The sequence below is a fragment of the Sporosarcina sp. NPDC096371 genome, from assembly GCF_044762865.1.
GTDB lineage: Bacteria > Bacillota > Bacilli > Bacillales_A > Planococcaceae > Sporosarcina.
Genome location: NZ_JBIWFE010000003.1, coordinates 353,641 through 559,918, shown reverse-complemented (window position 1 = coordinate 559,918; position 206,278 = coordinate 353,641). Strand labels below are relative to the sequence as shown.

Below are 206,278 nucleotides of genomic sequence, written 5' to 3'. Positions count from 1 at the left end.
TCCGTCAATTTTGAACGAAGAGTAGAACCAATACGAAGCTCAGCTTCAATGTCTTTCAGTATACGTGGATAACTGAAACGTCCATCCTTTAATAAGCGAGCGATGACTAGTGCATCTTTTTTATCGTGTTTTGTCGGTAAGTTATCATCAAGTTCTTTCGAACGTTTTACGTGCATTGGATTCACCATGACAAGTGGGATTCCGTAATGATCTAAGAAATAAGCTAAGTTCATCCAATAGTGGCCTGTAGGCTCAATCCCTATTATTACTTCAGTTTTCTTAGCTTCCTTCATTGTTTGAAGAATCTTTTCATACAAGTTTTCGAAGCCTTCTTTTGATTGATGTACCGCAAAAGCTTTTTCTATTACTCGCCCGCGTTCATCGACAAAGCATGCGTAATGAATACGCTTTGCAATATCCATACCGACAACGAGTGTATTTTCAGTAACTTGATTAATTTTATTATTCCATTTAGAATGCATAAAGGAGTCCTCCTTGTTTGATGATGGGTCAATGGTCGTTGACACTCATGCATCATACTAGAGGGCTCCTTTTCTTTCAAGACCTCGAACATCCTTCAAACAGGAATGCTGCTTCGTTAGTTGAAGAAGAAAAGGGGCTTAACCTCTAATTGAAGTAAAGCACCCGTTAGTTTAATTAGATTGTTGCTAAGAAACATTAATATCCAAAAGTTTCGCCTTCATTTAATTTCAAAATACGATTGTTAATCGAAACTTCATTATTGCTTTTCCATTCAACATTTACGTTTTCAGTTCTTTTTTCATAATAAATTCTCTTTTTAAACCAAAGTGGTCCATTCAATTCTCCTCTTACCCCAAATGTTCCCGCTGCTCCCGCATCCCAACGATAGAAATCTATGGTATAGCTATTATCTGGAGAACTCACCGTCTTTATAGGATCATTTGATCCAAATGAAGAAAAAAAGAGTGTAAACAATAGTGCTAAAAAAAGTGCGATAGATAACAACGACGACAAGGTTACCGTTAACCAACTTCTTGTTTTTGTCCGCCAGTTTCTCTTATCTTTAAGACCTTTAATGCCTAAAATAAAGGCTAGTACACTAATTATAAAGAGAATGTAATTTGGTGGTGATATTAACCAAGTGTTTTTAATATTGGAATATAATGAATAGAATGCTACTCCTAAACAAATAAGTATTAAATAAAACGCCCACAAGTTGTATCGTTTTACCAGATTACTCATACTATCCCACCCCTCTAGTACATAACGTTCATTGCTTTAGAATAGTTGCGCAACATTCTTATTCAACTAAACTGCTGCGTTAGTTGAACAACTTTTTATTATCATAGTACCATAATTCCCCATTTATGAGGCATTAAAAAAACACCTCATAAAGGTGCTTTCTGCTACACATAATGGTACTACCGCGAAATAAAAAAGCCAACAAATAGTATGTTGACTTCAGTAATCCTTATTAAACTAAGCCCCGTTAGTTTAAGTACAACATTTCACATATTTGATAGATTGTAATCGGATAATTCCATTAGAAAAAGCAAAAAGCTGTTTGAATTAGCACAGTGCGAAAACTCTAACGCTATTCGCTTTGTTCTCGACATTCCTTACTATATTCAATTTTTTTCATTTCCAATTCCACCTTTTTTTCTTCTAGCTCTAATTCTTTCTTTTTTAAATCGTTATCTGTTTTCTTAATATATCCATAATATATAAGAGAAAACCCAACAATTAATGTAATGTAAAAAAGAAAATCCAAATTTCTCACCCCTCCCCAGATAAAAAGAAAATAATCCTAATTTATTGTCCTTTTCACATTGATTCTCTCTTTCAATTATTCATTCTATGTTTTAAATATATACTTCTTGCATCTAAAAATAATTATAGAGATATTTAATACTTCTAGATCAATTAACGTTAGTTGAAGAAGCATTTATTATCATAGTACCATAATCACCCAATTAGAAGGCCTAAAAAACACAAGGTTTTGCTACCACACGTTATGTTCTACTACGAAATAAAAAAGCCAACAAATAGTATGTTGACTTCAGTAATCCTTATTAAACAAAAGCGTCCGTTAGTGCATTAAAAAGGATGCTTTAGATTTATTAATTTCCTGCTCTTCTTCCCATTCTTCTCGCAACATTCCCATCTTAATTGCATCAAAATACTCACCGTCAACCATTCTAGCATTTCTTATTCGTGCTTCTTCTTTCATCCCAATTCTATCCGCTACCTTCATCATTCTTACATTTCCTGACCACGTTGACATTCCTAACCGATGTAGATCAGTAGAACTGAATAAGAAATCAATCCAGAGTTTATAAGCCTCAGCTCCATAACCACCATTCCAGTAATTATTATCATAAATAACTATTCCAGTTTCTAACCAATGAGTGTTTTTATCTACCCAATAAGAGCCTACTGTTCCAATAAATTTATTTCCTACATAAATGATTAGTGTATTAGGAGTGTTGGGTGCAATTTCATAGTCTTTATACCAATTTTTTTGAAACTCTTCTTTTGTCATTTTAGACTCAAGTATGTAAGGCCCATTCCATTTCTTCGCTTCTTGTTTCTTATCTTCGTACTTCCAATAATATAAGTCATCAATATCTTGTTGGATAGCCTCTTTCAATTGAATTTTTTGCCCGACGATTTTTATCATAATTGTGAATCTCCTCCTCAATGTCTGTTCAAACTAATATTAACATAATATTCAACCGACTTCCAAAAAGGGGGGTTCTTGAAGTAAAGCACCCATTAGTTGAATAACAACAATCTTTTTGAAAACAGCCATTATTAAATACTTAATAATTACACATACTTCATAAAATCTTAAGTTTTATACTAAAAAAACCTTAAGAACTTCTTGCTACAATGAACAAGTCATATTATTTAGGAGGTTACGTTACAATGGATTTAATTAGTATAGTATTCGGTCTTTTACCGTATGTAAAATATTCTATTTTTATCATCACAGTCTTGATGATTGGATACTTTATATATAGAAAGTTTTATCAGACAAAGTATCCAATACGTCTATCTAAATTTGTTTTTATCACTTTACTTATTTGTTGGTTCATTGTTGTACTTGGAATCACAACTCTCAGTAGAGGGGCAAATTATACAGACCAGATTAATTTCAGTCTATTCACCAGTTATATAAATGCATGGAACAAGTGGTCACTGACTGAATTTCAGTTAATCATCTTTAATATGTTAATGTTTGTACCGTTAGGCGTGCTATTACCGTTGATTCATCATAAAAACAAATCGTTTCACCGTGTACTCGTTATATCAATTGTTTTCACATCTTCAATTGAAATTTTCCAATTGATTTCAGGTAAAGGGATTTTCGAATTAGACGACCTTTTGCATAATACCATTGGGAGTTTAGCGGGGTACTTTTTCGTGATGGTATTCATTTTATGGAGAGAACAACGAAAATTAATATTCGTACCGATTGCGAAAGCTATTTCTATTCCACTCGTTTTTATTGCGTTATTTGGTGTGGCAAATGTGGTGTATAACGCACAAGAATTTGGGAATTTGCCATTCAAACCTGCACAAAAACAAAATATGGAACAAGTACAGATGCAACTGGAAACTGATCTTTCTACTAAATTCCCTAACGCATGTGTTTATTACAATAAAGATGTGAATGATTTGAAAAAAGGGAAATTAATTGCCCAATCCATTGCTCAACAATTTAATTTGAAACAACAAGGTGGCATACGGATTGATGGGGATAATCGTATATTTACATTTCAAGACGATAAAGGCAGTCCCTATTATTTAACTTATTTCATGTCAAATGGTTCCTGGTCCTTAACATTCGATAATATAAATGATGCCCCCCTAAAAGTTGATATTAAACAGCAAAAGCAACTTTTAGAAAATTGGTTAAAAAATGAAGGACTATTACCTAATAACGCTATCTATCAGCAACAAGATGAACGTACAATTCGCTGGGATTTAGCTGAACCAGAGAATTTACAATCCACATGTGAAGATTTCTCTAAAGGTCTGGTTATGATTAGACTTTTTAGTCAGCAAGTACCCGACATATTATTTGATATTAGTGACAATGAAATGGTTACGAAAAAGCAATTAATTTCACAACAGCAAGCATATGAAGTATTGTTAAACGGAGAGTTTAGTACGTACGAACCTTTACAAAAAGGTGATACATTAACGATAACGAATGTTCGTCTAACCTATACTTATGATACAAAAGGTTACTATCAGCCTGTATATGTATTTACAAGCCGTGTTAATGATTCAGACTACCCGATTGAAGTTTTAATATCAGCTATTCAGTAAATAAAAAACTAAACTTCCCCCGAATAGTGGACACTAAAAAGTGTAGCTATTCGGTTTTTTTGTTCAATTCCAGTTATTCAATGAAAAAAGTTTTAACTTTGTCTAATAACAAATAATCCCCAATAAAACCTTGGAATGATAGGCAATATCAATACCCCTTCCAATAATGCCTATATTATAATATCTCTTCTTCAACTAAACTGCACCGTTAGTTCAAGAAGGAAATAGAGTTGAATCCCCTCTTGTTCGCCAAAAGCCCCCGATTGCTTATCGCCAGCTTTACTCTTGTTAACAGTTAATTTATGTGCTTTTTGTGTTGCCATTTTGCTATCCGCAGTTAATGCAACTGATTTCCCATCTTCGGAAATAACTACTTTATCAACAGTTCCGTCAAAAGTTATTACTTCTTCTTTTAGGTTAGTCTTACTTACCATGCCAACCGTAAAACAAATAAAAGCGCCTAAAACCAATGATATCAAGGGTTTCAGGCGTTATTTCAAATTGTAAAAATTCAGGATAATGAAAAGCTTCTGTTTAGTACATGGAGAGCTTTCAAGTGCACTTGCTTTTCTGGTAAGTTTATTCACTGCTCTGACTTCCCATCGAACCCTTCTTGTCCATTACGGGGTTGAATGATTCTCACCACTTAAAGTGGAGCTGATGAGACCTCCTTGTGTCATGCAAATTTTCTTTCCCTCTAATCCAGTCCTCCTAACTAACAGGTAATAATTGTGTTTTTGAATGTCCCCACATATTGGAATGTTATCCTATCCTGCAAGTCAATATGGTTTATGCTAACTGTTCCAAGTTTTGCTTTCCGGTCCTCTGCACAGAATCTCCTGATACCTACACTATACATTTCGACCACTATTACGGCAACGGCATATAATTGACCCCTCATCCAGTAGAGAAGAGTGCTACCAAATGCATATTAACCTTTTATCAGTCACTTTGATGATGGTTCTTAAAGTTGTTTCATTTCGGATGGCTAATCGTCATCACGTCTCAAAATATGTAAAGGGTGTTCAATTCAGAACCGGAAAGCACCGTCTTCAAACCACTTTTGTTTGTGTAGAAAAAGGATAGAAACTTTTCATTTTCTATCCTTTTTCTAACGTATTCCTCAAAAAGTAAAATCGCCTCAAACCCTTAATACTAAAGGATTTGAGGCGATTTTAATTAGTTCAAACTTAATCATTCCGAACCTAGATACGTCCCAGGAGGGATTCGAACCCCCGACCGACGGCTTAGAAGGCCGTTGCTCTATCCAGCTGAGCTACTGAGACATGTGCTTGAGTTATTAAATAACTCTTAAGGACAAGACTTAGTATATCCTGTATTAAAACGAAAGTCAACACTATTTAACAACTTATTTTATTTTAATTGAATCTACCGTTTCATGTCTCATATTCTTGAATGTTACACGCACAGTTTCGTCCCAATCCACAACTGCATATGTTGCCTCTTTACCACCCCGTGGCTGCATTGTACTCCCTGGATTCAAGAACAATATCCCGTCCTTCATTTCAGCACCGTATAGATGTGAATGGCCAAACAACACAATATCTGCGCCAAGTTCTTTGGCACTGTAATATAGCCCCATCAACGATGAACGTACATCATGTTCATGACCGTGAACAGCTAAAACCTTTTTCACCTGTACATCGACAACGATGGACGTTGGAAACCGCGCATCACGATCGCAATTGCCACGCACTCTATACATTGTATGCAAAACCGGATCATCGAATGACAACTCACTATCTCCACAATGAAAAATCGCATCCGCAGGTAGAGCAGAAACGGCTTTCACCGTCTCCTTATCCCCATGCGAATCACTCATGACAACTAGTTTCACTTGTGATCACCTACACTCTCCATAAATTGCGGTAACTGTACTTTTAACTGAGCCAGTGCCGCCCCACGATGCGAAATTAGACTTTTCTCTTCAGGTGACAATTCAGCCATCATTCGCCCCTGCTCCGGTACATAAAAAATTGGATCATAGCCAAAGCCATTTGTTCCCTTGCGCTCTGTGTGGATCAAACCTTCACAGCTGCCCGAAAATGTCTCTGTTTGAATGCCAGGTCCAGCCACAGCCAGTACGCAACGGAAACGTGCCGTACGACCTTCTGTAGGCACCGCTGCTAGCTCTTTTAGCACTTTATCGATATTGTCACCATCGTTCTTCTCCGGGCCTGCATAACGCGCAGAATAAACGCCTGGAGCGCCATCCAGTGCATCGATTTCAAGCCCACTATCATCCGCAATCACAATCTTATTTAGCAGACGAGCAACCGTCTCTGCTTTCAGGATTGCATTGTCTTCAAACGTGACACCCGTCTCTTCCACATCAATTGGCTCGTCCAAATCATTCAACGTCAAAACCCGCACGCCAAACGGCTTGAATAGCGTATCAAAATCTTTTGCTTTACCCAGATTATTCGTTGCGATTAATACTTCCTTCATCATTTAGCCACTTCTTTCATGCCAATCAAATCAGCAATCTCACCAAGCGCCTCGGATTGCACGGCAAATAATTGATGAATCCCTTGTTCTCCAAGCGAAACCAAGCCATTCATTTCCTCACGTGTGAATGTCGATTCCTCGCCTGTCCCCTGTAACTCAACAAATGCACCTGCACCCGTCATCACTACATTCATATCAACAGCTGCTGATGAATCTTCCACATAATCCAAGTCAAGAATAAGCTGACCTTCAGTTGTCTTCCCGACACTAATGGCTGCCAGGTTATCAGAAATCGGGAAAGTTGCCAATCCTTTGTCCGCATGCAATTTAGCAACCGCCATCGTCATCGCTACAAATGCACCTGTAATCGATGCTGTGCGCGTTCCTCCGTCTGCTTGAATCACATCACAGTCAATCCAAATCGTCCGCTCACCAAGCGCCTCTAAATTAGTGACTGCGCGCAATGCACGTCCAATTAGACGTTGTATTTCCATAGTACGTCCACCGACTTTACCTTTTGAAGATTCGCGCTGCGTGCGTTGGCCAGTTGCACGTGGCAACATGGAATATTCTGCAGTTACCCAACCTTTGCCGCTACCACGTAAAAAATGGGGAACCCGCTCTTCAATCGTAGCTGTGCAAATTACTTTCGTATTTCCAACAGAAATCAATACCGATCCTTCGGGATGCATTAAATAATTTGTTTCAATTGTTACTGGCCTATTCATGTCAGCCACTCGTCCATCATGTCTCATATTCAAAACCCTCCACCATTCAGTTTGCGCATTCATCTTATCATAACCCGTTTCACATACGCAAAAACCCGAAATATCCGACAACGGACATCTCAGGTTATTTCACAAGACAATATGCCTTACATCAGGTTTTTCGATCGACAACCAATCCTCAACAATCGGGGAAAATTGTTCAATCTTTCCTGTCGTATAGAAGATAGGCGCTATCTTGCTATCCACGATACGTTTACTATTGTCCGACATAAGCGTCCGTTCAACATCAGCTACAGTCTCCACCGCCGATGAAATGATATTCACGCTTTTTGGCAAATGGGCTTGAATATGATGCTGCATAAGAGGATAATGCGTGCATCCTAATATAGCTACATCGAATTCCTTACCTGAAAGACCCACAAGCGCTTTAGCCACAATATCACTGGCGGTTTCTGACTTATACAAACCACTTTCAACAATCGGAACAAATTCCGGACACGCAAGTGGATAAACCGTTGCACTCGGTAAAAGTGTATGGATTGCATCATCGTACGCCCCACTATTGATTGTCCCAACTGTTCCGAGAACTGCGATTTCGCCAGTTGTTGATGCCTTTACAGCGCCTCGTGCACCCGGGACGATGACGCCAATCACCGGAAACGAGAAATGCTCGCGAACCTCGTCAAGCGCCACAGCTGTTGCTGTATTACACGCGATGACTAACATTTTTATGCCCATGTCAGAAAGTGCCGATGCCATTTCCATTGTGAACTCCCGAACCTCTTCCGTCGAACGTGGCCCATACGGACAACGTGCATCATCGCCTATATAAACAATGGGTTCATTTGGTAATCGATCGAGCATTTCTTTCACAACGGTTAGACCGCCGACACCCGAATCGATTACGCCTATTGGTGCTTCCACTAAAATCCCTCAATCCTTTTTCATCTCTAGATGTAGTTTGCTAAGTAGCTCAGAAAAATCTTTCACTTGTTGTTCATCAAAATCGGCTAACACCTTGTCTAAATAATCCCGACGCTTATCAATGACTTCCTCGATAACACGTTCTCCTTCATCTAACAGGTGGATCCGAACAACACGACGGTCTTGTTCATCACGGACACGCTTTACAAGATTGTTTTTTTCCATCCGATCCACTAAATCGGTTGTAGTGCTGAATGCAAGAAACATCCTGTTCGACAAATCGCCAATCGTCATATCGCCATGTTCAAATAACCATTGCAATGCAATGAACTGGGGAGGTGTAATTGTATAATTACTAAGAATCCGACGCCCCTGTTGTTTAATGATGGCAGCAATATATCTTAAATCTTTCTCCATACTCGCTACTTCACTCGTATATTGTTTGTTTACATCGCTTTGTTCCGTCAAGTACACCAGCTCCTAAAAAAGATTACTGTTTATCTATTGTCACCCTTTTTAGCACGTATGGCAATACCTTTTCAGTTGATGGGTGAAAAAGGAACCTATAGCGATAAAATAATGTAAAAAAACAGCAGCCATGCAACCTACTCGATATAGGTCGCACAGCTACCACTTAAAAGATTGGTTACAATTTCAACTCTCCAAGTCGCAATAATTCAACAATCGCCTGTGCCCTGCCGGAAACACCTAGCTTCTGAATCGTGTTCGAAATATGGTTCCGAACAGTTTTTTCGCTAATTCCGAGCCGTCCCGCGATATCTTTTGTCGTGTTATCGTCAACGAGCAGATGAAAGATTTCTCGTTCCCTTGCCGTTAGCAATGAACGGTTTTTTGATTCCTCTGTCAAGACGCGCCCCTCCTATCCACTTTCACTCTAAAATATGTGAAGATGGGTTAGGCTGTGCCGGCTCCACGATTATTTAGTTAGTAAAATGCAACTTCTCTTTTTCAGTCCAATGAACGCTTTTCCCACTTTCTCTGCCAATTTGAACAATTGAACCACGACCCGTGATGACAATGTCGTCTTGCTCATTCTTCGCCATGTAGTGAATATCGAGAGAACTGTTACCAATTGTCGCTACTTTCACGTAGATTGTAAGCGTTTCATCGAAAAAGACCTGTTTTACATAATCACATTGCAAGTCTGCAACAACAGGAATCGCACTGCCTTCAGGGTTCAACCAATCGTTCATAAGTCCGGCATGTTTCAGGAATTCGATTCGTGCATATTCAAAATAGGTAAATGCCACTGTATTGTTCAAGTGGCCGTACATATCCGTTTCTGAAAACCGTACGGTGACTGGCACGGAAAACGTAAATTCAGATGCCCATATGGATACGTCCGTTATGTAAGTTGCTCTCATAAATAAAACCCCTTTCCGCAATGAATGAACATTCATTCTTTTATTCTATCAAAGTTCTATCAAGAAATAAAGAAAGTCTATTGAATCCGCTACGGTGCTCGGGTGGGCCTTCTCTGGTGATTGACAGTCACAATAGCTAAAGTTCATAAACAACAAAAACCCCGCCAGGCATAATGCCAAAGCGGGGCTTGAGACTGAAATCAGTCTACCATATGGTCGCTTCCGAAGAAGTTTTTGAACATTTGAATACTTGTTGCACGGTTCATAGCAGCGATAGATGTTGTCAATGGAATGCCTTTCGGACAAGCCACTACACAGTTCTGTGAGTTACCACATTCACCGATACCACCGTCTGACATAAGTGCAGCTAGACGCTCGTCCTTGTTCATCGCACCTGTTGGATGCGTGTTGAACAAACGGACTTGTGACAGCAATGCAGGACCCATGAAGTTCGTGTTGTCATTCACATTTGGACATGCTTCAAGACAAACACCACAAGTCATACATTTTGAAAGTTCATATGCCCATTGGCGCTTACGCTCAGGCATACGAGGACCTTCTCCAAGATCGTACGTTCCATCGATTGGAACCCACGCCTTGATTTTTTTCAAAGAATCAAACATGAATTCTCTGTCGACAATCAAGTCACGAACGACCGGGAATGTCTTCATCGGCTCAAGCGTAATTGGCTGAGTCAATTTATCAACAAGTGCTGTACACGATTGACGCGGACGGCCATTGATCACCATTGAACATGCACCACAAACTTCTTCCAGACAGTTCATGTCCCAGTTGATTGGTGTTGTTTTCTTACCTTCTTTATTGACTGGGTTACGACGAATTTCCATTAAAGCAGAAATAACGTTCATATTCGGTCTATATTCCAACTCGAACTCTTCCCAATACGGTGTAGATTCAGCTGTATCCTGACGACGAATTTTAAATACTACTGTTTTCGTCGCAGTTAGTTGCTCGCTCATATACGTCATTCTCCTTTCGTCGCGGAGTAGTCGCGTTTACGTGGCGCTACAAGGGACACATCAATCTCTTCATAGTGGAAGATTGGTGCAGATTTTCCGTCAAATTTCGCCATCGTAGTCTTCATAAATTTCTCGTCATCACGATTCGGGAAGTCTGGTTTGTAGTGAGCGCCACGGCTCTCATCACGATTCAGTGCTCCTAGAGTGATAACACGTGCTAGGTACAACATATTTTTCAACTGACGCGTAAATGTTGCGCCTTGGTTAGACCATTGTTGAGTATCTGTCATGTTGATGTTCTCGTAGCGCTCAAGAAGCTCTACGATTTTATCGTCTGTTGCTTGAAGTCTGTCGTTGTAACGAACCACTGTTACGTTATCTGTCATCCATTCGCCAAGCTCTTTGTGAAGGACATAAGCGTTCTCTGTACCATTCATTTTGAGCGTGTCATCCCACTTTTGTTGCTCTTCTGCAACTGCTGCGTCGAAAATTGTCGATGGAAGTTCTTCAGCAGTACGCTTCAATTTCTTCATGTAATGAACAGCGTTTGGTCCTGCAACCATTCCACCGTAAATTGCTGAAAGAAGTGAGTTCGCACCAAGACGGTTTGCACCGTGCTGTGAATAATCACATTCACCAGCAGCAAAAAGACCTGGAATATTTGTCATCTGATCATAATCTACCCAAAGTCCGCCCATTGAATAGTGGACAGCTGGGAAGATTTTCATTGGCAACTTACGTGGATCATCACCTGTGAATTTCTCATAGATTTCGATGATACCACCAAGCTTGATGTCAAGCTCTTTAGGATCTTTATGGGAAAGGTCTAAGTAGACCATGTTTTCGCCGTTAATACCTAGTTTTTGATTGACGCAGACGTCAAAAATTTCACGTGTCGCAACGTCACGTGGTACAAGGTTTCCGTATGCCGGATATTTTTCTTCTAGGAAGTACCAAGGCTTACCATCTTTATATGTCCAAACACGGCCACCTTCACCACGTGCAGATTCACTCATAAGACGAAGTTTATCGTCCCCTGGAATTGCAGTTGGGTGAATTTGGATGAACTCACCATTCGAATAGTAAGCTCCTTGTTGATAAACGATAGAAGCGGCAGAACCTGTATTGATGACAGAGTTTGTTGTTTTCCCGAAAATAATTCCAGGTCCACCTGTCGCCATGATTACTGCATCACCTTTAAACGCTTTAATTTCCATCGTTTTAAGGTTTTGCGCTTTAATACCGCGACAAACGCCATCTTCATCTAGAACAACACCAAGGAATTCCCAGTGTTCATATTTCGTAACTAATCCAGCAACTTCATGACTACGAACTTGCTCGTCCAGTGCATATAGAAGCTGTTGTCCAGTTGTCGCACCTGCAAATGCTGTACGGTGGTGAAGCGTTCCGCCGAAACGTCTGAAATCCAAAAGTCCTTCAGGTGTACGGTTGAACATAACACCCATCCGGTCTAGTAAGTGAATGATTCCTGGTGCTGCATCCGTCATTGCTTTAACAGGTGGTTGGTTCGCAAGGAAGTCACCGCCGTATACAGTATCATCTAAGTGGATGTCAGGCGAGTCGCCTTCCCCTTTTGTGTTTACTGCACCGTTGATGCCGCCCTGAGCACATACAGAGTGGGAACGTTTAACCGGAACAAGTGAGAATAGGTCAACCGGTGTGCCTTCCTCCGCTGCTTTAATGACTGCCATCAAGCCCGCAAGACCGCCGCCAACGACAATCAATCTGCTTTTTGCCATTATTGTTTCACTCCTCAAATTATCAGTGATCTCATTATTTCAAGTTAAATCATTTGCAAATTAAACAAATGCAAGTAGTGCTTGGACACCGATTGTAGCAAGTACTAAGAACACTACAATTGTAACGTAAGTAACGATTTTTTGTGAGCGTGGTGATTGTGCAAGTCCCCAAGTAACTAAGAATGACCATAGGCCGTTCGCCAAGTGGAACGTTGCTGCGATCACACCAGCAATGTAGAACGCAAGCATGAATGGGTTATCTAAAATATTAGCCATCATATTGAAGTCTACTTCAGTGCCCAATGCTTTCTGAATTCTTGTTTCATAGATGTGCCATGCAATGAAGATGACAAGGAATACACCTGTCGTACGTTGCAACATGAACATCCAGTTGCGGAAAGTACCGTAGCGTTGTACGTTATTTTTCGCTGTAAAAGCTATGTACAGGCCGTAAAACGCATGGAACATAAGTGGGATGTAGATGATAAACCATTCTAAGAATAGTACGAATGGTAGGCTCCCCATAAAGTTAGATGCGGTGTTGAACGCTTCTTCGCCGCGCGTTGCAAAATGGTTAATAACCAAATGCTGGGCAACAAAAAGCCCAACCGGAATAATTCCGAGCAATGAGTGTAGACGACGTAAGTAAAAATCTGATTCTCTCGACAAGTCTTTTACCCTCCCTTATTACTGAGGTTAACGATCAAGATGATGTCATCGTTTTGACACGAAGCAATCATTGACGGTTTCCCTCCTCGTGGTACAATATTAGAACATGTCCATTGTACTCCTCTGTTTTAAAGAGGTCAAGACGATGTGGTATTTTGATTTGTTTCTTATAGAAGAAATTTCGCAATAAAATAGAATACCATTTATTTTCATCCGAAAGGATTGCATAGTCGATTGGAAAATACTACATACGATTCGCCGACTCGCTTCGGCCATGAAATTTTACGCGATCATGTCTTACCCAGCATTTTGGGTGCTCACCAAGGTGAAATCCTCTACTGGGCAGGAAAGGAAGTAGCGAGAAAGTTTCCTGTTTTCAACATTGAAGAGATCCCTGTGTTCTTTCAAGAAGCAAGTTGGGGAACCCTTTCTCTTGAAAAAGAAATTAAAGACGAGGCTTTTTACACAATGAATAATGTGGATGAAATAATTATTCAGAACAGATCTTTTCAATTAGAAGCCGGCTTTCTGGCAGAACAATACCAAAAATTGAATGGACTTCTTACCGAATGTTACGGAGAAGTAAATTCTCAAAAAGGACAAGTTCTCTTCCATGTGAAATGGGATTTGAAAACGAAGATTGACGTATAAAAAAGATGCATCCATAAATGGATGCATCTTTTTTTCATTATTTTATAGAGCCTTATCCAATGCGAATTGCTCATGAAGGGCAGCTACCGCTTTCTCCATGTCAGGTTCCGGAATCACAACGGATACTTTAATTTCCGATGTACTAACCATCTTCACGGGAACGTCTGCGTGACGCAAAATATCGAACATATTCGCCGCAACACCTGGGTTAGACACCATTCCACTGCCCACAATCGAAACTTTCGCCAATCCAACTTCAAAATCTGCACGACGGTATCCGAGGGATTCTTTATTGGATTCTAGCACGTTGATCGCTTCGGCGAAATCTTCTTTTTTGATAGAAAATGACACAGAGGGTTGTGCATCCTCCCGAATCGTCTGGACAATGATATCGACGTTCACATGCTGTTGCGCAAGTGCCGTGAATATATTGGCGAGCGAACCATTGTGCGGAATGTCGTACATGACTGTAATCCGAACGATATCCCGCTCAAAAGCAATACCCCGTACAATTAAATTGTTTTCCAAATCAATTTCCTCCTTGATGATGGTTCCTTCTCCGTCCATATGCGCCGGTCTAACTCGTAGAGGCATTTGATGATTCTTAGCAAACTCAACTGCTCTCGGGTGGAGTACTCCAGCACCTAGATTAGCAATTTCAAGCATTTCATCGTATGATATCTCTTCCAACTTTCTAGCATTTCCAATCAACCTTGGATCCGTTGTAAACACGCCTTCAACATCCGTATAAATATCGCAAACTGCGGCTTCCAGCGCAATCGCAACTGCAACAGCACTTGTATCAGAACCCCCACGACCAAGCGTTGTCAACTCACCGCTATCATCAACACCCTGAAAGCCTGTAATCACCGTCACAGCTCCCGCTTCAAGGGCAGATACAATTCTATCCGCATGCACTTGCTCAATGCGCGCATTACCATGAACAGACTCTGTCGTGACACCTGCCTGCCAACCTGTATAAGATCGCGCCTCTACTCCTTCTGCGGCAATTGCCATTGCTAGAAGGGATGCCGTCACCTGTTCACCTGTTGCCAGCAACATATCTAGCTCACGGCGACCTGGTGTCGGATTTATTTCCCGGGCAAGTGTCAGCAGTTCATCCGTTGTTTTCCCCATTGCTGAGACGATTACAGCTACTTGCTTCCCTCGATTGACTTCACCAATTACTAGTTGTGCAGCGCGTGCAATTCTCTCCGGATTTGCGACTGAAGTGCCTCCGAATTTCATTACGATACGTTCCATTATCCATTCCTCCGTCTTTCCCCTGAACGCAAAAACGGCCCTCAATAAATTTGAGAGCCGGGTCCGATTGGAGCCATCACTAAAAAGATGCTCCGTACGGATAGCTCTCCAGGCAGTTGATACCTGACAGATTCCCACTTCTTCAATGGAAATCCAGCAAAACAATCGTGACAGTCGATTTGTCCGCTTCGGCGAGTACCCCTTTCGATTCCCTTCTCTAGGCTGTCGCCTTCTGGAAATGTACTATTAGCATCCGCGCCTCTATCCTCACTACATATTCAATTGTAAGTGAAAAAATTCAGTGCATTCACTCTATCACATTATTCTTTTTGTTGCAATACCTCATCACGAAAATACTTTTCTACCGCCTCAGCGACAGCCCCGGGCAGACCTGCTTGCTGCATGGCTTCCGCAGTCGCCTCCCGAATCTTTTTCACCGAACCAAAATGTTTTAACAACTGCTGCTTCCTTTTTGGTCCAACCCCCGGTAATCCATCGAGCGCGGACGTTAATGAATTCGTTTCACGACGTTGCCGGTGGAATGTAATGGCAAATCGGTGCACTTCATCCTGTATCCGTTGTAATAAATAAAAGGCTTCACTTGTTCTTTTTAACGGAATCATGTCAATTGGATTGCCGTATAATAATTGCGCAGTCTGGTGCTTGTCATCTTTCGCGAGTCCAGCAATCGGAATGGATAAGCCAAGCTCATCCTCAATAATTTCCCGCGCTGCCTCCATATGCCCTTTCCCACCGTCAATGACGATTAGATCAGGTAACGGCAAATCATCCGTCAACACGCGGCTATAACGCCTTCTGACAACCTCACGCATTGCACCGTAGTCATCATGTGCAGCAGCCGTTTTCGTCACATATTTCCGATAATCTTTGCGATTCGGTTTACCATCGATGAACGATACCATTGCGGAGACAGGGTCAGAACCGTACGTATGAGAGTTATCGAACGCCTCAATACGGAGCGGTATCGCGATATTCATCGCATGACCAAGTTCTTCACACGCACCAATCGTTCGTTGTTCCTGCCGTTCGATTAGCTGGAACTTATCCCCCAATGACATTTCCGCATTTTTAATCGCAAGGTCGACAAGCGATTTCTTTTTCCCACGTTGCGGAATAAACACATTGACATTTAGCAATTGACGCACTAATTCGCTGTCAATCCCTTCCGGTAAAAGGATTTCCTTCGGCAGTAGATGTTCAGATTTTCCGTAAAACTGACCGATGAAAGTTAACAGTTCGTCCTCAGGGGCTTGGTAAAGCGGAAACAACGATACATCCCGTTCAATTAATTTCCCTTGCCGAACAAAAAATACTTGGACACACATCCACCCTTTGTCGACTGAGTAGCCAAAAATATCCCGATCCGTAAAATCATTCATCGTCATGGCCTGTTTCTCCATAACCGCTTCAATATTGGCAATCTGGTCACGATACTCTTTTGCCCGCTCAAACTCGAGATTTTCTGCCGCGGAAGACATTTTCTCGGTCAATTCTTTTTTGACACTTTTATAGCCACCATTAAGGAAACGACTAATGTCATCCACCATTTCTTTATAAATTTCCTGATCGATTTCATTAATACATGGCGCTAAACACTGACCGATATGATAGTAAAGACAAACACGGTCCGGCATCGTCTGGCATTTCCGATACGGATAGAGTCGGTCTAGTAACTTTTTCGTCTCCCCCGCTGCGTAGGCATTCGGGTATGGACCAAAGTATTTCCCTTTGTCCTTCTTCACTTTCCGTGTGATGACTAATTTCGGGTTGCGCTCAGCCGTAATTTTCAAATAGGGGTAGGTCTTATCATCTTTTAACATAATATTGTATTTCGGGTCGTACTGTTTGATGAGATTTAATTCAAGAACAAGCGCCTCAATGTTGGAGGAAGTGACCATATACTCAAAATCCTCAATCTCACTTACGAGTCGTTGCGTTTTCCCATCATGGCTGCCCGTAAAATAACTACGTACCCTATTTTTCAATACTTTCGCTTTACCAACATAAATGACTGTTCCTTGCCTATCTTTCATAAAATAACAGCCAGGCAACTCTGGTAAAATCGCTAGTTTTTGCTCTATCAACTCATTCATATCCGTCACCTACCAAAAAAACCGGGTACCAATGAAGGGACCCGGTTATTCTATTCATTTACGCGTGTTTTTCGATCAATTCAGCAAGAGCATCTTTCGGTTTGAAACCGACCACTTTATCAACCATTTCGCCATCTTTAAAAAGGATAAGCGTTGGGATAGACATAACACCATAGTCACTTGCAGTTCCTTGGTTGTCGTCAACGTCAACTTTAACAATTGTCGCTTTCCCATCGATGTCGCCATCTAATTCTTCAAGAACTGGCGCGATCATTTTACATGGTCCACACCAAGGTGCCCAAAAGTCTACAAGGACGAGTCCTTCTTTAATATTTTCAGCAAAGTTCTGATCAGTCGCATTAATAATTGCCATGGTAAAATTTCCTCCTTTAATAACTATGTTCGTAGTATATCACGCGGTGATAGCGCGGGCTAAATATATGCTTTATCTTATGCAACAAATGCCAGATGCTGTCACAATTCGAAGACCATGAATCGTGAACGCAACTGGCACCGAAAAATCACTTCATTTTTTTAATCTCTTCAATCATCAACGGAATAACATCAAACAAGTCGCCAACAATTCCATAATCCGCAACTTTGAAAATATTCGCTTCCGGATCTTTGTTGATCGCAACGATTACTTTCGAGTTAGACATTCCCGCCATATGCTGAATGGCACCTGAGATACCCGCAGCGATATACAAGTCTGGTGTCACTACTTTACCTGTTTGACCGATTTGTAATGAATAATCACAGTAGTCCGCGTCACATGCGCCACGGGATGCCCCAATTGCCCCACCCAGAAGCGTTGCTAGTTCTTGTAAAGGCTCAAATCCTTCTGCACTTTTCACACCACGACCACCAGCGACAACAACTTTCGCCTCAGAAAGGTCAACACCCTCCGTTGATTTCCGAACCACTTCAGCAATCACTGAACGAAGGCTAGTAATCTCTGCGGAAACAGCTGACACATCGCCTGTACGGCTCGCATCTTGTTCAAGCGGCGTAATATTGTTCGGACGAACTGTAATGAACAGTAGTCCTTCTTTATTTTTCACTTTTTCAAATGCTTTACCAGAATAGATCGGGCGAATGAACACAGCATCATCGCCTTCACCTTCGATAGCTGTCACATCTGAAATTAAACCAGACGCCAATTTACTCGCGATTTTCGGTGACAAGTCTTTCCCTAGTGCTGTATGACCAAACACAACAGCTCCCGGTTTCTCTTGCTCGTAAACAGCCATAAACGCCTGACCGAATGCATCAGATGTATATTGTTTTAAATGTGGATGTTCCACAGTGATAACACGGTCAGCACCGTAATGGATCATTTCTTCCGCAAGTGATTGAACAGCGTCGCCAAGCAATACGCCAACTACTTCTCCGCCGCCCGAAATCTTTTTCGCTGCCGCGATTACTTCGAATGACACATTACGCAATGCCCCTTCTCGCACTTCCCCAAGTACTACTACTTTGTTAGACATGTATAGACCCCCTTAAATTACTTTCGCTTCAGAATTTAATAGATTCACAAGTTCTTTTACTTGATCAGCGATATCGCCCTCAAGAACCCGTCCCGCTGCTTTTTGCGGTGGAAGATACACTTCAATCGTTTCTGTTTTCGCTGCTACATCATCTTCATCCAAATCGAGATCATCCAGCTCAAGCTTATCTAGCGGCTTTTTCTTCGCTTTCATGATACCCGGAAGTGATGGGTAGCGTGGTTCGTTAAGACCCTGCTGCGCAGTTACCAGAAGCGGTAGCGCTGTTACAATCGTTTCAGAATCACCTTCAACATCACGAACGATTTTCACAGTTGTGCCGTTGATGTCTAGACTCGTAATAGTAGTTACATAGTTGATGTCAAGAAGTTCAGCCACACGTGGTCCAATTTGTCCTGACCCGCCGTCAATGGCTACGTTTCCAGCAAGGATTAAATCTGCTTTTTTATCTTTCAAATATTCGGCGATAATTTTAGCAGCTGTAAATTCATCCATCTCATCAAGATCATCTTCAGTATTAATAAGGACTGCTTTATCTGCCCCCATTGCTAGTGCAGTACGTAATTGTTTCTCCGCATCCTCGTCACCGATTGTAATGACCGTTACTTCACCCTCATGTGCATCGCGCACTTGAATGGCTTCTTCAATCGCATATTCGTCATATGGGTTAATGATAAACTCCGCACCATCATCGGCAATTTTACCATTGGTAATCGCAATTTTTTCCTCTGTATCAAATGTCCGTTTTACTAATACATAAATATTCATCTTACATACCCCCTCAACTTTTGATTATTTTCCCGTGAACACAGGTTGGCGTTTTTCAAGGAATGCTTGGATTCCTTCTTTCGCATCTTCCGAGACGAAAACTTCTCCGAACGCATCGGATTCTGCTTTGACGCCTTCGTAATAGGAAGCTGGTTTTGTATATTGCAACATCTCCAGTGCAGCTTTTACTGCAACAGGGCTTTTCTTCGCAATTTTTTTCGCAAGCTCCATCGTTTTAGACAGCAACTCTTCATCTGCATACGCATGGTTTGCAAGTCCAAGACGAACTGCCTCTTCCCCACTGATTGGCTCACTTGTCAACAACATCTCCGCCGCTTTAGGCATACCGACATAGCGCGGTAGACGTTGTGTCCCTGCAAATCCAGGGATGAGACCTAACTGCAATTCTGGCAATCCTAGTTTTGCTTGTTTTGTAACGATGCGTATATGACAGCCCATCGCTAGTTCAAGTCCTCCACCAAGTGCCGCGCCGTGAATAGCAGCAATGACCGGCTTAGTAAAGCGTTCTAAGCGTTCAAATACTTGTTGTCCACTTGCAGCTAATTCCGAAAATTCTTCCCCTGATGTAATCGATGTAAATTCTTTAATATCTGCACCTGCCGAGAAAAACTTCCCTTCCCCGTGAAGAACAATTACTCTTACTGAATCATCGTTTTCCACTTTGTCAAGGAGTGCATTCACTTCCAGTATGAGTCCACGTGAAAGTGCATTCGCGGGCGGCCTATTAATCGTTGCAACTGCTACACTATCTTTAATGACTACTTGTAGTGACTCCATTTCATCCCCACTTTCTATCCATTTCGCCTTTGTTACATGTCAAATCAATTACGCCTTGGCGTAATTGCGTCCAGATTTTTTCGAGCACGCTCGAAAAGCTCCTTTGAAAATCTGTGACATCCGCCGGAGGCTTAACTTGAATCAGCAAGGAGTTTGGACTCCCCTGATTTGAAATGCAATACAACATCCATCCCACTGCTTTTAGAAGTGGGGAGTTCTGCTGAATCAAGTTAAGCTTTCATTCCATTCATGATGAGTCTATGTACCTCGGATGATAGTTTCAATAAATCATATTTTTGATCGTTCATCACCCATGAAGTGATTGTTTCATCAATCGTTCCAAACACCATTTGCCTTGCAAGTCGGATATCAAGATCAGCATCGAGCACACCACCATCAATTCCTTCTTTCAAGATAGCGTCTAGAAGTACTAAGTATTCCTTCAATACTTCATTAATGCGAATCCGTAACTCTTTGTTCGATTGTCTAAGCTCAAGTTGTGTGACGATTGCAAGTTGACGGTCTTCATGGAGTACACGGAAATGATTGTCAATCATCCTAAATAGCTTCTCCGATGTATCAATGTCTTTTTTCAATATAGCCTCGACATTCTCGACGAAAATCGCCATTTTTTCTCTGAAGACAGATATAAGAATATCCTCTTTATTTTTAAAATAAAGATAGATTGTCCCGTCCGCAACGCCAGCTTCTTTCGCAATCTTTGACACTTGCGCTTGATGAAATCCGTTTTCAGCGATGACAATCACTGCCGCATCCACGATTTGCTTATACTTCGGCTTATCCCGTTTCACTACTAATCACCACCAAAAAGAAAATATGAATGACGATTCATTCATATTTTCATATTATTATTTATTTTCAGTTGTGTCAAGCATTATCCTCTAATGCTGTCTGTAGTTCCTGCTCGGCTTTCTTCTTGTCTTCCTCCACAAGTGTCCGTCGTAAAATTTTTCCGACAGCCGTTTTTGGCAATTCACTGCGGAATTCATACTTGCGTGGAACTTTGAACGATGCCAAATTCTTACGACAATACGCATCAAGCTGTTCTTCCGTTACTGAAGCGCCTTCTTTCAACACGATATAGGCTTTGACCGTTTCTCCTCGGTATGGATCCGGAATACCTGCAACTACACATTCCTGAATAGCGTCATGTTCATACAGGATTTCCTCGATTTCGCGCGGATAAATATTAAAACCACTCGCAATAATCATATCTTTTTTACGATCAACAACGTAGAAATAACCTTTCTCATCCATATAGCCAAGGTCACCTGTTAAAAACCAGCCGTCTCGGAATGTCCGATTTGTCTCCTCCGGCTTATTCCAGTAGCCTTTCATCACTTGTGGACCTTTGACTGCAATCTCGCCAATTTCACCCACCTCAAGTGCCTCTGATGACTCGATTCCGAGAATACAAGCATTCGTATCTGGCCATGGTACACCAACGGAGCCTTTTATCCGTTCTGTTGCCCAGACAAAATTAGCATGTGTCACAGGTGATGTTTCGGTCAAGCCATAACCTTCCACTAACTTCCCACCCGTAATCCTCTCAAATTCATCCTGTACTTCGACCGGCAATGCCGCGGAACCACTAATACATGCCTTTATGGATGATAAATTATATTTCGCAAGATCTGGATGGTTCAATAATCCGATGTAAATGGTAGGCGCACCCGGAAATAGCGTCGGTTTCTGTTTATCAATCGTTTTCAAAGCAGCTTCAAAATCAAATTTCGGTATGAGCACCATTTTGTTTCCTAGCATAACCGAAAGAACTAACACAGTTGTCATGCCATAGACATGGAAAAATGGCAGAATACCTAATACCGTTTCTTCGCCTTCTTTACATTTATATAGCCATTCATTACACATTTTAACGTTAGCATTCAAGTTGGCATGCGTAAGTATGACACCTTTTGGCGGTCCCGTTGTCCCTCCGGTATATTGCAGTAAGGCGATATCTTCATCGTAATTAAAATCATAGTGAACAGGGCTCGGTTTTGCGATTTTCATAATTTCAGTAAACAAATGATTCATCCCGCGATGCTCCACATTCACTGTCAGTCCATATTCTCTTTTCTGAATGAATGGATAGATAAGATTTTTCGGAAATGGCAAGTAGTCTTTAATGCCTGTAATAATGACATGCTCCAATTCCGTATCTTTGACGACTTTTGAAATTCGAGGAAATAGAATATCGAGAGAAATGATCGCCTTTGAACCAGAATCCACGAGTTGATAAGCCAATTCACGTTCCGTGTAGAGAGGATTTGTTTGGACAACAATAGCTCCGATATACAGGATGCCGTAATAGGCGATTGCACTTTGCGGACAGTTAGGCAACATAATCGCCACTCGATCTCCTTTTTCAATTCCAATCGATTTCAAGTAGTTTGCGAACTTCAAAGCAGATTCATAAAATTCCTTATACGAAATCTCTTTCCCAAGAAAATGTATCGCAGTTTTTTCGGGATACTTTTTGCAAGACCTTGTGAGGAATTCTTGAATGGGAATCCGTTCATAATCAAGCGTCTTTGCGATTTCAGCAGGATACAAATCTAACCATGGTTTCGCCGTCATGTAAAAACCCCCTTCTCCTACTCTATTCAACAACTTCGAATATTCCTATATTTAATTATAGAGCTAAATGAATCCGCTTACAATGAGAATTTTACTTAAGGATAGAAAAAACGCCTTGACCGACATACTCGGTCAAGGCATATTAAAGAATAACCAACTCGGTGTACCAAAATTCATCCAATAAATACCGACCGCAATAAAAATAACGCATACAGCCAGTAACACTTTTGCTAATTTCTCCATTAATAACGACTCCTATGAAATACTTGCCCCAATAACAAATGACAACCCTACTGAAATTATCAAGGATATAAAGCCTACGGAACGGTTGTCCGCTTCAATTTCCTTATCAATTTTGAATTTAGGTGTTAGGAATTCAAACAACAGATAAGCAAAGATAAGTAGTGTAAATCCAAATAATCCCCACCCAATCATTTCTGGCAACGAATTATGCCTTTCGATGGAGTAGCGGAAAATATTACAGACACCAAAAATCTTTCCGCCCGTTGCAAACGCAACTGACAGATTCCCTTTTCGAATTTCTTCCCAATTCTTATATTTCGTAACGAGCTCAAAAAGCACCATTGAAACAATAAGACAAAGGACAACAACACTGAAATAGCCTGCCGTTTCTACTAATGGATTACTCCAAAATCCAGTTTTCGTCATAGTGTTAAGCTCCTTTTACGTTCGATCATTCCTACCTATACGGTTAAAGACGGAAAAGGTTTCAAAAAGGAGCGAACTTTTTTAAAATATTTAAAATGAAGATTCCTATAAAATCCCCTTAGTGCTAGTGAATACCTCCCGCGATAAGCCTAATAGAAAACCATTATTAGCCTTATCGCTTCGGCTATCTGAATAGATATTCATACACAACCGTACAAGATTTCATTTTACTTCAATTCCACAACAGTGACACCATATCCACCCTCGCCCGCTTCACCAAATCGGAAGCTTTTTACGCGGGAATGATTTTTCAAGAATTTTTGGATGCCTTGTCTTAATGCGCCTGTCCCTTTACCGTGAATAATCGACACTTGGTGATAATTCGATAACAGTGCATCATCCAAATATTTTTCCGTCCGGAAGATTGCATCTTCATAACGCTCACCTCGTAGATCCAGCTCTAGTTTAACGTATGAATCCCTACCTCTTACAGAAGTCGATACGACAGTTGGTTTCTCTTTTTCCGGCTTGACATATTCCAAGCCAGACTGGTCCAGCTTCATCTTCAAAATACCGATTTGAACGACCCATTCCTGACCCGATACTTTTTCAATTAGTGTTCCTTTTTGACCATAGCTCAGTACCTTCACTTCATCACCAACTTGCAGTGGCCTTGGTGCCGCCTTCGCTTTGATCACTTTTTTCGCTTCAACCGGTGCTGCACCTTCCAAACGTTTACGTGCTTCAATCAATTCATGCTCTTTAACATTCGCTCCGACATTTAATCGCATCGCACGCAAATCTGAAATAACAGCCTCTGATTCACGTTTCGCATCTTCAACGATTTTTTTAGCTTTTTCTTTCGCTTTGGTTTCCAAACGCTCTTTCATACTGTCAAAATCAGCTAAACGTTCTTCCAACTCAAGTTTCAATCGCTCTGTCTCTAACAACACTTCATGCGTCTGTTCCGCATCTTTTTCAGATTGAACTCGACTCGTTTCAAGCGACACGATCATAGAATCGACTTCACCACGATCTGTCCCCGTGAATGTTTTCGCACGTTCAATGATTCGTTCCTGTAATCCAAGCCGCTTTGAAATTTCAAACGCATTACTGCGACCTGGCACGCCAATTAGCAGGCGATAGGTCGGGCTCAAAGTTTCAATATCAAATTCGACACTTGCGTTGGCAACTCCAGGACGATTATAGCCATACGCTTTTAGTTCCGGATAATGGGTCGTTGCCATCACGCGTGCACCATGCCCATGTACTTCATCCAAAATAGAAATAGCTAATGCTGCTCCTTCTTGTGGATCTGTACCCGAACCAAGCTCATCAAAGATGATTAATGAACGATCATCGTATTTTTTAATGATGTCGACGATATTCACCATATGTGACGAGAAGGTACTCAAGCTTTGCTCGATAGATTGCTCGTCCCCAATATCGGCATAGACCGAATCGAATACAGCAATTTCCGAACCATCTAATGCGGGAATCGGTAACCCTGCTTGTGCCATTAATGTGCATAAGCCGACCGTTTTCAATGTTACCGTTTTACCACCTGTGTTTGGTCCCGTAATTACAATTGTCGTAATGTCTTTCCCGAATTCAATTGTATTGGCTACGGCAGTTTCAATCGGCAACAACGGATGTCGCGCCTTCGCAAGACGAATATAGCCATCGTTGTTCACTTCAGGCTTCGTACACTTATGCGCCATACCAAATTTCGCTTTCGCTAGGATGATATCGATTTCCGCCAGGACGGCAACAAGCGTGAAAAGATCATGGGCGATTTCCTGCACTTTAGCAGACAGCTCAAGTAAAATTTTTTCAATTTCCTCTTGCTCCTGCATTTTCAAACGTCTAATTTCATTATTTGCTTGAACAACTGCGTCTGGTTCAATGAACAACGTCTGTCCAGATGATGACATATCATGGATGACACCACCATAATGCGAGCGATACTCTGATTTTACAGGAATCACAAAGCGGTCATTTCGAATCGTAACAATCGAATCAGACAACATTTTAGCCGCATTACGACCACGGGTAAAGCTTTCCAACTTTTCACGGACGCGCCCTTCTTGCAGGCGTAACCCTTGACGAATGGAACGGAGCGAACCTGACGCGCTATCGACAACATGTCCATTGTCATCAATGCACGCATTAATTTCATGTTCCAAGCCAGTCAAGATTGGGATTAGCTCTTTTTTAGCCACGAAATGCGGAATCTCAATATCTTCATCGGCTACAATCGCCTCGATGAATTGACGTAAAACCCGACTTGCACGGATGGTATTGGCAATCTCCATCAATTCGTGGGCACTGAGCATACCCCCCATCTGTGCGCGCTTGGCGTGAGGGCGAATATCACTAATTCCCCCCATCGGCACATTGCCGCGAACACGGAGAATGGACAATCCTTCATCCATTTCTTCAAGTAATCGAACCACTTCGTTAAAATCGCTAACAGGTACTAATTTCTCCATATAAGAACGACCGGCATATGATGTGCAATGTGTAGCCACAATATCCCGAATTTTATCGAACTCAAGTGTTTTTAAGACACGGTTTTCCAATGCCTTACACTTCCTTTCATTTCCGGACAATGTCACGGAGGAATTTATCAAGCGGCCATGTATTCACGACCGTTTCTTTTTTTAACCAAGCTTTCTGTCCATAATTCACGCCAATCTCCATATACTTCAATTGATCAATTGCATGCGCATCTGTGTTGATAGCGATTGGCACGCCTGCTTCCTGCGCCATGACCAAATAATCCGTCGCAAGATCCAGCCGGTAAGGATTCGCATTTAATTCTAACACTTTACCATATTCCTTCGCCCACTGAATGAGTTGTGGAATGTCTGGGTTATAACCTTCACGCTGTCCGATAATACGCCCTGTTGGGTGCGCAATCATATCGACATGCGGATTTTTCATTGCTGTATGAAGTCGTTCCATAATTTGTTCTTGCGTTTGGCTAAAACTTGAATGGATAGATGCAATAACAAAATCTAACTCACTCAACAATTCATCATCAAAATCGAGCGTTGCGTCGGGTAAGATATCCATTTCCGTTCCGCAAAAAATTTCAATGTCTTTATATTCATCATTTAACGCACGAATTTCTGCAATTTGTTCACGCACGCGTTCTGGCGTTAAACCATTCGCGACTTTCAAGTATTCCGTATGGTCCGTGATAACCATATAGGAGTAGCCTTTCGCACGACAAGCCTCCACCATTTCTCGGATTGAATAACCGCCGTCCGACCATGTCGTATGCATATGCAAGTCTGAACGAATATCCTCCACCGCAATCAACCCAGCAAGCTCGTCGATACGTTCGATTTCACTGCCATTTCTCCGAAGCGCAGGGGGAATGAAAGGTAAATCGAAGTGGGCGAAAAATTGGGCTTCCGACTCAAATGTCGTGACAGACCCATCCTCATTCTCCACACCATATTCGCTAATCTTCATGCCTCTTGATTTTGCCAACTGACGCATGCGTACGTTGTGATCCTTTGAACCCGTAAAATGGTGGATGGCAGACGCAAATTGTTCTTCCTTCACAAAACGGAAATCCGCATCGATTTGCTCTTCCAAATCAAGCGTGACAGATAATTTAGCATCACCCGCCGCGATTGTAGCAACAAGCGGCAAGGAGGCAAGCAACTTCTCCCGTACAGTGCCAGGCTCGTCCGTCACAATGATGAAGTCCACATCACTGCTTTCCTCTTCTGTTCGACGGAAACTACCCGCGACAGAAAAACGCGTAATTTCAGGAATTGCTTGTAACTCCTGCTCCACGAATGAGACAACCTTCTCCACTTGCCAAATCGGAAATTTACCTTGTCGCGTGCCTAACAATTCAATTTCAGCCAAAATATTGTCTTCAGTCTTCTTACCAAAACCGGGTACCTTACTAACTTCCGCTGCGATACATGCAGCGCGTAGCGTTTCGACCGAATCAATGCCCAGCGCTTCACGCAACTTGGCGATTTTCTTGCCACCAAGTCCAGGAATTTTCAATAAAGGAACCAATCCTTTTGGCACCGTCTCCTCTAGCTCCTTCAATAGATCAGACTCGCCTTTTTCAAGCAAATCCGAAATCACTGCACCTGTTCCTTTACCAATCCCTTTTAATGTTAGGATATCGTCCATTTCGGCTAAACTACGCGGATCGAGTTCTAGCACATTGGCAGCTTTTCGGAATGCAGAAATTTTAAACTGGTTTTCCCCAAGTAGTTCCATATATAAAGCGATTTTTTCAAATGTACGAATGATTGTTTTCTTATTCAACAAAAGCCCTCCCATTATGAAAAGTGTAAGCGCCCGTTCAGGGTCAACAAAGCTCATCACTAGTATATCGTAAGAAATTTTTACCTTCCTGTCTCTAGAAAAAAGCTTCCCTCCGGCAAGGGGGAAGCTGTCATTTTGTGTAAATGAACCACCAATTCTTCACCATCTCGGAAAACAACGGTGTGTGTTCAAACATCGTCTTAGCAAGCATGGATTTACCCAACAGTTCTTGAACGAAATCGATAGGGACCATGACCAACAGGTAGAGTACAAGGAAAATGAGAATGTAAAACTCTACAAATCCGAACAATGCTCCGGCAAATCGTGCAAGGAAACCTAAGACGGGTAGGTATTTCAAAAAATCGAACATAGATGCAATTAACTGCAATCCAAATTTGACAATGAGAAAAATAAGGACAAAGGCCAATAAATGATAAAATGTTTCGTCCAAATCGAGTTCCTCAAGCGACATCGACAACTTAGAACCAGCCGTCACACCCGGGTATGGAATCCACAGGACAAACTTCTCTGCGAGTTGTTTATAATACGTATAAGCGACAAAAAGTGCTGCGATAAATCCCGTCATATGTATAATTTGTAAGATAAGTCCTCGTCTAAAACCTGTGACAAGTCCAGCAAATAGGAGAAATAATATTAGTAAATCAAGCATGTAAGACCGTCAACCCTTCAACTTATTCAATTCTTGTTCTATTTGTTCTACCCGCTCTTTTAATTTAAGATAATCATGTACACTATTAACAGCAGTGAGCACAGCGATTTTCGAACTGTCGAGATATCGATTACGGGCACTGATCTCCCTCATCCTGTCATCAACCATCGAGGCGACCAAGCGCACATGACTGCTAGTTTCCGTACCGACAATTGTATAAGTCTGTCCGTAAATATCAACGGTTATGCGTGTCTTCTGTTCGTCTGTCAATGACTCGACCCCCTACAATCAATTACGCCTAGGTGAATGCTTATCATAATTCAACAGGACCAATCCCCATTGAATGCAATGCATATCGGCATTCATCCCGCAACTTATAGAAGTGGCGGACTTCTGTATCTGACGCATCTCTTTCAGTACAAAAATATTTGCGGAAACAAGTTAAAAACTCTGTTATCCATCATACCATGAAACGGTTTCACTTGTAACGTCATATAGTATAAGTTTGCGGATGACCTTTAAAGGGCAATTACGACTATACTATCAACTAAGTGCCTGACAATCTCTGATGTTCCTAATGAATACAGTCGACGAAAGGAAGTTTTAAATTGAGTAATCAAGTTATTCTAGTAGATGATCAAGGATTGAAAAAAGTGATGAACCACTATGCATCTTCAAAAATTGTACGCAATGCGCCCGGTGTCGTTTTTGCAGCAAAACTAACGGATACATCCATCACAGCCTATAAATCAGGCAAAGTACTGTTCCAAGGTGGCGGAGCTGAAAGAGAAGCCGCTCGTTGGGGCAAGGCGGAAGGAAGTGCGACGCCCACTAAAGTAAAAGTAAAAGGCGATACCCTACCAGACCGCCTGGCGGAACTGTCCGTCGTCGGGTCGGATGAAACGGGTACAGGAGACTTCTTCGGTCCCGTAACGGTTGCAGCCTGTTTCGTCCGTGCCGATCAAGTCGAACTCGTGCGGGAGCTCGGTGTCAGAGACTCAAAACAATTAACAGACGACCTGATGCGAAAAATCGCTCCTGATTTGCAGGAAGCCCTTATCTATAACGTGTTGACATTAAAAAATGACAAATACAACGAAGTGCAAGCCCGTGGCTGGTCGCAGGGGAAAATCAAAGCTCTTCTCCATAACCAAGCCCTTAGGCACGTCTTGCGGAAAATGGACGGCGAAAAACCCGATTATATTTTGATTGACCAATTTGCGGAACGCGGTATTTATTATAATCATATTAAAGCACAATCAGAAATCGTCAGGGAAAATGTGCTGTTTTCAACGAAGGCAGAAGGGCTACATATGTCTGTCGCTGCCGCATCCATTATTGCCCGTGTGGCATTTTTAGAAGAGATGGATCGACTTAGTGGTATTGCAGGGGTTGAGTTGCCAAAAGGGGCAGGATCGAAGGTAGACGAGGTCGCCGCCCGGATTTTATTAAAAAATGGGGAAGAGACATTGAAATCGTTAACGAAATGGCATTTTGCAAATGCGGGGAAAGCAAAGGCAATTGCGCTGAAGAAAAAGAAGTAACCTTTCTTCGTCACAACCGTTCTAATGGATGAGGTGATTATTTTGAGAAAACTCTTTTTTCTAAGTTGTTGTCTTCTTATTCTTAGTGCATGTGTACCAAATAAAAAAGTGGATTTCGACCCTGCCTCCCCTCTTCCACCGGCAGAAGCAAAGGTACAAAAAAGTGATTTTATCTACAAGCTATCTACCGAAAAAGACGTCTATGACACATTCGGTGAAACTGCGATTTTCGCAGAGCTAACGTATGTTGGAGAAATGGACTCCATTGATATTTACCATGCAGCCTCTCCTTTTTATTTCCCATTGGAAGAAAGGACGCATGGGATTGAAATCGATTATCCCATGAATGAACCACTGATAATGACGACGTTAAAAAAAGATGAATCATTACGGCAAAAATATAATTTTGCCGGTGGTTATAGTGATCAAGACGAAGCCACATACGTCGAATTTGTTAAGATGTTAATGAATGAGGGATTCCCTGAGGGAGAATATATCATCCACGGGTCTGCAGAATTTAAGACTACGGCCCTCCCGGAAGCAACGGATGACAAGAGTTTCAATTTGAAGGCCGATATTGGTTTTACGGTTGTGGAACCTTTTAGTCGATAATAAAATTCGTCCACAAAATTATATGCAAAAAAAGCCGCACACGGATTCCAAATCCCGTGTGCGGCTTTCATTTAATTACCCTCGAAGCAGTGCCCCTGCTTCTGCCGTTAATGCGTTCAACACTTTATCGTGCGCTTTAACAACTTCTTCATCTGTTAATGTGCGCTCCGGATCTGCGTAAGTCAATGAGAATGCAACGGATTTCTTGCCTTCCTCAACATTCGCTCCTTCATACAAGTCGAACAAACGAACCGTTTTCAGCAATTTACCACCTGCGTTGCGAATGACATGCTCAAGTGCTCCAGCAGATGTTTCGCTCGATACGACTAGTGCGATATCCCTTGAAATCGATGGAAAACGTGGAACCTGTACATAAACCAATTCAGCCGTTTCAACCGCAAGGATTTTTGCAAGATTCATCTCCATCACATACGTGTTTTTCAAGTCGCGTTTTTTCTGTTCTGTCGGGTGAATCTGGCCAATTAAACCAATTCGCTCTCCATTATAGAAAATATTCGCTGTGCGGCCTGGGTGCATGCCGTCAATTACAGCTTGTTCGAAAGTTAAACCTTCCACTAACCCAAGGCTATCCATCATGCCTTCAACAATCCCTTTTAGCACGAAGAAATCAACTGGTTTTGTTTCGGCTTGCCACGCATGGTCTACCCATTTACCTGTGATCACTGCGGCAACATGTTCCACTTCCTGTGGCAGACCATCTTCTTCTTCGCCAAGGAATACTGAACCTGTTTCATACAATGCAACCGAGTCCATACGGCGTGCAACATTATACGTCGCTGCTTCCAAAAGGTGTGGGATGATACTCTGGCGAAGTACACTACGCTCTTCACTCATCGGCATTAGCAACTCTGTGACTGGTGCCGTTTCAAGTGCGTAGGCTTGCGCCTGTTCTTTAGATGTCAATGAATACGACAGCGCCTGATACAGTCCCGCACCTTCTAAGAATGTTCTCACCGTACGACGTTTAGCCTGATACGGTGTCAATCCGCCCGGTGTTGATTCTGTAACGGGAAGTGTCATTGGGATTTGGTCATATCCATACATACGTGCAATTTCCTCGATAATATCTTCTTCGATACGCAGATCCTGCCTGCGAGTCGGTGCATCGATAACCAGTTTGCCGTTAACAGCTTCTGTCTGAATTTGCAATCTGTCTAAAATAGATAGCATTTCTTCAAGTGAAATTTTCATCCCGAGACGATTATTAATATAGTCCGGAGAAACCGTGATGCGTACAGGTGTCTTGTCGAGTTCATCTATCATTACTGATCCACTCAACACTTCACCGCCTGCAATATCAGCCATCAGCTGAGCCGCACGTTCTGCAGCTGCAATCACTCGTGCTGGATCCACACCTTTTTCAAAACGTGTGCTCGCGTCACTACGCAGTCCAATCTCTCTCGACGTGCGTCGAACAGATCCTGGTGCAAAATAAGCGGATTCGATTACAACTGTCGTTGTGCCATCATGTACTTCGGAATTCAATCCGCCCATAACACCCGCAATTGCAACAGGTTCGTTACCATTTGTAATGACTAACTGATGAGATTCAAGCGTACGTTCTGTTTCATCCAACGTCGTGATTTTCTCACCTTGCTCCGCCAACCGTACAGTGATTTCGCCAGTTTCAAGACGGTCATAATCGAACGCATGAAGTGGTTGCCCATATTCCATCAATACGTAGTTCGTAATGTCGACTACGTTATTATGTGGACGTACGCCTGCCGCCATTAAACGGTTTTGAAGCCATAATGGTGATTCAGCGATTTTGACGTTTTTCACGACTTTAGCCACGTACATTGGATTACTTTCTTTTGCATCGATACGTAGTTTCAGTACATCTTCCGCTTTTTCAGCCGATTCTGTATAAGAAATTTCCGGCAATTGAATACCTTGCGATAAAATCGCGCCGACTTCATATGCAACCCCAAGCATGCTTAGTGCATCCGAACGATTCGGTGTCAAATCAAATTCAAGCACTGTATCATCGAGTCCAATGAGGGGCAAAGCACTCTCACCTGGTACTGCAGTGGCAGGAAGTACATAAATGCCTTCTGCGTACGCTTTTGGCACGAGTTTTCCTTCAACAGCAAGCTCTTGTAGTGAACAAATCATGCCGTTCGACTCTTCACCACGTAATTTTGCTTTTTTAATTTTAAAGTTGCCCGGTAGTACTGCGCCAGGACGTGCCACAATGACTTTTTGCCCTTCGGCAATGTTGGCAGCCCCACAAATAATTTGCGTGATTTCTTCACCAACGTCTACTTGACAAATATTCAATTTGTCGGCTTCCGGGTGCTTCACACATTCCTTCACATAACCGACAACAACGTTCGTCATGCCTTGAGAACGATCGATAATCGTATCGACTTCAATTCCAGAACGTGTAATTTTCTCCGCAAGTTCTCCAGGAGCAATACCCTCTATATTTACGTAATCACTTAACCATTTTGTAGATACTAACATGTCGTCTCCCCCTTTAAGCTTCCGTCCGGTGGAATTGCGATACAAAACGCACATCATTCGTATAGAAATGACGGATATCTTCCACACCATATTTCAACATCGCAACTCGTTCAGGCCCCATACCAAAAGCGAAACCTGAGACGACAGTTGGATCATATCCAGACATTCTTAATACGTTCGGGTGAACCATGCCTGCACCTAAAATTTCAATCCAACCAGTTTTCTTACAAATGTTACAGCCTGACCCGCCACATTTGAAACATGAAATATCCATTTCAACGGATGGTTCCGTGAATGGGAAGAAGCTTGGACGCAATCGGATTTCACGCTCTGTACCAAACATTTTCTTAGCGAATAAATCAAGAGTTCCTTTCAAATCGCTCATTCGGATATTTTCACCGACAACAAGCCCTTCGATTTGTGTGAACTGATGTGAATGTGTCGCATCATCGCTATCGCGACGGTACACTTTTCCTGGACAAATAATTTTAATCGGCGCGCCGTTCTTCTTTTCCATTGTGCGCGCTTGAACTGGTGACGTTTGTGTACGCAGAAGGACATCTTCTGAAATATAGAAAGAATCCTGCATATCACGTGCTGGATGGCCTTTCGGCAAGTTCAAAGCTTCAAAGTTGTAATAGTCTTTTTCTACTTCAGGACCTTCCGCAATTTCATAGCCCATGCTGATGAAGAAGTCTTCGATATCTTCGACGACGCGAGTCAGCGGGTGATGATTCCCCGTACGCGCAGGACGACCTGGCAATGTCACGTCAATGGATTCTTTTGCAAGCTGTTCGTTGATGGCTTGTTCCTCAAGTTTCGCCATACGTTCTTCTAGTACCTCTGTCACAGCTTCACGAATGACATTGACGAGCGCTCCCATTTTTGGACGTTCCTCAGCTGGTAATTTCCCCATGCCTTTGAGTAAATCCGTGATGGGTCCTTTTTTCCCTAAATAAGCGACACGAACTTCGTTTAATGCTTTAACATCTGATGCTGCCTCAATTTTCGCGAGAGCCTCATCTTTTAACTGTTCTAATTGTGCTTCCATATCGATTCTCCTTTCGAAATTAGCAAAAGTGTAGGGCACCTGCCTAGACAAAAAAAACCCCGCCCCTATAAAAGGGACGAGGACGATTTCGCGGTACCACCCTGATTATCACACCCGAAGGCATGATCACTCAAATCGGAATAACGGTCCGGCGCCGGCACATCTTTACAGCTTTCGCTGGTCCTGATGGCAGCTCATGGGGTGAACTTCAACAGACACTTGCCCATCTGCGCTTTCAGTCAAGGCGCGGACTCCCTTTCGGTTCGTGTGGTGCTTACTTTTCCCAGTCATTGCTTTTATTTTAATTCATAACTAGTAGTATACCCGAAATCATTTTGTTCATCAACAATGGAAATAAATAGTTGCATTAAAAATCATCTTTGAACCCGCTATGGCTCCTTCGCTAAGTTTACAGATGGTATCCATTTATTCAACTTTCGTTAGTTAGTTTTTTGAATACGAATACAACAGAATCCCAGTCGCCACTGCAACGTTCAGTGACTCAGCTTTGCCGTACATTGGGATTTTCACGGTTGCATCTGCCAGCGCCAATAATTCGGGTTCAACACCGCTACCTTCATTACCCATAATCAAGGCGAATTCTGTTTGTGGCTCGACATCAGAATGATTGACGGCATTTTGCAATCCTGTACCAAGCACCTTGATGCCTGCTTCTTTTGAATTCGTCGCCCATTCCATCAAATCGCCTCTGACGACAGGGATATTGAAATGGGACCCTTGTGCAGAACGAACCGTTTTCGGATTATACGGATCCGCAGAACCTTTTCCGAGAATAACCGCATCCATTCCCGCAGCGTCTGCCGTACGAATCATCGTCCCCACATTACCTGGGTCTTGCACGGCATCAATTAGCAATAGTTTTTTCCATGATACAAAATCTTCTTCGGCATGTTGTGGCTGGCGGCAATGCGCGTAGACGCCTTGTGAGTGCTCCGTTTCTGAAATTTCCTTAGCAACGGCACTGTTTACTTCGACAATCTGTACACCTTCCGTTGACCAATCTGCCGGAAATTCAACGCCATCTCGAATAATTAATGCAAGAATGACCTCTTCTTTCTTTAATGCTTCTTCAACAAGATGGAAACCTTCTACTAGGAACTCTTCAGTTTTGTCGCGCTCTTTTCGTGTTGATACGAGCTTTTTCCAATGTTTCACGAGTGAGTTTTGTGGTGATTCAATACGTTTCATGTGAATGTTACCGCCTTTTTCTTTTCAGTGTATCAAATGACGGTATAGTTGGCGATATTTGTGTACAAAATGATTGTGGGAGGTTGATAAAATGGATTTTCAAATAAGAGACGCCATTACGGCAAACATGAAAAATAACTCAGCGGAAGATGTCCGTAACGTCGTCGAAGATGCCATCAAGCGAGGCGAAGAACACCTACTACCAGGACTCGGCGTGTTCTTTGAAAAACTATGGAACAGTTCGGGTGAACAAGAAAAGTCGAAAATGGCCGGAGAGTTAGCACAAGTATTTGCGGCGGGTTGAATAGTATGGGAAATGCGTGGGTGCCTGTCACCCACGCATTATTTCACTTCATAAAGCCTTCTAAAGTTTTCAACGATTTCTTTTGATCTCGTATGATGTAAATAATGTCCGCCTTCAAACGACATCACTTCACCATGCATAGAATCTTTTATCTGCTCTTCATGCCCCTCTTCCCATCCTTCAACATCTGTAGTATTTGCGGCTAAAAAGAAAAATACAGGGAGTTTTTTAGGAAACGTCAAATCTTGAGCAACTTTAAAATTATGTTCCATTTGTTCCCCTTCGCTGAGGATGTTTGGGTTCATGACATTTTTAAGCGAAATCATTCTCACTTGCTCTTTTGTTGCTTCATCTACTTCTTGTAGTGCAGTTTCGTCAGGGGATAGCTTCATAATCAATCTGAGGAAACCTGATTTTCTGAGTAGTTCATAGCTTTCTGCCGGAAATTCTTCTACTGGTTGCGACGGGAAACTACTATCTATTCCCACAAACGCACTGACTTCGTTTTCGTAGCGGTTAACATATTCTAACCCATAGATGCCAGCAATCGAATGCCCCATCAGAATATAGCGGTCAATATTGAGTTGCTGCAAGGCTTCATGTGTTTCATCTACAATATTGTCAATACTCCGTTCCTTTTCGGATATATCACTCAATCCATAGCCAAAAGGCTCAATCACAACGACCTTATAAAATGGAGACAGCTCTTCCACAAGTGGCATAAAGTCAATACCTGGCGAACCTGTTCCATAACCTGGCAATAACACCACTGTTTCTTCGCCTTGTCCTTGAATCGTCACATTCATATTTTTTCCATCTACCGCTACAAACTGGCCGTAGTCTGCTATTTTTCCTAGCTCCGATTTATTGCTGATGAGATTCACTGTAAAAACAGTTACTAGAAAAATAACGATTGCTGCAACAAAAACGCCAATTATTTTAAGTGAAATCATAAGTATTCTTTTCATCATGTAATACCTCTCCTACTGCTCCACTTCATTCAGGGATTACACTCCCCGTTTGAATAAAGAAATCAAAGCCCATCGCCGTCGCAATGCCAAAAACAAGCGTCCATAATGCAATGCTGATCGTCATCCAAATGGTTGTGTTTACTTTACTCGCACCAAACAATAACCCGATGAATGCTGCAATATGTGTACCTATTAAAATCGGACCAAGTAGCGCAAGCCCTGGCATTCCGTATTTATTCCAAATCCGTTTGCCCCGTTCAGTTCGCTTGGAATCCCCTTTGCCATCCTTCTTTTTCCGTGACTCCATCCAAACCTTCACTTTTTGAAAGGCAAAAATAAGGATCATCACGGTCAGCAGATTACCAACAAATGCAAGCAGCATCACCCAAAATGGTGAAAGTCCACTAATGATTCCTAAAGGGATAACAAGTGCGATTTCTAACCACGGAATGGCAGCACCTAGAAACACTAAAAAGTATTCAAACATCATTCATCTTCCCCCATATACTTTCTGATTTCTGTGTAATAAATTACATACTGCCCCATCGAAAGAAGCAAGAGTCCTAATATCATCCCTGTCGTTCCTACCTGAAATACTAGATATAGACTAGCTAAAAACGGAATGGCCCAAACAAAATAAGAATAGACTTTCTTCGTTGCCCGTTTCGTAAATTCTTGAAATAACTCGTCATCCTCCATGTATTCCTGCGGCTTCCATGAGAAAGCATTTATTTTATGCTTCGGCATCTGTTTATTGTGCTTTACGACATTCCAATAAAATAACCATGCATAGACGATGAAAACGAGCAATGTAATTCCCCAAAGTACGCCTAATTTCCCTTGGAAGTTAATCGCAAATTCAAATCCTCCATCGTTAAACGTCTCGAAATTAGAAGAATAACTTGTCATTAACACCAGTACCATCAATATGGAGATAGCACCCATCTGCCATAAAGGATACGTAATTCTCATATCATTTTTCACTGTCATTCCTCCCCTTCCATCCAAAATAATTCGTTTCCGTCACTCTATATCTTCCTCTACATATTTACGAAGTTCCAAATAATAGATAAGATATTGCATGATTGCGAGCACTAAGATATTGATAACAACGCCATACCTCGGTACTTGAAACCATAGATGAATATATAAAGATACTGGGAGGGCCCCCGTAAAAAACGCATACACTTTCTGTGACGCACGCCTAGTAATAAATTGCCATCCTTCATCGTCCTCAATATATTCGAATGGCTTAAGTTGAAATAACGATAGTCTTCGGTCGGGATTATTTTTATTATGCGCTGCTAATCTTTTTCTGAAAGTTAGTCCAAACCCAATAAATAGAACACCCAAAAAGAGAACGATAACCCCTCCTATCGCTTCCAAATTAAGCGCTGAGATTAAATCCGAGATGCCACCTTGCGATGCAAATAAGCCAATTGTAGCTACCAGCAAAAAACCAATTTGCCAAAGCGGGTACTGAATACGAAAATCTTTCTTCATGTTCATTCCTCCCCTTCCAACCAAAATAATTCGTTAATATCACAATCCAACGCACGGGCCAGTTTCAAGGATAATGTTACGGAAGGTGAAAATTCACCTTTTTCAATGAAACCAATCGTTTGGCGTGTCACGCCAACGCGTTTAGCTAATTCAATTTGTGTAAAATTATGTCTTGCTCGCAATTCCTTCAACCGATTTTTTAGCATCGTGACACCTCCTGGTTAAAATGTACACTATACTTAACATCATGTAAAGTATTGTATGCATTAGGTTAAGTTTAATGCACAAAAAAGCCCGGTCAATAAAGACCCGGACTTGTTGATACTATTTGATTACAACACTAAAGCCAAAACTGCTTTCTGTGCATGTAGACGATTGCCTGCTTGTTGGAATACATATGAATTTGGTCCGTCAATCACAGAAGTTGCGACTTCTTCCTCACGGTGCGCTGGTAGACAATGCAAGAACATATAATCTTCTTTTGCGTGTGCGACCAATTCATCGTTAATTTGGAAATCCTTAAACGCTTCTAGGCGCGCCACCGCTTCCTCTTCTTGCCCCATACTGGTCCAAACATCTGTATAAACGACATCTGCATCTTTTACTGCTTCCACCGGGTTCGTTGTTGTGACAACACTTCCGCCGTTCGCAGCGGCTATCGCTTGCGCTTTGACAAGTAGATCTGCGTTATATTCAAACCCTACTGGCGTTGCAACCGCTGCATGCATCCCCATATGCGCCGCGGCGATAATCAGCGAGTGCGCTACATTATTACCATCCCCAACATACGCAATTTTCTTGCCAGCGAGCGATCCCTTTACTTCCAAAATCGTTAGTAAATCTGCTAGTGCTTGGCACGGATGAAAAATATCTGTTAGACCATTGATGACAGGAACAGATGTATGTTCAGCCAATTCCTTCACCATTTCATGTGAGTTCGCACGAATCATAACACCATCTAAATACTCCGACAATACATGTCCTGTATCATACACAGATTCTCCACGGCCGATTTGCAAATCGCGTGCGTTCATGAACATCGCATGACCACCAAGTTGGATCATTCCAACTTCAAATGAGATCCGTGTACGTGTTGAATGCTTTTCAAAAATCATCCCGAGCGTCTTACCAGCTAAAATAGGTGGCATATTGCCCGCAAGCATTTCTTTTTTCATGTTATTCGCATAATCTAATAAATATGCAACTTCTTCACTTGTATAATCAAGAAGGGATAATAGGTCCTTCCCCTTCAATCCCTTTGCAATATCACTGTTTACCTCTTTAAGTTTCACCATATCGTCATCCCCTATCCCTGTTTCCACTTTGTATAACACAGTATATAGTATGCATAAATATAAAGTCAAGCGCATTTTTATTAATTAATAGAAATAAAAAATGCCCTAGCTATTTTAGATAGCTAGAGCAATTAAATCCTTTAATTAATCAAATGTAATGGCATTGACCGCGTCACGGTCTAGTTTCTTAATCACTTCGACAATCAGTTTTACCGTGTTTTCAAAATCATCACGATGCAGAATGCCTGCATGTGAATGAATATAACGTGTTGGAATACAGATCGCAAGGGACGGTACACCATGTCCTGAAAGATGGATTGCACCGGCGTCCGTACCACCGCCTGGAATCGTTTCAAACTGGTAAGGAATACCGTGTTCTTCAGCTGTATCGACAACAAAGTCACGCAATCCTTTGTGAGATACCATCGAAGCATCAAACAATAGAATTTGAGGACCGTCGCCCATCTTACCTGTTGCTTCTTTCGATGTAACCCCTGGCGTATCCCCAGCAATACCTACATCAACTGCAAAACCGATATCCGGCTGAATTTTTGTTGCTGCTGTACGCGCACCACGAAGACCAATTTCTTCTTGCGCCGCTCCCACACCGAAAACGATGTTTGGATGATTTTCAGCTTTCAGCGCTTTTAATACCTCAATCGCAATGGCAATACCGATACGGTTGTCCCATGCTTTAGCAAGAAGGTATTTTTCATTATTCATCACTGTGAATTCGAAATACGGTACGACCATATCTCCTGGTAGAATACCCCACTCCATTGCTTCCTCTTTCGAAGTTGCACCGACATCAATGAACATATCCTTAATATCGACCGGTTTGTTACGCGCTTCTGCCGTCAAGATATGTGGCGGTTTTGATCCGATAACCCCTGTCACTGTATCTCCTTTACGTGTCACAATCGTTACGCGCTGTGCGAGCATAACTTGTGACCACCAACCACCAACTGTTTGAAAGGATAGGAAACCTTTGTCGTCGATTTTAGAAATCATGAAACCAACTTCATCAAGATGTCCTGCTAGCATAATTTTCGGACCATTCGAATCGCCTGTTTTTCTAGCAATCAATGAACCAAGACCGTCTTGGTCAATTTCATCTGCAAATGGCTCTATGTATTTCTTCATTACTTCACGCGGTTCACGTTCGTTTCCGGGAATTCCCTTCGCATCTGTGAGCGCTTTCAACATTACCAATGTTTCATCTAAATTCGTCAATTACTTCGACCTCCTAAATAAATCGTACAAGAGTAGTATATGCGAAATGATTGCTGTTATCAAAACATTTCGCATTGAGAATCAAATAAAAAAACATGTTGCTTTCATCATCAATGTTTCTATCCCCTGCAAATAGTCACAAAGTTAGTCTCCACCTGATATCGGAAGCCGGACCTCTACAGTTGTTCCATAACCTTCTGTACTCTTAAACCGTATGGATCCATTATGGTTTTCAATAATTTTATAACTAACCATCAGCCCTAAACCAATTCCCTTCTCCTTATGAGAATAGAATGGCTCTCCTAATTTGCTTAAACGTTCTGGGGGTATCCCGATCCCAGTGTCTACAACAGTGATTTTGACCATTTGATTTTCTTCAACCATCGTACTTACTTCTATTTCCCCGCCGTCCGGCATTGACTCAATTGAATTTTTCAGCAGATTTATGAACACTTGTTGAATTTGGCCCGATTCACAATTGATAAATTGATCTTGATCATGCAATTTTAAGTTTAATTTAATATTATGTAGCCATGCTTCTTTTTCCATCAATGAAACTGTGCGAATTAGTTGCTCATGGATAGATGCAGCCGTGAACGCTGTACCGATACTCGGCTTTGCGAGTTGAAGGAAATCTTCAATAGTCGACTCAATCTTATCGAGCTCTTCTATCATGATTGGCCCGAATGTATTTTCCGGCCCCATTGCAAATAATTGAATGAAACCTTTTACAGTTGTTAATGGATTTCTAATTTCATGAGCTAGACTAGCGGATAATTGCCCAACAATATTTAGCTTATCCCATTTTCTTAAAAGCTCGTCTTGCATTTTTTGTTTAGATATATCATGCGAAATCGAAACGTATCGTACAACATTCCCTGCCTCATCCATGACCGGCGTAATCTTAGTTCGAACCCAAGAAAACCCTCCATCTATATTTAGCACGCGATACTCGATTTCTGTAAACTCTTTCGATAATTCATCGTAAAATCGAATGAGTTCATGTTCATCATCCGGATGACATGTTGAAACTAACAGCATTTTGTCCTGCAATAAATCGAAAATAGGTACCCCTAGAAGCCGTCCCATCCCTGGATTTATATAAAGGAACTTTTCCTGCTCGACGTCATACTGACATATTCCAACTTCCAAGTTATTTGTAATATCCTTTATCAACATTTCTTGTTGGACAATATTCGACATTTCCTGTTCGATGAACGCTTTCATTTCTAGCGTTTCTTCAAGCTTTCTTGAAAGCGCAAAGACGCCCTGGACCGTTCCTCCGCTATCATAATCTGGCAATATAGTGAGATTAACTGGAATCATAATCCCGTTTCTCGTCATTCTAGCGGTGTTCATTCGGATGACTTTTGCGCCAGCAAGCAATCGTTCTTTAATTTCTATCATTTTATGCAAAAGAAACTCAGGAACGAATGGACTTTTATTCCCCTTCAGTTCTTTATGTTTCCAACCAAAGAGCTTATCATAATCGCTATTAACCGCAACAACAATCCCATTAAAATCACAGTTGATGGCAGCGCTATCTGTAATGTCGAATACCGTAATTTTCTTTTCAACTAACGATTGTTCAATTGCCGTATAGTTGGATGGATCTACAATCGGAATGGCATGTATACAAACTTCGTCCTGAGAAATCCATCTACACATATTCACATAAAACGGCAAACTATTCCCTTTTCTTCTGGTCGATCTAAAGGTAAACGGAATAATATTTCCTTCATAGGATTCAGTGATACGCTGCATGAACAATGTGCGATCTTCCACATGCACAACTTCCAACATCGATGCACCGGTTATAGAATGGATTTCTCTTCCTAACATTTGACAGAATTCTTTATTCGCGTTAAGAATGACCCCGTCTCTTGTCAAACTAAAAATGATTGTTTCAACATTTCCAGTACTTATCCAATCATCTACATCCGTATCCGTATTCATCACCAAAACCTCTCCCTTTTCCAGAAGTATAAACTAATATAACTGCTATTCTAACATATTTCTTTCAAACATATCACAGTTGTCCACCACTTCCATAAATTCAGTTAAATACCTATATTTTGAATCATTCATAGCTAGCGCGCAACCCGAAACCCTATTCTTGGAAAATAAAAAGCCTAGGTATCCACCTGGCTTCTTAGTTATTTCAAATACTCTATGACAACGTATCGTGAATGTTTTAATGGCCTTGCAATATTAAGATTGATATCTTCCTGCTTCACGAAGAATGTAGGGAACCGTCATTTTACTATCAATCAACCCTTGAAATCCACTTGAGATATGTATATATTGTTCTGCTAGTTGCGGAGCCATCCAAGTAATTTCTTCGATTTCTTCAGGTATTGAAATATTAATTGCACCACCAATTATTTTTCCAATGAAAGTAAAGAAAATAGCATGATGTCCTCTTTCTTCAAAAAATGCCTCACTTACAGTAAAAATACCATCTAGTTGTACATCTAACCCAGTTTCTTCTTTCACCTCACGAATTGCTGCCTCTTCAAGTGTTTCCCCTTTCTCAACCGCTCCTCCTGGGAGTGTGTAGTAAGAAGCTCCACGCCCTTTATTTTTGACCAATAAGACATTATCTCCATGCTCATCAAATAGCAATACATAGGCAACATCTACCCTTTTCATCTCTTTAACCCCCCCTTTCTTCCTCATTAACTAGTGACCGTCATCCTAACGATTAACTTGTTAATTCCTGAGTCAGCGCCGCAATAGCCTCCATGACATCCTCCAAATTTTCTTTGGTATTCATTTCGTTCCTCGCGTGAAGTAGAACAGGTCTCATCGATTCGACTGAACGGCCAAATTCGTACATCCATTTATAGCGCGGAACCATCCATGTATGAAAATGATGTGTAGTATCCTCATTATAAATGTTACAAGCTAACCTCAAATTCTTTCACATAAACCGCATTTCCCGTGATTTCGATCCCCAAACTCCCCTGATTTTTAGTAACACGGACGCGTACACGACCATCTTTTTCAATCTCATGGCCCTGTTCTACCACTAGATTCAAGTGATTCTCAAAATCTTTGTCGATGTAGGTTGCATAAAAAGCACCCATCACGCCTGATGCGGTTCCTGTAACTGCATCCTCTATTGTGCCAGAATAAGGGGAGGAGAAATGACGGGCATGCATATCGGCCTTTGGGTCGTACGTCTCTAAACAAAAAGGATGGACAGATGCTTTAGGCATTTCATTTAAGATGCTTGGAAATATGTTAGTATTCGGTTTCATTCTAGTAAAAGCACTAAGTTTCTTAATCGGTACTAACAATGTCCAGGCCCCTGTACTTCCATAGACAATCGGCAACTCCTCATCAATATCGGATTTTTCAAGTCCCATTGATTGAGCCAATTCTTCAGATGACCCCTTAAATTCTTCAAATTGTGGTGAAACCTGTTTCATCGTTATGTAATATTCATCATTCGACAGCGCCTCTATACGTATCGGCAAAATTCCTGCTCTTGTTTCAATTGTGATTTCTTCTTTCTTAGGCAATAAACCTCTCGACTTTAAAGCAAATATCGTAGCCATTGTTGCATGTCCACATAAATCCGTTTCATGCCCCGGCGTAAAATAACGGATTCTAATGTCAGCCACAGCTGATGTAACTGGAAAAGCTGTTTCATTGAAACCTACTTTAGCAGTGATTTCCTGCATCTCTATTTCTGTTAAGGTATCTCCATCTAACACGACACCTGCTGGATTTCCTTTGTTTGGTTCTGTACTAAATGCATCGTAATGGTAAACCTTTACTGACTCCATGTTTCATTCCTCCACCAACAATATTATTAACTACATGAGCTACGCCTCTGAAAATTGCATAAGCTAATTTCACACATTCACCACTAGCGTATCGTATGCAATTTTGACAACCAGACCTTCTTTCGTCAACTTTTTTTCAACCTCGAGTAGATCATCAAAACTTAAGCCACCGACTTCTTCAATATGCGTGAATATCGTTTTCTTCGGATTTAATTTCCTTAGTATGTCAAGGGTTTCATCGAATGTACATTCCTCTTTCAAAACAGGGTGATCCGAGGACAGAAGCCTTTCTCCTGTTATGGGGTGAACATCAAAAATACCGATTGGCAAAACCGCTAGATCGATTTTCCCTATATACTCTGAAGGATTCCAGTTGTTTAATTCATCCATCACAATGAGTACTCTTTTATCTGTTGTTGCTAGCAAGAAGCCGTAGACATAGTCTTCCACAAGTCGAAACGGAGTGATTTTTGTTTGATTTTTCACAACAGAATCGCCATCTTTTAATTCGTGAAGCTTGATGTATCCTTGTTCTGAGAAAAAGGCCATGTGATCAGCTGTCCCCAAAAAGTGTTTAATATCACTTGCTACCTGTTCAGGCAAATAGACATCACTCCGGCTATTCTCTGGTGGATTGTTAACCCAATCAGCATTAATGGATTCCAAAACTCTTCTGCCCATAACGTGATCTGGATGCCAGTGCGAATAAAAAACACCCTCAATCTTCTCAATTGTAGAACGGTTAATTTGGGAATAGATGTCTTCTGACGTATCAATCAAAATATTCGGCCCATGCACAAACAAACTAGGTCCAGAACGGCTATATGGAAACCCTTTTATTCGAGCTTCTACACATACTCGACATGTACAAAGTGGACGAGGAACAGGCATAGCCCCGCCTGTTCCCAGAAATTCAATCTTCATCGTTAACACTCCCCATCTTAATAACTTTGTTATTTCATACTTAATAAGAATTTTAACAAAGTTATCAGTCTTCGGGTTACTATAAAAGAAATATATATATTAAAAGGAGAATATTTCATGTTGGATATGTTTTCTTATAATTGGCAAGTAAGGGATGACTGGTTTAATTGGAGTCAACAGATTTCGATTGAAGAACTTACTAAAAAACGTATTGGTGGTATGGGGAGTATATTGCATAATTTATTTCACGTCATTGATTGTGAGCAGATATGGGTTAATCAAATGAATGGGACACCAGTTATTATGAAAGATAGAAATGATATTTCAACTTTAAACGAGGTAATAAATTTCTCTACCAGTACTAGATTGACGACCCAACGCTTTATTCAATCATGGACGCCTGATATAGAGGAGAAAATCTTAGAAATGAAAAGGCGAAATGGGGATACAACTAGCTTTACATATGGGAAAATAATGCGGCATATCATTTCACATGAAATTCATCATATTGGACAATTATCCGTTTGGTCTAGGGAGCTTGATATCAAACCTGTTTCTTCTGATCTACTGTTTAGGGAATATACCTAATTAGAAAAACCTCTTCTTTTATTTTAAGGTAGAGGTTTTCTATCGCTTTGCAAGGCAGCACAATAAATTTAAACATACTCTACTATCTTTATATCCACTTTATCTATAACGCCTGCTTCCTCATTTATGTCCCATAATTTAATTTCTGCCGTTTCTTCATTTTCAATAAATGGTTGTAATTTTTCTATAACGGCGAAATAGACTGGATTAAATTTAATGGCTTCGCTCATTATATTCTTCACCTTTAATAACCCTTTGAACTCTAGATCATCCACAACTTGTCCAGTCTCTTCATAAAGTTCCCTTATTGCGCATTCCTTTGGCGTCTCATCCCTCTCTCTTTGACCAGCAGGGAATTCCTATTGTCTACGCCAAATGTTATAGCAAAGTAGATATTTCCTTTCACACTTTATGATGGCAAAAGAACCTGCTACTGGCTGATAATGATTTATCTCCATTTCTTTTATGCTAATAAAATCAAGAAACTCAAAACCATTATTCCTAGTACTATTCAACATGAATCCCCCTCCGTATTGTTTCAAAATTAAAACTGAATACTAAACCCCTTAAATGTATGAACACCTGTTCCAAATCTGACAAGGTCATTTTCCCTAAGAACCCTAACTGCATCTTGCACTTCTTTCAAAATATCCGCATGAAGTCCAATCGTATTATGTGCTCCATAAATTTTAGTGACATGAGGAACTTTCGATATTTTTTCTAATGACTCGACTAAATCTGTTGGATTGGTTGTAGGAAAAAATGCATAGATCGGGGTCTCATCATACAGCAAATCCCCCGTAAACAAATACCCGTTTTTAGTATCCAAAATGGATACGTGACCCGGAGAATGACCAGGTGTATGGTAAATGGTCAATATTCGATTGCCAATGTTTATTTCATCACCATCGTTCAACAAACCAGTAGGGCTTCCTTGAAAAGGTCTGTATGTTTCAACTTGAAATGTTGCGGGAGTAGCGATTGTAATATCGCGGCTTACATCTTTTCTGATTTGCTCAATGGGCAACTTTTGAATACCGTTGATGAGCCAATCTTCTTCATCTTTATGTACATACAATTTTTCAAATTCACCATGACCTCCAATATGATCCCAATGAACATGTGTTGTCAGAACAATAATCGGCAGATTCGTCAGTTGATCGGTAATTCTTTTGATACTATCGATCCCAAGACCTGTATCGATAAGTGCCGCTTGTTCTTCACCAATTAATAAATAAGAATGAACCTTTTCCCAATGTCCGTACTCACTAATCGCAAAAGTAGTTTCATCTATTGCTTGAACGGTGAACCAAGGATCCTTAATCGCAACCAATTTTTAGTCCCCTCTCCTTCTAAACTACCTACACAATAGAATATTCTTCATTTTATCGAGAATACCTTTATTAGATGACTGTTACTACATACTCAATTCACTATGGAAGGTAGATAGAAGATTAGCATTACTGTATAATCTGGATGTAAAAAAATACCACACCGATGGTAGAGCATCGGTGCGGTACTTATAATAGACAGGTTCTTAAAATGAGGATCAGCGTCCGAGATGAAATAATCAAGTACTAGTGTCGCAACATTTACTGTTGAAAAGCTAATCATCATATCTCTACGCCCAAAGTGAATCACTTCACATTATTTCTACTAAAATAAGGACCGCAACTTTCTTCATGAGTATGGACATACGTCCAAGTAAAATCTTTATCAACCACATAGATATCACCTTCGTCAAAATCATCTTTCTCCACAAAATCTTCGGCAGTGACAAATGAAGTGTTTTCTATAATAAATGCATAATCAGAGTGTTGATAGAAAACAAAGCATGTATGCTTAGGCATATTGTTAAACATTTCATTAGCTTGTTTCTCTTTTACATACCCTCTTTTTTCATAACTAAATACATGCCATAAATAGCCGCAGGCAAAACCGTTATAATGTAAGCCGATCTCTTCCTTTTCCTCATTGCTCAAATGTCCTGCAAACCGTTCTTCCCATTGGTGCCGTAAATAAGATCCCCAACTAGGAATTTCTTTGATCCGTACATTTTTGTTTTTAAGTCGATTGACTATATCCATCACGCACCTCCATAGGCAGAAATATGTATTCATTCAACAGCGGCATCTTTAAAAATCCACTGCAGCCAAAGAGCGGCTGTTTCCCCTTTCAACCTAGTACGTCAAAGTCATTTCAAGAAATTCATACCGACTTCCATTTGTATCTTGCATAAAGGTACTCCCCGCTTCAAATCCAGCTTTTTCATACACTTTTATTGCTCTTTTATTAAAAGTTACTACTGATAATGTTATTTTATCGGGTGTAAATGTCGATTCTGCAAAGGCTACACCCGCTTTAACAAAAGCCAGTCCATCTCCGCCACCTGTTAAATCCGGTCGCATCCCTAACCCAATATCAATCGTATTTGCCTCTATTTTAGTAAAGCTAAAAAAGCCAACTAACGTATGGTCCTTCAAAACAATAAATGTATAGTCCCCACGCTTTTCAGGGTCCAAAAACTCTACTAGATCTTCTTGATCCGCTTCCATATCGTAAAAGGAATACTCACCATCGTAATGCCAACTGTAGGCAATATCTTCAGCTTGCTCCTGCGTCATCGTTTTAAAATTATAGACCATAATTTTCACCCCTAGCGATATCAATACTTTTTCAAGTCAATCCAAGCTTATTATTTGACCATCCTTGTACAACTCATTAAAATAACAACTTATTTTATTTCCCAAGATGATTCAGCCACCCAATTAAATCCTTTAACATTTCTTCAGTAAACTGATGATTAACGTTCTTGTAAATTAAAAGCTCGACATTCTTACTACCTTCAATTTCGGTTAAGTATTTAAAATAATTTTTTTGTCCCTCTATCGGAACAATTTTGTCAGAATCACCATGCAGAAGGAGGACAGGTGCATGACAATTTTCTCGTCCAACAGGGTCAAACTTGTTCAATATCAGTTCTTCCCCGATGGGTAAATCAACTCGATTGTCTCTCTCTCGAAATTGTCTTTCTGATAATAAAAATGATCCCGACCCATTAATATTGACTAATCCACCTAGTTTATTTTGTGATGCAAAAATTCCATTTGCTATAAAACCACCCATCGAACTTCCAACGAGGACAATTTTGTGCTTTGATAGCCCTAAACCGTCAACAAATTCATCGAACTCATTAATACTTTCAACTATTGTTTTCCAAAAATAATTCTGCATAGTCTCTTTTTCAAAGTGATTCTTCAAAGGTTTTCTAGTATCGTGATAAATGATTTCTGGAACAATTACCGAATATCCTTCTTTTGCGATATCCTTAGCCACATCATTGTAGCTATCAGCATTCGTTCCCCAGCCATGATAAAAAATAACTGTTGTTTCATTTTCGGAGTTTGGAGGTGAATCAAATAAATTATATGAAAAACGACTAGCTTTTTCTTTTCTCATTAAGAAAATCCTTTCTCAACTATTTTTATGTTAGTCCCACTGTTCAATTTGTTTTTACGACATTATTGTCCTTTTCAAAACAACAAATTCTATCCACTAGCTCATCCAACGTACCAATCACTTGTTCAACTTCCTGCAAATGATAAAAAGTAGTCGTCGTGTCAAAATCATTCACTTTTTCATCAGCCGAATACAAAAAGATTTTCTTCCCTCTACCTAGTGCAATTCCTAATTCGATATGACTCCCTTTTCCTGCTGGTAATAATACGATAACAACATCAGATGCGAGTATAGCGTTTTTCTCCTCTTCACCAATTGCCTTTAATTCTTCAAGGGTCGAGGCCCTCTCATTTTTTGTCCAATCATATGTATGTATATGGCCTGCTTCTATTAAATTTTCACTCACAAAGTGTACCGCCTCTTTATTCTGAAAACCCGATGCAACATAAAACTTCATACACTCCGCCCCTTTAACTCTAGTAAAATAGCGTTACCTCAATAAGCAAGGTAACGCCATAGTAAATCATCAGATATACAATTTATTAATCACAGCAATTCTTTACGTAAATCCGCTGCACTTTTCGGTGACAACAAACCAGGTGCAATATCAAATACTGTTTTCGCGCCAGTATCTCCGTTTTGATTCAAACGATAAGCCGCACGAGCGTAAGCAACAAGAACGCTTGAAGTGAACTCTGGATTGCTATCGAGTTTCAATGAATACTCCATCACTTGCGCAGTTCCTTCGCCTGTTTTACCGCTACGAATAACAAAGCCACCGTGAGGCATCGCAGAATGATCGCGTTTCAATTCCTCTTCAGTAATGAATGTCACCGTTGTATCATAATCCGTGAAGTAATCAGGCATTGTAACGATCGCCTGTTTGACTTCCTCGGTATCCACGCCTTCTTGTAACACAACATAGCAATCGCGCGTATGCTTTTCGCGTGTTGACAGTTCTGGTAATGATCCGCTACGCACGCGGTCCACTGCATCAGGAACAGGAATCGTATATTGTACAGCCCCTTTGACACCTGGAATTCTCCTAACCGCATCGGAATGACCTTGGCTCAAGCCTTTCCCCCAAAATGTGTATGTCGCACCTTCCGGAAGAATCGCTTCTCCGTATAAACGATTGATGGAGAATAAACCTGGATCCCAGCCAACAGAAATAATAGCTGTCTTACCATTCGGTTTTGCAGTCGCATCAACTGCACCGAAATAATCAGGAATTTTTGCATGTGTATCGAAGCTATCTACTGTGTTAAACAGTGCAGCTAATGCCGGGCCTTGTTCAGGTAAATCATTTTTCGATCCACCACACAGAATAAGGACATCGATTGCCTCCGTGAAGTTTTGGATATCGTCCATTTTATGAACCGGTACATTATTATTTAGTAACTGCACATCGGCAGGACTTCTCCTTGTGAACACTCCAACCAATTCCATATCTTCGTGTTGACCAATGGCGTATTCTACACCTCGTCCTAAATTTCCGTAACCCGCAATTCCAACTCTGATTGTCATCGTCATTCCCCTTTCAAAATTCTCTATCTTTTGATTTTAGCGCATAATAACCTATCAATCAAATACGTCCTAATGGATTTGTGAATATCATGTAAGGCAGCGAATAATTGTTCACAATCTATCCTTTTCCAATCAAGCATGAAAAATGGTAAGGTAGAGGACGGTATATTCAAATGAAAAGAGGCTTCATTATGCGTGGTTTTGTTTATCTTATCGTATTCTTCTCGTTTTTCGACTTATTTTCACAATTACCTGTCATGAGTCCGTTTGCATTATCTCTTGGCGCATCGCCATTTTTAATAGGTCTTGCAGTTGGTTTGTATTCATTCTCCAATACGATTGGGAATATTATTTCTGGCTTTATGACGGATAAGAAAGGTCCATTTATGATTCTGTTAGTCGGACTTTTTGCAGCCGCATTATCACTTTTCCTCTATTCTTTCGCATCCGGACCCTTGTCATTACTTGGTGTTCGTTTTGTCCATGGATTTATGGAAGGGCTAATTGTCCCTGCAGCTTTCACTTTCCTCGCAAATCGCGCAGAAGGGTCGAAGCGCGGAAAAAGTGTTGCTATTTCTGGAGCCTTTGTTGGATTGGCCGCAATCGTTGGGCCAGCCTATGGGGGGATTGTCGCAGCCAAGACAAGTACACCTTTCATCATGGCAGTTAACGGCGGTATCATGCTTGTACTGGCAATCGCTGCATTTTTTGTCCTTCGCTCATTTACTTATGTTCCAAAAGATTCTACTGCACAGGGACAAAAATTCAAAGTCAGGTATTTGTTCCAACATCCGGGTATGGTACGCGCATTTGCGGGTGCATTCTTTTTAATGTTCTCACAGGGTGTACTAGCACTCGTATTACCTCTCAAAGTGGCAGCACTTGGCTTTGATACAAAAACAAGCGGCCTGTTACTAAGTACATTCGGTGTTATCGCGATTTTGATCTTTTTATTGCCTGTTAACCGAATTTTTGACCGGGTCCGCCCAATGGTCACATTGGCTTTCGGTATTTCCCTAATGGGATTGGCGATGTTGTTTCTAAGTCAGATTGAACAATTGAATTACTTGTACATTGCGATGGCCATATACGGAGCTGGATTCGCCTTCCTGTTCCCTTCCATCAACTCTTTGCTCATCGACTCATCTTCCGCTGAGTTCCGTGGGAAAGCATACGGCTACTTCTATGCTTTCTTCTCGATTGGTGTCGTTGCCGGATCTAGCGTCATCGGATTCCTCGACCTGACATACAAAGGCGGATTTATGCTGACAGGTATTATTTTGTTAGCTGTAGCCCTGTATGCACTTCTGGGCATGAAAAAAAATAGGTCTATTGACAAATCATCGCAAGTCGGTTAATGTCAGAGACGAAACGAATACCCCGTCTGGGAGAGGTTCATAGCGACCCTCTTAAAAAAACTATGGATGACGATACTTCGCCATGTCCATTTGACATGGCTTTTTTTTCGGCGTTTATGACCCTCCCTGACAAAATTTATGGGAGGTTTTTTTATTGGCTGGAAGAGATGAAGCAACATTGAACGATTTAACGTTACTTGGCAATCAAAACACGAAGTACTTGTATGAGTACAACCCGGGAATTTTAGAGTCGGTTGATAGTATGCATGTCGATCGCGATTACTTTGTAAAATTCAACTGCCCGGAGTTTACATCACTTTGTCCGATGACAGGACAACCTGACTTTGCGACTATCTACATTAGTTTTGTCCCAGATAAAAAGCTTGTGGAAAGTAAATCGCTCAAGCTATATCTATTTAGCTTCCGAAATCACGGTGATTTCCATGAAGATTGCATCAATATCATCATGAATGATTTAATCAAATTGATTGAACCTCGTTACATCGAAGTATGGGGGAAATTCACACCACGCGGTGGTTTGTCTATCGACCCTTACTGCAACTTTGGAAAACCTGGAACAAAATACGAAAAAATGGCAGATTACCGGATGATGAACCATGATATGTATCCGGAAAACATCGATAACCGATAACCAGGAGGTCTCACACATGCTCTATTATTTAAATGGGATTTTCGTTGGGCTATTGATTTTATCTAACATATTGGCCGTTAAATTGTTTAGTGTAGGTAGCTGGATTGTCTTACCTGCCGCGGTAATTGTCTATGTGTTCACATATCCGATTCTTGACGTCATTACAGAAGTATATGGAAAAAAGGCCGCGCACCGCACCGTACTAACCGGCTTCCTTACACAACTTTTCGCCATTATTTTTATCTGGATTGCGATTCAATTGCCGGCAGCACCTTATTATGAAAATCAACAAGCATTCGAAACGATTTTCACCGCTGGATTCCGTGTGACAATCGCTAGCCTTGTAGCTTACCTTGTCAGTCAAAATCTCGATGTAATGATCTTCAACAAACTGAAAAGTCGTCACGGTGAAAAGAAATTGTGGATACGCAACAATGCTTCGACAATGGCAAGTCAACTCGTCGATACAGCCATTTTCATCACCATCGCTTTTTATGGGATTATGCCACTTGGCGCATTGCTAACACTTATCGCAACACAATATGTGTTCAAATTTGTCGTAGCCATTTTGGATACACCGATTGTCTATCTATTGGTCTCGATTTGTAGGAAGAGAGAATCCAAAAATACGATAGAATCTATTCCTGCACGGCCCCTATAGCAAACGCAAAAAGAGTAGGCACATGGTTCATTCATGCGCCTACTCTTTTTATGCATTTTGTACAGTATATAATTTTATTTCTTCCATAAATGCTTCACCATAGCGCTCTAGTTTAGCCTGACCGACGCCATGTACCTCAAGGAATCCCTCATCTGTCACGGGCATTCTTGTCGCCATGTCTTGCAATGTTTTATCCGAGAAGACAACGAAAGGCGGCACGCCAGCATCTTGCGCCATCTGGCGGCGAAGTGCCCGAAGCTGCTCGAACAATGGATTATCAGCTGTAATTTGTTTAGTAATCACAGACACTTTGCGATGCACTTTTACGTCACCTGTTAATACATCTTTCCCTTGCTCGCTGACATAAATAATTGGGAATTGCCCATGTTCAACACCAAGGTAGTTTTCCGAAATAATAAATTCGATGAAATCGGAGATGTCTTTAGCGCTCCGGTCTTTCATCAAGCCATATGTAGGCAGCTTTTCGAAACCAAATTCAAGTACTTTCTTATTGCGCGATCCCGTCAACACTTGTGCAATCATCGTCTTACCAAAGCGTTGTTTCATACGGATGACGCAGGATAGTACTTTTTGGACATCCACCGTGACATCTGAACTTTCTCGTGTATCAGTACAATTTGCACAGCGACCACAATTGACTACGTCCGTTTCCCCAAAATAGGTAATGATGAATTTTTGCAGACAGGTTTCTGTATGGCAAAAGTCAATCATCGATTGCAATTTTTCCAATTCCGCCGGGATACGATTTTCATCTTGTGACTGATCAATCAGAAATCGTTGCGTTTGCACATCTTGTGATGAAAACAATAATGTACACTCACTATCTAATCCATCCCGCCCCGCACGGCCTGCTTCTTGATAATAGCTTTCCATGTTTTTCGGCATTTGATAATGGATGACATAACGAATATTCGATTTGTCAATCCCCATACCGAAAGCATTCGTTGCGACCATCACCGTTGCTTCATCCATCAAGAATCTATCCTGCTCTGCTTGTCGTTCAACGTCTCCTAAACCGGCATGATATTTCGCAACGGCTACTCCACTTTTCCGCAAAGTTTCATGCACAGAATCAACGGCTTTGCGCGTAGCGGCATAAATGATACCCGCTTCACCATCATTTTTCTGTACATACTCCTTCACATACTTCTCACGGTCCTGACCTTTAACAACAGAAAAAGTGAGGTTTGCCCGCTCGAAGCCTGTCATAACCGTGTTAGCTTCACTAATCCCAAGCTGCCGACAAATATCTTCCCGGACATCCGGTGTCGCAGTTGCCGTGAGTGCCAAGACAACCGGCTTTTCATCAAACAACGAAACAATGCTACTAATATTGCGATAGCTTGGACGGAAATCGTGGCCCCATTGCGAAATACAATGCGCCTCATCAATCGCAATCATCGGAATGGACATTTGACGTAACTGATTTTTAAAGGCTGGAGAGTCAAGCCTTTCCGGTGCTGCATAAAGCAGTCGATACTTGCCTTCCACCGCTAACTCCATTGTGCCGAAATATTCTTCTGATGACATTGAACTATTAATATAAGCCGCTGGGATGCCCACTTGATGGAGCGCATCCACTTGGTCTTTCATGAGGGAAATAAGTGGTGAGATGACAAGAACTGTCCCTTCCATCACAAGCGCTGGTACTTGGTAACAAACCGATTTCCCGCCGCCTGTCGGCATGACACAAAGAGTATCCTGCCCTTGCATGACACCACGAATCACTTGTTCCTGTCCCGTTCTAAAAGAAGGATATCCAAAATACGTTGTTAAAATGTGTAAAGCTTTTTCGATTCTAACCATCTCCTCGTTATTCTTAAGAAAAGTGCAAGGTGCCTAGAGCCTTTACGAAGAAAAAAGCACCGGAATAGGTGCTTGTTCATCAATTACACTCCTGTAAAAATTATCTTCATCGAGTGCTTGTCCTACTCGCAGTATTAGTGAATTAGAATTGGATGTGTACTGCTAACTCAGATTAAAAAAAGCAATCTTTCTTCGTCACGACTATGTATTTCATTGACGACTAGTAATGAATGGAACCGGTGAAGTACACCTGAACTCAGATTCTCTATAGTACGAAGTTCCTCGATATCCTTGACGATGATACATAGTAATTCATGATTTCGCGTCAACTGGATTACGGCCTCTTTCAATTCTGGCCTTTTTACGGTTACTTCCTCGTAAAATCCAGCTTCTTCCGAATCAGCATGTGCAATAATATGCGTCTGCCAGTAGTCTACAAGCGCATCTGTGGCTCTATTGGCAGTTTCCAAATCACCTTTATTTAGATAATCCATCATATCATTCGTATTATCAATCGCACCTGCCAAGTTGCCTTCGTGAATCGTATTATGTGAATGAAGCTGTTTCAATGCCGGTCCCGATTTAGGTACTGCCATTTTAATCAACCTTTCATTATCAAATACGTTTCAGTAGAAGTTTTAACCCTACTGTTTTAGAAATAAACATACACTAACAATACCAGATTAGATTGCATTTTGAAATGATAGTCCGTCCTAAAAGATGAATCTTTTATTCCATAAAGACTTGAATCCATTACGCCTATACGTAATGGATCCGTGTCAAATAAATGTCATCTTCATAGTCGCTTTTCCTTGTGCCACTTCGACTTTCGCGAAAGCACCATTGACGAATGTCATTTGCGGAGGGACATGTCCAATATCCGCGTCATAGACAATCGGAATGTCCGTTAACTTAGCCAACCGTTCCATCGCATCAATATCCGTGAACCCACCTTTTGCCTGACCAGCGGCTGTTCTCCCGAAAATAATTCCTGCCGTATGATCGAACCACCCAGCATTGTGTAACTGAAGAAGGGAACGGTAAAAATCAGGTGCATCCATATCACAATTTTCAAGTGCCCAAATCATTTTATCGCCTGCAATGAACTTTTCCTGGAAAGCCCTGATGTCACCAAAAGGCGTTCCGACAAGATGGCGAACTGTATCGATACAACCGGACAAGATGCGTCCTTCGAATTGAACGGGTTGGCCACTTATAGTTTTCCACTCTGTTGGCTGATCGAGTTTAAATACATAAGGATCTGGAGGCTCAGAATGCTGCCACTTCGATTGATATTTTTCAGACGATTGCTGGATAATCGTATCTCCCCCTGCAGCCTCCAGTACCTCTAAAAAGGTAGATGTCACGGGATCCCAGTCGTCACTTCTCAAATCGACGAAGTTCGTACCGTGAACTGTTGCAATACCTGTTATCAACGTAATCGGTAACAGAAGTGTACTGATGTCCGAATAGCCGACAATCCATTTTTGTTCTAGGTCATCGTAATCGATTAAAGGTAAAATTTCTACTAAAAACTGGCCGCCCCATGGTGGAATAATGGCATGAACTTCATCATCTGCCACCATTTCCATAAGTTCTGTCAAACGAATATCTTTCGGAGCAGACGTCAACTTGTCATCTGTCCAAACTGATTCCCCGAGTTCAACAGCATAACCTCTTCGCTCGAATTGATGTGCTGCTTGTCTGAGAAGATGATGCAATTCGCTTTCAACACCTGATGATACTGCTGTTACACCGATTTTCTGTCCTTTTCTTAACGGTTTAGGATATCGAATCATCGTCATTCTCCTTTTTTCGGCTGCAATCATTTCATACATCATCCATGTTTTTGGCAATTCAGTCAACTATAAAATCACTAATGGAAGAATAATTAGAAAACTACTTTATTTTATCGAAGACAAGGACTATAATACTATTAACAAATAAAATATTATTTATATAAATATGAATCAAAGTATCTATTAGTGAAGGGGGACGAATAGAATGTCGGTTCAACAACTGGCTATCCATTTATTAGTTCACGGGATTCCTGGGGTCGTTCTATTTGGGGTTGCCTGCATCATTATTACCCAAAACTATAAAAGTACGACCAATAGACTTATTGCAGTATTAATTTCACTTTATAGTTTTATTTTTTTTGAAGAGTTAATACGATTTCTGCTTCCCCCTTCTTATAATTCTATTGTGCTCCATCTATCGTTCGGTAGCATTAGTATATTAATCATCTCCATTACATTTCATTTCTTTATCCATATAGCAAAATTACCAGAACGCATCAACATACGCTTTTATCCTGTCATTTGCTATCTCCCTTTCTTCATCAACCTAGGCGCTTTACCCTTTACTAACAATTATCTAACGGGTGCAGAAATTACCCAAAAGGGAATATGGAATATTTCTCTTTTCAATCTTCCTCACTATGTGACACTGACCATCGCAAATATGATCATGTTGGTTTTCCTAGGCATCTTATGGAATGGCCTTAAACATACAACCTCCATTTCGCGACAAAAGATCTTGCGCTTATTTATTCTTGGAACATGTTTCGGTATGGCTGTCACCATTCTATTCGAATATCTCATTTTCGGTTGGGCTCTCCCTTCTCAGCCATTTCGTATCATGGCCATTATTTTCCCTGCTCTACTGGCCATTGCCGCTTTGAAATTCAATCTTGTACCTTCAGCCGTTAGCAAGTATCAAACTATGTTTAACCTGATTCCTACCCCCATTACGGTCGTTAATAGTGATTGGGAAATACTAGAGTTGAATGATTATTCTAGAGCAGAAATCTTTCGCCATGGAGACAAGCCCTATAACATGTTGGATTTTGTTCAAGCCGATGAAAATAAGGAAGTTCTGCATACATTTATCGACTTGCTCCAAACAGAAGTAACCTTGCATGGTTATCCATTAGCGCTTCAGTTACATGATAACCAGGGCACACTTCACTATTCTGTAGAGGCTTCAACTGTAATTTTAGAGGATGAAAAAATATTTTATTTGGTGTGGAGAAATGTAACACAAGACATTGAAAATGACAGTCTAATTGAACATTTAGCGTACCATGATGTTCTCACTTCCCTTCATAATCGGGCCTATTTCGTACCCAAAGTAAAAGAACGAATGATGAAACTATCTGCTGGTTCACAAAAAGAATCCGCACTCGTACTCATTGACTTAAATCGCTTTAAACGTATCAATGACACGTTCGGCCACGCAATTGGGGACCAAGTATTGCAACACAGCGCCATGCTATTAAAGCAAACAGTTCGGGCAGACGATTTAGTTGCCCGATTAGGGGGAGATGAATTTGTCGTTTTTCTAGAAGATTTCCCTTCGCAACGTACAGTTTTTGATTGGAATGACAGATTGCAAAACGCTTTTCAACAAAACCCATTTGAAACGGGATCAATTACGATACAGATTGAACTCAGCGTCGGTATTGCCTTCTTCCCAAAAGAAGCCGATAATTTTGAAAACCTGTTTCAACTCGCCGATTGGAATATGTATGAGCATAAACTTGTATCCAGGGAAAATGATTCAAGAATGATTTGACTTGTCGTAGATAAAAACCACTCCAGTCATTTGGAGTGGTTTTTATTTTTTTCAACGGGATTCCCCTATGCAAAACGTCGGTACACTTTTTTCCCGTCATATGAAAAGATGACTTGCTTATTCTCCACATAGGTTTCCATATGGACAATGCGCCCCCATAATTGATGGATATATGGAAGAACATGTTCCAAATAACGAACATCAAGCTCCATTTCATCAAACTGATGCACCAAATACAATTCGCCATTACGCAGATAATCACCATTTTCAACAACAATATACGGAAATCCACCATTCACACGCATAGAAACTAGCTGATCCCGCACATCTTCATGATCTTTTGACGTGATGCGGTAATCGCTCTTCTTTTTTTCAAATAAATACAAATCCCCCTGCTGCACCAATTCTTTCGTTAAATAATTTCGAATGAAGGAAATATCCGATTCAATTTCCCTTACTTCATACATTTTTTCTCGACCTGAATTTGGCTGCACACCAAACATCTTCATTTCTTCAGTTGGATGATTGTATCTCTTTTCAATGTCTTCAAAAATCTTCACACCAAGATAATACGGATTGATGCTTGTTTTGGATGGTTGCACGACGTTGGCGTTCAACGTCGCAAACTCGATGGTTTCTTCCGTCGTTAATTCCATCTCTCTAATGATTCGTTGATGCCAATAAGATGCCCAGCCTTCGTTCATAATCTTGGTCTCAAGCTGCGGCCAAAAATAGAGCATTTCCTCACGCATCATCGTTAAAATATCACGTTGCCATTCTTTCAATTCACGACTGTACTGTAAAATAAATAATAGAAGATCCTTTTCTGGCTTAAGCGGTATTTTCTGCATGGCAGGACTGGTTTTTATCTTATCCGCCTGTGGTGTCTCCAAATTCCATAAATCATCATAGGGAGTTTTCCGCACAACATCTTCTTGTTCTTTGACATCCTCTGACAGCTGATGCCTACGGATAGAAGGGTCAATATGTTCTTGAATACCTAAAACGGCATCTAAAAAGCGTTCAACCTCATCTTTTCCGTAAAGCATTTCATAATTTGCAATCCGCTCCGCTGTTGCCGTCATACTTTCAACCATGTCCCGCCTCGTATTTGAAAATCGAACATTGTTTTTGAAAAAATCGCAATGAGCAAGAACATGGGCAATAATAAGCTTATTTTGAATCAAGCTATTCGTATCCAGTAAAAATGCATAGCAAGGATTGGAATTGATGACCAATTCATAGATTTGACTTAATCCAAGATCATATTGTAACTTCATTTTATGAAATTGCTTGCCAAAACTCCAATGCGTAAAACGAGTCGGCATGCCGTACGCACCAAATGTATACAGAATATCAGCAGGACAAATCTCATAGCGCATCGGAAAGAAATCCAGGCCGAATCCAGTGGCAATTTCCGTAATTTCATCGATGGCACGATGAAGTGCCTTCCTGTTCGTCATTCGGATCCCTCCGAGTTTTTTATTCATCCGCTTTGTAAAAAAACTTTTTCAACGCATGATAAACATCTTGATTTTCCTTCAAAATGTAATGGCGAAACTTCGGATGCTCGATTTTTTTATAGGTGGCCATTAATGTCGAAAATCGGCTATGTGCATTGACTTCGCCATAACCAAATAGGCTCGAAACTTCCATTAGTTGATGCACAAGTTTCATACATTTGTCATTATCCGATGACATATTTTCACCGTCGGAAAAATGAAAAGGATAGATATTATAGCGTGAAGGATGGTATTTTTGGGCGATGAGCTCCAACGCTTTCTCATAAGCCGATGAACAAATCGTCCCTCCACTTTCACCTTTCGAAAAAAAGTCTTCCTGTGTGACAACTTTCGCTTCTGTATGGTGGGCTATAAACTCCATTTCAACTGTTTCATATTTCGTATTCAGGAACTTCATCATCCAGAAAAAGAAGCTTCTAGCCATATACTTCTCAAAATTCCCCATGGATGCACTAGTATCCATCATCATGAGTACAACCGCTTGCGACTCAGGTTTTTCAATTTCATTCCAAGTTTTAAAGCGCAAATCATCATTATGAAAAGGAGTAATTTCTGCCTTTCCTTTGATCGCATTTCTTTTAATAGCTGTTAAAATGGTCTGTTTCTTATCGATATTGCCGATTAGACCTTTCTTTCGAATATCATTAAATTCTATTTTCTCATCTGATATTTCTAGCTGGTCTTTTTGTTCCAAATTCGGTAATTCAAGTTCATCGAAAAGAATATTCTCGATTTCTGCCATTGTAACTTCCGCTTCATAATAATCCTGCCCGGGTTGATCGCCAGCTTTTTTCCCTTGCCCTTGACCATTTTGTTTTTGAGATCCATCACTTGCGACAACATCATCGACTTGGCTACTGCCATCACCTTGCCCTACATGTTTGGACTTGTCATGATTATAGCGGATTTTGTATTCGTCCAAGGAACGGATGGGAATTTTGATAACTTCCCGTCCATTCGACATGACAATATTTTCTTCGCTTATTAAATCCGGTAGGTTATTGTGAATCGCTTCTTTCACTTTATCCATATGACGCTCTTGATCTTGATGGCCTTTCCGATGAAGCGACCAATTTTCTTGGGAAATGATAAAGTTATCTTTTTCTTCGCCCATTCTTCATTCACACCTATCTATTAGCAAACTTGATAAAGCAGTGTCTGCACATTACCGATTCAATAAACTTCCAACATAACGTAGCAATTCATTGCCTGAAACCGAATTATAGCCATGTTCATCGATAAGTCTGGCGACAACCTCATTAATCTTTTTAAGATGTGATTCATCCGGCGTTTTAGAAGAAGTTGTAATCTTGACGACATCTTTTAAATCGGCAAACAGTTTCTTTTGAATAGCTTCCCGTAGACGATCATGTGACTTATAATCAAAACGCTTTCCTTTTCGCGCATAAGCGGAAATACGAATGAGAATCTCCTCACGAAATGCTCGTTTGGCGTTCTCAGATATACCGATTTGCTCTTCGATGGAGCGCATGAGTTTTTCATCTGGATTCATTTCTTCATCCGTTAACGGATCTCTCAACTTATTTTTATTACAAAATGCTTCTACATTATCAAGATAGTTATCCATCATGTTCACTGCGGACTCTTCGTACGAATAGACGAATGCTTTTTGAACTTCCTGTTTGGCAATTTCGTCATATTCTTTTCTAGCAACCGCTATATAATTCATATATTTTGCCCGGTCTTCTTGCGAAATCGAAGCATGCTGGTCAAGCCCATCCTTCAAGGCACGTAACACATCTAGTGCGTTAATCGATGGAATCTCCTTGCGAATAATCGCCGAAGAAATTCGATTAATGACATAACGCGGATCAATGCCATTCATCCCTTCATTCGGAAACTCCTTCTTCAAGCCCTCCACATCCATCGGATTAAACCCTTCCACGCTTTCTCCGTCGTACAGATACATTTTCTTCACAACATCAACGCCTTGTTTTTTAGAGATTTCTAACCGCGTCAGTATCGAGAAGATCGCGGCAACACGAAGGGCGTGTGGTGCAATATGAACTTCTGAGATATCACTTTCTTGAATCATCTTTTCATAAATTCGTTCTTCCTGGCTCACTTTCAAGTTGTATGGAATTGGCATCACGATGATTCTGGAGTGCAATGCCTCATTCTTTTTATTGGAAATGAAAGAACGATACTCTGTTTCGTTCGTATGGGCAACAATCAGTTCGTCCGCACTAATAAGTGCAAATCGTCCCGCCTTAAAATTTCCTTCCTGTGTCAATGACAGTAAGTGCCAAAGGAATTTTTCGTCTAGCTTCAACATCTCTTGGAATTCCATCATACCCCGATTGGCTTTGTTCAATTCACCGTCAAAACGATACGCACGCGGATCTGATTCAGAACCAAATTCGGCGATTGTTGAAAAGTCAATACTTCCTGTTAAGTCGGCAATATCTTGTGATTTTGGATCCGAAGGTGTAAATGTTCCAATACCGACCCGTTTATCTTCCGAGAAAAAAATACGTTCAATCATCACATTCTCGATTTGACCGTCATACTCTTGCTCCAAACGCATGGTATTTAGTGGTGATAGACTACCTTCAATTCGAATGCCGTATTGATCTAAAAATTCCTTACGCAAATGTTGTGGAATTAAATGCAGAGGATCCTCATGCATCGGGCAGCCTTTAATCGCATAAACTGCGCCTTCATCCGTTCTAGAATAACTTTCCAAACCGCGTTTTAACAGTGTCACAATGGTCGATTTCCCACCACTGACAGGGCCCATTAACAACAAAATCCGTTTTCGAACATCCAGTCTTTTTGCAGCGGGATGAAAATATTCTTCCACTAGCCTCTCAATTGCCTCTTCTAGACCGAAAATTTCTGCCCCAAAAAAGTCATACAACTTCTGCCCATCTCTTTCTGTCAAACCAGAGCTCTTAATCATATGGTATACACGTGAATGTGCCGTTTGCGCCACTTCTTTTCTTTCTTCCACGATGTTCAAGTATTCTTCAAATGTACCTTGCCATTTCAGCTTGTTTTCTTCTTCTCGAAAGCTTTTCGCTTTATTTAAAATATCCATCTTATTCCCTCCATTCAGGGCATGGTTTTATCCATAGTATGCGTAGCAGGGGGTTATGATGCAGGTGGAAAACAAAAGCACCCGATTCAAAACAATTTAGCATTGTTTTGAATCGGGTGCTTGTACGTTGTTTGCAGTGCTACATATTAGAAGTCTTATTTGGTGAACTAAACATATTCGCAACAATGATACCAGTGAAAAACGCAATGATACTCATCACAAACGGCGTCCCGCTTTCAGGAATGCCCGGATAGACAACGAACACTGAACCAATGATAAGACCGATGATCGCCGCAAAGGTGATGTGCGTGAAATGTGTTAGCAAATAGCTAATCACTTTACTACTTACGATGAAACCAACAATCACCCCTGCGCCGATGACAGCAATGATTGGTAAGTTAAAGTTAGATAATGCACCGATTGCTGTCGAGTAAACTCCTAGAAGCAGTAAGATAAAAGAACCGCTGATTCCCGGCAACAACATCGCCATACTTCCTGCCCAACCAGCAAAAAACAAGCCAATTGCGTTTGTAGCAGTCAATGTTGTAATCGGTGTCGTATCAACCGGTTTTATAAAGGCAGTAGAAGCAAGTGCTGCTCCAACTAGGATAATGAATAGGAAATGTGTCCATTTAAAATTCTTTTTTACACCCGCCTGTTTCGAGATGAATGGAAGTACACCTAGGATCAGCCCAATAAAGAAATACTGAGTAGGTTCGTTGTAATTTTTCAATAAAAATTCAATAACTCGACTGAATAGTAATAGGGTAGCAGCCATTCCAATGCCCAGTGGCAATAAAAAACCGATATGTTTTTTCCAATCGCGGCTGAAAAATCCGCTAATAGATGCTAATAATTCATCATAAATCCCGAGAATGAACGCAATTGTTCCCCCGCTCACTCCAGGAATCAGATCGCTGATTCCCATAAAGAATCCTCGATATAAATTTCTCCATTGCATAAAGCGTGTTCCTCCAATTTTAATTCAATGTACATAGTATACCATTTTCCCTGCCCATTTAGTAAGTGTGGTGTTACAAAAATGTTAACGCTCGAAGTAAAGTTAGGTATTCATTATGTATAGTTCACTTTACAAATTGAATAGTTTATTATACAATTCAGATAAGTGGTAATAGAGAATCCTGCTAACAACGCTTGGCGCTAGGGGATGCCTCCTGCGCTGGAAATTTCCAGAAAATCATTCATTCAACATAAATACTTACTTGCAGCAAGGAGGAATCCATTTGCTTAAAAATCGTGTAAAGGAATTGAGAGCGCGTTTTAATTTGACACAAGGAGATTTGGCGGACAAAGTCGGAGTGACCCGGCAGACGATTGTATCGCTTGAAAAGGGCAGTTACACGCCTTCCCTACTACTCGCGATGAATATTGCTGAAGTGTTTAAAATGCCGATTGAGGAGATTTTTTCGAAAGAGGGGGAAAAGAAATGAGCATGTACATTATGGTGTTTTTGAGAATTATGCTTCTTGTATCACTAGCATTCATGGTTTTTGATTTCTTAAAGGTTGAACAATTATTTATCCAAATGGATCGGGGCTTTATAGACGGATTTGAAGTATATATTACACGGTGGCCCGGCTACATCGCAATGACTTTCACTGCCCTGTTCGTCATCGCAAATCTCATCCAACTTTTTCGCGTCTGGAAAAACAAACGCTCTGTCATGAATGCTTTCTTAGCACCGGAATATGATGTATCCGACGAACGCGCCGTGCAAAACACTCATAAAGCAGTTAGTTTGGCATTTGCCGTTTTACTACTCTATGCATTTCTAATTATCGGCTCTTATATGTACATTCCCAATTATTTCGTCGACTATATTTGGTATCCACTCTTTACGACAGCCTCTATTCCAATTGTCGGGCTACTTACCTATCTAATCACGTATAAGGTACTTCAATTTAAATAATAAGGGAAGGAGGCTGTATCTATGAATAATTTAACGGTTGCGGTAATACTAAGGGTTTTATTTTTCATCACGCTTGGCCTGTTTGCGTTCAATTTACTTCATTTAGGCACCCCTGACTATTTAAGAGGTTCAAACCTTTATCTTGCACTGCCTTTTTGGATTGTATTATTCATTATTCAAATTCGTGAATATAGTTATAGCAAAAGTCAGCCAGATGGCAGATTCATCATGAAGGATATGGTTTTACCCGAATTAAGCTCAAAAGATGAGCGAGAAATGGAACTGACTGGAAAAGCTTCAAAAGATGCATTATCGGCTGTTCTTGTCTTTGCCCCAATTTCCTTATTACTATTAGGAATGACTATGCTTTCTGAAGGCGCACTACCACTTTTACTAACCTTTTTGCTTGTGGCCGCCATTCCGATTGTCGGTTTAATCGCTTATTACTTTTCATATCGCCATCATTATTTACAATGAAACAATAAAAGCGCCAGCACATTTCTCCGGCACTTTTTCCTTGAATACGATTCAATTCTACAATCCCATATTCTTTGCAATGATTACCTTCATAATCTCATTCGTTCCAGCGTAAATCGAGGAAACAGGGATGTCACGATAACGCCTAGCAATCTTGTATTCCTCCATATATCCATAACCACCATGCAGTCGCATACATTCCGTCGAAATTTCCTGCGCAGATTCGGTTAGCCAGTATTTCGCCATCGACACTTTTGTCACAACATCTTTACCAGCAATATGATCCTCAATCAACGTCTCTAAAAACGCTTTTCCCAACTCTATTTTCGTGGCCATCTCTGCCACTTTAAACTGCGTATTTTGGAAGGAAGAAATAGCTTTGCCAAACGCTTGACGAGATTTCACATAAGCAATGGTCGATTCGAGCATTTCCTCTGATGCGGTTTGTGCAGCAATGGCAACGACTAACCTCTCCTGCTGAAGTTTTGACATCAGATAACCGAAGCCTTTTCCCTCCTCACCAAGCAGATTGGTAGCGGGAACACGACAATTCTCAAAATATAATTCTGCCGTATCTTGTGCATGGAGCCCCACCTTGTCGAGCTTGCGGCCTTTCGTGAACCCAGGCGTCCCTTCCTCCACGACAAGTAGGCTAATCCCTCGATATTTCGGTTCAGCATGTAGGTCCGTTTTCACCACGACGACGAACAGATTGCCATTTATGCCATTTGTGATGAAAGTCTTTTGTCCATTCACGACATAATGATCACCGTCACGCACAGCAGTTGTCTGTACATTGGCCAAGTCGGAACCCGTCCCCGGTTCTGTCATAGCAATCCCTGTAATTATAGCAGCAGACACACAACCCGGAAGCCAACGTTCCTTCTGATTCGCTGACCCGTAGGACTCAATATAAGGCACAACAATATCATTATGCAAACTGACACCCACTAAACTTGTGCCTACCCTTTCCAATTCCTCAGAAATAATGACACCAAAGCTGAAGTCAAGTCCAAGCCCACCGTACGCATCATCCACTTGTGGACAAAGGAACCCCATCTCCCCAAGCTTTTTCCAAAATGACATCGGAATTATGCGCTCTTTTTCCCATTTATCATAGTTGGGAAACGCCTCTTTTTGTAGAAACTTCCTTAAAGAATCCCGGAACATAATATGCTCATCTGTTTCAAATTTGTATCTCGCCAACGAAGTACCCCCTTCTTCACAAAGTGAGTGGTTCCAGCTACTGCCGCAATTCGTAACTCTTACATTGCATAAGCAACTACAACCTGCTTGTAAATCAAAGACGTTCAATGATCGTTGCGTTGGCCATTCCCATTCCTTCACAAATTGTCAGCAAGCCATAACGGCCACTCGTTCGTTCTAATCTATTCATTAGCGTGATCAATAATTTCGTTCCTGTTGCGCCTAAAGGATGTCCAAGTGCAATAGCCCCTCCGTCTGGGTTCAACTTTTCTGGATCTGCCCCAGTGTCTTGTAGCCAGGCAAGCGGCACTTGTGCAAAGGCTTCATTCACTTCGTATGTGTCCATCTCTTCAATTGTCAGCCCTGCTTTTTGCAATACTTTTCTCGTTGCTTCAATTGGGCCCGATAACATAAGCGTTGGATCTGATCCCGTGACACTACGCGCAACGATACGGGCTTTCGGTTTCAATCCAAGTTCGTCCGCTTTTTCACGGGACATGAGTAGCACGGCTGATGCACCGTCACTGATTTGACTCGCATTACCAGCAGTAATGACGCCCTGTTCATCGAAAACTGTTTTTAATCCTCTGAGCACCTCCAATGTCGTACCAGGTCGCGGTCCTTCATCGACGTCAAAACGGATTGTTGTACCATCATCCTGCCGGATATCAATTGGGATAATTTCCGCCTTGAAATGACCTTTGTCAATGGCAGCCGAGGCTTTTACATGGCTGTCGACTGCATAACGATCCAACGCTTCACGCGTCAATCCCCACTTTTTGACCATTCGTTCCGACGATAACCCCTGGTTAATAATCTCGTATTTCTCCGTCAGTTTCGCACTCGGTTTGACATCTCCTATATTTGACATCATCGGCACTCTTGTCATATTTTCTACGCCGCCCGCAATGACGATATCCATATCACCAGAAGCAATCGCTTGTGATGCAAAATGAACCGCTTGTTGACTTGAACCGCATTGTCGATCAATCGTGACGCCAGGCACTTGAATGGGAAAACCAGCAATCAGTAGTGCCGTTCTGGCAATATTACTCGCCTGTTCACCTGTTTGTGTAACGCAACCTAATATGACATCCTCCACATCCTCTTTCGCAACCCCAGCACGCACAACAACCTCTTCTAGCACAATCGCCGCTAATTCATCCGGCCTAAAGCTTGCGAGCATTCCTTTTCTACGTCCAATAGCAGTACGTACCCCTTCTACAATTACCACTTCCGTCATGATCCATCCCACCCCTTCGAATGACCCTATCGTCTTGTTCTTTCCACTGTTCGATTTGTAGTAGACTAATTCCTGCTTTGCTCAAAACTTCTACCAAGTGTGGGGGATTGAAAACATCAGATTAAGAGACTTTGAAAATTACATAGCATTGTCAATTAAAAGTGGTTCGATACAATTGCCTATAGCAGCTCCCCAAACACTCTCAGAGAGTCAAATCAACTCGTTCATCATAGAAGGGGAAGTAGTCCAAACAGACAGCCAATGGCAGCTGATAAGCGGCACAAGACGTACTACATTCGACTTGCCGAGTACCATGCTAGATACACTGCAGTTCGTCGCAAAACAAGAACAAATGACCATGAGTGAATTTGTGGAGGTTGCTATTCGTGAGAAGTTAGGGGGGAGGGTTAGCGTTAAATAAGCATAAACTCTTAAGGTGGTATAGGTGACAACATCACTACGAATGAGATGCGAAATTAGAAATAATAGTTGAAAAAGGTTATTGAAAGTTGTACTAAAAGCCCGATAAGAGAATTAGCGGTATTTCTCTCAATTGCTTATACATCCGTGGTTGAGTACAGGGAATAGCATCTTAACTTTCAATATTTCATCCCGATATTATCTAGGAGAGAACTAGGTGGTTATGTATCCAGTAGAATATTTTCCGAAACAATACACCTAGAAATAAAGAAATGAACTGATAATAACCCGGAATGAGAAAGTGATGTGTAGCAAATGAATGATGGTATAGAGTACGCATATACACGTACCAAAAATGTATATAAAGACGATGATGGGCAACGAACACTATTTATAGCTGCAGGAATAATACGAACAGGTCCTGTTGACGGGAAGGTGCACGGCTACAGCATGAAATTTGAATCCATTGCGACAGAACTATTCGAAATGCCAATCGAGGAAGCGCCTAAAGCATATTTAGATTTAAAAGACATAGACACCCACTTAAAATTGTGGGAAGAGGAACTAGAAAAACTACGCTTTTTGCATTCATCCGATGTAGAAGCGTTTTGCTCATATCAAAGGCTTAGACTACTTAAATAATAAAGTCGATAATTAAGTTCGAAAAAACAAGCGATTCGCCCGCATATACATCAGCAGGCGGCTCGCTTGTTTTTTCTGTTATCATTACATCATCTTCACTCACGACTCTTTTATGGGTGCAGAACAAAGAAAGTCAAAATATACACTCTGTACTTCGCAGTCCATCCACAGCTGTATCCATTCCTTCTTGTGTAGCTGATTCATTTACCTTCCTCTGGGTTATCCTGATTGAGCAAATCATCCGTATAGGCAATTAAATCCGTAAATGCCTTGTCAGAAATCAGCTTACTTCCATGTAAAGTAGCGAGTAATTCTTTAAAGCCTTTCAAATGCTTCACAAACTTGTCCATTGCCCCTGTCTGCTCATAACGATTTACGGCAGTCAAGTGGACTTGTAGGGAACGAGCGGTAGTACCATTGGTGAATTCTCCCGCTTTCTCAAACTCTTCAACTAGTTTCAACAAATCCGCAACGGTTACGGTTTGACTGTTACCACCTAATTCTGCAATTTCTTCGTTTGTCAGTAGGCGATTGTATAAATTGAAGTTATCCAAGCTTCCTACTAGATTCTGACCAATCTTTTCTAGAGGCATGTTCATAGATGGAGAATCCACCCACCATGTTCCGTTGAAGCCTTCAGGTTTCTTAGGACCTTGTAAAGTAGATACTAATTTACCATTGACATGGAGAGTATTAGGTTGATTCCATTTAGCAAATTCGCCACCACTTGGCTTAGATTCATCAGAAGAGAATGCAATACGGTAAGGTTGTCCCTTCTTAAATGTAAAGTTGTGTTCGAAATTAAAGTTCTCGCGTGAATAAGTCAGACGATACGTTCCATCCGCCTGTTCCTTCATAATAATAACACGTGTTTCCTGACCTACAGCTTGTTTAGGCATCACTTCTTCGAAAAGAACGATGTCCCCAGTTTGATTTTCGTCAATAGTCAAGTCGAACATAGCTGTGTAAGGCCATTTTAGAGCCTTGTGTTGAGCTTTAATATATCCATTACCATTAAATGTAAGTTGTTTTCCATTGGGACCATCCGTCAACTTTGCACCTTTAACAGTTGCGTTATAACCATTACCAGACTGATCCTTTAGATTTGTACCCTTCAATTCTTCCATGTCGAAGTTGTAAACAACTTCACCATCAGAATCGATGTCCTTGTATAAGTTATCTAATCCTGGTCCAACTTCGATAGTGTCAACTTTTCCTTTGAACTCTTCAAAAGTTTCATCCTCGCGACCATACCAGTAACTCTGAGCTAGGTATGGGTACTGAGAACGTTGTCTTGCAAAGATGTCGTTTACAGTGTAACCTGCAAACATTCCACGGTCATTCCAAAGTAACATAGTACCACCAGCAATATTTGGGTGACCTTCTGGGAAGATAGTTCCGTTTCCATACCATCCAACCATATTTCCAGCACTCAGTTCATTGTAGAGACGTTCTTCTTTCGCATAGTCGTAGAAACCAATCTGCGCACCTGGAACAATGTACCAGCGATGGTCTCCATTAACAACCTTGTATCCCTGATCCATCAGTTTTTTCAAACCACCAGAAACTTCTTCCCATTTCCAGTAGTCTATTACAATATCATCCATTGGATACATTTTCTTTGGATATCTTTCATTTGCTAGAGAAGCGTTAGAGTCCCAAGCAAACGCAGTTTTGTTGTACTTGTTAACTACCTTATCGTACATATTAACAGCATAAGCACGAAGGTCATCCTGATTACCAAAGTATTCATCCATACCGATATTGAATGCATCAGTGGTAATAACAGGGTTATCCCCGCCTAGATACTCTTCCAGAACCTCACCCATCAAATTTAAGACACGCTCACGTGCGCCTCCTTTTTCACTGAGATTGAAGTGAGTGCCATCTAGACCTAAATTCTTGTATTTTTCAGGAGCATCTTCATACTCGCCAAGCTCAATGAAACGGCGAGAATGAGCAGGTCCGTCGATTTCAGTAATTACGCGTATGCCATAGTCGCCCGCATGTTTCTGAAAGTTACGGTACTCTTCTTTAGTGTAATATCCGTCAGTGCTTGTCAAATGAGGAATATTAGATTCCAAACGGAATGCTGAATAGTCGTTGAATGTATCCTCACTGAGGTGGGACTGGAAGTCTGTAAGCTTCAGCCATGATGCGTATTTCACCAAATCTTCTAGGTACCACATCGGGAAGTATTTACGTCCAATATCCAACATGAACTTACGGATAGGATAGTTAGGGTAATCCACAGCAGTACCATAGGCAATAGTCTTGTCGCCTGATGTAAGCATGCCCTGAAGCACACTTCTAGTACCGAAGAATACACCTCTATACTCTGTTCCTCGGATTGTAATATAATCGCCAATCTCCAGTATATATCCCTGTTCTCCTAGCTTCTTATCGCCTTTTTCAAAGGTTAAGACAATATCACCGGCCTTAGGAGTGCCGGAAACAATCTCCACATCTAGTCCAAACAGTTCTTTGATATCGCTCTTAGTGATTTCAGCAGCTCTTTTGAGTGCATCCTTCTCTTTTGCTGCAACTACAATACGGCTATTCTTTTTGAAAGAGAACGCTCCTTCGTTAGCGCCGGACCATTCCTGCATAGTTGGAACAACCTTTGGCATCTTGTTTGTTCCAGTAGTATTTTTACCTTTGACAGTGATCCACTTGTTCTGAACCAAAGAACCTTCGTCATAGGCAACATCTTCTCTATTTTCCTGAACAATGTAGGTTATCTGAACCTCCTTGTCGACTAATGGTTGACGAAGAACATTCCCCTTATCATCAATAATCAGGTCGTTCTCGCTACTAAAGATTTTAGAAATTATCTTACCGTCTTCAGATTCAAAAGTAGGTAACTTTTCCACTTCATTAGGATCAATAACTAAATCTTTCAGGTAGTCTTCAGTCTTCTTAACCATTTCATCAGTAGCAGCTGCAGACTTGTCATGGTTGAGCAGGTATTCAGCCTCAATCTCTTCCTGAGACAGAACAGAACGATACACCTTTACATCATCAATAAGAGAGTCAATGCGGTATCCCCCGTTCCCATCAGCACCAATGTTGAATGGGTTAGAAACAGTTGCATCCTTATCAGCAGTAGATGCAATTGAAGTAGATGCAATCATCTTGCCATCCACAAACAGCCTGCTCTCTTCATCTCTGTCCAGAACAGCTGCAATGTAGTGCCATTTGCCGTCATAAACCTTGCCAGCAGTACCACCAACAATATTTTCCTGCTGTCCTTGGCCGTTTGCAGCGAATGTAGTGTAGAACTGCCCTTGTCCCTGAACAACTGCCATACCAGGATTTGCACCGCTGCTCCAGTTTTTGTCACCAAGAACTGCAGCCCATGAACCTGGGTTAGATGCCTTATACCAGAATCCCACTGAAAAATCTTCAGTGCCCAATTTCAAATCGTCAGTTGCCTTAGCAACAGACACATAACCGTCCTTAGTGGATAGGGCATTGCCCAGATTCTCTAGACCTAGGACAAAGGATACAGTGCCTTTTTTCACACCATTGTTGCCGCGTCCAGTTTTATCCTTCAGTGGTTCATCACCGTCGAAATCCCACCACGCAACTGGTTCACTAGGTTTAGCAGGAATTTTCTGCAAACCAGCAATAGCAGTATTTAGAGCATCAACTGCTTTGTTTACCGCATCCTGCGTATCTCTATTAGAATCCTCTGCTGCTTTCACAGCACCTGCTAGAGTTGCCAGCGTTTCTTCGGTATAACGATCTGTCATCTTCAGAAGATTATTTGCCTTTTTGATCTGTTTGTCCAACAGTTGAGTAGATGTTTGTTCCTCTTTTAATAACTTATAAGTTGCAACGAGAACTTTGTGGTCAGATCCAATCCCATCTGCCTTATACGCCTCTACTTCTTTAATTTCAATATTACGTGTCGTAATAATATTATCAATAGCATTTGTTTTCATAGACGCATCGAATGGAATGTAGGTATCTAACCATTTACCATCCTTACCATTTGCAATGTTGTAATTGCGCAGATAAACATCGAACTCATCATTGCTTTCCTGTGCATTAAAGTCACCAGTCAGCACTTTGTATTCAGTCTTATCTGCTTCCATTACGTCTAACACATCTTTCATCTGCTCAGCACGAATGCTGTGGTCCTCCCAAGTTAGATGAGTATTATATACGGCAACCGTTTTATCTCCAACACTCACTTCAGCACGTTGCCAGCCACGGCCTTCATAGCCACCTGCATCCAGGTCAGCACCATTCTCGTTAGCAAAGTCAGATTTAGCAACCATACCATTGCCGTACTCGCCACCAGAGTAGTCGATGCTCTTACGGAAGTAGTAGTCATAGCCTGCTTCATCCGCGATTTCCTTTAACATATCTTTCTGATTTCTTCCAGTGTTTTTATCCACCTCCTGGAATCCAACTATGTCGATATCCTCAGCTTTGATCAGTTCACCAATTGCTTTTGTGCTGCCTCCCTTAGCTGCAATATTATACGAAGCAATTTTAAACTCCGTATCCTCAATAATTGCCCGGGGAGTCGCTTGTACAGTAAAGCTAGGTGGCAATAATGAAACTAACATCCCCATTGACATCATGATTGCCATTAATGACTTTGACTTTTTCCCCAATAATCTCATGTGAATCCTCCTTTAATATTGGAAAGCGATTATTTTACAACTTTCCTTTTGATTAGCGTAATCAAATGCCCAATAACCCGGATACCAAACAAACTGAAACAACAGCCTTTAACGCTTTACTTTTTGCCAACTTAACCACCTCTCTTGTTATCATTTTGAACAATCAGGGATGAACTTCAGGCTCCAAGGTGCTCCGGCTCTCAGGGTTTTTAGGAGAATGCCAGCAGAGCCGTACCCATAGCCTCGACCCAAAAAAAGCAGGACAACACTTAAGCAACAGGGAGATCCCCATTACCAAGTGCCGCCCTGCCTGATCGAGTCAGTAACATGCGAATTAGATATTCATTCCCGCACTGGTAACAATACCCAATATAACAAGAGGTTCACAGAGTCTAAAAACCTATTTTTGAAAGCCCTTTCAAAATTTATATCATTTTTCATAGTCAGGGCATCCGGAGGGGGGCCGGCTTTATTTGCGATTTCTGGGGCTTTGCGGGGAGGGACTGGAACGGATATACCACTTTTCGACCTATTTCCCCCTTTAAAAGTACGTTCTGGATATACTTCCACAAAATCAATTCCTTGTTCACTTCTCTCCGGATCAAATGAACATTTTGCATTGCTGCCAACGATTTCATATATATCCTGAAGAGGGGTTTTCAAGTGACTCTACTCCCCCAAGGTTCATTCATAAATTCTGCAACAACGTCGTATTCCAAGTATAGGAACAAATGAGACGGATTTAGATACCCGATAATCTTGACGAAAATAAAAAAAACGACTGAACAGAGAATACTCTCTGTTCAGTCGTTTTGTAGTTAAGATACTGGTGTTTCATTTTTACGCTGTTCAATCGCCTTAAGACGCTCGTCATATTCCTCGACGGTCATATTATGTTCTACAAAATAACGATTGCGCGGATGCGTGCGGCATTCATCTGAACAACTACGCATATACAAATGCTCATTTTCTTCAGAAGAAATAATTTTCGCATTACATTCTGGGTTCGCACAGTTCACATAGCGTTCGCATGGCGTCCCATCAAAATGATCACGTCCAACGATGACTTGCTCTACTTGATTGATAGGAACAGCAATACGCTCATCAAAGACGTACATTTGTCCATCCCATAGCTGACCTTTTGCGACAGGATCTTTACCGTATGTGGCAATTCCACCGTGCAATTGAGAAACATCCTCGTATCCTTCACGAACAAGCCATCCAGAGAATTTTTCACAACGAATACCGCCAGTGCAATACGTCAGAATTTTCTTTCCTTCGAATTGCTCTTTATTGTCTCGCATCCACTCCGGTAAATCGCGGAAGTTTTCGATATCAGGACGTACAGCGCCACGGAAGTGGCCTAAATCGAACTCATAGTCATTGCGAGCATCGATGATGATTGTATCTTCTTCTTGCATTTTTTCAAACCACTCTTCAGGGCTTAGTCGTTTACCAGTCAGCTCATTTGGATTGATATCTTCTTCGAGGCTCAAGTTAACGATTTCTTGACGTGCACGCACATGCATTTTCTTGAATGCATGTCCTTCCGCTTCGTCAATTTTAATAACCATATCTGCAAAACGTTCATCCTGTTTCAATAAGTTCATGTAGGCATCCGTCTGTTCAATTGTCCCCGAACATGTACCGTTAATACCCTCATTACCAACTAAAATACGACCTTTTAATCCGATTTCTTTACAAGCATTCAAATGTTCGACAGCAAATGTTTCTGGGTCTTCGACAGGTACGTACTTATAGTATAGAAGGACCCGATAATTACTTTTTTCCAATTTTCCAACCACCTTGTTTTTTTATAATTGCATGTTATAAGTCAACAACCGGATCGGTATTTCGTGTAAACATACAAAAGATGCCCGTATTTGCACAATCCGGGACGATGCTATTGTACCATATGTTTGCAATGGGAAAAAGAGATTTCCTTTGTTGAAAACACGTTGCGTAATGATTGTCAAAACTTCTTCACAAACCCTTTAAAGTTGAACACCATCCACTCCTCCCAAACAAAAAAGTTAATACTTTCCAATACAAGTCTATCATTGGTCTATCGCTACCTTTCATGTATACTAAGAGAATATGTTTCTCGCTACCAATCGACATAATTCCAAAAGATTCTTGAAACTATTTACTAGATTCACCCGTCTAATTTTTAACAACCACTTAAAGGAGCCTTCAACATGAAAAGATCAGATCGCAAGCGCCGTTCCACATGGATTGACATTACGTTTTCATTCGCCATCATCGCACTAACGGTGGCCGCCATTTATTTAATCTCTCTAAATAATAAAAGTGAGATTGCTTCGCCCCCTAAAACGCAAGCTGCCGCCCCAACTCCTGTAGTCGTCGATACGATTGACTCTAGTTATCCAGGCATCAAAATTATTACAGAGACATCGAATGATACATATTCTCCATTCGCCATTCAATATCCACAAAGCTCACACAATACGTTCAACGACGCTATTTCTGCTTATATTTCACAAGCAAAGCAAAGCTACTTAACTGCGCTCGAAAAGAATAGAGAACAGTCTACTAATCATAAAGGAGAATTGAATATTTCTTTCGAAACTCTTTCGCATCATTCTGGAAACTATTCTTTTGTGATCGTAAAGGATAGTTTTATAGGTGGGGAAAACGGCTCAACGGAAATTCGTTCCTTCCATTTGAATCCCGAAACGGGAGAGGTCTTTTCCATTGAAGATGTTTTCGGATCTGATGAAAGTCGTCTTGCGAAAGTTTCAACTTTAGTAAGAAACCATCTCTATACTGATGTCGCTTTGAAAGAGCATCTATTCCCTGAAGAACTTCATCTACATACAGCACCTATTTGGGACAATTATAAAAACTTCGCCCTAACCGAAGATTCTATCATTTTTTATTTCAATGAAGAGGACTTTACAGCAGGAGCGGCTGGACCACCAATTGTGGCGATCGCACTTAGTGATGTCAACGACTTACTTGCAGATGACTTTAAGCTAAAAATAGATACACCTGACCAAGAGCAAGGCGATGATTCAGTTATCGAAAATCCGGACGATGATACAACTTCCGATGGTTCTGAACCTCCAACTGACAAAGAAGAGCAAGAGAACGTTGATACAGATTCCGACGAAACCTCCACACCTGAAAATGGTGTGAAAAAGGTTGCGCTGACATTTGATGACGGACCTGACCCAAAATCAACGATGCAAATTCTTGAAACGTTGGAAAAGTACAACGCCAAAGCTACGTTTTTCATGCTTGGGAGTCGGGTCGAATACTACCCCGAAATTGCTAAACATGTAAAAGATGCAGGTCATGAACTTGGCAACCATACTTGGAACCATCCTGATTTAACAAAGGCAGATGGTGAAAAAATACGTAATGAGATAAATCGCACATCCTCCATGATTGAAGAGGTAACTGGAACGAAAGCAACTGCTTTCAGACCGCCATACGGTGCAGTGAACCAAACTGTCCGCAGCCAAACAGACTTACCTGTCGTCCTATGGGATGTCGATACACTCGATTGGAAACACCGAGATCCAATTAAATTGCTTGAAAATGTTAAAAACGCGACAAAAGACGGCAGTATCATTCTTATGCATGATATCCACCAATCAACAGCTGACGGACTTGACGCCGTTCTTGCTTATTTACAGAGTGAAGGCTATACATTTGTGACCGTTTCAGAGATGCAGCAATAACCAAATCCCTTGAATGAACAGCAAGTGTTCATTCAAGGGATTTTCCTATGTAATCACAATGAAAATCCGTTTTCTATTCTATACAAACTAGAACAACTTTGTTATAATACTATTAGAACAGTTAGGAGGTATCACCATGTTTATTCAAATAGAGCCTTCTTCGGATGTACCGATTTATACGCAATTGACCAATCAGCTGATAGAACTGATTGCCCGCAAAGAACTGGTAGGTGGAGATGCTTTGCCTTCAGTCCGCTCACTTGCGGCAGATCTTGGTATGAATATGCATACAGTTAACAAGGCGTATCATGCACTAGAAAAGAAAGGGATCATCCAAATTGTACCGAAATCGGGGGCGATTATTAACCCGCCTGTAGTAGACGGAATTCGTGAAGATCATTATGAACGCATCTCGGAGGAATTAAAACCGATACTTGCCGAGGCGATTGTATTGGGGATGAAAAAAGAAGATTTATTAACACTTGCCTCATCAATCATTTTGGACATTAAGGGGGAATAGAAAATGACGCTCATCATTTTTCTAATCATTATCGCTTTCATTGTCGTTATACAGTCTGCGACGCCATTTTTACTAAGAAAAAACATTGCATTCGGTGTCACCATTCCGGAAGGCCATACAGATAATCCCATGGTCGCATCTTATAAAAAAATGTATTCATCAATCATCCTAATTATCGGCATTCTGTCGCTTATCGGCTATGCCATTTGGGCGAACGGTAGCACTTTATCCGAAGAAAAGATCGTCTTAATGGGATTAGCCATTCAATTTGGTATCCTTTTTCTAAACATGGCCCTTTACTTATATTTTCATGCCAAAACGACACACCTGAAACGCATCAATGACTGGGGCGCAGATTTGAAACAAGTACGGATTGCAGACTTAGCCGTACGAACAAAAGATGAAATGCTTCCTAGCTATCTTTATGCCTTACCAATGCTGATCACAATCGGACTGATTGTCTATACCGCCACACAATATGGCATTATGCCCGATATGATTCCGACACACTGGGGACCAAATGGGCAACCCGATGCTTTCAGTCCTAAAACTCCCTTTTCCGTCATCGCCTTACCTCTCATTCTGCTCGTTATTCAAGGAATGATGCTTGGGACGAACGTATTCACAAAACGGTCTGGCATTCGTTTGAATCCTGCAAAAGGGAAAACATCGCAAGTTCAGCAGTTATCATTCAGGAAATATACAAGTTGGTTTTTATTCATGACGAGCATACTTATCACGATTCTTATGGGATTCCTACACTTGACGACCATTCACGAAGGTCTTGGCAACGCGGCCATTCTGTTCGCTTTGCCCCTTGGTTTTCTCTTAATCATCCTTCTTGCCACTGCGGTCTATGCGTTTAAAATCGGCCAAAGTGGTTCACGGATCGATGTGTCATTTGAAGACGACACTGTACCTGGAATCACAGCAGTCGATGACGATCAATACTGGAAAATGGGTGTTTTTTACGTCAACAAAAACGACCCATCCATTTTCGTCGAAAAAAGATTTGGTGTCGGTTGGACCGTTAACTTCGGGCAACCCCTTGGCTATCTCATCTTAATCGGTCCATTAGTGTTAATCTTGGTCATTACTTTCCTATTGTAAAAGAAAAAAGCCGCATCTTTGAACTGCCCCGTAAATGTTAGACACCAACTAACATTTACGGGGTGTTTTTATGTCTAAATATACAGTAGAAGTTAAATTACAAGCGGTGGAACGCTATTTAACTGGAAAAGAAAGCTATAAAACCATTGCAAAAAGTATTGGCGCAGCTAGATCTCTGGTCATTACGTGGGTAAAATTATTTGAAGCACAAGGAGAAAAAGGTTTTAAGAAAGGCTATACAAGCTACTCATCTGAGTTTAAACTAGACGTACTCAATTTTATGAACGAAACAGGTGCGTCTCTTCGAGAAACAGCAAGCACGTTTAATATTTCTTCCCCTAGTATCGTCTATCAGTGGAAGCAACTGCTTAAGACAGGAGGATCGGACGCACTAGAACCAAAGAAAAAGGGACGTCCATCCATGAAAAAAGAAGTGAAGAAAGTGGAAGTAGAAAAATCAATCCCAGCTGAAGGCTCGGTAGAAGCCTTACAAGCGAAAATCGAACATCTGGAAATGGAAAATGCTTATTTAAAAAAGTTGAACGCTTTAGTTCAGTTACAAGAAAAATTACAAACAAAATCAAAGCGCAAGTAATTTTTGAACTAAAGGAACAATACGAGATCGTGGATTTAGTTAAAGTCGCGGGCATTCCACGCAGCACATATTACTACTGGGAAAACCGATTGGATCCAATCGATAAATATGAATCGGTTAAAGAAGCGATCAAGCATATTTTTAACGAACATAAGGGTAGATATGGTTATCGTCGTATCACAAAAGAACTAAAGAAATGCGGCTTTACGCATGATCCAAAGACCATTAATCGCTTGATGAATGAAATCGGCTTAAAATGTATGGTCCGTATGAAGAAGTATCGTTCTTATAAAGGAAACATCGGAAATATCGCTCCCAATGTATTACAACGTGATTTTAAGGCAGATAAAATGAATCAAAAATGGGTAACAGACGTAACTGAATTCCATCTCTTTGGAGAAAAACGTTATTTGTCACCTGTTCTTGATTTGTGCAATAGTGAAATCCTCGCATATAAAGTCATGAATCGACCGGCCTATCAACTTGTAGGTGATATGTTAGAAGAAGCTGTTCAGCGCCTTCAACCAGGAGATGAAGTCATTCTTCATTCTGATCAAGGCTGGCATTATCAGATGAGAAAATATCAAAAAACATTACAATAGCACCAGATAACGCAAAGTATGTCCCGTAAGGGCAACTGCTTGGATAATGCAGTCATCGAAAATTTCTTTGGCTTATTAAAGTCAGAACTGCTTTATTTACAGGAGTTTGAGAGCATGGCGCACTTCGAAGAGGAATTAGAAGAATATATTGAGTACTACAATCACAAGCGCATGAAGGCGAAACTAAAAGACCTGAGCCCGGTAGAATACCGAACTCAGATCTTAGAGGCTGCTTAAAATATTTGTCTAACTTTATTGGGTCAGTTCATCTTCGCGGCTTTTTTTCTTTTCTAGCTATTTAGTTAAAGACGCTCGTACTATGAAGAGGTTGCACTCTTGCTTTTGGATCGATATGCGATTTCGCATGGTTTACTGCAATCGGCGCCTCTCCTAGTCCAACTGCTATCAATTTCACTTTGCCATCATAGTTCGTAATATCGCCCGCCGCGTAAATACCTTCGATATTCGTCTCCATACGTGTGTTCACCAAAATCGAGTTGCGGTCCATTTCCAGACCCCACTCTTTTAACGGTCCAAGCGACGAAATATTACCGTAGTTAACGATGACATGGTCGGCATTCAATCGTTCTTCTGCGCCTTCTTTATCGGCCAAAAGAACACCACTAATTGCTCCATTTTCCCCTTCAATCGCTTTCACAGCACGTGACGTTTTAACAGTCACTTTTGATTCCATCAGTTGATTGACGCTTGTTTCATGCGCCGTGAAACGTTCACGACGGTGAACCAGGGTAACGCTTGCAGCGATATCTTCGAGCATAAGCGACCAGTCTACTGCCGAATCTCCTCCACCACAAACGACTACGTTTTGATCTTTAAAAATCGTTAAATCCTTAATGCCGTAATGTAGTGTCGTTCCTTCGAAGTCCACTTCTTCTTTCAAACCAATTTTTCGGGGTTGGAATGCTCCAATACCAGCTGTTAATAAAATGGTACGTGTCAAATGCACGCCTTTATCCGTTTGTAGGATGAAGTGATCACCATCGCGTGTTACCGATAGTGCTGTCTCGCCTAAAATAATCTCCGGCTTTGCATAATGTGCTTGTGTCACTAGATTCGCAACGAAATCCTTCGCAAGAACTTTCGGGAATCCACCTACATCATATATGTACTTATCGGGATATAGTTCAATGAGCTGACCGCCAAGCTGTGGCAAGCTGTCAATGATCTTAACTGACATTTCCCGCATTCCCGCGTAGAATGATGAGAAAAGGCCAGTGGGTCCTCCCCCGATGATTGTGATATCGACGATTTCATTATTCATATGCAAACACTCCTGTTATAGTTTTCAATTTTGTCTGGATGAAAAAGCTGTTCATCCACTTCACTCATTATCTACTAATTCACCACAAAAAACACATAATATGTTTTTGGTTTGTAAAATAAACCCGCGAATACCACGTATAGAAAAACCTGTACAATTTGATGTACAGGTTTTTTCTACTTTTATTTTCCTACATTCTCTTTACAAAATGCAAGCACGATTTCTTTTTCGTCGTCCTCTAATTCAAAATCAAGAACTTTTTCAGATGCACGTTCAAAAAAATGATACGATGCAATTCTCTCTTCATCTCCATCGACTGCAAAAATGACGCGAAGTCCAGTTCCACCTTCAGCATACAACTCATCTTCTTCATCTAAAGTAAGGTATAGTCTAAATTGATAACGCTCCCCCGTAATAATTCCAGTCGGATCAAGCATTTCATCGACAATATGTTCATTAATTACCATAGTACCAACAACCTCTCGCTTACTATTTTTCACTTAAACATGCACACTTCGTACACTACTCCCCATCATACCCCATTCACAGAGAAAATGATGCAATGGGCTCTTTTTCGATAGAAAGTTTTCCAATCTCAACAGATTTCTTTTGCAATATTTCCGAACTTCGTGAACAATAGAAACAGTGAAGTATTTCACTAGTAAAGATTCAGGGGGAATCTGGATGTTAAAATTTGAAGACTATCAATACACAAAACCCGATATGGGTACGTTGAAAAAGGAATTTGAAGTCTTACTTCAAGAATTCCGGTCTGCAAGCTCTTACGAACTGCAAAACGATGTAATGGAAAAAATTAATGCAATCGGTAACAATTACTCAACGCAAGCCAATTTAGTCTATATCCGTGCTTCCATTGATACCAATGATGAGTTCTATCAAAAAGAGCGCGATTATTTCGATGAGATTGGACCCGAGTATCAAGAACTTGAAACCGCTTATTATAAGGAACTCGTTTCGACTCCCTTTAGGGCTGAACTCGAAGAAAAATGGGGTAGCCAATTATTTGCGCTAGCCGATAATTCCATCAAATCCTTTGCACCGGAAATTGTTGAACTACTACAAAAAGAAAACAAATTATCTTCCGACTACTCTAAACTCGTTGCATCCGCACAAATTGAATTTAACGGTGAAACGTTAACACTTGCCCAAATGGGACCTTATGCGGAATCGACAGATCGTTCCATTCGTAAGTCAGCTATGGAAGCGTCTTATAAGTTCTATGCTGATAATGGTGATAAATTCGATGCCATCTACGATGACCTCGTTAAACTACGCCATGAAATTGCAACAACGCTTGGTTATAAAAACTATGTTGAACTCGGCTATGTACGCATGAACCGAATTGACTATGATGCGGACATGGTTAAGAAATTCCGAGATCAAGTACGAGATAATATCGTTCCACTTGCCAGTCGTCTTTATACACGTCAGGCGGAACGAATTGGCGTCTCGCAACTAAAGTTTTATGATCAGTCTCTTAATTTCCTAACGGGCAATGCGACACCACAAGGCCCTCCTGAATGGATCATTGAAAACGGCAAAAAGATGTATGCCGAACTGTCACCTGAAACAGATACGTTCTTCCAGTTTATGACGGACAAAAATTTACTGGACGTTGAAGCGAAGAAAGGGAAAGAAGCGGGCGGCTATTGTACATTCATCGATGACTACGATTCACCGTTCATTTTCTCCAATTTCAATGGTACATCCGGGGATATTGATGTATTGACACACGAAGCAGGACATGCATTCCAAGTGTATTCTAGTCGTAACATCGGCATTCCAGAATATATGTGGCCAACATACGAAGGTGCGGAAATCCATTCCATGAGTATGGAGTTTTTCACATGGCCTTGGATGGAACTTTTCTTCAAAGAACAGACGGATAAGTACAAGTTTGCACACCTAAGTGATGCACTACTCTTTTTACCATATGGCGTCGCAGTTGATGAATTCCAGCATGTGGTCTATGAAAATCCACATATGACACCAGCTGAACGCAAAGCAGCTTGGAAACAGATTGAACAAACGTATTTACCAATGCGTGATTACGATGGCATCGAATACTTGGAATCAGGTGCTGTTTGGCAACGCCAAGCGCATATTTACGCAAGCCCATTCTATTACATCGACTATACGTTGGCGCAAATTTGTGCGTTCCAATTTTGGAAACGTTCACGTGAAGACCACGAAGCCGCTTGGAAGGATTATTTACACCTTTGCACGCTCGGCGGATCGAAATCATTTACAAAACTTGTTGCTGAAGCGAACTTGATCTCACCATTCGAAGAAGGTTGTGTAGAGTCCGTTATTGGCTCCATTGAGTCATGGCTCGATTCTATCGATGATAAAGCACTGTAAACGTAAAACAGACCGCCAAATGGCGGTCTGTTTTACATTTACATCAAGCCAACAGCGTTGCCATCAGCATCGACGTCCATCCCAAGGGCAGCCGGTGTTTTCGGCAAACCTGGCATGGTCATAATATCACCTGTTAAACAAACAAGGAATCCAGCACCTAGTTTCGGTATAATTTCTCGGATTGTAATTGTAAAGTCTTCTGGTCGACCCAATTTCTGTGGATCATCAGAAAACGAATATTGTGTTTTCGCCATACAAATTGGTAGGACATCCCAGCCATTGCTTTCAATATCCTTCAAATTTTTAAGTGCATGATCAGTTAAATGAATACCTTTCCCACCGTATACTTTTTGAACAATCGTCGTAATTTTCTCGCGTACAGATTGTTCCACATGATAAAGCGGCGCAAAATTGTTGGGTTCATTCAACAACCTAATCACTTCCTTGGCTAATGCCAGACCACCTTCACCGCCCTGCTCCCATACATCTGTCAATGCCACGCGAATTGAATTTGCTTCGCACCATTCACGAATCACGTTAAGTTCACCCGGCGAGTCCGAAATAAAGCGATTGAGCGCAACCACAGGCTGTACGCCAAATGCGAGCACGGTATCGATATGTTTCGCCAAGTTCTTCATACCCTCTTTTACTGCCTGGATATTCTCTTTTTTCAGCTGATTTTTCGGCACACCGCCATGCATTTTTAGTGCACGTACCGTCGCGACAATGACAATTGCATCTGGTGCAAAATTTCCTTGACGCGCTTTAATATTCATAAATTTCTCGGCGCCTAGATCAGCTCCAAAGCCCGCTTCTGTGACTACAATATCGGCTAGTTTACGTGCCGTATTTGTCGCCATCAGCGAATTGCAGCCATGCGCAATATTGGCAAATGGTCCACCATGAATCATAGCTGGAGTTCCTTCAATCGTCTGAACCAAATTAGGTTTAAACGCCTCTTTTAGTAACAGTGTTAATGCCCCTTGCACGCCAAGATCACGGACGGTCACAGCTTCCTTGTCATATGTATAACCGATGACAATACGTGCTATCCGCTCTTTTAAATCAGTTAAACTTGTCGCTAAACAAAATACAGCCATAATCTCGGAGGCAACAGTAATGTCAAAGCCGTCTTCTCTCGGAACCCCTTGCGTTGGTCCCCCAAGTCCGACAGTCACATGACGCAATGCCCGGTCATTCATATCTAGCACACGTTTCCAAGTAATTCTCCGTGGGTCAATTTTAAGGTCATTGCCACGATGAAGATGGTTATCAATCATCGCACTCAGCGCATTATTTGCCGTTGTAATGGCATGTATATCACCGTTGAAATGCAAATTGATCTCTTCCATTGGTAACACTTGTGCATAACCACCACCTGTCGCTCCACCTTTCATCCCCATGACCGGACCAAGTGAAGGCTCTCGTAATGCAATCATCGCCTTTTCACCTAGTCTTGAAAGTGCATCAGCCAGTCCAACTGTAACAGTTGACTTACCTTCCCCTGCCGGCGTTGGGCTAATCGCGGTAACAAGAACCACTTTTCCATTCTTGTTCTCTGCAGATAATTTCGCTACATCGATTTTTGCTTTAAACCTACCATATGGCTCAACCGCTTCTTCTGGAATGCCCGCTTTTTCCGCAATTGTCCAAATCGATTTCATCACCGCTTTTGATGCGATTTCTAGATCCGTCAACGGAATCACTTCTTCTGTCACAACTACCCCCACCTTTCTGTGTATATAGTATAACGTATTTGCATGTTAGTATAGGTCGCTTTTTCTGACATTCACATGACGGTTTTATACTGCATTTCTCACAATACCGAATTCCTTCAAATCCATTTATCCAACCTCTATCAGCAAACCCTTTTGTTACTCACTAATTCGTAACGCCACTTTTCCGAACTGCTTACTATCTTCAACATAGTCAAATGCCGACAATGCATCATCTAAATTGAATACTGTGTCGACAACTGGGTGCGTTTTGTATCGTTCAACATGCGCCACCATATCACGTAACTCTTCCCTGCTCCCCATCGTCGAACCTAATAATTGGTATTGTCCATAGAAAAATGCCCGTAAATCCAAATCGATTGTATCATCCGTTGTCGCCCCAAAGACAACTATACGTCCACCTTTTTTCAACACACTTAGTGAACGATTGAATGTTGCCCGTCCGACACTTTCAATCACTAAGTCAACCGTTTCATCTGCTAATTCTTGTTGCCAATCACTTGCTGTATCTAGTGCAATATCTGCTCCAAGTTCAAGAGCCTGTTTCCGTTTTTCTTCACTACGTGACGTGACAATCACGCGCGCCCCACTGTTTTTAGCAAATGCAATTAGATAAGTTGCCACACCACTGCCCGCGCCTGGGATGAAAACCGTATCCCCTGCCCGTAATCCCCCTTTGGTAAATAAAGCACGGTAGCCTGTCAAACCGGCGAGCGGCAACACAGCCGCCTCGTCCCACGTTAAATGGGCAGGTTTCTTTTCGATCTGCTCCGCTGAAATAGCTATTTTCTCTGCGAACGTCCCATGATCAGGCATACCTAATATATCAAACCCCTCTGGCGGCGCATCACTATTATCATACCAACGAAGCGCGGGATTAATAATGACTTCATCCCCAACGCTAAAAGCGGTTACCCCTTCACCTATTGCCTCGATCACACCCGCCCCATCCGAACCTAGCACCAAGGCTTCAGCCGCCTCTCCTCTGCGAGCAGGTATATACAGATCGCGACGGTTCAAACCAGCCGAACGAATGGTAATAACGACTTCTCCAGTTTCCGCAATCGGCTCTTGCATTTCACTAATTTTCAACTTCCCAGCTTCATGGACAAATGCTTTCACGTTCATCATCCCTTCTTACAATCAAAGGTTCTTCATTTTCACATAATTCTATCATAACATGAACGCATTGATAGTTTCACGCTTTCTGCAAACGACTAGTTGACGAAAAAAACGCAAAAAGCACAATGCTCTTTGCGTTTTTTCACTATCAATCTGCCTTTTTTAATGTGACGACCACAATCTCTGGTTGGTTAAAAAGCCTGACAGGGATGATACTATTGCCAAGTCCACGACTGACGACCATGTGACTACCTTCTCCACTGTGGACCCCCGATGTATATTTCGGAAACCATCCTTGTCCCGGCGATACAAGTCCTCCGAGTCCTGGAATCCGAAACTGGCCTCCATGCGCATGACCACTGAATGTCACATCAATTCCCTGTTTGACATATTCCTCAAATTGTTCCGGTCTATGCGACAATAGTATTTTAAACTGTTCATCTGGCACATTTTCAAATGCCTGATTTATCGAAGCCTTTATCGCTTCATCATCGTCCAGATAACTAGACAATGGATCCTCAATCCCACCAATCGCAATTGCACTGTCTGAGATTGACGGGATTATTTCGGCTTCATCTGATAAGACCTTAACCCCTAAATCCGTTAGTGCGGCCTTGATACGCTCCGTGTCATTTGTCGCGATTTCATGATTCCCCGTGACATAATAGATTGGTACACCCCATTGAAGCCCTTCAATAAGAAGTAGACTTTGCTCAAGATTGTAACGGTTGCTGTCGATGAAATCGCCAGTGATGAAAATCGAATCCGGTGCAATCATTTTCACTTTATTGACAAGTTCTACATAATTTTCTCCGAATTTCGCATCATGCAAGTCCGATAACTGAACAATTTTGTAGAGATTGAAATCAGCAGGAACTTTATCGGAAACAATTTCGTATTCCGTCACGCCAACTGTTGTATTCCCCCGATACGTGAACAAGCACAGAAGACCCGCGATTACAACGATAAGCAACCACTTACGCCGCTTGTTCTTTTTCGGGGTAGAAGAAATCGATTTCATTACAACCAGCGTTTTTTCAACTTGGCAAGTTCCAATAATTCTAACACTTCTTTTTTAGGTAATTCTGTTAGGATTGACAGTAATTCTCGCTCCGCACGTCTTCTTCCCTTACCACTTCTATATTGGTCCTTATTAATAGCATCCAATTCAGCGTATAGCTCCGTTAAGCGATCCGACTGCCCCTCTGCGCCTGTCCCATCCGTAATCGTTTCTCGCAGCTTATCATAAAGCAAATCAACATTCGGAGAACCCGAACTTTTAAACGCCTTTGATATTTTCGCATTACCAAGAATTAGCTCATCAGTCGAAACGTTAAAGCGTTCCGAAATTTTAGCAATCCAAGCTGCAGATGGGGCATTCTTTCCTTTTTCCCAATCTTTGATGCGGCTTGCTGACGTCCCAATTGCCGTACCAAACGCCATCATCGATAATCCACGTTGCTCCCGCAATGTTTTTAATCGTTCACCAAAGTCCTCTTTATTCCATTCATTCATATTTACGCCTCCTCAAATAATCCACATTCTATCTCTATTATTTTTTAATAAAAGGATTCTGTCAATCAATTTTTTGATTTTTCTATAAAACTTTTTAATAGCCCGTTTTTTGTCGAATGTAATTTTCCTCATTTTTCGCAATATACGCCTGGATGATGTCCTCATTTGTAAACCCTAAGCTGTTCGCAATTGCACCATAGTGAATCCATACTTGCTTATAAGACTCCATTGTCAACTCATCGAGAAAGCGATGAATCGCAGCCGTTGTTTTCAAGAATAATTGTGTAAGATTTCCTTCAATTTCACCAACCGGCCAATTCGTCAGTGTATGTAAGTCTTTTTCAATACCAAGCGACAATAGGAAGTGAATGGAGTCTACATATTCTTCCAAAATAATGGCGTCATCAGACGGACCTTTCGTGCTCCAAAATTTGAAACAACGCGTTTCGTTTGCCAATTCTGCGAGCTCGATAAGGAGCGCTAACCCTTTTTCTTGGAATACTTCTGTCTGTTGTTCACGATTATTTTGAATGAATGAATCCAACTCACGCTGCATTGAAAATAATTTTACCAGTTCCATAAAAAAACCTCCGATAAATTTTAAAATAGTGAAACCTTTTTCCATCCCTATCCGTATAAGAGAGTAAAACGTCGCTAGGTAGGGGGAATTTATTATGCCATTGCTGATTCGTTTTGTCATCATTGCTTTCATCATCTACTTATTTTACCGTGGGATTCGTTATTTGACAGATCCGAAGCGAAAACTTGATGAAGCTTATGAACAACAGCAATTTTATTTGTATGATGATGTAAAAAATGTACGAAAAAACTTTTTCATTACCTATAAAGGTGCAATGTTTGAAGGCGAGAAATACTTGGGCTCGACTGAGAACGCGTTTGAAATTGTATCCATCTTTGTCTGGGTAAAAGACGAAGCAAAACTTCAAGGATTCACAAAAGACGATTTCCATTTCCTTACGTCAGAAATTCTATCTAACTATCCAAACGCCGATATCAGTTGGAAAAATCCGATTGAGCAATTGATGAAATCTTAGCGAATGCCCGTTTAACTTGAATCCGCAAAAGTATTCTGCTGATTCAAGTTAGCCTTCGGCGGATGTCACAAACTTCGAATTACACAGAGGTGTAATTCAATAAACAGGCTTTTTCTTACGCTTCTGAAATTACCGGTATATGTAATCCAAGCAAATAAAGAATAGCGATGCCATAGGCGATTGCTAGCATAAGAAAGCCCACGCGGAATGATGTATGTCGCGTTTTATGACGAAACAGTTGCATACCCAAATAGGCTCCGATGCCTCCACCAAGAATGGCCAATAGCCATAAATTCTTTTCAGGTATCCTTTGTCCTTTTCTTTTTGCCTGGCGTTTGTCATAACCCATTGCTGCAAATGCCCAGATAGATATAAATAATAGCCAACTTATCAGAACTGATTGCACCTGCGTCCCCTCCTTATCTCTATCCCCATTTTACATGATTCGTGCAGCGTAGTGCTATGATTCTTAAAAATGGACAAACTATTCTTGGAACTCTAAGATATCAACATAACACTCTTTCTCCGAAAATCAAAAGCCGCCACAAGGCCGGATTAACTCCGGTTCTCGTGGCGGCTTCTAGTGTTACTCTTATTTTGCGATTGATTTTTTCGCTGCATCTGCAAGTTGTGCAAACGCTTGTGCGTCTGTTACTGCAAGATCTGCAAGCATTTTACGGTTGACGTCAATGCCAGCCACTTTCAAGCCGTGCATAAGTGTGCTGTATGAAAGACCATTGATACGTGCAGCCGCGTTGATACGTGTAATCCAAAGTTTACGGAATTCACGTTTCTTTTGACGACGGTCACGGTATGCATAGTTAAGGGATTTCATAACCTGTTGGTTTGCTACCTTATAAAGTCTATGTTTTGAACCGTAATAACCTTTTGCTAATTTCAATACTCGATTACGACGCTTGCGCGTCACTGTTCCACCTTTTACGCGTGGCATAGTTCATTACCTCCTGCTTTTCTGTCCGATTATGGTTTGAATTATTTTACGTATGTGAGCATTTCACGGATACGTTTGTAGTCTCCTGAAGATACGAGTGAAGCTTTACGCAGGTGGCGTTTCGCTTTAGTCGATTTGTTTGCAAAAAGGTGACTTGTGTAAGCACGGCCGCGTTTCAATTTACCAGAACCGGTTTTTTTGAAACGTTTCGCTGAGCCGCGGTGAGTTTTCATTTTTGGCATGTTCTGTTCCTCCTAAATCATTCGTTGTTACTGTTTTTCAGCAGTCGGTGCAAGCACTAAGAACATGCTACGACCTTCCATCTTCGGTCGTTGTTCAACCGTAGATACATCTTTACACGCTTCTGCGAAGCGGTCAAGGACGCGCTGACCGATTTCCTTGTGCGTAATCGCACGTCCGCGGAAACGGATAGAGCATTTTACTTTGTCGCCTTTTTCAAGGAACTTGATCGCGTTACGTAATTTCGTTTGGAAATCATGCTCATCGATTGTCGGGCTTAACCGAACTTCTTTGAGTAGGATAATCTTCTGATTTTTACGTACTTCACGGTCCTTTTTCTGTTGCTCAAATTTGAACTTTCCATAGTCCATGATACGAGCTACTGGGGGTTTCGCTTGTGGAGCAACAAGGACGAGATCCAAATTCGCACGAGCGGCGATTTCTAGTGCCTCGGTACGAGTTTTGATTCCGAGCTGTTCGCCGTTATGGTCGATCATTCGCAGCTCGCGGGCACGAATGCCCTCATTTACGTACATGTCTTTGCTAATAGTAATCCACCTCCGGATATTATCTCGCGAATACATGGTTTGGGTATACCGGTCAATAAAGCCGATCCCACAGGTCCATCCAATAAAAAAAAGCAGACAAATTAGATTTGTCTACCCGCGTATGTGTACGTGCATCAACATGCACGGTACGTAACTCATGTGTTGACCTGGCAACAACGTCTAAGCGTCGAACAGGTGAGAAGCGGGTAGCCTCTTCTTATACCACAAACTGTATTCAGTTATTTACTAACCTTAATCACTTTAACACGAGACGGTAAGTGTGTCAACATATAAAAAAATATCTATTTATCATTTTTTTATTTTGGATGAACATCCGTGAACTATACAGGACTCGTGTTACGAACATTATACATGTATACCTAACTCAAAAATCTTCAAAAGATAAGTTAATAGGTTCATCCAATAGTTCTGGAACAACTTCCAAATTCGTCGTCAACACACGCTCATCCACTTCATCAAATGAAAATTGATCCATCCAGACTTTCCCTTCACCCTGCAGTAACATGCCAAAAGAGATAATTGTACCCTCTTTCGGAATATCTAAGACAATCGAATAAAAATTCCAATCTGAAGTACCAACAATCGGGCGATTACTCATATTATCAAACTGCAAAACATCTCCGGCTTGATTATCGACCCGCATCCACATCCCGGCAAATCCTCGTACTCCTTCACTTTTCACAAAACAGGATAGTTTAATTCTTGTCCCTCTAAATTGGTCGGCCTTGAATTGTTGCATCATCGTCGCAAATTCATTTTCATCAAAAACCGTATTGGATTGTAAATAACCAGAAGCCTTTCCACCATGAACAATCGTATGATCAATGCCCATTTGATAATGATTTGGATGACTTCCACTTAAAAACCATCCTTTTATCGCCGTTGTCATTTGTACTTCCTCCTCTTTTTTTGCAATCAGTATCCTCATCGTTTTTCGATATTCCCCTGGTGAAAGACCATACATCTTTTTAAACGAACGGCTAAATGCTTCTTGCGAATTAAACTGCACGTGTAAAGCAATATCAATAATCCGTTCATCTGAATGAATCAGCTGTACCGCTGAGATAGTTAGGCGCCTCATCCGTATATAATCATCTACACTTTTACCGAGTGCACTTTGAAATATTCTGTGAAAATGAAACTTCGAAAAATTCGCAGCGATTGCTACATCTTCAAGATAAATAGCGCGATTTAAATTTCGTTCAATCCATTCTAAAGAACCTTGAATCGTATCTTCATACTTCATTTTGGCTGCCTCCTCTCTTAATCATTCTACCCTTTCCTAAAAAACGGTTTTGATTATTATTGCGATTTTTCAAAAAAGCAATTTGAATCAAAAATGGCATACTGACAATTGATAAAGTTGATGTAGAGGAAAAGGAGTGGACTAAATGATTCATTACATCAAAATCATTGTAGGCAGTTTTCTATTCGCTACGATGATTGTTGTTATCAACAATAGTATTCGATATTTCATCATAGGGGAATTTACATCTATCATCAACATTCGTTCAGTCATTCTATTCAGTATTGCATTTATCATTAGCATGCTTACAACAATAGGCGAAGGAAACAAGACTAGCTAAATCATTTCACTCAAAAAAAAAAAAAAAAAACACCTGCTATTGCGATAAACTCGCAATAGCAGGTGTTTTCATTCGTAACTTAGATCATCTCTACTTCTTCTTTCAATTTGACAAGGAACTCGTCAAATGGCATACTTTCGGATTTTTGTTCTCCGTATTTACGCACGTTTACTTCGCCCGATTCAACTTCTTGATCACCAAGCACGAGCATATATGGTACCTTTTGCATTTGTGCTTCACGGATTTTGTAACCGATTTTCTCTTCGCGGCTGTCAATATCCACACGGAATCCCGCAGCAACTAGCTTTTCACGTACACCATCTGCATAGTCAAAATGCGCATCTGGTGAAACCGGAATAACTTCTATTTGAACAGGTGCCAACCATGTCGGGAATGCACCTTTGTATTCTTCAATTAGGAATGCAACAAAACGTTCCATTGTAGACACGACACCGCGGTGAATAACAACTGGACGATGCTGTTTGCCATCTTCTCCGACATATGTCAGATCAAAGCGTTCCGGCAGTAAGAAGTCGAGTTGTACAGTTGACAATGTTTCTTCCATACCAATCGCCGTTTTAACTTGAACGTCTAGTTTCGGTCCGTAGAATGCTGCTTCGCCTTCAGCTTCAACATAATCCAGACCCATTTCATCCATAACTTCTTTTAACATTGACTGTGCATGGCCCCACATCTCATCGTCATCAAAGTATTTTTCTGTATCTGCTGGATCACGGTAAGATACGCGGAATGAGTAGTCTTCAATTTTGAAATCCTTATACACGTCAATGACAAGTTGCACAACGCGTTTGAACTCGTCCTTGATTTGATCAGGACGGACAAAGATATGTGCATCATTCAAAGTCATTCCGCGAACACGTTGTAATCCTGATAATGCACCTGACATTTCATAACGGTGCATTGTTCCTAGTTCTGCAATTCGTAATGGGAGATTACGGTAAGAATGAATACCATTTTTGTAAATCATCATATGGTGTGGGCAGTTCATCGGACGCAACACAAGGTCTTCGTTGTCCATGCTCATGACAGGGAACATGCCGTCCTGATAGTGACCCCAGTGACCGGAAGTTTTATACAATTCGACGCTACCAAGAACTGGCGTATACACATGGTCATATCCAAGTTTTTGTTCTTTATCTACGATATATCTTTCGATAACGCGGCGAATGGTTGCACCTTTTGGCAACCACATTGGTAAACCTTGTCCAACTTTTTGCGAGTTCATGAACAAATTGAGTTCTTTACCGATTTTACGGTGATCCCGCTCTTTTGCTTCTTCTAACAGGCGAAGATGCTCTTTTAACTCTTCTTTCTTGAAGAATGCAGTACCGTAAATACGCTGTAGCATTTTATTATTGGAATCGCCGCGCCAATATGCGCCTGCAATACTTAGTAATTTGAATTCTTTTAATTTCCCAGTTGACGGAACGTGAACGCCACGGCATAGGTCGATAAAATCACCTTGCTCGTAAAGCGACACTTGCTCGCCAGCCGGAATAGCTTCCAGCAGTTCTAATTTGTACTCATCATCGATTTCTTTAAAAATTCGCTCCGCCTCTTCGCGTGACACATCATGACGAATGACTTCAACATTTTCACCTATGATTCGTTTCATCTCTTTTTCAATTTCAGGTAAGTCTTCTGCTGTAATTGGTGTTGGAGAATCAATATCATAATAAAAACCGCTAGAGATGACTGGTCCGATACCCAATTTCGCATCTGGGAACTTACGTTTTACAGCTTGTGCAAGAAGATGCGCTGAACTGTGACGTAAAATCTCAAGTGCTTCAGGTGATTGCGGTGTAATGATGGCAAAATCGCCACCTTCAGTGATCGGTGATTTCAAGTCAATCAGCTTATCTCCCACTTTACCTGCCAATGCACTTTTGCGAAGCCCTGGGCTAATTGATGCGGCAACATCCTCTGTTGTAGTTCCTTGTGGAAACTCTTTTATTGCGCCGTCTGGAAATTGTAATTTGATGATATCTGCCATTTTTAACACTCCTTCTTAATTTTTGGAATCAAAAAAAGCCCCATCCCTGGAAAGGGACGAAGCTTTAGCTCGTGGTTCCACCCTTGTTTCTTCAATTCGATAAAACTATACCGAAAAGATGAAGCTTGACGTCGGCTAACGGGCCGGTACCGTCGATGATTACTAAAACGTTCACCATCGCTGCTCCAAGGCGGTAAATCAAGTGTCTATCCGTCAGGGCTTCCAGCCAATGGCCCCGTTCTCTGTAGGTTGACAAATCGATTGTTGTCCTCTTCGTTGCATTTTAGATTAATGATATGTCCGAGTATACGCCGGTTACGTTTTAAATGCAAGTCCGTTTTGTCAAACAGCAAGCAATTCTTCAAAGATAATTTTCACCCTATCTGGTTTTCCCAAAGAAAAGACGTATTTATCTTAAATCGGACGATTAAACAATTAAAAAAGTATGAAAAACAAAGGTTAGGGAAATTTATGATGTATTAAAGACAATTTAAATTGAGGAGGATTACGTGAAGAAAACAATTCCATGGCTATGTTTGTTATTTGTTGGTTCGTTTATGTTAATATTTGGCAGTTTGAAAAGCCAATCCACCATGAATGCGCCACTTATTCCATTGGATAGCATAACAACAATGGCTCCATCAACAAATGTAGATCTACTAGAAAAGATTCAATCTTATGCAAAAGATAATGATATAAAACCAATCGATGCAATCGTTGATAGAGTATGGAAAGCAATACCGGGTTATAACGGAGTCACAGTGGATATCGAAAAAAGTTACCAAAGAATGTTGACTGGCAATGGCTTTGATGCGGATCTACTGGTTTATAAAGAAGTCTCACCGCAAGTTCATTTGGAAGACCTACCTCCGTCCCCTATTTATAAAGGCAATCCTGAAAAACCTATGGTTGCATTATTGATCAATGTCGCATGGGGCGATGAGTACATCCCAGGCATCCTAAAAGTGCTGAGTGACGCTAAAATCAAAGCTACATTCTTTTTTGATGGCAGTTGGGTAAAAAAGAATCCAGATATAGCGAAGATGATTAGTCTGGAAGGGCATGAAATCGGGAACCACGCTTATAGTCACCCCGACCTTAAGCAACGGTCTAGGGCGGAGACTATCGAGGAGTTAAAAAAAACGAATGATGTTATTGAAACAACTCTAGGCATGAAACCGGAATGGTTTGCCCCACCAAGCGGCAGTTTTAATCAAGAAACGATTCAAGTCGCTAATGAGCTCGGCATGAAAACCATTCTTTGGACAGTCGACACAGTTGATTGGAGAAAACCAGCGACATCTGAAATGGTGAATCGTATTCTGACTGGAGTGGGAAATGGTTCAATGGTTCTTATGCATCCCACAAAACCTACTGCGGAGGGACTGGATGCGATGATCAAAGGTATTCAAGCGAAAGGATATCAACTAGGTACCGTCAGTGATTTGATGAGTGAAAAACGGATTAACAAATAACTGACACCTATAGAAACAAAGTAAAGTATCTAAAGGTAAAAACTCACCTACAAAGCATTAAAAAACCTTATTAGGTTTACTTCTAAAGAAAACATTGCCAAGCATTAATAATGCTTTAAGACACATGATATATTCATGGAGGTGATTATTCTTGCCTAATAACAAAGACAGAAGACCGAACAATGATCGTAAACAAAACCAAAAACAAGACAAAAAACAGGACCCTTATCAAAATCAAGACGCATCCAAAAACGATATGCGCGGGGAGTTCGGCACAGCATTTGACATCGATCAGTTGAAAGAACAAAATAACAACACTAAAACACGCAACAATAAGGAGTTAGACCCCGGAACGAAAAACTTTTAAAATCGCCTTACTCCTTTAGCAATCAAAAAATGCGCATGACCGACAATTCATTGTCAGTCATGCGCATTTTCATTCTTTATTTCCCGCGTCTATTTTCCCCGTCAAGTCGTAATGGACTACTAATCATCCGAATTCTCTCCATGATCCGCGCCGCTTTGACGACTTCTTTTTCTCCCCGTTGCGTATAGGATAGATGATGTTCTAATTCTTCAAAACTAAAATTCGATGTGAAAAACGTCGGTAATTTTTCCGCCATTCTATATTGCAAAATCGTACCGAGTACTTCGTCGCGCGTCCAAGCAGACATCGTTTCCGCGCCAATATCATCAAGCATTAACACTTGCGCTTTTTTGACAAATTCAACTTTTTCATTAAGCGACTGATCCTGAATCGATTGCTTCATTTCACGCAAAAACTCCGGAACATAAACCGCAACCGTTCGAATCCGACGGCTAGCTAATTCATTTGCCAAAGCACCCAGGATGAAGGACTTACCAATACCAAAAGGACCGTAAATGTACATTCCTCGCTCTGGAAGCTTACCTGTTTCATCAATAGTGTTCAGAAAATCTTTAGCCACACGCACAATCCTTACCCGACTATCGTCAAAAAACATATCAATATTTTGCAGTCTTGCCTCCATTACATCCTTCGGCATGTATAGACTGTCAATCATTTTGGATACATTGCGGTTCTCTTCATCCACCAGCTTACTTTTGCATTTTATATACTCGACATCGATTAGACCGCGCGTAAGAAATAATTTCGGTTCAAAACCTTTTAGCGTATTAACACAATTGTCAAGGTCAGAACATTTGCCACAATCATGCGAAGCTGTTGCATAATGATATAGTTTCGTCAAACTACGGTCTACGACATCTTTGTCAACTTCATCAGCATGATCTGCTAGAAATTGCTGCACACCCGAATTTTCCATCACTTCATCGCGCAATTCTTGATAACGCGCAGCAAATGCCGGTGCTTTCACAACACGCTTCATCGCATCACCGATTCGTTCCATTTCACTCCACCCCGTCTCCTGTTACGCCCAATTCCTTCAATAATTGGCGACGCTCTTCATCGACAGCTGCCGATTGCTTCTTCTCTTTATTGTCCTGCGCTACTTCTTTTTTATAGAACCAGTCCGGCACTTTTTCCGAACGTGTTGGTTTTCTTTGCGGCGTCGGTTTTTGGCCTTCATTTTTCCATTTCGTATACTTATCATGCTCTTGTCGCGCCATTTCCATCGCCGCTTCCGCAGTCTCCACTTTTTTGTTCATCCAGTGAGAGGCAATACGTTCCACATACTTGTTTGTCAATTTCCCATCATTACGGAGATAAACGAATTGCAGGAGGGTATTGACTACACCAACAGACAAACCGTGGGTATTAATCAGCCTTTCGGCAAGTTGAACATCAACCGATAGCGGCTCCTTGCCGCTCAGGTCACGTAGCATGTCAATCGGTGCTGTATTTTCGAGATAATGCGCCTGTTCATCATCCCGCGTTTTCAATTCTGTCTGCGGTTTAGGCGCCTCTTGTACAAAGACTTTCTGTAAGACAGGAGGCTCTTTTGTCACATTCATTTTATAAAATTCCGCAGCTGCTTTCCGCAATCTTTCTTCTGGCAATTTAAGATCCTCATCAAGTGCCATCATCACCACTTTTTGCATATCGAGCGGATTCAATGAATAAAGGAATGCTAATTTTGCAATCATTGCCTTTGAAACGCTAGACAATGCGGATTGGGGTACCATTTGCTCAGATAAACCCGAGCGCAAAAGATCAAAATCAAAATCCGGCTGCACAAATGGAACGCCAGTCGGTTCGTTGCGTCCTTTAAAATCACTAACTTCACCCATGTCCACGCCAAATCCCTGCTGAATAGGTGTGTAAACGTCCAGAAATGTTCTAGACACATCCTCAAAGTCTTTCTCACGACTCGCATCCAGTAAAAATCGCGCACGTAAATTACGATAGGCCTGCTCCCCTATTTTACTAAACAAAAATGTCGAAAGTAATGGGTCTGCAAAAAAAGCTTTCGCATCAAGTGGCGGTAGTAATTCATATATAAACTCTCTTGCATCGCCATTTTTCTTTCTCGAGGTACGCAATAACCCAATAGCTTCCAGGGAAATCCGCGCCTCAAATACAAGCCCTAATGGCATCGTCAAAATGTTCATGAGATGGTAATGATTGTAGACAAGTTTATCTGGCTGCTCCACATCCGCCCAAAGCGTCATAAACAGGCTCATCGCATCCCGACCGATAAGCGGCTGATAGAACAACGTTAGCAATTGGCGGTCATAATCCGAAAACGGATGCGACAGCTGGATGGTGTATGCATCAATAGGCTGTAGTTCTTTATAGAGAGGTGCCATCCGAACGCCTCCTTCCTTGCTAACTTTTAAGTGTTATTTTCTAGCACGTTTCTGCAGATTTTGTAGCTCTTCAATAAAAACCGTCACATCTTTATATTCACGATAGACCGATGCAAACCGCACATACGCAACTTCATCGACATCCGCTAGCAATTTCATAACCATTTCCCCAACCTCGTCAGAATTAATCTCCACAATACCTGCGCTTCTTAATTCTTTTTCTATTGAATAGACGATGTTTTTCAAATCCTCAAGGGATACAGGGCGTTTTTCACACGCACGAATCAAGCCTCTTAATACTTTTTCTCCGCTATATTCTTCCCGTGTGCTATCTTTCTTAACAACAATTAGTGGTGTTTCCTCCACCTTTTCAAATGTTGTAAATCGAAACGCACATTGCTCACATTCCCTGCGGCGCCGAATAGATCGATTCTCTTCAGCTGGCCTGGAATCGATGACTCGGGTGCCATTATACTGGCAAGCTGGACATTTCATAATTGCATCCTCCGCTTTTCCATAGATATATTTAATCAATTACGCCTCGGCGTAATTGCGTCCAAATTTTGAATTGCACTTGCGCAATTAATTCCCTTCAAAATTTGTGACATCCGCCGGAGGCTTAACTTGAATCAGCAGGGATTTAGAACCCTACCAACTTTATATGCATTTCAGCATTATCCTGCCCCTTATAAATGTAGCGAATTTCTGCTGAGTTAAGTTAATTATAACAGAACATCGCGAAAAACATCGAAAAACAGCGTAAAGGTAAAAAAATCCCCACATCTTCGTAAGATGGAGGATTCTTTATACAAATCTATGGCATTACATAACATTAAGCCTTGACGACTGTTTTCAATGCTTGTGCAACTTTCTTTGTTAAATCGACAACGCGTGCTGAGTAACCCCACTCATTGTCATACCAAGCTAGTACTTTTATTTTACGGTCACCCATGACGATTGTTGAAAGACCATCAATGATTGCGGAGTCCGTAGTCGTATTGAAATCAATGGATACAAGCGGCTCTGTCGTAAAACGGAGGATGCCTGCCATTGCCCCTTCAGACGCTTGCTTAAATGCATCATTTACCATCTCAAGAGTAACATCTTTCTTCACGTCGACAACAAGATCGACAAGGGAAACGTTCGGTGTTGGCACACGTAATGCCAAACCATGTATTTTTCCTTCAAGTTCAGGGAGAACTAATGACAATGCTTTCGCCGCCCCTGTTGAAGTAGGAATAATCGACTGCGCACATGCACGTGCACGACGAAGATCCTTATGTGGATTATCTAAGTTTTTCTGGTCATTCGTATAAGCATGTACAGTTGTCATCAAACCATTTTCGATTCCGAAGGTATCATTCAAAACTTTGGCTACAGGAGCTAGACAATTGGTTGTACAGCTTGCATTTGAAATAATGTCATGCTTATCAATATCAAGCTTATCGTCGTTAACGCCCAAAACGATTGTTACGTCTTCGTTAGTACCTGGTGCAGAGATGATAACTTTTTTCGCACCCGCTTCTAGATGAAGTGCAGCTTTGTCGCGCGAATTAAATTTACCCGTCGCTTCAATCACAATATCAACACCAAGCTCTTCCCAAGGAAGATTAAGTGGATCGCGATCTGAAACAATTGTCACACGTTTTCCGTTGACAACGAGTGCATTTTCTTCTGTCTCAATTTCACCATCAAATGTACCGTGATTCGTATCGTACTTTAGTAGATGGGCAAGAGTTTCTGGTGGATACATCGCATTCACCGCTACGATTGTAACATCTTCCTCTGTGATCATTTGGCGGAAAACCATCCGTCCAATCCGTCCAAACCCGTTAATCGCTATAGAAGTAGTCATAAAAAACCAGTCCTCCTGCATGTATGTTATACTTTTAGTTGCTATCCGTTAATTAGTATAACACATTTTATTCAAATGCAACGAGTTTGTGAGTACATTAACAATGTTTCATTTTTCAGAATACAAATCACGGTCTAATATGCCATTCTAATAGGACTGATTCTAGTTGCTTCTCCGTCTCTTTTTCAGTTCCATTGTTAGATAACACCGCATCCGCCCCCTGTTCCTTGGTCTCCATGGGCAGTTGAGAACGAATTCGTGCACTCGCTTCTTCTTGCGATAACACATTGCGCGCAATTAACCGTTCTTTTTGAACTTCTGGTGAAACGGACACCACAATAATTTTATCAACAAATGATTGTAACTTACTTTCAAACAACAGCGGGATATCCATAATGACCGTATTTGCTCCTTGAGACAGCCACTCGTCTTTTTGTCGCAACATCTCTTGGCGAATAGCAGGGTGGATAATGCCATTCAATTTTTGCCGCTCATCCACGTCACCAAAAATGCGCGCGCCGAGTTTTTCCCGATTGAGCGTCCCATCCTCTTTTATCATTTCCTCGCCAAACTGCTGACTGATATCGAGCAGAACGGAACTACCCGGCTCAACCACAAGCCGGGCAATTTCGTCTGCATCAACAATCGGAAATCCTTTTCTTTTCAACATGGCGGACACAGTGCTTTTTCCACTAGCAATACTGCCTGTCAAACCGATTATCATGCCACATCCTCCTTACTTTTGGCAAGCCGGACAATACACCGATGTCCTGCCAGCAATTTTCACACTCGCTGTTTCGGTACCACATGTAAAGCATACTTTCCGACCATACATCTTCAGACGGTCTTGCATAGTCCCCGCCTGTCCATTAATATTGCGGTAATCTGAAATGGAGCTACCGCCCGCATCAATGCTTTCCTGCAATATATCGACAATCACTCGGAATAATTCTTTTTTTCTCACCAAACTAACCCGCTCGGCTGTTCTCGTGGGATCCATATGCATCTTAAACAACGCTTCCGTCGCATAAATATTGCCGCAGCCCGAAATCACTTGCCCATCCATGATTACTTCCTTAATCGCTCTACGGGCATATTTCGGCGTGGCAGCCATATCTATGAAATGTTGATACGCTTCCTTTGCAAACGGCTCAGGTGCCATCCTCATTAATGGCGGATGATCCGCTTCACACCCGATGAGCCGCAGTTCGCCAAATCGCCGTATATCTGAATAAACGAGTAGCCCTCCATCATCCATTGTGAAAATGACATGGACATGGTTACGAAATTTCATTTCCGTAATCTCATCAATCGTATTAACCGTAAACCATGCTCCCGTCATCCCTAAATGACTGACAAGGAGACAGGTTTTGCCGTCTTTTATCAAATGAAAGTAAATATATTTACTTCGGCGCGTAACATCGACAATTGTCATGTCAACCAAATCGACTACAAAATCCTCTGTTGTGATTCCTTTCAGCACCGCTTCTTTGCCCAATTGTTTGGACTGTATCACTGTATCTGAAACGGTTACCGCACGGATTGTCCTGCCCGTTGCGATAGGTGCAAGTGCACGGACAACCCCTTCTACCTCTGGTAATTCAGGCATAGTGTTCCCTCACTTCGTTTCGTACCAAGATAATCCAAATGCCCAATCGACTTTTAACGGAACGTCGAGAGCAAGTGCTGATTCCATCACTTCTGGTACAATTTCTTTTAGTTTTTCAATTTCATCCTCTGGTGCTTCAAAGATCAATTCATCATGCACTTGAAGCAGCATACGTGTCTGCATGCCTTCCTTCTCTAACCTATCCGCCATATCAATCATTGCTTTCTTAATGATATCAGCGGCGCTTCCTTGGATCGGTGTATTCATAGCCGTTCTTTCTGCAAAACTACGCAAATTGAAATTTGAACTCGTAATTTCCGGCAAATAGCGACGGCGATTCATAAGTGTTGTCACATAACCTTTTTGTTTCGCATCCGCGACAATGTCAGCCATATACTGTTTCACGCCCGGAAAACTATTGAGATAAGTGTCAATAAAACGTGCAGCATCTTTCCGTGTAATGTCTAAGTTTTGCGACAGTCCATAATCACTAATGCCGTAGACAATACCGAAGTTGACCGCTTTTGCAGCACGGCGCATATCAGATGTTACCGACTCTTTGTCGACACCAAACACGTCCATTGCCGTCTTTGTATGAATATCTGCATCCCCACGGAATGCTTCTATCATTTTTTCATCCTGCGACATATGCGCAAGCACACGCAACTCAATTTGAGAGTAATCGGCCGCAAATAAGTACCAACCTGGCTCGGATGGGACGAATGCTGCACGGATTTTTCTTCCTTCCTCTAGACGGACAGGGATGTTCTGCAAATTAGGGTTAATCGAACTAAGGCGTCCCGTCGTCGTCAATGCCTGTTGGAAGCGTGTATGAATTTTTCCGTCCTCATGAATTTCTTTCGATAATCCTTCTATATAAGTGGAATTCAATTTTCCAAGCTGACGATACGTTAAAATGAGACCAATAATTTCATGCTCACTTTCAAGCTTTTCAAGTACATCAGCCGCCGTTGAATAACCTGTTTTAGTCTTTTTGATTGGTGTAAGCCCTATTTTTTCAAACAGTATAACCCCAAGTTGTTTAGGTGAATTAATGTTGAATTTATCACCCGCAGCTTCGTAAATAGCCGCTTCAAGCTCAGCCAATTTAGCGGTCAGATCAACGCCGATTTCTTGCAATATCCCTAAATCCGTCTTAACGCCTGTCGATTCCATTTTACTTAGAATCTTCGCAAGTGGTAATTCAAGCTCGTTATACAACTGATATTGGTCATTTTCTTTCAACTTTTCTTCAATAACCGGACGTAGATGCCAAATGGCTTGCGCTTTCCGGCTAGCATGTTGCGCGATTACTTGTTCATCAGGCACTGATTTCTTGGCACCTTTACCGTAGATGACTTCATCTTGCTGAACTTCCGTATTGCCAAACTCCCGTGCAATCGACGCGACATCCGTATAAGATGTCGAAGGATTAACAATATACGTAGCTAGTAAGAAATCGAATTCAAATCCACGCGCTTCCAACCCTTCACGGGCAAGTGATGCAATGGCCGCTTTTGAATCAGACGCAAATTTCTTTTTAGTAGGATCTTGTAACCATGTTTTGAATGCACTAGATTCACTCGCAACCGCTAATGGAATGAATAGCGTACGTGTTTCATCTGCCAAGCTAATCCCAAGAATATCGGCCGTTAAATAATTTTCATCCATCATTTCAATATGGATGACCATTTCATCCTTAAAATCTGCTTCCGTTAAGTCGGTTGCAATTGTAACTTCAATGTCGGCCTGTGGTTCTTCAGCCTGTTGAGGGGCAATCTTTTCTAACAACGTTTTGAACTTCAGCTCTTGGTAGATGGCAGCCACTTCATCCATATCTGGTCCGCTATACGCCAAATCATCTATCGTAACTGTAATAGGCGCATCGACTTCAATCGTTGCAAGTTCCTTACTCATGAACGCCTGTGCTTCATTGTTGGTCAAATTCTCATTCAGTTTTTTAGCAGTAATTTTACCGAGTGATTGATAGACATTTTCAATCGACCCGTATTCAACTAATAATTTTAGGGCTGTTTTCTCACCTACACCAGGAACCCCAGGAATATTGTCAGATGCATCGCCCATCAAACCTTTCATATCAATAATCTGATGGGGCTCAATGCCGTATTTCTCCCTGATATGTTCCGGTGTATATTTCTCAATATCCGTCATCCCTTTACGGGTGATGTACACTGTCGTACGACCGCTTGCTAGTTGCGTCAAGTCCTTATCCCCTGAGATGACTACGACTTCTGCTTGGTCAGCATCGCCCGTTTTACTGAGCGTGCCAATAATATCATCCGCCTCATACTGATCCAACTCATATTGAGGAATTTGATAAGCGTCTAGCAGCTTGCGTAAATAAGGGAATTGCTCGGATAATTCTGGTGGTGTCTTCTGACGCCCCCCCTTATATTCTCCGTATGTCGCATGCCTAAATGTTGTTTTCCCCGCATCCCATGCCACAAGTATATGGGTCGGCTTTTCGTCGGCAAGAATATTTTGTAGCATCATCGTGAAGCCATATACTGCGTTCGTATGGATACCGTTGTCATTTGTTAATAAAGGCAACGCGAAAAAGGCGCGATAGGCCAAACTGTTGCCGTCAAGTAGTACAATTTTCTTTGTCGTCACGTATGTTCCACTCCTATTCGTTAAATAAATCCAGCGATTGAAAGCAGAGCCATTATTGCCCTGAAAAGATCATCTCCGCACTTATTCCTTTTGACTTCATAAAAAAACGTCATCTTCACTCATCTTACCATGTGGTAAGGATAAGTGAAAATGACGGACTTTAGCTATATTCTATTAATCGAAAGGTCTTATTCTTTTTTATTCAAAATAACCTGTCAGCACTTTCGCATACGGTGAGTCGGCTGGCAAAATAATCATTGTGTCCTCGCCGATTGTTTTACTGTACGATTGAAGTGTGCGATATAAATTATAAAACTCAGGGTCTTTGGAGAATGTATCATTATAAATTTTTGCAGCTTCCGCTTCCCCTTCAGCATGGATGACTGCTGCATCTTTTTTCGCAGTCGCTAGCAGTTCGGTTACTTCACGATCCGTTTCTGCTTCAATTGCACGCTTTTCCGCATCCCCTTCAGATAGATATTTTTGTGCAGTCGATTGACGTTCAGAAATCATTCTAGTATAAATGGATTGTTCGTTTTCTTGCGGCAAATCGATTCGCTTCATACGCACATCGACAACTTCAATACCAAAATTCCCTTCGTCTAATAACTCATTAACACGCATTGTGACACGATCATTCAAATCGCCACGGGAAGATGTATTATTTTTATCTTTATCGTCGTTAATGACTTCTGCATACGTTAACTGCCCCAACTCCGCCAAAACGACTGAGTAGATATACTCCTCCATGCGCAATTCGGCATTAACGATATTACGCGCATTGGAAATCATCTTCCTAGCGTCCGTTATTTTCCAGATGGCATAGTTATCAATAATGATCCGTTTTTTATCCTTTGTATTGATTTCCGATTCGGAGACATTGTACACCATTTGATTTTTCGGAAGTGTTGTCACGCTCTGGATAAATGGGATCTTTATATTAATGCCTGGGTCTTTTACAATCCGTGTAATTTCACCGAACTGGCGAACGACACGGTACTCATTTTCTTTCACAACGAAGATGTTAGCCATCAAAATAACCGCTATAGCAAAGAGAGCCGTTAAAACAAGTGCCCACTTGGCAAATTTCTTTACCTCAATCGGTTTTTTTGTCGGTGGAATGGTACCTGCTACTTTCGAATCACCTTGCGCTTGTTTCGCACGTTGCTTTTCCAGAAATTTTTCTTCCATACTTTTAAACGGATTTTTATCATTCGTCATTCATTACTCCCTCCTTCTGTTTTCGGTTCTGTTACGGGAGGTATCTGTTTTTCCAATTGCTGCAAAGGTAAATACTTCACTGTTTCACCTTGATCATTCATGATGTAAATTTTAGCTTTTGGCAAAACTTGCTCAAGAGTTTCAAGGATAAGACGCTGACGTGTAATCTCTTTGCTCTTAGCATATTCAGCATGTAAATCCTTAAACAGCGCTACATCCCCAATTGCTTGTTCAATTCGGGCTGTTTTTTGTCCAACTGCACTCGATTTAATAGCCTCTACTTCCCCTATTGCCTCACTCATCTTCTGATTCACATATTTTTGCGCTTCATTTTTTTTGGATTCTTTCGTTTCACGTGCATCTGTCACCGCAGTAAACGCTGCACGAACTTCCGCATTTGGCAACTCAACATCTTGTAATTTCACGCCTTGGATACCAATCCCAATATCGTATTTGTCTATTAAAGTCGTTAATAATTCCCTTGTTTGCGCTTCTATTTCTGCCTTACCATCCGTTAACGCAGCATCGATTTTTGAACTCCCAATAATAGAACGAATTGATGCCGAAGTTGCGTCATGTAAAATCTCTTCCGGTTTTGTTGCATTAAATAAATACTTTTGGGGATCGATAATTTTCCATTGAACAATCAAGTCCGCGAGAACGATGTATTCATCCCCCGTAATCATTTTCGTTTCTTTATCATACGAAACGAGCTCCCCACCTTTGTCTTGCTTAAATCCAAACTGCAAACTAAATGTCTCTTTCGACAGCTTTTCGGTTCGTTGGATTGGCCATGGCAATTTAAAATGTAGTCCAGACTCTGTCACGGGTGTATCTGCATTACCAAAAGTAATGACAATGGCCTGTTCTGATTCGTCAACCGTATACCAAGTTGTGAACGCAATGATAACGAGCAAAACTCCAGCAATAGCCATTCCAAGTGTCATTAAAATTCGTTTTGTTCCCATATAATACCCTCCTCCTTTACTATGTATCTCTATGTTATACGTAACACTCTACTAGAAGTTTCAGATAATAAAAAAACGATCCAATAAATTGGATCGCTTACTTACTACGTTTACAAGGTAGATGGATACAAAACGTTGTCCCAACACCAATCGCACTATTCACTTCGACTGTACCACCATGAATTTCAACAAGGTGTTTCACAATTGCAAGGCCCAGGCCAGTTCCCCCGGAATCACGGCTTCTTGCACGATCTACCCGGTAAAACCGCTCGAACAGCCTAGGTAACTCCGATTGTTCAATTCCGATCCCTTGATCTCGAACAGTCATAACGACTTCATTCTTAGACCTGGTGACAGTGACCGTAACAGTCGTCTCCTCTTTCGAATAATTTATAGCGTTCGACAATAGATTGACCATCACTTGAATAAGTCGATCAGAATCGGCTTCAATAATCAGATCTTGCGGGATTTCCGCTAAGATTTTCATCTTCTTCCGTTCCATATTCCCGGAGACGATTCTGACAGCATCGTCTATCATTTCTTTTACATTAACGTCTGCATATTTAAGAGTAAAGCCTTCTCTTTCCATTCCCGATAATTCCAGCAGATCATCAATTAACAAATGCAAACGATCGCTTTCCTTCTGAATAATTCCGAGAAACTCTGTCATAATAACAGGCTCATGCATCGCACCATCTAATAATGTCTCTGTAAATCCTTTGATGGAGGTGACCGGTGTACGTAATTCGTGGGATACATTTGCCACGAAATCTTTTCTTACCTCTTCAAGTCGTACAAGTTCAGTAATATCATGAATCACAACAACAATCCCTAACCAATTTCCATGAAGACCAATAACAGGCGCTCCGTATACACTCATATATGAGGGATGATCACTAATATCAATCCGTACTTGTTGTGCACGAACTTGTTCCGTCATAAACACATCTTCGATCAGGTTTTCAATTGCAATCGGAAGACCGATATCTTTAAAAGTCTTACCAACGACTTCATTTTCGGTTAGTCCAAATGTTTTTTCAAACACTTCATTTAGTAAATTGACAGTTCCGCCACGACCAAACATTAGAAGTCCGCTTCCCATACTTTCAACAAGTGTTTTCAAGCGCTCTTTTTCCATTACTTGAATCGTCGACATTTCCTGCAAATTGCTCGCGATTTTGTTAATAGCTTTCGCTAAATTATTATCATATTCGAGTTCATTAGTTTCTACTCTAGCAAGGTAATCCCCACGAGCAATTTGAGTGGCTATCTTGGTCATTTCATCAATTGGACGTGCATATTGCAACATCATCCTCATCGCTATGAATAAAGACAAAACGAAAGCCGTTGCTAACGTCAGAATAAGAAAAATCCAGTATTGTCTCTGTAAAGTAAGATCACTATCTTCCGCAAACAATGGGAAAAACTGACCCAGAACAATACCAAGACCCGTTAAAAGCACTGAAAGAAGGATTGCACAGGCGATCACGAGACGTGAATAGAGGCCTTTCCTCACACTTTTTGCTCCTCAAATTTATAGCCGATCCCTCTTACCGTCTTGATGAAAGTCGGTTTCTTTGTATTTTCTTCAATTTTTTCACGCAAATGACTGACATGGACATCTACAATCCTCGTATCCCCTGCAAAATCATAATTCCATACTGCACTCAACAGTTGGTCACGTGAAAGAACACGATTTTTGTTTTGCATAAAATAGACCAATAGTTCAAATTCCTTTGGAGTGAATTCAAGTTCTACTTTGTCGAGATATGCCCCGTACTGCTCTGGGTGGACTGTTAATAGCCCCGAACTAATCATTCTGGTGTCATCACTACCACGCTCTCCCGAATCACCACTGCGTCGTAGGACAGCTTTTACACGGGCCACTACTTCACGCGGGCTAAAAGGTTTGGTCATATAATCGTCCGCACCCATTTCTAGACCCAAGACTTTATCAAGCTCGTCCCCTTTTGCTGTTAGCATAATAATGGGAATGTCGACACCGCGTTGCCTTAACGTTTTGCATACATCGATGCCATCCATCTTTGGAAGCATTAAATCAAGTAAAATTAAATCTGGTTTTTCCGATTCAGCTTTTTGAACTGCTTCCTCACCATCGGCGGCGGAAATTGTTTCATACTGCGCTTGCTTCAAGTTATATTCGAGAAGCGTTCGAATCGGCTGTTCGTCATCGACGATCAAGACTTTCTTTTGTTTCGCTGTTGACATGCTTTAGCACTCCCGTCAAAAATTGTCCATCGCTTGTGAAGTAAGACGTTCTTCTACTTTTGGTGGTATCACTGTCACCACTCCTGAAATCACAATCTCTTCTTGTTCATTACGTGCCTCTACTGAAATTTCTATTAAATTGTCCTCTTTCGCAACTCGCGTAATTTCAAATATAAAATCTATCGTGGCATAATGGTATACCGGTTTCGGAAAAGTCAGATGTTGTTCCATAACATGCGAACCAGGTCCTGGTAAATATTTCGAAACTGCTGACGTTACAATTCCAGTCAGCATAATGGTTGGTACAATCGGTTTTTCAAAAGCCGTCTGCGAAGCATAATCATGTTGAATATACAGCGGGTTACTATCGTTTGTCAATCCAAGGTAGAGTAATAGATCTTTGTCTTCAACTTTTTCTGTCAACTTCAGTTTTTCTCCAACTGAAATCTCTTCAATTTTTCTTCCAAGACGCCTTTTCTTCCCTAGTATCAACTTTCTTCCCCCTTTAATTGTACTTTACATCGCTTCAGGCTAGTGACCAACACCATTTATGCCTTTTGAATCTGCCGTGTTAGATACAAGGCCAGGCAGCTTCAACTACCCCTTAGATGCTATAACTATCAAAAGTTCAGCATATATTATTTAAGTTTAACAATAATCAGAAAAAAAATCGAGTAGCATCTGCTACTCGATTTCGATTTGATTCAGCAAAATTCGCAATCGCTTACTTTTCATCTTCAAGGTGCTCAATCGATGCCACATTCCCGCTTTGAGGCGTTTGAATAAGGTCCCACGGCTTACGCCTAATTTACAGACGTTCACCAACTGTGATGATGGTACGATCAAAGACTTACGTATTTGCGTAATCTGATGTTGCAATTTTACAATTATTCATATGTATGAGGGGGATGCCCCCCCCTCCGTTCAACTGCAATCAAGCCTCAGCGTGATTGCGTCCGGATTTTGACTCCGGCTGAATTCAGATAAATTATAGGTTTTTGATCAATTCATTAGCAAATTCTGATGCTTTTACTTCTGTAGCGCCGTCCATTAGACGTGCAAAGTCGTAAGTTACAACTTTAGATGCAATTGTTTGTTCAATTGAAGCTGTGATCATTGCTGCAGCTTCGTTCCATCCAAGGTGCTCAAGCATAAGAACGCCTGAAAGAAGAACTGAAGATGGGTTTACTTTATCAAGACCTGCATACTTCGGTGCAGTACCGTGTGTTGCTTCGAAGATTGCGTGACCTGTATCGTAGTTGATGTTCGCACCTGGTGCGATACCGATTCCGCCAACTTGTGCAGCAAGTGCATCAGAAATATAGTCACCGTTCAAGTTCATTGTTGCAACAACGTCGAACTCTTTTGGACGTGTCAAGATTTGTTGTAGGAAGATATCAGCAATCGCATCTTTAACGATGATTTTGCCAGCTGCTTCAGCATCTGATTGTGCTTTGTTTGCAGCTTCTGTTCCTTCAGCTTCTTGGATTTTATCGTATTGGTTCCAAGTGAATACTTTATCGCCGAATTCTTGTTCAGCTACTTCATAGCCCCAGTTTTTGAACGCGCCTTCAGTGAACTTCATGATGTTCCCTTTATGAACAAGCGTTAATGACTTACGGCCTTCTTTGATGATGTAGTTAAGCGCAGAACGTACTAGACGTTTTGTGCCATCTTCAGAAATTGGCTTGATACCGATTCCAGAAGTTTCAGGGAAGCGGATGTTTTTAACGCCCATTTCATTTTGAAGGAAATCAATTACTTTTTTCGCTTCTGGTGTACCTTCTTTGTATTCGATTCCCGCGTAGATATCTTCTGTATTTTCACGGAAAATTACCATATCACAGTCTTCCGGACGTTTAACAGGTGAAGGAACACCTTCAAAATAACGTACTGGACGTAAGCAAGTGTAAAGATCCAATTCTTGACGAAGCGCAACGTTTAGTGAGCGGAAACCGCCACCGATTGGCGTTGTAAGTGGTCCTTTAATAGCGATCAAATACTCTTCGATTGTGTCAAGCGTTTCTTGTGGAAGCCATTCGCCAGTTTCGTTAAATGCTTTCTCTCCAGCAAGAACTTCTTTCCATACAAGCTTGCGTTTGCCTTCGTATGCTTTTTCTACAGCAGCTTCAAGTACGCGTGATGCTGCATGCCAAATATCCGGGCCTGTACCGTCACCGATAATGAAAGGAATTGTTGCGTGATCCGGAACATTTAAAACACCGTTAGTTACTGTAATTTTCCCATTGTTAGTCATGATTAATTTCCTCCTAAATTCAAAATCATAGGGCCAGCATATGAATATGCCGCCCCATTTTCGGTCATCTTTTTACCGCTTCATTTCTTCTTATCGTTCGTTAACTGGAACGTATTTTTGCATGCCTGGTCCGACATAATCTGCACGCGGACGAATTAGGCGGTTATTTGAATATTGTTCAAGAATATGTGCAATCCAGCCGGATACGCGAGAAACCGCGAAAATCGGTGTAAACAAATCGTGATCAATATCAAGTGAATGGTAAACCGATGCCGAATAAAAATCAACATTTGGCGGTAAGTTCTTTTCACCCGTAACGATTGCTTCGATTTGGTTTGACATATTATAATATTTTTCTTCGCCGCGAAGTGCCGTCAATTTCTTAGACATTGCGCGTAGGTGCTTCGCACGTGGGTCACCCTTACGGTACACACGGTGTCCAAAGCCCATGATTTTTTCTTTGTTTGCTAATTTTTCTCTGATGTAAGATTCTACATTTTCTTCAGAACCGATTTCCATCAACATTTTCATGACTTGCTCGTTCGCACCACCGTGTAGCGGTCCTTTAAGTGCGCCAATCGCAGCTGTCACACCAGAGTACATGTCAGATAGTGTCGCTACACAAACGCGCGCAGTGAACGTCGATGCATTTAACTCATGGTCAGCATGCAGAACAAGTGCCTTATCGAAAGCTTCAATTGCAATCGCTTCTGGCTCTTTACCCGATAGCATGTACAAGAAGTTTTCGGCATAACCTAGTCCTTCTTTTGGAGCTACAGGTTCAAGACCTTTGCGAATACGTGCAAATGCAGTTACGATAGTCGCAATTTTCGCTTGAAGCTTAATTGCTTTCTCATAATTCGCTTCGTCGGACATATCTTCCGCTTTGTCATCGTATAATCCAAGTAGTGAGACAGCCGTACGAAGTGCTGCCATCGGATGTACTTCTCCAATTGGATACGTTTTAAAATGATTAAGTACTTCTTGTGGAACAGACATATTATCTGCAAGTTGTTTTTTCAACTCGGCAAGTTCGTTCTCTTTTGGCAAACGCTGGTGCCATAGAAGATAAACTACTTCCTCAAAACTAGCATTCTCTGCCAAATCATCAATATCATAGCCGACGTATGTAAGTGTGTCATCAATAATTGAACTGATTGCTGACTGTGTCGCTACGACTCCCTCCAACCCTTTGGTTGTTGTCATGTAAATCGCTCCTTCTTTCGTTGCAGCCATTCAAACCTCCACAGAAGAAAAATAGCTAGCCCGCTTAATAAATAAACTATCTAAAACGCTTACAACGACCATTATAATCAATTTTGTCATCTTTGTGAATGGATACGCTTGTTTTTGTTTTTATTATTGCGAAAAAGGAGTAGAAAAATGCCGATAAACCGCGACAAACAACAAACTTTTCAATTAATATTATTTAAGTGGCTACCCATTATTTTGACAGGAATTGTCCTTTTTTTCGTACCACCCGTCGCCGTCGCAGTTATTATCGCTTATTTTACCGCACCAATTCTTTTATCATTTCGCTCCATGATAAAACTACCTTTAACGATTGCAACTCTGTTTGTCATGACCGTTATTTTATTTTTGTTCAGCGCATTCACCTACGTTGCTCTTCACGGTCTTATCGACACCATTCCAGCTATCGAACGTCATATCGCACCGTTCACGAAAAACACAGATATTGCCGGTAAACTTCTAGCGTTTCTAGAAGAGAAAGTCGTGCAATATGGACATGCAATATTAGAATACGCGGTAACGATGATTACCACAGTATTCCAACAGTTGTTTAGCCTCTTTATCTTCCTTGTTGCTTATTTTTTTGCATTGCGGGAATCCGGAAAAAACCGCTTTTGGTTTCTCGTTTATTTTCCCACCCCCCTTCGTAAACCAGCGAAAGGAATGTTTACCAAAGGAGGTAAACTGATAGGGACTTTTATATCAGTCGAAACACGGTTAATTTTTCTGACATTCTTAATACTTACAATTGGATTTTTCTTACTTCGCTTTACATCACCAATCGGCACTGCATTTCTAATCTCACTTGCAGATAGTCTACCTCTTCTTGGAATCGGCTTATTCCTCTTACCTATGGCCGCTTTCTACTTATACACGGATAATCTCTATATGGGTATTGCCATCATCTTGCTGTACGTTTTCACGATGATCACACGCCAAATGGCTGAATCTTATATGTGGGCTTCCACATTTCAATTAAAACCGATTCATGCTTTTCTAATTACCGCATGCTCTGTCTATTTGTTCGGATTGCCTGGCATTCTACTAACGCCATTCCTGTTATTTGCCGCGCTAAAAGTGAAACAACATCCATTGTTCACATCATCATGATACGACCATTTTTCATTTTATTATAAATCCACTTTTGGATAAATGGCCGAATGATATTCCTTGGCCCTTTGAAAAGAAGCAGAAGACCCACAATATCCGTTATAAAACCAGGCATGACTAATAAAATACCCCCGAAGAAAATGCAGACACTGTCAATCAGGGCATTTCCGGGTGTTTCCATTGTCGCCATCCGACTTCTTAATTCATGCCAAGCTTTCGTCCCTTGTCGTTTCGCCAGATAAGCGCCACCGATGCCTGTAATCAGGATAATCGCGATTGTCGGAAAAAGGCCTAACGTTCTCCCTGAATACATGAGTAAAGCCAGCTCTGTAGTGGGTACAGCGATAAATGCAAGGATAATCCATTTCATTCGAAAATTCGCCTCCTAAAAGGGCTGCTCACCGAACACGTCGGAGGCAGCCCTTTATTAATTAATTATAATACACTAGCATGACCGTTATAGATCACGCCAGATTCAGCATCCATTGTTACTTCACTGCCATGCTGAATAAGTTTTGTGGCATTTTCAACACCAACAATAACAGGAATTCCTAAACTTAATCCAACGACCGCCGCGTGGCTCGTCAGCCCGCCTTCTTCCGTGATGAGTCCCGCACACTTCTCAATAGCCGGCATCATGTCCCGATCCGAACCAAGCGTGACAAGTATAGCTCCTGTTGTATCCAACGCTTGCGCCTCTGCCGCATTTCTAGCAACAACCGTACGACCAAATGCAACCGTTCTACCGATTCCTTGTCCACGTGCGAGCAAATCGCCAATAACATGGATTTTCATTAAATTCGTTGTTCCAGCTTCACCAACAGGAACCCCGGCAGTAATGATAACAACGTCACCGTGGCCGACATATTGATGCTTGACACTCTCCTCGACAGATTCTTGCAAAATTTCATCGATCGACGATACTTTTTTACCCACAATCGGATAAACACCCCAAACAAGCGAAAGTTTTCTTGAGCAAGTTTCGCTAGATGTTACCGCAATCACAGGGCAACCTGGGCGATATTTGGCAATCATTTTAGCTGTATGACCACTTTCAGTAGGTGCAAGAACAGCTTTAACTTTTAAATTAATGGCCGTGTAAGCTGCTGCTTGTCCAATTGCCTCTGTCATATTGCCATGTTTTTCACGACGACGTGTCGATACGACTGAACGATAGTCAATTGCATCTTCTGTTGTAATCGCAATTCGATCCATCGTACGGACTGATTCAACAGGATACAGTCCTGCTGCCGTTTCACCTGACAACATAATCGCATCGGATCCGTCCATAATCGCATTCGCAACGTCGCTTGCTTCCGCGCGTGTAGGACGTGGATTGCGTTGCATAGAATCTAACATTTGTGTTGCTGTGATTACCGGCTTGCCTGCTTGGTTACACTTTTGAATTAACTTTTTCTGAACAAGAGGCACTTCCTCAGCTGGAATCTCAACACCAAGATCACCGCGAGCAACCATCAATCCATCTGATACGTTAATGATTTCGTCAATGTTATCGACGCCTTCTTGGTTTTCAATTTTAGGGATAATTTGCAAATGCGAGCCGCCATTATTTTCCAAAATTCCGCGAATTTCCATAACGTCAGAAGCACGTCTAACAAACGAAGCCGCTATGAAATCAACGCCTTGTTCGATACCGAATAGGATATCCGCGGCATCTTTGTCTGTAATTCCAGGTAGTTGTACTGAAACACCTGGAACGTTGACACCTTTTTTATTTTTTAATAACCCAGAGTTAACAACAAGCGTATGAATTAGCCCTTGCGACTCATCTTTGCCCGTAACTTCTAATTGAATAAGCCCGTCATCTAATAAAATTACTGAACCGACTTCAACGTCCTCAATCAGCCTTTCATAGCTGACAGAAAACACCTCGCCGTTCCCCTCGACTTCCTGCATAGAAATAGCAATTTGCTGTCCTGTTACAAGTTCAATTTCACCATTTCTCATGGAATGTGTGCGTATTTCAGGACCTTTCGTATCTAACAGAATACCAACTGTTTTTCCTTTTTCACGCGCTACTTTTTTAATGGTATCGATACGCGCCTTATGCTCTTCATGGTCGCCATGTGAAAAATTCAGCCGTGCAACATTCATTCCTCCATCAATTAGTTGTCCAAGTATTTCAGGTGATTCACTTGCGGGACCAATCGTACAAACTATTTTCGTCTTTCTCATTCAAAATCGCCTCTTCCCCATTAATAAAACAATTCAGATAAATCTATCGAAATAAAGAAGTTCTTTGAATCCGCTATAGCGCTAAAGGATGATTCCCGTGATTAGCCAAGTAGCTTCCCCAAAATCTAATGACTTCGGTTTTCATCAAAGGACAGTTTGTAAAACTATTTTTTAAATGGACAGTTCTTTGGAAAGTGTATACATTTCCGCTTTCCAATCGTTTGTTGACCCTTCGTCATCCTTTATATCATACTCAACAATTCCATTATTTTTCATACCTACCGCGACGCCTCCGCGACCTTCTTTAAGAAGCTCCACAGCCCTTGCGCCAAACTGGCTAGCAATCACTCGATCGCGTGCTGAAGGTGATCCACCTCTTTGAATATGACCCAGAACAGAAATATGTGTATCAATATTCGCCTCGCGTTTCAATATATCCGCAAGTTCAGATGCCGGCATAACACCCTCCGCAACAATGATAATGCTATGCTTCTTCCCGCGCCCCGATCCATTTTTCAGTCTTTCTATAATTGCAGGCACTTCATACTTCTCTTCTGGTATCAGGATCGTCTCCGCACCGCCCGCAAGTCCCGCCCATAAAGCAAGATCGCCGGCATCACGCCCCATAACTTCTACAATAAATGTTCGCTCGTGTGAAGAAGCAGTATCCCGGATTTTATCAATTGAGTCAATAACCGTATTTAATGCGGTATCGAAACCAATTGTAAAATCGGTTCCCTGAATATCATTGTCAATTGTTGCTGGGACACCGACACATGGAATACCGAGTTTTGTCAATTCTAGAGCTCCCCTAAAAGAGCCATCCCCACCGATGACAACAACCCCTTCAATGCCATGTAACTCCAATTGCTGCAAAGCTTTTTCACGCCCCTCAGGCGTTCGGAACTCCACACTGCGGGCAGAACGTAACATTGTTCCCCCTCGTTGGATAATATCACCCACGGAACCGAGCTGTAACAGTTCAACTTTTCCTTCAATCAATCCCTGATAGCCGTTGAAAATACCAGCGACTTCAAACTCCTCAAAAATTGCCTTTCGGACCACTGCACGAACTGCCGCATTCATGCCCGGTGCATCTCCTCCACTTGTCAAAACAGCAATCCTATTCATTAAAATCGCCCCTTGTTTATGTATTATTGGTTTTTTCGCCGAACGCGAAAAGATGCGGTCGCTCCGCATCTTTCCTTTTAGCTAGAAAACACACCCATGTGTCTAAATTTATTGTATCGCTCTTCAACAAGTCCATCACCATCTAGAGGGCCTAACTTCGCTAACGATTCACGAATCGCGTCTCTGATAAAATCAGCTTGCGCTTTAGGGTCACGATGTGCGCCTCCGAGTACCTCCGGAACAATCTCATCGATAATCCCCATCTCTTTCAAATGAGGCGCTGTGATTTTCATGGCTTCAGCCATCTGTTTTGCAAGTGATGCATCTTTCCACAAAATAGAAGCTGCTCCTTCTGGCGAAATAACCGAGTACCACGAATTTTCAAGCATAAGAATATGGTTAGAAACGCCAAGTGCCAGCGCTCCACCACTTCCCCCCTCGCCAATAACAATTGAAATAACAGGTACTTTTAATCCTGCCATTTCAACAAGGTTTCGGGCAATGGCTTCAGCTTGACCACGTTCTTCAGCTGCTTTTCCTGGATAAGCGCCTTTCGTATCGATAAAGCAAATGATTGGGCGATTAAATTTCTCCGCTTGTTTCATAAGACGAAGTGCTTTCCTATAGCCTTCTGGATGGGGCATACCGAAGTTTCGTTTGACGTTTTCTTTTGTATCCCTACCACGCTGTTGACCGATAATTGTTATTGGAGTCGTTTCAAATGACGCGATTCCTCCAACAATGGCAGCATCGTCACCAAATGCCCGGTCACCATGCAATTGCATGAAATCTTCGAATAGCTCGCCAATATAATCTAGTGTAGTGGGACGTTCTGGGTGCCTAGCTACTTGAACGCGGTCCCACGGTTCCATATTACCATATATATCTGCTTCTAGGCTCGCTAAACGTATTTTAAGTGTTCCGATTTCCTCAGACAAATCCACTGTATTCGTCTCCGTAAATTCCTCGAGTTCTTTGATTTTTTCACGAAGCCTAATAACTGGTTCTTCAAATGTCAACGTTTTACCCATTTCACTTCGCCCCCTTCGCGTGAAGTCGCACGATTTTAGCTAGTGTACCTTGCATATCACCACGGTGAACCACTGCATCTAACTGCCCATGATCCAGTAAAAACTCAGCTGTTTGGAAATCTTCCGGTAACTTTTCCCTTACTGTCTGCTCAATCACCCGTCTACCTGCAAATCCAATAAGCGCTTTCGGCTCCGCAATATTAATGTCCCCGACTGATGCAAAACTTGCCGATACGCCGCCAGTCGTAGGATATGTCATAACAGAAATGAACAATAACCCTTTCGTCGCATGACGATTTAAAGCAACGCTTACTTTGGCCATTTGCATCAATGATAAAACACCTTCTTGCATTCGTGCACCACCGCTCGCCGAAAAAATGATCATTGGAATTCCCAACATTGTTGCTTTTTCAACAGCCCTCGTGATTTTCTCACCAACGACAGAGCCCATCGATCCCATCCGGAAGTGAGCATCCATAATTGCAATAGCCACATCATGACCATCGATTTTCCCAGTTCCCGTTAGGACAGCCTCATTCAGGCCTGTTTTCTTCGCATCCGATTCAATCTTTTCAGTATAAGCCGGAAATTGCAGTGGGTTTTCTGTTTTCAGATGATTGTCCATGGATTCAAAAGTGCCTTCATCTAATAAGCAACTCACCCGTTCAGCCGCTGTCATTTTCAAATGATGGTCGCATTTCGGACAAACCTTTAATGTTTTCATTAAGTCCTTCGTCAAAATAACATTTTTACATTGCTCACATTTTGTCATAAGTCCTTCCGGCACATCGTTTTTTGCGTCATCGGAAGGTATCGTTATCGGACGCTTTTTTTTGTTTTTCATAAATATATCGCGAATCATTGTATGCTTTCCCCTCTTTCACCTTCAACTAGTTCTATCCATTTCGTATAGGCTCTCAATGTTTCCAGCTCATCGCCGTCAATTAGGCCTTTCAGCAGTTCTTTCACTACACCGACTTCATCGGCACCCGTCATTTCCTGGAAAGGGACTCTACTATATTGTTTCAATAAAAACCAAATTTTAAGCGACAATCGATTCCCTGTTGCAACTATCATTTCACGAATGATGTCTTCACGGAGAATTTCCCCATCCATTTCGATTTTAGCAAGTAAACTTTCCCATACAGGCAAGGCACGTAACGAGCTATCTTTACAGACCGAAACAAGCGCAGCAGTCTCATGTATCATCCTTGTTTCCTTTACATCCATGACTGATTCAGGTTGCTGCATGATGAATGCGGCGAGCACTTCGACAAGCTGATGCTTTTTAAAATCAACAAGGAATGTCCCTTCTCCACGTCGCGTTTCAATCAATCCAAGCAGCTCTAAACTTCGTAACGCTTCACGAACTGTCGACCTTCCCGCCTGTAGGCGTTCTGCCAATTCCCGCTCCGATGGTAGTTTACCGCCCGTTTTTATACCTTCTTCTTTAATAATCACTCTAAGTTCACCCACAATATCGAGGAACATCTTTGACGGTGCTTTCGGATTTTGCATGCATGGTCCCCTCTGACAATCAAATAAAATCAATTCCACCCCGGCGAGCGCGAAGTGGTCTGACCACTTCTGTCTATAGCATACAGAAAAGAGTGCGTGACGTAAAGTGAAAGTTGTAGAACCATAAGAGACTTGCCCATTAACGACAAGCCTCTTAATTTTTCCGAGTTTGTTGTACAAGAATCTGCGGCTTCCCTCTATGGCGTTCAACGGTTCCCTCTAGCTGAATAATTGCCATTTCAACTAGCTGGTTATCGGAAATTGCGTATTGTTTCGGGAAAAAAGTACAGGAAATTTGCCCGGTCTCATCTTGTATTGTCACAAAGGCCATCGCTTCCCCTTTTTTCGTGCGAATACGCTTAATTTCAGTAATAAGACCTATTATTTTCACCTGTTCACGGTCACGAATTGTAGTAATCGAGGAAATGTCGTTAAACTGTCCCCCTGCTGCTTTTTTTTCTTGAGCAATTGGATGATCAGAAATATAGAAGCCGAGCACTTCCTTTTCAGATGCGAGTATGTCCATACGATCTACCATTTCAGCTGGTGTATACTTTGGACTCACTGTCCCACCAAATAGGACGTGATTGCTGGCTACTTTGATGGAGGCCTCTAGAACTGCCCGCGATTCTCCAAACTCATCAAGGGCTCCTGCTTTAATAAGCGGAATCAAGGCCTTCTCTGTAAAAGCTTCTCCCCCAAGTGCATCCGCCATCTCAAAAAGGTTCACCCAGTTGCCACTGGCCTTTCTTGCCTCTTTAAGCAACTTAAAGAAAACAGGTGTCACACCCTTTATTGCACCCAGTCCCATCCGGATTGCCCCGTTCTCCACCGTGTACATATACTGACTACGTTTTACAGAGGGAGGAAGAATCCGTATACCACGTGCCTCCGATTCGCGCATCAACTCCACTGTCTTATCATTGTTGCCGGTCATCGACGATAGAAGAGCAGCGTAAAAATAAGCGGGCTCATTGGCTTTCAAAAAGCCAAGTCGATACGAAATAAGCGCGTAAGCTACAGCATGGCTTTTCGGAAAACCATAATCCGCAAACTTTACGATTAAATTGTAAACTGCCACAGCAGTATCTTCCGGAAATCCGTTATTAACAGCACTTTGCGTGAAATGTGCACGTTCTTTTAGTAAGATTTCTCGATTTTTTTTACTAATGGCCCTTCTCAATAAATCAGCTTCACCCATCGTGAATCCTGCAACACGAACAGCGATTTGCATAATTTGTTCCTGATAGATAATGACACCATGTGTCTCCTTCAAAATCGACTCAAGTTGCGGGTGCAGATACGTTACGCTTTCGTCACCATTCTTCCTTTTTCCATAGAGCGGAATATTATCCATTGGACCTGGACGATACAAGGCACTAATGGCGAATATATCCTCGAACTTGTTCGGCCTTATCAAACGCAAGGCCTCTCTCATTCCATCCGATTCAAATTGAAAAACCCCTGACATATCTCCTGCCCTGAAAAGATCAAATGTTTTTTCATCATCCAGCGCGATCGCCTCAAAATCTAAGGGAACACCTTTGTCATAAGTTATCATTGACCTAATCCGGTCTAGAAGCGTCAAATTACGCAAACCAAGAAAATCCATTTTCAATAGACCTTGTTCTTCAACATCCCCCATTGGCCATTGTGTAAGATAAATATCATCCCCGCCACTTTGAAGTGGGACAATCTCTACAAGCGGCACTGGGGATAAAATAACCCCCGCTGCATGCGTCGATGCATTACGAGGCAATCCTTCGATTGTTGTTGCAGCCTGCAACCATTTACCACGGATATTATCAATCGACATCCAGTCACGTAATGACTTCGATTGTGCAACCGCCTCTTCTAGTGTAACGCCTTGTCTATTCGGGATTTCCTTCGATAAAAAGGCCATTTCTTCATTCGAAAAATCAAAAACACGTGCCACATTTCGTGCAACAGAACGTGCAGAAAGCGTACCAAATGTAATGATTTGTGCAACATGTATTTTACCGTATTTTTGTGCCACATAGGCAATCACTTCCGCACGACGATTGTCCGCAAAGTCAATATCAATATCAGGCATCGTGACGCGATCTGGATTTAAAAACCGTTCAAATATAAGCCCATATTTAAGGGGATCAACTTCTGTTATCCCAAGTGCAAAGGCGACGAGCGACCCCGCTGAAGATCCCCTACCTGGACCGGTTAGAATTCGATTTTCCTTGGCATATCGCATAAAATCTTCAACAATTAGGAAGTAGTCGGAAAATCCCATTTTACCAATTATCGCTAATTCATAGGAAAGACGATCTCGATATACTTTTTCTATCGTTCCAAATCGCCTTTGTAACCCAACCACACTATTTTTCTCCAACAAAGAAGTAGCTGTCTCTCCCGTAGGAACTGGAAATACAGGCATTAGCGATTGACTTGGCGGTAAACTTACGTCACAAGATAATAAAATGTCTGACATATTTTTGAGCCACTCGGGCCTATCCTCAAACCATAAGTCGAGCTCACTCTCTTCAGGAACATACGCATCTTTATATTCATTGGCAGGTCTTGCTGGATCGTCCAGCTTATAGCCCGTCCTGATTGCTTCAGCAACGTCGTAGGCAAATGCATCCTCTTGGTTAAGATAGCGGGATTCATGGACAGCTACGACAGGTATATGCACCGCTTCCGCTATCGCTTCAATGCCCAATTCATCAGGATGCCTCCCCCCTCCCGCTCTGCTAATCCCAATCGCAACGGTTGACTCATCACAACCATTTATCACACGGTGAAAGGCTTCCTTATTACGACAAGTATTCCAGGAAACATCCGTCAATGGACAAACGATGATGCATCCCAAGCTATATGCTTTCAGCCAGTGAAGCGGCAGCGTTTCGGTATCCCTGTTCGCCACAGCACTACTCATTTTCAACAGATTACGATAGCCTTCGTCATCCTTTGCATAGATGTATAAAAGGACAGATTCTGTGTCGTCAATCTCTACATAAATGGATAAGCCAATCACAGGGTGTATGTCGTATTTAGACATGATTTTATAGAAAGAACGAATGCCATATAGCTTTGAATTGACGATAGCAACAGAGGTAGCCCCTCTCCTTTGCAGAAGTGGGGCTAGCCGATCGAGCTTTATAATACCGCGCAATAGATCCGCGCCAGTCACAACTTGCGGATAGACAAGTGTCAATGTAATCCCTCCGCCCGTTTTTTTACTCACATAATCGTTTTAACTCTACGATGACCTTATCGGCTTCTTCCCATGAATAGACGGAAGCACCTGATGCTAGTGGATGGCCTCCGCCTCCAAATTGGGCTGCTAGCTGATTGATCACAGGACCTTTCGAGCGCAATCTCACACGAATTTGATCGTCTTCTTCAATGAAAATCACCCATGCACAGATTCCTTTGACATCCCCTAGCGCTCCTATTAGTTGAGATGTATCGGAAGCCGTCACACCAAATTGTTCAAGTATTGATTTGTTTATTTTAACGAATGCAGCCCCATTGTCATCCATTTCGAAGTTTTGATAGATATACCCTTTTAGATGAAGTAGTTCCCGCTTCACTTCATACATGCCTGCAAACAATTCCGCTCGATCAAAATCAAATTTTATCAAATCACTAGCGACTGCAAACGTATGAACGGTCGTACTCGGAAACATAAAACGACCCGTATCTCCGACAATTCCCGCGAACAACAGTCTAGCTGCATCCGTCGTCATGTTCCAGCCGTACTGTTTCTGACCTTCTTCAAACAACGAATAAATCATTTCAGAAGTCGAACTTGAAGACGTGTTCACCCATTTCACATCCCCGTAAGGATCTACATCTGGGTGATGATCAATTTTCATCAGGAGATCACCTTGAGTATAAAACTCCCCATCAATACGTTCTGTATTTCCCGTATCTGTCACAATCACAAGGGCACCCTCATACAACTCCTTGTTGACTTGATCAGGACATGCTAAGTATGTAAGTGATTCATCATGTGCACCGGCCGCAAACACTTGTTTCATCGGATAATTCGTTTGTATCAATTCCTTCAGCCCCATTTGGGAACCATAAGCATCTGGATCAGGCCTTACATGACGATGAATAATAATCTTGTCGTACCTTTCAATTGTGTCAATGATTTGTCTTTTCATTTCCGCTTCCTCCTGATCTCGATATATTCGGGTCGCATTTCAATCTAAAAGCCGCTACAATATAAGAAGTTTGTACTTTATGGAGGGCTTTTATGTTTAATTTCATTTTGGTATTCCTTATTATTGCTTCAGGTGTCTTCTACTTTTATTTCAAGACCCGGCAATTCAGAACGAGATCCGTCTTTCCTATCCGTAAAAAAATGTTTGCCAGCATGGCCGGTTCTTCCCTTGGTTGGCTACTATTATTTTTCGGAGTCAACCAACTGTTCCTTTTCGACGGTTTCTTGACCTATTTAATCGCCGCCCTATTCATTGCACTTGGTGGTTATGTCGGCATTTTCAATTACCGAGCATATAAACATTATTTAAGTTTTGTAGATGAAGAAAACGAGTTGAACAAAAACTGATGCGCTTACGTGCATCAGTTTTTTTCAATGTGCCTACATTTATCGTTCAAATAACTGATACATGAACACAGCCTTGGCTACCAGATCACCTTCAGACAAAATGTCGAAGTCGACTTTGACAAAACGTCTGCTCATATGCAAAATACGCGGCTCAACAACAACGACACTGCCTAGTTGAACATGTTTAATGAAATACAATGTCATGTTTTCAGGAACACTTTCCCCACGCTTACGCATTTTGATAGCCCTATTCCCTGCTTCAGTCAATAAAGTCGTCAATGCACCGTATGACAATGATCCAAACTGATTGGTCATCTGCGGGATAACTGTAAATTCAACAGCGAGTTGCTGATCAGGTATCGTTTTCATTTGATTTTTTACAATATCATCAATCGTTTCTCCCTGTTGGGGTTGTCGATGCGTCATTTGGAATGCTTTCAAAACGTCCTGTCTGCTGATAATTCCCGCCAACATACCTGCCTCCGTAACAACAGGCATCAGATCGATTCCTTCCCAGATCATACTGTGTCCAGCCGAGGCGACACTTGTCTTACCGGTAACTGTTATCGGATGGCGCGTCATCACCTTTTCAAGTAATTCATCATCCGATTTACCAATCGCATCACGCGAAGTGATGATCCCTACGAGTTTGCCACCTTTTTCGATGACAGGGTATCCTGAGTGGGAAGTCGCCCGATTCACTTCATTGAAATGAACAACCTTGTCCTTTGTTGAAAGTGTGATTGTTTCCGGTAGCGGCGTCAAAATATCTTCCACTAGTAAAATCTCTTTTTCAATCAGCTGATCATAGATGGCTCGATTCAGCATCGTCGCAACCGTAAATGTGTCATAGCTCGTCGAAATAACCGGTAGTTCCAGTTCATCCGCTAATTTTTTCACTTCATCACTTGCGTCGAATCCACCTGTAACCAATACCGCAGCCCCTGCCAACAAGGCAGTTTCATGCGCTTTTAACCGATTACCAACTATTAACAGACTACCCGCGTCAATATAACGCATCATATCATCTAATTGCATCGCACCGATCACAAACTTGGTTAACGTTTTATGTAAACCGCCACGTCCACCTAGTACAAGTCCATCGACAATATTTAGCACTTCCGCGAATGTTAGCCGCTCGATATTTTCCTTCTTTTTCTTTTCGATTCGGATGGTACCTACTCGCTCAATCGTATTGACGAGTTTTTGGTTCTCCGCCTCTTTAATGGCTCGGTATGCCGTTCCTTCACTGACAGACAGCGCACGGGCTACTTGGCGAACGGAGATCTTTTCGCCTACGGCAAGCCCTTCAATATGCTGCAAAATTAGTTCATGCTTTGTCGCCATGTTTTCACCTTTTCCTATCATGACCTTACAGCCATTCTACCATAAAAGATAAGGAAAAGCGCAAGGCGCATTTGCTCAGTTTATACTGTCCCAACAAAGGTTCAACATTCAAACGACTCTCCCGCTTGCATAATTTTCACTTCATGATTTGAGACAAGTCCTTTAAACACTTCTGGATCCTGCTCAATAGGCGGAAATGTGTCGAAGTGTACAGGTATTGTCAGTTGTGGATTCAACAAGTCGACAGCACAAGCAGCGTCTTCTGGCCCCATTGTGAAATTATCACCAATTGGCAAGAAAGCCACATCGATGGGGTGTCGTTTACCAATCATCTCCATATCACCAAATAGCGCCGTATCTCCTGCGTGATAGATCGTTTTTCCTTCAGCTGTCAATAAAATACCCGCAGGCATGCCTGTATAGATGATTTCATTTTCCTCGGTTGTGTAAGATGAACTATGAAACGCCTGCGTAAATTTTACTGTTCCAAAATCAAATGTACACGCTCCTCCAATGTTCATGCCATGTGTTTTTACGCCCTGCCACCCTAGATAGACAGCAAGCTCATTGGGAGCGATGACAAGTGCATCACTTGCTTTGGCAATAGCCACCGTATCACCTACGTGATCGTTATGACCGTGCGTAAGCAATATCGCATCTGGTTTCTCTTGCTCAACAATTAAGTCGGTCAGTTTATTTCCTGTAATGAACGGATCAATAATTATGGTGTAATCACTTGTTTTTATTTTTACAATTGAATGTCCGTGATATGAAATTTGCATATACTCTCTCCTCCAGATTCTATCCTCAAATATAATTTTCGTTATTTAACCCGAAAACCCTCTTTTTTGTTATGATTGTTCTATCTATAGAGGAGGTTATTCTAATGAGTAAAGTTCAAGAAATTCAACAATACTTGCAGAGTCAAAATTTAGACGCCGCATTTATTACGACGCCTGATAATGTGTTTTATGTGACAGGATTCCACAGCGATCCACACGAAAGATTGCTAGGGGTTATGGTATTTAAAGAAGCGGAACCATTTATCATTTGTCCATTGATGGAAGTGCCTGACGTGAAAGCGGCTGGCTGGTCTTTTGAGGCGGTTGGACATGAAGATACAGAAGATGCTTGGGACGTTGTGATGGATGCTGTCCGCAAACGTGGGGAGCTACCTACTTCGATTGCAGTAGAGAAATCCCATCTAACGGTCGAACGTTTTGAACGTCTTGGACAACTATTGCCAAACGCTACATTCGCACGCCTTGACGAACAGCTAAACGGTATGCGCAATATCAAAAGCGAAGACGAACTGACCAACTTACGCAAAGCTGCAGAGCTAGCGGATTATGCAATTGAAGTTGGCTGCAAAGAAATTGCCGAAGGGAAAACTGAACTTGAAGTACTAATGGCGATTGAATTTGAAATGAAAAGAAAAGGTGCCGAAAAAATGGCATTCAATACAATGGTTCTATCCGGCCCTAAAACAGCTTCACCGCACGGAACACCTGGCGATCGGAAAATTCAAAAGGGAGACTTCATCCTGTTCGACCTTGGTGTCGTCTATAAAGGCTACTGCTCAGATATCACTCGAACAGTTGCTTTCGGAGAACCGACCGATAAAATGCGTGAGGTCTATGAAACTGTCAAGAAGGCAGAACAAGCAGCGGTCGATAAGGTTCGACCAGGCGTAAAAGCATTAGAAATTGATAAAGCAGCAAGGGATATTATCGAGGAAGCTGGCTACGGTGACTATTTCACGCACCGAATCGGTCACGGTCTTGGGATCTCAGTTCATGAATTCCCATCACTCACAGGAACCAACGAATTTCCTCTAGAAGAAGGAATGGTCTTTACGATTGAACCTGGTATTTATCACCCTGACATCACTGGCGTTCGAATCGAGGATGATGTTGTCGTAACGGCAAACGGTGTAGAAGTCCTTACGAAATTCCCGAAAGAATTGCAAATTATTCAACCATAAGAAAAAAGCTGTCCGCATCTTATGATGTGTGGACAGCTTTTTTTTATTTCTATTAGCGATTCAATAATGTTTCCACCGCTACATAGTCAATGCCTTGTGCATTTGCTACCGCTTGATAAGTCACAAAGCCTTCCATTGTGTTAATCCCTTTTTGAAGAGAAAGATTATCCAAGCAAGCTTGTTTGTAGCCTTTATTGGCAATTTGAAGTGCATAAGGAACGGTTACATTAGTCAGTGCTGTTGTTGATGTTTGTGGAACTGCACCCGGCATATTTGCCACCGCATAGTGAACAATTCCATGCTTCTCATATGTTGGGTTATCATGCGTTGTTACACGGTCAGACGTTGCAAAAATTCCACCTTGGTCAATCGCAATATCCACAAGAACTGAACCTGGTTTCATCGATTTAACCATATCTTCTGACACCAATTTCGGCGCCCGTGCCCCAGGAATCAATACAGCACCAACCACAAGATCAGCATCCTTGACAGATTCCGCAATGTTGAATGGATTCGAAACAAGTGTTTGAATATCGTTTCCAAAGATTTCGTCCAAATAACGTAGACGGTCTACAGACAAGTCTAGTACGGTTACTTTTGCACCCATACCTACCGCAACTCTTGCTGCATTCGCCCCCGCTTGTCCTCCACCAATAATCGTTACCTGACCACGAGAAACCCCCGGCACACCACCTAGAAGAATTCCTTTACCGCCATTGGTTTGTTGTAAATATTGTGCACCAATCTGCGTTGCCATGCGCCCAGCAACTTCACTCATTGGCGCTAGAAGTGGTAATGAGTTATTCGGAAGTTGTACGGTTTCATAAGCAATCCCGATAACTTTATTCTCAAGTAATGCTTTTGTTAGTTCTACTTCTGGTGCAAGATGCAAGTAAGTAAACAAGATAAGCCCTTCACGGAAATAGCCGTATTCTGAAGCTACTGGCTCTTTTACCTTCATAACCATATCGGTATCCCATGCCTGTTCGGCAGTGGTAACGATTTGTGCGCCAGATGCGATGTACTCCTCATCTGTGAAGCTTGATCCTAAACCTGCACCCGTTTCTATGAAAACTTCGTGTCCTGCTGATTTTAGATTAAAAACTCCTGATGGTGTCATTGCGACACGATTTTCATTGTTTTTAACTTCTTTCGGAACCCCAATACGCATTATTTCTCCCCCTCAAAAAATGGTTATTTCGCTAGTCAAATGGCAACTCTTTAAGAATACCAATGTCCACTTAATTCTATCAGAAAGAAAATAGTTTGGCTCTATTTTTCAATGTTTGCAGAATACTTAATCATTCAAGGCTATCTACCAACAAATTACACTATGTGACAAAATTTAGAATAAAACTGTAACATTCACGAATTCGCTAACAATTTGTTTAAAGGATTAGAAGGGTTTTTAACCTGATTATCGAAGTAGTAACTATACCAATTTAGGATGGAGTGATTACTATGACATTAGTATACAAACAAATCCTGGTCGCAGTAGATGGTTCAAAGGAATCTGAGTGGGCTTTCAAAAAAGCGGTAGCCATTGCAGATCGAAACGATGCAACACTAAACTTAATTAATATTATTGATACACGCTCTTACGCTGCAGTCGAAGCTTATGATCGTTCCATTGCACAACGGGCACAAAAATTTGCCGCAGAGCTTTTAAACAATTATAAAGTAGAAGCTGAAAAAGCCGGCGTACAACATGTCAACACCATCGTTGAATACGGTTCACCTAAAACAATGATTTCACGCGATCTCTCAAAAAAACTGCAAGCTGATCTCATTATCTGTGGTGCAACAGGATTGAATGCAGTTGAACGTTTTCTTATTGGTAGCGTCTCTGAAAATATTGTCCGTTCCGCAAAATGTGACGTCCTCGTTGTACGTACAGCTGAAGAAGCGCACTAACAAAAAGAGTTGCTCGATAATGTTTATCGAGCAACTCTTTTTTCATCTGATTACTTATAAAGCTTTAGACGGACAATGATGAGACCTTACTCCGATACCCACATATCAATCTTCTGAAGAAATAGTGCCAACGCATGCTTGTCTGACATATTCGGAACTTTCGCAAGCAAGACATCTCGCGTTGCTGTCATTTCCGGGAATGGCTTTTGAAGAACCAAAATACTTTTTGCATGTGTTGTACTTTTGAATAGTGAATCCGGCAATTGGATAACTGCACGAATAATCGTCTTTTTCTTTAGAAATGGATGCAACAAAGTCGACTGTCCAGACTCAAACAAGTTCGCCGGGACGATGAAGATTCCATGTCCACCAGGTTTCGTATGATTCATCGATTGTTCAATAAAGAGGTGATGTGCGTAGGCGTGTCCCTCGGTTGGCATCATTTCATAATTAAGGGCATTATCATCATCAGGATAATACCCAACTGGTACATCACTAATAGTAATATCCACCGGGTCAACGAGCAAAGGTCGTAGTGCATCCTGAACATAAAATGTCACTGGTTGCTCAAGTAACTCGGCTACAACAGCCGACAACCTAACGAGTAATTCGTCAATTTCAACCGCTGTCGCTGTGACATTGTTCCCAACCGCGTTCATCACTGTATACAACAAATTTCCAGTTCCCGCTGCCGGGTCGAGTAGTGTCAAATTATGCTCATTTACCGACAACTTACTAGCAATATGCCCGATTAACATCCCAATAGAATCGGGTGTCATTTGATGATGCGGCTGTGCATTTTGCTTCATCCCCTTAAGGACTGCAAGCTGGATTCCTCTTCGAATATCTTCTTTTGATACATTTTCTGATACCACTGGACTTGCTTCACCTGAAAGCCATTTTCCACACGCTTCAATAATCGCTTCCAAATAGAGCTCGTCAGTCGTTTGTGCAAGTGTATCTAAAAATGAAAAAATCTTTTCTGTGTCTGTTGTCATTTATTTATCCCTCTATCGACAAAACCCACCCGTCATGTTCGAGTGGGTTTCCGTAATTAGTTTGTTAGTTGTTTAACAGCTTCGATTGCTTTCTCGTAATCTGGATGGTCTGTATTTTCGCTAACATATTGGACATATGTTACTTTATCGTTTTTATCGACAACGAAAATAGAACGAGCTAGCAGGCGAAGTTCCTTAATGATTGTACCATATGCTTCGCCGAAAGATAGGTCACGATGATCAGATAATACTTGAACATTAGTGATTCCTTCAGCGGCACACCATTTAGCTTGCGCAAATGGAAGATCCACCGAAATCGTTAACACTTGGACATCATCCCCAAGTGATGCAGCTTCTTCATTAAATTTGCGAGTCTGCGTGGAACAAACACCTGTATCGATTGAAGGGATTACACTAATCAAACGTATTTTCCCTTTCGAATCTGCTAGTGTTACCGGGCTTAAATCATTAGCAAGCACCGTAAAATCGGGTGCTACGTCACCTACTGCAACTTCTTTACCAAGCAATGTAACAGGGTTATTCTTAAATGTAACGGTAGCCATTATGACGCCTCCTTTTTCTACATCTATCATACTAAATCGCAGTCTATTCGTGCAACTGTTGTCCCTCAACCGTTTGTCGTTGACGAACACGAATCTCTTTTTCATAAGAGTGCTCATATTCAACGATTGTCTCCGCAAACACATCATGCAGCGCCTCTTTTTTCGGCATAAATAAAACAAGTAGATAAGGTAAAACAAGCGTTTTCGAGATAAACCTTCCGAAGACTTCACGGAATATAACGATGCTCCATGTAAGTTTTCTTCCATCCTTCGCAACCACTTTTATCCCCATAATCATTTTACCAATCGTCTGCCCCGTAAACTTTGTCATAAGTGCAAAATAGAGCAAAAACAACAGGAGCGCCGTCACTTTATAGGGACTAAATAATAGGAACGGTGGATCGGTTATGTCGATACCCACCACCCTAAAAATCGGCTTGATTAGAATACCACTGATTGCATACAAGACAAGAAGATCGATCGTATACGCCCAAAAACGTGTCCAGAAGCCAGCATATTTCGGCCGAAAATGCTCCGTTTGAATAATATCATCATCCAATATTGGCTTCACCGCGGTGGATTGTTCCGCAAGATGCGGCGGTTGTTCGATATACTCTGACATACGCGACTCCTCCTTATCTTTCACCATATAAATACATCATCCGAGGGGCATTATAGTCGGACAATAATTTACCAATCAGCTCTGATTCAATATTGCTACCCACGAGACTACTAGCTTTCACACCTAACCAAGCCCAATTATCCGCCGCCGAATATTCGAACACAGTTGCATCCTGAAGCTTATAGTCTTCTTTCATCGCTGCGATGGCATCCCCAACCTTGCCGTATTCATCTGCCAGTCCTGCCTCAATAGCTTGACGTCCGTTCATTATCCGACCATCTGCAACAGCCTTCACTTCCGCCTCCGTCATCCCACGACCTTCTTCAATAATATCTACAAAGCGCTCATAGGAATCATTAATCATTTCTTGGAGCATTGCACGTTCTTCGTCTTTCATTTCTCGAGATCCACTCATAATATCTTTGTACGGACCTGTTTTAATCGTATTGAAATCAATGCCATATTTCTCAGCTAATTTTGCGTAGTTAACACTTTCCATAATGACACCGATTGACCCTGTAATCGTTTCACGATTGACAAAGATTTTCTCTGCAGGTGCTGACACATAATAGCCACCTGAAGCAGCCATTCCGCCCATTGACACATACAACGGAATCTCTCTTTCCTGTTGAATTTCGCGAATTGCATCATAAATATCCGCTGACTCCACCACTCCACCACCTGGTGAATTTACTTGAAGCACGAGGCCCTTCACACTTTGATCCTCTAGCACTTCATATAACTGATTCATGAAAAATTGGTGATTATAGCCAGCCGGCTGAAAGAACGAGGAAGTGTTCCCTAAGTCTTGAATAACACCATCCAGAGTAAGAACCGCAATTTTATCACTTGACTTCCCTTGTTCTAGTACGACTTCCCCATACCCAGACTGTGTTGACATCGCCTTCTCAAAAAAGCCACTAACATCCTTTGTAAATATGTACGATAATGAATTGACACCTACTGAAACAAATATTAGTGTTGCCGCGATGATGATTGCAATCCATCGTTTCATTGTCATTAAAAACTCCTCCTTTTCCGCTACCTTATTGTATACGTTCCTTCATCCCAAAATGTTTCACCCTATGCCAAACTAAAAGTAAATTTGTTTTGATTAGGCAGTACAACTAAGAAAAGCCACCCATTATAGGAGGCTTTTCTTCATTTTCACCACTTCTAGAACTTTTGAAACTGTAAACAAAAGAAGTGCAGACCAAATAAATGAAAATGATAGTAAATCTATTCGTTCAAATTTTTCCTGATAAACAATAACACCAATAAACAACATCAATGTTGGTGCAATATATTGTAAAAATCCTGCCATATAGAGCGGTATTCTTTGAACGCCTTTCGCATACATGACAAGAGGTAACGCTGTCGCCGCCCCTGTTAATATAAGCAATATATTCGTCTTACTATCAACATGTAAAAATGCAGCCTGCCCGTCCATGAAAAGCCAAACATAATATATAACCGCAAATGGTACAATAAAGAACGTTTCAATTGTCAATCCGCGTAATGCATCCAACTGAATTTTCTTCTTAATAAGTCCGTACACCGCAAACGTGACGGCCAATGAAAAGGCCAGCCATGGAAACTTCCCATATGAAACCGTTAAAATGGCAACCCCGATTGTCGCAAGTAAGAATGCAGTTTGCTGCGCCCTCGACAGTTTTTCCTTTAAGAAAAAGATACCTAGGAGTACGGACACGAGTGGATTCATGTAATAACCAAGACTCGTTTGAACGATATAATTGTGATTCACCGCCCATATGTAGATAAACCAGTTACTCGATACAAGTGCTGACGCAAAGAATAACAACCAAAAATCCCATTGTGACTTCCAAAGCGTTAGTATATCCTCCTTTAGATGTCGACCACCCTTTATAAGCAACACAACTAATAATGTCATGATAAATGCCCAGACGATACGACTAACAACTATTTCTGTGCTTGCAACATGCTCTAAATGCTTCCAATAAATCGGCATCAAGCCCCAAATAAGGTATGAACCGACTGCCCAAAGGACACCGCTTTTTTCCGTTTGCATCACGACGCCCCCTTTATTTCATTTCCCGAAATAGTAGCCTAAGTATAGACCCAATAATACGGTTGGTAAAGATAAAATTGATCTTCCCCATCAAAAATAGCCGCCTTCGTCAGTTCAGTATTCACTGTCTGACGAAAGCGGCTTATCTGGAACACTTACTTTTGTTCTCGCTCCCTCAATGTAACGCGCATAATCTTACCCGACGCTGTCTTCGGTAATTCTCCAACGAACTCAATTTTACGAGGATATTTATACGGTGCAGTCAGAGTCTTCACGTGCTCTTGCAATTCAGTCACAAGACTTTCCTCGTTTTCCCGTTCAGCGTTTTGCAACACCACAAACGCTTTAACGATATTTCCACGCACTTCATCAGGACTACCAACGACTGCACATTCGCGAACCGCCGGATGTTTCGTCAATGCATCTTCCACTTCAAAAGGTCCAATTGTGTAGCCCGAACTGATAATAATGTCATCCCCTCGACCTTCAAACCAGAAGTATCCATCCGCATCCATTTTTGCCCTGTCACCCGTTACATAATACTCGCCACGAAATTGCATTTTCGTCCGCTCTGGATCTTTTAAATACTCTTTGAATAATGCAGGCGCGGACATATGTACAGCAATATCCCCCACTTCTCCAGAAGTAATCGGATTGCCTTCATCATCAATAATGACGACCTTGTTTCCGGGCGTTGGTTTCCCCATCGATCCGGGTCTCGTTTCCATACCAAGCATCGTACCTACCAATAATGTGTTTTCCGTTTGCCCATAGCCATCCCTAACAGATAGAGAAAATAACTTGTCAAAGATGTCAATCACTTCACGGTTAAGTGGCTCTCCAGCAGATACCGCACTCCGAATGGAGGTTAGATCATAATCCTGAATGCGGTCCTCTTTTGCAATGAAGCGATATTCTGTTGGTGTACAGCAAAGTACATTTACACGGTAACTTGCGATGAGCTCCAAATACGTTTTGACGTCGAATTTTCCGTCATAAATCAATCCTGTGGCCCCACTACCTAATACGGAAAGGAAAGGTGTCCATATCCATTTTTGCCAACCTGGTGCGGCAGTTGCCCAAACAAGGTCTTCTTCTTTGATACCTAGCCAACTTGCGCCTGCCGTTCGCAAATGTGCATATCCCCAGCCATGCGAGTGGATAGCGCCTTTAGGTTTGCCTGTCGTTCCCGATGTATATGAAAGAAATGCCATGTCTGTGCTTTTCATAATGGGTGCACTAAATTCCACCGAGGCTGTCTCCATCAATTCTGTTAATGACAATTGCCCCTCGGATGCTTTACCCACAACAAAAAGCTGCACATCCTCCATATTATCAACTTCACTCAGCTGATCTGTGAATGCCTCGAATGCCACAATCGCTTTTGCTTCACTGTGCGCCAGGCGATACTCAATATCCGAGGACCTTAGCATTTCAGAACTAGGAATAACAGCCAACCCTGCCTTAAGTGCTCCTATATATACCTCATACGCCTCAATCATTCGCGGTACCATTACAAGAACAATATCCCCTTTTTGTAGACCGTTGTCTTTGAATACATTTGCAGCTTTGTTTGCTGATGCCATTAATTCATCATACGTAATTTCTTTTTTTACACCTTGTGCATTGATGTATATAAGTGCTTCCTTTCCGGTTCCTGTCGCGTATTTTTCGAATTCACTTACCAAATTGTATTGGTCTGGTGCAATTAATTGTTCTCTATTCATTGAAAATTCCCCCTTATCTCTCTATATCAATTATACAAACATTTATGCAATAATTCAAAACTAATTTACATTTCTAAATAAAGCGTTCTTTTTCTTATGTAAAAAGCCGCCCCCAAATTTTTTTTGGGGACAGCCGTTTTTATTGTATTTATTTTTGGTAACCGTTCATTTGCGCTTGAGCCTGACGTACTAATCGCTTTGTAATTTCTCCGCCGACGGAACCGTTGGCACGCGATGTAGAATCCGGTCCAAGTTGCACTCCAAATTCACTTGCAATTTCGTTCTTCATTTGGTCAAGCGCTTGTCTTACACCTGGAACAACTAGTTGATTTGAATTACCACTGTTTGGCATTGTATGTCACCTCCTTGTGCATATAGAATGTGCCGTTATTAAAAATTCATACAGAATTTCTAATTGGCAATTTTTACCTTTACGATCAAAGAAGTTTAAAACGCCGTATTTCCGCCTACACTATTCGGAAGCAAGCTTCCAAAAAGATTTGAAAATTGTTATTTTTGGTTATAACCATTCATTTGCTGTTGCGCCTGACGTACTAAACGCTTTGTAATTTCTCCACCAACAGAACCGTTAGCGCGCGCTGTACTATCAGGTCCCATCTGTACACCAAATTCATTTGCAATTTCATTTTTCATTTGATCAAGTGCTTGTCTTACACCTGGAACAACTAGTTGATTTGAATTTCCGCTGTTTGGCATCGTGTGTCACCTCCTCTGTGCATATAGAATGTGCCAATGCTAAAAATTCATACAAGAATTTTTGTTGGTAACTTTCACCAAATAACCTTCATCTGTTTAAAATACTTTCCTTTGTCTACCCTGTAAAAGCGAAAAGCTGTTTCGGAAAAATTCCGAAACAGCTTTTCATATCGTACTTATTATTCATTCGAGCCTTTCATTTGTTGCTGAGCCTGACGTACTAATCGCTTTGTAATTTCTCCGCCGACGGATCCGTTGGCACGCGATGTAGCATCTGGTCCCATCTGTACACCAAATTCGTTTGCAATTTCATTTTTCATTTGATCAAGTGCTTGTCTTACACCTGGTACTAAAAGTTGATTTGAATTACCGTTGTTATTGTTGCTAGCCATTTTTACCACCTCCTTGTGCAAATAGAATGTGCCGTTAGCACAAATTCATGCACAAGGTCTGCGTGGTAATTATATACAATTATTACAGTAGATCTTCAAATTCATCTTGCTGTTGAAGTGGTAGTTCAACCGTTATCCGATTAGACACCGCTTCTTCAATCATTGGTGCAAAATCGGAAAAGCTTTCATAGTAAGCCACTTTTTCAAGCCGTGGTTTTGTTTTTGGATTTGAAGGTGCAAAAATCGTACAGCAATCTTCATGAGGTCTAATCGAAATATCATAAGTTCCGATTTTTTGTGCAATCTCAATAATATCAAGCTTATCCGATGCAACCAGTGGACGTAAAATCGGTGTCGATGTTACGGCATTAATGGCCGTTAGACTTTCAAGTGTCTGACTCGCCACTTGTCCCAGGCTTTCTCCTGTGACAATCGCAAGTGCACCTACTTCTGCGCGAACTTGATCCGCAATTTGCAGCATAAGTCTTCGCGTTGTCGTCATCGACACATTATCCGGTACTTGATTGACAATGGTTTGCTGAATTTCAGTAAACGGAATAATATGAAGGCGTACCGCTGCACCGAAAGAACTTAACTTTTCGGCCAAATCCATCACTTTCTTTTTCGCCAATTCACTTGTAAACGGCGGACTGGCAAAGTGTATTGCATCGATCGACACACCACGTTTCATCATTAAGTAGCCAGCGACCGGACTATCAATACCACCTGACAACATAAGAATGGAATGACCATTCGAACCGACTGGCATACCACCAGCACCTTTATGTACTTTAGCTGTTAAGAACGCGCCTTCACTTCTAATTTCTACATGCAATAAAATCTCGGGTTTCTTCATTTGAACAATCAATTCCGGGAAACTTTTCAACACATGCGCAGCAATTTCTTGTTGCAGTTCACCTGTTACAAGCGGAAATGATTTATCCGTCCGTCTAATTTCAACTTTAAATGTTTTTCCCGCTGTTTCATCCGCACCAATAACATCGAGTGCTTTTTCTTTTATAGCTTCAAGCGTCGCTTCGCATTTTGCAACCGGACTGAATGACTGAATGCCAAAAATATACGGCAGCCTAGCAATCGCTTCTTCCATATCCCGTTTGTCATCCGCAAAAAGAAACATGCGGTCACGTTCTGGTTTAATCTTAACCGTTGGTAAATCGCTTAAAGCGTCTTTAATATTATTGCGTAATTTCTTTACAAAGACATTCCGATTACGACCTTTTAATGATATTTCACCATATCGGATTAATAATTCGTTCCATTTCATCAGTCATTTCCCCTTCCAAGCAGCGCCATGAACCGAGCAAACACTTGCTCAAATTCCACCACATGTTGTTCAATATTATTTTTCCCAAAACTAATCCGGATTACTCCATTTTTATACTTTTCAGCCAAACCAATAGCTTCTATTACATGTCCCGCAGTAGTACTTTTAGATGAACAAGCACTAGAAGTCGACACTGTGATTCCATTTTCTTGAAAGAAATTAATGGCCACTTCACCTTTTACCCTATAAAAAGCAATGGACACAATATGCGGTGCTGCCTGGTCAGGCGCAAGGATAACAACATCGTCATACGGCGCGATAAAATCAATAAGCCGATTTCTCCATTGTCTGAATTCCTTTTGCTCTTCATCCACCATACTAATTCGCATCGCTTTGGCAAGTGCAACTGCATCAGCGACTGCTACAGTTCCACTACGTAATCCCCGTTCTTGGCCACCACCAAAGTTTAGAGCTTGCGGTGGTATCCCTCTCCTAAATGCTAATATTCCTGATCCTTTTAAGCCATTGATTTTATGAGCTGAAATGGTAACCGCATCCGGTCCATCGCCTTTTAAGGAAACGGGCAATTTACCAAAACTCTGTACCGTATCCGAATGGAATAAAGCGCGGGAGTGTTCTTTAATAATTCGCGCACATTCTGCTATAGGCTGTATCGTTCCAATTTCATTGTTGACATGCATGATACTGACGACAATCGTCTCTGGACGTAGTTTGCTTTTCAACTCTTCAACAGAAATTAGCCCTTGTTCATCAACCGTCAAATAATCAACCACAAACCCTTGTGTTTCCAAGTATTCCATCGCATTAAGAACAGATGGATGCTCAATTTCCGTCGTAATAATATGGTTTCCCCTAGAGCGAAATGCCCGCGCGAAACCAATTACCGACAAATTATTAGCTTCCGTTCCCCCCGATGTAAATACAAGGTCACCATCCGGCGCACCCAAAATCGACAAAATCTGTTCTCTAGATTTCTCCAAAAGCGTTTCTGCCTGCTTTCCCGCAAGGTGTATCGATGCAGGATTCGCAAAAAAGCGCTTATTCACTTCAATAAAGGATGTAAGTACACCCTCATCGGGACATGTCGTCGCGCTGTTATCAAAATAAATCATTCATTCCATCCTTTCACTTGTTATGATAATAAGCGTGACAAAGCCACCTGCACTTAACGATGCTGGTGGCTATTTTCTTATCGTATCAATTACACCTCGGCGTAATTGCGTCCAAATTTTGAATTGCGCTTGAGGCCTACAGGGGGGAAGGATTGAACTGCATCCTTCCTTGTAGGTCATGCAGTCGTCGCGATTTTAGACTGCCTTCCTAAACTCCTTTCAAAATTTGTGACATCCGCCGGAGGCTTAACTTGATTCAGCGGGGGTTTGAATCCCCACTGTTTTATAGGCATTTTAGCATTCATCCCGCCACTAAAGTTAAATAGGAGACTTCTGCTGAAGTAAGTTAAGCATGTTCTTTTACTAATTCTTGAATACGCTTCATGGCACCTGGTTCAACTTCCTCAACCGCTGTGGCCGCTTCTTCTAATGCTTTTGCATAACGAAATTGTCTAAATGACTCTTCCGCATCAAGAAGTCGTGCATGCATTCCAGGATTAGAAGCGCGATATCGATTGCCGTATTGAATAATCCACTCAATCAGCATAACATTATCCAACAACTCTTCTACCTTTTCACTTACATCAGCGACAACTTTCTCGGCATTTTCTAAATAATTATCCACAAGGCTCATATTAAGTGGCACTTCCTGCAAACTTTGCGACACAATATAAATCTGTTCGTCAGCCTCTTCCAGACGCGCTTCCATTTCATCAGGAATGCCCGGTATATTCCCCTTGTGTAGTACCCTATCCGTATTTTGCAATTTTCTCGCTAACTCTTCCAGTTTAGCCCGAACATTATTTTCATCTATCCGTAAATTTTTCATTCGATTTATAAAATTATCTTGTTCTTCAGCAATTTGTTCAAGTTCTTCGGAAATCTGCTGTAATTCTTCTTTCAAACTCGAATTGGCAGATACTTGCTCTTCAATTCGAACTGCAAGGACTTCAAATCGTTTATCGATAGCAACCAACTTTTTAAGTGATTGCTGTGGAATTTGCGCTTCTCGTTCATTCAGTCGATAACTTTGCTGAACGAATGTAGCTTCGTTTGAAGTTTCTTGTGTGAGTGTAATGATTTCTGAAAGCATCGTGGCTATCCTGCCGTAATTCTCATCGACATAATGTTTTGCCGTTACTTCATGTTCCAATGCATCATAAAACGAATCGATACGATCATTAATTTCCGAAGTATGTTGTTGGACAGATTCAATTTGAAGTTCTGCCATTTTGGACAACAACTCTCCAAGCTCATCTTCAATAGCGTTTAGACGCTTCGGTAATTCAAGATGTTGCAAGTAATAGGATTGGCCTTCCATCTCTTTTGTTCCATTTCGCAGTTCGCGAAGCGAAGCAGGAATCTTATTTTGCAACTCTGTTAGTAGCGTAGGTATTTCATGAATAATCTCAAACAAACGATCCCCCTCCGCGGATAAGGAAATCACAATCTCCCTTGCAAGCAAGTAGTTTCCATTCGTTGTCAATTCATCATACTCTTCGAATTTCGGATTAAACGCTTCAAGTTCTTTCTCTAATGGATTGACCGTCATACCAAATGAGTGTTGATGGGCTAAAATTGTTTTTCGGGCAGCTCGATGCTGCTCTTTCAATTTTTCAATCTCAATTCGATTTTTCTCTTCGCTCCCAACAAGTTCATTCAATTCCTGCAGGATGTCATTCATCTTTTTTTCACAAAACCTAATTTTTTCTTGGATGTTCTTTTCCGCTGCTGTCGCTTTTCCAAAACGAAAACGATCGACTAAATCTTCCACATCGAATAACAGTGAGTCAATTTTCGGCATATGTATGTCCATCACTTCTGTCCACTCGTTCCGCCAGCGTTCGAAGTTCTCCTCGGTTTCACCTGTCATATTCAATTGCTTGATTTTTGTCATCTCTTCAATAATCGGTTTGTGCTGGATTTGCAGCTTCTCCTGCTCCAATTGACCGATTTCTTGAAGATGTTTGCGTCTAAATAAGAAGGCGATTGCTATCACTATGGTGAGTACTATAATTGGAATGATGAAGTATATCATCGTGGTCCCCCTATCCCCGAGTCACTGTACCTTTGATATTATCCTATATAGTACCACGTTTAAAGACTTTTAGTTGCGAAAATGAATGATTTATAGGGAAAAATCTGTTTCCCGCTATCTTTCATCTAAAAATATTGTTTCTGGGAGGCCTAAAATGTATACTTACAATAGCTTTTATTCTGAAAAGGGGTGCTCTAATTGTTCGCAGGAATCGATTATGCAACTGATAGCAGTACGCGGTATAAGCAACTTACAAGTCAAATGGATGCATTATTGACTGGTGAGACCAATAGATATGCAAACTTAAGTAATGCTTCCGCATTGCTCAATCTATTTTTTGACCGCATCAATTGGGTAGGCTTTTATTTAGTCGATCATGAAGAATTGGTACTGGGGCCTTTTCAAGGTCTTCCCGCTTGTATTCGTATTCCACTCGGAAGAGGTGTCTGTGGAACATCAGCAAAATCGAAGGAGTCCCTTATCGTTCCTGATGTCAATGCTTTTCCAGGACATATTGCATGCGATGCAGCTTCGCAATCTGAAATCGTGATCCCACTTATCAAGGACGGCAATCTCATCGGCGTTCTGGATATCGACAGTCCTGAACTGAATCGTTTTACCGAGGCTGATCGACTAGGTCTTGAAAACGTCGTTCAGGCTCTTGTCAAACATATATAGAAGAAAAAACAGCCTTTTTCCGGTCTTCACGACTTCCAAGGCTGTTTTTTTCTGTCTATTCCATTACTGAGAATGCCAGTTTCATATCCTCTATTAAATCCTCAGCATGTTCGAGACCGACAGAAAGCCGAAGCAGGGAATCTGTAATACCCATTTGAAGGCGCTCCTGTTCAGGGATAGCCGAATGCGTCATCGTTGCTGGGTGCTGAATCAGCGTCTCAGCATCTCCAAGACTGACTGCAATCTTGATCAAGGACAAGCTATCCATAAATAATTGCGCTTGCTCTTTTCCGCCTTTTACTGTGAATGATATGATACCGCCGCCCGCCCGCATTTGTCGCTGCGCAATAGCAAATTGTGAGCTATCACGATCAAATGGGTAATAGATCTCTTCAACTAGCTTTTGTCCTTTTAAATACGCAATCATTTTTTCTGCATTCGACGAATGCCGCTCCATTCGGACTGGCAAAGTTTTTAGTCCCCTTATTAGCAACCAAGCATCAAATGGTGACATAATGCCTCCAAAATCTTTCTGCACGGTCATTCGAATAGATTCCATCTCTTCCTTGTCATTGCCAGTCAATAGTCCACCAATGACATCCCCATGACCGTTGATATATTTTGTCGCACTATGCAGTACAAAGTCGACTCCGAAATCTAGTGGATTTTGTAAATAGGGCGATGAAAATGTATTATCAACAACCACCCGCAATCCGTAACGCTTTGCCACATTGACAGCTGCTTGAATATCAACAAGCTCCATTGTTGGATTGATGGGTGTTTCTACATATATACAAACCGTTTCTGGTTTAATAGCCCGCTCTATTTCCTCTTCATTCCACATTCGAATCAAATCATGCTTGATATTGTACTTGCGTTCCATAATACCAAGCAGTCCAAATGTGCAACCGTAAATTCCACGGGAGCATAAAATATGATCACCAGAATTCGTCAAATGCACTAACACCGCGCTAACAGCCGCCATCCCCGAGCCAAAAGCAAGCGTACCTTGCCCATTCTCTAGTGCTGTCATTCGCTCTTCTAACACACGTACCGTTGGATTACCTAATCTAGAATAAATATTGCCTTCCTCGGCGCCCGCAAATCTCTTTTCTCCTTGGCTTGCTGTTTCAAACGAAAATGTGGCTGTCTGATAAAGTGGAACTGTAAGACTACCATGATGCTCTGTATCCTCGTAACCTTCATGCACAACAAGTGTATCCTTGTGTAAATGTTGTTCCTTCATAATTATCCGCCTCCTTAAAAATTTGAAACACTCTGTCATTTAAGTTTACACGTTATGCCAAGAAAGATGAAGGGGAAAATGCTATGACATTGGCATTACATTATCAATAATCGAAACTTGACTTGGACATCTATAGTTGTTATGATAAAAATTGTGTAAAATAGTTGCAGCAGTTGTGTGTTCCAAGTTGTCCAGTCTATTCCTTTTACAAGGTGCACCACGTAACTTCCTGGCTGCGGAAGCGAAGATGCAAGATGATAGAATGGCATTTGGATTGAATACATCTGGTTCTTATTTTACAACAAAATAAAACCAAAAATAGAGGAGGAGTCATTCATGGCTCGTTATACAGGTCCAGCTTGGAAATTATCCCGTCGTCTTGGAATTTCACTTTCAGGAACAGGCAAAGAAATCGAAAAACGCCCTTACGCACCAGGACAACACGGTCCTAACCAACGTAAAAAACTTTCCGAATACGGATTGCAATTACAAGAGAAACAAAAACTTCGTTTCATGTACGGCGTAAACGAACGCCAGTTCAAAACGATGTTCATCAAAGCAGGTAAAATGCCTGGTAAACACGGTGAGAACTTCATGATCCTTCTTGAAACTCGCCTTGACAACGTTGCTTACCGTATGGGTCTTGCTCGCACACGTCGTGCAGCTCGCCAACTTGTTAACCACGGTCACCTATTGGTTGATGGTAAACGCGTTGACATCCCATCATTCAGCGTAAAACCTGGTCAAGAAATCTCTCTTCGTGAGAAATCTCAAAACCTTGACGTTGTAAATGAAGCGCTTGAAGTGAACAACTATGTTCCTGAATTCGTTACATTCAACAACGACACTAAAGTCGGTCAATTCGTTCGTATGCCTGAGCGCAGCGAACTAGCGGCTGAAATCAACGAAGCACTTATCGTTGAATTCTACAACCGTTAATAATAACGAGTTGCAAGCAGCAGAATCTAAAACCCCGGAAGTTGATTTATATCAACGTTTCTGGGGTTTTTTCTTATATCTAGAGTATGCAATTAAGAGCAACGAATTGAATTGATTTGAGGGACGTCTGAGGGACACATAAAAAGCGGACAGGCGCATGACTAAAAAACGAAAACAGCCACCCCTCTATTTAATAGAAGGTGGCTGTTTTTTCATCTGGCTTCTGTCACTTTCCTACGGACTCACTTGAAGAGGAGGTGGAATAATCCAACCTTTTTCTTTATTTAATTCCAATAGTTTACCACCAAACATCGCTCTTTCTAAATGGAACTTACCAAACATGACTGCAATATCTTTTCGTAAACACTGGCCCATAACTTGGCTACATGACACTAGTCCTTGACCGACATTAATGGAAACTGCACCACTAATTTCAGGGTCCATGAAGCGTGCACCTGCAGGAATATCACTAGCATTAGCCTTTGGACGTTCGGGCAAGCTCGGAGGCAAAGCAATACCGTTTGCTTTTAGTAACTTTCCAACTTCTTTTATTTCAGATTGCATCATCTGAATCGACTCTTTCAATAAATCAATTAAATCTTTATCTTCCGCATGATTTATAAACGCTTCATACCCACTTATCAAGCCATTATTAGCTCCGATAAATGCCCAAACTCCAATCACTTCTCCATAATGCATTGGTTCATCTTCAGGTTTTCCGCTTAATATTCCCACGTAAACACTCCTTTTGATATCATAAAATGTTTTCCATCCGTATTATGGTTAATTAGAAAATTTCTATGCATTAAACAATGTTTTGATTACAAATACGTGGTGACATGGAAGGTTTAAATAATAAGTAATATATTTTCATTGTGCAGAAAACAAAACTACGACGTTTCCATTATGGGTTGGTTGTTTTCTTGCCTGAGTACTCTCCTTATATATAAGGCGGCTGTTTCCCTGTTACTCATGTTGACAATAATTAAATTATCAGTTACATTTAAATTGTCAATCAAATGAGACTCAAGCACTGAATATCCTTTCTGGAGCTCGTCGAAAGATGTCAGTAAACGAAAGCGACCTCTCCATGGCGGGGATTGGTCGCTTTTCTCTGTTCATTTAATCCCCACAATTGAATTGATGTCGATCTTCGTAGTATCGAAGTTGGCATACAATGATAACTTGCATCCTCAATCTTTTCTCCGATTTCTTGATAATCGCACTCGGTAAGTTGTGGACTCGCTACACTTCTATTTACTTTCTTTGGTTTTGGAATTGCTGTCATTCTCATCTTCCTTTCTGTTTTAACATTTAATACACACTATCAACTTTAATAACATCTGCAACAGGAACCCGGTCGTGTCCATAAGGACTATCTACAGATATGATACCCCGAGTGTAATCAAGTTCAGATATTTTGCCGTTGTACATAATCATTTTCCCGTTTTTCCACATCGTGACCATAGCATCACTTTGTCGCTTATATGCAAGCTCTAATTCCATCTGTTTCGCTTCTAACTCCCAATCGTCTAATTGCGGACGCTCAATGTATTTATTCTTAGCTTTCCAGTCATTTATCTTTGCTACATGCTCCGGGAGCATTAATCCTCGCCATTTGATGTTGCCGCGATCTTGTAAGTTCTCTAACATCATTTAACCTCCGGATTTATGAAGCTTTTATCAAAGTACACACTGATTAATTCCTCGGTTCGGTTTCGAAGACGGACGTTTAAATAACGTCGCTCATGTTCATGTCCCCCATGAATTAATACATACTCGGTGAACATGTCATCTTTACTTTTTTTAATTAACTTCATCTTTTTATTTCTTGCATAAGTATTCGATTCTTTTAGTTCCGACTGCGCCATTTCTAACGCATTTTCAACAATATTGATATAAGGGCCTTTTAATTTGAATGGACTGAATTCAATCGTACCTCTATCTCTCTCTAAAATCTGAATAACCATCGGCAAGTAAATCATGCTCTCGAAATGATTTACTACTTCATCAAGCATAAATGGCATCAAATAACCTACCTTTCTCTTACTGTAACGGGAACAAGTGCTAAAACGTTATCCAATCGTAAAAGTTCTTTTGGATCCACGTAAGTAGCAATAAGCACGGAATGACGACTCCCCCACTTGAATGACTTTAATTCTCCGTTTACTAATCGACCCGTCTTTCGCTAAATACATCATATCCAATAAACCTCCATAACTTATCGACTTAATCAATATTATACGCACATTTGTTCCCTCCTCATTTTCAGTATGGAGAATACATGTTCTTATGTAAAGAAAAATAAAAACGCGACTGCCCAATTAAGAGTAGTTGCCTTTTGCATGTACGTAATACAGGCTAGTCTGCTTTATCGTGTGTCTGTAAGGTATTCGTTTCGGTAGAATATCCGTACATTAAAATCGATTTGTAAAAAGGATCATAATGATCCGAAATTCCTAAAGCATGACCTAACTCATGAGCAGCTGTTTTATTTTTTGAAGCGGTTAAAAATGGTAGGTCGGTTTCAACTATTATCGTTGCCGTGAGGACATCTTCAATGCCAAGCGTTACAACTATTTTGTATTTATGTATAACCATACATAAAACCCAAAGTTCCTCCCATAATAGAATTGTAAGTAATTCAACTCAAGGAACAACTATGCGTATTCTAAGTGGCAATTCTAAAGAAGAACCAATGCATTATGATGTAAGCCGATTTTCTAAAAGTATTGCAATGACAAATACAAAATAACTAACTTGTGAATTTGGAGGTAAAAAATGTGATTGTACGTCTTGGTTATGTAGCAATGAGCATGGAATTAAAAAACGCATCTCCCTCACAAACCATGACTTTTACACAATTCCAGAAAATCGGGGATCGGGAAGCCGCTATCCGCAAATTGGAGCGCATCTCCATCTCCAATTTACAGAACACACTTCGAATTTTGATGCACAATGTAGCTTCTGAGATACATTTTTATCGTTTAACTTCTCGTCTAATCCCTCTGGCTAACCATGAAGAGTTGAATGATTGGAATTATATAAAGCCAATCCAAGAACTTTTACGTGAGATTGGGGATTTCGCTAGAGGAAACAAACTTAGAATTGATTTTCATCCAGATCACTTTGTTATTATTAATTCCATTAAGAAAGAGATTTTTAAAAATTCGATTCAAACGCTTAAGATGCATTATTTATTATTAAAAGGAATGGGAATAGATCCGGTTCATCGTTGTGTCTTGCATGTGGGAGGCAATTATAAAGAAACCGAACTATCGCTTGAACGTTTTATAGATAATTGGATGGATGTTCCAAAATCAATTCAAAAAATGATAATGCTGGAAAACGACGATACATCTTTTACACTCGAGGATACTCTTTACTTATGTGAAAAGTTGGATATTCCACTTGTATTTGATTATCACCATCACCTTGCGCACCATAAGAATCCCAATTGGCAAGATCAGTGGGACCGTGTCATTCAAACATGGCGCCACTCACCTTTTCCAATTAAAATGCATATTTCCAGCCCCAAAAGCCAAAAGGCATTTCGACACCACGCTGATTATGTCGACATAGATATGTTTTTTCAATTTTTAAATGAAATTAAAGGCAGCGTTTCTCAAATTGACTGTATGATAGAAGCAAAAAGTAAGGACAATGCCCTGTTTCAATTAATGGAAGAAATTATAGTTAGGGATAATGTAAAAATAATAGATGGCTCTTCATTTCATATTAAATGAAAAGCAAAGCAAACGGAGTATTAACATTCTGTCTCAACTATTTTTAACTTATGTTCATTGTATATCAAATTCATGTTTCTTTTATATCCATCGATGCCCGTCCAAGTTGAATACTCTGCTGGAACAACAGTATATTCAATCTTTTCTATTCCTTCGCCTTTGTTTAGGGAAGAGGTTACTGTGGTTTAGCATTTGACGGGTGTTCCGCCTGTTTAGGTATTTTGTTTTCGATTAGCTTTTAGTAATAAAAAAAGACTGACCCCATTTTCACTGGAGGCAGTCTTAAATGATATAATTTATTCATCGAACATATAGAAGTTATTAGCTGTATATATCGGCCAATCCCAAAAATTAACGTGCAACCATTTACAGGCGGTAGAGTAATTGCTCTATCGCTTTTCTATGTGTGAGGGCATAATAAAAGGGCTTGCATAAATGAAATTTAATCATAAACGTAAGTCCTATTTTTATTAAACTAAACCAGCTAATAGGATGTCAATATTTTTCTCTGAAATTCTATTTAATCCTATGTTATACTATTTTGAGCATGCCAAACAGCCCTCCAAAAACCTTTTGGAAGGTTTTCTCTCTTGTGATTAAAACCGTTAATTAAGCTATATCAAGGAAAGATTCTTTTCTGTTTAATAATGCATAAATCCAATGAAGTAGTTTATTAATACAAGCTACAATCGCTACTTTGGCAGGCTTTCCTTCTGACTTTTTCTTATCGTAGAATTCTTTAAGCTTTTTGTTCCTTGAACTTCTTATTCCGCATAATACTGCTAGATACAAGGCATGACGCAATCTGCTTGAACCTCTTTTGGTAATACGGTTGGTTGTTGCGGTGAACTTTCCTGATGAGTAAACTCTGGGATCTACTCCCGCAAAGGCAACCAGTTTTTTCGGATGACTAAACCGATCGATTTCACCAATTTCGGAGATAATCGTTGCAGCGATTTTTTCTCCTATTCCAGGAATCGATTGGACAATCTTGTAGTCCTCTAGTTCATTTGCCAAGGTGACAATGCGATCCTCTAATATTGAAAGGTGTCCTTGGTACTGAAAAAGCATCTCAATATACATTTGAAGATTGACTAAGTGACTTTGATACATGACTTTTTGAAATGGATTTCGCATTGCGGAATCCATTATTTTTTTTGCCTTTTCTCTTGCCCATTGGACAGAACGGCTAGGACAGACCTCTGCTACACGCACGGCTATTTTACTTTCCCCAGCTGATAAGACGGCCTCTGAAGTCGGAAATTCCTCTAACATCAATAATGAAACCTTTGAATATAGATCACCAAAAACCTTCCGGTATTCAGGAAATACTTGATCTAAAATAGTATGACACTGAAGTTTTGCTTCTACATACATATTCGTAACTATCTCCTGTTGTCTTGAAAGATTTCGAAGATCTAAAAGCTGAAGTCCTCTGTTTTTATGAGGTTCAAAATCTTCTTTGTAATAAAGCACACACAACTGATACGCATCAATTGCGTCCGTTTTCACCTTTCTTAAACTGGACTTCTTAGCCTGATTAGAAATAATAGGGTTAAGCAAGATATATAAAACATCATGTTCCTCCATGTATTGAACAACAGGGGTATGATAATGACCCGTAGATTCTAGAATGACTATAGGCATTTGCCCTGTCATCTCTTCAATCTCTTTTAAGAATCCAATAAAGCGATGTAATTCCTCTCTGGTATGCTTTATCGAAAAGCTCTTTCCAAACGGTTTTGATTTATCTAAGAATGCCTGAACTTGGCTCTCTCCTTTTGCCACATCCAGGCCAACTACTGGATTCATTTTTATTCCTCCTCTAATTTTTACTAGCCAGTACCCCTAACCCTACTTGTAGTGTCATAGCTTCGCTTGTTATACGAGATCTACGTCCCAACCAGCCTCAAACATGTTTCTACAAGTAGGGGGTGGACAGTTTAGTTGACGGGATCACTGCCCCACGCACCCGTACGTCCTACCCTGACTACTGGTATATTAAATCCTATTAAAAAAAGGTCAACCAGTAATAACTGGTTAACCTTATAATACGATGCACCCGTTAGTTGAATAAGAAGTTCTAATTTTCGACTGTTTTTATATCGAATTTCATATGGTCTAAATCCCAAATATCTGCATTAATATTAGAAAAGACAGTTATTTCAAGCTTCTCCCCTACGTTATATCTCTCTACATTATCAACAGGTATTTCGTATACATTTCCTTCTCGTCTACCCTCATCAACCCCGCCATATTCTTTAATAACTAACATTTCTTCTTCAACAAGTATCTCCTCTACTGTACCTGTGAAAGTAAAACTTTCTTGATAATCATCAGAACAGCCAGCAAAAAATAAACAAATCAATAATATAAAACTTATTGTAATTTTATTTTTCATAATAACACCCCTTGAAAGATTAGATTCATATTACGTACTAAAGTTTCAGATCTTTGTTTAACTAACCTGCCACGTTATTTGAACAAGAACAGGCCACTCTCAACTATTGTTCGGCACTTCAAATACGAATACCTCTTTAATTCGACGAACAAAAAAAAGGCGATCACTCCGCAGTGGAATGGCTACCTTTTTTGGTTTACAAATATTTTTTTAAATGCATATTTCATTCGTAAAACGTAAAGAATATAATCACAACAGAATAGATGGCTAAGTAAGAAAGGAGACCGATATAGGAGTCGCCTTTCTTATTCTTATTTCATTAATTCGCGATTCATCCGTTCAAGCATGGACCAGACTTCTTGTCTGATAATTGCCCGACGTGGATAAGTTCCGTCTGAAATACCGCTTGCCTTTACAAAGTCTTGTGCTGATTGGAATGATTTATCGGCTCGTGCATTTTTTTCTTTGTCCTCCATAGGTGTCTCCTCCTTTTCAGGTAATACTACCTTCCGCTTCAAATTAAATGCTTTTGCGATCCCGTCAGTTTGACCGCGCGCAACCTTATCAAGAAATGTATCATCTTTCAACAATTTAGCATCACTAGGATTATCAATGAATCCCGACTCGGTTAATACCGACGCCATTTTAGACTCGCGTACCATATGCAAGTTGCCGCGCTTTTTCCCACGATTACGCCAACCGGTCACCTTAACAACCTCCGCATTAATTGCGTTTTGAGCCGCTATGGATTTCGAATTAGTCATTCTTTCATATATCCAGTCCTCGTAACCAGATCCACTTGGAGTTGCATTGATATGGACCGACAATAAGAAATCAGCATTCCAGCCTTTTGCTGCATTAGTACGCTGTGCAAGCGATAGATAAACATCCGTAGTACGGCTCAACCTCACATCTGCATTACTGTATTCTTTTTGCAAAATGTCACGAATTTTAAGCGATACTTTTAGCGTAATATCTTTTTCTTTTAAACCGAATCCGACAGCCCCAAGATCTTTACCACCGCGTCCGGGGTCTATGAAAATTTTCACCATATCATTTCAATCCTTTCCACTTCAATTCCTGTTCCTGCTTCTTCGCTTTATCCGTGACGATATATGTGTTTTCCCACACACCATAGACCAAGAGCACAAATGGTACTGCCGCAATCAACACGCCTTCAAACGCTCCAATCGATTCCGTGTTAAACCACGCAAATTCGATGTTTAATGTTGCCAAAAATAAAAGGATTGCTGATAGCAGCCCTCCGAATAATCCAATGTATTGTTTTAATTTGTCTGTATTCATTATCATTCATCTCCTAAATATTTTTGTTTGTCTGCAATTCTTTTTCGAGACCGAGCAATTTTATGCTCGATTTCATCAGCAACAACATAAAGAACTGAAACAGGTATCCACCTATCCCATCCAGCTCTGTACACGTTCGCGGTCATTTACTTCCAAACGTGAAAGCCGAACGAAAGCAACGCGAATCCGAAAACGACATTCGGTGTACTCATTAATAGATCAACGCCATGCGCCAGGGCAGGCACGATAAATAAGAAGATAGTCCGAAAACCACCATCGATGCCGTACTCACTCGCATAGCTACCGTCCTTTTTCGATGCCCTATAGCCACTTATCCAATCAAGGACAATTACTCCGGTATATAGAGACATTCCGACAGTAGTGACAATGCCCTCGCCATACAAAAAAGTGAAAACGGCTCATACGCATAATCTTTAATCATTGACCATTCCATTCTGCACCTCCATTTTTTTAATTTTTGGGTAAAGAAAAAGAACGCCACAGTGAGACGTCCTTAGTTGATATTTATTAAATTGCTTACTACCGTGTTTGTTCCAACTGCGAAATAAAAAAGCCAACAAAAAGTATGTCGACTTCAGTAATCCTTGTTCAACTAAAGCACCAGTTAGTTTAATAAGAACAGGGACGCTTCTTCAACAACTGCGCCCAATTGTTGCTATGTGTTTTCTTTTCTATGCCTGATACTTTGCACCATTCATGCTCTTTATCGTCCTCATGTATCCAAGTGCCAGCAAAAGAATGGCTGTATATATCACTACACTACACATAGTGTATAATGCAGATATTTTATTACTGATTGGTGAATAACCACTATGAGCATTGTAGTGCCATTCTGCACCGGCAAACCCCGACTGAATACTGATTAACGCAAATCCGAACAACACTAAAGCAAATATAGCCTTTTTTTGAAAGACCATTTTAACTAAGTTCTCCTTAAAAATGAAGTGAAAGGATATTTGACCTTTTTGCACTTTCGATCGCTCCTTTTTTGGAAATGGAACCAAAAAGAAAATCATTAGCGCACTATAAATCACCAACAAGACTACAAATTCAGAAATGCTCATGAAAACAATCTCCCTTATCCTTTATTTGTACCACTTTTGCCTCGAAATAACATTCATCATTATCATTCTGAAGATCATGTTCACTATTCAAGTAACCTGCTGTGTTAGTTAAATAACTATTTGTTATCATAGTACCATAATTGTCCAATTAGAAGGCATTAAAAAACACCTCGTAAAGGTGTTTGGTTCTACACATAATGGTCCTAAGCTGTCTCTTCCGGAAGCTGATAATCCCCTGCTAGAAACTTAACGCCACTGTCGACTAACTCTTTATAAACGCCCAGCTTTAGCGAGTTTGGTACTTCCTCGAATTGTGTTTTACCTAAAATAACTCGTTGCGCGAATAGTAATGCCATCATAATATCATCTCCAAATAATTTTATAGTTAGTTTTATTAAAAAACGGACAATCACGAGTAAATCTTCATCGCCATTTCGACAATTAGATCCTCTTGAAAGTCCGCTCTATCTGAGTTTGCTTGTGATTGTGCTTTTAATAGTTGATTGTCTTGTTTAAGCCCCTCAAACTCTTCTTCCGGCACAGATACATAAACCTTCGGTGGTTCCGGTAAAGCATCAGAAAAAATAAGAAAGTTACCTTCTATGATGTTTTTCTCCTCTACCAAATAAAGGTGATTGTGACTTTCGATAATCGTTTTACGTTCCGCATCATTCTTATATTGAACTGTTTTTCTCATATCTCAATCCTCCTTACATTCCTGTGAAAGTTATAGGCATTAAATGTATAGATAAGGGTTGGATGTTGGCATAGTAATCACTATCGGTGTCGTAACGTTTATCCACAATGGTATTGAAAGTGTATGGTCATTCTTTCAAAGAACTAGAAAAAGAATCGGTAGAAGCTTTCAGTTTCGCTAAGAATCAAGCCATGAATTCGTAGTTTTGAGGGCAGTATTGAGGGGAGTTTTCATTTTAACCCACTCGAAGACTACTACTGACGGGGTTTTGCTTAGTTCGTGTTATTACAACCGTTAATATCGTCTTTGGAAAAGAGTCCTTCGCGGGGCTCTTTTTTTTCGTGGTACAATACAAATACCACATAGTAATGGAGTGATTTGATGAAACTCATTTCGATTTGCCCGAGTAACACAGAACTACTCGCCTATCTCGGTCTCGTTGACCTGCTTGTTGCCGTTGATGATTTTTCCGACTGGCCTGCCAGTATAGCAACTCTACCACGCCTCGGTCCCGATTTATCCATAGATATGGATAAACTTGAGTCCTATGAGCCCGATCTCGTCCTCGCCTCACTTAGCGTACCCGGAATGGAAAGAAATATCGAAGAACTGACAAAAAGAGGTATCCCTCATATTATATTAGATCCACAAAGTCTTGGTGATATTGCGGAGGATTTACTGACAGTCGGGCGAGCATGTGGTATTGAAGAGAAAGCACTCCTCATTCAAGTAGAGTATTTAGCATTTATTGGTGACATGAAAAAACGTGCAGCAACCGTTGAAGTAACCCCTTCCCTTTACTGGGAATGGTGGCCAAAACCAATCTTTACACCCGGTCGTATAAATTGGCTTACTGAAATTAGTTTAATCGCGGGCGGACTTAATGAATTCCGCGATGTCGAACTCGCTAGTGTGCTGACGGATTGGGAGGATGTGCTAAAAAGAGCGCCTGATTACATTCTTCTTGCATGGGTTGGTGTTCGTGCTGATAAAGTGAAGACAGAAGTCGTCTTAAAGCGACCAGGTTGGCAAGAGCTCACCGCTGTCAAACATGGACGTTTAGCTAAAATGGAAGAGGAACTGTATTGCCGACCTTCTCCCCGACTTCTTGAAGGTGCTTTGAAACTCGGGAAAATGATTCATCCGGGAACGTATGGAGACTTGAAACTACCTGACTGGATTACAAACGCATAAATGTCAACGGGCTATTTTCCTTGTGATGATAAGGAAAATAGCCCGTTGAATGCGGTGTCAGGTACTAACTAGTTATTGGCGCTGATATTGCAATCGAGAAATGGGTTTTCACACTAAAATGAATTCATACATATCCTGTAAACATATGCATCGCTAGCACATTTGAAATTATTAAGGAAGGATGTACTTATGAGTTCAAATATTGATTATACTTCACCGGCAACACAGTTTACTTACGACTTAAATGACAATACCCTTTTCAAAAAAAATAATCATAACTTTATAAATGTACTAGGCATCAACCAATTAAACACACTTGAAAATGTATCTTTACTTGATATTTTTCTCAGCGCTGGAAATGTCATCGAGCCACATTACCACCAACATGCTGCAGAGCTAGTTTATTGTATTTCTGGAGCTTGTACGGTCTCATTTCTGAATCCATTTACAAAAGAAATCCAAAACTATCCGATTACGTCCGGTCAAGTCGCGAACGTGCCGCAAGGTTGGTGGCATTATATAGAAGCTACAGCTGATAACACACACTTTTTAGGGATTTTTGATGCACCTACTCCGGAAGTAATTCTGGGCTCCGACCTCTTAACATTAACTCCCGCAAATATCATGGCGTACACCTATGGTATGGATAAAAAACAATGGGAAAAAGCAATTGCTTCTATTAAGCCCGCACTTTTTATCGGTCCTCCCGGGGATCAAAAGGGTGCAAATGTAAATGCAAATGTAAACATCAACATTAACGATCCAGACCCGCAATATATAGATCAATACGCTGACCAAATGTATCCCTATACCCATCAAAATCGACCTAACTTTCCTCTCTAAAAAAAAGGATAGCGACTGCTGATTTATTGTAATCAGCAGTCTTTTTATGTGAACCAGAATGATTCGTAATCATGAGTGCACTTACCACTCACCCACAAAACAATAAAAGGCTATTTTCCCCCTAAAGAGGAAAATAGCCTTCGGTATAGTCAAATGCAAAAATCATCGTCTTTATTCCCAGCCCGATTGTGATTCAGACTGGGACAGCGAGTCGTGCCAAAACGTTCGTTATTGATTGTTTAGCACAGCTAAAAATTAAAGTGACTGCTTCAGCTGCTGTGGCTACATAAGGTTTTGCACATGCTGGTGTTTGGCCTCGGTCCGTAAAACTAAACTCAAGATCAATAGAATTCAATTTCAGCGCCCTAGCTAACAATGCTCCAAATTCACCACGTGTTACAGTACCATTCAGATAAGCAATCTGTAGGTTTTTAAAGTATTCTTCAATTAACAAGAAGATTAACTAACATCAATTTTAACAGTTGCAGATTTAAGCGTAGTTGAAGTTGCTGTAAGCTTAATTTCACCAGCCTCATCACTTGCTTGAATAATCGCTAAACAATGTCCGTTAAATGCACGCCTTCTGCTTGCTTTATCAGGCTCGTGGCTGCTCGGGTCTCCATTGCCTACGCCTATTATTCGCCCAGGCCCTTCAATCGCAAAGCGAACCTCGTTATCTGCTGTCGGAACAACATTTCCTTTGTCATCCAGCACAGCGACTTGCACCATGACAACATCCGTTCCGTTTGCGTTAACGACTTGCTTGTTTGCTGATAATTGGACTGTTGCAGCATGACTTGCTGTAACAACTGCCTTCCGCGTTACTTCCTTGCCTCCGATTATACCAACTGCGACAAGTTCACCAGGCTCATATATGACATTCCATACGGTACGATCATTACGATCACCTGCTTTCTCACCCAAGCTTCGTCCATTCAGCAGCAATTCTAGCGATTCACAATTGCTATAAGTCCAAACCTCGATCTCCTGTCCTTCTTTGCCACTCCAATTCCAGTGCGGAAGAATATGTACAACAGGCTCATCCGTCCATGCAGCCTTGTAATAATAGTAGGCGTCCTTCGGGAAACCGCACGTGTCCATAATGCCAAAATGCGTGTTAATGCAAGGCCAAGAATAGGGTGTTGGCTCGCCACGGTAATCAAAGCCTGTCCACACGAATACACCTGACAAGTACGGATAGTTGACGACGTCCTGCCAAGACTTCTCATGTGAGCAAGACCATTCTGGAATCAAGTCACCATAGGATGAGCAATAGCCTTTCTCAGCATCGTTCTCATATATACCGCGAGTCGTTGTGCAACTCGTGCTTTCACTACCTAGCATTAAGCGATTCGGATGGGTTTCACGATCTCGAATGTATTGGTCCTCGCGCTGTCCATAGTTGTAGCCAACAATATCTACAGCCTCACTATATCCACCATCATTCCATCCGTGGTTCATGCAGGCAATCGTAGGTCGCGTTGGATCAATCGAATGCGTAATTCTCGACAATGTGTCCACCATACGCGTTCCCATAATCGTACCTTCAAGAATCTCCTCATTTTCCATACACCACATGAAAACTGAAGGATGATTGCGGTCGCGATAAATAATCTCCTTCAAATCTGCAATACCCTGCGGTGAGATATCAAGCTTACGATTCTCGTCTACAACGAGCATGCCGATACGATCACAAATCTCAAGCAACTCCGGAGCAGGAGCGTGATGCGAACAGCGATACGCGTTGGAGCCCATATCCTTAAGCAGTTGCAGCTTATATTCTGTAATTTGATTTGGAAGTGCCACTCCGACACCGGCAAAATCCTGATGGTTACATGTTCCTTTTATGAGATAAGGCTTCCCATTGAGCAGAAAGCCATCTACTGCATTAAACTCAATCGTGCGAATACCAAGTGGCGAGCGATATTGATCAGCTAGTTGATCATCTGCATGAATCTCAGTCAGTACCTCATACAAGTAAGGTTGCTCAGGTGACCATAGCTTTGGTTGCTTCACAAGCATACTTGATTCGAATAGTGCCTCAGCATCTTGATTCAGCACGCTAGTATCAGAATGTCTGGCTACCTCGTTCCCCTCTACATCAACAACTATAGTTTCAATCCGGCAGTTCAGTTTCCCTCTAAGCTCATTAAGAACACGCGTTTTAACATGAACAGTCGCTTCCTCTTCACGGACCTCTGGCGTAGTGACATACGTGCCATGTCTAGCTACATGTAAGCGTTCTGTCTTAACGAGCCAGACATGTCGGTAAATACCACACCCCTCATACCACCAGCCCTCGTAATCTGTAGCATCAACCTTAACAAAAACCACGTTTTCCCCCTCATTGCCATAGCGGACAATGTCGGTAATATCGTAGTTAAACCCTGTATATCCACTTGCATGATTACCAAGTAAATGACCGTTTACCCAAACAGTACTATTCCTCATTACACCGTCAAACTCTAGGGAAATTTTACGTCCAAAGTCCTCCTGGGGAACACTGAATTCTTTGCGATAACAGCCAATTCCAACTGGGAGATAGCCATGGCTTTTATGATGTTTTTCTTTTCCGCCATCATTCACAAAGTTTCCTTCCACACACCAATCATGAGGAATCGAAACCGCCGCCCATTCCTTCGCGTCTATATTCCCAGGTATCCGTTCATCGAAATAAGCGATTTTGTGCCATTCGCCCTCTTCAATTTCCTCACAGTCAGTAAGCCCGCCAGTCATGCCGCCTTTGACGGCATGTCTAATCGGAATATCACCTAAATGAAATAGCCAATTGTTATCAAAATTTTCTTTTGTCCTCAAATTATTCGTCATGTTACACACTCCTTTATTCAAAATTAAGCGAAACCTAAATTTCATATTCAGCAAAATCAAACGCATAGGATATTCTGTAAACCACCACAAAAACACTATGCTTGATAATCCTCATTCAAAGCAATATTAGGCAAACCTTGTGTTATTCCCAAACTTAAAGCTGTATTTAGTTTTCTAACAATATAACCCTCTTTACCTTTATTACTATCATTTTTGGAATCTGGTGTTGAACAGCCCACTAGTAGTAATATAGCTACTAAAAATAAAACCTGTATCTTTTTTCATTACTTTACCCCCAAACGCATCTTGAAAGCGCTTACTAATATTAGATTATCATAGAAAAAGCAAAGATCGTTAGTACGATCTTTACTTTAATAGTTAAAACATTTAGTTTTTACAACACTTACTTAAATTGATTTGGATTATCTTTAGTTTATTGGATTTTATTTGTGATCGGTAGACGAATTCTACACCCTAATCATATTTTCATTGATCACTCCGATAAATAGATTCATGAAAGCCCCTTAGCAATTATCTTTTTTATGTTAGTAAATTTGCTAAGGGGACTTTACATGTAGTGGTTATTCAATTGAAAGTTATTATACTGCTTCATAAATATCAGGTTAGTTCATCGCTGAATAGTTAATTTCGCGCACCTACTAGCCCACTATCTACTTGTTATTTAATACCCAAGTAACTAATCAAGTCTTTAGCCTTTTTAGCTAAATTTACTTTGGCGAAAGCGAGATTTACGAATATCAGCTATATGTTTATTTTTATAGAAAAACTTTAAATTTCACAAGGGAATTGAGTACCCCTAGCTTAAAACCTATTGCCACTTCTTAATCAACGAATCGGCATTAGCTTTAAGAACGCTATACACTTCCCCAGACAACAACTCATTGTCTCTGTGATGGTCTATCAACAGTCTAAAGCCTTCCATATGTTTGATCACTTTCTCCGCTAATTCTTGTTCTTCATAGCGACTTACCGCGGTCAAATGAAGGGTCAAGGAACGCGCAGTCGTCTTATCTAGTGCTTCCTCTGCCGCCAGTTGTTCTACGAGTATCTTCAATTCGGCTGCGGTCTCCACTAGTTGTGGCTCTTCCGGAACTTCAGCTGTTTTGAGCTGGACCTCATATGAACTTCCTGCTTTCGTTTTGAAAGTAATCAACTCGCCCAATCTATTGGTTGATGAAGTTGTTTCTACTGGCTCTCCGTTCTCATCATATACAGCAACTTCATATCCCTGCCATGGATTTAGAATTGTGCTATCTCTTCCCTTTTCACTAAAAATATTAACATACGTTGTTTCCCCATACTCATTCTGTTTGGCATCCACCAAAAATGCACCTTTCGCTCTCAAACGCGTAAATTCAGCTTTCTGATCATCATGCCAGTTCGCAAATACATTTATGAAGTCTTGATTGCTCTGCATCAGAGAATGTGTAATTGTATTATAGATCAGAGAATTCTGGATAGTTGCTCCCACTGTATGATTATTTCGTATTCCAACCCAATCAGTGATGGGGCGATCTATAAGTCCTTTAGACAAAAAGTCAGTAATCTTTTTAATGTCATAACCAACATTAGTTGCAATCATTATTGTGCGATCTTCTTTGTCATGTCCTTCAGTCCATGGTTGAATATATTCAAGATAATTCCGAGTATACTCGAGCAATTCAGAATCAGTTGCCATGCCTACTAGATCAGTAAGGTAAGTCGTATGAATGATTGGAGCGTTTCTTGGTACAGCAGATACTCCTTCTGCTTCCGTGAATACCGTTAGCCCTGCGCCAGGTTTTCCTGCTGGAATGACATACGTTGGCAATGGTGATAATTTGTTACGAAACTCCTGCCATTTCACTCGCTTATCAGCATCTTTACCTAGTTCCTTACTCGCCTTAATCGCTTTATCAAATACAAAGTAAGTACCAGCTAGATCCTGAAATGCATTCTTATACAGGGTGCTGCTTTCAATAGTCGATCCTCCTATTACGTATTTCCCCGTTACCTCATCTACAAGGGCATAGTCTTCAAAGAATTCAGTTAAATCTACCAACTTGTTATATAAGAATTGTTCTAAATACTCATTGTCGCCCGTATATTCCCAGTATTTAACCATTGGAATTAATGCCATAGCCGCATGGATTGGAGCACTATCATAAGCAGGGGCAGATGCATATCCCCATGGCGGCATAAATGTTGGGAACAGGACGCCTCTTATTCCTTCAGTAAATTTTGGATACCATTTCGAATTACCAATAACCCTATTCAATTCTTTAGGATCAGATGCCATAGTCCGCCCCGTTTCCCAGTAATCATCAATTAATTTAGTATAAGATGTAATTTGATTCACTCTATTAGCTACAATGGCTGCATTGGGTGCCCGTTGAACATCTATATTCATAAAAAACCCACCGCTCCATGCAGTTCTAGTACTACCTGTCCATGGAAATAAACTACCACCAAATACTTCTGCCGGATTCTCACTTTGAGCTTCCAAAGCTGCCCCTGTAACATAGAGTTGACCGTAATAGATTCTCTCCATTAAAGAGGATTCATCTGCCAGCTTAATGTAAGACTTTAACCAGTATTCTTTCCACCAATCCAGGTGCTTCTGCTTCACCGTTTGCAGCACATCTTCTGAATCAGCGGCTAAAACATGTTCCTTAGCGTCCTCCAACGATGTCGTGGAGTTCCTACCACCTTCTGTTGCTGCAATAACAGTTACAGTTTCGCCTGCAGCTAGTTCAATTTTTGCCATATAGGTTTTGTTATCAATTTGACTAAATACAAGATCTTTATCCATAACTTTCAATACCGTAGAAAGCTCTACAGCATAATCATACCCTTGAGTACCCAAATGCTTCGTAAAGGAGATCAGCTTGTTCTCTGGATCAACGGATGTAGTATGGGAACTTACAGTCGCATTGTAGTTAGGAACAACCGTACTCACACCAATTTCCATACTTGCCTCTGTTAAATTAGTAATTTCAGTTACGATCAAATTTTCTGTAGCTGATAGCCAAGTGCTGGTTTCAAAGCCTTTCTCTGAAACCGCATTAACAATTCCATCTTTCATACTTTGATTGTAGCTAAACGGCTTATTACCCGTACCTTCATCCAATCTCTCATACGTAATTTTCCCATGGGTCGTAGTAGAAAAGGCACTATACTGCTTTTCCCAAGAATCTGCATGCGAAATATATATTTGTTGCTTGTTCTTATCTCCTCCCATGAAAGCATTAATGGTCCCATTTCCCATTAGCGGTCCATCAGGAGTTACATCTGTTTCATTGTTAATTTTCGGTAATTCAGTGTAAGTGATAGGATACTTATCTATTATGGAACTTACTTCCATCCATTCCACCTCGGCTTTTGCTTGTTCATCTATCTGAGGAGCAGCATGTATAGCTTTCGGAAACGCAAAACTAGCGACTATCAAACAAACCCCAAGCAAGCTAGATGTAACTTTTCTAACATTATTCATATTGTTTTCCCCCTTCAATCATTGTTTTTATTTTAACGACTTTGTATCTCCATTCCTTCTCCTTTTTTCTATCCATTACGAAATAAAGAGAATGATGCTGGAAGTATACAAAGCCACTATGACAACTTTTCATAATTATTCTGCAGACTTATTCAATCTACATGTTTCAACCTAATTAACCAGCTTTGAATATCTCCTTGAAGTAACGGAATATCAATGCCGTTATACATGAGTTCATCCCCACCAAGCTGTTCTTCGGTTTCAATTACTATATAATCGGCATTTACATCAAGTCCTTTAAGCTGCAGCGTCTCAAACGGCTCATGCGGTACAGCTAAAACACGGCTGTAAACAACCATCGCTTCTCTTTGATCTTCGCTTACAAACATCCATGCAGCCTCATTGCCTTCAAACGGACTTAACAAACGATAGTAATTACCAAATTGAACCAATTTACGAATTTCCTTATATAAAGCAACCTGTTGTTTAGCAAGCTCCATTTCTTCATCAGTAAATTGAGACAAATCCAACTCATATCCGAAATTGCCAGACATTGCAATGTCACCGCGCATTTTAAGCGAAGTTGAGCGATCGATTTGATGGTTTGGTGATGCTGAAACATGCGCCCCCATGGAACTGACAGGATAGACAATACTTGTCCTATACTGAATTTTCAAACGTTCTACGGCATCGGTATTATCGCTGGTCCATGTTTGTGGCATATAGTAAAGTATGCTTGGGTCGAAGCGGCCACCGCCACCAGAACAACTTTCAAATAAAACATGTGGAAACTTTGTTGTAATCGTCTCCAGTACTCGATATAGTCCCAGCATATAACGGCTGACGATGCGCTGGTAATTGTGCCAATCCAATCTCGGACATATTGCGATTCATATCCCATTTCACATATGAAATGGGTGCACTGCTCAAAATGTCGGACACCATTTTAATTACCGCTTCACAGACATCTTGACGAGAGAGATCAAGAATGAGCTGGTTTCGTCCAAGTGATCGGTAGACGAATTCTACACCCTAATCATATTTTCATTGATCACTCCGATAAATAGATTCATGAAAGCCCCTTAGCAATTATCTTTTTTATGTTAGTAAATTTGCTAAGGGGACTTTACATGTAGTGGTTATTCAATTGAAAGTTATTATACTGCTTCATAAATATCAGGTTAGTTCATCGCTGAATAGTTAATTTCGCGCGCCTACTAGCCCACTATCTACTTGTTATTTAATACCCAAGTAACTAATCAAGTCTTTAGCCTTTTTAGCTAAATTTACTTTGGCGAAAGCGAGATTTACGAATATCAGCTATATGTTTATTTTTATAGAAAAACTTTAAATTTCACAAGGGAATTGAGTAACCCTAGCTTAAAACCTATTGCCACTTCTTAATCAACGAATCGGCATTAGCTTTAAGAACGCTATACACTTCCCCAGACAACAACTCATTGTCTCTGTGATGGTCTATCAACAGTCTAAAGCCTTCCATATGTTTGATCACTTTCTCCGTTAATTCTTGTTCTTCATAGCGACTTACCGCGGTCAAATGAAGGATCAAGGAACGCGCAGTCGTCTTATCTAGTGCTCCCTCTGCCGCCAGTTGTTCTACGAGTATCTTCAATTCGGCTGCGGTCTCCACTAGTTGTGGCTCTTCCGGAACTTCAGCTGCATCTGAGACAAAAATCTTCTGCAATAATCTCTCAGAACGCCCGTTAACATGAGCTACAAGTACTACCGTTCCTACTTTTGTATATACAGAAGGATCAACCTCAACAAAAGTAATCGGTAATGTCGTACTTCCAAGTACACCATCTTTCATGGTTTCCGCCAAAACTGATGTTGGTAATACAGGCAATTCCGTAGTCAACATTGATATAGGTTCTAAAGAGCCTATAGATGTTACCCCGTTAATATGAACGGTAATGCTTACTTTGCCGTACATCCCCACCAAGGAACCATTTACAGTGTATGTTCCCGGAGTACCAAGATCCGTATTGTTCATCATATCCCACTTAATCGCCATAGATTGAGTAGTCTTGCCATCAAATGTCACATTAACCATTTTCGGCAGTTTTGGTGATATACCAACCGTTGTTGATACCGGTGATACTGCATCAATTGTTGCGGTGGCATGGGACTTATAAATCCCAACAGTATAGTTAATTTTCGCTCCCACCGCTGATGTCTGAACGATTGTGAGCGTATTTGAACCGAAGATTAACGGTAAAGATTGCGCCGTCATATCCACGAATTCGTTCGTAATATCTGTGCCGTTCAGTAAAATGGCGAATGTTGCACCGTGTTCTGAAGTCGGCTTAATGAGTGTAACATCCTTATCTGGATCGACTATTGTCGCCTGATATGTTGTATGACTAGGGTTGAATTCTCCATTCAATGTCGCGTTTCCAAGCTTAAGATTCGCGTCATATACCATATTCGTTATGCTTGAGTTTGTCTTAATACTAATATCGTCAATAGCCAAGTTAAACTTTGCATTGTTACCATCATAAGGTACAAAAGCAAAATAGCCGCTTGCATAAGTTGCGTCTTGTCCAGATATCGTGATCGTTTCGTCAAGTGTTGCAGATATCGTACCATCTACTACAGTGATGGATAACGTGTGCCAGCTACCACCATTTCCGACTGCTTTAAATAGATTGTCAGGCAGATCAACAGTTGTCGATCCTTCAATTAAAGTGTGCGAATTAGTAGCCGCACTATTTAGATCAGCACGGTATAACTCCATTTTATTGTTGTTTTTATTAAAAGCAACATTATATCCCGCCGGTTGGTAGGTCATTTTTCCAGCGTGAGTACCAGATTCGACAATTGGCTGTGTATTAACAAAGAAACGTAATGGTTGTGCAGTGCTTGTATAATCACTATCAAGCGCAAATTTCAAATCAAGCGTGTAATTACTCCATTCATGCTCAGGTGTCTCTTCATAATAGAGACTTGGTTCATTATTGACGATCATAACCTTCTCACTGTCATTTTTATCATCTTTTTTCGGGTTGTCTATAACTTTTAAATTCGGATCAGATCCCCAAAAAGTTGTAAAACCATTTTTATTATAATCTGTGGATTGTCCGGTATTTGTAATTGCTTTCTCGGTTGTCGGCATACCGTTCTCAAAATCCCAACCTTCAATTAAAGTAACAGGGTCTACTATTTCTGGTTGCTCATATGGTGGTACAGTACCCGATCCCGGTTGTAGCGGCTCTACTGGATCAGCGTCTGCCCCACCGTAGACATCGATAAGATCGAAGTAGGACATACCTGTATTTTTGCCAGGTTGGCCAGAGCTATCGTAATTGCCCATACCAATATAATTGAATGACGCCCTATCAAGTGTTGTTACCTCTTGGTCATTAATATAAAGTGTAACTTTACCGGGAGTTGAGTAGTCATACTTAAACTGATGCCACCCAAAACTACGATGTATATCCGTTAATTTTTCAGTCGCACCATCAAGGTAAGTGAAATAGTCCCTACTAGCATGACCGTTAATTCCAAGTCCAACAAGGTTGTCAGAAGTATTGTTATCAACTCTCATGTAGGATTGACCTCTAACATCCGAATCATTTAAGCCTTCCCAGTAGTCATTACCGGCATAATCACGACGTTTATCGAAGAACCAGCCCGTAACGATTTTGTTTAAGCTGTCGTCGAATGTTCTGCTAATTGCAACTCCATCTAAATTTCCTTTCGCACCGCCGTTAATGGACAGTGAATAATGACCATTGAACGGACCTTCAGCTGTATATGCAGTGGAGATAACAGGATTACCCTTTTCAATTGACCATTTTGTTGTGTCAATCTCCCCGCCTTCAAAGTCATCTGAAAAATAGCTATTCGCTTGTAATTTCGGCGAGATTGGATTATACAATTCGGAAGTAAATGGGAAGTCTTGACGATTAATTCCTATTTTGTCATATTCCATCTTTGAATTGTCAAACGAATAATAAAGACGCGGATTATATGCTGACGTTGGAAAATCACTGTTTACGTTATCGACAAAAAATACATCACCATTTTGAGTCGGTTCAATACGTAAATTAGCGCTTTGGTTGTTAATACCTTCAATATTAGAAAGGTAAGTACCTGTAGCGCCCATCGCTAAGTCCATACCATGAACCGTATTAGGATCACGGACGTCAGGTGCACTACCAATCTCTGAAGTTACAATTTGATTAAAGACATTACCCGCCTTTAATTCACCATACGCTTCACCTGTTTCTTTATTAATAGCCTCCGCTGGGATCCGCGTGCCGTGCATTCTCTGTACATCGCCGCCCTTGAAGAGTGCTCCAATGAAGATAGCACTATCTTCGGCAGTATCTTGCTCCGAATCATGCACATAAATATATTCGAAACGGTTGCCGTAATTGTATACGTCCCTCACTGGGTCAAAGTTCGGACTAGCATTAGGCATAGTCTGTGCTTGACCAACAAATGAAATCGCACGTCGTGGTGCATAGTAAATTTCGAGGTTCTTAAAGTTGCTATGCCCTGTATTCATTACTTGTAATCCCGCACCGAAAGCATTGACTTGTCCAACATGGTGAATGGATAAATTATAGAATGTGTGATTATTATTGTATTTTCCAACACCTGGATAACCACCATCCGAATTGATACCGCCCATACCTGTATTACTAATTTCAAGGTTTTGGAACGTATTATGCGAATTATCGCGCCAAACAACGATTCCAAACAGTCCCATATTAGTAATACGGCTGTTTTGAATAGTAATATTATTCGTATTGATTAATGTAAACCCGCCATGCATATACGCTGGACGAACAGCATAGTCAGAGTAATATGGCTGTGTACTGCCCTCTGCCTCTGGTGGTGGGTATGGTATTGCTGTACCACCAGCATACCAAGTTTCACCATAGCTCCAGCCATCTACAATATAATGATCTGATTCTGTAGCTTCAAGCGTGAATCCGTCGAAGGTGATGTGACTAACTTGTTTAGCAAGATCCGGTTCATTGCCCCAATCCTTGATTTCCGATTTATCAGAACCCTGCAAACGGATAATTTCCTTTGTCGTTGGAACTACGACATTCAAGTTATTCATATCCTCAACACTTGCAATTCCATCATCTGCTGTTGGATAGTAGTAAAGCCAACCAGTTTCTTTATCATAATGATACTCGCCAGCCTCATCCAAGAAAGAAATATTTCCTTGCATGAAATAACGAGCGTCAGCATTAATGTTGTATTTTGTAATATACATTTCAGGATGATCAGGATTGAACGGTGAATACATCATATTATTCGCTGTATCGATCCTGTTAATAGGAAGCGTATTAGACTCAAATGCGTATCCACCTGCGTCAAAAACAAATAGTTGAGCAATTTCTGCAACATTTGCGGCCTGAGCTTTTACTAGGGCTTCAATTTGAGCCGGGGTCAGGTCGTTCGATTTGTAACCCATATCTTTGTTTGAACCTTTAGTTGATAAGATATAAGGACCATTCCACGCTTGGAATCTAGCATCTTCTATCTTGTTCGGCGTACGAGCCATAATCGCTTTATTAAAGCTAGTATCTGCTTGATTGCCAATATAAAGTTGGTTAAAGTTATATTTTTTAGGATCAAGTTTAACTTTATAAACTTGATCTACCGCAGATTCTGGTAAGTAACTTAAATAGTCCGAAGTATCCGCATCATCAGCACTCGCTTTCTTCCAATCGGTTGTCATAGCTTTAATAGGAACACCGCCGATTAAACGCGCACTTCCAGGAGCTCCAAGGCTTTTATAATGAACACGATGCCCATTAAAACCTGAATCCCCTTCATTGAACTTCATTCCTTCTGGGATGTAATAATCACCTTCTGCAACAAATACATAAATATCGCCAGTCATATCTTTATTGATTTGACGAACAGCTTCTCGAGCTTTTTCAATCGTTAAAAATGGATGTTCATAAGTCCCGTCATTATCGTCGCTACCTGTTGTAGATACAAAGAACTGTTCATAAATCTTATCCGTTAATGTGCTAGCGCTTACATTTTGAATAACTCCGTAGAACGGGGACATAATCAATGTAAATAATAAAAATAATTGTGTTATTTTTTTAAAAGTATTCCTATGCATTTCATCATCTCCTCACATTTTAAAAGCCTTTGGTATAGTCGAATGCAAACATCATCGTCTTTATTCCCAGCCTGATTGTGATTCTGGCTAGGACAGTGCGTCGTACCAAAACGTTTGTTATTGATTGTTTAGCACAGCTAATGACTGCTTCAGCTGCTGCGGCTTTGCCCAAGCTGGTGTTTGGTCCTTGGTCCGTAAAACTAAACGCAGGATCAATCGAAGCCAATTTCAGTGTCCTAGCTAACAACTCTGCAAATTCAGCTCGTGTTTCAATACCATTCGGATAAGCAATCTGCAAGTTTTTAAAGCTTTCTTCAATTAGCAAGAAAATTAACTAACATCTTTTTAACAGTTGCAGATTTAAGCGACATTGAAGTTGCTGTAAGCTTTATTTTGTCAGGCTCATCACCTCCTATAAGGGGTATTTATTAGTTAGCAGCATATCCAGCATCAACTCCCGTACAGGCTACAATTAACGATAAGGTGAAGCGAGTTGTTTTCACCTCAAATGGGCTAAAGGTAAATGAAATCGCATTGTCCGAAACAAGAATATCGCTATGTACAGCAACTTCCAGCATTTCGATTTCTGCTCAAGTTGCGATGTTTATTCAAAATATAACTTGACCGGATCGTTTGCTACTTGACCGATCCCATCATTCCAGCGACAAAATGTCTTTGCATTAAGAAGAAGATAAGCGCCGATGGCAATGTAGCAATAACTACTACCATCATAGTCACACCATAATCGAGTGTATAACCCGACTCAAGATTAGATATAAGTAATGGAATTGTCTGCTTTTCAGGTGATTGTAAAATGACCAATGGCCACAAGAAATTATTCCAACTAGCCATAAATGTAATAATTGCAGCGGCTGCATATGATGTCTTCATTGTCGGCATATAAATACGGAAAAAGATTCCAAGTTCACCTAGGCCATCAATCCGGCCTGCTTCAACCAATTCTCTAGCAAACATTTTTGTGTTTTGTCTAAAGAAAAAAATTAAAAAAGCGGTTGTCATAGTCGGCAAAATAACAGCTGCAAATGTATCAATGCCAATAAGCGGTACTGTTTGTGAAATTGCACCAAACATTCGATATAACGGAACCATCAATGCCGCAAATGGAATCATCATAGAAACTAGTAAAATATTAAAAACGACATCCTTTGATTTACTACGGTATATTTCGAATCCATAGCCAGCTAATGAAGCGATTAGCAGTGATAAAATCGTAGTAGTAACTGAAATGATAGCTGAATTTGTTAACGCTGGAACAATATCAACCATTTCAATTAAACTTTTAAAGTTCTCAATAAGATGACTTCCAGGTAGTAACCGTCCTTTCGTGACATCAACAGAGCTATTTGTGGAACTGACAATCATCCAGAAAAAAGGGAAAATAGAGATGATGGAAGCGATGATTAAGAATAAATAAGTAGATATTCTTTTTAATTTAATCATTTTTTATCACCCGCCAATTTAAATTGTATAAGTGCAAGTATGACAATAATAAAGACAACAAAATAAGAAACAGTCGCTGCGTAACCGAAGTCGGGTGTATATTTGAATGAAAGATTATAGATATATTGAGAGACCGTTGTTGTTGCATTACCTGGTCCACCTTTTGTAATGTTCATCACTTCATCAAACAGCTGTAATGTTCCAATTGTCGATGTAATAGAAGTGAATAAAATAATTGGTTTCAACATCGGAATTGTAATTTTGAAAAACTGTTGAAAGGCAGAAGCACCGTCTATCCTTGCTGCCTCATAAATTCCTCGATCAACGTTTTGAAGTGCTGACAAATAAAATATCATGTTATAGCCTGTCCAGCGCCATGTAATTGCGATTATTATGGTTACCTTCGCCCAAAATGGATCACTCAGCCAATGAATCCCTTCCGGAATCAATGAGAATTGGATTAATAATTTGTTGACAATACCATCTATTGCAAATAAATCTTTGAAAATGACAGAATAAGCGACAAGTGAAGTTACACAAGGTAAAAATATCGCTATCCTAAAAAAACCTCTAAATTTTAATGTATGATCATTCAAGAGAACGGAAAGAAACAAGCCTAGAATAATCATGATAGGTACCTGCACTATTAAAAAGATAAATGTGTTTGTAATTGCTGCTATAAACGTCTGGTCAGTAAATACACGTTTATAGTTACTTAATCCAACAAAGCTTAAATTGATTCCTGATCCTGATTGAAAAGAGAGAAGAAAAGCTTGAAACATTGGATAAAAATAAAACAGGAAAATCATAACCGCGGCTACACCTACAAAAATCCACCCCATTAAACCGGTTCTAAATCTAGTAATCATTTTTATTCACTTCCTTTTTATTATGAAGAACCTTAGACAAGTACAGTAGCAATTGTCTAAGGTTCAAGATGTTTAGTTCATTTACCGCTATCTATCGAAGTAAGGATGCGATAGAGCAGCAATTGTCTAAGGATCCTATTGTTTAATTCATTTCCCGTTATTTAAGTTGGGATTCCGCCTGCTTTTGAGCATCATTTAGGACATCATCGATATCTTTCCCATTCATATAGTTCTGCATTTCAACAGTAATAATGTCGTCGATTGCATATGTGTGCAGCCCGTAGTTAACACCTGGAACCTGCTCCATCCATTCAGCAAAGTCAGCGTAAATTTTTTGCCCTTGGAAAAATTCGTCTTCGATTTCATAGGCATCACCTTCAGAAGCTGGTTTATACGTACCAATTGCTCCAATCTCAGTGACTAACTGTTGATAAAATTCAGCGTCTGATCCAAATGTTTTACCTAGGAAGTCTGCTGCTTTTTCTGCACCCGGTATATCAAGTACATACCAAGAGCTTCCGCCTACATTCGATGCATTGGTTGCACCAGCGACTGTAAGAGTCGGTAGCGGAACGATCGCCCATTTACCAGATTGTGATTCTTCAGCTTTAATAGAAGGTGTAATCCAGTTTCCGGTCGGTACAGTTACGGTATCGCCAGAATTAATAATTCCAATAAATTGACCCCAATCAGAGTTTATCTTCACAATATTCGCGTCCAACATTGCCTTATATAATTCAAACGCTTCTTTCATCTTTTCGTTACCTGCTAGATCTGGTGTCACACCATCATCTTTCAGATACCAAGAGCCTGCAGATTGAATCATTATTTGAATGATTCTTAAATCGTTTGGATCAATTGTAATAAAGTCTTTTCCTGTTACTTCTTTCACCTTTTTCCCGATTTCTATATACTCCGACCAATCAATCCCTTTCATATCATCAATTGTATAACCCGCTTCTTCTAAATAATCAGTGCGGACATATAGACCTGTTACACCCGTATCAAATGGTAAACCATAGTTTTGGCCATTAAAGCTAGTAGGTGCTATTTTATATTCTGCAAAATCAGACACATTAAAGACATCTGTTAATGGGTAAAAAGCATCTGGAAATGATTGCAAAAAGCTCTGTGCTTGATAATCCTCAATCAAGGCAATATTAGGCAAACCTTTTGTTATTCCCGAACTTAAAGCTGTATTTAATTTTTGGACAATATCATCCTTGCCGTTTTCAATAATCGTGACATCTAAATCCGCATCTACTTTCTTATAATAATCTTTGGCAATATTTAGAGCCGCAAGATTATAATTTGGATCCCATGCCCAAACGGTGATCGGATCATCCTCTTTACCTTTATTGCTATCATTTTTGGAATCTGATGATGAACAGCCCACTAGCAGAAATATAGTTACTAATAATAAAACCATTATTTTTTTCATTACTTTACCCCCTAAAATGTTTTGAAAACGTTTACAAACATTAGATTATCATAAAAAAAGTAAAGATCGTTAGCACGATCTTTACTTCAATAGTTAAAATATTTAGTTATAATAACGCTTACTTATATTAATTTGTATTATCTTTAGTTTATTGGATTTTATTTGTATTCGTGATCGGTAGACGAACTCTAACTTTTGTACCTTTGTCTAATTGACTTGATATTTCTACACCATATGTCTCTCCATATAATAGTTTGATTCGTTCATTGACATTATTAATGCCAATCCCACTAAATAACTGACGTTTACTTTTGTAATTAGGAAGTTGCTGTTTAGGATTCATTTCCATACCGTCACCATTATCGATGACTTCACAAATGAGTGTTTCACCTTCTTGTCCAATCATAATATAAATGAACCCAGAACTTTTCTGATTAAATCCATGAAAAAATGCATTTTCAATAAAAGGTTGAATGATCAACTTAGGCAGCTGGTAAGTCAAGCAGTTAGGAGATATATAATAGTTCACTCTGATTCGTTCCCCGTAACGAGCATTGTTAATAAATACGTAGTTTTCCATATTTTTCAACTCTTCTTCAACTGTGATCGTTTCACTAACATTGCCCAGCGCATTTTGTAATAAAGAAATGAGTGCATGTATCATTTCCGATGCCTTTTCTCGATTTCCTTGCTGGACGATAATTTTGATAGATGCCAGTGTATTGTATAAAAAATGAGGATTAATTTGTTGTTGTAAAGCCGATAACTCTGCATTACGTTGTTTCTTCTGCGTGATCATTAACGCATCAACATACTCATGTAGTTCATCAATCATATGATTAAATTCAGTTGCAAGAAGATTAGTTTCATAACTACCTGAAACGGTGACGTAATGTTCAAAATCGTATTTTGACATACTGGAAATTTCTTTGACAAGACGGGTTAATGATTTCGTTAAACCTCTAGATATAATATAGACAAACAACAAGGCGACGCTTACGATTGAGATACTGATTACTATAATTGCCTTTGTATTAATGATATTATCTCGGACATATTTCCGATCAATTAAATTTATCAAATACATATCAAGTAATGGGAAATGTTTTGTTAGTACCATCTTTTCACTATTATTGAAATCAATTTGTTTATAGTTTAAGTTATGTTTATCCATATCAAGAGCATGATTTAATAATTCAGTGGCTTGTTGACCAATCATTTCAGTACGATTACTGGACACAATTATGCCGTTCCTATTTACAACAACAACATCATTACCTTCACTCGTATAATTCGTGAAAAATTGCCTAAAGCTAGGCTCCCTCATCGTAAAGTAAATTGTTCCATAGACACTTTCTGTATCCCCGTCAATTAATGCTTTGGTGGCAATGATTGTCGACTGTGGTTTGGTTCCTCTTTCCGTTTTCGGCTGGTCAAAGTGATATTGTAACCTCTTTGGATCATCATTCGTTTTTAGAGTAATCGGGTGATTTGGCAATGCTTGTTCAGAAATCTCCCAATATGGACGATTTGTCGAATAATAGCGTCCATTAATACCAAGTATAGTAATTCCGACATCATAAGCATCTAATTTTGAGTGAATGGGGCTCATCTGTGTAGCCATATTGTAATAAGATCTAGACATAGAAAGGGAATCTGCATCATTTTCCGTTAGAAACGTCATAATCGTTCTATTCTTCGAAATATTATTAGCCGCATTGGCAATTGAATGATTAAATGATTCAACACTTGTATTAATTTGATCAATTACTTTCGCATTTGTAATACTAAAAGTCTTCATGAATAAATTTTCAGACATCCGTAGTGTACTAAATGTAATTGTTACTGAAATTGTAATAATACTAATGACCATTACAATAAAAATTTTCACAAATAATCCAGATTTTTTAATGCGTTCAAGTATATAGATCATTCATTTCCGTCTCCTCGCGGCTAGTAAGTATTGTCGGCGATACTTACTGGGGGATGTTCCTATTAGATTTTTAAATACCCGAGAAAAGTAACTTTGATCTGAATAACCGACTAGTGAACTAATTTCCGCAATGGGCGTACTTCCATTTTCTAGCCATTCAATGGATTTTTCGATGCGAACTTTATTCAAGTATTCATTAAATCCCTGCTTATTATTCGTACCAAAATAATTGGATAAATAAGATGGATTATAATGAAAATGGTCTGCTAACACTGTTAAATTCAGTGGTTTTTCATAATTTTCATCAATATAATCTAGTAACCTATTCATGTTTGTAAGATTTGGATGTACGGGATTTTCCGCAATTACAGCACTTACTTCGGCTAAAAAACTCTCAAAATGTGTCAAAGCATCTGTTGCAATCATGGCCCCATCAATCGCGGAGAAATAGGCATATTTAGTCTGGTCTAATTCGATGTTTTTATATTCCATATTGCCCAAAAGGGTTGTTATATTAAATATAATATTGTTTAAAAATGACTTAAATACGAACTCGTCATTTGTATACTGTTGAACTAAAATTTGAATATGCTCATCTAAACTTTGAAAGGCTACCTTAAATTGTTGACGTTTAAACGCCTCTGTAAACTTCGCTAATTGAAAGCGATCTTCAATTTTTGGTGCCTTAGGTATTTCATCATAAATGAGCACGGTTGTATCAGGAAAATAAAAGCGATGATTAATGAATACTACTAATTCCTCTTGATAGTTGGTTTTTATATCATGAAAATTTAAAAATGGTTTTGTAAGTGCCCAGCCAAGGTTGAATTCAGAGAAAGTTAAGGATACTGCGATCATTTTAATGAATTGTTTGATCGACTCTAGTTGATGTGGTTCAAAGTTAAGTAAAAAGACTGAAATATCTTGATCTGCCGGTACGAATTGATATGTAATATGTGGGAGTCCTCGGTGAATTTCGTTTTCAACTTTTCTCGTTATTGACTGTAGATCAGAAAGCTTTTGCTTTCCGCGATTTTTAAAATCAACACCAAATAAACAATACTGACTATGTGGGAGAGACTGCATAATAATTGAATCGTCTTCATCAAACCCATATCCCATCATAATTTTATCGATCATTTTTTCCATTGAATTTACCGTATACCGGTCTTTAGTAGGCAGTATAAATCCAGGAATTTTATCTACTGTGGCTTTTAGAACTTTTAATAATCCGGCTTCCTCCAATTGTGGTTTGAGAATATAATCTGTAATGCCATGTTGGAATGTGGAGCGAACATAATCAAAATCACCAAAGCTACTTAAAATGATAATTTCTATCTGCGGGTAATTACCTTTTATTATTCTAGTTAGTTCCTCACCATCCATAACTGGCATTACCATATCTGTTATCACAATATGAGGTTGTATCTGTTCGATTAATTCGAGTGCTTCTTTTCCGTTCGAGGCTTCTCCAATAATTTGAAAGCCTTCCTGCTCCCAGTTAATAGAATGTTTAATCCCTTGTCTAATGAGCAATTCATCGTCAACAATTAATACTTTACAAAAATGATGTTTAGGCACAGTTTATTCTCCTTATTAACGAAGACAACGTTTACTTTATGCATTCCATTATAACATCTGCTCCCCATTTATACACTGTGTTATACAATAGCCGATTTGAACAGAAAACATGCATATTAATTTACTACTCAACTTTCGCAGTCCAATACAAGAAATTTAGTAATCAGATTTAGACAATTGGTGAAGGTAAAGGCTACATCAAAGAAAAAAACGACTGCATGGGTTGGTGTTCGGGCCTTTAAAGTGAAAATAGAAGTCATCTTGATGCGACCCAGCCGGAAAGAACTTGCTGCCAAAGATGGACGTCTAACTAAAATAGAAGAACTCTATTGTTGTCCTTCCCCTCGCCTGCTTGAAGGGAATTTGAAATTACCTGATCGGATAACAAATGCATAAAGCAGAAAAAAGCTATTTTCCCTATGTCATAAGGAAAATAGCTTTTATTTTTTATAGATGTTGTTTCCACCAATCTCCAGCGAAGACGCCTAAACGGGATCGACAAAGCGATAAGACAAAGGAGGGATGCAGTTCAATCCCTCCCCAATGGTGGTTTTTCATCAAGCTATTCGTGTGGGGCATCACTATGCGCCAAGCGTTGTTAATAAGCTTCACCTATTCAATCTATTAAACAAACTTCACCATTTTATAATTTTTCTTCCCACGGCGGACAATGATAAACGCATCTTCCAGACGATCCTCGGCATCTACTTCATAAGCCGTATCCGTCACACGCTCACCATTCAAAGAAATCGCACCATTCGTCACATCCTCACGTGCTTGACGCTTCGATGGCGACACACCCGACTCGACAATGAAATCGACAATATTTTTGTCTTCTTTCACCATTTCAAATGAAGGGACATCTTTAAACGCATCCTTCATTTCACTAGCCGTTAACGCCTTCAAATCACCGCTAAACAGTGCTTTGGAAATACGAATTGCTTGATCCAGTGCATCTTGACCGTGAATCAAACGCGTCATTTCTTCTCCTAACGTCAACTGTGCTTTGCGTAAATGTGGCTCTTCTTGCACCGAAACTTCCAATGCCTCAATTTGCTCACGTTCCATGAACGTGAAAATTTTCATGTATTTAATAACATCCGCGTCAGCTGTGTTAATCCAGAACTGGTAAAACTCGTACGGAGATGTTTTCGCTGCATCCAGCCATACCGCACCACTTGCACTTTTCCCAAACTTCGTACCATCAGCTTTCGTGACAAGTGGAATCGTAATCCCGAATGCCTTCGCTTCTTCTTCATGTGTTTTACGAATCACTTCAAGACCTGTTGTAATATTTCCCCACTGATCCGAGCCACCAATTTGCACACGGCAGTTGTAGTTGTTGTAAAGATGGTTAAAGTCAATTCCTTGAATTAACATATATGAGAATTCAGTAAAGGAAATACCACCTTCAAGGCGCGACGCTACATTATCTTTCGCTAGCATATAATTGACGCCTAATAGTTTTCCATAATCACGTAAAAATTCGATAATACTCAGCGAGCCAATCCAATCATGATTATTAACCATTTGTGCGCCATTATCCGTATTAAAATCAAAAATTCGTTCCAACTGACCTTTAATACCCTCAACGTTTTTCGCAATTTGATCCGTTGTCTGAAGCTGTCTTTCATCAGAACGGCCTGATGGATCCCCAATCATGCCCGTTGCTCCACCGACAAGTAAAATCGGACGATGCCCATGCATCTGAAAACGACGAAGCGTTAGCAATGGGACGATATGGCCAATATGCATACTATCTGCCGTTGGGTCAACACCGCAATACAGGGAAATTTTTTCTTCGTCCAACACTTTTTCAAGACCTTGTTCATCAGTCTGTTGGTACAATAAGCCTCTCCACTTTAAATCTTCCATCAGTGCATTCGTCATTAAAATTCCCCCTAAAATGTTAGATAAAACTACTACAGGTACTTGTGCTAGATACAAAAAAGCCCCTGCACGATTAAAAAACCATGCAGGGACGCTAATCACATCATTAACGCGGTACCACCCAGCTTGAGAATAAATTCTCCGCTCAATATGCACTAACGCCGCATCCGCGCCACACTCCAAAGTTGTAATTCATGCACGGTGTACCGAACAGCTTCCACCACCCGCTGTCTCTCTAAACGGTTCCATCGCCACTACTCCGACTTCTTCAACATGTAAATAAATATATACCACCCATTCTAACTTAAATTCATAAATTGTCAAATATTATCGATAGCCAACACTAAAAATGTGCTATACTAGGTAAGATTTTAGGAGGCGATTACTTGCGTGAACGTAGAAAAAACCGACTTGACCTTATAGAAGAAAAAATTGAAAAGATGACTCAAACAAAATGGGCAACAGGGATGCGCATCACTTCTGGCGTTGTCTGGAACCTATTTTTACTGTTCATCATTTTCGGACTAACATTAACCGTTTTTGCAGCTTCAGTCGGTGCTGGTTATTTTGCTTCTTTAGTGGCAAAAGAACCACTTCGACCCAAAGGAGAAATGCGTGACGCTATTTTCAATTATGAGGAAACGTCCGAAATTTACCTTGCGGGTGATGTATATATCGGTAAAGTCAACTCAGATATCGAGAGAAAAGATATAAAACTTAACGAAGTCTCTCCTTATGTTATTGATGCCGTATTCGCAACAGAAGATGAATACTTTAAAGAGCATAATGGAATTGTTCCAAAAGCCATTTTCCGTGGACTCTTTCAAGACGTTACAAATTCCGATAACCAAACGGGAGGCTCGACACTTACACAACAGCTGATAAAAAATCAAATTTTAACAAACGAAGTGTCCTACGAACGGAAAGCAAAAGAAATTCTACTTGCCATGAGAATCGAACATTTCATGGAAAAAGATGAAATTTTAGAAGCCTATTTAAACATCATTCCATACGGACGAAATGCCAATGGACAAAATATCGCGGGTATCGAAACGGCTGCGAGTGGGATTTTCGATAAAAAAGCGTCAAATTTGAATTTAGCACAAGCTGCATTCATCGCTGGAATTCCACAAGCACCTTTCGCCTATACACCTTTTAAAAGTGGCGGCGGGCTAAAAGATGAAGAATATCTTAAACCCGGCATCGACCGGATGAAAACCGTTCTTTTTAGAATGAAAGAAACAGATTACATTACGCAACAACAATACGATGAAGCGATAGCCTATGATATTACAAAGGACTTCCGCGAACCCGCTTTACGTGCGAATGAAAAGTATCCGTATTTAACACAAGAAATCCAAAATCGCACCGTCGACATCCTTGCAAAAATCATCGCTGAAAAAGACGGCGTTGATCCTGATCGTCTTGATAAGGAAAAGAAACTCAGCGAAAAGTACAACATTTTGGCAAATCGCTCAATGAAGAATGATGGATATAGAATTTATTCAACTGTCAATAAGAACTTGTATGACAAGATGAATGAAGTCGGTAAGTCATTCGAACATTACGGATTCACCTATACCCAAGAAGTAAAAGATCCAGATTCCGGTGAAGTGGAATTGAAGGAAGACCCCGTCCAAGTCGGTGCAATCATGATTGAAAACAGTACGGGTAAAATTCTATCCTTTATCGGTGGACGCGATCATAGTCAAGTCAATTATAATCACGCTACACAAGCGTATAGACAAAATGGTTCTTCGATGAAGCCGCTCCTAGTCTATGCACCAGCCATCGAATATGGCGTTATAGGAGCTGGTAGTCCCGTCGTCGATGTGAAATTTAGCGTACCACAATCCAACGGCAAACCATGGGCACCAAGCAATTACACTAAATCGCTGGAACGCGGTATTATACCAGCCAGAAAAGCACTTGCAGAATCATTGAACTTGGCTACGGCACGACTATATAAAGATATTATCGATCGCCGACCAGCCGAATTTCTTGCTAAGATGGGCATTTCAAAATTAACGCCAGGCGACTACGTGAACTATGCCACCTCTTATGGAGGAATGGATGTCGGTATGAGTGTGGAAGAGAATACAAATGCCTTTGCAACATTTGCAAACGGTGGACAGTTCATTGATGCATACATCATAGAGAAAATTGAAGATAAGAATGGCAATATCGTTTACGAACATAAAATTGAACCTGTTGACGTATTCAGTCCAGAAACAAGTTATATTATCACTGATATGCTGCGGGATGTTTTGAAACCTGGTGGCACAGCCACACGGGTTCCACAAAATCTTAATTTTTCTATGGACCTAGCGGCTAAAACAGGAACAACGCAAGATTTCGGGGATGCATGGCTCGTTGGTTACAACCCGAATGTCTCCCTTGGCGTTTGGCTTGGTTACAAGGATCAAAAGCGAAGCCTTTATAACGGACTTGAAAGGCAAACATTACACCCTTCTAAAAGGACGAGTATGTTGTTCGCCCGCATCATGAATGCTGCAAACGAAGCAACTCCGGATTTAATTGGCGCTACTTCGAAGTTCAGCCAACCAGAAGGCGTGGTAACCAGATCTTTCTGTGGTATATCTGGTCTAGCCCCTTCAGCTTCCTGTTCAGCTGCCGGACTTGTAAAATCTGATTTATTTAACGCAAAAGTGATGTTACCGACACAACAAGATGATAGCATCATCTCTTCTTCCTATGTGATGATAAAAGGAGAAAGATATCTTGCACACTCTTCCACACCATCAGAGTTTGTATCATCGGGTGGTACGGGTGTCAACGAAGCCTTTATCAAGAGAATGCTTGGACCTTGGAAAGGTAATGCTTCTAAATTATTCCCGGAGAACTCGGCTTTTGCCTCCAACATTGTGTCTGGCTCCGTATTTGAAGCGGACAATGTAGCACCCGCACACGTAGAACTTAAGGTAAACGGGACAACCATGACATGGAATGATTCGTTTTCCCGTGATGTGGTTGGCTATTACGTCTATGAGGACGGTGTAAAGGTTGCTGTCATAAGGGACCAATCATCAAACTCTTACTCGATGGGAAGCGGTACCTATACTGTAAGAGCTGTTGATATTACCGGAAAACTTTCGGACTACTCCAATGTCGCGACGATCGAGACAATGAAACCTAGTGAAGATGAAGAAGAAATACAGCCACCTGTAACACCACCAGATAACGGGGACGGAAATGATGTGGATACTCCATCCGCTGACGATATCCCTGATGACATTTGGACCGATTAACTATCATTTAAGAGTCTATGTCAGTACTTATACACAGCACGATTTCTGAGACACTAAAAAAGGCTTGCCCACTATTTTTTAATAGTAGGTAAGCCTTTTTACTTTTCAGTTCAATTTCAATCTTCCATTGTCGACAAATCACCTGTCGGTAAATCTAATTCCCAAGCTTTCAACACGCGGCGCATAATTTTTCCGCTTCTTGTTTTTGGCAACTTGTCCTTAAATTCGATTTCGCGTGGAGCAGCATGTGCAGCAAGCCCCTTTTTAACAAATGTCCTAATATTTTCTTTTAACTCATCTGTCGGCTCATAGCCATCGTGAAGTGCAACAAACGCTTTGATAATTTCTCCACGGACCGGATCTGGTTTTCCAATGACACCCGCTTCGACAATCGCAGGATGTTCAAGTAGTTTACTCTCTACTTCGAACGGACCTACGCGCTCTCCACTTGTCATAATCACATCATCTACACGTCCCTGGAAGAAGAAGTAGCCATCCTCATCGACGTACGCTGAGTCACCTGACACATACCATTCGCCATTCATGAAGTAGGAGTCGTATTTCTCAGGATTGTTCCAGATTTGCCGCATCATAGCCGGCCACCCTTTTTTGATAGCCAAATTACCCATATGGTTCGGTGGTAAGATATTTCCTTGATCATCAACAATGGCTGCTTCAATTCCTGGAACTGGTTTTCCCATTGAACCCGGCTTAATTGGCAGACAGCCGAAGTTACAAATCGTCTGCGCACCTGTTTCTGTCATCCACCATGTGTCATGGATACGAAGTTTAAACGCCTCTGATCCCCAGCGAATAACTTCTGGGTTAAGCGGTTCGCCAACGGATAGAATATGGCGCAGTGAAGAAAGATCGTATTTTCTTAATGGTCCTTCTCCTACCCCCATAAGCATTCTGAACGCAGTAGGCGCACTGTACCAGACTGTCACACCATACTCCTCAATGGCTTCGTACCAAGTTTCTGATGAGAATCTTCCGCCAACCACTAAAACTGTCGCACCTGCGAGCATAGGACCAAAAATGCCATAGGCCGTACCCGTTACCCAACCAGGGTCTGCCGTACACCAGAAAGTATCCTCATCATTCAAATCCAGTACCCAACGCGTTGTTTGGAGTTGTTGTACCATGGCTTCTTGAACATGCAAGACCCCTTTTGGTTTCCCCGTTGAACCTGAAGTATAATGCAGGACTGTCGGGTCCTCTCGATCCATCCATTCTACTTGAAAGTGCGGCGATGAATCTTTCATGTATTTGTTATAGTCTACAATAATGCCTTCTTCTTTTATGTCCTCCCCAACCAGGAAAATCGTTTTCAAATGAGGTAACTTGTCGACAGGAATTCGGTCAACAAGTGCCGGTGTTGTTATAATTGCCGTCGCTTCACTATCCGATAGCCGATCGTAGACTGCACCTTCCATGAATGCTTCGAAAAGTGGCCCCACGATAGCTCCTAATTTCAATGCGCCTAACAAAGCAAAATACAATTCTGGGGAGCGTGGCATGAAGATGAAAATCCGGTCCCCTTTTTCAAGTGATGATTGATTACGCAGTACATTTGCTGCTTTATTGGACATTTTCTTCATGTCTCTATAAGTATATGATTCTTTTCGTTCTGCATCTTTATAATAAAGCGCAACCTTGTTTTTGCGATAGGAGTTTGCATGACGATCTACTGCTTCATGAGCAATATTGATCAGACCACTTTCAAACCAACTAAATTCTTTTTCTACTTCTGCCCAACTAAAATCTGCAACCATACGATCATAGTTTGCTAATTGAAAATCCCCTTGAACTACTGGCAACATTTTCATTACCATCCATCTCACCCTTTCAGAAAATATTCACACTTTTCATTCTACCTTATTTTATATCTAATTAGCTAACTAATTCTATTCTTCGGATTGTTCCAACTTTGTTAGAATGCATTGGATTTTCTTTCTTGTATTTGTTGTATACTAGGGGTATGTGTATATCTAATGGGACGGTGATCAAATTGGAACATATAAAAACATATAACGCAGCAGAAATTAAGCATAAGAACGGCAGTATTATTATTGAAGGGCCCATATCGGCCGGAGATCTTGCAAGTTTTGAATTCCATGAAGAGCTTGTCGCATTTAGGCCCGCTCCCCAGCAACATAAAGCATTGGTCGAAATTGCGGCACTTCCAGAAGGACGTATTCTGATTGTACGCGATATGGATACAATCGTCGGCTACGTCACCTACTTGTATCCAGATCCACTAGAGCGCTGGTCGCAGGGAAGAATGGAAAATCTGATTGAACTCGGGGCTATTGAAGTGATTCCTAAGTTTCGGGGTGGCGGTGTCGGTAAAACTCTACTACAAGTCTCTATGATGGACGAAGCAATGGAAGACTATATCATTTTGACAACAGAATATTACTGGCACTGGGATTTGAAAGGCACCAAGCTAAATGTTTGGGAATACCGAAAAGTAATGGAAAAGATGATGAACGCAGGTGGTTTGGAGTACTACGCAACAGATGATCCAGAAATATGTTCACACCCCGCCAATTGCTTAATGGCACGGATTGGCAATAGGATTGACCAAGATTCTATCCAGCAGTTCGATAGTTTACGGTTCATGAACCGATTCATGTATTGAAAGGGGCGCTAGTCAAATGCTAATTGAGGAAATCATGATCAAAGACGTCACAACCCTTACAACCAACAACACAGTGAAAGACGCACTTCAAACAATGCGTAACAAAAAAATTCGTCATGTCCCTATCCTTTCGACTGAAGGGCTAGTAGTCGGTATTGTGACGGATCGAGACATAAAAGAAATAGTCCCATCCTCTATTGCCGAAATAGTTGACCAAAGCATATACGATACGCCGCTTGCCAAAATCATGTCAACGAACTTGATTATCGGTCATCCGATGGATTTTGTGGAAGAAGCGGCCGTCATATTCTATGACAATAAAATCGGAGCCCTTCCAATAGTCTCCAACAATAAGCTTGTTGGGATTATCACGGAAACCGATTTACTCTACAAATATATTGAATTAACAGGTGCACACCAACCTGGTTCACAAATCGAAGTACGCGTACCTAACGTACCCGGCATTCTGTTTGAGGTATCTAAAGTCTTTTATGAACAGAAAACCAATGTATTAAGCGTGCTTGTTTATCCTGATAAGACGAACGAAACCACTAAAATTTTGGTCATTCGCATCAACTCTATGAATCCACTAAACAGCATCCAAGGATTGAAAGATAGCGGGTTTGAGGTTCTTTGGCCAAACGTGCCAGGTATAGTCATATGAAGAAAAATGCCACGTTCATCTTTTCTGAAGAGCAACTTAGGTACTCATTTTCTGACACACACCCGTTCAATCAAAAAAGAATTCTATTAACCCTTGATCTATTAAAAAAGTATGGGGCGATAGAGGACAGCGACATCATTCCACCTCGCATGGCAACGGATGAGGAACTACTGCTTGCACATGATAGCAAGTATATCGACATTGTAAAAAAGGCAGGGAAAGGAGAATTGCATAAAGATATTGGAGATGTTTACGGCATCGGCACAGATGATACCCCCATTTTCCCAAATATGCACGAAGCCAGTGCCCTGCTCGTTGGTGGCACACTGACAGCAGTAGATGCAGTCATGGAAGGCCGCACAAAGTATGCATTGAATCTTGGCGGCGGACTTCATCATGGATTCCATGGACGGGCTTCCGGTTTTTGTGTCTACAATGATAGTTCCGTTGCGATTAAATACATGCAGAAGAAGTACGGAGCACGCGTCCTGTATATCGACACCGATGCCCATCACGGAGACGGGGTTCAGTGGACTTTCTACGATGATCCATCCGTTTGTACACTCTCAATCCATGAAACTGGTCGCTATCTCTTCCCTGGCACGGGTAATATTACGGAACGTGGGAATGGCACGGGCTACGGTACTTCCTTCAATTTTCCGATTGATGCATTTACAGAGGACGAGTCGTTTCTATCTATTTATCGGTCAGCAATAACTGAAGTGACGGAATTTTTCAAACCCGATGTCATTCTGACTCAAAATGGGGCCGACGCACATTACTTCGATCCGTTAACCCATTTATATGGAACAATGGCGATTTACAAAGAAATACCACGTATTGCCCGGGAAATGGCCGATCAGTATTGTGATGGTCGATGGATTGCCGTTGGGGGCGGGGGCTACGACATCTGGCGTGTTGTACCAAGAGCCTGGGCCCTTATTTGGTTGGCCATGACGAAAGATGTAGCACCTACCGGCCCTCTTCCAGAAGACTGGCTCACGGCATGGCAAGATCAGTCTCCCGTGTCACTCATTCCAACATGGGAGGATCCAAAAACACTCTATGAGGCCGTCCCACGGAAAGCTGAAATCAATGAGAAGAACGCACAAATGCTTAGTCGGGCCTTACATACGATCCGAAATGAACAACAATTAAATTGACCTAGAACAATAGAGTTGAAGGGTTGAAGGGTTGAAGGGTTGAAGGGTTGAAGGGTTGAAGGGTTGAAGGGTTGAAGCCTTGACGCTAAATCCTGATGTCTTAACTTATCCCCAGTTCGGGACTTCATCATTCCCAATACAATAAAAAAACGGGCAATCTTATCTAGTTGATAAGATTGCCCGTTTTTCATTTCGTTGAATCGCGTTCTTCGAGCCTAAATGGTAAAATGACCTGCTTGTCATCTACTTCTTCACCATTCATCAATTTTGTTAATAAACGCATGGAAACTGCACCCAAATCATATAACGGCACTACAATTGAGGTCAATTGTGGCCTAATCACCCTTGCCAAAATAGAATGTTCAAAACAAATTAGTTCATAGTCTTCTGGAACAGATAGACCGCTATCCCTAATCCCGTTCAACAATCCGACAGCTAGTACATCACTTCCTGCGAAAATAGCTGTGGGTGCCTCTTGTAATTCTGTGATTTGTTTGTATGCTTCATAGGCGCCATCATACGTATTATCAATTTCAATGCTTAATGCCTCGTCAACAGATAGATTTGCTTCCTGAAGTGCACGAACATACCCTGCCCTCTTACTTATACGATTGATATCTTTAGTGAGTGGGCCAGAAGCAAACACAATTCGTTCATGACCATTTGAGATTAACTTATTGACTGCCTCATACGCCGCTTCTTCAAAATCAATATTTACCGTTGCTAATTGTTTTTCAACATCCAAGGTCCCCACCAAAACAATTGGAACATTCGCTGTCGACATCTCTTTCCGTACCTCATCAGAAACGGAGTCACTCATGAAAATAAGCCCGTCCACCTGTTTACCTAGATGGTCCTCAATCAGTGCTACTTCCCTCGCCGTACGCTCATCGGAATTTGACAATATAATATTATATTCGTACATTGTCGCAACATCTGCTATCCCACGAGACAGTTCAGAATAGAAGTTTTTCGAGATATCGGGAACAATGACCCCGATTGTTGTAGTTTTTTTACTAGCAAGTCCCCTTGCCACAGCATTTGGTCGATAACCAAGCCGTTCGATGCAGTCAAGCACTTTTTTCCTTGTTGCAGGCTTGACGTTTTGATTGCCATTAACGACACGGGAAACGGTTGCCATCGAAACGTTTGCCTCCCTGGCGACGTCGTAAATCGTTACAGCCATTGATTTTACTCCTTTCGTCCACTTAATATAGTATAATTCGTCACGCTACATTAAGTCAAAACGCCGGAACCATAAAAGGTCCGGCGTCTGCATATTAGATTGTTTGATGGGTGTTCATGAATCGTTGAATGGCTTCGTAGAATTCCTCAAACTGTTGCAAGTCCATTTGTTGTGCAGAATCAGACAATGCGACAGCTGGATCTGGATGCACTTCTGCCATTACTCCATCCGCGCCTACTGCAATTGCAGCTTTTGCTGTTGGTAGTAACAAATCTTTTCTACCCGTCGAATGCGTAACATCAACGAATACTGGTAAATGCGTTTCTTGTTTCAAAATTGGAACAGCTGAGATATCTAGCGTGTTACGAGTTGCCCGTTCGTATGTACGGATACCACGTTCACAAAGAATAATTTGGCTATTTCCTTTTGACATAATATATTCAGCAGCATGGATGAATTCATCGATTGTTGCAGCTAAACCGCGTTTTAGAAGTACCGGCTTATTAATCATACCAGCTTCCTTCAATAATTCGAAGTTTTGCATATTACGTGCACCAATTTGTACAACATCAATGTAATCCATTGCTTCTTCAAGATGTGAAGGTGTAATGATTTCCGTTACAACTGACAGACCTGTTTCTTCAGAAACGCGCTTCAAGATTTTCAAACCTTCTAAGCCTAGTCCTTGGAAGTCGTATGGTGAAGTACGTGGTTTGTATGCGCCGCCTCGAATCATCGTCAATCCTTTAGCTTTAATGGACTGTGCAACAGCTAGTACTTGCTCATATGATTCAACTGCACATGGACCATAAATGAATGATGGTTTACCATCACCGACCTTATGACCATTAATATCAACAATTGTATCCTCCGCTTTGCGTTTACGTGATACAAGTAATGCATTACGTTGGTCATCTTCCTGAATTTCAAGTGCAGACATGAAAATCCCTTTAAAGATCTGCTCAAGAATTCCATTTGGCAACGGACCGTTGTTGTATTCTTTCAGGGAGTTAAGCATTTCCCGCTCACGGATTGGGTCATATCGATTAACACCTTGCTTCTCTTTTACTTTCCCAATTTCTTGAACCGCTGCTGTTCTTTCGTTAATGAGATCCAAAACTTTGATGTTTAGCTCGTTTACATGACTGCGTAATTGTTCCAATTCATTTTGCTTCATCTGTCCGTCTCCTCCCCCACATATGATTCCCTTTCCGAAGAGGGGAATATATGTTACATTTCTAGATAATAGACCTTAGTATAAAGAAGACTATTTGAAAAGTCACGTTATTTCTTAAAATTCTTTTTAATTTTGTACATTTATCGACAGAAAGGGTGGACAATTCTGGCTACTACATTATTTGCACTCGACATCGGAACACGCTCTGTTGTTGGCATTATCCTCAAGGAGGACAATGGTTCTTATCATGTCGCAGACCTTATTTCGATTGAACATAAAGAACGTTCAATGATTGATGGACAAATACATAATATTTTAAGTGTTGCAGGGGTCATTTCTGAAATAAAAGAAATTCTTGAGAAAAAACATGGCCCACTTCACCGGGTAAGTGTGGCTGCTGCAGGTCGATCCTTGAAAACAGCAGAGGGAACAATGGCTGTAGATATTTCTCAGCACGCCCTTATTTCAAACGAAGATGTTAACCGTCTGGAACTGGCTGCAGTCCAACAAGCCCAGCAAAAATTATTATCATTGGGCTCCTTTACAAAAGATGACTATTATTATTGTGTCGGCTATTCCGTTCTTCACTACAACCTGGAGGGTGAAGAAATCGGTAGCTTGATTGACCAAGCAGGACGTTCTGCTTCTGTAGACGTCATCGCAACTTTCCTACCGCGTGTAGTCATTGAATCGTTGCTTTCAGCACTGAAACGAACAGGATTGGAGATGGAGGCATTAACGCTGGAACCGATTGCAGCTATCAGCGTCCTTATTCCCCCCTCTATGAGACGTCTCAACGTCGCGTTAGTTGATGTTGGAGCAGGTACCTCAGATATCGCCATAACCGATGATAACACCGTTGTCGCATACGGTATGGTGCCTCTTGCAGGTGACGAAATCACAGAAGAACTTAGCAATCACTATCTACTTGACTTCCCACTTGCAGAAAATGCCAAAAGAAGCATTTCATTAGGTGATGAAATTGTACTCACAGATATACTGGGTTTTGAACAACGAGTAGCGGCAGTTGACGTAACCACCATTATCAAACCAGCCGTTGAGCGCCTGGCAAAATCCATTTCTGCAGAAATCAAAAAACTCAATAATGGGCACTCACCTAAAGCGGTTATGGTGGTTGGCGGCGGAAGCCTAACTCCAGGACTTACAAAAGAAATCAGTATTTGTCTGGAACTCCCTGAGAACAGGGTTGGGATTCGTCAGTTGGATGCACTTAACGGAATTACACTGGAAGCAGGTATCGTCTCTTCACCTGAACTTGTGACGCCAATCGGGATTGCTATTGCTGCAAGGAGAGCTCCTATACACTATTTGTCCATTTCCGTTAATCACAAGACGATGCGACTTTTCAAACTAAAGGAAATGACTGTCGGCGATGCACTACTTGCAGCTAATATCACGCCCCGCCAATTATATGGGATGCCTGGACTAGGCATGTCTGTATCGGTAAACGGCAAAGATATACTCATTCCTGGAGAACATGGCACGCCTTCAACTGTTCTCTTGAACGGAAAAATAGCTAGTACAAAAGACTTTGTTACAGACGCAGATCAAATAGAGTTGCTGGCCGGAAAAGATGGTGCTGATGCTTCCGCAACTATTCGGGATCTACTAGATGAATCGATGCCCATCCATGCAACAATCGATGGTATATCAGTCAAATTAGAACCGGCTATCTTTATCAATGGAATTCAGCAATCCTTCGACACGAAAGTACAAGACCGGGATACAATTGTTATTTCACAAACAAGAACATTGGTAGCCGCTTTAGCAAAAATCAATCGGGGGCAGCTACTTGAAGAAAACGCCTTCATAGTCACTATCAATCAAAAAGCGATGACATTGAAAAAGTGTACTTCAGAATTCTTTGTTGGCAAGTTGGCCATACGCTCTTCCTATGTGATAAAAGACGGAGACGTGATAACTCGACAAAAACAAGCTTTACCGAGTGCTGAAGAAGTGGCTTCGGAAATCGGAGAAAGGGCCTTTGATGAAATCACCGTCACTTTCAATGGATCCATACTCCCCATTCGAAAACCACGTCTATCTATCGTGCTTAACGGACAACCCGCTACGGGAACTGAAGTTATAAAACCCGGTAACAAGCTGGAATTTACTTCCCTAAATACTGGGCCTGTTGTCTTTAGTGACATCTTTGCGTTTACGGATTACAATTTGCCAGAAAACCCATCAAGCAACTACCAACTCCTCCGAAATGGTTCACAAATCGGATTCAATGATCAGATTTTTGGTGGAGATGTACTAGAAATTATCTTCGCATAACAAATGCCCGTCTACCATATTCCGGTAGACGGGCATTTACCTTTGACTAGATAAGTTGAAACAAAGATTTCCTTTGAATCCGCTTCTGAAGCCGACGTTCAATATATATTGCTATATTATTTCTTATTATCAATAATATCAGTAACAGCGTTCTGGTTAGTAACTTTATCTTTGCCAACATTCTCACTGTTATCATAGGAAACATTACTATTTCCAGTTGTAGCATCCTTAGCAGTATTCTCTTTTCCAACAACTGCTTGATGGATAGCTTCTGCTGTAGATGTCACTAGTTGCTCTGCCGTATCAACTGCATCCTCGATTTTCGAGGCAGTTTTATCAATATACTCCATCGCTTCCTCTCCATCAGAAAAAGCAGTTCCATCGTCCATTGGAACAGAAGTTTTTGATTTCATCGATTTTACCTTTTCAACAAGCTGTTCAGACTGCTCTTGAATAGATTTTGAAAGTTCACCCGTTTTTTCCTTTGCTACCGAGGTAAACCCTGTTGCTTTTTCCTTGGCAACTGAGCTAAGTTCAATACTTTTATCTTTCAATTGAACCGCTTGCGTTGTAAAATCCCCGCGCATTTCACTACCTGATTTTGGCGCTAGGAAAAGCGCTGTCGCTGCACCGATTACCCCACCTACAAGTGCACCAAATAGGAAACTTCCAGCAGTGGAGTTTTCGTTCTCTTCGTAGAAAGAATCCGTATGTTTACGATTGTAATCATAACTTACCGGCAAATAAGATGGTTCTCCAAAAGAATTTTCATATTGTTTTTTCTCCGCATAATTCTCTTGGTTAATCTGTGAATCATTGTCATTAGGTTTCACTTTACGATTTTCATTCATAGTCGATTCCTCCTAGTTTTCATGACTAATGCATCTATTTGTCATTATGATAAGTAATACCAGGGACAGGGTTATTTTTTCTGTCCCTGGTTAGGTTTATACGCCGTCCAACCAGTCGAACTCTCCGACTGCCGTTCTTTTACTTTGCCCACGATGTCAATGACAACATTGCTCCATTGAACGACTTGAGCAATCTTATCGCCATTGCGTTCTGCCTCTGTCGTAATTGTATCGGAAACCCGACGAACTGAAGAAGTTAGCCCTGTAACAGAGTCACCTACCCCTTTGACAGCATCGACAACTGAGTTCAATTTCTCAGCTTTTTGCTGAATATCTTCGGCAAGGCTATTGGTCTTATGCAGAAGATCCGCTGTCTCTTTGGTGATACCTTCCATTTGGGTAGTTAACCCATCCATCGTTTCAGAAACGGTTTGCAATGTTTTCTTCACCGAGAACAACGTCATCGCCAAACTCACGCATAAGATTAAAAATGCGAGTGCAGCGACAATAGCCGCTATGTACAATAAATTTTCCATGGTATTGCCTCCTTCAAGTACTACACATAAGTACTGTTTACCCTATTTACAGGCCAATTAAACGTTATGTCTCTATAACCTCTTCGACACCATTCTCAATTTCCCTGCATTGAAATGCAATTGTTTTTCATTTACATGCTTTTCACAGTAAATTACGCCTTGTCCCCATTCAAAATGTATGACATCGGCTGGGGGTACACTTAAATCATCAAGATGTTAAAGACGTTAATTATTTAAGTGAAAAACAGCCGTCTCCGAACCAAGGTTAAGGCCCTTGGCTCTTGATTCAGCTGCTTCGTATTCACTCAGTTTCTTCTTGAACCAAATGGGATTTAAATGCATGTATATACTTCTGAACATCACCCGCACCCATGAAAAGGTAAACTGCGCGATTGTGAGCATCTAGTACTTGGATATCTTCAAGTTCTAAATGTTTTGCACCCGGAATTTTATCAACTAGATCATTGATGGTTAAATTTCCGGCCTTTTCACGAGCCGATCCAAATATATCACACAAATAAACATGATCAGCCGTTGAAAGACTATCCGCAAATTCTGATAAAAGGGCAGCTGTCCGTGTAAACGTATGCGGTTGGAATATCGCCACAATTTCTCGATTAGGATATTTTTGCTTCGCTGTTTGCAAAGTCGCCTGTATTTCAGTTGGATGATGGGCATAGTCATCCACCAAAATTCGTTCCTCTACTTCCATCACGGAAAAACGCCGTTTAACCCCTTGGAAAGTAGACAACCCTTCCTGGATTATAGAAGCTCCAACACCTTCATAATGACACAACGCAATCACACCTAAAGCATTAAGGATTGTGTGGTCGCCAGCTTGTGGGATTGAGAACGTATAATAGAATTCATTACGCACAAAAACATCAAAGGTCGATCCATCCACCGTTTTCTTAATGTTTTTTGCCGCAAAATCATTTGACTCATCAAATCCATAATAGACGACGGGTACTTTCGCATGAATTTGTTGGAGATGACCATCATCCCCGCAAGCGATTAGCGCTTTTCTTACTCGTAGTGCCATTTCGCCGAATGCATCCATCACATCTGCTAGATCCCTAAAATAATCTGGGTGATCGAAGTCGATATTCGTCATGATTGCATAATCCGGCTCGTAGGCAAGAAAATGCCTTTTGTATTCGCAGGCTTCAAAAACGAAGTACTCACTGTCCTTAGGACCACTCCCCGTACCATCGCCAATTAAATAAGAAGTTGGTGAGTGACCTTCTAGGACGTGTGCAAGTAGACCAGTCGTCGATGTTTTACCGTGAGAACCTGTTACACCAACAGATATGAATTTCTCCATATAGTTTCCTAAAAATACATGGTAGCGAATCACTTCAAGCCCAAGTTCTTTAGCTTTTACAATTTCTGGATGACTATCAGGAAATGCATTTCCTGCAATAATTGTCATACCACTAGTAATATTATTTTCATCAAATGCCAGTATAGGTATTTGTCTTTCGCGTAGCGGGTCCTCCGTGAAAAAATACTTTTCCACGTCTGAACCTTGCACTTCGTTAGCGGAATCATGGAGAATTTGGGCGAGCGAACTCATTCCAGACCCTTTAATCCCTATAAAATGGAACAATGTCATATTGCAACCTCCTGGGATCATTTCTGTTCCCCCAATAATAAATCTTACTCATCATCATTAATAATTTGTATTTTGGTCCATTCCTTAGTCCAAGCGGCCCATTAGACGATCCAGGTCACTTTCACTCAAAAAGACATCACGCGCCTTACTCCCTCGCTGTCCGGAAATGAAACCGTTCTTTTCCATCCGATCAATCAGTTTAGCTGCCCGATTGTAACCGATACTAAAATTTCGTTGCAATAAAGATGTCGACGCACTACCTTGTTCGTGAACAAACTGACAAGCCTCTTCAAACAGTGAATCTGTCTCCTCTTCTTCAACAGCACTGGCAAGAAGATCATCTTGACCAAACAAGTAATTCGGAGCCGCCTCGTTGCGAACGTGTTCTATTATACGTTCGATTTCATCATCCGTGACAAATGTCCCTTGAAGACGAACGCCCGACGACTGACCATTGCCAATATAGAGCATGTCACCTCTTCCAAGTAATCGCTCCGCTCCAGGGGAATCAATAATCGTCCTCGAATCAATTTGAGAAGACACAGAAAATGCTATGCGCGTCGGGATATTGGCTTTAATCGTCCCTGTAATCACATCCACAGACGGACGTTGTGTCGCAATAATCAAATGGATACCGCAAGCTCGTGCCTTCTGTGCGATTCTGCTAATGGAGACCTCTACATCTGCCGGGGCCATCATCATTAAATCTGCAAGCTCATCAATGACAATCAACAAGTACGGCATTTTCAATGAATAACGTCGATTTTCCATGACCACTTTATTATAGCGTTCAATATCTCTCACACCTGCATGGGCAAGTAATTCATAGCGTCTTTCCATTTCCGCCACCGCCCATTTTAATGCGGCGGTGGCCGCTTTAACGTCTGTAATCACCGGACTGATTAGATGCGGGATACCATTGAATGGCGCAAGTTCAACCATTTTCGGGTCAATCAGCATCATCTTCAGATCCGTTGGCGCCGCTTTATAGAGCAAACTGACCAAAATTGAATTAATGCAAACTGATTTCCCTGAACCAGTGGCTCCTGCAATCATCCCATGAGGCATTTTGCGCAAGTCCAGCGTGACAGGTTTACCTGTTAGACTTAGACCGAGTACAGCCTCTAATGGCGATGTGGAGGCTTGGAAGCTCTCTGTTGCAATAACCTCCGAGATCCGAACAGCCCGGGTCTTGCGATTCGGTATTTCAATCCCTATTGAACTTCTTCCAGGAATCGGTGCCTGAATCCGAATATCTTCAGCTGCAAGCGCTAATTTCAAATCATCCGTCAAATTTCGAACTTTACTTACTTTTGTCCCTTGACCTACAGTTAGTTCAAATCGTGTCACAGTTGGACCTTGTACCGCCTCAATAACAGTCGCTTGAACTGCAAAATGGGACAATGCTTCCTCAAGCTTTTCAGACTGTGAATCCAACCATTCTGTATCCTCAATCTGCGCTTCAGGCGGAATCAAATCATCAAGCGATGGGAATGCATAATAGGGTAGTTCTTCTATCTTTTCATCAATAACGCTCGGTTGCTGTATTTCTTGTGAAACTTCCTTTACCTCGTGATGCACTATTTTTGGGTTGTTAGGTGCACCGATCATTTCGGAAATTTTCTCAATTGCAACGGAAGCCTGAAAAGGTTGTTCTCGCATTACTTTTTCCTTATCGGACTTTAACATCAATACATTAAAGGGTACGATTCGTTCTTTTTTCTGTTCTAGGATAGGTTCTTCCGTTAACTCCGCATCATCAACAATGACTTCTGTTTCTACCGGTGGAAATGTATCCTTAGTATGTTCCAATTCAGCAGAATCAATTACAGGGGATTCTAGTTCTACAACATCTTCCTGCTGGTCTGATACGTCTGGTTCCACGGCAGGTCGTTCCAATTCCGTTTGATGAGAGTCCACTTCGTCTAGTCTACTGTCACCCACATTTGGTTCTATTACTGGTACCGGCGTTTCCAATATCGGTGGCGTTAATATAGGCTGCTCGTCTTCAGTAGGAAGGACAATCTGCTGTTTTTCCAAAAGATTTTCAAGACCAATCGGCTCCACGGCAGGCCGTTCCAATTCCGGTTGATGAGAGTCCATTACGTCTACATTACTATCACCCACATTGGGTTCTACTACTGGTACCGGCGTTTCCAATATCGGTGGTGTTAAAATAGGCTGCTCGTCTTCAGTAGGAAGGACAACCTGCTGTTCTACCAAATGTTTTTCAAGAACGATTGGCTCCATGGCAGGCCGTTCCAATTCCTTTTGATGAGAGTCCACTTCGTCTACACTACTGTCACCAACATTTGGTTCTATTACTGATACTGGTGTTTCCAAAGTCGGTGGCGTTAAAGTAGGCTGCTCGTCTTCACTTGGAAGGTCAATCTGCTGTTCTACCAAATGATTTTCAAGATTGATTGGCTCCATGGCAGGCCGTTCCAATTCCGTTTGATGAGCGTCCGCTTCGTCTACACTGCTGTCACCCACATTTGGTTCTATTACTGGTACCGGCATTTCCAAAATTGGAGGCGTTAATATAGGCTGCTCGTCTTCCCTTGGAAGGTCAATCTGCTGTTCTACTAATTGATTTTCAAAAATGATTGGCTCCATGACGGCAGCTTCTTCTAACTGTGGCGACTGCACCACATCTTCATCCGATTTCGTTGGCACTTCTTTTGCTGGATGCTTATAGCCATAAACAGGTGAAGGTACTGAAGTCGGGCTAAATGGTCTGCTAGAACGTTTTTGAATAGGTGTCTTTACTTGTGCTGTCTGTTCCTTTTGAAGCTCCTTATCCCGGGAAACAAAAACTGTTTTTTGGGGTGCTGACGATGCTCCGTATTTTGGAGTTGATCCAGCGCGAAAAACATTAGAAACTTTTGGATCACCTGGCCATCTTTCATTTTCATAGAGAGGTGTCGGTTCGTAATGATAATCCGCGTCAATCTGATTTGTAGTAGGTTGTGAGACTTCTCGTTCGACCGTTGAATTCTCATCCCATCCATATATTTCCGCATCCGAAACAATCGGAAAACGAAATGCCGAATTTTGCTTTCTTGCCGGCTGTTCTATCGGATCATCAACTTCATAGTCATTATTAGGTTCCTCATAAACAACTTCATCCTTACTGTTATCATCCGGCCCAAAAAGCCGGTTCATTAGCGTATTAAACCAACTCAAGACTATCACTCTTTTCATGTCAATCAATCTATTTTAACAGTACTGACACTACTAAATCAAATCAATATTGTAAATAAGAAAAACGTACCACATTGGCACGTTTTTCATCTTCTTACATTGTAAATGCTTCTCCAACAAGAGCATTATTTTCCAACACTAGAATTCCTTTTTCTTCTGGCGCGTTCGGCAATGCAAGTTCTTTAGCCGAGCAAATCATACCTGAAGAAGCAATGCCACGTAGTTCAGCATCACGAATAACCATTCCAGATGGCATAACCGCCCCGATTTTTGCAACTACAACTTTCTGCCCTGCATCCACGTTCGGCGCACCGCAGACAATCTGAACGGTTTCGCTACCTATGTCTACTGTACAAATATTCAATTTATCAGCGTTTGGATGCTTTTCTTTCGTCAACACATGACCTACAACGAATTTCGGTGAAAAGTCCGCGTCAAGTTCAACTTCTGCACCATTTTTCTGGAATGCAGCCTGCAATTGTTTGACAACTTCTTCCGTCAACTCCACTTTACCAACCGTCTCAATCGCGAAATAAGAGGATGCCTGGAATAAGTTAATCGCAGCTACCTCTCCAGTCTCTGCGTTGCGGATCACCGTAACATCTCCATAAGATGCTGTTATAATCGAATCTGGACGTGTGACGGTATGCTGAATCAACAACACATCCCCTACACCATTCCTGTTATAAAATAAATTCACTTTTTCTTTCCTTCCCTTCTTGCCAAACGATTTTTAGCCATGATGAAAATCGGTTCAAGTTTACCATCTTTATAGATAAATGACAAAGACGTAATCGGCACAGTACCTGTCGTGAAGAAATGCATCGCCATCTGCGCGAGTACATCATAGCCCGTATCATTACGAATATCGCCAATAATTAGGACATCTTGATGCGGGACTGAAACCGTCATATGTCCTTCAATTTTGCTTTCCATCTCTTTTAAAAAGGCACTGTTTAATAATCTACTCGCATCGTACCCATCATTGTTATTGATGAAATAATAGATATTGTCCGAGACTTCATCCCGTTTCATAGCAGTTGGGAGCGATCTTACGCGGAACAAAGCTGATTCCATAATTTCCGCTTCAGATAGACCTATCGCAGCTATCATGCCCTCATCAATCAATCGATACGTCGTCCCTAGGTCTAATGCATAATAAATGCGTGTCTCAGCTGTATGATCTTTCATCAAAAACTTGTGACCAGCCGCAGATGCCTTCGGAAATGACGTCGATCGAATGACAGGATAGATTGCTGTACTACTCACAAATCCCTCTGTTTGTTCCTTTTCCATCGCCTTAAATGTTTCACCGATAATGTGGACGAGTTCTTCAATCGCCGCAAGTTTCTTCTGTTCATATTTCACCAGAATTTCTGGCAGCGAGATATCCATCCCTTTTTTCAAAATTGAATGCTCAAGACGAACTTTATCCGTTTTCCGATCAAAACGCCATTGAAAATGTTCGGACGGAAGATGCTCTTTTAAAATGTCAATTAGCTGTTCAGAATTCATCTACCCTTTTCCCTCCATTGCAATAAACACTAGTTGACTAGCCAAAAACCTCATGCTATTTGATAGAACGCACGACTTCCATCATGCTTGCTAAATTTTCTTCAATATTCTTTTTCGTTGTCATTGTTGTCATTTTAGAGCCACCCACACCTGTGATCAGTTCAATTTGGTCATTTTCACTTTTTACGACAGCCGCAAAGCCAAAGGCGCCATTATCACTAAACGTCTCTTGCTCGATAACATCTTTGCTTTGATCTGCCAGAAGTAAGTCATACACCAGTTGACTATCATTTTTTTCATTCGGATTTATGAATAGAATGTAGGTATCTTTACCTTTAGTAAAGACGATATTCTGCGGATCAGAGTGATCGCTTATTGTAAATCCATTTGGCTTGTATAATGTTACGCCATCAATTTCTTCTGTAGGTTCTTTATCATTCGACTGAAATGCTTCCCCCGCCGCATCGATGCCAGCTTTTGCCCGTTCACCGAGTGATTCGTTACATGCCGTAAGTAAAAATGCGGACATCACTAGCAGGAATATGAATCTCCATTTCCGGAACATTCGACTTCCTCCAATCATTAATTTGAACACCATACCTCATTCTAAAGACATTGCCTAGTAGTTGCAACTGTTGCGGTCTGCATTCGATTTTCAGATAAGCTGACAAGATTAGACAAGGCCACCTCAAAATCCAGACTTTTTCACACCCCTGAGCAGTTGATTTATGACTGCAAATCGTATTTTAATTGACCAATCAGCAGTTGTAAAATATGTACAAACAGATCATCTCGATTCACGGCATGGGCAGTGAACATTCCGATAGCACCTTCTTTTTTTCGAATCCCACTTGCTTTGAAATAGGCATCGACAACTGGACCGAGTTCTTTGCCTGCGATAAGTTCCTCGGCAATCTCCTTCGGCAAAGGTATCTGTGCGCCCCCCGCTGTAAATCGTGTTCCATCGGGAAAAGCTAATGCTCCCCAGTTGCATAGATACATCTGCCCCTCTAGCATACGGACGCCACCTTCCAATCCAATACCGATGGCCCCCTCTTTCGTACCTGATGCTCGTAATGCACGATTGATAGCACCCAGTCTCGTCTCTTCATCCCCAAATGGTTGATCTGAAACCCCCGATTTAGCATCTACTTCCCAAACAGTCGCTTGCGGAAAGTGGTTAGCAATGACCCCTCTTGCCGCCTTTACTTTCGCAGGATTTGTTGAACCTATCATAAATTCCATCTATATTGCCTCCTCGTTTTCCACATAAAAAAACGTCCTTTACTTTACATGAAAGTAGAAGGACGGTACTTCCTATTACAACACGACTGAATTGAACAGTAATATTACATTCATCCGCCAACTTATTGAAATAAACGACTACTGCTGAAGCAAGTTAGACGTTGCTCTTGATTGTTGCCACCGTCGTTTTATCGCATGCCTTCACAAGTTTTACTAGAAGTTCTTTTGCGGCAGCATAATCATCTGTATGAATAATGGAGCCCGAAGTATGGATGTAGCGTGAACATATGCCAATCACTGCGCTAGGAACACCTTCATTTGACATATGGACACGTCCCGCATCGGTCCCACCTGGAGAGATGAAATATTGATACGGAATATTATGCGTTTCCGCCATATCAAGAATAAACTCACGCATGCCACGGTGTGTAACCATTGTGCGGTCAAAAATACGTAGCAATGTACCTTTACCGAGTTGTCCAAATTCATTTTTATCACCCGAAGCATCATTTGCCGGACTGGCATCCAACGCAAAGAACAAATCCGGGTTAATCATTGTAGCAGCCGTCTGCGCACCGCGAAGCCCAATCTCTTCCATTACATTGGCTCCTGAAAATAAATGATTCGGCAGTTTTTCATCATGTAATTCTTTTAAAAGTTCAATGGCAAGGCCACAACCATAGCGATTATCCCATGCTTTCGCTAGAATCTTTTTGTTATTAGCCATCGGCGTAAACGGAGAGACTGGAACAATCTGCTGACCAAGTCGAATACCGATTTTCTCGGCATCTTCTTTATTATCTGCACCGATATCAATCAACATATTTTTAATATCCATCGGCTTGTTTCGCACAGCATCACTTAACAAATGCGGCGGAATTGAACCTATCACACCTATTACCGGCCCATTATTCGTTATGATTTCTACTCGTTGCGCCAACAACACTTGGCTCCACCAGCCACCCAGTGGTTGGAAACGAATCATCCCATTGTCCGTGATAGCGCTTACCATAAAACCAACTTCATCCATGTGACCCGCAACCATAATTCGCGGACCATCTTCTGGACCTTTTCTGACGCCAAAAATACTACCTAGGTTATCTTGGATCAATTCATCGGAATACTTTCCAAGTTCACTACGCATGTACTTTCTCACTGCATGTTCATTCCCCGGTGCTCCTGGAAGCTCTGTTAACGTCTTAAACATTTCAATTGTTTCTTTTTGCACTTGAAAATTGCCCCCTCACTTATGTACGTACTGTAAATAGTGTAATCGATTATTCAAACAGTTTCCATCAATTTATTTAGTAAATCGAATTATCTAATTCAATCTGTCCGCCTGCTATGCCGTGTTAAATTGTGGTACACTGGGTGAAAGACAGATGTAGGGGGTTACGTTAATTATGAAAGTAAAAGAATTCCTAGCAGGTGTGTTGACAGGTGTTGCCGCTGGAATCATTGTCAATGAGGCCATTGACCGAGCAAACCGCAATGTAGCAGCGGATTCCGTCTTAGATACAGTAAAAACTGCTTTTAAAACTGAAGGTCCAATAGATGGTTCATGGATCGTCATGAAAACAGAACCATACACAAACAATGTCATTACAATGGATGTGTATCGTGGCGGAATTTCACGCATCAAAGATGGTGAACTCGAGCAATTTGAATTTGCGGCAGATGCAAAAACAGGATCCGTCGTTGAACTTACAAAAATATAAACAAAACCGTCACATCACCAGACTTACTGGTAGTGTGACGGTTTTACTTTTTTAGTGCGTTACTTTAACAGCTTCAATAATCTCTTTCCCGCTGTCATCCCACTTCACAAGTCTATAAACCGCATCATGATAAAAAATGAATTTATAGCCTCCCGAGATAGCCTCTTTCATCAATCGTTCCTTGGCGAAAATCGATGTCATAGGATAATCATCATAGGCGAGTACCCACAATGGATTGCTATGCGCATGTGTCGGCATAATATCACCCATATGAAGAATCGTTTCACCATTCTGCGTCAATTTAATGACGCTATGTCCATCACTATGACCGCCTGTATGGATCATTTCAATTCCAGGAAGAACCATAACACTTTCCTCAAAGGTTTTAACTTGGTGCTGAATAGGCTCCCAATTCTCTTTCCAGTACGTATTACGAGACCGGATATTCGGATTGCGCATCTCATCCCATTCAATTTGTGAGACGTAAATCTCAGCATTCGGGAAAACCGAAACGAGCTCTTCCCCTTGCCATTGCGTTAGGCCTGCCGCATGATCGTTATGTAGATGAGTCATTAGCACAATGTCAATCGATTCCGGTGTCAATTCGAGTTCCCCAAGACTTTCCTCGACCCTCGTTTCAGCCCTTACCCCTAAGTTACGTTTCATCTTCTCATCAAGCTTTCCTTTTCCGATACCTGATTCAATTAAAATATTCTTGCCTTCATAACGAATTAGAATCGGATCCGTACGTAGCTCGATTAAGTTATTGTCATCTACCTCATAACGCCTTGACCACAGCGCCTTCGGAACGACACCGAACATCGCGCCACCATCTAAAAAATTGACTCCCCCATCTAACCACGTCAACTTCATACCGTGAAATGTATATGCATCCATCGCCAACATCCTCCCTGTTCCCCTTGCTCTTTAGTTGTTAATCCTTCTGGAATTGCGACTCCAGCCTGTAAATCGGCTGACCTTTCGCGGAAAACTTCTCTTCATATTCCGTCATAATATTATCTTCCGGCATTTCCGCATGCAAATCGAGCGATACATAACGCAGTTTCATACCGTAATCTGACATGGACACAAGCGAATACTCAAACAATCCTCGGTTATCCGTTTTAAAATGGATTTCCCCTGCTGGAATCAGCACGGATTCATACAACTTCAAAAAAGTTTCATGCGTTAATCTACGCTTAGCATGTCTTGTTTTTGGCCACGGATCAGAGAAATTCAAGTAGACACGATCAATCTCACCTTTGCTGAAAATCTCAGTCAATTCCACACCATTTGCACGGAATAGTCTTAAATTTGATGGCTTGCCCGCTTCAATTACTTTCTCAAGCGCCGAGACGATGACATTGTCAAAGTGTTCAATACCAATATAATTAATGTCCGGATTGGCAATGGCCATACCGATGATAAATTGACCCATACCTGTTCCAACTTCAATATGAATCGGATGATCATTTCCGAACAGATCATGCCAACCGTTACTCATTTTTTTAGGTTCTGCTAATAGGACATCTGGATGTTCTGCCATGAAATCCCTTGCCCATGGTTTATTGCGAAGCCGCATTACACACACTCTTTTCTTTTCATTGTTAGTTGTCTTCTTCTAGTTGTTCTTCATCATCTGCAAATAATCGACTCATCGATGTTGTCTGACCAATATCCAGTATAGCCTGAGCTGCTTTGAATTGGGTAGATTTTAATGGGACCGGCAATTTTTGTAGTGCCGAAAACCATTTTTCATACGATCGTCTATCAATCATCGTTATATCGAATGGAGCACCTGGATAGTCCACATAACCGTTGCGGGAAATCAAATACTTTTTGATTGGAAAATCAATCTCTTGCCCATTAAATATGCCAGAAACGATTTTTTCCATCCGATTTAATGCAATAAGTGGATTGAGCACTTTCGTTTCATTCTCTCCCGACTTCTTTACCCAGAACCGATGACTACTACCGACAAAAGCTGAAACATCCTCTGCCTCGATCACCGTAATACACATACATTCGACCGGCGTCACGATAATTATATCAAGCTCTACAGGCGCTTGCTTAAGTTTAAGGACGGGATAATAAAAAAGCAAATAGTTATCCGGTAATCCCTGTGCAAAACTACGTAACAATGTATCGCGCATATAACGTGGATCGACACGCGATTTATCCATTAACGTAGAACTTGCCCATTTTATTTGAAAATGAAAAAGTTGGTCCAAATAGAGTCTTCTTAATTGTTCAAGACTTGTAGGATTGTAGATGATATTGGGACTAAAACCAAATTGATCTTCTTCCTGATTTCCCTGATCATCGCTGGTCTCCAATACTTCCTCATCTATTATAACCGTTTTTCGTTGGCCGAAGCGCTTGAAGAGGGAAGAAAACCATTTTCCCTCTTCCGCTTCCTCCACTGTTTCATTATTTTTTTGTTCCCATTCCGTTAAAGTTGCGCCATTTTCCCATTGTGTCTTCATGCGTTCCCATTGGTATTTTTTTAAACGGATATATTGAGTAGGGTAACGGGATAAATCATTTTCATATCTGGATACATAATCGAGCAGTTTGACAAGTTGCGCCATTTTTAAATCACTCCGATTTCACATCGCATCTACGTTTACACACCCGCATTTGAAGTAGGGATTTGTAAGGTGAACGCTTTTTGTAACTTTCTTGTCAATACACCAGGAGTCCCTGAAGCGATACTTCGTCCATCAACTGACGAGATGGGCATTATTTCTGACGTTGTGGACGTCAGAAACAGCTCGTCCATGTTGTATGCTTCCTCTAATGTAAACGACTTTTCCACTACCGGTATTGCAAGTTTTTCACTTATTCCTAATACAACTTGGCGCGTAATTCCATTCAAAATTAAATTTGTCGCAGGATGCGTATAAATCGTCCCATCTTTTACACCAAATAGATTGGATGAGGAACCTTCTGTAACAACTCCCTCTCGATGAAGAAGTGCCTCCACACAATTAGCTTCATTGGCCTCTTGCTTCGCAAGTACGTTACCAAGTAAATTAAGGCTTTTAATATCACAACGTAGCCAACGAATATCTTCCACCGACTTGACCGCAACTCCATTTTCTATGCTTGTCATAGGTCTTGGATTACTCACGGCGTATGCCGTTACAACTGAAGCCACAGTTGATCCTGGGAATTGGTGCGTACGTGGGGCGGCCCCACGCGTTACCTGCATGTAGATATGTCCAATTGAAATCGAATTACGTACAATTAATTCACGAACCATCTCCATCAATTGCTCCTTGGAATAAGGGATTGTCATTTTGATTTTTGTAGCACTTTGAAATAAGCGGTCGATATGTTCTTCTGCTGTGAATAATTCGCCACCATATACTTTAATCACTTCATACACACCGTCACCGAAATAGTAACCACGGTCATCAATCGATATGTTCAACCCTTCACGTTCTGTAAACTGACCATCCTTAAAATACACAGTCAAAATCATTTCCTCCTTATTTTTCGCACGCAAGCCGGCAAATTGCATCTGCATAGATGGCTGTCGCCTTGACTAAATCTTCGATATAAACATATTCATCTGCCTGATGAGCCACATCTTCCCGTCCAGGAAATAGCATCCCAAAAGCGACCCCTTTTTCAAGAACACGTGCATATGTACCTCCACCGATTGACAACAGTTCAGCAGGCTCTCCCGTATGATCAGTATACACCTGTTGCAAGGTCTGGATTAGTAAATCATTAGCATCAACATGATGAGGCACAGAATTTGATTCGACGTCTACTGTGAATGAGGCAGCTGTCAGTCTCCCCATACACTGTGTTATGAACGTTTCAAAAGGGTAGGTGACGGCGTAGCGCATACTTACGGATACTTCGCCGCCTTTTACTGGATCGAATGTAATGATACCAGCATTCAACGTTGTATCACCTGACAATTGATCGGTAAATGCAAGACCTAAGAAACGGCCACGGGTATCATTGCTAAATGCATCTGTCAGGAACTGTGTAAAGTTTTTCGATTGACCTTCATGAAAAATGGTCGTCAAAAATGTTGCCAGTAGAACGGCTGCATTGATACCGTGATCCGGCTCCATCGCATGAGCGGATTTTCCATTCACACTAATCATTGTCCTATCATCTTTTTCACGAAGTTCACCTGTTACATGATGCGTTTTCAAAAAAGATTCGAATTGTTTCGCGATGGTAGGCGCTTTTTCTGATATATGGGCTTCAGCATAATCTGGCACCATATTCGTTCGAGTACCTGATTTGAACAGTAAAAGTTGTCCATCAGGAACTTCTGTTTTTTGTTTGAACGAGATAGAAGCAATCCCTTTTTCCGCGTTGATAATTGGGAAATCAGCATCTGGCGCAAATCCGATATCGGGCATCTCTTCTTTTTCAAAATACCTATCCACGCAACGGAAACCAGTCTCTTCATCTGTTCCGATGATGAGTCGAACGCGTTTAGTCATCGGCAGACCCGATTCCTTCACCATTTGCATCGCATGCCACGCCGCCATCGTCGGTCCTTTATCGTCAATAGAACCACGGCCGAATAGTTTACCGTCCACTACTGTTCCATCAAACGGCCCGAATGTCCAATTGCCTCCCGCCGGTACAACATCGACGTGACAAAGAATGCCGATCAGTTCCTCACCTTGCCCCATTTCAATATGACCTGCCATATTATCAATATTTTTTACAAGGTATCCCGCTTTTCGTCCTTCTTCCAATAGCCAATCAAGCGCGCGTTTGGGTTCAGGACCGAATGGCGCGTTGTCATTGGCCGCCTCCTCATCCAGAACAGAAGGGATGGCGATGAGTTGTTGTAAATCTTTGATGAGATCATCTTGTCTGTTTACTGCTTCCATTTTCCAATCCTTCATTCAGAACACCTGCCTTCATTTATTTCTATTCTCACATGTTCGGCTAAGAAAATAAAGCGCAATCCTCACAATTTTTTTTTACAAAAAATGCATGCAAACAAGCTGTAAATACGTTATACTAATATTGTCAGAAGATTTAACTTCATTTAGCACCTGCTACAGATTTTAATGGAGCCAGTTGTATAAGCTCTATTCGAACGATGTAAGCAGATACGCTAGGGAGTGTTTGATGCTGACAAACCGCTGTGTTACAGAAAGGATGTGCAGTGTCAGGGATAATATCAACGTGCTTTAGGCAACATTCATAAGTCTCATGTCCAGTGTTATTTTGGAAAATGAAGATGAAGGAGTGATTCCACACTTGAAACCTGCTACTGATCGTATGCTTACTCGCATCAAGGATGTCTATATGTTCATCCTTGATAACGGTACTGTTACAACAGAGAATTTGGTCGATGAATTTGGTATCACTCACCGTACTGTCCAACGGGATCTAAACGTCCTGGAATACAATGGGCTCATTACGAGTCCAGTCCGCGGTAAATGGACGACGACAGCAAAAAAGGTGAAATTATCTTCTTGACCTGCGCACAATAAAAGGGGCTGAACCGTATTATACGGCTCAGCCCTTTTTTATTGTCCAGCTACGGGCGCCAGATGCTCGGGTCATAAGTCAAACTAGCTTTGCGGCAAAGGGCGCCACGCCGC

The 206,278-nt window shown here is 41.1% G+C and carries 196 protein-coding genes, 1 tRNA gene, 4 pseudogenes, 2 riboswitches and 1 other annotated feature; of the genes and pseudogenes, 42 read left to right on the top strand and 159 right to left on the bottom strand.

The window, feature by feature from the left end; genetic code table 11:
* The 4 genes from ACIQ0H_RS11400 to ACIQ0H_RS11385 form a co-directional block, all read right to left on the bottom strand.
* Nucleotides 1-482: IS110 family transposase (locus ACIQ0H_RS11400; RefSeq protein ID WP_403414452.1), on the bottom strand; the 482-nt coding region annotated here is incomplete at its 3' end.
* A 196-nt stretch (nt 483-678) separates the two neighbouring features.
* Entirely contained in the window at nt 679-1,224 is a 546-nt protein-coding gene (locus ACIQ0H_RS11395; RefSeq protein ID WP_403414450.1) for a DUF5412 family protein, read from the bottom strand.
* A 352-nt stretch (nt 1,225-1,576) separates the two neighbouring features.
* Nucleotides 1,577-1,753: a hypothetical protein gene (locus tag ACIQ0H_RS11390; RefSeq protein ID WP_403414447.1), complete on the bottom strand. Its 177-nt coding sequence runs from the start codon at nt 1,751-1,753 to the stop codon at nt 1,577-1,579.
* A 318-nt stretch (nt 1,754-2,071) separates the two neighbouring features.
* Nucleotides 2,072-2,662, bottom strand: a complete 591-nt coding sequence (locus ACIQ0H_RS11385; RefSeq protein ID WP_403414444.1) for a GNAT family N-acetyltransferase — start codon at nt 2,660-2,662, stop codon at nt 2,072-2,074.
* A gap of 212 nt (nt 2,663-2,874) precedes the next feature.
* On the opposite strand from ACIQ0H_RS11385, the gene ACIQ0H_RS11380 reads away from it, so the two are divergent.
* Nucleotides 2,875-4,320: a VanZ family protein gene (locus ACIQ0H_RS11380; protein WP_403414441.1), complete on the top strand. Its 1,446-nt coding sequence runs from the start codon at nt 2,875-2,877 to the stop codon at nt 4,318-4,320.
* Between the two features lie 191 nt (nt 4,321-4,511).
* On the opposite strand, the gene ACIQ0H_RS11375 is transcribed toward ACIQ0H_RS11380, so the two are convergent.
* The 12 genes from ACIQ0H_RS11375 to ACIQ0H_RS11320 all read right to left on the bottom strand — a co-directional run bounded on the left by ACIQ0H_RS11375 (nt 4,512) and on the right by ACIQ0H_RS11320 (nt 13,235).
* Nucleotides 4,512-4,754, bottom strand: a complete 243-nt coding sequence (locus ACIQ0H_RS11375; protein WP_403414439.1) for a hypothetical protein — start codon at nt 4,752-4,754, stop codon at nt 4,512-4,514.
* 778 nt (nt 4,755-5,532) lie between these two features.
* Nucleotides 5,533-5,606: transfer RNA gene (locus tag ACIQ0H_RS11370), tRNA-Arg, on the bottom strand.
* Between the two features lie 83 nt (nt 5,607-5,689).
* Nucleotides 5,690-6,178 (bottom strand): metallophosphoesterase, encoded by a 489-nt coding sequence (locus ACIQ0H_RS11365; RefSeq protein WP_403414436.1) that lies wholly within the window; start codon nt 6,176-6,178, stop codon nt 5,690-5,692.
* Nucleotides 6,175-6,789: an XTP/dITP diphosphatase gene (locus tag ACIQ0H_RS11360; RefSeq protein ID WP_403414434.1), complete on the bottom strand. Its 615-nt coding sequence runs from the start codon at nt 6,787-6,789 to the stop codon at nt 6,175-6,177. The genes ACIQ0H_RS11365 and ACIQ0H_RS11360 overlap by 4 nt, the downstream gene beginning before the upstream one ends.
* Nucleotides 6,789-7,544, bottom strand: a complete 756-nt coding sequence (gene rph, locus ACIQ0H_RS11355; protein WP_403414431.1) for a ribonuclease PH — start codon at nt 7,542-7,544, stop codon at nt 6,789-6,791. Before rph ends, ACIQ0H_RS11360 begins: the two co-directional genes overlap by 1 nt.
* A gap of 102 nt (nt 7,545-7,646) precedes the next feature.
* On the bottom strand, nt 7,647-8,441 hold the full coding sequence (gene racE / locus ACIQ0H_RS11350; protein ID WP_403414429.1) for a glutamate racemase: 795 nt from the start codon (nt 8,439-8,441) through the stop codon (nt 7,647-7,649).
* A gap of 9 nt (nt 8,442-8,450) precedes the next feature.
* Nucleotides 8,451-8,858 (bottom strand): MarR family winged helix-turn-helix transcriptional regulator, encoded by a 408-nt coding sequence (locus ACIQ0H_RS11345; protein WP_403414545.1) that lies wholly within the window; start codon nt 8,856-8,858, stop codon nt 8,451-8,453.
* A gap of 229 nt (nt 8,859-9,087) precedes the next feature.
* On the bottom strand, nt 9,088-9,309 hold the full coding sequence (locus ACIQ0H_RS11340) for a helix-turn-helix domain-containing protein (protein WP_403414427.1): 222 nt from the start codon (nt 9,307-9,309) through the stop codon (nt 9,088-9,090).
* A gap of 73 nt (nt 9,310-9,382) precedes the next feature.
* Complete coding sequence (locus ACIQ0H_RS11335) at nt 9,383-9,826, bottom strand: acyl-CoA thioesterase (protein WP_403414424.1); 444 nt, start codon at nt 9,824-9,826, stop codon at nt 9,383-9,385.
* A 200-nt stretch (nt 9,827-10,026) separates the two neighbouring features.
* The gene (gene sdhB, locus ACIQ0H_RS11330; RefSeq protein ID WP_403414421.1) at nt 10,027-10,806 is read right to left on the bottom strand and encodes a succinate dehydrogenase iron-sulfur subunit; all 780 of its coding nucleotides are present in this window, start codon (nt 10,804-10,806) and stop codon (nt 10,027-10,029) included.
* A gap of 5 nt (nt 10,807-10,811) precedes the next feature.
* Nucleotides 10,812-12,566, bottom strand: coding sequence for a succinate dehydrogenase flavoprotein subunit (sdhA, locus tag ACIQ0H_RS11325; protein ID WP_403414418.1), 1,755 nt, complete (start codon nt 12,564-12,566; stop codon nt 10,812-10,814).
* Nucleotides 12,567-12,626: 60 nt separating this feature from the next.
* Complete coding sequence (locus ACIQ0H_RS11320) at nt 12,627-13,235, bottom strand: succinate dehydrogenase cytochrome b558 subunit (RefSeq protein ID WP_403414416.1); 609 nt, start codon at nt 13,233-13,235, stop codon at nt 12,627-12,629.
* Nucleotides 13,236-13,469: 234 nt separating this feature from the next.
* Between ACIQ0H_RS11320 and ACIQ0H_RS11315 the strand changes: the two genes are divergently transcribed.
* Complete coding sequence (locus ACIQ0H_RS11315; RefSeq protein WP_403414414.1) at nt 13,470-13,886, top strand: YslB family protein; 417 nt, start codon at nt 13,470-13,472, stop codon at nt 13,884-13,886.
* Nucleotides 13,887-13,928: 42 nt separating this feature from the next.
* On the opposite strand, the gene ACIQ0H_RS11310 is transcribed toward ACIQ0H_RS11315, so the two are convergent.
* The 13 genes from ACIQ0H_RS11310 to zapA form a co-directional block, all read right to left on the bottom strand.
* Entirely contained in the window at nt 13,929-15,149 is a 1,221-nt protein-coding gene (locus tag ACIQ0H_RS11310; RefSeq protein ID WP_403414411.1) for an aspartate kinase, read from the bottom strand.
* 93 nt (nt 15,150-15,242) lie between these two features.
* A riboswitch (Lysine riboswitch) is annotated at nt 15,243-15,421 on the bottom strand.
* A gap of 48 nt (nt 15,422-15,469) precedes the next feature.
* Nucleotides 15,470-17,263: an excinuclease ABC subunit UvrC gene (uvrC, locus tag ACIQ0H_RS11305; RefSeq protein WP_403414408.1), complete on the bottom strand. Its 1,794-nt coding sequence runs from the start codon at nt 17,261-17,263 to the stop codon at nt 15,470-15,472.
* A 58-nt stretch (nt 17,264-17,321) separates the two neighbouring features.
* Complete coding sequence (gene trxA, locus ACIQ0H_RS11300; RefSeq protein ID WP_403414405.1) at nt 17,322-17,636, bottom strand: thioredoxin; 315 nt, start codon at nt 17,634-17,636, stop codon at nt 17,322-17,324.
* Between the two features lie 148 nt (nt 17,637-17,784).
* Nucleotides 17,785-18,753, bottom strand: coding sequence for an electron transfer flavoprotein subunit alpha/FixB family protein (locus ACIQ0H_RS11295; RefSeq protein ID WP_403414402.1), 969 nt, complete (start codon nt 18,751-18,753; stop codon nt 17,785-17,787).
* A 12-nt stretch (nt 18,754-18,765) separates the two neighbouring features.
* The gene (locus tag ACIQ0H_RS11290) at nt 18,766-19,539 is read right to left on the bottom strand and encodes an electron transfer flavoprotein subunit beta/FixA family protein (RefSeq protein WP_403414400.1); all 774 of its coding nucleotides are present in this window, start codon (nt 19,537-19,539) and stop codon (nt 18,766-18,768) included.
* Between the two features lie 24 nt (nt 19,540-19,563).
* A complete protein-coding gene (locus tag ACIQ0H_RS11285) occupies nt 19,564-20,337 on the bottom strand; it encodes an enoyl-CoA hydratase (protein WP_403414397.1) in 774 nt (257 codons plus the stop codon).
* A gap of 230 nt (nt 20,338-20,567) precedes the next feature.
* Nucleotides 20,568-21,149: a fatty acid metabolism transcriptional regulator FadR gene (locus tag ACIQ0H_RS11280; RefSeq protein ID WP_403414394.1), complete on the bottom strand. Its 582-nt coding sequence runs from the start codon at nt 21,147-21,149 to the stop codon at nt 20,568-20,570.
* 76 nt (nt 21,150-21,225) lie between these two features.
* On the bottom strand, nt 21,226-22,938 hold the full coding sequence (locus ACIQ0H_RS11275) for an AMP-binding protein (protein WP_403414391.1): 1,713 nt from the start codon (nt 22,936-22,938) through the stop codon (nt 21,226-21,228).
* 255 nt (nt 22,939-23,193) lie between these two features.
* Entirely contained in the window at nt 23,194-23,607 is a 414-nt protein-coding gene (locus ACIQ0H_RS11270; RefSeq protein ID WP_403414388.1) for a DUF350 domain-containing protein, read from the bottom strand.
* Nucleotides 23,608-23,834: 227 nt separating this feature from the next.
* Nucleotides 23,835-26,189 carry an endonuclease MutS2 gene (locus ACIQ0H_RS11265; protein WP_403414385.1) on the bottom strand — a complete coding sequence of 785 codons (2,355 nt, stop codon included), beginning with the start codon at nt 26,187-26,189 and terminating at the stop codon, nt 23,835-23,837.
* A gap of 16 nt (nt 26,190-26,205) precedes the next feature.
* Nucleotides 26,206-27,912, bottom strand: a complete 1,707-nt coding sequence (polX, locus tag ACIQ0H_RS11260; RefSeq protein ID WP_403414382.1) for a DNA polymerase/3'-5' exonuclease PolX — start codon at nt 27,910-27,912, stop codon at nt 26,206-26,208.
* Between the two features lie 130 nt (nt 27,913-28,042).
* A complete protein-coding gene (locus ACIQ0H_RS11255; RefSeq protein WP_403414379.1) occupies nt 28,043-28,582 on the bottom strand; it encodes a CvpA family protein in 540 nt (179 codons plus the stop codon).
* 9 nt (nt 28,583-28,591) lie between these two features.
* Nucleotides 28,592-28,852, bottom strand: coding sequence for a cell division protein ZapA (zapA, locus tag ACIQ0H_RS11250; RefSeq protein ID WP_403414376.1), 261 nt, complete (start codon nt 28,850-28,852; stop codon nt 28,592-28,594).
* A gap of 338 nt (nt 28,853-29,190) precedes the next feature.
* On the opposite strand from zapA, the gene rnhC reads away from it, so the two are divergent.
* Nucleotides 29,191-30,126, top strand: a complete 936-nt coding sequence (rnhC, locus tag ACIQ0H_RS11245; RefSeq protein WP_403414374.1) for a ribonuclease HIII — start codon at nt 29,191-29,193, stop codon at nt 30,124-30,126.
* 24 nt (nt 30,127-30,150) lie between these two features.
* Nucleotides 30,151-30,738 carry a hypothetical protein gene (locus ACIQ0H_RS11240; protein WP_403414371.1) on the top strand — a complete coding sequence of 196 codons (588 nt, stop codon included), beginning with the start codon at nt 30,151-30,153 and terminating at the stop codon, nt 30,736-30,738.
* Nucleotides 30,739-30,813: 75 nt separating this feature from the next.
* Here the strand turns inward: ACIQ0H_RS11240 and pheT are convergent, their stop codons facing one another.
* The 3 genes from pheT to ACIQ0H_RS11225 all read right to left on the bottom strand — a co-directional run bounded on the left by pheT (nt 30,814) and on the right by ACIQ0H_RS11225 (nt 35,485).
* Nucleotides 30,814-33,225, bottom strand: coding sequence for a phenylalanine--tRNA ligase subunit beta (gene pheT, locus ACIQ0H_RS11235; protein ID WP_403414369.1), 2,412 nt, complete (start codon nt 33,223-33,225; stop codon nt 30,814-30,816).
* A gap of 13 nt (nt 33,226-33,238) precedes the next feature.
* Nucleotides 33,239-34,276 (bottom strand): phenylalanine--tRNA ligase subunit alpha, encoded by a 1,038-nt coding sequence (pheS, locus tag ACIQ0H_RS11230; RefSeq protein ID WP_403414366.1) that lies wholly within the window; start codon nt 34,274-34,276, stop codon nt 33,239-33,241.
* A gap of 444 nt (nt 34,277-34,720) precedes the next feature.
* Nucleotides 34,721-35,485: a TrmH family RNA methyltransferase gene (locus ACIQ0H_RS11225; protein WP_403414363.1), complete on the bottom strand. Its 765-nt coding sequence runs from the start codon at nt 35,483-35,485 to the stop codon at nt 34,721-34,723.
* A gap of 91 nt (nt 35,486-35,576) precedes the next feature.
* Between ACIQ0H_RS11225 and sspI the strand changes: the two genes are divergently transcribed.
* The gene (sspI, locus tag ACIQ0H_RS11220; RefSeq protein ID WP_403414360.1) at nt 35,577-35,789 is read left to right on the top strand and encodes a small acid-soluble spore protein SspI; all 213 of its coding nucleotides are present in this window, start codon (nt 35,577-35,579) and stop codon (nt 35,787-35,789) included.
* A gap of 38 nt (nt 35,790-35,827) precedes the next feature.
* On the opposite strand, the gene ACIQ0H_RS11215 is transcribed toward sspI, so the two are convergent.
* The 12 genes and pseudogenes from ACIQ0H_RS11215 to ACIQ0H_RS11160 form a co-directional block, all read right to left on the bottom strand.
* The gene (locus ACIQ0H_RS11215; RefSeq protein ID WP_403414357.1) at nt 35,828-36,760 is read right to left on the bottom strand and encodes an alpha/beta hydrolase; all 933 of its coding nucleotides are present in this window, start codon (nt 36,758-36,760) and stop codon (nt 35,828-35,830) included.
* Nucleotides 36,761-36,785: 25 nt separating this feature from the next.
* Entirely contained in the window at nt 36,786-37,247 is a 462-nt protein-coding gene (locus ACIQ0H_RS11210; protein ID WP_403414542.1) for a small multi-drug export protein, read from the bottom strand.
* Nucleotides 37,247-37,744 carry a hypothetical protein gene (locus ACIQ0H_RS11205; RefSeq protein ID WP_403414354.1) on the bottom strand — a complete coding sequence of 166 codons (498 nt, stop codon included), beginning with the start codon at nt 37,742-37,744 and terminating at the stop codon, nt 37,247-37,249. The genes ACIQ0H_RS11210 and ACIQ0H_RS11205 overlap by 1 nt, the downstream gene beginning before the upstream one ends.
* A 39-nt stretch (nt 37,745-37,783) precedes the next feature.
* Nucleotides 37,784-38,263, bottom strand: coding sequence for a hypothetical protein (locus tag ACIQ0H_RS11200; protein ID WP_403414351.1), 480 nt, complete (start codon nt 38,261-38,263; stop codon nt 37,784-37,786).
* A 2-nt stretch (nt 38,264-38,265) separates the two neighbouring features.
* Nucleotides 38,266-38,469 carry a helix-turn-helix transcriptional regulator gene (locus tag ACIQ0H_RS11195; protein WP_403414348.1) on the bottom strand — a complete coding sequence of 68 codons (204 nt, stop codon included), beginning with the start codon at nt 38,467-38,469 and terminating at the stop codon, nt 38,266-38,268.
* A gap of 126 nt (nt 38,470-38,595) precedes the next feature.
* Complete coding sequence (gene argF / locus ACIQ0H_RS11190; RefSeq protein ID WP_403414346.1) at nt 38,596-39,558, bottom strand: ornithine carbamoyltransferase; 963 nt, start codon at nt 39,556-39,558, stop codon at nt 38,596-38,598.
* Nucleotides 39,559-39,702: 144 nt separating this feature from the next.
* Nucleotides 39,703-40,791 carry a M42 family metallopeptidase gene (locus tag ACIQ0H_RS11185; protein WP_403414343.1) on the bottom strand — a complete coding sequence of 363 codons (1,089 nt, stop codon included), beginning with the start codon at nt 40,789-40,791 and terminating at the stop codon, nt 39,703-39,705.
* Nucleotides 40,792-40,935: 144 nt separating this feature from the next.
* Nucleotides 40,936-42,747 carry a PAS domain S-box protein gene (locus ACIQ0H_RS11180; protein WP_403414539.1) on the bottom strand — a complete coding sequence of 604 codons (1,812 nt, stop codon included), beginning with the start codon at nt 42,745-42,747 and terminating at the stop codon, nt 40,936-40,938.
* A 255-nt stretch (nt 42,748-43,002) separates the two neighbouring features.
* Nucleotides 43,003-43,443 (bottom strand): NUDIX hydrolase, encoded by a 441-nt coding sequence (locus tag ACIQ0H_RS11175; protein WP_403414340.1) that lies wholly within the window; start codon nt 43,441-43,443, stop codon nt 43,003-43,005.
* Between the two features lie 52 nt (nt 43,444-43,495).
* Nucleotides 43,496-43,687, bottom strand: a pseudogene (locus ACIQ0H_RS11170) (HIT family protein); the annotation flags it as partial.
* A 4-nt stretch (nt 43,688-43,691) separates the two neighbouring features.
* Nucleotides 43,692-44,585 carry a PhzF family phenazine biosynthesis protein gene (locus ACIQ0H_RS11165; RefSeq protein WP_403414338.1) on the bottom strand — a complete coding sequence of 298 codons (894 nt, stop codon included), beginning with the start codon at nt 44,583-44,585 and terminating at the stop codon, nt 43,692-43,694.
* A 69-nt stretch (nt 44,586-44,654) separates the two neighbouring features.
* The gene (locus tag ACIQ0H_RS11160; RefSeq protein WP_403414335.1) at nt 44,655-45,509 is read right to left on the bottom strand and encodes an MBL fold metallo-hydrolase; all 855 of its coding nucleotides are present in this window, start codon (nt 45,507-45,509) and stop codon (nt 44,655-44,657) included.
* Nucleotides 45,510-45,626: 117 nt separating this feature from the next.
* Between ACIQ0H_RS11160 and ACIQ0H_RS11155 the strand changes: the two genes are divergently transcribed.
* Nucleotides 45,627-46,097, top strand: a complete 471-nt coding sequence (locus ACIQ0H_RS11155) for a DinB family protein (protein WP_403414333.1) — start codon at nt 45,627-45,629, stop codon at nt 46,095-46,097.
* A gap of 68 nt (nt 46,098-46,165) precedes the next feature.
* Here ACIQ0H_RS11155 and ACIQ0H_RS11150 read toward each other — a convergent pair.
* From ACIQ0H_RS11150 to ACIQ0H_RS11120, 7 genes and pseudogenes are all read right to left on the bottom strand, one after another.
* Nucleotides 46,166-46,441, bottom strand: a pseudogene (locus ACIQ0H_RS11150) (NUDIX domain-containing protein); the annotation flags it as partial.
* Nucleotides 46,442-46,641: 200 nt separating this feature from the next.
* Nucleotides 46,642-47,430, bottom strand: a complete 789-nt coding sequence (locus ACIQ0H_RS11145; protein ID WP_403414331.1) for an MBL fold metallo-hydrolase — start codon at nt 47,428-47,430, stop codon at nt 46,642-46,644.
* A gap of 304 nt (nt 47,431-47,734) precedes the next feature.
* Nucleotides 47,735-48,184, bottom strand: coding sequence for a DUF4275 family protein (locus tag ACIQ0H_RS11140; RefSeq protein ID WP_403414329.1), 450 nt, complete (start codon nt 48,182-48,184; stop codon nt 47,735-47,737).
* Between the two features lie 93 nt (nt 48,185-48,277).
* Entirely contained in the window at nt 48,278-48,742 is a 465-nt protein-coding gene (locus ACIQ0H_RS11135) for a GNAT family N-acetyltransferase (RefSeq protein ID WP_403414327.1), read from the bottom strand.
* A gap of 94 nt (nt 48,743-48,836) precedes the next feature.
* Nucleotides 48,837-49,556: an alpha/beta hydrolase family protein gene (locus ACIQ0H_RS11130; protein WP_403414324.1), complete on the bottom strand. Its 720-nt coding sequence runs from the start codon at nt 49,554-49,556 to the stop codon at nt 48,837-48,839.
* Between the two features lie 43 nt (nt 49,557-49,599).
* On the bottom strand, nt 49,600-50,013 hold the full coding sequence (locus ACIQ0H_RS11125) for a nucleoside 2-deoxyribosyltransferase (protein ID WP_403414322.1): 414 nt from the start codon (nt 50,011-50,013) through the stop codon (nt 49,600-49,602).
* A gap of 89 nt (nt 50,014-50,102) precedes the next feature.
* Nucleotides 50,103-51,089 (bottom strand): diaminopimelate dehydrogenase, encoded by a 987-nt coding sequence (locus ACIQ0H_RS11120; protein ID WP_403414320.1) that lies wholly within the window; start codon nt 51,087-51,089, stop codon nt 50,103-50,105.
* Nucleotides 51,090-51,274: 185 nt separating this feature from the next.
* Between ACIQ0H_RS11120 and ACIQ0H_RS11115 the strand changes: the two genes are divergently transcribed.
* The 3 genes from ACIQ0H_RS11115 to ACIQ0H_RS11105 all read left to right on the top strand — a co-directional run bounded on the left by ACIQ0H_RS11115 (nt 51,275) and on the right by ACIQ0H_RS11105 (nt 53,754).
* Nucleotides 51,275-52,441, top strand: a complete 1,167-nt coding sequence (locus ACIQ0H_RS11115; protein WP_403414318.1) for an MFS transporter — start codon at nt 51,275-51,277, stop codon at nt 52,439-52,441.
* Between the two features lie 26 nt (nt 52,442-52,467).
* Nucleotides 52,468-52,511, top strand: a riboswitch (PreQ1 riboswitch).
* 84 nt (nt 52,512-52,595) lie between these two features.
* Nucleotides 52,596-53,093 carry a preQ(1) synthase gene (queF, locus tag ACIQ0H_RS11110; RefSeq protein ID WP_403414315.1) on the top strand — a complete coding sequence of 166 codons (498 nt, stop codon included), beginning with the start codon at nt 52,596-52,598 and terminating at the stop codon, nt 53,091-53,093.
* A gap of 16 nt (nt 53,094-53,109) precedes the next feature.
* Nucleotides 53,110-53,754: a queuosine precursor transporter gene (locus tag ACIQ0H_RS11105; RefSeq protein WP_403414312.1), complete on the top strand. Its 645-nt coding sequence runs from the start codon at nt 53,110-53,112 to the stop codon at nt 53,752-53,754.
* A 48-nt stretch (nt 53,755-53,802) separates the two neighbouring features.
* Here ACIQ0H_RS11105 and recQ read toward each other — a convergent pair whose 3' ends face one another.
* The 3 genes from recQ to ACIQ0H_RS11090 all read right to left on the bottom strand — a co-directional run bounded on the left by recQ (nt 53,803) and on the right by ACIQ0H_RS11090 (nt 57,446).
* The gene (gene recQ / locus ACIQ0H_RS11100; protein ID WP_403414309.1) at nt 53,803-55,581 is read right to left on the bottom strand and encodes a DNA helicase RecQ; all 1,779 of its coding nucleotides are present in this window, start codon (nt 55,579-55,581) and stop codon (nt 53,803-53,805) included.
* Nucleotides 55,582-55,748: 167 nt separating this feature from the next.
* The gene (locus ACIQ0H_RS11095) at nt 55,749-56,177 is read right to left on the bottom strand and encodes a hypothetical protein (protein ID WP_403414307.1); all 429 of its coding nucleotides are present in this window, start codon (nt 56,175-56,177) and stop codon (nt 55,749-55,751) included.
* A 183-nt stretch (nt 56,178-56,360) separates the two neighbouring features.
* A complete protein-coding gene (locus ACIQ0H_RS11090) occupies nt 56,361-57,446 on the bottom strand; it encodes a S66 family peptidase (protein WP_403414304.1) in 1,086 nt (361 codons plus the stop codon).
* 139 nt (nt 57,447-57,585) lie between these two features.
* On the opposite strand from ACIQ0H_RS11090, the gene ACIQ0H_RS11085 reads away from it, so the two are divergent.
* Nucleotides 57,586-59,157 (top strand): GGDEF domain-containing protein, encoded by a 1,572-nt coding sequence (locus tag ACIQ0H_RS11085; protein WP_403414302.1) that lies wholly within the window; start codon nt 57,586-57,588, stop codon nt 59,155-59,157.
* A gap of 65 nt (nt 59,158-59,222) precedes the next feature.
* On the opposite strand, the gene ACIQ0H_RS11080 is transcribed toward ACIQ0H_RS11085, so the two are convergent.
* The 4 genes from ACIQ0H_RS11080 to ACIQ0H_RS11065 form a co-directional block, all read right to left on the bottom strand.
* A complete protein-coding gene (locus ACIQ0H_RS11080) occupies nt 59,223-60,620 on the bottom strand; it encodes a SpoVR family protein (RefSeq protein ID WP_403414300.1) in 1,398 nt (465 codons plus the stop codon).
* 19 nt (nt 60,621-60,639) lie between these two features.
* On the bottom strand, nt 60,640-61,794 hold the full coding sequence (yhbH, locus tag ACIQ0H_RS11075; protein ID WP_403414297.1) for a sporulation protein YhbH: 1,155 nt from the start codon (nt 61,792-61,794) through the stop codon (nt 60,640-60,642).
* A 51-nt stretch (nt 61,795-61,845) separates the two neighbouring features.
* Nucleotides 61,846-63,741 (bottom strand): PrkA family serine protein kinase, encoded by a 1,896-nt coding sequence (locus ACIQ0H_RS11070; protein WP_403414294.1) that lies wholly within the window; start codon nt 63,739-63,741, stop codon nt 61,846-61,848.
* A gap of 139 nt (nt 63,742-63,880) precedes the next feature.
* Entirely contained in the window at nt 63,881-64,702 is an 822-nt protein-coding gene (locus ACIQ0H_RS11065) for a DUF368 domain-containing protein (protein ID WP_403414291.1), read from the bottom strand.
* A gap of 283 nt (nt 64,703-64,985) precedes the next feature.
* Here ACIQ0H_RS11065 and ACIQ0H_RS11060 point away from each other — a divergent pair, with 283 nt between their 5' ends.
* From ACIQ0H_RS11060 to ACIQ0H_RS11050, 3 genes are read left to right on the top strand one after another with little or no spacing between them, the layout of a single operon-like run.
* Nucleotides 64,986-65,192: a helix-turn-helix transcriptional regulator gene (locus ACIQ0H_RS11060; protein WP_403414289.1), complete on the top strand. Its 207-nt coding sequence runs from the start codon at nt 64,986-64,988 to the stop codon at nt 65,190-65,192.
* Nucleotides 65,189-65,671: a hypothetical protein gene (locus ACIQ0H_RS11055; protein WP_403414286.1), complete on the top strand. Its 483-nt coding sequence runs from the start codon at nt 65,189-65,191 to the stop codon at nt 65,669-65,671. The genes ACIQ0H_RS11060 and ACIQ0H_RS11055 overlap by 4 nt, the downstream gene beginning before the upstream one ends.
* Before the next feature lie 21 nt (nt 65,672-65,692).
* Entirely contained in the window at nt 65,693-66,148 is a 456-nt protein-coding gene (locus tag ACIQ0H_RS11050) for a hypothetical protein (RefSeq protein ID WP_403414284.1), read from the top strand.
* Nucleotides 66,149-66,205: 57 nt separating this feature from the next.
* On the opposite strand, the gene ACIQ0H_RS11045 is transcribed toward ACIQ0H_RS11050, so the two are convergent.
* Together ACIQ0H_RS11045 and ACIQ0H_RS11040 are read right to left on the bottom strand one after the other, a co-directional pair.
* Nucleotides 66,206-67,354 (bottom strand): acyl-CoA dehydrogenase family protein, encoded by a 1,149-nt coding sequence (locus ACIQ0H_RS11045; RefSeq protein ID WP_403414281.1) that lies wholly within the window; start codon nt 67,352-67,354, stop codon nt 66,206-66,208.
* A 94-nt stretch (nt 67,355-67,448) separates the two neighbouring features.
* The gene (locus tag ACIQ0H_RS11040; protein WP_403414279.1) at nt 67,449-68,597 is read right to left on the bottom strand and encodes a thiolase family protein; all 1,149 of its coding nucleotides are present in this window, start codon (nt 68,595-68,597) and stop codon (nt 67,449-67,451) included.
* A gap of 175 nt (nt 68,598-68,772) precedes the next feature.
* Between ACIQ0H_RS11040 and ACIQ0H_RS11035 the strand changes: the two genes are divergently transcribed.
* Both ACIQ0H_RS11035 and ACIQ0H_RS11030 read left to right on the top strand, forming a co-directional pair.
* Nucleotides 68,773-69,018, top strand: coding sequence for a hypothetical protein (locus ACIQ0H_RS11035; RefSeq protein ID WP_403414276.1), 246 nt, complete (start codon nt 68,773-68,775; stop codon nt 69,016-69,018).
* Between the two features lie 314 nt (nt 69,019-69,332).
* Nucleotides 69,333-69,659, top strand: coding sequence for a hypothetical protein (locus ACIQ0H_RS11030; protein ID WP_403414275.1), 327 nt, complete (start codon nt 69,333-69,335; stop codon nt 69,657-69,659).
* Nucleotides 69,660-69,859: 200 nt separating this feature from the next.
* Here the strand turns inward: ACIQ0H_RS11030 and ACIQ0H_RS11025 are convergent, their stop codons facing one another.
* The 3 genes from ACIQ0H_RS11025 to trhO all read right to left on the bottom strand — a co-directional run bounded on the left by ACIQ0H_RS11025 (nt 69,860) and on the right by trhO (nt 76,089).
* Nucleotides 69,860-74,296 carry a LamG-like jellyroll fold domain-containing protein gene (locus ACIQ0H_RS11025; RefSeq protein WP_403414273.1) on the bottom strand — a complete coding sequence of 1,479 codons (4,437 nt, stop codon included), beginning with the start codon at nt 74,294-74,296 and terminating at the stop codon, nt 69,860-69,862.
* Nucleotides 74,297-74,638: 342 nt separating this feature from the next.
* Nucleotides 74,639-74,959, bottom strand: a complete 321-nt coding sequence (locus ACIQ0H_RS11020; RefSeq protein WP_403414271.1) for a hypothetical protein — start codon at nt 74,957-74,959, stop codon at nt 74,639-74,641.
* A 155-nt stretch (nt 74,960-75,114) separates the two neighbouring features.
* Entirely contained in the window at nt 75,115-76,089 is a 975-nt protein-coding gene (gene trhO / locus ACIQ0H_RS11015) for an oxygen-dependent tRNA uridine(34) hydroxylase TrhO (RefSeq protein WP_403414269.1), read from the bottom strand.
* 405 nt (nt 76,090-76,494) lie between these two features.
* Here trhO and ACIQ0H_RS11010 point away from each other — a divergent pair, with 405 nt between their 5' ends.
* The 4 genes and pseudogenes from ACIQ0H_RS11010 (at nt 76,495) to ACIQ0H_RS10995 (ending at nt 81,067) form a co-directional block, all read left to right on the top strand.
* The gene (locus ACIQ0H_RS11010; RefSeq protein WP_403414267.1) at nt 76,495-78,003 is read left to right on the top strand and encodes a polysaccharide deacetylase family protein; all 1,509 of its coding nucleotides are present in this window, start codon (nt 76,495-76,497) and stop codon (nt 78,001-78,003) included.
* 136 nt (nt 78,004-78,139) lie between these two features.
* Entirely contained in the window at nt 78,140-78,523 is a 384-nt protein-coding gene (locus tag ACIQ0H_RS11005; protein ID WP_403414264.1) for a GntR family transcriptional regulator, read from the top strand.
* 3 nt (nt 78,524-78,526) lie between these two features.
* A complete protein-coding gene (locus tag ACIQ0H_RS11000; RefSeq protein WP_403414262.1) occupies nt 78,527-79,633 on the top strand; it encodes a DUF1648 domain-containing protein in 1,107 nt (368 codons plus the stop codon).
* A gap of 70 nt (nt 79,634-79,703) precedes the next feature.
* Nucleotides 79,704-81,067 (top strand): annotated as a pseudogene (locus ACIQ0H_RS10995) (IS3 family transposase).
* A gap of 61 nt (nt 81,068-81,128) precedes the next feature.
* On the opposite strand, the gene ACIQ0H_RS10990 reads toward ACIQ0H_RS10995, so the two are convergent.
* Entirely contained in the window at nt 81,129-82,112 is a 984-nt protein-coding gene (locus tag ACIQ0H_RS10990) for an NAD(P)/FAD-dependent oxidoreductase (protein ID WP_403414260.1), read from the bottom strand.
* Nucleotides 82,113-82,294: 182 nt separating this feature from the next.
* On the bottom strand, nt 82,295-82,579 hold the full coding sequence (locus tag ACIQ0H_RS10985) for a DUF6509 family protein (protein WP_403414257.1): 285 nt from the start codon (nt 82,577-82,579) through the stop codon (nt 82,295-82,297).
* Between the two features lie 217 nt (nt 82,580-82,796).
* Between ACIQ0H_RS10985 and ACIQ0H_RS10980 the strand changes: the two genes are divergently transcribed.
* Entirely contained in the window at nt 82,797-84,494 is a 1,698-nt protein-coding gene (locus ACIQ0H_RS10980) for a M3 family oligoendopeptidase (protein ID WP_403414254.1), read from the top strand.
* A 38-nt stretch (nt 84,495-84,532) separates the two neighbouring features.
* On the opposite strand, the gene ACIQ0H_RS10975 is transcribed toward ACIQ0H_RS10980, so the two are convergent.
* From ACIQ0H_RS10975 to ACIQ0H_RS10955, 5 genes are all read right to left on the bottom strand, one after another.
* Nucleotides 84,533-86,212: a formate--tetrahydrofolate ligase gene (locus ACIQ0H_RS10975; protein WP_403414251.1), complete on the bottom strand. Its 1,680-nt coding sequence runs from the start codon at nt 86,210-86,212 to the stop codon at nt 84,533-84,535.
* A 156-nt stretch (nt 86,213-86,368) separates the two neighbouring features.
* A complete protein-coding gene (locus tag ACIQ0H_RS10970) occupies nt 86,369-87,352 on the bottom strand; it encodes a zinc-binding dehydrogenase (RefSeq protein ID WP_403414536.1) in 984 nt (327 codons plus the stop codon).
* A gap of 148 nt (nt 87,353-87,500) precedes the next feature.
* Nucleotides 87,501-88,373, bottom strand: a complete 873-nt coding sequence (locus ACIQ0H_RS10965) for a metallophosphoesterase (RefSeq protein WP_403414249.1) — start codon at nt 88,371-88,373, stop codon at nt 87,501-87,503.
* The gene (locus ACIQ0H_RS10960; protein WP_403414246.1) at nt 88,373-88,867 is read right to left on the bottom strand and encodes a helix-turn-helix domain-containing protein; all 495 of its coding nucleotides are present in this window, start codon (nt 88,865-88,867) and stop codon (nt 88,373-88,375) included. The genes ACIQ0H_RS10965 and ACIQ0H_RS10960 overlap by 1 nt, the downstream gene beginning before the upstream one ends.
* A 94-nt stretch (nt 88,868-88,961) precedes the next feature.
* A complete protein-coding gene (locus ACIQ0H_RS10955) occupies nt 88,962-89,447 on the bottom strand; it encodes a dUTP diphosphatase (protein WP_403414243.1) in 486 nt (161 codons plus the stop codon).
* 94 nt (nt 89,448-89,541) lie between these two features.
* Here ACIQ0H_RS10955 and ACIQ0H_RS10950 point away from each other — a divergent pair, with 94 nt between their 5' ends.
* On the top strand, nt 89,542-89,922 hold the full coding sequence (locus tag ACIQ0H_RS10950; RefSeq protein ID WP_403414241.1) for a sigma-w pathway protein ysdB: 381 nt from the start codon (nt 89,542-89,544) through the stop codon (nt 89,920-89,922).
* 115 nt (nt 89,923-90,037) lie between these two features.
* Here ACIQ0H_RS10950 and ACIQ0H_RS10945 read toward each other — a convergent pair whose 3' ends face one another.
* From ACIQ0H_RS10945 to ACIQ0H_RS10925, 5 genes are all read right to left on the bottom strand, one after another.
* Nucleotides 90,038-90,328 (bottom strand): DUF1294 domain-containing protein, encoded by a 291-nt coding sequence (locus ACIQ0H_RS10945; protein WP_403414238.1) that lies wholly within the window; start codon nt 90,326-90,328, stop codon nt 90,038-90,040.
* Nucleotides 90,329-90,514: 186 nt separating this feature from the next.
* A complete protein-coding gene (rplT, locus tag ACIQ0H_RS10940; RefSeq protein WP_318614266.1) occupies nt 90,515-90,874 on the bottom strand; it encodes a 50S ribosomal protein L20 in 360 nt (119 codons plus the stop codon).
* Between the two features lie 41 nt (nt 90,875-90,915).
* On the bottom strand, nt 90,916-91,116 hold the full coding sequence (gene rpmI, locus ACIQ0H_RS10935) for a 50S ribosomal protein L35 (protein WP_203246687.1): 201 nt from the start codon (nt 91,114-91,116) through the stop codon (nt 90,916-90,918).
* Nucleotides 91,117-91,143: 27 nt separating this feature from the next.
* Entirely contained in the window at nt 91,144-91,662 is a 519-nt protein-coding gene (infC, locus tag ACIQ0H_RS10930; RefSeq protein WP_403414534.1) for a translation initiation factor IF-3, read from the bottom strand.
* A gap of 385 nt (nt 91,663-92,047) precedes the next feature.
* Nucleotides 92,048-92,929: a helix-turn-helix transcriptional regulator gene (locus ACIQ0H_RS10925; RefSeq protein ID WP_403414233.1), complete on the bottom strand. Its 882-nt coding sequence runs from the start codon at nt 92,927-92,929 to the stop codon at nt 92,048-92,050.
* A 145-nt stretch (nt 92,930-93,074) separates the two neighbouring features.
* Between ACIQ0H_RS10925 and ACIQ0H_RS10920 the strand changes: the two genes are divergently transcribed.
* Entirely contained in the window at nt 93,075-93,269 is a 195-nt protein-coding gene (locus ACIQ0H_RS10920) for a hypothetical protein (RefSeq protein ID WP_403414231.1), read from the top strand.
* A gap of 79 nt (nt 93,270-93,348) precedes the next feature.
* Here ACIQ0H_RS10920 and thrS read toward each other — a convergent pair whose 3' ends face one another.
* Complete coding sequence (thrS, locus tag ACIQ0H_RS10915) at nt 93,349-95,283, bottom strand: threonine--tRNA ligase (RefSeq protein WP_403414228.1); 1,935 nt, start codon at nt 95,281-95,283, stop codon at nt 93,349-93,351.
* A 509-nt stretch (nt 95,284-95,792) separates the two neighbouring features.
* On the opposite strand from thrS, the gene ACIQ0H_RS10910 reads away from it, so the two are divergent.
* Together ACIQ0H_RS10910 and ACIQ0H_RS10905 are read left to right on the top strand one after the other, a co-directional pair.
* On the top strand, nt 95,793-96,758 hold the full coding sequence (locus ACIQ0H_RS10910; protein WP_403414225.1) for a polysaccharide deacetylase family protein: 966 nt from the start codon (nt 95,793-95,795) through the stop codon (nt 96,756-96,758).
* Between the two features lie 151 nt (nt 96,759-96,909).
* Nucleotides 96,910-97,125 carry a hypothetical protein gene (locus ACIQ0H_RS10905; protein WP_403414223.1) on the top strand — a complete coding sequence of 72 codons (216 nt, stop codon included), beginning with the start codon at nt 96,910-96,912 and terminating at the stop codon, nt 97,123-97,125.
* Between the two features lie 76 nt (nt 97,126-97,201).
* Here the strand turns inward: ACIQ0H_RS10905 and dnaI are convergent, their stop codons facing one another.
* From dnaI to citZ, 14 genes are all read right to left on the bottom strand, one after another.
* Nucleotides 97,202-98,146, bottom strand: coding sequence for a primosomal protein DnaI (gene dnaI / locus ACIQ0H_RS10900; RefSeq protein ID WP_403414221.1), 945 nt, complete (start codon nt 98,144-98,146; stop codon nt 97,202-97,204).
* A 1-nt stretch (nt 98,147) separates the two neighbouring features.
* A complete protein-coding gene (locus tag ACIQ0H_RS10895) occupies nt 98,148-99,506 on the bottom strand; it encodes a replication initiation and membrane attachment family protein (protein ID WP_403414219.1) in 1,359 nt (452 codons plus the stop codon).
* A gap of 33 nt (nt 99,507-99,539) precedes the next feature.
* Nucleotides 99,540-100,001: a transcriptional regulator NrdR gene (gene nrdR / locus ACIQ0H_RS10890; RefSeq protein WP_403414216.1), complete on the bottom strand. Its 462-nt coding sequence runs from the start codon at nt 99,999-100,001 to the stop codon at nt 99,540-99,542.
* 337 nt (nt 100,002-100,338) lie between these two features.
* Nucleotides 100,339-101,361, bottom strand: a complete 1,023-nt coding sequence (locus ACIQ0H_RS10885) for a glyceraldehyde-3-phosphate dehydrogenase (RefSeq protein ID WP_403414213.1) — start codon at nt 101,359-101,361, stop codon at nt 100,339-100,341.
* Nucleotides 101,362-101,488: 127 nt separating this feature from the next.
* Nucleotides 101,489-102,085, bottom strand: a complete 597-nt coding sequence (coaE, locus tag ACIQ0H_RS10880; protein WP_403414211.1) for a dephospho-CoA kinase — start codon at nt 102,083-102,085, stop codon at nt 101,489-101,491.
* Between the two features lie 12 nt (nt 102,086-102,097).
* A complete protein-coding gene (gene mutM / locus ACIQ0H_RS10875) occupies nt 102,098-102,970 on the bottom strand; it encodes a bifunctional DNA-formamidopyrimidine glycosylase/DNA-(apurinic or apyrimidinic site) lyase (protein WP_403414208.1) in 873 nt (290 codons plus the stop codon).
* Between the two features lie 9 nt (nt 102,971-102,979).
* Entirely contained in the window at nt 102,980-105,604 is a 2,625-nt protein-coding gene (gene polA, locus ACIQ0H_RS10870; protein ID WP_403414205.1) for a DNA polymerase I, read from the bottom strand.
* A gap of 198 nt (nt 105,605-105,802) precedes the next feature.
* Nucleotides 105,803-106,825 (bottom strand): protease modulator HflC, encoded by a 1,023-nt coding sequence (gene hflC / locus ACIQ0H_RS10865; protein ID WP_403414203.1) that lies wholly within the window; start codon nt 106,823-106,825, stop codon nt 105,803-105,805.
* Entirely contained in the window at nt 106,822-107,793 is a 972-nt protein-coding gene (gene hflK, locus ACIQ0H_RS10860) for an FtsH protease activity modulator HflK (RefSeq protein ID WP_403414200.1), read from the bottom strand. The genes hflC and hflK overlap by 4 nt, the downstream gene beginning before the upstream one ends.
* 97 nt (nt 107,794-107,890) lie before the next feature.
* Nucleotides 107,891-109,309, bottom strand: a complete 1,419-nt coding sequence (gene pnpS, locus ACIQ0H_RS10855) for a two-component system histidine kinase PnpS (protein ID WP_403414197.1) — start codon at nt 109,307-109,309, stop codon at nt 107,891-107,893.
* Nucleotides 109,306-110,022 (bottom strand): response regulator transcription factor, encoded by a 717-nt coding sequence (locus ACIQ0H_RS10850; RefSeq protein WP_403414194.1) that lies wholly within the window; start codon nt 110,020-110,022, stop codon nt 109,306-109,308. The genes pnpS and ACIQ0H_RS10850 overlap by 4 nt, the downstream gene beginning before the upstream one ends.
* Before the next feature lie 15 nt (nt 110,023-110,037).
* Nucleotides 110,038-110,514, bottom strand: a complete 477-nt coding sequence (locus ACIQ0H_RS10845) for a MaoC/PaaZ C-terminal domain-containing protein (protein WP_403414191.1) — start codon at nt 110,512-110,514, stop codon at nt 110,038-110,040.
* A gap of 496 nt (nt 110,515-111,010) precedes the next feature.
* The gene (gene icd, locus ACIQ0H_RS10840; protein ID WP_403414189.1) at nt 111,011-112,279 is read right to left on the bottom strand and encodes an NADP-dependent isocitrate dehydrogenase; all 1,269 of its coding nucleotides are present in this window, start codon (nt 112,277-112,279) and stop codon (nt 111,011-111,013) included.
* Nucleotides 112,280-112,369: 90 nt separating this feature from the next.
* Complete coding sequence (gene citZ, locus ACIQ0H_RS10835; RefSeq protein WP_403414531.1) at nt 112,370-113,485, bottom strand: citrate synthase; 1,116 nt, start codon at nt 113,483-113,485, stop codon at nt 112,370-112,372.
* 177 nt (nt 113,486-113,662) lie between these two features.
* On the opposite strand from citZ, the gene ACIQ0H_RS10830 reads away from it, so the two are divergent.
* On the top strand, nt 113,663-114,640 hold the full coding sequence (locus ACIQ0H_RS10830; protein ID WP_403414188.1) for an AI-2E family transporter: 978 nt from the start codon (nt 113,663-113,665) through the stop codon (nt 114,638-114,640).
* Here ACIQ0H_RS10830 and ACIQ0H_RS10825 read toward each other — a convergent pair.
* The 8 genes from ACIQ0H_RS10825 to ACIQ0H_RS10790 form a co-directional block, all read right to left on the bottom strand.
* On the bottom strand, nt 114,627-115,010 hold the full coding sequence (locus ACIQ0H_RS10825) for an FxsA family protein (protein WP_403414185.1): 384 nt from the start codon (nt 115,008-115,010) through the stop codon (nt 114,627-114,629). The genes ACIQ0H_RS10830 and ACIQ0H_RS10825 overlap by 14 nt on opposite strands.
* Nucleotides 115,011-115,075: 65 nt before the next feature.
* Nucleotides 115,076-116,836 carry a pyruvate kinase gene (gene pyk / locus ACIQ0H_RS10820; RefSeq protein ID WP_403414182.1) on the bottom strand — a complete coding sequence of 587 codons (1,761 nt, stop codon included), beginning with the start codon at nt 116,834-116,836 and terminating at the stop codon, nt 115,076-115,078.
* A gap of 171 nt (nt 116,837-117,007) precedes the next feature.
* Nucleotides 117,008-117,967: a 6-phosphofructokinase gene (gene pfkA, locus ACIQ0H_RS10815; protein ID WP_403414180.1), complete on the bottom strand. Its 960-nt coding sequence runs from the start codon at nt 117,965-117,967 to the stop codon at nt 117,008-117,010.
* A 77-nt stretch (nt 117,968-118,044) separates the two neighbouring features.
* On the bottom strand, nt 118,045-118,998 hold the full coding sequence (locus ACIQ0H_RS10810; RefSeq protein ID WP_403414177.1) for an acetyl-CoA carboxylase carboxyltransferase subunit alpha: 954 nt from the start codon (nt 118,996-118,998) through the stop codon (nt 118,045-118,047).
* 1 nt (nt 118,999) lies between these two features.
* A complete protein-coding gene (gene accD / locus ACIQ0H_RS10805) occupies nt 119,000-119,860 on the bottom strand; it encodes an acetyl-CoA carboxylase, carboxyltransferase subunit beta (protein ID WP_403414175.1) in 861 nt (286 codons plus the stop codon).
* Nucleotides 119,857-120,516, bottom strand: coding sequence for a FadR/GntR family transcriptional regulator (locus ACIQ0H_RS10800; RefSeq protein ID WP_403414172.1), 660 nt, complete (start codon nt 120,514-120,516; stop codon nt 119,857-119,859). Before ACIQ0H_RS10800 ends, accD begins: the two co-directional genes overlap by 4 nt.
* Before the next feature lie 154 nt (nt 120,517-120,670).
* Nucleotides 120,671-123,736 carry a DNA polymerase III subunit alpha gene (locus ACIQ0H_RS10795; protein WP_403414170.1) on the bottom strand — a complete coding sequence of 1,022 codons (3,066 nt, stop codon included), beginning with the start codon at nt 123,734-123,736 and terminating at the stop codon, nt 120,671-120,673.
* Nucleotides 123,729-124,664, bottom strand: a complete 936-nt coding sequence (locus tag ACIQ0H_RS10790) for a DHH family phosphoesterase (protein ID WP_403414167.1) — start codon at nt 124,662-124,664, stop codon at nt 123,729-123,731. Before ACIQ0H_RS10790 ends, ACIQ0H_RS10795 begins: the two co-directional genes overlap by 8 nt.
* 92 nt (nt 124,665-124,756) lie before the next feature.
* Between ACIQ0H_RS10790 and ACIQ0H_RS10785 the strand changes: the two genes are divergently transcribed.
* Nucleotides 124,757-125,071, top strand: coding sequence for a YtpI family protein (locus ACIQ0H_RS10785; protein ID WP_403414164.1), 315 nt, complete (start codon nt 124,757-124,759; stop codon nt 125,069-125,071).
* Nucleotides 125,072-125,110: 39 nt separating this feature from the next.
* On the opposite strand, the gene ACIQ0H_RS10780 is transcribed toward ACIQ0H_RS10785, so the two are convergent.
* Entirely contained in the window at nt 125,111-126,418 is a 1,308-nt protein-coding gene (locus ACIQ0H_RS10780) for a DRTGG domain-containing protein (RefSeq protein WP_403414162.1), read from the bottom strand.
* Between the two features lie 101 nt (nt 126,419-126,519).
* The gene (locus tag ACIQ0H_RS10775; RefSeq protein WP_403414160.1) at nt 126,520-127,200 is read right to left on the bottom strand and encodes a metal-dependent hydrolase; all 681 of its coding nucleotides are present in this window, start codon (nt 127,198-127,200) and stop codon (nt 126,520-126,522) included.
* 104 nt (nt 127,201-127,304) lie between these two features.
* On the opposite strand from ACIQ0H_RS10775, the gene ACIQ0H_RS10770 reads away from it, so the two are divergent.
* Nucleotides 127,305-128,402, top strand: coding sequence for a M24 family metallopeptidase (locus ACIQ0H_RS10770; protein WP_403414158.1), 1,098 nt, complete (start codon nt 127,305-127,307; stop codon nt 128,400-128,402).
* A gap of 52 nt (nt 128,403-128,454) precedes the next feature.
* Here ACIQ0H_RS10770 and ald read toward each other — a convergent pair whose 3' ends face one another.
* Nucleotides 128,455-129,573: an alanine dehydrogenase gene (gene ald / locus ACIQ0H_RS10765; RefSeq protein ID WP_403414156.1), complete on the bottom strand. Its 1,119-nt coding sequence runs from the start codon at nt 129,571-129,573 to the stop codon at nt 128,455-128,457.
* Nucleotides 129,574-129,863: 290 nt separating this feature from the next.
* On the opposite strand from ald, the gene ACIQ0H_RS10760 reads away from it, so the two are divergent.
* Complete coding sequence (locus tag ACIQ0H_RS10760; RefSeq protein ID WP_403414154.1) at nt 129,864-130,316, top strand: universal stress protein; 453 nt, start codon at nt 129,864-129,866, stop codon at nt 130,314-130,316.
* Nucleotides 130,317-130,402: 86 nt separating this feature from the next.
* Here the strand turns inward: ACIQ0H_RS10760 and ACIQ0H_RS10755 are convergent, their stop codons facing one another.
* From ACIQ0H_RS10755 to ezrA, 12 genes are all read right to left on the bottom strand, one after another.
* A complete protein-coding gene (locus ACIQ0H_RS10755; RefSeq protein ID WP_403414152.1) occupies nt 130,403-131,314 on the bottom strand; it encodes a class I SAM-dependent methyltransferase in 912 nt (303 codons plus the stop codon).
* A 56-nt stretch (nt 131,315-131,370) separates the two neighbouring features.
* A complete protein-coding gene (gene tpx, locus ACIQ0H_RS10750) occupies nt 131,371-131,877 on the bottom strand; it encodes a thiol peroxidase (protein WP_403414150.1) in 507 nt (168 codons plus the stop codon).
* Between the two features lie 43 nt (nt 131,878-131,920).
* Nucleotides 131,921-132,499 carry an RDD family protein gene (locus ACIQ0H_RS10745; RefSeq protein ID WP_403414148.1) on the bottom strand — a complete coding sequence of 193 codons (579 nt, stop codon included), beginning with the start codon at nt 132,497-132,499 and terminating at the stop codon, nt 131,921-131,923.
* A gap of 13 nt (nt 132,500-132,512) precedes the next feature.
* A complete protein-coding gene (sppA, locus tag ACIQ0H_RS10740; RefSeq protein WP_403414146.1) occupies nt 132,513-133,520 on the bottom strand; it encodes a signal peptide peptidase SppA in 1,008 nt (335 codons plus the stop codon).
* Between the two features lie 123 nt (nt 133,521-133,643).
* Nucleotides 133,644-134,549 (bottom strand): EamA family transporter RarD, encoded by a 906-nt coding sequence (gene rarD, locus ACIQ0H_RS10735; protein ID WP_403414144.1) that lies wholly within the window; start codon nt 134,547-134,549, stop codon nt 133,644-133,646.
* Between the two features lie 155 nt (nt 134,550-134,704).
* Complete coding sequence (gene mbcS, locus ACIQ0H_RS10730) at nt 134,705-136,276, bottom strand: acyl-CoA synthetase MbcS (protein ID WP_403414142.1); 1,572 nt, start codon at nt 136,274-136,276, stop codon at nt 134,705-134,707.
* A 148-nt stretch (nt 136,277-136,424) separates the two neighbouring features.
* Nucleotides 136,425-136,628, bottom strand: coding sequence for an alpha/beta-type small acid-soluble spore protein (locus ACIQ0H_RS10725; RefSeq protein WP_403414140.1), 204 nt, complete (start codon nt 136,626-136,628; stop codon nt 136,425-136,427).
* 158 nt (nt 136,629-136,786) lie between these two features.
* Complete coding sequence (locus ACIQ0H_RS10720; protein ID WP_403414138.1) at nt 136,787-136,993, bottom strand: alpha/beta-type small acid-soluble spore protein; 207 nt, start codon at nt 136,991-136,993, stop codon at nt 136,787-136,789.
* A 179-nt stretch (nt 136,994-137,172) separates the two neighbouring features.
* The gene (locus tag ACIQ0H_RS10715) at nt 137,173-137,385 is read right to left on the bottom strand and encodes an alpha/beta-type small acid-soluble spore protein (protein ID WP_403414136.1); all 213 of its coding nucleotides are present in this window, start codon (nt 137,383-137,385) and stop codon (nt 137,173-137,175) included.
* An 82-nt stretch (nt 137,386-137,467) separates the two neighbouring features.
* Nucleotides 137,468-138,670, bottom strand: coding sequence for a tRNA uracil 4-sulfurtransferase ThiI (gene thiI, locus ACIQ0H_RS10710; protein ID WP_403414134.1), 1,203 nt, complete (start codon nt 138,668-138,670; stop codon nt 137,468-137,470).
* Entirely contained in the window at nt 138,670-139,803 is a 1,134-nt protein-coding gene (locus tag ACIQ0H_RS10705) for a cysteine desulfurase family protein (RefSeq protein ID WP_403414133.1), read from the bottom strand. Before ACIQ0H_RS10705 ends, thiI begins: the two co-directional genes overlap by 1 nt.
* Nucleotides 139,804-140,149: 346 nt before the next feature.
* Nucleotides 140,150-141,841, bottom strand: coding sequence for a septation ring formation regulator EzrA (gene ezrA, locus ACIQ0H_RS10700; RefSeq protein WP_403414131.1), 1,692 nt, complete (start codon nt 141,839-141,841; stop codon nt 140,150-140,152).
* 198 nt (nt 141,842-142,039) lie between these two features.
* Between ezrA and ACIQ0H_RS10695 the strand changes: the two genes are divergently transcribed.
* Nucleotides 142,040-142,519, top strand: a complete 480-nt coding sequence (locus ACIQ0H_RS10695) for a GAF domain-containing protein (protein WP_403414129.1) — start codon at nt 142,040-142,042, stop codon at nt 142,517-142,519.
* Nucleotides 142,520-142,574: 55 nt separating this feature from the next.
* Here ACIQ0H_RS10695 and ACIQ0H_RS10690 read toward each other — a convergent pair whose 3' ends face one another.
* Nucleotides 142,575-143,765, bottom strand: a complete 1,191-nt coding sequence (locus ACIQ0H_RS10690; RefSeq protein WP_403414127.1) for a PLP-dependent transferase — start codon at nt 143,763-143,765, stop codon at nt 142,575-142,577.
* 151 nt (nt 143,766-143,916) lie between these two features.
* Between ACIQ0H_RS10690 and ACIQ0H_RS10685 the strand changes: the two genes are divergently transcribed.
* Nucleotides 143,917-144,075 (top strand): hypothetical protein, encoded by a 159-nt coding sequence (locus ACIQ0H_RS10685; protein ID WP_403414125.1) that lies wholly within the window; start codon nt 143,917-143,919, stop codon nt 144,073-144,075.
* 26 nt (nt 144,076-144,101) lie between these two features.
* Complete coding sequence (gene rpsD, locus ACIQ0H_RS10680; RefSeq protein WP_403414124.1) at nt 144,102-144,704, top strand: 30S ribosomal protein S4; 603 nt, start codon at nt 144,102-144,104, stop codon at nt 144,702-144,704.
* Nucleotides 144,705-144,938: 234 nt separating this feature from the next.
* Here rpsD and ACIQ0H_RS10675 read toward each other — a convergent pair whose 3' ends face one another.
* The 6 genes from ACIQ0H_RS10675 to ACIQ0H_RS10650 all read right to left on the bottom strand — a co-directional run bounded on the left by ACIQ0H_RS10675 (nt 144,939) and on the right by ACIQ0H_RS10650 (nt 147,305).
* Nucleotides 144,939-145,439, bottom strand: a complete 501-nt coding sequence (locus ACIQ0H_RS10675; protein WP_403414122.1) for a DUF3231 family protein — start codon at nt 145,437-145,439, stop codon at nt 144,939-144,941.
* Between the two features lie 331 nt (nt 145,440-145,770).
* Entirely contained in the window at nt 145,771-145,992 is a 222-nt protein-coding gene (locus tag ACIQ0H_RS10670; protein ID WP_403414120.1) for a hypothetical protein, read from the bottom strand.
* Between the two features lie 26 nt (nt 145,993-146,018).
* On the bottom strand, nt 146,019-146,357 hold the full coding sequence (locus tag ACIQ0H_RS10665; RefSeq protein WP_403414118.1) for a YolD-like family protein: 339 nt from the start codon (nt 146,355-146,357) through the stop codon (nt 146,019-146,021).
* Nucleotides 146,357-146,731: a YhjD family protein gene (locus ACIQ0H_RS10660; protein WP_403414116.1), complete on the bottom strand. Its 375-nt coding sequence runs from the start codon at nt 146,729-146,731 to the stop codon at nt 146,357-146,359. Before ACIQ0H_RS10660 ends, ACIQ0H_RS10665 begins: the two co-directional genes overlap by 1 nt.
* A 48-nt stretch (nt 146,732-146,779) precedes the next feature.
* Nucleotides 146,780-146,953, bottom strand: coding sequence for a transcriptional regulator (locus ACIQ0H_RS10655; protein ID WP_403414114.1), 174 nt, complete (start codon nt 146,951-146,953; stop codon nt 146,780-146,782).
* 112 nt (nt 146,954-147,065) lie between these two features.
* Nucleotides 147,066-147,305, bottom strand: coding sequence for a hypothetical protein (locus ACIQ0H_RS10650; protein WP_403414112.1), 240 nt, complete (start codon nt 147,303-147,305; stop codon nt 147,066-147,068).
* Between the two features lie 185 nt (nt 147,306-147,490).
* Here ACIQ0H_RS10650 and uvsE point away from each other — a divergent pair, with 185 nt between their 5' ends.
* Nucleotides 147,491-148,450, top strand: coding sequence for a UV DNA damage repair endonuclease UvsE (uvsE, locus tag ACIQ0H_RS10645; RefSeq protein ID WP_403414528.1), 960 nt, complete (start codon nt 147,491-147,493; stop codon nt 148,448-148,450).
* 609 nt (nt 148,451-149,059) lie between these two features.
* Here the strand turns inward: uvsE and ACIQ0H_RS10640 are convergent.
* The 8 genes from ACIQ0H_RS10640 to ACIQ0H_RS10605 form a co-directional block, all read right to left on the bottom strand.
* Nucleotides 149,060-150,262, bottom strand: coding sequence for an IS110 family RNA-guided transposase (locus tag ACIQ0H_RS10640; RefSeq protein ID WP_403414110.1), 1,203 nt, complete (start codon nt 150,260-150,262; stop codon nt 149,060-149,062).
* Nucleotides 150,263-150,533: 271 nt separating this feature from the next.
* Nucleotides 150,534-150,851: a hypothetical protein gene (locus tag ACIQ0H_RS10635; RefSeq protein WP_403414108.1), complete on the bottom strand. Its 318-nt coding sequence runs from the start codon at nt 150,849-150,851 to the stop codon at nt 150,534-150,536.
* Between the two features lie 311 nt (nt 150,852-151,162).
* The gene (locus ACIQ0H_RS10630) at nt 151,163-151,903 is read right to left on the bottom strand and encodes an N-acetylmuramoyl-L-alanine amidase family protein (protein ID WP_403414106.1); all 741 of its coding nucleotides are present in this window, start codon (nt 151,901-151,903) and stop codon (nt 151,163-151,165) included.
* A gap of 1 nt (nt 151,904) precedes the next feature.
* On the bottom strand, nt 151,905-152,156 hold the full coding sequence (locus tag ACIQ0H_RS10625) for a phage holin (RefSeq protein ID WP_403414105.1): 252 nt from the start codon (nt 152,154-152,156) through the stop codon (nt 151,905-151,907).
* A gap of 146 nt (nt 152,157-152,302) precedes the next feature.
* A complete protein-coding gene (locus tag ACIQ0H_RS10620; RefSeq protein WP_403414103.1) occupies nt 152,303-152,527 on the bottom strand; it encodes a phage holin family protein in 225 nt (74 codons plus the stop codon).
* A 321-nt stretch (nt 152,528-152,848) separates the two neighbouring features.
* Nucleotides 152,849-153,241: a hypothetical protein gene (locus tag ACIQ0H_RS10615; RefSeq protein ID WP_403414101.1), complete on the bottom strand. Its 393-nt coding sequence runs from the start codon at nt 153,239-153,241 to the stop codon at nt 152,849-152,851.
* 203 nt (nt 153,242-153,444) lie between these two features.
* On the bottom strand, nt 153,445-153,600 hold the full coding sequence (locus ACIQ0H_RS10610) for a hypothetical protein (protein WP_403414099.1): 156 nt from the start codon (nt 153,598-153,600) through the stop codon (nt 153,445-153,447).
* 50 nt (nt 153,601-153,650) lie between these two features.
* On the bottom strand, nt 153,651-153,938 hold the full coding sequence (locus ACIQ0H_RS10605) for a hypothetical protein (protein WP_403414098.1): 288 nt from the start codon (nt 153,936-153,938) through the stop codon (nt 153,651-153,653).
* A gap of 381 nt (nt 153,939-154,319) precedes the next feature.
* Between ACIQ0H_RS10605 and ACIQ0H_RS10600 the strand changes: the two genes are divergently transcribed.
* Together ACIQ0H_RS10600 and ACIQ0H_RS10595 are read left to right on the top strand one after the other, a co-directional pair.
* The gene (locus tag ACIQ0H_RS10600; RefSeq protein WP_403414096.1) at nt 154,320-155,132 is read left to right on the top strand and encodes a cobalamin-binding protein; all 813 of its coding nucleotides are present in this window, start codon (nt 154,320-154,322) and stop codon (nt 155,130-155,132) included.
* Between the two features lie 189 nt (nt 155,133-155,321).
* On the top strand, nt 155,322-155,975 hold the full coding sequence (locus tag ACIQ0H_RS10595) for a cupin domain-containing protein (RefSeq protein ID WP_403414094.1): 654 nt from the start codon (nt 155,322-155,324) through the stop codon (nt 155,973-155,975).
* Nucleotides 155,976-156,168: 193 nt separating this feature from the next.
* Here the strand turns inward: ACIQ0H_RS10595 and ACIQ0H_RS10590 are convergent, their stop codons facing one another.
* The 13 genes and pseudogenes from ACIQ0H_RS10590 to ACIQ0H_RS10530 form a co-directional block, all read right to left on the bottom strand.
* Nucleotides 156,169-156,429, bottom strand: a complete 261-nt coding sequence (locus ACIQ0H_RS10590; protein ID WP_403414093.1) for a hypothetical protein — start codon at nt 156,427-156,429, stop codon at nt 156,169-156,171.
* A 5-nt stretch (nt 156,430-156,434) separates the two neighbouring features.
* Nucleotides 156,435-158,804: a beta-galactosidase GalA gene (gene galA / locus ACIQ0H_RS10585; RefSeq protein ID WP_403414091.1), complete on the bottom strand. Its 2,370-nt coding sequence runs from the start codon at nt 158,802-158,804 to the stop codon at nt 156,435-156,437.
* 829 nt (nt 158,805-159,633) lie between these two features.
* The gene (locus ACIQ0H_RS10580) at nt 159,634-162,297 is read right to left on the bottom strand and encodes an FIMAH domain-containing protein (protein WP_403414089.1); all 2,664 of its coding nucleotides are present in this window, start codon (nt 162,295-162,297) and stop codon (nt 159,634-159,636) included.
* A 152-nt stretch (nt 162,298-162,449) separates the two neighbouring features.
* Nucleotides 162,450-162,656, bottom strand: a complete 207-nt coding sequence (locus tag ACIQ0H_RS10575) for a GH36 C-terminal domain-containing protein (RefSeq protein ID WP_403414526.1) — start codon at nt 162,654-162,656, stop codon at nt 162,450-162,452.
* Between the two features lie 138 nt (nt 162,657-162,794).
* A pseudogene (locus tag ACIQ0H_RS10570) lies at nt 162,795-163,287 on the bottom strand (alpha-galactosidase); the annotation flags it as partial.
* 397 nt (nt 163,288-163,684) lie between these two features.
* The gene (locus ACIQ0H_RS10565) at nt 163,685-168,418 is read right to left on the bottom strand and encodes an FIMAH domain-containing protein (protein WP_403414087.1); all 4,734 of its coding nucleotides are present in this window, start codon (nt 168,416-168,418) and stop codon (nt 163,685-163,687) included.
* Between the two features lie 19 nt (nt 168,419-168,437).
* A complete protein-coding gene (locus tag ACIQ0H_RS10560) occupies nt 168,438-168,743 on the bottom strand; it encodes a hypothetical protein (RefSeq protein ID WP_403414085.1) in 306 nt (101 codons plus the stop codon).
* 103 nt (nt 168,744-168,846) lie between these two features.
* Complete coding sequence (locus tag ACIQ0H_RS10555) at nt 168,847-168,996, bottom strand: hypothetical protein (protein ID WP_403414083.1); 150 nt, start codon at nt 168,994-168,996, stop codon at nt 168,847-168,849.
* A 58-nt stretch (nt 168,997-169,054) separates the two neighbouring features.
* Nucleotides 169,055-169,879 (bottom strand): carbohydrate ABC transporter permease, encoded by an 825-nt coding sequence (locus ACIQ0H_RS10550; RefSeq protein ID WP_403414081.1) that lies wholly within the window; start codon nt 169,877-169,879, stop codon nt 169,055-169,057.
* Nucleotides 169,876-170,748, bottom strand: coding sequence for a carbohydrate ABC transporter permease (locus tag ACIQ0H_RS10545; RefSeq protein ID WP_403414079.1), 873 nt, complete (start codon nt 170,746-170,748; stop codon nt 169,876-169,878). The genes ACIQ0H_RS10550 and ACIQ0H_RS10545 overlap by 4 nt, the downstream gene beginning before the upstream one ends.
* 157 nt (nt 170,749-170,905) lie before the next feature.
* Nucleotides 170,906-172,189, bottom strand: a complete 1,284-nt coding sequence (locus ACIQ0H_RS10540) for an ABC transporter substrate-binding protein (RefSeq protein WP_403414077.1) — start codon at nt 172,187-172,189, stop codon at nt 170,906-170,908.
* 148 nt (nt 172,190-172,337) lie between these two features.
* The gene (locus ACIQ0H_RS10535) at nt 172,338-174,122 is read right to left on the bottom strand and encodes a cache domain-containing sensor histidine kinase (protein WP_403414075.1); all 1,785 of its coding nucleotides are present in this window, start codon (nt 174,120-174,122) and stop codon (nt 172,338-172,340) included.
* Entirely contained in the window at nt 174,123-175,703 is a 1,581-nt protein-coding gene (locus tag ACIQ0H_RS10530; protein WP_403414073.1) for a response regulator transcription factor, read from the bottom strand. It lies immediately after the preceding gene.
* A 177-nt stretch (nt 175,704-175,880) separates the two neighbouring features.
* Between ACIQ0H_RS10530 and ACIQ0H_RS10525 the strand changes: the two genes are divergently transcribed.
* Complete coding sequence (locus ACIQ0H_RS10525; protein ID WP_403414072.1) at nt 175,881-176,099, top strand: hypothetical protein; 219 nt, start codon at nt 175,881-175,883, stop codon at nt 176,097-176,099.
* Between the two features lie 228 nt (nt 176,100-176,327).
* On the opposite strand, the gene tyrS is transcribed toward ACIQ0H_RS10525, so the two are convergent.
* A complete protein-coding gene (tyrS, locus tag ACIQ0H_RS10520) occupies nt 176,328-177,593 on the bottom strand; it encodes a tyrosine--tRNA ligase (protein WP_403414070.1) in 1,266 nt (421 codons plus the stop codon).
* 84 nt (nt 177,594-177,677) lie between these two features.
* Nucleotides 177,678-177,874: a binding site (T-box leader), on the bottom strand.
* A gap of 159 nt (nt 177,875-178,033) precedes the next feature.
* On the opposite strand from tyrS, the gene ACIQ0H_RS10515 reads away from it, so the two are divergent.
* Complete coding sequence (locus tag ACIQ0H_RS10515) at nt 178,034-180,862, top strand: transglycosylase domain-containing protein (protein ID WP_403414523.1); 2,829 nt, start codon at nt 178,034-178,036, stop codon at nt 180,860-180,862.
* A 116-nt stretch (nt 180,863-180,978) separates the two neighbouring features.
* Here the strand turns inward: ACIQ0H_RS10515 and acsA are convergent, their stop codons facing one another.
* Nucleotides 180,979-182,697 (bottom strand): acetate--CoA ligase, encoded by a 1,719-nt coding sequence (gene acsA, locus ACIQ0H_RS10510; RefSeq protein ID WP_403414068.1) that lies wholly within the window; start codon nt 182,695-182,697, stop codon nt 180,979-180,981.
* Nucleotides 182,698-182,873: 176 nt separating this feature from the next.
* On the opposite strand from acsA, the gene ACIQ0H_RS10505 reads away from it, so the two are divergent.
* Genes ACIQ0H_RS10505 through ACIQ0H_RS10495 form a run of 3 tightly spaced genes read left to right on the top strand, consistent with a single transcriptional unit; the run spans nt 182,874 to nt 185,333 of the window.
* A complete protein-coding gene (locus ACIQ0H_RS10505) occupies nt 182,874-183,506 on the top strand; it encodes a GNAT family N-acetyltransferase (protein ID WP_403414066.1) in 633 nt (210 codons plus the stop codon).
* A 16-nt stretch (nt 183,507-183,522) separates the two neighbouring features.
* The gene (locus ACIQ0H_RS10500; RefSeq protein ID WP_403414064.1) at nt 183,523-184,170 is read left to right on the top strand and encodes an acetoin utilization AcuB family protein; all 648 of its coding nucleotides are present in this window, start codon (nt 183,523-183,525) and stop codon (nt 184,168-184,170) included.
* Nucleotides 184,167-185,333 (top strand): acetoin utilization protein AcuC, encoded by a 1,167-nt coding sequence (locus ACIQ0H_RS10495; RefSeq protein ID WP_403414062.1) that lies wholly within the window; start codon nt 184,167-184,169, stop codon nt 185,331-185,333. The genes ACIQ0H_RS10500 and ACIQ0H_RS10495 overlap by 4 nt, the downstream gene beginning before the upstream one ends.
* Nucleotides 185,334-185,520: 187 nt before the next feature.
* Here the strand turns inward: ACIQ0H_RS10495 and ccpA are convergent, their stop codons facing one another.
* Both ccpA and ACIQ0H_RS10485 read right to left on the bottom strand, forming a co-directional pair.
* Nucleotides 185,521-186,519, bottom strand: a complete 999-nt coding sequence (gene ccpA / locus ACIQ0H_RS10490; protein ID WP_403414060.1) for a catabolite control protein A — start codon at nt 186,517-186,519, stop codon at nt 185,521-185,523.
* Nucleotides 186,520-186,613: 94 nt separating this feature from the next.
* Complete coding sequence (locus tag ACIQ0H_RS10485; protein WP_403414059.1) at nt 186,614-187,696, bottom strand: bifunctional 3-deoxy-7-phosphoheptulonate synthase/chorismate mutase; 1,083 nt, start codon at nt 187,694-187,696, stop codon at nt 186,614-186,616.
* Nucleotides 187,697-187,828: 132 nt separating this feature from the next.
* Here ACIQ0H_RS10485 and ACIQ0H_RS10480 point away from each other — a divergent pair, with 132 nt between their 5' ends.
* The gene (locus tag ACIQ0H_RS10480) at nt 187,829-189,997 is read left to right on the top strand and encodes a cell division protein FtsA (RefSeq protein ID WP_403414058.1); all 2,169 of its coding nucleotides are present in this window, start codon (nt 187,829-187,831) and stop codon (nt 189,995-189,997) included.
* A gap of 116 nt (nt 189,998-190,113) precedes the next feature.
* Here the strand turns inward: ACIQ0H_RS10480 and ACIQ0H_RS10475 are convergent, their stop codons facing one another.
* The 9 genes from ACIQ0H_RS10475 to ACIQ0H_RS10435 all read right to left on the bottom strand — a co-directional run bounded on the left by ACIQ0H_RS10475 (nt 190,114) and on the right by ACIQ0H_RS10435 (nt 200,191).
* Nucleotides 190,114-190,848 (bottom strand): YtxH domain-containing protein, encoded by a 735-nt coding sequence (locus ACIQ0H_RS10475; protein ID WP_403414057.1) that lies wholly within the window; start codon nt 190,846-190,848, stop codon nt 190,114-190,116.
* Nucleotides 190,849-190,919: 71 nt separating this feature from the next.
* On the bottom strand, nt 190,920-191,384 hold the full coding sequence (locus tag ACIQ0H_RS10470) for a DUF948 domain-containing protein (protein ID WP_403414055.1): 465 nt from the start codon (nt 191,382-191,384) through the stop codon (nt 190,920-190,922).
* A 301-nt stretch (nt 191,385-191,685) separates the two neighbouring features.
* Nucleotides 191,686-192,999: a UDP-N-acetylmuramate--L-alanine ligase gene (gene murC / locus ACIQ0H_RS10465; RefSeq protein ID WP_403414053.1), complete on the bottom strand. Its 1,314-nt coding sequence runs from the start codon at nt 192,997-192,999 to the stop codon at nt 191,686-191,688.
* An 84-nt stretch (nt 193,000-193,083) separates the two neighbouring features.
* On the bottom strand, nt 193,084-196,203 hold the full coding sequence (locus tag ACIQ0H_RS10460) for a DNA translocase FtsK (protein WP_403414051.1): 3,120 nt from the start codon (nt 196,201-196,203) through the stop codon (nt 193,084-193,086).
* Nucleotides 196,204-196,297: 94 nt separating this feature from the next.
* Nucleotides 196,298-196,903 (bottom strand): YtpR family tRNA-binding protein, encoded by a 606-nt coding sequence (gene ytpR / locus ACIQ0H_RS10455; RefSeq protein WP_403414049.1) that lies wholly within the window; start codon nt 196,901-196,903, stop codon nt 196,298-196,300.
* The gene (locus ACIQ0H_RS10450) at nt 196,900-197,718 is read right to left on the bottom strand and encodes a DUF1444 family protein (RefSeq protein WP_403414047.1); all 819 of its coding nucleotides are present in this window, start codon (nt 197,716-197,718) and stop codon (nt 196,900-196,902) included. Before ACIQ0H_RS10450 ends, ytpR begins: the two co-directional genes overlap by 4 nt.
* A 55-nt stretch (nt 197,719-197,773) precedes the next feature.
* Nucleotides 197,774-198,283, bottom strand: a complete 510-nt coding sequence (locus tag ACIQ0H_RS10445) for a hypothetical protein (protein WP_403414045.1) — start codon at nt 198,281-198,283, stop codon at nt 197,774-197,776.
* Between the two features lie 161 nt (nt 198,284-198,444).
* Complete coding sequence (locus ACIQ0H_RS10440) at nt 198,445-198,963, bottom strand: DUF84 family protein (protein WP_403414043.1); 519 nt, start codon at nt 198,961-198,963, stop codon at nt 198,445-198,447.
* Nucleotides 198,964-199,117: 154 nt separating this feature from the next.
* Nucleotides 199,118-200,191, bottom strand: a complete 1,074-nt coding sequence (locus ACIQ0H_RS10435; protein WP_403414041.1) for a M42 family metallopeptidase — start codon at nt 200,189-200,191, stop codon at nt 199,118-199,120.
* 175 nt (nt 200,192-200,366) lie between these two features.
* Here ACIQ0H_RS10435 and ACIQ0H_RS10430 point away from each other — a divergent pair, with 175 nt between their 5' ends.
* A complete protein-coding gene (locus ACIQ0H_RS10430) occupies nt 200,367-200,681 on the top strand; it encodes a hypothetical protein (protein ID WP_403414039.1) in 315 nt (104 codons plus the stop codon).
* A 51-nt stretch (nt 200,682-200,732) separates the two neighbouring features.
* Here ACIQ0H_RS10430 and ACIQ0H_RS10425 read toward each other — a convergent pair whose 3' ends face one another.
* Genes ACIQ0H_RS10425 through pepV form a run of 5 tightly spaced genes read right to left on the bottom strand, consistent with a single transcriptional unit; the run spans nt 200,733 to nt 205,570 of the window.
* A complete protein-coding gene (locus ACIQ0H_RS10425; RefSeq protein WP_403414037.1) occupies nt 200,733-201,578 on the bottom strand; it encodes a YtnP family quorum-quenching lactonase in 846 nt (281 codons plus the stop codon).
* A 37-nt stretch (nt 201,579-201,615) separates the two neighbouring features.
* Nucleotides 201,616-202,263, bottom strand: a complete 648-nt coding sequence (gene trmB, locus ACIQ0H_RS10420; RefSeq protein ID WP_403414035.1) for a tRNA (guanosine(46)-N7)-methyltransferase TrmB — start codon at nt 202,261-202,263, stop codon at nt 201,616-201,618.
* 25 nt (nt 202,264-202,288) lie between these two features.
* Nucleotides 202,289-203,272, bottom strand: coding sequence for a nuclease-related domain-containing protein (locus ACIQ0H_RS10415; protein WP_403414033.1), 984 nt, complete (start codon nt 203,270-203,272; stop codon nt 202,289-202,291).
* Between the two features lie 35 nt (nt 203,273-203,307).
* On the bottom strand, nt 203,308-204,168 hold the full coding sequence (gene dat, locus ACIQ0H_RS10410) for a D-amino-acid transaminase (protein WP_403414520.1): 861 nt from the start codon (nt 204,166-204,168) through the stop codon (nt 203,308-203,310).
* A 7-nt stretch (nt 204,169-204,175) separates the two neighbouring features.
* Nucleotides 204,176-205,570, bottom strand: a complete 1,395-nt coding sequence (gene pepV, locus ACIQ0H_RS10405; protein WP_403414031.1) for a dipeptidase PepV — start codon at nt 205,568-205,570, stop codon at nt 204,176-204,178.
* A 361-nt stretch (nt 205,571-205,931) separates the two neighbouring features.
* Here pepV and ACIQ0H_RS10400 point away from each other — a divergent pair, with 361 nt between their 5' ends.
* Entirely contained in the window at nt 205,932-206,153 is a 222-nt protein-coding gene (locus ACIQ0H_RS10400) for a DeoR family transcriptional regulator (protein ID WP_403414518.1), read from the top strand.
* Nucleotides 206,154-206,278 lie beyond the last annotated feature (125 nt).

What these genes read in the sequence shown, in the direction of transcription:
- ACIQ0H_RS11395 (WP_403414450.1), bottom strand. Translation starts at nt 1,224, where the DNA reads ATGAGTAATCTGGTAAAACGATACAACTTGTGGGCGTTTTATTTAATA.
- ACIQ0H_RS11385 (WP_403414444.1), bottom strand. Translation starts at nt 2,662, where the DNA reads ATGATAAAAATCGTCGGGCAAAAAATTCAATTGAAAGAGGCTATCCAA.
- ACIQ0H_RS11380 (WP_403414441.1), top strand. Translation starts at nt 2,875, where the DNA reads ATGAACAAGTCATATTATTTAGGAGGTTACGTTACAATGGATTTAATT.
- ACIQ0H_RS11375 (WP_403414439.1), bottom strand. Translation starts at nt 4,754, where the DNA reads ATGGTAAGTAAGACTAACCTAAAAGAAGAAGTAATAACTTTTGACGGA.
- ACIQ0H_RS11360 (WP_403414434.1), bottom strand. Translation starts at nt 6,789, where the DNA reads ATGAAGGAAGTATTAATCGCAACGAATAATCTGGGTAAAGCAAAAGAT.
- rph (WP_403414431.1), bottom strand. Translation starts at nt 7,544, where the DNA reads ATGAGACATGATGGACGAGTGGCTGACATGAATAGGCCAGTAACAATT.
- ACIQ0H_RS11345 (WP_403414545.1), bottom strand. Translation starts at nt 8,858, where the DNA reads ATGGAGAAAGATTTAAGATATATTGCTGCCATCATTAAACAACAGGGG.
- ACIQ0H_RS11335 (WP_403414424.1), bottom strand. Translation starts at nt 9,826, where the DNA reads ATGAGAGCAACTTACATAACGGACGTATCCATATGGGCATCTGAATTT.
- sdhB (WP_403414421.1), bottom strand. Translation starts at nt 10,806, where the DNA reads ATGAGCGAGCAACTAACTGCGACGAAAACAGTAGTATTTAAAATTCGT.
- sdhA (WP_403414418.1), bottom strand. Translation starts at nt 12,566, where the DNA reads ATGGCAAAAAGCAGATTGATTGTCGTTGGCGGCGGTCTTGCGGGCTTG.
- ACIQ0H_RS11310 (WP_403414411.1), bottom strand. Translation starts at nt 15,149, where the DNA reads ATGGAACGTATCGTAATGAAATTCGGAGGCACTTCAGTCGCAAATCCG.
- uvrC (WP_403414408.1), bottom strand. Translation starts at nt 17,263, where the DNA reads ATGAATGAGTTGATAGAGCAAAAACTAGCGATTTTACCAGAGTTGCCT.
- trxA (WP_403414405.1), bottom strand. Translation starts at nt 17,636, where the DNA reads ATGGCAATTATTAATGCGACTGATCAGAACTTTGCTGAAAATATTAAA.
- ACIQ0H_RS11295 (WP_403414402.1), bottom strand. Translation starts at nt 18,753, where the DNA reads ATGTCTAACAAAGTAGTAGTACTTGGGGAAGTGCGAGAAGGGGCATTG.
- ACIQ0H_RS11290 (WP_403414400.1), bottom strand. Translation starts at nt 19,539, where the DNA reads ATGAATATTTATGTATTAGTAAAACGGACATTTGATACAGAGGAAAAA.
- ACIQ0H_RS11285 (WP_403414397.1), bottom strand. Translation starts at nt 20,337, where the DNA reads ATGGAGTCACTACAAGTAGTCATTAAAGATAGTGTAGCAGTTGCAACG.
- ACIQ0H_RS11275 (WP_403414391.1), bottom strand. Translation starts at nt 22,938, where the DNA reads ATGACGGCGAAACCATGGTTAGATTTGTATCCTGCTGAAATCGCAAAG.
- ACIQ0H_RS11270 (WP_403414388.1), bottom strand. Translation starts at nt 23,607, where the DNA reads ATGACGAAAACTGGATTTTGGAGTAATCCATTAGTAGAAACGGCAGGC.
- ACIQ0H_RS11255 (WP_403414379.1), bottom strand. Translation starts at nt 28,582, where the DNA reads ATGCTTGATTTACTAATATTATTTCTCCTATTTGCTGGACTTGTCACA.
- ACIQ0H_RS11240 (WP_403414371.1), top strand. Translation starts at nt 30,151, where the DNA reads ATGGATGAGGTGATTATTTTGAGAAAACTCTTTTTTCTAAGTTGTTGT.
- pheT (WP_403414369.1), bottom strand. Translation starts at nt 33,225, where the DNA reads ATGTTAGTATCTACAAAATGGTTAAGTGATTACGTAAATATAGAGGGT.
- pheS (WP_403414366.1), bottom strand. Translation starts at nt 34,276, where the DNA reads ATGGAAGCACAATTAGAACAGTTAAAAGATGAGGCTCTCGCGAAAATT.
- ACIQ0H_RS11225 (WP_403414363.1), bottom strand. Translation starts at nt 35,485, where the DNA reads ATGAAACGTATTGAATCACCACAAAACTCACTCGTGAAACATTGGAAA.
- sspI (WP_403414360.1), top strand. Translation starts at nt 35,577, where the DNA reads ATGGATTTTCAAATAAGAGACGCCATTACGGCAAACATGAAAAATAAC.
- ACIQ0H_RS11215 (WP_403414357.1), bottom strand. Translation starts at nt 36,760, where the DNA reads ATGATGAAAAGAATACTTATGATTTCACTTAAAATAATTGGCGTTTTT.
- ACIQ0H_RS11210 (WP_403414542.1), bottom strand. Translation starts at nt 37,247, where the DNA reads ATGTTTGAATACTTTTTAGTGTTTCTAGGTGCTGCCATTCCGTGGTTA.
- ACIQ0H_RS11200 (WP_403414351.1), bottom strand. Translation starts at nt 38,263, where the DNA reads ATGAAGAAAGATTTTCGTATTCAGTACCCGCTTTGGCAAATTGGTTTT.
- ACIQ0H_RS11195 (WP_403414348.1), bottom strand. Translation starts at nt 38,469, where the DNA reads ATGCTAAAAAATCGGTTGAAGGAATTGCGAGCAAGACATAATTTTACA.
- argF (WP_403414346.1), bottom strand. Translation starts at nt 39,558, where the DNA reads ATGGTGAAACTTAAAGAGGTAAACAGTGATATTGCAAAGGGATTGAAG.
- ACIQ0H_RS11180 (WP_403414539.1), bottom strand. Translation starts at nt 42,747, where the DNA reads ATGAATACGGATACGGATGTAGATGATTGGATAAGTACTGGAAATGTT.
- ACIQ0H_RS11175 (WP_403414340.1), bottom strand. Translation starts at nt 43,443, where the DNA reads ATGAAAAGGGTAGATGTTGCCTATGTATTGCTATTTGATGAGCATGGA.
- ACIQ0H_RS11165 (WP_403414338.1), bottom strand. Translation starts at nt 44,585, where the DNA reads ATGGAGTCAGTAAAGGTTTACCATTACGATGCATTTAGTACAGAACCA.
- ACIQ0H_RS11160 (WP_403414335.1), bottom strand. Translation starts at nt 45,509, where the DNA reads ATGAAGATTGAATTTCTGGGAACAGGCGGGGCTATGCCTGTTCCTCGT.
- ACIQ0H_RS11155 (WP_403414333.1), top strand. Translation starts at nt 45,627, where the DNA reads ATGTTGGATATGTTTTCTTATAATTGGCAAGTAAGGGATGACTGGTTT.
- ACIQ0H_RS11140 (WP_403414329.1), bottom strand. Translation starts at nt 48,184, where the DNA reads ATGGATATAGTCAATCGACTTAAAAACAAAAATGTACGGATCAAAGAA.
- ACIQ0H_RS11135 (WP_403414327.1), bottom strand. Translation starts at nt 48,742, where the DNA reads ATGGTCTATAATTTTAAAACGATGACGCAGGAGCAAGCTGAAGATATT.
- ACIQ0H_RS11130 (WP_403414324.1), bottom strand. Translation starts at nt 49,556, where the DNA reads ATGAGAAAAGAAAAAGCTAGTCGTTTTTCATATAATTTATTTGATTCA.
- ACIQ0H_RS11125 (WP_403414322.1), bottom strand. Translation starts at nt 50,013, where the DNA reads ATGAAGTTTTATGTTGCATCGGGTTTTCAGAATAAAGAGGCGGTACAC.
- ACIQ0H_RS11120 (WP_403414320.1), bottom strand. Translation starts at nt 51,089, where the DNA reads ATGACGATGACAATCAGAGTTGGAATTGCGGGTTACGGAAATTTAGGA.
- ACIQ0H_RS11115 (WP_403414318.1), top strand. Translation starts at nt 51,275, where the DNA reads ATGCGTGGTTTTGTTTATCTTATCGTATTCTTCTCGTTTTTCGACTTA.
- ACIQ0H_RS11105 (WP_403414312.1), top strand. Translation starts at nt 53,110, where the DNA reads ATGCTCTATTATTTAAATGGGATTTTCGTTGGGCTATTGATTTTATCT.
- recQ (WP_403414309.1), bottom strand. Translation starts at nt 55,581, where the DNA reads ATGGTTAGAATCGAAAAAGCTTTACACATTTTAACAACGTATTTTGGA.
- ACIQ0H_RS11095 (WP_403414307.1), bottom strand. Translation starts at nt 56,177, where the DNA reads ATGGCAGTACCTAAATCGGGACCGGCATTGAAACAGCTTCATTCACAT.
- ACIQ0H_RS11085 (WP_403414302.1), top strand. Translation starts at nt 57,586, where the DNA reads ATGTCGGTTCAACAACTGGCTATCCATTTATTAGTTCACGGGATTCCT.
- ACIQ0H_RS11080 (WP_403414300.1), bottom strand. Translation starts at nt 60,620, where the DNA reads ATGACGAACAGGAAGGCACTTCATCGTGCCATCGATGAAATTACGGAA.
- yhbH (WP_403414297.1), bottom strand. Translation starts at nt 61,794, where the DNA reads ATGGGCGAAGAAAAAGATAACTTTATCATTTCCCAAGAAAATTGGTCG.
- ACIQ0H_RS11070 (WP_403414294.1), bottom strand. Translation starts at nt 63,741, where the DNA reads ATGGATATTTTAAATAAAGCGAAAAGCTTTCGAGAAGAAGAAAACAAG.
- ACIQ0H_RS11065 (WP_403414291.1), bottom strand. Translation starts at nt 64,702, where the DNA reads ATGCAATGGAGAAATTTATATCGAGGATTCTTTATGGGAATCAGCGAT.
- ACIQ0H_RS11055 (WP_403414286.1), top strand. Translation starts at nt 65,189, where the DNA reads ATGAGCATGTACATTATGGTGTTTTTGAGAATTATGCTTCTTGTATCA.
- ACIQ0H_RS11050 (WP_403414284.1), top strand. Translation starts at nt 65,693, where the DNA reads ATGAATAATTTAACGGTTGCGGTAATACTAAGGGTTTTATTTTTCATC.
- ACIQ0H_RS11040 (WP_403414279.1), bottom strand. Translation starts at nt 68,597, where the DNA reads ATGACGGAAGTGGTAATTGTAGAAGGGGTACGTACTGCTATTGGACGT.
- ACIQ0H_RS11030 (WP_403414275.1), top strand. Translation starts at nt 69,333, where the DNA reads ATGAATGATGGTATAGAGTACGCATATACACGTACCAAAAATGTATAT.
- ACIQ0H_RS11025 (WP_403414273.1), bottom strand. Translation starts at nt 74,296, where the DNA reads ATGAGATTATTGGGGAAAAAGTCAAAGTCATTAATGGCAATCATGATG.
- ACIQ0H_RS11010 (WP_403414267.1), top strand. Translation starts at nt 76,495, where the DNA reads ATGAAAAGATCAGATCGCAAGCGCCGTTCCACATGGATTGACATTACG.
- ACIQ0H_RS11005 (WP_403414264.1), top strand. Translation starts at nt 78,140, where the DNA reads ATGTTTATTCAAATAGAGCCTTCTTCGGATGTACCGATTTATACGCAA.
- ACIQ0H_RS11000 (WP_403414262.1), top strand. Translation starts at nt 78,527, where the DNA reads ATGACGCTCATCATTTTTCTAATCATTATCGCTTTCATTGTCGTTATA.
- ACIQ0H_RS10990 (WP_403414260.1), bottom strand. Translation starts at nt 82,112, where the DNA reads ATGAATAATGAAATCGTCGATATCACAATCATCGGGGGAGGACCCACT.
- ACIQ0H_RS10985 (WP_403414257.1), bottom strand. Translation starts at nt 82,579, where the DNA reads ATGGTAATTAATGAACATATTGTCGATGAAATGCTTGATCCGACTGGA.
- ACIQ0H_RS10980 (WP_403414254.1), top strand. Translation starts at nt 82,797, where the DNA reads ATGTTAAAATTTGAAGACTATCAATACACAAAACCCGATATGGGTACG.
- ACIQ0H_RS10965 (WP_403414249.1), bottom strand. Translation starts at nt 88,373, where the DNA reads ATGAAATCGATTTCTTCTACCCCGAAAAAGAACAAGCGGCGTAAGTGG.
- ACIQ0H_RS10960 (WP_403414246.1), bottom strand. Translation starts at nt 88,867, where the DNA reads ATGAATGAATGGAATAAAGAGGACTTTGGTGAACGATTAAAAACATTG.
- ACIQ0H_RS10955 (WP_403414243.1), bottom strand. Translation starts at nt 89,447, where the DNA reads ATGGAACTGGTAAAATTATTTTCAATGCAGCGTGAGTTGGATTCATTC.
- ACIQ0H_RS10950 (WP_403414241.1), top strand. Translation starts at nt 89,542, where the DNA reads ATGCCATTGCTGATTCGTTTTGTCATCATTGCTTTCATCATCTACTTA.
- rplT (WP_318614266.1), bottom strand. Translation starts at nt 90,874, where the DNA reads ATGCCACGCGTAAAAGGTGGAACAGTGACGCGCAAGCGTCGTAATCGA.
- rpmI (WP_203246687.1), bottom strand. Translation starts at nt 91,116, where the DNA reads ATGCCAAAAATGAAAACTCACCGCGGCTCAGCGAAACGTTTCAAAAAA.
- ACIQ0H_RS10925 (WP_403414233.1), bottom strand. Translation starts at nt 92,929, where the DNA reads ATGAAGTATGAAGATACGATTCAAGGTTCTTTAGAATGGATTGAACGA.
- ACIQ0H_RS10920 (WP_403414231.1), top strand. Translation starts at nt 93,075, where the DNA reads ATGATTCATTACATCAAAATCATTGTAGGCAGTTTTCTATTCGCTACG.
- thrS (WP_403414228.1), bottom strand. Translation starts at nt 95,283, where the DNA reads ATGGCAGATATCATCAAATTACAATTTCCAGACGGCGCAATAAAAGAG.
- dnaI (WP_403414221.1), bottom strand. Translation starts at nt 98,146, where the DNA reads ATGGAACGAATCGGTGATGCGATGAAGCGTGTTGTGAAAGCACCGGCA.
- ACIQ0H_RS10895 (WP_403414219.1), bottom strand. Translation starts at nt 99,506, where the DNA reads ATGGCACCTCTCTATAAAGAACTACAGCCTATTGATGCATACACCATC.
- nrdR (WP_403414216.1), bottom strand. Translation starts at nt 100,001, where the DNA reads ATGAAATGTCCAGCTTGCCAGTATAATGGCACCCGAGTCATCGATTCC.
- ACIQ0H_RS10885 (WP_403414213.1), bottom strand. Translation starts at nt 101,361, where the DNA reads ATGACTACTTCTATAGCGATTAACGGGTTTGGACGGATTGGACGGATG.
- coaE (WP_403414211.1), bottom strand. Translation starts at nt 102,085, where the DNA reads ATGATAATCGGTTTGACAGGCAGTATTGCTAGTGGAAAAAGCACTGTG.
- mutM (WP_403414208.1), bottom strand. Translation starts at nt 102,970, where the DNA reads ATGCCTGAATTACCAGAGGTAGAAGGGGTTGTCCGTGCACTTGCACCT.
- hflC (WP_403414203.1), bottom strand. Translation starts at nt 106,825, where the DNA reads ATGACGAATGATAAAAATCCGTTTAAAAGTATGGAAGAAAAATTTCTG.
- hflK (WP_403414200.1), bottom strand. Translation starts at nt 107,793, where the DNA reads ATGGGAACAAAACGAATTTTAATGACACTTGGAATGGCTATTGCTGGA.
- ACIQ0H_RS10850 (WP_403414194.1), bottom strand. Translation starts at nt 110,022, where the DNA reads ATGTCAACAGCGAAACAAAAGAAAGTCTTGATCGTCGATGACGAACAG.
- icd (WP_403414189.1), bottom strand. Translation starts at nt 112,279, where the DNA reads ATGACTAACAATGGGAAAATTACAGTAACTAACGGTGTTTTAAATGTT.
- citZ (WP_403414531.1), bottom strand. Translation starts at nt 113,485, where the DNA reads ATGACAACAACCAAAGGGTTGGAGGGAGTCGTAGCGACACAGTCAGCA.
- ACIQ0H_RS10830 (WP_403414188.1), top strand. Translation starts at nt 113,663, where the DNA reads ATGCCGATAAACCGCGACAAACAACAAACTTTTCAATTAATATTATTT.
- ACIQ0H_RS10825 (WP_403414185.1), bottom strand. Translation starts at nt 115,010, where the DNA reads ATGAAATGGATTATCCTTGCATTTATCGCTGTACCCACTACAGAGCTG.
- pyk (WP_403414182.1), bottom strand. Translation starts at nt 116,836, where the DNA reads ATGAGAAAGACGAAAATAGTTTGTACGATTGGTCCCGCAAGTGAATCA.
- pfkA (WP_403414180.1), bottom strand. Translation starts at nt 117,967, where the DNA reads ATGAATAGGATTGCTGTTTTGACAAGTGGAGGAGATGCACCGGGCATG.
- ACIQ0H_RS10810 (WP_403414177.1), bottom strand. Translation starts at nt 118,998, where the DNA reads ATGGGTAAAACGTTGACATTTGAAGAACCAGTTATTAGGCTTCGTGAA.
- accD (WP_403414175.1), bottom strand. Translation starts at nt 119,860, where the DNA reads ATGATTCGCGATATATTTATGAAAAACAAAAAAAAGCGTCCGATAACG.
- ACIQ0H_RS10800 (WP_403414172.1), bottom strand. Translation starts at nt 120,516, where the DNA reads ATGCAAAATCCGAAAGCACCGTCAAAGATGTTCCTCGATATTGTGGGT.
- ACIQ0H_RS10790 (WP_403414167.1), bottom strand. Translation starts at nt 124,664, where the DNA reads ATGAAAAGACAAATCATTGACACAATTGAAAGGTACGACAAGATTATT.
- ACIQ0H_RS10785 (WP_403414164.1), top strand. Translation starts at nt 124,757, where the DNA reads ATGTTTAATTTCATTTTGGTATTCCTTATTATTGCTTCAGGTGTCTTC.
- ACIQ0H_RS10780 (WP_403414162.1), bottom strand. Translation starts at nt 126,418, where the DNA reads ATGGCGACAAAGCATGAACTAATTTTGCAGCATATTGAAGGGCTTGCC.
- ACIQ0H_RS10775 (WP_403414160.1), bottom strand. Translation starts at nt 127,200, where the DNA reads ATGCAAATTTCATATCACGGACATTCAATTGTAAAAATAAAAACAAGT.
- ACIQ0H_RS10770 (WP_403414158.1), top strand. Translation starts at nt 127,305, where the DNA reads ATGAGTAAAGTTCAAGAAATTCAACAATACTTGCAGAGTCAAAATTTA.
- ald (WP_403414156.1), bottom strand. Translation starts at nt 129,573, where the DNA reads ATGCGTATTGGGGTTCCGAAAGAAGTTAAAAACAATGAAAATCGTGTC.
- ACIQ0H_RS10760 (WP_403414154.1), top strand. Translation starts at nt 129,864, where the DNA reads ATGACATTAGTATACAAACAAATCCTGGTCGCAGTAGATGGTTCAAAG.
- ACIQ0H_RS10755 (WP_403414152.1), bottom strand. Translation starts at nt 131,314, where the DNA reads ATGACAACAGACACAGAAAAGATTTTTTCATTTTTAGATACACTTGCA.
- tpx (WP_403414150.1), bottom strand. Translation starts at nt 131,877, where the DNA reads ATGGCTACCGTTACATTTAAGAATAACCCTGTTACATTGCTTGGTAAA.
- ACIQ0H_RS10745 (WP_403414148.1), bottom strand. Translation starts at nt 132,499, where the DNA reads ATGTCAGAGTATATCGAACAACCGCCGCATCTTGCGGAACAATCCACC.
- sppA (WP_403414146.1), bottom strand. Translation starts at nt 133,520, where the DNA reads ATGACAATGAAACGATGGATTGCAATCATCATCGCGGCAACACTAATA.
- rarD (WP_403414144.1), bottom strand. Translation starts at nt 134,549, where the DNA reads ATGCAAACGGAAAAAAGCGGTGTCCTTTGGGCAGTCGGTTCATACCTT.
- mbcS (WP_403414142.1), bottom strand. Translation starts at nt 136,276, where the DNA reads ATGAATAGAGAACAATTAATTGCACCAGACCAATACAATTTGGTAAGT.
- ACIQ0H_RS10725 (WP_403414140.1), bottom strand. Translation starts at nt 136,628, where the DNA reads ATGCCAAACAGTGGTAATTCAAATCAACTAGTTGTTCCAGGTGTAAGA.
- ACIQ0H_RS10720 (WP_403414138.1), bottom strand. Translation starts at nt 136,993, where the DNA reads ATGCCAAACAGCGGAAATTCAAATCAACTAGTTGTTCCAGGTGTAAGA.
- ACIQ0H_RS10715 (WP_403414136.1), bottom strand. Translation starts at nt 137,385, where the DNA reads ATGGCTAGCAACAATAACAACGGTAATTCAAATCAACTTTTAGTACCA.
- thiI (WP_403414134.1), bottom strand. Translation starts at nt 138,670, where the DNA reads ATGAAATGGAACGAATTATTAATCCGATATGGTGAAATATCATTAAAA.
- ACIQ0H_RS10705 (WP_403414133.1), bottom strand. Translation starts at nt 139,803, where the DNA reads ATGATTTATTTTGATAACAGCGCGACGACATGTCCCGATGAGGGTGTA.
- ezrA (WP_403414131.1), bottom strand. Translation starts at nt 141,841, where the DNA reads ATGATATACTTCATCATTCCAATTATAGTACTCACCATAGTGATAGCA.
- ACIQ0H_RS10690 (WP_403414127.1), bottom strand. Translation starts at nt 143,765, where the DNA reads ATGAAGGAACAACATTTACACAAGGATACACTTGTTGTGCATGAAGGT.
- rpsD (WP_403414124.1), top strand. Translation starts at nt 144,102, where the DNA reads ATGGCTCGTTATACAGGTCCAGCTTGGAAATTATCCCGTCGTCTTGGA.
- ACIQ0H_RS10670 (WP_403414120.1), bottom strand. Translation starts at nt 145,992, where the DNA reads ATGACAGCAATTCCAAAACCAAAGAAAGTAAATAGAAGTGTAGCGAGT.
- ACIQ0H_RS10665 (WP_403414118.1), bottom strand. Translation starts at nt 146,357, where the DNA reads ATGTTAGAGAACTTACAAGATCGCGGCAACATCAAATGGCGAGGATTA.
- ACIQ0H_RS10660 (WP_403414116.1), bottom strand. Translation starts at nt 146,731, where the DNA reads ATGCCATTTATGCTTGATGAAGTAGTAAATCATTTCGAGAGCATGATT.
- ACIQ0H_RS10650 (WP_403414112.1), bottom strand. Translation starts at nt 147,305, where the DNA reads ATGGTTATACATAAATACAAAATAGTTGTAACGCTTGGCATTGAAGAT.
- ACIQ0H_RS10640 (WP_403414110.1), bottom strand. Translation starts at nt 150,262, where the DNA reads ATGAATCCAGTAGTTGGCCTGGATGTGGCAAAAGGAGAGAGCCAAGTT.
- ACIQ0H_RS10635 (WP_403414108.1), bottom strand. Translation starts at nt 150,851, where the DNA reads ATGAAAAATAAAATTACAATAAGTTTTATATTATTGATTTGTTTATTT.
- ACIQ0H_RS10630 (WP_403414106.1), bottom strand. Translation starts at nt 151,903, where the DNA reads ATGGTGAAAATTTTCATAGACCCCGGACGCGGTGGTAAAGATCTTGGG.
- ACIQ0H_RS10625 (WP_403414105.1), bottom strand. Translation starts at nt 152,156, where the DNA reads ATGAATACAGACAAATTAAAACAATACATTGGATTATTCGGAGGGCTG.
- ACIQ0H_RS10620 (WP_403414103.1), bottom strand. Translation starts at nt 152,527, where the DNA reads ATGTCTCTATATACCGGAGTAATTGTCCTTGATTGGATAAGTGGCTAT.
- ACIQ0H_RS10615 (WP_403414101.1), bottom strand. Translation starts at nt 153,241, where the DNA reads ATGAGCATTTCTGAATTTGTAGTCTTGTTGGTGATTTATAGTGCGCTA.
- ACIQ0H_RS10610 (WP_403414099.1), bottom strand. Translation starts at nt 153,600, where the DNA reads ATGATGGCATTACTATTCGCGCAACGAGTTATTTTAGGTAAAACACAA.
- ACIQ0H_RS10605 (WP_403414098.1), bottom strand. Translation starts at nt 153,938, where the DNA reads ATGAGAAAAACAGTTCAATATAAGAATGATGCGGAACGTAAAACGATT.
- ACIQ0H_RS10600 (WP_403414096.1), top strand. Translation starts at nt 154,320, where the DNA reads ATGAAACTCATTTCGATTTGCCCGAGTAACACAGAACTACTCGCCTAT.
- ACIQ0H_RS10595 (WP_403414094.1), top strand. Translation starts at nt 155,322, where the DNA reads ATGAGTTCAAATATTGATTATACTTCACCGGCAACACAGTTTACTTAC.
- galA (WP_403414091.1), bottom strand. Translation starts at nt 158,804, where the DNA reads ATGACGAATAATTTGAGGACAAAAGAAAATTTTGATAACAATTGGCTA.
- ACIQ0H_RS10580 (WP_403414089.1), bottom strand. Translation starts at nt 162,297, where the DNA reads ATGAATAATGTTAGAAAAGTTACATCTAGCTTGCTTGGGGTTTGTTTG.
- ACIQ0H_RS10575 (WP_403414526.1), bottom strand. Translation starts at nt 162,656, where the DNA reads ATGGTTGTTTACAGCCGTGTTTTAGCTGTACCGCATGAGCCGTTTGAG.
- ACIQ0H_RS10565 (WP_403414087.1), bottom strand. Translation starts at nt 168,418, where the DNA reads ATGCATAGGAATACTTTTAAAAAAATAACACAATTATTTTTATTATTT.
- ACIQ0H_RS10555 (WP_403414083.1), bottom strand. Translation starts at nt 168,996, where the DNA reads ATGCTGGAAGTTGCTGTACATAGCGATATTCTTGTTTCGGACAATGCG.
- ACIQ0H_RS10550 (WP_403414081.1), bottom strand. Translation starts at nt 169,879, where the DNA reads ATGATTAAATTAAAAAGAATATCTACTTATTTATTCTTAATCATCGCT.
- ACIQ0H_RS10545 (WP_403414079.1), bottom strand. Translation starts at nt 170,748, where the DNA reads ATGATTACTAGATTTAGAACCGGTTTAATGGGGTGGATTTTTGTAGGT.
- ACIQ0H_RS10540 (WP_403414077.1), bottom strand. Translation starts at nt 172,189, where the DNA reads ATGAAAAAAATAATGGTTTTATTATTAGTAACTATATTTCTGCTAGTG.
- ACIQ0H_RS10535 (WP_403414075.1), bottom strand. Translation starts at nt 174,122, where the DNA reads ATGATCTATATACTTGAACGCATTAAAAAATCTGGATTATTTGTGAAA.
- tyrS (WP_403414070.1), bottom strand. Translation starts at nt 177,593, where the DNA reads ATGACGAATGCACTGATGGAAGATTTAAAGTGGAGAGGCTTATTGTAC.
- ACIQ0H_RS10515 (WP_403414523.1), top strand. Translation starts at nt 178,034, where the DNA reads ATGACTCAAACAAAATGGGCAACAGGGATGCGCATCACTTCTGGCGTT.
- acsA (WP_403414068.1), bottom strand. Translation starts at nt 182,697, where the DNA reads ATGGTAATGAAAATGTTGCCAGTAGTTCAAGGGGATTTTCAATTAGCA.
- ACIQ0H_RS10500 (WP_403414064.1), top strand. Translation starts at nt 183,523, where the DNA reads ATGCTAATTGAGGAAATCATGATCAAAGACGTCACAACCCTTACAACC.
- ACIQ0H_RS10495 (WP_403414062.1), top strand. Translation starts at nt 184,167, where the DNA reads ATGAAGAAAAATGCCACGTTCATCTTTTCTGAAGAGCAACTTAGGTAC.
- ccpA (WP_403414060.1), bottom strand. Translation starts at nt 186,519, where the DNA reads ATGGCTGTAACGATTTACGACGTCGCCAGGGAGGCAAACGTTTCGATG.
- ACIQ0H_RS10485 (WP_403414059.1), bottom strand. Translation starts at nt 187,696, where the DNA reads ATGAAGCAAAATGAATTGGAACAATTACGCAGTCATGTAAACGAGCTA.
- ACIQ0H_RS10475 (WP_403414057.1), bottom strand. Translation starts at nt 190,848, where the DNA reads ATGAATGAAAATCGTAAAGTGAAACCTAATGACAATGATTCACAGATT.
- ACIQ0H_RS10470 (WP_403414055.1), bottom strand. Translation starts at nt 191,384, where the DNA reads ATGGAAAATTTATTGTACATAGCGGCTATTGTCGCTGCACTCGCATTT.
- murC (WP_403414053.1), bottom strand. Translation starts at nt 192,999, where the DNA reads ATGACATTGTTCCATTTTATAGGGATTAAAGGGTCTGGAATGAGTTCG.
- ACIQ0H_RS10460 (WP_403414051.1), bottom strand. Translation starts at nt 196,203, where the DNA reads ATGAAAAGAGTGATAGTCTTGAGTTGGTTTAATACGCTAATGAACCGG.
- ACIQ0H_RS10450 (WP_403414047.1), bottom strand. Translation starts at nt 197,718, where the DNA reads ATGAATTCTGAACAGCTAATTGACATTTTAAAAGAGCATCTTCCGTCC.
- ACIQ0H_RS10445 (WP_403414045.1), bottom strand. Translation starts at nt 198,283, where the DNA reads ATGTTCCGGAAATGGAGATTCATATTCCTGCTAGTGATGTCCGCATTT.
- ACIQ0H_RS10440 (WP_403414043.1), bottom strand. Translation starts at nt 198,963, where the DNA reads ATGGAATTTATGATAGGTTCAACAAATCCTGCGAAAGTAAAGGCGGCA.
- ACIQ0H_RS10430 (WP_403414039.1), top strand. Translation starts at nt 200,367, where the DNA reads ATGAAAGTAAAAGAATTCCTAGCAGGTGTGTTGACAGGTGTTGCCGCT.
- ACIQ0H_RS10425 (WP_403414037.1), bottom strand. Translation starts at nt 201,578, where the DNA reads ATGGATGCATATACATTTCACGGTATGAAGTTGACGTGGTTAGATGGG.
- trmB (WP_403414035.1), bottom strand. Translation starts at nt 202,263, where the DNA reads ATGCGGCTTCGCAATAAACCATGGGCAAGGGATTTCATGGCAGAACAT.
- ACIQ0H_RS10415 (WP_403414033.1), bottom strand. Translation starts at nt 203,272, where the DNA reads ATGGCGCAACTTGTCAAACTGCTCGATTATGTATCCAGATATGAAAAT.
- dat (WP_403414520.1), bottom strand. Translation starts at nt 204,168, where the DNA reads ATGATTTTGACTGTGTATTTTAAGGATGGTCAGTTTACAGAACGTGAA.
- pepV (WP_403414031.1), bottom strand. Translation starts at nt 205,570, where the DNA reads ATGAAGGATTGGAAAATGGAAGCAGTAAACAGACAAGATGATCTCATC.